General features: G+C 67.3%; 224 protein-coding genes, 2 tRNA genes and 1 pseudogene (2 of these 227 cut by a window edge). 115 read left to right on the forward strand and 112 right to left on the reverse strand.

Going from position 1 to position 222,732, the window contains the following annotated elements; all coding sequences use genetic code 11:
• The 4 genes from G369_RS0119905 to G369_RS0119920 all read left to right on the forward strand — a co-directional run.
• On the forward strand, positions 1–493 hold the 3' portion of the coding sequence (locus G369_RS0119905) for a GTP-binding protein (RefSeq protein ID WP_019655787.1). It extends 50 nt beyond the left edge of the window; only the last 493 of its 543 coding nucleotides appear in the window; its start codon lies off the left edge, out of view; the stop codon is at positions 491–493.
• The gene (locus G369_RS0119910; protein ID WP_019655788.1) at positions 490–885 is read left to right on the forward strand and encodes a roadblock/LC7 domain-containing protein; all 396 of its coding nucleotides are present in this window, start codon (positions 490–492) and stop codon (positions 883–885) included. Before G369_RS0119905 ends, G369_RS0119910 begins: the two co-directional genes overlap by 4 nt.
• Positions 886–983: 98 nt before the next feature.
• A complete protein-coding gene (locus G369_RS0119915) occupies positions 984–1,343 on the forward strand; it encodes a hypothetical protein (protein WP_019655789.1) in 360 nt (119 codons plus the stop codon).
• Between the two features lie 21 nt (positions 1,344–1,364).
• Positions 1,365–2,297, forward strand: a complete 933-nt coding sequence (locus G369_RS0119920) for a LysR family transcriptional regulator (RefSeq protein WP_019655790.1) — start codon at positions 1,365–1,367, stop codon at positions 2,295–2,297.
• A gap of 18 nt (positions 2,298–2,315) precedes the next feature.
• On the opposite strand, the gene G369_RS0119925 is transcribed toward G369_RS0119920, so the two are convergent.
• The 5 genes from G369_RS0119925 to gnd form a co-directional block, all read right to left on the reverse strand.
• A complete protein-coding gene (locus G369_RS0119925) occupies positions 2,316–3,758 on the reverse strand; it encodes an efflux transporter outer membrane subunit (protein ID WP_051127619.1) in 1,443 nt (480 codons plus the stop codon).
• A 44-nt stretch (positions 3,759–3,802) separates the two neighbouring features.
• Entirely contained in the window at positions 3,803–5,062 is a 1,260-nt protein-coding gene (locus G369_RS0119930; RefSeq protein WP_026346514.1) for an efflux RND transporter periplasmic adaptor subunit, read from the reverse strand.
• A 179-nt stretch (positions 5,063–5,241) separates the two neighbouring features.
• On the reverse strand, positions 5,242–8,463 hold the full coding sequence (locus tag G369_RS0119935) for an efflux RND transporter permease subunit (RefSeq protein ID WP_019655793.1): 3,222 nt from the start codon (positions 8,461–8,463) through the stop codon (positions 5,242–5,244).
• 205 nt (positions 8,464–8,668) lie between these two features.
• Entirely contained in the window at positions 8,669–9,220 is a 552-nt protein-coding gene (locus G369_RS0119940; protein WP_019655794.1) for a GNAT family N-acetyltransferase, read from the reverse strand.
• A 15-nt stretch (positions 9,221–9,235) separates the two neighbouring features.
• Positions 9,236–10,660 (reverse strand): decarboxylating NADP(+)-dependent phosphogluconate dehydrogenase, encoded by a 1,425-nt coding sequence (gnd, locus tag G369_RS0119945; RefSeq protein ID WP_019655795.1) that lies wholly within the window; start codon positions 10,658–10,660, stop codon positions 9,236–9,238.
• Between the two features lie 160 nt (positions 10,661–10,820).
• On the opposite strand from gnd, the gene G369_RS0119950 reads away from it, so the two are divergent.
• Positions 10,821–11,789 (forward strand): AraC-like ligand-binding domain-containing protein, encoded by a 969-nt coding sequence (locus G369_RS0119950; protein WP_019655796.1) that lies wholly within the window; start codon positions 10,821–10,823, stop codon positions 11,787–11,789.
• Between the two features lie 100 nt (positions 11,790–11,889).
• Positions 11,890–12,618: an alpha/beta fold hydrolase gene (locus tag G369_RS0119955; protein WP_019655797.1), complete on the forward strand. Its 729-nt coding sequence runs from the start codon at positions 11,890–11,892 to the stop codon at positions 12,616–12,618.
• Between the two features lie 10 nt (positions 12,619–12,628).
• Here G369_RS0119955 and G369_RS0119960 read toward each other — a convergent pair whose 3' ends face one another.
• From G369_RS0119960 to G369_RS0120005, 10 genes are all read right to left on the reverse strand, one after another.
• Complete coding sequence (locus G369_RS0119960) at positions 12,629–13,246, reverse strand: 3'-5' exonuclease (RefSeq protein WP_019655798.1); 618 nt, start codon at positions 13,244–13,246, stop codon at positions 12,629–12,631.
• On the reverse strand, positions 13,243–13,683 hold the full coding sequence (locus G369_RS0119965; protein ID WP_019655799.1) for a TfoX/Sxy family protein: 441 nt from the start codon (positions 13,681–13,683) through the stop codon (positions 13,243–13,245). Before G369_RS0119965 ends, G369_RS0119960 begins: the two co-directional genes overlap by 4 nt.
• 61 nt (positions 13,684–13,744) lie before the next feature.
• The gene (locus G369_RS0119970) at positions 13,745–14,134 is read right to left on the reverse strand and encodes a VOC family protein (protein WP_019655800.1); all 390 of its coding nucleotides are present in this window, start codon (positions 14,132–14,134) and stop codon (positions 13,745–13,747) included.
• 38 nt (positions 14,135–14,172) lie between these two features.
• Positions 14,173–14,667 (reverse strand): GNAT family N-acetyltransferase, encoded by a 495-nt coding sequence (locus G369_RS0119975; protein WP_244164360.1) that lies wholly within the window; start codon positions 14,665–14,667, stop codon positions 14,173–14,175.
• A 58-nt stretch (positions 14,668–14,725) separates the two neighbouring features.
• Positions 14,726–15,604, reverse strand: coding sequence for an S-formylglutathione hydrolase (gene fghA, locus G369_RS0119980; protein WP_019655802.1), 879 nt, complete (start codon positions 15,602–15,604; stop codon positions 14,726–14,728).
• Positions 15,601–16,521, reverse strand: coding sequence for an alpha/beta fold hydrolase (locus G369_RS0119985; protein WP_019655803.1), 921 nt, complete (start codon positions 16,519–16,521; stop codon positions 15,601–15,603). Before G369_RS0119985 ends, fghA begins: the two co-directional genes overlap by 4 nt.
• Positions 16,522–16,759: 238 nt before the next feature.
• Positions 16,760–17,866, reverse strand: a complete 1,107-nt coding sequence (locus tag G369_RS0119990; RefSeq protein WP_019655804.1) for an S-(hydroxymethyl)glutathione dehydrogenase/class III alcohol dehydrogenase — start codon at positions 17,864–17,866, stop codon at positions 16,760–16,762.
• 39 nt (positions 17,867–17,905) lie between these two features.
• Positions 17,906–18,559: a glutathione S-transferase family protein gene (locus G369_RS0119995; RefSeq protein ID WP_019655805.1), complete on the reverse strand. Its 654-nt coding sequence runs from the start codon at positions 18,557–18,559 to the stop codon at positions 17,906–17,908.
• The gene (locus G369_RS0120000; protein ID WP_019655806.1) at positions 18,556–19,407 is read right to left on the reverse strand and encodes an aromatic ring-hydroxylating oxygenase subunit alpha; all 852 of its coding nucleotides are present in this window, start codon (positions 19,405–19,407) and stop codon (positions 18,556–18,558) included. The genes G369_RS0119995 and G369_RS0120000 overlap by 4 nt, the downstream gene beginning before the upstream one ends.
• Before the next feature lie 14 nt (positions 19,408–19,421).
• A complete protein-coding gene (locus tag G369_RS0120005; RefSeq protein ID WP_019655807.1) occupies positions 19,422–20,096 on the reverse strand; it encodes a Rieske 2Fe-2S domain-containing protein in 675 nt (224 codons plus the stop codon).
• Positions 20,097–20,207: 111 nt separating this feature from the next.
• Here G369_RS0120005 and G369_RS0120010 point away from each other — a divergent pair, with 111 nt between their 5' ends.
• Together G369_RS0120010 and aroQ are read left to right on the forward strand one after the other, a co-directional pair.
• On the forward strand, positions 20,208–21,176 hold the full coding sequence (locus G369_RS0120010; RefSeq protein WP_019655808.1) for a LysR family transcriptional regulator: 969 nt from the start codon (positions 20,208–20,210) through the stop codon (positions 21,174–21,176).
• Positions 21,177–21,209: 33 nt separating this feature from the next.
• The gene (gene aroQ, locus G369_RS0120015; RefSeq protein WP_019655809.1) at positions 21,210–21,650 is read left to right on the forward strand and encodes a type II 3-dehydroquinate dehydratase; all 441 of its coding nucleotides are present in this window, start codon (positions 21,210–21,212) and stop codon (positions 21,648–21,650) included.
• Between the two features lie 115 nt (positions 21,651–21,765).
• Here aroQ and G369_RS0120020 read toward each other — a convergent pair whose 3' ends face one another.
• The 3 genes from G369_RS0120020 to G369_RS0120030 all read right to left on the reverse strand — a co-directional run bounded on the left by G369_RS0120020 (position 21,766) and on the right by G369_RS0120030 (position 26,676).
• Entirely contained in the window at positions 21,766–23,319 is a 1,554-nt protein-coding gene (locus tag G369_RS0120020; RefSeq protein WP_019655810.1) for a SpoVR family protein, read from the reverse strand.
• A complete protein-coding gene (locus G369_RS0120025; RefSeq protein ID WP_019655811.1) occupies positions 23,316–24,608 on the reverse strand; it encodes a YeaH/YhbH family protein in 1,293 nt (430 codons plus the stop codon). The genes G369_RS0120020 and G369_RS0120025 overlap by 4 nt, the downstream gene beginning before the upstream one ends.
• Before the next feature lie 145 nt (positions 24,609–24,753).
• Entirely contained in the window at positions 24,754–26,676 is a 1,923-nt protein-coding gene (locus tag G369_RS0120030) for a PrkA family serine protein kinase (protein WP_020723179.1), read from the reverse strand.
• Between the two features lie 74 nt (positions 26,677–26,750).
• Between G369_RS0120030 and G369_RS38640 the strand changes: the two genes are divergently transcribed.
• Positions 26,751–27,113: a hypothetical protein gene (locus G369_RS38640; protein WP_157773744.1), complete on the forward strand. Its 363-nt coding sequence runs from the start codon at positions 26,751–26,753 to the stop codon at positions 27,111–27,113.
• 347 nt (positions 27,114–27,460) lie between these two features.
• Here G369_RS38640 and dnaJ read toward each other — a convergent pair whose 3' ends face one another.
• From dnaJ to G369_RS0120105, 15 genes are all read right to left on the reverse strand, one after another.
• On the reverse strand, positions 27,461–28,591 hold the full coding sequence (gene dnaJ, locus G369_RS0120035) for a molecular chaperone DnaJ (RefSeq protein ID WP_019655813.1): 1,131 nt from the start codon (positions 28,589–28,591) through the stop codon (positions 27,461–27,463).
• A 108-nt stretch (positions 28,592–28,699) separates the two neighbouring features.
• Complete coding sequence (gene dnaK / locus G369_RS0120040; RefSeq protein WP_019655814.1) at positions 28,700–30,637, reverse strand: molecular chaperone DnaK; 1,938 nt, start codon at positions 30,635–30,637, stop codon at positions 28,700–28,702.
• A gap of 120 nt (positions 30,638–30,757) precedes the next feature.
• Positions 30,758–31,330 (reverse strand): nucleotide exchange factor GrpE, encoded by a 573-nt coding sequence (grpE, locus tag G369_RS0120045; protein ID WP_080647872.1) that lies wholly within the window; start codon positions 31,328–31,330, stop codon positions 30,758–30,760.
• A 153-nt stretch (positions 31,331–31,483) separates the two neighbouring features.
• The gene (locus tag G369_RS0120050; RefSeq protein ID WP_019655816.1) at positions 31,484–31,834 is read right to left on the reverse strand and encodes an FKBP-type peptidyl-prolyl cis-trans isomerase; all 351 of its coding nucleotides are present in this window, start codon (positions 31,832–31,834) and stop codon (positions 31,484–31,486) included.
• Between the two features lie 86 nt (positions 31,835–31,920).
• Positions 31,921–32,385: a winged helix-turn-helix transcriptional regulator gene (locus G369_RS39915; RefSeq protein WP_038115407.1), complete on the reverse strand. Its 465-nt coding sequence runs from the start codon at positions 32,383–32,385 to the stop codon at positions 31,921–31,923.
• A gap of 179 nt (positions 32,386–32,564) precedes the next feature.
• Positions 32,565–33,416, reverse strand: a complete 852-nt coding sequence (gene asd, locus G369_RS0120060; RefSeq protein ID WP_019655818.1) for an archaetidylserine decarboxylase — start codon at positions 33,414–33,416, stop codon at positions 32,565–32,567.
• A gap of 128 nt (positions 33,417–33,544) precedes the next feature.
• On the reverse strand, positions 33,545–34,540 hold the full coding sequence (locus tag G369_RS0120065; protein WP_019655819.1) for a Bug family tripartite tricarboxylate transporter substrate binding protein: 996 nt from the start codon (positions 34,538–34,540) through the stop codon (positions 33,545–33,547).
• Between the two features lie 12 nt (positions 34,541–34,552).
• On the reverse strand, positions 34,553–35,533 hold the full coding sequence (locus tag G369_RS0120070; RefSeq protein WP_019655820.1) for a tripartite tricarboxylate transporter substrate binding protein: 981 nt from the start codon (positions 35,531–35,533) through the stop codon (positions 34,553–34,555).
• Positions 35,534–35,591: 58 nt separating this feature from the next.
• Positions 35,592–36,356, reverse strand: coding sequence for an SDR family NAD(P)-dependent oxidoreductase (locus G369_RS0120075; protein WP_019655821.1), 765 nt, complete (start codon positions 36,354–36,356; stop codon positions 35,592–35,594).
• An 83-nt stretch (positions 36,357–36,439) separates the two neighbouring features.
• Positions 36,440–38,014, reverse strand: coding sequence for a galactarate dehydratase (gene garD / locus G369_RS0120080; RefSeq protein WP_019655822.1), 1,575 nt, complete (start codon positions 38,012–38,014; stop codon positions 36,440–36,442).
• 139 nt (positions 38,015–38,153) lie between these two features.
• Entirely contained in the window at positions 38,154–39,449 is a 1,296-nt protein-coding gene (locus tag G369_RS0120085; RefSeq protein WP_019655823.1) for a TRAP transporter large permease, read from the reverse strand.
• A gap of 8 nt (positions 39,450–39,457) precedes the next feature.
• Entirely contained in the window at positions 39,458–39,946 is a 489-nt protein-coding gene (locus tag G369_RS0120090; RefSeq protein ID WP_019655824.1) for a TRAP transporter small permease, read from the reverse strand.
• Positions 39,947–40,088: 142 nt separating this feature from the next.
• Positions 40,089–41,069, reverse strand: coding sequence for a TRAP transporter substrate-binding protein (locus G369_RS0120095; RefSeq protein WP_019655825.1), 981 nt, complete (start codon positions 41,067–41,069; stop codon positions 40,089–40,091).
• A gap of 38 nt (positions 41,070–41,107) precedes the next feature.
• A complete protein-coding gene (locus G369_RS0120100) occupies positions 41,108–41,998 on the reverse strand; it encodes an SMP-30/gluconolactonase/LRE family protein (RefSeq protein WP_019655826.1) in 891 nt (296 codons plus the stop codon).
• Positions 41,988–42,815: an NAD-dependent epimerase/dehydratase family protein gene (locus G369_RS0120105; protein WP_019655827.1), complete on the reverse strand. Its 828-nt coding sequence runs from the start codon at positions 42,813–42,815 to the stop codon at positions 41,988–41,990. Before G369_RS0120105 ends, G369_RS0120100 begins: the two co-directional genes overlap by 11 nt.
• 236 nt (positions 42,816–43,051) lie before the next feature.
• Between G369_RS0120105 and G369_RS0120110 the strand changes: the two genes are divergently transcribed.
• The 7 genes from G369_RS0120110 to G369_RS0120140 all read left to right on the forward strand — a co-directional run bounded on the left by G369_RS0120110 (position 43,052) and on the right by G369_RS0120140 (position 50,677).
• Positions 43,052–43,921: a FadR/GntR family transcriptional regulator gene (locus G369_RS0120110; protein WP_038115410.1), complete on the forward strand. Its 870-nt coding sequence runs from the start codon at positions 43,052–43,054 to the stop codon at positions 43,919–43,921.
• Positions 43,922–44,036: 115 nt separating this feature from the next.
• On the forward strand, positions 44,037–45,044 hold the full coding sequence (locus G369_RS0120115) for a Bug family tripartite tricarboxylate transporter substrate binding protein (RefSeq protein ID WP_019655829.1): 1,008 nt from the start codon (positions 44,037–44,039) through the stop codon (positions 45,042–45,044).
• 154 nt (positions 45,045–45,198) lie between these two features.
• Positions 45,199–46,110, forward strand: a complete 912-nt coding sequence (kdgD, locus tag G369_RS0120120) for a 5-dehydro-4-deoxyglucarate dehydratase (protein WP_019655830.1) — start codon at positions 45,199–45,201, stop codon at positions 46,108–46,110.
• A 47-nt stretch (positions 46,111–46,157) separates the two neighbouring features.
• On the forward strand, positions 46,158–46,607 hold the full coding sequence (locus G369_RS0120125; RefSeq protein WP_019655831.1) for a nuclear transport factor 2 family protein: 450 nt from the start codon (positions 46,158–46,160) through the stop codon (positions 46,605–46,607).
• A 13-nt stretch (positions 46,608–46,620) separates the two neighbouring features.
• Positions 46,621–47,607, forward strand: coding sequence for a Bug family tripartite tricarboxylate transporter substrate binding protein (locus tag G369_RS0120130; RefSeq protein ID WP_184607272.1), 987 nt, complete (start codon positions 46,621–46,623; stop codon positions 47,605–47,607).
• A 135-nt stretch (positions 47,608–47,742) separates the two neighbouring features.
• The gene (gudD, locus tag G369_RS0120135; RefSeq protein ID WP_019655833.1) at positions 47,743–49,098 is read left to right on the forward strand and encodes a glucarate dehydratase; all 1,356 of its coding nucleotides are present in this window, start codon (positions 47,743–47,745) and stop codon (positions 49,096–49,098) included.
• A gap of 142 nt (positions 49,099–49,240) precedes the next feature.
• The gene (locus tag G369_RS0120140) at positions 49,241–50,677 is read left to right on the forward strand and encodes an aldehyde dehydrogenase family protein (protein WP_019655834.1); all 1,437 of its coding nucleotides are present in this window, start codon (positions 49,241–49,243) and stop codon (positions 50,675–50,677) included.
• 102 nt (positions 50,678–50,779) lie between these two features.
• Here the strand turns inward: G369_RS0120140 and G369_RS0120145 are convergent, their stop codons facing one another.
• Entirely contained in the window at positions 50,780–52,333 is a 1,554-nt protein-coding gene (locus tag G369_RS0120145; RefSeq protein WP_019655835.1) for an ABC transporter permease/substrate-binding protein, read from the reverse strand.
• 111 nt (positions 52,334–52,444) lie between these two features.
• On the opposite strand from G369_RS0120145, the gene G369_RS0120150 reads away from it, so the two are divergent.
• Complete coding sequence (locus G369_RS0120150; protein ID WP_019655836.1) at positions 52,445–53,518, forward strand: ROK family protein; 1,074 nt, start codon at positions 52,445–52,447, stop codon at positions 53,516–53,518.
• A 52-nt stretch (positions 53,519–53,570) separates the two neighbouring features.
• Here the strand turns inward: G369_RS0120150 and G369_RS0120155 are convergent, their stop codons facing one another.
• From G369_RS0120155 to G369_RS0120170, 4 genes are all read right to left on the reverse strand, one after another.
• Positions 53,571–55,241, reverse strand: coding sequence for an Ig-like domain-containing protein (locus G369_RS0120155; RefSeq protein ID WP_019655837.1), 1,671 nt, complete (start codon positions 55,239–55,241; stop codon positions 53,571–53,573).
• Between the two features lie 347 nt (positions 55,242–55,588).
• On the reverse strand, positions 55,589–56,965 hold the full coding sequence (locus G369_RS0120160; protein ID WP_019655838.1) for a phospholipase D-like domain-containing protein: 1,377 nt from the start codon (positions 56,963–56,965) through the stop codon (positions 55,589–55,591).
• A gap of 46 nt (positions 56,966–57,011) precedes the next feature.
• Positions 57,012–57,674: a glutathione S-transferase family protein gene (locus tag G369_RS0120165; protein WP_019655839.1), complete on the reverse strand. Its 663-nt coding sequence runs from the start codon at positions 57,672–57,674 to the stop codon at positions 57,012–57,014.
• A gap of 191 nt (positions 57,675–57,865) precedes the next feature.
• Positions 57,866–58,987, reverse strand: coding sequence for a 5-methyltetrahydropteroyltriglutamate--homocysteine S-methyltransferase (locus G369_RS0120170; RefSeq protein ID WP_020723181.1), 1,122 nt, complete (start codon positions 58,985–58,987; stop codon positions 57,866–57,868).
• Positions 58,988–59,140: 153 nt separating this feature from the next.
• Between G369_RS0120170 and G369_RS0120175 the strand changes: the two genes are divergently transcribed.
• The 8 genes from G369_RS0120175 to G369_RS0120210 all read left to right on the forward strand — a co-directional run bounded on the left by G369_RS0120175 (position 59,141) and on the right by G369_RS0120210 (position 67,001).
• Positions 59,141–60,247 carry an aromatic ring-hydroxylating dioxygenase subunit alpha gene (locus tag G369_RS0120175; protein WP_019655841.1) on the forward strand — a complete coding sequence of 369 codons (1,107 nt, stop codon included), beginning with the start codon at positions 59,141–59,143 and terminating at the stop codon, positions 60,245–60,247.
• A 5-nt stretch (positions 60,248–60,252) separates the two neighbouring features.
• Positions 60,253–61,029 (forward strand): GntR family transcriptional regulator, encoded by a 777-nt coding sequence (locus G369_RS0120180; RefSeq protein WP_020723182.1) that lies wholly within the window; start codon positions 60,253–60,255, stop codon positions 61,027–61,029.
• Positions 61,030–61,065: 36 nt separating this feature from the next.
• Positions 61,066–62,055, forward strand: coding sequence for a PDR/VanB family oxidoreductase (locus tag G369_RS0120185; RefSeq protein ID WP_019655843.1), 990 nt, complete (start codon positions 61,066–61,068; stop codon positions 62,053–62,055).
• Positions 62,056–62,241: 186 nt separating this feature from the next.
• A complete protein-coding gene (locus tag G369_RS0120190; RefSeq protein WP_019655844.1) occupies positions 62,242–63,414 on the forward strand; it encodes an ABC transporter substrate-binding protein in 1,173 nt (390 codons plus the stop codon).
• Between the two features lie 139 nt (positions 63,415–63,553).
• On the forward strand, positions 63,554–64,426 hold the full coding sequence (locus tag G369_RS0120195) for a branched-chain amino acid ABC transporter permease (protein ID WP_019655845.1): 873 nt from the start codon (positions 63,554–63,556) through the stop codon (positions 64,424–64,426).
• Between the two features lie 121 nt (positions 64,427–64,547).
• Positions 64,548–65,546 (forward strand): branched-chain amino acid ABC transporter permease, encoded by a 999-nt coding sequence (locus tag G369_RS0120200; protein ID WP_019655846.1) that lies wholly within the window; start codon positions 64,548–64,550, stop codon positions 65,544–65,546.
• Positions 65,543–66,304, forward strand: coding sequence for an ABC transporter ATP-binding protein (locus G369_RS0120205; protein ID WP_019655847.1), 762 nt, complete (start codon positions 65,543–65,545; stop codon positions 66,302–66,304). The genes G369_RS0120200 and G369_RS0120205 overlap by 4 nt, the downstream gene beginning before the upstream one ends.
• Complete coding sequence (locus tag G369_RS0120210) at positions 66,297–67,001, forward strand: ABC transporter ATP-binding protein (protein ID WP_019655848.1); 705 nt, start codon at positions 66,297–66,299, stop codon at positions 66,999–67,001. Before G369_RS0120205 ends, G369_RS0120210 begins: the two co-directional genes overlap by 8 nt.
• A gap of 15 nt (positions 67,002–67,016) precedes the next feature.
• Here the strand turns inward: G369_RS0120210 and G369_RS0120215 are convergent, their stop codons facing one another.
• The 3 genes and pseudogenes from G369_RS0120215 to G369_RS0120225 all read right to left on the reverse strand — a co-directional run bounded on the left by G369_RS0120215 (position 67,017) and on the right by G369_RS0120225 (position 69,686).
• Entirely contained in the window at positions 67,017–67,763 is a 747-nt protein-coding gene (locus G369_RS0120215; protein ID WP_019655849.1) for a DsbA family protein, read from the reverse strand.
• A pseudogene (locus tag G369_RS0120220) lies at positions 67,757–68,650 on the reverse strand (MBL fold metallo-hydrolase); the annotation flags it as partial. The pseudogene G369_RS0120220 and the gene G369_RS0120215, both read right to left, overlap by 7 nt.
• 133 nt (positions 68,651–68,783) lie before the next feature.
• Positions 68,784–69,686: a LysR family transcriptional regulator gene (locus G369_RS0120225; RefSeq protein WP_019655851.1), complete on the reverse strand. Its 903-nt coding sequence runs from the start codon at positions 69,684–69,686 to the stop codon at positions 68,784–68,786.
• Positions 69,687–69,789: 103 nt separating this feature from the next.
• Between G369_RS0120225 and G369_RS0120230 the strand changes: the two genes are divergently transcribed.
• The 3 genes from G369_RS0120230 to G369_RS0120240 are packed head-to-tail and all read left to right on the forward strand — an operon-like array spanning position 69,790 to position 72,990.
• The gene (locus G369_RS0120230) at positions 69,790–70,737 is read left to right on the forward strand and encodes a hydroxymethylglutaryl-CoA lyase (protein ID WP_019655852.1); all 948 of its coding nucleotides are present in this window, start codon (positions 69,790–69,792) and stop codon (positions 70,735–70,737) included.
• Entirely contained in the window at positions 70,734–71,942 is a 1,209-nt protein-coding gene (locus G369_RS0120235; RefSeq protein ID WP_019655853.1) for a CaiB/BaiF CoA transferase family protein, read from the forward strand. Before G369_RS0120230 ends, G369_RS0120235 begins: the two co-directional genes overlap by 4 nt.
• 40 nt (positions 71,943–71,982) lie before the next feature.
• Complete coding sequence (locus G369_RS0120240) at positions 71,983–72,990, forward strand: tripartite tricarboxylate transporter substrate binding protein (protein ID WP_019655854.1); 1,008 nt, start codon at positions 71,983–71,985, stop codon at positions 72,988–72,990.
• Positions 72,991–72,993: 3 nt separating this feature from the next.
• Here the strand turns inward: G369_RS0120240 and sugE are convergent, their stop codons facing one another.
• From sugE to dnaG, 5 genes are all read right to left on the reverse strand, one after another.
• Complete coding sequence (sugE, locus tag G369_RS0120245) at positions 72,994–73,314, reverse strand: quaternary ammonium compound efflux SMR transporter SugE (RefSeq protein WP_019655855.1); 321 nt, start codon at positions 73,312–73,314, stop codon at positions 72,994–72,996.
• Between the two features lie 18 nt (positions 73,315–73,332).
• Positions 73,333–74,466 (reverse strand): HPP family protein, encoded by a 1,134-nt coding sequence (locus tag G369_RS0120250; RefSeq protein WP_019655856.1) that lies wholly within the window; start codon positions 74,464–74,466, stop codon positions 73,333–73,335.
• Positions 74,467–74,474: 8 nt separating this feature from the next.
• Positions 74,475–75,710, reverse strand: a complete 1,236-nt coding sequence (locus G369_RS0120255) for a multidrug effflux MFS transporter (protein ID WP_019655857.1) — start codon at positions 75,708–75,710, stop codon at positions 74,475–74,477.
• Positions 75,711–75,821: 111 nt separating this feature from the next.
• Positions 75,822–78,155, reverse strand: coding sequence for an RNA polymerase sigma factor RpoD (gene rpoD, locus G369_RS0120260; RefSeq protein ID WP_019655858.1), 2,334 nt, complete (start codon positions 78,153–78,155; stop codon positions 75,822–75,824).
• Positions 78,156–78,452: 297 nt separating this feature from the next.
• The gene (dnaG, locus tag G369_RS0120265; protein ID WP_038115418.1) at positions 78,453–80,483 is read right to left on the reverse strand and encodes a DNA primase; all 2,031 of its coding nucleotides are present in this window, start codon (positions 80,481–80,483) and stop codon (positions 78,453–78,455) included.
• An 83-nt stretch (positions 80,484–80,566) separates the two neighbouring features.
• Here dnaG and G369_RS0120270 point away from each other — a divergent pair, with 83 nt between their 5' ends.
• Entirely contained in the window at positions 80,567–81,517 is a 951-nt protein-coding gene (locus tag G369_RS0120270) for a YihY/virulence factor BrkB family protein (protein ID WP_019655860.1), read from the forward strand.
• Here G369_RS0120270 and G369_RS0120275 read toward each other — a convergent pair.
• Both G369_RS0120275 and G369_RS0120280 read right to left on the reverse strand, forming a co-directional pair.
• Complete coding sequence (locus G369_RS0120275; protein WP_019655861.1) at positions 81,465–82,223, reverse strand: 3-hydroxyacyl-CoA dehydrogenase; 759 nt, start codon at positions 82,221–82,223, stop codon at positions 81,465–81,467. The two genes, G369_RS0120270 and G369_RS0120275, sit on opposite strands and share 53 nt — an antisense overlap.
• Positions 82,224–82,404: 181 nt before the next feature.
• A complete protein-coding gene (locus G369_RS0120280; protein WP_019655862.1) occupies positions 82,405–82,956 on the reverse strand; it encodes a phasin family protein in 552 nt (183 codons plus the stop codon).
• 242 nt (positions 82,957–83,198) lie between these two features.
• Between G369_RS0120280 and G369_RS0120285 the strand changes: the two genes are divergently transcribed.
• Positions 83,199–83,645: an acyl-CoA thioesterase gene (locus G369_RS0120285; RefSeq protein ID WP_019655863.1), complete on the forward strand. Its 447-nt coding sequence runs from the start codon at positions 83,199–83,201 to the stop codon at positions 83,643–83,645.
• 82 nt (positions 83,646–83,727) lie between these two features.
• Here the strand turns inward: G369_RS0120285 and G369_RS0120290 are convergent, their stop codons facing one another.
• Together G369_RS0120290 and G369_RS0120295 are read right to left on the reverse strand one after the other, a co-directional pair.
• Positions 83,728–84,135, reverse strand: coding sequence for a hypothetical protein (locus G369_RS0120290; RefSeq protein ID WP_019655864.1), 408 nt, complete (start codon positions 84,133–84,135; stop codon positions 83,728–83,730).
• 55 nt (positions 84,136–84,190) lie between these two features.
• Positions 84,191–84,424 (reverse strand): CsbD family protein, encoded by a 234-nt coding sequence (locus tag G369_RS0120295; protein ID WP_019655865.1) that lies wholly within the window; start codon positions 84,422–84,424, stop codon positions 84,191–84,193.
• Positions 84,425–84,601: 177 nt separating this feature from the next.
• On the opposite strand from G369_RS0120295, the gene pncB reads away from it, so the two are divergent.
• The 8 genes from pncB (at position 84,602) to G369_RS0120335 (ending at position 93,723) form a co-directional block, all read left to right on the forward strand.
• Positions 84,602–85,822 carry a nicotinate phosphoribosyltransferase gene (gene pncB, locus G369_RS0120300; protein ID WP_019655866.1) on the forward strand — a complete coding sequence of 407 codons (1,221 nt, stop codon included), beginning with the start codon at positions 84,602–84,604 and terminating at the stop codon, positions 85,820–85,822.
• Between the two features lie 35 nt (positions 85,823–85,857).
• On the forward strand, positions 85,858–87,273 hold the full coding sequence (locus G369_RS0120305) for a sodium:proton antiporter (protein WP_019655867.1): 1,416 nt from the start codon (positions 85,858–85,860) through the stop codon (positions 87,271–87,273).
• Between the two features lie 14 nt (positions 87,274–87,287).
• Positions 87,288–88,274 (forward strand): 2-hydroxyacid dehydrogenase, encoded by a 987-nt coding sequence (locus G369_RS0120310; RefSeq protein WP_019655868.1) that lies wholly within the window; start codon positions 87,288–87,290, stop codon positions 88,272–88,274.
• 30 nt (positions 88,275–88,304) lie between these two features.
• Positions 88,305–89,699 (forward strand): DNA recombination protein RmuC, encoded by a 1,395-nt coding sequence (locus G369_RS0120315; RefSeq protein ID WP_019655869.1) that lies wholly within the window; start codon positions 88,305–88,307, stop codon positions 89,697–89,699.
• A complete protein-coding gene (locus G369_RS0120320; protein WP_019655870.1) occupies positions 89,696–90,859 on the forward strand; it encodes an MFS transporter in 1,164 nt (387 codons plus the stop codon). The genes G369_RS0120315 and G369_RS0120320 overlap by 4 nt, the downstream gene beginning before the upstream one ends.
• Before the next feature lie 107 nt (positions 90,860–90,966).
• Complete coding sequence (locus G369_RS0120325) at positions 90,967–92,505, forward strand: MFS transporter (protein ID WP_019655871.1); 1,539 nt, start codon at positions 90,967–90,969, stop codon at positions 92,503–92,505.
• 13 nt (positions 92,506–92,518) lie between these two features.
• Positions 92,519–93,049, forward strand: a complete 531-nt coding sequence (locus G369_RS0120330; protein WP_126184986.1) for a hypothetical protein — start codon at positions 92,519–92,521, stop codon at positions 93,047–93,049.
• A gap of 8 nt (positions 93,050–93,057) precedes the next feature.
• A complete protein-coding gene (locus G369_RS0120335; RefSeq protein ID WP_019655873.1) occupies positions 93,058–93,723 on the forward strand; it encodes a TetR/AcrR family transcriptional regulator in 666 nt (221 codons plus the stop codon).
• Positions 93,724–93,732: 9 nt separating this feature from the next.
• Here the strand turns inward: G369_RS0120335 and G369_RS0120340 are convergent, their stop codons facing one another.
• From G369_RS0120340 to earP, 3 genes are all read right to left on the reverse strand, one after another.
• Complete coding sequence (locus G369_RS0120340) at positions 93,733–94,596, reverse strand: LOG family protein (protein ID WP_019655874.1); 864 nt, start codon at positions 94,594–94,596, stop codon at positions 93,733–93,735.
• 130 nt (positions 94,597–94,726) lie between these two features.
• Positions 94,727–95,281 (reverse strand): elongation factor P, encoded by a 555-nt coding sequence (gene efp / locus G369_RS0120345; RefSeq protein WP_019655875.1) that lies wholly within the window; start codon positions 95,279–95,281, stop codon positions 94,727–94,729.
• Between the two features lie 185 nt (positions 95,282–95,466).
• Positions 95,467–96,564 carry an elongation factor P maturation arginine rhamnosyltransferase EarP gene (earP, locus tag G369_RS0120350; protein WP_019655876.1) on the reverse strand — a complete coding sequence of 366 codons (1,098 nt, stop codon included), beginning with the start codon at positions 96,562–96,564 and terminating at the stop codon, positions 95,467–95,469.
• Positions 96,565–96,640: 76 nt separating this feature from the next.
• Here earP and G369_RS0120355 point away from each other — a divergent pair, with 76 nt between their 5' ends.
• Positions 96,641–98,074: a M20/M25/M40 family metallo-hydrolase gene (locus G369_RS0120355; protein WP_019655877.1), complete on the forward strand. Its 1,434-nt coding sequence runs from the start codon at positions 96,641–96,643 to the stop codon at positions 98,072–98,074.
• Positions 98,075–98,116: 42 nt separating this feature from the next.
• On the opposite strand, the gene ggt is transcribed toward G369_RS0120355, so the two are convergent.
• Entirely contained in the window at positions 98,117–100,213 is a 2,097-nt protein-coding gene (gene ggt, locus G369_RS0120360; RefSeq protein WP_019655878.1) for a gamma-glutamyltransferase, read from the reverse strand.
• Positions 100,214–100,357: 144 nt separating this feature from the next.
• Here ggt and uvrC point away from each other — a divergent pair, with 144 nt between their 5' ends.
• From uvrC to G369_RS0120375, 3 genes are read left to right on the forward strand one after another with little or no spacing between them, the layout of a single operon-like run.
• Complete coding sequence (uvrC, locus tag G369_RS0120365) at positions 100,358–102,319, forward strand: excinuclease ABC subunit UvrC (RefSeq protein WP_020723185.1); 1,962 nt, start codon at positions 100,358–100,360, stop codon at positions 102,317–102,319.
• Between the two features lie 56 nt (positions 102,320–102,375).
• The gene (pgsA, locus tag G369_RS0120370; protein ID WP_019655880.1) at positions 102,376–102,942 is read left to right on the forward strand and encodes a CDP-diacylglycerol--glycerol-3-phosphate 3-phosphatidyltransferase; all 567 of its coding nucleotides are present in this window, start codon (positions 102,376–102,378) and stop codon (positions 102,940–102,942) included.
• Positions 102,939–103,829 (forward strand): DMT family transporter, encoded by an 891-nt coding sequence (locus G369_RS0120375; protein ID WP_019655881.1) that lies wholly within the window; start codon positions 102,939–102,941, stop codon positions 103,827–103,829. The genes pgsA and G369_RS0120375 overlap by 4 nt, the downstream gene beginning before the upstream one ends.
• 15 nt (positions 103,830–103,844) lie before the next feature.
• Here G369_RS0120375 and G369_RS0120380 read toward each other — a convergent pair whose 3' ends face one another.
• Positions 103,845–104,792: a LysR substrate-binding domain-containing protein gene (locus G369_RS0120380; RefSeq protein WP_038115356.1), complete on the reverse strand. Its 948-nt coding sequence runs from the start codon at positions 104,790–104,792 to the stop codon at positions 103,845–103,847.
• Between the two features lie 86 nt (positions 104,793–104,878).
• On the opposite strand from G369_RS0120380, the gene G369_RS36080 reads away from it, so the two are divergent.
• The 6 genes from G369_RS36080 (at position 104,879) to G369_RS0120410 (ending at position 110,304) form a co-directional block, all read left to right on the forward strand.
• Positions 104,879–105,811 carry an alpha/beta fold hydrolase gene (locus tag G369_RS36080; RefSeq protein ID WP_019655883.1) on the forward strand — a complete coding sequence of 311 codons (933 nt, stop codon included), beginning with the start codon at positions 104,879–104,881 and terminating at the stop codon, positions 105,809–105,811.
• Positions 105,808–106,893, forward strand: coding sequence for a tartrate dehydrogenase (locus G369_RS0120390; RefSeq protein ID WP_019655884.1), 1,086 nt, complete (start codon positions 105,808–105,810; stop codon positions 106,891–106,893). The genes G369_RS36080 and G369_RS0120390 overlap by 4 nt, the downstream gene beginning before the upstream one ends.
• Positions 106,894–107,113: 220 nt before the next feature.
• Positions 107,114–107,386, forward strand: a complete 273-nt coding sequence (locus G369_RS0120395) for an HU family DNA-binding protein (protein ID WP_007830705.1) — start codon at positions 107,114–107,116, stop codon at positions 107,384–107,386.
• A 29-nt stretch (positions 107,387–107,415) separates the two neighbouring features.
• Positions 107,416–107,491, forward strand: a tRNA-Val gene (locus G369_RS0120400).
• A 77-nt stretch (positions 107,492–107,568) separates the two neighbouring features.
• Entirely contained in the window at positions 107,569–109,485 is a 1,917-nt protein-coding gene (locus G369_RS0120405) for a SurA N-terminal domain-containing protein (RefSeq protein WP_019655885.1), read from the forward strand.
• 144 nt (positions 109,486–109,629) lie between these two features.
• Positions 109,630–110,304 (forward strand): histidine phosphatase family protein, encoded by a 675-nt coding sequence (locus G369_RS0120410; protein WP_019655886.1) that lies wholly within the window; start codon positions 109,630–109,632, stop codon positions 110,302–110,304.
• Positions 110,305–110,343: 39 nt separating this feature from the next.
• Here the strand turns inward: G369_RS0120410 and G369_RS0120415 are convergent, their stop codons facing one another.
• Together G369_RS0120415 and G369_RS0120420 are read right to left on the reverse strand one after the other, a co-directional pair.
• The gene (locus G369_RS0120415; protein WP_019655887.1) at positions 110,344–110,676 is read right to left on the reverse strand and encodes a hypothetical protein; all 333 of its coding nucleotides are present in this window, start codon (positions 110,674–110,676) and stop codon (positions 110,344–110,346) included.
• A 69-nt stretch (positions 110,677–110,745) separates the two neighbouring features.
• Positions 110,746–110,994 carry a GlsB/YeaQ/YmgE family stress response membrane protein gene (locus tag G369_RS0120420; protein ID WP_019655888.1) on the reverse strand — a complete coding sequence of 83 codons (249 nt, stop codon included), beginning with the start codon at positions 110,992–110,994 and terminating at the stop codon, positions 110,746–110,748.
• Positions 110,995–111,205: 211 nt separating this feature from the next.
• Between G369_RS0120420 and G369_RS36085 the strand changes: the two genes are divergently transcribed.
• From G369_RS36085 to G369_RS0120435, 3 genes are all read left to right on the forward strand, one after another.
• On the forward strand, positions 111,206–111,844 hold the full coding sequence (locus G369_RS36085; protein ID WP_019655889.1) for a YbhB/YbcL family Raf kinase inhibitor-like protein: 639 nt from the start codon (positions 111,206–111,208) through the stop codon (positions 111,842–111,844).
• Between the two features lie 77 nt (positions 111,845–111,921).
• A tRNA-His gene (locus G369_RS0120430) sits at positions 111,922–111,997 on the forward strand.
• Between the two features lie 286 nt (positions 111,998–112,283).
• Positions 112,284–112,628: an H-NS histone family protein gene (locus G369_RS0120435; RefSeq protein ID WP_019655890.1), complete on the forward strand. Its 345-nt coding sequence runs from the start codon at positions 112,284–112,286 to the stop codon at positions 112,626–112,628.
• Between the two features lie 82 nt (positions 112,629–112,710).
• Here the strand turns inward: G369_RS0120435 and G369_RS0120440 are convergent, their stop codons facing one another.
• Positions 112,711–113,697 (reverse strand): NADPH:quinone oxidoreductase family protein, encoded by a 987-nt coding sequence (locus tag G369_RS0120440; protein WP_019655891.1) that lies wholly within the window; start codon positions 113,695–113,697, stop codon positions 112,711–112,713.
• A 128-nt stretch (positions 113,698–113,825) separates the two neighbouring features.
• Here G369_RS0120440 and surE point away from each other — a divergent pair, with 128 nt between their 5' ends.
• From surE to rlmD, 5 genes are read left to right on the forward strand one after another with little or no spacing between them, the layout of a single operon-like run.
• Positions 113,826–114,584: a 5'/3'-nucleotidase SurE gene (gene surE / locus G369_RS0120445; RefSeq protein ID WP_019655892.1), complete on the forward strand. Its 759-nt coding sequence runs from the start codon at positions 113,826–113,828 to the stop codon at positions 114,582–114,584.
• Position 114,585: 1 nt separating this feature from the next.
• Positions 114,586–115,359, forward strand: a complete 774-nt coding sequence (locus G369_RS0120450; protein WP_019655893.1) for a protein-L-isoaspartate(D-aspartate) O-methyltransferase — start codon at positions 114,586–114,588, stop codon at positions 115,357–115,359.
• 11 nt (positions 115,360–115,370) lie between these two features.
• Complete coding sequence (locus G369_RS0120455) at positions 115,371–116,267, forward strand: peptidoglycan DD-metalloendopeptidase family protein (RefSeq protein WP_019655894.1); 897 nt, start codon at positions 115,371–115,373, stop codon at positions 116,265–116,267.
• A 4-nt stretch (positions 116,268–116,271) separates the two neighbouring features.
• Positions 116,272–117,330 (forward strand): sigma-70 family RNA polymerase sigma factor, encoded by a 1,059-nt coding sequence (locus G369_RS0120460; RefSeq protein WP_026346521.1) that lies wholly within the window; start codon positions 116,272–116,274, stop codon positions 117,328–117,330.
• A gap of 31 nt (positions 117,331–117,361) precedes the next feature.
• Positions 117,362–118,798 carry a 23S rRNA (uracil(1939)-C(5))-methyltransferase RlmD gene (rlmD, locus tag G369_RS0120465; RefSeq protein ID WP_019655896.1) on the forward strand — a complete coding sequence of 479 codons (1,437 nt, stop codon included), beginning with the start codon at positions 117,362–117,364 and terminating at the stop codon, positions 118,796–118,798.
• A gap of 51 nt (positions 118,799–118,849) precedes the next feature.
• On the opposite strand, the gene G369_RS0120470 is transcribed toward rlmD, so the two are convergent.
• Positions 118,850–119,548 (reverse strand): Bax inhibitor-1/YccA family protein, encoded by a 699-nt coding sequence (locus G369_RS0120470; protein ID WP_019655897.1) that lies wholly within the window; start codon positions 119,546–119,548, stop codon positions 118,850–118,852.
• Positions 119,549–119,725: 177 nt separating this feature from the next.
• Between G369_RS0120470 and G369_RS0120475 the strand changes: the two genes are divergently transcribed.
• The gene (locus G369_RS0120475; RefSeq protein ID WP_019655898.1) at positions 119,726–120,133 is read left to right on the forward strand and encodes a GlcG/HbpS family heme-binding protein; all 408 of its coding nucleotides are present in this window, start codon (positions 119,726–119,728) and stop codon (positions 120,131–120,133) included.
• 184 nt (positions 120,134–120,317) lie between these two features.
• Here the strand turns inward: G369_RS0120475 and hemP are convergent, their stop codons facing one another.
• The 13 genes from hemP to bfr all read right to left on the reverse strand — a co-directional run bounded on the left by hemP (position 120,318) and on the right by bfr (position 131,491).
• Positions 120,318–120,530, reverse strand: coding sequence for a hemin uptake protein HemP (gene hemP / locus G369_RS0120480; RefSeq protein ID WP_019655899.1), 213 nt, complete (start codon positions 120,528–120,530; stop codon positions 120,318–120,320).
• A 99-nt stretch (positions 120,531–120,629) separates the two neighbouring features.
• A complete protein-coding gene (locus tag G369_RS0120485; protein ID WP_019655900.1) occupies positions 120,630–121,043 on the reverse strand; it encodes an ExbD/TolR family protein in 414 nt (137 codons plus the stop codon).
• 5 nt (positions 121,044–121,048) lie between these two features.
• The gene (locus G369_RS0120490; protein WP_019655901.1) at positions 121,049–121,762 is read right to left on the reverse strand and encodes a MotA/TolQ/ExbB proton channel family protein; all 714 of its coding nucleotides are present in this window, start codon (positions 121,760–121,762) and stop codon (positions 121,049–121,051) included.
• An 18-nt stretch (positions 121,763–121,780) separates the two neighbouring features.
• Complete coding sequence (locus tag G369_RS0120495; protein WP_244164361.1) at positions 121,781–122,473, reverse strand: energy transducer TonB; 693 nt, start codon at positions 122,471–122,473, stop codon at positions 121,781–121,783.
• A 116-nt stretch (positions 122,474–122,589) separates the two neighbouring features.
• A complete protein-coding gene (locus G369_RS37695) occupies positions 122,590–122,862 on the reverse strand; it encodes a (2Fe-2S)-binding protein (protein ID WP_019655903.1) in 273 nt (90 codons plus the stop codon).
• 113 nt (positions 122,863–122,975) lie between these two features.
• Entirely contained in the window at positions 122,976–123,656 is a 681-nt protein-coding gene (locus G369_RS0120500; RefSeq protein WP_019655904.1) for a Fe2+-dependent dioxygenase, read from the reverse strand.
• Positions 123,657–123,751: 95 nt separating this feature from the next.
• Entirely contained in the window at positions 123,752–126,163 is a 2,412-nt protein-coding gene (locus G369_RS0120505) for a catecholate siderophore receptor Fiu (RefSeq protein WP_019655905.1), read from the reverse strand.
• Between the two features lie 236 nt (positions 126,164–126,399).
• Complete coding sequence (locus G369_RS0120510; protein ID WP_019655906.1) at positions 126,400–127,764, reverse strand: sulfite reductase subunit alpha; 1,365 nt, start codon at positions 127,762–127,764, stop codon at positions 126,400–126,402.
• The gene (locus G369_RS0120515) at positions 127,761–128,663 is read right to left on the reverse strand and encodes an FAD:protein FMN transferase (protein WP_080647879.1); all 903 of its coding nucleotides are present in this window, start codon (positions 128,661–128,663) and stop codon (positions 127,761–127,763) included. The genes G369_RS0120510 and G369_RS0120515 overlap by 4 nt, the downstream gene beginning before the upstream one ends.
• 138 nt (positions 128,664–128,801) lie before the next feature.
• Positions 128,802–129,611: a DUF4198 domain-containing protein gene (locus G369_RS0120520; protein ID WP_019655908.1), complete on the reverse strand. Its 810-nt coding sequence runs from the start codon at positions 129,609–129,611 to the stop codon at positions 128,802–128,804.
• Positions 129,612–129,657: 46 nt separating this feature from the next.
• Complete coding sequence (locus tag G369_RS0120525; protein ID WP_206169177.1) at positions 129,658–130,158, reverse strand: DUF2271 domain-containing protein; 501 nt, start codon at positions 130,156–130,158, stop codon at positions 129,658–129,660.
• Positions 130,159–130,244: 86 nt separating this feature from the next.
• Positions 130,245–130,892 (reverse strand): PepSY-associated TM helix domain-containing protein, encoded by a 648-nt coding sequence (locus G369_RS0120530; RefSeq protein WP_019655910.1) that lies wholly within the window; start codon positions 130,890–130,892, stop codon positions 130,245–130,247.
• 122 nt (positions 130,893–131,014) lie between these two features.
• Positions 131,015–131,491, reverse strand: a complete 477-nt coding sequence (gene bfr, locus G369_RS0120535) for a bacterioferritin (RefSeq protein WP_019655911.1) — start codon at positions 131,489–131,491, stop codon at positions 131,015–131,017.
• A 257-nt stretch (positions 131,492–131,748) separates the two neighbouring features.
• On the opposite strand from bfr, the gene ahpC reads away from it, so the two are divergent.
• Together ahpC and ahpF are read left to right on the forward strand one after the other, a co-directional pair.
• On the forward strand, positions 131,749–132,312 hold the full coding sequence (gene ahpC / locus G369_RS0120540) for an alkyl hydroperoxide reductase subunit C (RefSeq protein ID WP_020723187.1): 564 nt from the start codon (positions 131,749–131,751) through the stop codon (positions 132,310–132,312).
• An 86-nt stretch (positions 132,313–132,398) separates the two neighbouring features.
• Complete coding sequence (ahpF, locus tag G369_RS0120545; RefSeq protein WP_019655913.1) at positions 132,399–133,955, forward strand: alkyl hydroperoxide reductase subunit F; 1,557 nt, start codon at positions 132,399–132,401, stop codon at positions 133,953–133,955.
• A 69-nt stretch (positions 133,956–134,024) separates the two neighbouring features.
• Here ahpF and ppsR read toward each other — a convergent pair whose 3' ends face one another.
• Positions 134,025–134,846 (reverse strand): posphoenolpyruvate synthetase regulatory kinase/phosphorylase PpsR, encoded by an 822-nt coding sequence (gene ppsR, locus G369_RS0120550; protein ID WP_026346522.1) that lies wholly within the window; start codon positions 134,844–134,846, stop codon positions 134,025–134,027.
• A 183-nt stretch (positions 134,847–135,029) separates the two neighbouring features.
• Here ppsR and ppsA point away from each other — a divergent pair, with 183 nt between their 5' ends.
• The 7 genes from ppsA (at position 135,030) to dnaB (ending at position 141,168) form a co-directional block, all read left to right on the forward strand.
• On the forward strand, positions 135,030–137,423 hold the full coding sequence (gene ppsA, locus G369_RS0120555) for a phosphoenolpyruvate synthase (RefSeq protein ID WP_019655915.1): 2,394 nt from the start codon (positions 135,030–135,032) through the stop codon (positions 137,421–137,423).
• A 134-nt stretch (positions 137,424–137,557) separates the two neighbouring features.
• On the forward strand, positions 137,558–138,004 hold the full coding sequence (locus G369_RS0120560; protein WP_019655916.1) for a hypothetical protein: 447 nt from the start codon (positions 137,558–137,560) through the stop codon (positions 138,002–138,004).
• A gap of 116 nt (positions 138,005–138,120) precedes the next feature.
• A complete protein-coding gene (rpsF, locus tag G369_RS0120565; RefSeq protein ID WP_019655917.1) occupies positions 138,121–138,495 on the forward strand; it encodes a 30S ribosomal protein S6 in 375 nt (124 codons plus the stop codon).
• Positions 138,496–138,499: 4 nt separating this feature from the next.
• Complete coding sequence (gene priB / locus G369_RS0120570; protein ID WP_019655918.1) at positions 138,500–138,814, forward strand: primosomal replication protein N; 315 nt, start codon at positions 138,500–138,502, stop codon at positions 138,812–138,814.
• A gap of 21 nt (positions 138,815–138,835) precedes the next feature.
• The gene (rpsR, locus tag G369_RS0120575) at positions 138,836–139,117 is read left to right on the forward strand and encodes a 30S ribosomal protein S18 (RefSeq protein WP_019655919.1); all 282 of its coding nucleotides are present in this window, start codon (positions 138,836–138,838) and stop codon (positions 139,115–139,117) included.
• Positions 139,118–139,129: 12 nt separating this feature from the next.
• A complete protein-coding gene (rplI, locus tag G369_RS0120580) occupies positions 139,130–139,582 on the forward strand; it encodes a 50S ribosomal protein L9 (RefSeq protein ID WP_019655920.1) in 453 nt (150 codons plus the stop codon).
• Positions 139,583–139,761: 179 nt separating this feature from the next.
• Entirely contained in the window at positions 139,762–141,168 is a 1,407-nt protein-coding gene (dnaB, locus tag G369_RS0120585) for a replicative DNA helicase (protein WP_019655921.1), read from the forward strand.
• A gap of 23 nt (positions 141,169–141,191) precedes the next feature.
• On the opposite strand, the gene G369_RS0120590 is transcribed toward dnaB, so the two are convergent.
• The 7 genes from G369_RS0120590 to G369_RS0120620 form a co-directional block, all read right to left on the reverse strand.
• Complete coding sequence (locus G369_RS0120590; protein ID WP_019655922.1) at positions 141,192–141,968, reverse strand: helix-turn-helix transcriptional regulator; 777 nt, start codon at positions 141,966–141,968, stop codon at positions 141,192–141,194.
• A 67-nt stretch (positions 141,969–142,035) separates the two neighbouring features.
• On the reverse strand, positions 142,036–142,485 hold the full coding sequence (locus G369_RS0120595) for a GyrI-like domain-containing protein (RefSeq protein ID WP_019655923.1): 450 nt from the start codon (positions 142,483–142,485) through the stop codon (positions 142,036–142,038).
• Positions 142,486–142,499: 14 nt separating this feature from the next.
• The gene (locus G369_RS0120600; protein WP_019655924.1) at positions 142,500–142,949 is read right to left on the reverse strand and encodes an EVE domain-containing protein; all 450 of its coding nucleotides are present in this window, start codon (positions 142,947–142,949) and stop codon (positions 142,500–142,502) included.
• Positions 142,950–142,955: 6 nt separating this feature from the next.
• Positions 142,956–143,327: a VOC family protein gene (locus G369_RS0120605; RefSeq protein WP_019655925.1), complete on the reverse strand. Its 372-nt coding sequence runs from the start codon at positions 143,325–143,327 to the stop codon at positions 142,956–142,958.
• 159 nt (positions 143,328–143,486) lie between these two features.
• Positions 143,487–145,271: a PhoH family protein gene (locus tag G369_RS0120610; RefSeq protein WP_019655926.1), complete on the reverse strand. Its 1,785-nt coding sequence runs from the start codon at positions 145,269–145,271 to the stop codon at positions 143,487–143,489.
• A gap of 217 nt (positions 145,272–145,488) precedes the next feature.
• The gene (locus G369_RS0120615; protein ID WP_019655927.1) at positions 145,489–145,965 is read right to left on the reverse strand and encodes a peroxiredoxin; all 477 of its coding nucleotides are present in this window, start codon (positions 145,963–145,965) and stop codon (positions 145,489–145,491) included.
• Between the two features lie 149 nt (positions 145,966–146,114).
• Positions 146,115–146,498, reverse strand: a complete 384-nt coding sequence (locus G369_RS0120620) for an Mth938-like domain-containing protein (RefSeq protein WP_019655928.1) — start codon at positions 146,496–146,498, stop codon at positions 146,115–146,117.
• Between the two features lie 109 nt (positions 146,499–146,607).
• Between G369_RS0120620 and G369_RS0120625 the strand changes: the two genes are divergently transcribed.
• Genes G369_RS0120625 through G369_RS0120660 form a run of 8 tightly spaced genes read left to right on the forward strand, consistent with a single transcriptional unit; the run spans position 146,608 to position 154,101 of the window.
• Entirely contained in the window at positions 146,608–147,840 is a 1,233-nt protein-coding gene (locus tag G369_RS0120625; protein ID WP_019655929.1) for a pyridoxal phosphate-dependent aminotransferase, read from the forward strand.
• On the forward strand, positions 147,837–148,886 hold the full coding sequence (locus G369_RS0120630) for a DUF1176 domain-containing protein (protein WP_019655930.1): 1,050 nt from the start codon (positions 147,837–147,839) through the stop codon (positions 148,884–148,886). The genes G369_RS0120625 and G369_RS0120630 overlap by 4 nt, the downstream gene beginning before the upstream one ends.
• A gap of 23 nt (positions 148,887–148,909) precedes the next feature.
• Positions 148,910–150,232 (forward strand): homoserine dehydrogenase, encoded by a 1,323-nt coding sequence (locus G369_RS0120635; protein ID WP_019655931.1) that lies wholly within the window; start codon positions 148,910–148,912, stop codon positions 150,230–150,232.
• Positions 150,233–150,261: 29 nt separating this feature from the next.
• A complete protein-coding gene (locus G369_RS0120640) occupies positions 150,262–150,576 on the forward strand; it encodes a hypothetical protein (protein ID WP_019655932.1) in 315 nt (104 codons plus the stop codon).
• 9 nt (positions 150,577–150,585) lie between these two features.
• The gene (thrC, locus tag G369_RS0120645) at positions 150,586–152,001 is read left to right on the forward strand and encodes a threonine synthase (protein ID WP_019655933.1); all 1,416 of its coding nucleotides are present in this window, start codon (positions 150,586–150,588) and stop codon (positions 151,999–152,001) included.
• 18 nt (positions 152,002–152,019) lie between these two features.
• A complete protein-coding gene (gene mobB / locus G369_RS0120650) occupies positions 152,020–152,565 on the forward strand; it encodes a molybdopterin-guanine dinucleotide biosynthesis protein B (protein ID WP_019655934.1) in 546 nt (181 codons plus the stop codon).
• On the forward strand, positions 152,558–153,844 hold the full coding sequence (locus G369_RS0120655; protein WP_020723189.1) for a molybdopterin molybdotransferase MoeA: 1,287 nt from the start codon (positions 152,558–152,560) through the stop codon (positions 153,842–153,844). The genes mobB and G369_RS0120655 overlap by 8 nt, the downstream gene beginning before the upstream one ends.
• Before the next feature lie 5 nt (positions 153,845–153,849).
• Positions 153,850–154,101: a MoaD/ThiS family protein gene (locus G369_RS0120660; RefSeq protein WP_019655936.1), complete on the forward strand. Its 252-nt coding sequence runs from the start codon at positions 153,850–153,852 to the stop codon at positions 154,099–154,101.
• Here the strand turns inward: G369_RS0120660 and dapA (G369_RS0120665) are convergent.
• Positions 154,088–154,984 (reverse strand): 4-hydroxy-tetrahydrodipicolinate synthase, encoded by an 897-nt coding sequence (gene dapA, locus G369_RS0120665; protein WP_019655937.1) that lies wholly within the window; start codon positions 154,982–154,984, stop codon positions 154,088–154,090. The two genes, G369_RS0120660 and dapA (G369_RS0120665), sit on opposite strands and share 14 nt — an antisense overlap.
• Positions 154,985–155,251: 267 nt before the next feature.
• On the opposite strand from dapA (G369_RS0120665), the gene G369_RS0120670 reads away from it, so the two are divergent.
• Positions 155,252–155,812: a molybdenum cofactor biosynthesis protein MoaE gene (locus tag G369_RS0120670; protein ID WP_019655938.1), complete on the forward strand. Its 561-nt coding sequence runs from the start codon at positions 155,252–155,254 to the stop codon at positions 155,810–155,812.
• A gap of 43 nt (positions 155,813–155,855) precedes the next feature.
• Here the strand turns inward: G369_RS0120670 and G369_RS0120675 are convergent, their stop codons facing one another.
• Entirely contained in the window at positions 155,856–156,851 is a 996-nt protein-coding gene (locus G369_RS0120675) for a Bug family tripartite tricarboxylate transporter substrate binding protein (protein WP_026346523.1), read from the reverse strand.
• A 141-nt stretch (positions 156,852–156,992) separates the two neighbouring features.
• Here G369_RS0120675 and clpB point away from each other — a divergent pair, with 141 nt between their 5' ends.
• The 4 genes from clpB (at position 156,993) to arfB (ending at position 161,689) form a co-directional block, all read left to right on the forward strand.
• Positions 156,993–159,614 (forward strand): ATP-dependent chaperone ClpB, encoded by a 2,622-nt coding sequence (gene clpB / locus G369_RS0120680; RefSeq protein ID WP_019655940.1) that lies wholly within the window; start codon positions 156,993–156,995, stop codon positions 159,612–159,614.
• Between the two features lie 9 nt (positions 159,615–159,623).
• Positions 159,624–159,968, forward strand: coding sequence for a hypothetical protein (locus tag G369_RS0120685; RefSeq protein WP_240650075.1), 345 nt, complete (start codon positions 159,624–159,626; stop codon positions 159,966–159,968).
• Between the two features lie 123 nt (positions 159,969–160,091).
• On the forward strand, positions 160,092–161,276 hold the full coding sequence (locus tag G369_RS0120690; RefSeq protein WP_019655942.1) for an acetyl-CoA C-acyltransferase family protein: 1,185 nt from the start codon (positions 160,092–160,094) through the stop codon (positions 161,274–161,276).
• Between the two features lie 5 nt (positions 161,277–161,281).
• Positions 161,282–161,689, forward strand: coding sequence for an alternative ribosome rescue aminoacyl-tRNA hydrolase ArfB (gene arfB / locus G369_RS0120695; protein ID WP_019655943.1), 408 nt, complete (start codon positions 161,282–161,284; stop codon positions 161,687–161,689).
• On the opposite strand, the gene G369_RS0120700 is transcribed toward arfB, so the two are convergent.
• Positions 161,658–162,191: a DUF2306 domain-containing protein gene (locus G369_RS0120700; protein WP_019655944.1), complete on the reverse strand. Its 534-nt coding sequence runs from the start codon at positions 162,189–162,191 to the stop codon at positions 161,658–161,660. The two genes, arfB and G369_RS0120700, sit on opposite strands and share 32 nt — an antisense overlap.
• Positions 162,192–162,316: 125 nt before the next feature.
• On the opposite strand from G369_RS0120700, the gene G369_RS0120705 reads away from it, so the two are divergent.
• On the forward strand, positions 162,317–162,898 hold the full coding sequence (locus tag G369_RS0120705; protein WP_019655945.1) for a DUF3299 domain-containing protein: 582 nt from the start codon (positions 162,317–162,319) through the stop codon (positions 162,896–162,898).
• 10 nt (positions 162,899–162,908) lie between these two features.
• Here the strand turns inward: G369_RS0120705 and G369_RS0120710 are convergent, their stop codons facing one another.
• The 4 genes from G369_RS0120710 to G369_RS0120725 form a co-directional block, all read right to left on the reverse strand.
• Positions 162,909–163,796 (reverse strand): LysR substrate-binding domain-containing protein, encoded by an 888-nt coding sequence (locus G369_RS0120710; protein ID WP_019655946.1) that lies wholly within the window; start codon positions 163,794–163,796, stop codon positions 162,909–162,911.
• Between the two features lie 16 nt (positions 163,797–163,812).
• Positions 163,813–165,531, reverse strand: coding sequence for a SulP family inorganic anion transporter (locus G369_RS0120715; protein ID WP_019655947.1), 1,719 nt, complete (start codon positions 165,529–165,531; stop codon positions 163,813–163,815).
• Positions 165,532–165,701: 170 nt separating this feature from the next.
• Positions 165,702–166,163: a DUF2501 domain-containing protein gene (locus G369_RS0120720; RefSeq protein WP_026346524.1), complete on the reverse strand. Its 462-nt coding sequence runs from the start codon at positions 166,161–166,163 to the stop codon at positions 165,702–165,704.
• A gap of 194 nt (positions 166,164–166,357) precedes the next feature.
• Positions 166,358–167,728: a M20/M25/M40 family metallo-hydrolase gene (locus tag G369_RS0120725; RefSeq protein WP_019655949.1), complete on the reverse strand. Its 1,371-nt coding sequence runs from the start codon at positions 167,726–167,728 to the stop codon at positions 166,358–166,360.
• 146 nt (positions 167,729–167,874) lie between these two features.
• Here G369_RS0120725 and G369_RS0120730 point away from each other — a divergent pair, with 146 nt between their 5' ends.
• The gene (locus tag G369_RS0120730; protein ID WP_019655950.1) at positions 167,875–168,807 is read left to right on the forward strand and encodes a LysR family transcriptional regulator; all 933 of its coding nucleotides are present in this window, start codon (positions 167,875–167,877) and stop codon (positions 168,805–168,807) included.
• Here G369_RS0120730 and G369_RS0120735 read toward each other — a convergent pair.
• The 4 genes from G369_RS0120735 to G369_RS0120750 all read right to left on the reverse strand — a co-directional run bounded on the left by G369_RS0120735 (position 168,804) and on the right by G369_RS0120750 (position 172,059).
• Complete coding sequence (locus G369_RS0120735; protein ID WP_019655951.1) at positions 168,804–170,012, reverse strand: beta-ketoacyl-[acyl-carrier-protein] synthase family protein; 1,209 nt, start codon at positions 170,010–170,012, stop codon at positions 168,804–168,806. The genes G369_RS0120730 and G369_RS0120735 overlap by 4 nt on opposite strands.
• Positions 170,009–170,260 carry an acyl carrier protein gene (locus G369_RS0120740; protein WP_019655952.1) on the reverse strand — a complete coding sequence of 84 codons (252 nt, stop codon included), beginning with the start codon at positions 170,258–170,260 and terminating at the stop codon, positions 170,009–170,011. Before G369_RS0120740 ends, G369_RS0120735 begins: the two co-directional genes overlap by 4 nt.
• Before the next feature lie 103 nt (positions 170,261–170,363).
• Positions 170,364–171,098, reverse strand: a complete 735-nt coding sequence (locus G369_RS0120745; protein ID WP_019655953.1) for a phosphatase PAP2 family protein — start codon at positions 171,096–171,098, stop codon at positions 170,364–170,366.
• An 82-nt stretch (positions 171,099–171,180) separates the two neighbouring features.
• Positions 171,181–172,059, reverse strand: a complete 879-nt coding sequence (locus G369_RS0120750) for an AraC family transcriptional regulator (RefSeq protein WP_019655954.1) — start codon at positions 172,057–172,059, stop codon at positions 171,181–171,183.
• Positions 172,060–172,148: 89 nt separating this feature from the next.
• Between G369_RS0120750 and G369_RS0120755 the strand changes: the two genes are divergently transcribed.
• Positions 172,149–173,414, forward strand: coding sequence for an MFS transporter (locus G369_RS0120755; RefSeq protein ID WP_019655955.1), 1,266 nt, complete (start codon positions 172,149–172,151; stop codon positions 173,412–173,414).
• A 47-nt stretch (positions 173,415–173,461) separates the two neighbouring features.
• Positions 173,462–174,214, forward strand: a complete 753-nt coding sequence (locus G369_RS0120760) for a sulfite exporter TauE/SafE family protein (RefSeq protein WP_019655956.1) — start codon at positions 173,462–173,464, stop codon at positions 174,212–174,214.
• A gap of 150 nt (positions 174,215–174,364) precedes the next feature.
• On the opposite strand, the gene G369_RS0120765 is transcribed toward G369_RS0120760, so the two are convergent.
• Positions 174,365–175,282, reverse strand: a complete 918-nt coding sequence (locus G369_RS0120765; RefSeq protein WP_026346526.1) for an AEC family transporter — start codon at positions 175,280–175,282, stop codon at positions 174,365–174,367.
• Positions 175,283–175,385: 103 nt separating this feature from the next.
• Here G369_RS0120765 and G369_RS0120770 point away from each other — a divergent pair, with 103 nt between their 5' ends.
• From G369_RS0120770 to G369_RS0120800, 7 genes are all read left to right on the forward strand, one after another.
• Positions 175,386–176,360 (forward strand): tripartite tricarboxylate transporter substrate binding protein BugE, encoded by a 975-nt coding sequence (locus tag G369_RS0120770; RefSeq protein ID WP_019655958.1) that lies wholly within the window; start codon positions 175,386–175,388, stop codon positions 176,358–176,360.
• Between the two features lie 73 nt (positions 176,361–176,433).
• Positions 176,434–177,348 carry a site-specific tyrosine recombinase XerD gene (gene xerD, locus G369_RS0120775; protein ID WP_019655959.1) on the forward strand — a complete coding sequence of 305 codons (915 nt, stop codon included), beginning with the start codon at positions 176,434–176,436 and terminating at the stop codon, positions 177,346–177,348.
• Between the two features lie 49 nt (positions 177,349–177,397).
• The gene (locus tag G369_RS0120780) at positions 177,398–178,369 is read left to right on the forward strand and encodes a Bug family tripartite tricarboxylate transporter substrate binding protein (RefSeq protein WP_019655960.1); all 972 of its coding nucleotides are present in this window, start codon (positions 177,398–177,400) and stop codon (positions 178,367–178,369) included.
• A gap of 56 nt (positions 178,370–178,425) precedes the next feature.
• A complete protein-coding gene (locus tag G369_RS0120785) occupies positions 178,426–179,418 on the forward strand; it encodes a Bug family tripartite tricarboxylate transporter substrate binding protein (protein ID WP_019655961.1) in 993 nt (330 codons plus the stop codon).
• Positions 179,419–179,498: 80 nt separating this feature from the next.
• Positions 179,499–180,074 carry a TetR/AcrR family transcriptional regulator gene (locus G369_RS0120790; RefSeq protein WP_019655962.1) on the forward strand — a complete coding sequence of 192 codons (576 nt, stop codon included), beginning with the start codon at positions 179,499–179,501 and terminating at the stop codon, positions 180,072–180,074.
• 94 nt (positions 180,075–180,168) lie between these two features.
• Positions 180,169–181,302 carry a thiolase family protein gene (locus tag G369_RS0120795; protein WP_019655963.1) on the forward strand — a complete coding sequence of 378 codons (1,134 nt, stop codon included), beginning with the start codon at positions 180,169–180,171 and terminating at the stop codon, positions 181,300–181,302.
• A gap of 52 nt (positions 181,303–181,354) precedes the next feature.
• Positions 181,355–181,801 carry a MaoC family dehydratase gene (locus G369_RS0120800; RefSeq protein WP_019655964.1) on the forward strand — a complete coding sequence of 149 codons (447 nt, stop codon included), beginning with the start codon at positions 181,355–181,357 and terminating at the stop codon, positions 181,799–181,801.
• A gap of 12 nt (positions 181,802–181,813) precedes the next feature.
• Here the strand turns inward: G369_RS0120800 and G369_RS0120805 are convergent, their stop codons facing one another.
• A complete protein-coding gene (locus tag G369_RS0120805; protein ID WP_019655965.1) occupies positions 181,814–182,647 on the reverse strand; it encodes a ferritin-like domain-containing protein in 834 nt (277 codons plus the stop codon).
• A 41-nt stretch (positions 182,648–182,688) separates the two neighbouring features.
• Here G369_RS0120805 and G369_RS0120810 point away from each other — a divergent pair, with 41 nt between their 5' ends.
• Entirely contained in the window at positions 182,689–183,213 is a 525-nt protein-coding gene (locus tag G369_RS0120810; protein ID WP_019655966.1) for a gamma carbonic anhydrase family protein, read from the forward strand.
• A gap of 97 nt (positions 183,214–183,310) precedes the next feature.
• Positions 183,311–184,309, forward strand: a complete 999-nt coding sequence (gene hslO / locus G369_RS0120815; protein WP_019655967.1) for an Hsp33 family molecular chaperone HslO — start codon at positions 183,311–183,313, stop codon at positions 184,307–184,309.
• Between the two features lie 51 nt (positions 184,310–184,360).
• Here hslO and G369_RS38645 read toward each other — a convergent pair whose 3' ends face one another.
• The 8 genes from G369_RS38645 to pyrG all read right to left on the reverse strand — a co-directional run bounded on the left by G369_RS38645 (position 184,361) and on the right by pyrG (position 190,828).
• On the reverse strand, positions 184,361–184,537 hold the full coding sequence (locus G369_RS38645) for a hypothetical protein (RefSeq protein ID WP_157773745.1): 177 nt from the start codon (positions 184,535–184,537) through the stop codon (positions 184,361–184,363).
• A gap of 163 nt (positions 184,538–184,700) precedes the next feature.
• Positions 184,701–185,678: a hypothetical protein gene (locus tag G369_RS0120825; protein ID WP_019655969.1), complete on the reverse strand. Its 978-nt coding sequence runs from the start codon at positions 185,676–185,678 to the stop codon at positions 184,701–184,703.
• A gap of 34 nt (positions 185,679–185,712) precedes the next feature.
• Positions 185,713–186,384, reverse strand: a complete 672-nt coding sequence (locus G369_RS0120830; protein ID WP_019655970.1) for an AAA family ATPase — start codon at positions 186,382–186,384, stop codon at positions 185,713–185,715.
• Complete coding sequence (gene pnuC / locus G369_RS0120835) at positions 186,381–186,983, reverse strand: nicotinamide riboside transporter PnuC (RefSeq protein ID WP_019655971.1); 603 nt, start codon at positions 186,981–186,983, stop codon at positions 186,381–186,383. Before pnuC ends, G369_RS0120830 begins: the two co-directional genes overlap by 4 nt.
• Before the next feature lie 165 nt (positions 186,984–187,148).
• The gene (ftsB, locus tag G369_RS0120840) at positions 187,149–187,427 is read right to left on the reverse strand and encodes a cell division protein FtsB (protein WP_019655972.1); all 279 of its coding nucleotides are present in this window, start codon (positions 187,425–187,427) and stop codon (positions 187,149–187,151) included.
• Positions 187,428–187,445: 18 nt separating this feature from the next.
• Positions 187,446–188,729 (reverse strand): phosphopyruvate hydratase, encoded by a 1,284-nt coding sequence (gene eno, locus G369_RS0120845; RefSeq protein ID WP_019655973.1) that lies wholly within the window; start codon positions 188,727–188,729, stop codon positions 187,446–187,448.
• A gap of 64 nt (positions 188,730–188,793) precedes the next feature.
• Complete coding sequence (locus G369_RS0120850; protein ID WP_019655974.1) at positions 188,794–189,084, reverse strand: DUF1330 domain-containing protein; 291 nt, start codon at positions 189,082–189,084, stop codon at positions 188,794–188,796.
• A 61-nt stretch (positions 189,085–189,145) separates the two neighbouring features.
• The gene (pyrG, locus tag G369_RS0120855) at positions 189,146–190,828 is read right to left on the reverse strand and encodes a CTP synthase (RefSeq protein WP_019655975.1); all 1,683 of its coding nucleotides are present in this window, start codon (positions 190,826–190,828) and stop codon (positions 189,146–189,148) included.
• A gap of 124 nt (positions 190,829–190,952) precedes the next feature.
• On the opposite strand from pyrG, the gene coaBC reads away from it, so the two are divergent.
• From coaBC to G369_RS0120875, 4 genes are all read left to right on the forward strand, one after another.
• Positions 190,953–192,176 (forward strand): bifunctional phosphopantothenoylcysteine decarboxylase/phosphopantothenate--cysteine ligase CoaBC, encoded by a 1,224-nt coding sequence (gene coaBC, locus G369_RS0120860; RefSeq protein WP_019655976.1) that lies wholly within the window; start codon positions 190,953–190,955, stop codon positions 192,174–192,176.
• Complete coding sequence (locus G369_RS0120865) at positions 192,176–192,634, forward strand: hypothetical protein (protein ID WP_019655977.1); 459 nt, start codon at positions 192,176–192,178, stop codon at positions 192,632–192,634. Before coaBC ends, G369_RS0120865 begins: the two co-directional genes overlap by 1 nt.
• The gene (gene dut / locus G369_RS0120870) at positions 192,635–193,081 is read left to right on the forward strand and encodes a dUTP diphosphatase (RefSeq protein ID WP_019655978.1); all 447 of its coding nucleotides are present in this window, start codon (positions 192,635–192,637) and stop codon (positions 193,079–193,081) included.
• A gap of 181 nt (positions 193,082–193,262) precedes the next feature.
• Entirely contained in the window at positions 193,263–193,763 is a 501-nt protein-coding gene (locus tag G369_RS0120875; protein WP_019655979.1) for a glycine zipper 2TM domain-containing protein, read from the forward strand.
• 68 nt (positions 193,764–193,831) lie between these two features.
• Here G369_RS0120875 and G369_RS0120880 read toward each other — a convergent pair whose 3' ends face one another.
• Entirely contained in the window at positions 193,832–194,356 is a 525-nt protein-coding gene (locus tag G369_RS0120880) for an FKBP-type peptidyl-prolyl cis-trans isomerase (RefSeq protein WP_019655980.1), read from the reverse strand.
• A gap of 14 nt (positions 194,357–194,370) precedes the next feature.
• On the opposite strand from G369_RS0120880, the gene G369_RS0120885 reads away from it, so the two are divergent.
• The 3 genes from G369_RS0120885 to G369_RS0120895 all read left to right on the forward strand — a co-directional run bounded on the left by G369_RS0120885 (position 194,371) and on the right by G369_RS0120895 (position 196,381).
• Positions 194,371–195,513, forward strand: a complete 1,143-nt coding sequence (locus tag G369_RS0120885; RefSeq protein ID WP_019655981.1) for a cupin domain-containing protein — start codon at positions 194,371–194,373, stop codon at positions 195,511–195,513.
• On the forward strand, positions 195,503–196,006 hold the full coding sequence (locus G369_RS0120890; RefSeq protein ID WP_019655982.1) for a hypothetical protein: 504 nt from the start codon (positions 195,503–195,505) through the stop codon (positions 196,004–196,006). Before G369_RS0120885 ends, G369_RS0120890 begins: the two co-directional genes overlap by 11 nt.
• A 93-nt stretch (positions 196,007–196,099) precedes the next feature.
• Positions 196,100–196,381 (forward strand): hypothetical protein, encoded by a 282-nt coding sequence (locus tag G369_RS0120895; RefSeq protein WP_019655983.1) that lies wholly within the window; start codon positions 196,100–196,102, stop codon positions 196,379–196,381.
• A gap of 83 nt (positions 196,382–196,464) precedes the next feature.
• On the opposite strand, the gene G369_RS0120900 is transcribed toward G369_RS0120895, so the two are convergent.
• The 7 genes from G369_RS0120900 to G369_RS0120930 form a co-directional block, all read right to left on the reverse strand.
• Positions 196,465–197,241, reverse strand: coding sequence for an MBL fold metallo-hydrolase (locus tag G369_RS0120900; RefSeq protein ID WP_019655984.1), 777 nt, complete (start codon positions 197,239–197,241; stop codon positions 196,465–196,467).
• Between the two features lie 5 nt (positions 197,242–197,246).
• The gene (gene bamC / locus G369_RS0120905) at positions 197,247–198,326 is read right to left on the reverse strand and encodes an NlpB/DapX family lipoprotein (protein WP_019655985.1); all 1,080 of its coding nucleotides are present in this window, start codon (positions 198,324–198,326) and stop codon (positions 197,247–197,249) included.
• Positions 198,327–198,469: 143 nt separating this feature from the next.
• Positions 198,470–199,360: a 4-hydroxy-tetrahydrodipicolinate synthase gene (dapA, locus tag G369_RS0120910; protein WP_019655986.1), complete on the reverse strand. Its 891-nt coding sequence runs from the start codon at positions 199,358–199,360 to the stop codon at positions 198,470–198,472.
• A gap of 78 nt (positions 199,361–199,438) precedes the next feature.
• Positions 199,439–200,008, reverse strand: a complete 570-nt coding sequence (locus G369_RS0120915; protein WP_019655987.1) for a class I SAM-dependent methyltransferase — start codon at positions 200,006–200,008, stop codon at positions 199,439–199,441.
• A 13-nt stretch (positions 200,009–200,021) separates the two neighbouring features.
• Positions 200,022–200,162, reverse strand: a complete 141-nt coding sequence (locus G369_RS39125) for a hypothetical protein (protein ID WP_019655988.1) — start codon at positions 200,160–200,162, stop codon at positions 200,022–200,024.
• A 31-nt stretch (positions 200,163–200,193) separates the two neighbouring features.
• Positions 200,194–201,420, reverse strand: a complete 1,227-nt coding sequence (locus G369_RS0120925; protein WP_019655989.1) for an MFS transporter — start codon at positions 201,418–201,420, stop codon at positions 200,194–200,196.
• Between the two features lie 111 nt (positions 201,421–201,531).
• On the reverse strand, positions 201,532–202,743 hold the full coding sequence (locus tag G369_RS0120930) for an MFS transporter (protein ID WP_019655990.1): 1,212 nt from the start codon (positions 202,741–202,743) through the stop codon (positions 201,532–201,534).
• Between the two features lie 123 nt (positions 202,744–202,866).
• Between G369_RS0120930 and G369_RS0120935 the strand changes: the two genes are divergently transcribed.
• Genes G369_RS0120935 through G369_RS0120960 form a run of 6 tightly spaced genes read left to right on the forward strand, consistent with a single transcriptional unit; the run spans position 202,867 to position 210,530 of the window.
• Positions 202,867–203,757, forward strand: a complete 891-nt coding sequence (locus tag G369_RS0120935; protein ID WP_019655991.1) for a LysR family transcriptional regulator — start codon at positions 202,867–202,869, stop codon at positions 203,755–203,757.
• 57 nt (positions 203,758–203,814) lie between these two features.
• A complete protein-coding gene (locus G369_RS0120940) occupies positions 203,815–205,812 on the forward strand; it encodes a DNA topoisomerase IV subunit B (RefSeq protein ID WP_019655992.1) in 1,998 nt (665 codons plus the stop codon).
• A 26-nt stretch (positions 205,813–205,838) separates the two neighbouring features.
• Entirely contained in the window at positions 205,839–206,750 is a 912-nt protein-coding gene (locus G369_RS0120945; protein WP_019655993.1) for a lytic transglycosylase domain-containing protein, read from the forward strand.
• 23 nt (positions 206,751–206,773) lie between these two features.
• Complete coding sequence (locus tag G369_RS0120950; protein ID WP_020723193.1) at positions 206,774–207,895, forward strand: Kelch repeat-containing protein; 1,122 nt, start codon at positions 206,774–206,776, stop codon at positions 207,893–207,895.
• Positions 207,896–207,939: 44 nt separating this feature from the next.
• Complete coding sequence (gene parC, locus G369_RS0120955) at positions 207,940–210,336, forward strand: DNA topoisomerase IV subunit A (RefSeq protein WP_019655995.1); 2,397 nt, start codon at positions 207,940–207,942, stop codon at positions 210,334–210,336.
• Between the two features lie 2 nt (positions 210,337–210,338).
• Positions 210,339–210,530, forward strand: a complete 192-nt coding sequence (locus G369_RS0120960; RefSeq protein ID WP_019655996.1) for a hypothetical protein — start codon at positions 210,339–210,341, stop codon at positions 210,528–210,530.
• A gap of 29 nt (positions 210,531–210,559) precedes the next feature.
• On the opposite strand, the gene G369_RS0120965 is transcribed toward G369_RS0120960, so the two are convergent.
• Positions 210,560–211,675, reverse strand: a complete 1,116-nt coding sequence (locus G369_RS0120965) for an MBL fold metallo-hydrolase (RefSeq protein WP_019655997.1) — start codon at positions 211,673–211,675, stop codon at positions 210,560–210,562.
• Between the two features lie 198 nt (positions 211,676–211,873).
• Between G369_RS0120965 and G369_RS0120970 the strand changes: the two genes are divergently transcribed.
• Together G369_RS0120970 and G369_RS0120975 are read left to right on the forward strand one after the other, a co-directional pair.
• On the forward strand, positions 211,874–213,469 hold the full coding sequence (locus G369_RS0120970) for an esterase/lipase family protein (RefSeq protein ID WP_019655998.1): 1,596 nt from the start codon (positions 211,874–211,876) through the stop codon (positions 213,467–213,469).
• 112 nt (positions 213,470–213,581) lie between these two features.
• Positions 213,582–214,118: a cysteine hydrolase family protein gene (locus tag G369_RS0120975; protein WP_019655999.1), complete on the forward strand. Its 537-nt coding sequence runs from the start codon at positions 213,582–213,584 to the stop codon at positions 214,116–214,118.
• 7 nt (positions 214,119–214,125) lie between these two features.
• Here G369_RS0120975 and G369_RS0120980 read toward each other — a convergent pair whose 3' ends face one another.
• Positions 214,126–214,869 (reverse strand): metallophosphoesterase family protein, encoded by a 744-nt coding sequence (locus tag G369_RS0120980; protein ID WP_019656000.1) that lies wholly within the window; start codon positions 214,867–214,869, stop codon positions 214,126–214,128.
• 342 nt (positions 214,870–215,211) lie between these two features.
• Here G369_RS0120980 and G369_RS39510 point away from each other — a divergent pair, with 342 nt between their 5' ends.
• Complete coding sequence (locus G369_RS39510; protein WP_244164362.1) at positions 215,212–215,550, forward strand: hypothetical protein; 339 nt, start codon at positions 215,212–215,214, stop codon at positions 215,548–215,550.
• 24 nt (positions 215,551–215,574) lie between these two features.
• Here the strand turns inward: G369_RS39510 and G369_RS0120990 are convergent, their stop codons facing one another.
• Complete coding sequence (locus G369_RS0120990; RefSeq protein WP_019656002.1) at positions 215,575–217,275, reverse strand: hypothetical protein; 1,701 nt, start codon at positions 217,273–217,275, stop codon at positions 215,575–215,577.
• A gap of 144 nt (positions 217,276–217,419) precedes the next feature.
• Between G369_RS0120990 and G369_RS0120995 the strand changes: the two genes are divergently transcribed.
• The 7 genes from G369_RS0120995 to G369_RS0121025 all read left to right on the forward strand — a co-directional run.
• Positions 217,420–218,091, forward strand: coding sequence for an amino acid ABC transporter permease (locus G369_RS0120995; RefSeq protein ID WP_019656003.1), 672 nt, complete (start codon positions 217,420–217,422; stop codon positions 218,089–218,091).
• Between the two features lie 39 nt (positions 218,092–218,130).
• The gene (locus tag G369_RS0121000; RefSeq protein WP_019656004.1) at positions 218,131–218,784 is read left to right on the forward strand and encodes an amino acid ABC transporter permease; all 654 of its coding nucleotides are present in this window, start codon (positions 218,131–218,133) and stop codon (positions 218,782–218,784) included.
• Positions 218,785–218,846: 62 nt separating this feature from the next.
• Positions 218,847–219,644 carry a transporter substrate-binding domain-containing protein gene (locus G369_RS0121005; RefSeq protein WP_019656005.1) on the forward strand — a complete coding sequence of 266 codons (798 nt, stop codon included), beginning with the start codon at positions 218,847–218,849 and terminating at the stop codon, positions 219,642–219,644.
• Positions 219,645–219,781: 137 nt separating this feature from the next.
• Positions 219,782–220,537: an amino acid ABC transporter ATP-binding protein gene (locus tag G369_RS0121010; protein ID WP_019656006.1), complete on the forward strand. Its 756-nt coding sequence runs from the start codon at positions 219,782–219,784 to the stop codon at positions 220,535–220,537.
• A gap of 11 nt (positions 220,538–220,548) precedes the next feature.
• Positions 220,549–221,292 carry a sugar phosphate isomerase/epimerase family protein gene (locus tag G369_RS0121015; RefSeq protein ID WP_019656007.1) on the forward strand — a complete coding sequence of 248 codons (744 nt, stop codon included), beginning with the start codon at positions 220,549–220,551 and terminating at the stop codon, positions 221,290–221,292.
• Positions 221,293–221,308: 16 nt separating this feature from the next.
• Positions 221,309–222,262, forward strand: a complete 954-nt coding sequence (locus tag G369_RS0121020) for a sugar kinase (RefSeq protein WP_019656008.1) — start codon at positions 221,309–221,311, stop codon at positions 222,260–222,262.
• A gap of 5 nt (positions 222,263–222,267) precedes the next feature.
• Positions 222,268–222,732: the 5' end (the start) of a 2-hydroxyacid dehydrogenase gene (locus tag G369_RS0121025; protein ID WP_019656009.1), read on the forward strand. It continues 525 nt past the right edge of the window; only the first 465 of its 990 coding nucleotides appear in the window; its start codon is at positions 222,268–222,270; its stop codon lies beyond the right edge, outside the window.

A 222,732-nucleotide genomic window follows, 5' to 3' on the forward strand; every position in this document is an offset into this window, starting at 1 on the left:
GACGGCCATCGGCCTCGTGAGCGAGGTCGCGCCCGTCGTGACCGACGTGCGCAATTCCGACGCGTCCATCGACAAGGCCCGCACCACCGTCGGGCTGGACTACGGCCAGCTCACGCTGGACAACGGCGACATCGTCCGCCTGTTCGGCACGCCGGGGCAGGTCCGCTTCGACTTTCTCTGGAAGATCCTCGCGCGCAACGCGCTGGGCCTGATCGTGCTGATGGACAACTCGCGGGCCGATCCGCTGGCCGACCTGTCCATGTACCTGGACGCATTCGCCGAGCACCTGCGGACGCTGCCCTGCGTCGTGGGCGTGGGGCGGATGCACTCCCATCCCTCGCCCGCCCTCGACGACTACGCCGAGCGGCTCGCATCCTCCGGCCGGGTGTTTCCGATTCTCGACGTGGACGTGCGCCGCAGGAGCGACGTGCTTCTGCTCATCGACACGCTGCTCATGCAACTCGAAGCCGACATGCGGGGAGACGAAGCGTGAGTTCCACACACGGCCTGTCAAAGACTGCCACGGCGCACGCGCAGCGCGAAGTGCGAAAGCTGGTCGAAGAGCTGACCGGGGTGACGGCGGTGGTGGTCGCCACGGCGGACGGCTTCGACGTCGCCTCCGCCTGCGTCAGCGACACGGACCCGGCGCGCGTGGCCGCCATGGGCAGCTCCATCGTGGCGATCGGCGACGTGGTCTCGCAGGAGGCTCGCCTCGGCCGCCGCGAGAGCGTGATGGTGCTCACGGACTCTGGCTTCGCGGTTTTCCACAGCGTTCATCGCCGCGATGCCGATCTCGTGATCAACGTGCTGGCGCGAGACAGCGCCGTGCCCGCGATGGTGGCGTACCGCGCCGCCCAGCTCGCCAGGACCCTCGCCGAGGTGTGACCAACGATTCCCCCGCGCGCGTCTGCGTGGCGCGCAGGGTCTCTTCCCGTACGCAGCAATCCCTTCATTCAACTTCAACGATTTCCCTGGAGAAAAACTTGGCTTCCATCAAGCAGACGCTCGAAGACATCCTCACCATCGACGGCGCCATGTGCGCGGCCGTCGTCGACTCTGGCAGCGGCATGATCCTCGGCAGCGTGGGGTCGGGCGTGGACATGGAGATCGCCGCGGCCGGCAACACGGAAGTGGTGCGCGCCAAGCTCAAGACCATGCGTGCACTGGGCCTGAGCGACGTGATCGAGGACATGCTCATCACGCTCGGCAGGCAGTACCACATCCTTCGGCCCTCGTCGGTGAAGGAAGGGCTCTTCCTCTACGTGGTGCTCGACAAGCAGCGCGCCAACCTCGCGCTCGCGCGCCGCAAGACGCAGGAAGTCGACAAGCTGATGGACTTCTGAGAAAGCGGCAGGCAGTTCCCGGTGCTGGATCTCAACGAAGTCGCCATGTTCGTGCAGGTGGCGCGGCTGGGCAGTTTTGCCGAAGCCGCGAGGCACCTGCGCATGCCTTCCGCCACCCTGAGCCGTCGAGTGCGGCAGCTGGAGGCGCACCTGGGCACCCGCCTGCTGCAGCGCTCGACCCGCAAGCTGGCGCTGACCAGCGCGGGCCAGGGCTTTCTCGACCGCTGCCTGCCCGCGGTCGAGGAGCTCATGGGCGCCGGCAAGCTGCAGCTCGCCGGAGGCCAGGAGCCGAGGGGCCTGGTGCGGGTGGCCGCCCCGGCCAATTTCTTCGACTTCTTCCCGATCGAGTGGGTGTCCGCCTTTCTCTCTGCGAACCCGCACGTGCGGCTCGACTTCGTCCTCAGCGACGCGGTGGCCGACATGATCGCGGAGCGCGTCGACGTGGCTTTCCGCGGTGGCCCGCTGCGGGATGCGAGCGGCGCGACACGCAGGATATTCGCCAGCTACGGCGGCCTCTTCGCGAGCCCCGGCTACGTGGCTGCGCACGGCCAGCCTGCCAGCCTGGAGGAGCTGGGCGAACACCATTGCGTGACGCCGCCGCCGGACACCGGCCGCCTGTCGACCTGGCTCCTGCTGGACGCCGAAGGCGTGGAGCACGACGTGCAGGTGCGCGGCCGCTTCGTGAGCAACATGGAGGACGTGCGGCGCAAGGCCGCATGCGCCGGCCTGGGCATCGCGGCGCTGCCGTCGATCGTGGTGGCCTCCGACCTGGCCGCCGGACGGCTGGTGCGTGTGCTGCCGCAGTACAGGCGCGCCGGACGCGGGCTGAGCGTGACCTACGCCAGCCGCCACCACATTCCGCACGCGGTCTCGGCCTTCGTCGAGATGGCGATGGAGAAGCTTGCCGCCAGCCAGGACTGGGGTTCGGCTTCTCCGGGGAGGCCTGCCGGCTGAAACGCCGGCCGGCGGTGGTCAGTCGGCCTTGGCTGTACGGTCGGCCGCGGGCGCAGGGCAGTTCGCGGGCGCACCGGCCACGTCGGCGCCGCACCAGTCGCCGCCCAGCGCCTTCACCAGGAACACCGACGTCAGCAGCCGCTGCCCCTGCAGCTGCGCGGCCTGCCGCTCCACCGTCAGCAGCGACTGCTGCGCGGTGATCACGTCGAGATACGTCGATGCGCCGCCTTCGTAGCGGCTGGTCGCCATGTCGAGCACGCGCCGCGCCGCCGCCACGGCCGACTGGGCCTGCGTGGTGGCGCTGTCGAGCGCCGAGAGGCCTGTGATGCCGTCTTCCACTTCCTGCATCGCCGTCAGCACGGTGCGGCGGTAGTTGCCGACGGTGGCGTCGTAGCCGGCCTTCGCGAAGTCGACGTTCGCGCGGATGCGCCCGCCGTCGAACAGCACCTGCGTGGCCGACACGCCCACCGACCACAGCAGGCTGGGGCCGTTGAAGAGCGTCTCGATCATGCGGCTGTCCACGCCCACCGTGGGCGAGATGACGAAGCTCGGGTAGAAGGCGGCCGTCGCCACGCCGATCTGCGCGTTGGCCGCGGCCATGGCGCGCTCTGCCGAAGCCACGTCGGGGCGGCGCTGGAGAATTTCCGAAGGCACGCCCAGCGGCACCGCGGGCGGCCTGATCTCGCGCAGGTCCACCGGCAGCGAGAAGCTGGGTGCCGGCGTGCCCGTGAGCGTGGCCAGCGCGTGTTCGTACTGCGCGCGCTGCTTCCTCAGCACGTCGACCTGCGTGAGCGTGGTTTCGAGCAGCGCCTGCTGCTGCGCGACGTCGAGGCCCGACACCGCGCCCAGGTCGTGACGCGCCGTGACCAGCTCCAGCGCCCGGCGCTGCAGGCCGATGGAGCGCGAGAGCACGTCGAGCTCGATGTCGGTGGAGCGCAGGTTGAAGTAGTTGCTGGCGAGCTCGGCGCTCAGCAGCAGCCGGGTGTTGGCGAGATCGGCGGCCGATTGCTCGGCGGAGGCGGCCGCACCCTCGACGGTACGCTGCACGCGGCCCGCAAGGTCGATCTCGTAGCTCGCGTTCAGCGAGAGGGCGAAGTCGTTCTGCACCGTCGATGAATTGGCGGTGGCGTAGTTGGTGAGCGGACGGTTGGCCGAGATCTTCAGGCGCGAGGCGCGCGCGCCCAGGCCCAGCTGCGGATAGCGGCTCGCCGACGTGGCCGCCAGTGTGGCGCGCGCCTGCGCCAGCCGCGCGTTGGCGATGGCCAGCGTGGGGCTGCCGGCCATGGCCTGCGCCTGCAGGGTGTCGAGCGTGGCGTCGTCGAAACGCTTCCACCACGGGCCCTTGTCGGCGCTGTCGCTGGGCGTGCTCAGGCGCCAGGGCTCCTCGAGCTTCCAGCTCACGGGCAGGGGGGCGTCGGGCTTCCTGTAGTCGGGGCCGACGGCGCAGCCGGCTGCGAGCATGAGCAGTACGGTGCAGGCGGCCGCGCAGGGCAATCGCGCCAGCGTCACGCCGGCTCCTTCTTCGCCCCGGCAGGCGCCGCCTTGGCAGGAGGCTGGCCAGGCGCGACAGCCACGATGTCGCCGTCGGCCAGCGAGTCGGAGGGGTTGAGCACCATGCGGTCGGCGGCCTCGAGCCCGTCGATCACTTCCACGTTCTCGCCGTAGTTGCGCCCCAGGGTCACCGCGCGCAGGGCGACACGGCCCTGCGCATCGACCACCGCGATGCGCGTGCCCTCGGCGCGGAACAGCAGCGCGTTCGCCGGCACGGTGAGCGTGCGGCTCGCGGCCAGCGGCAGCGACACCTGCACGTAGGCGCCGGGCAGCAGCGCGCCGTCCTTGTTGGGCAGCGAGACTTCGACCTGCATCATCCGCGTGGTCGTGTCGATGGCGCCCGAGGTGCGCGCCACTTCGCCCTTGAAGGTCTGGCCGCGCAGCTCGGCCTGCGTCACCACCACCGGCTGGCCGGCCTTCACCAGCTGCGCGTAGGCCTGCGGCACATTGATGTACACGCGCAGCGGATCGGTCTGCGCCAGCATGAAGAGCGCACGCCCGGCGCCGCCGCCCGCGCCGGCGTCGATCAGGTCGCCCACGTCGACGTTGCGCCGCGTGATCACGCCCGCGAACGGCGCCACCACGCGCTTGAAGCCCTCGGTCTGCCTGAGCCGCTGCACGTTGGCATCGGCTGCGGCCACGTTGGAGGTGGCCTGCGCGACGGCGCTGCGGCGCTCGTCCAGGTCCTGCTGCGAAACCACGTCCTTCTTGCGCAGCGCCTCCCAGCGCTCGGCGGTGCTGCGCGCCAGCTCCAGCCCCGAGGCGGCCTGCGCGCGCGCGGCCACGGCCTGCGAGAGTTGCTGGTCGATCTCGGGCGTCTCGATCTCGGCGAGCAGCTCGCCCTTCTCGACGCGGCTGCCGATGTCCCTGGTCCAGCGCTTGAGGTAGCCGCTGGCGCGCGCCGAGATGGGCGACTGCACGAAGCCCTGCAGCGTGCCCGGCAGCGACAGCGTCTGGCCCGCCGTGGGCACGCGGGGCAGGGCGGTCTGCACGTACTGCTTCGCGCGCTCGGCGGTGCCGGCTTCCAGCGCGCGGGCGTTGGCGATGCGCACGAACACCGTGCGCGCCGCGCCCAGCGCCAGCAGCACCAGGACGATCAGCACCAGCCAGCGCGTGCGCCGCACGATCTGCCGGCGGCGCAGCAACTGCTCGCCGTCACCTTCCTCGGCGGCGATGGGGTGGATGGCCAATGCCGAATGGCGTTGCTCCGTCATGGCCAGTTCGGCGCCGGGCCGCTCCCAAGGCGAGCTGCGGCCCCCTCGGGGGGCAGCGAATACACGAAGTGAATGAGCGTGGGGGCCATCATCGGCGCCGGGCCGCTCCCAAGGCGAGCTGCGGCCCCCGCGGGGGGCAGCGAATACACGAAGTGAATGAGCGTGGGGGTCATCAGGTTTCAGTTCTCCTGAGGCGCGGGGCCTGCGAGGGGTTGATGCTGCGCCTCGCGCGCCGCACGGCGGTGCGCAAGCCGACTGTGCACGCCCGCGAACACGGCAGGCACGAAAAACAATGTCGACACCGTGGCGAAGACCAGGCCACCGATCACCGCGCGGCCCAGCGGCGCGTTCTGCTCGGCGCCTTCGCCCAGGCCCAGCGCCATCGGGATCATGCCGATGATCATCGCCAGCGCCGTCATCAGCACCGGCCGGATGCGGGTGGCGCCGGCTTCCAGTGCGGCCGACAGCGGCGGAATGCCCGCGGCCAGCCGCTCGCGCGCGAAGGACACCAGCAGGATGGAGTTGGCCGTGGCAACGCCCATCGTCATGATCGCGCCCGTGAGCGCCGGCACGCTCAGCGTGGTGCCGGTGATGAACAGCATCCATGCGATGCCCGCGAGCGCCGCAGGCAGGGCGGTGATGATGATGGCCGCGTCCAGCCACGACTGGAAGGTGACCACGATCAGCAGGTAGACCAGTACGATCGCCATCGCCAGCCCCACGCCCAGGCCGATGAACGACGACTGCATCGTCTGCACCTGCCCGCGGATGTCGACGCGGCTGCCGCGCGGCAGCGTGGGCCGCATCTCGTCGACCAGCTTCTGCACCTTCGAGGCCACGCTGGCGAGGTCGGTGCCCTGCACGCTCACGTAGACGTCGATCACCGGCGCGATGTTGTAGCGCGACATCACGGCCGGCTGGCGCGCGGCCTGCGCGTCGACCAGGTTGCCCAGCAGCTGCTGCGAGCCTCCGCCTGCCGCCGCCGGCGTGCCGCTGGCGCCCACCGGGATGTTGAGCAGCGAATCCAGCGAGTCGACCACGTACTGCGGCGACTGCACCGCGATGCTGTAGACCACGCCGTTGGCCGGGTTCAGCCAGAAGGCTGGCGCCGTCTGCGAGCTGCCCGACAGCGCGATGAGCACGTTCTGCCCCACGTTGGAGGCGGTCAGGCCGTACTGCTGCAGCCGCGTGCGGTCCATCTGCAGGCTCAGCGCGGGGCCGTCCAGGCGCTGGTGCACGTGGGCGTCGACCGCGCCGGGAATCTGGCGGATCGCCTTGGTCAACTCGGCCGCGCGCGCCGCGTTGCCGGCCATGTCGTTGCCGCTGAACTGCACGTCGATGGCCGCCGGCAGGCCGAAGTTCAGGATCTGCGTGACGATATCCGCCGGCTGGAAGAAGAACTCGATGCCCGGAAAGCGCTTGGGCAGCTCGGCCCGCAGCAGCGACACGAACTGTTCGGTGGGCCTGTGGCCTTCCTTCAGCGACAGCAGCAGCTCGCCGTCGAAGGTGCCGATGGTGCCGGCGTTGCTGTACGAGAGGTTGATGCCGCTGTTGGGCACGCCCAGGTTGTCGAGGATGGTCTCCAGCTGGTCGGGCGGCACCAGCTCGCGGATGGCGGCCTCCACCCGGTCGGTGAGGCGGGCGGTCTCCTCGATGCGCGTGCCGGTGGGCGCGCGCAGGTGCAGGCGGATCTGGCCGGCATCCACCGTCGGGAAGAAGTCACGGCCCAGCGCGGGGTAGAGCAGGCACGACAGCAGGCAGAAGCCGAGGAAGAGGCCGATGAAGCCGGCGCGCTTCGACAGCACCGCCGACAGCACCAGCGTGTAGGCGCGGCGCACGCGCTCGAAGCGGCGATCGAAGGCGCGGTACAGGCGCTGCAGGGCGCTCTGCTTCGCGCCCTCTACCTGTTGAGCCGGCTGCGCCGAATGCGAACCGCCCATCAGCAGCATCACCAGCGTCGGCACCAGCGTGCGCGACAGCAGGTAGGACGCGATCATGGCGAACACCACCGCCTCGGCCAGCGGCACGAACAGGAAGCGCGCCACGCCCGAGAGGAAGAACATCGGCACGAACACGATGCAGATGCACAGCGTGGATACGAACGCCGCCGAGCCGATCTCGCCCGCGCCGATCTCTATGGCCTCCTTCAGCGGCGTGCCCATGTGCAGGTGCCGCTCGATGTTCTCGATGGTCACGATCGCCTGGTCGACCAGGATGCCCACCGACAGCGCCAGGCCGCCCAGCGTCATGAGGTTGAGCGTCTCGCCCAGCGCGTAGAGCACCAGGATGGACGCCAGGATCGACAGCGGAATGGTCAGCCCGATGATGAGCGTGCTGCGCCAGTTGCCCAGGAAGATCAGCACCATCGCGGCCGTGAGGGCGGCCGCCAGGATGGCCTCGAACACCACGCCCTTGACGGCGGCCTTCACGAACACCGACTGGTCGAACAGCGGCGTGATCTTGATGTCTTCCGGCATCGTCTGGGCGGCGATGGGCAGCATCGCGCGGATGTTCGAGACGATGTCCAGCGTGGAGGCGCCGCCGTTCTTCAGCACCGACAGCAGCACGCCGCGCACGCCGTCCTGGCGCACCACGTTGGTCTGCGGGGAGAAGCCGTCGCGCACGTAGGCCACGTCGCGCAGGTAGGTGGTGGCGCCGTTCACCGTGCGGATCGGTAGGTCGTTCAGGCCCGCGATGGCATCGGGCGAGCCGTTCATCTTCACGTTGTATTCGGTGGCGCCGAACTTGGCCGTGCCCGAGGGAAGGATCAGGTTCTGCGTGTTCACCGCGTTCACCACGTCGGCCGGCGAGAGGCCGCGCGCCTGCAGCGCCTGGGTGTCGAGGTCGACCGAGATCAGCCGGTTCTTGCCGCCGTAGGGAAAGGGAATGGCAGCGCCCGGCACCGTGATGAGCTGCGGGCGCAGCTGGTTGACGGTGGCGTCGAAGAGGGAGTTCTCCGAGCGCGTGGGGCTCGACAGCGCCAGCTGGATCACCGGCACGCTGGAGGCCGAGTACTTGATGACCAGCGGCGGCGTGATGCCCGGCGGCAGCTGCCGCACCTGCGCCTGCATCGAGGCCACCACCTGCGAGATGGCCATCTCGATGTTGGCCGTGGGCTGGAAGAACACCTTGATGATGGCCACGCCCGCCAGCGACTGCGATTCGATGTGCTCGATGTCGCTCACCGTGGTGGTCAGCCCGCGCTCCACCTGGCCCGAGATGCGCTGGCCCATCTCCTGTGCCGGCAGGCCGGTGTAGTTCCAGATGATGCTGACCACCGGGATGTTGATCTCCGGGAAGATGTCGGTCGCCATTCGCGCCAGCACGAAGGGCGTGGCCAGCACGATCAGCATCGCCATGACGATGAATGTGTACGGACGACGCAATGCGAGCTGGACCATGGCGAAGGCTCTCTGCTTCCGGCGGAAAAAGGTTTTGCATCATAAGGAAGTAGATTTAGGTTTGCAGGCGCCTTCGAACGAGGTGTGGTGCTTTACCAAAAGGCTGCGTGCGTGCGTGCGTGCGTGCCGGCGGCGGCAGGCCACGGGCCGGCGCGCCGGGTGAAGGAAGAAGGGCGCAGCGGTTCGGCCGCCGGCCGGCCGAAGCTCAGGCGGCCGGGTCCAGGGCGAGCCGCAGCCGCGTCACGTTCGGGTTGCCCGGATCGCGCTGCACGCTGAAGCCCAGCTTGCGCGCCAGCGCCAGCATGGCGGTGTTGTCGTAGAGGGTGATGTCGGCGAGCTGTCTCACGCCGGCCGCCCTGGCGGCGTCGATCAGCTTGCGCATGAGCTTGGACGCCAGGCCATGGTGCTGCCATGCGTCGCCGATGACGATGGCGAATTCGGCGACCTGCGCCGTGCCGGGCGTGTCGCCGCGAACGTAGCGCGCCACGCCCATCTGCCGTTCGGCGCCGTCGACCACGGTCGTCGCGATCAGCGCCAGTTCCCGGTCGTAGTCGATGTGCGTCATGCGCCACAGCTCGTCGGGCTGCGGCGTTCGCGGCGAGAGCAGGCGCCGGTAGCCGGTTTCCTTCGAGAGGCCGTTCACGAAGGCGGTGTGCATCGCCAGATCCTCGGCTCGGATCGGGCGGATGCGCACCGGGGTGCCGTCGGGCAGTTGCCAGTCCTCGACCAGGTGGCTGGGGTAGTCGAGGGCCGGCATGGCATCACACGGGTTTCAACCGATCACTTCGGGCCAGTCGGTGTGGAAGAACTGGCCTTCGGGCTTGTCCACGCGTTCGTAGGTGTGGGCGCCGAAGAAGTCGCGCTGCGCCTGCAGCAGGTTCGCGGGAAGGCGCTCGGTGCGGTAGCTGTCGTAGTAGGCCAGCGAGGCGCTGAAGGCCGGCACCGGGATGCCGTTGCTCACGGCCAGCGCCACCACCTCGCGCCAGTTCTGCTGGGTGCGGTTGAGCAGGTCCTTGAAGAACGGGTCGAGCATCAGGTTGGCCAGCGCCGGGTCGGTGCGGAAGGCGTCGGTGATGCGGTTGAGGAAGCGCGCGCGGATGATGCAGCCGCCGCGCCAGATCGAGGCGATGCCGCCCAGGTCGAGGCCCCAGTTCTTCTTGTCGCCCATGGTCTTGATGAGGTCGAAGCCCTGCGTGTAGCTGATGACCTTCGAGGCGTAGAGCGCGTCGTGCACCTTGGCCACCAGCGCCTTCTTCTCGACCGACAGTTCGATCTTGGGCCCCTGCAGCTGCTTGCTGGCCGCCACGCGCGCCTTCTTCTGCGACGAGAGCACGCGCGCTTCCACGGCGGCGTTGATGGTGCTGATGACCACCGCGTTCTCGGCCGCGTTGATCAGCGTCCACTGGCCCGTGCCCTTCTGGCCGGCCTTGTCGAGGATGACGTCGACGATCGGCTTGCCCGTCTCCGGGTCTTTCTGCTCGAGCGCCTTGGCGGTGATCTGGATCAGGTAGCTCTGCAGCTCGCCCTCGTTCCATTCGTTGAAGATGGCGGCCATCTCGTCGGTGGTGAAGCCGGCCGCCTTGAACAGGCTGTAGGCCTCGCAGATGAGCTGCATGTCGCCGTACTCGATGCCGTTGTGCACCATCTTCACGTAGTGGCCCGCGCCGCCGGGGCCGATGTGGATCACGCAGGGCTCGCCGTCCACCTTGGCCGAGATGCTCTCGAAGATCGGCTTCATCACCTCCCAGGTGGAGAGCGGGCCGCCCGGCATGATCGACGGGCCCTTGCGCGCGCCTTCCTCGCCGCCCGACACGCCCGCACCGATGAAGCGCAGGCCCTTCGACGCGAGGTATGCGTCGCGGCGCTCGGTGTCGGTGTAGAGGCTGTTGCCGCCGTCGATGACGATGTCGTCCTTGTCCAGCAGGGGAATGAGCTGCTCGATCACCTGGTCGACCGGCGCGCCAGCCTTCACCATGATCTGGATCTTGCGCGGCCTCGCCAGGCTCTGCACGAACTCTTCCAGCGTCTTCGCGCCGACCAGCTTCTTGCCTGGGTTGGCGGCGATGAAGGCCTCGGTGGTGGCCTCGGTGCGGTTGTAGACGCTGACCTGGAAGCCGCGGCTTTCCACGTTCAGGACGAGGTTCTGGCCCATCACGGCCAGGCCGATCAGTCCGAAGTCGCTTTGCTTGTTGCTCATGGCCTGTGTTGTCCTTCCTTGGTGTGTGTGCGGGCGGGGCGGCGCCCGGCGCACCGGTTTGATTCGAGGGCCATTGTGCCGATGTGTCGCCCGCTGGGGCGTCGGAGGTGGTCTAAACCCGATTGGCAAGCGGGTCCGCCTTGGCTATGTTCATGCCCCCATGAGCCACGACGCCATCCACCGCTGGTCCACCGACGCCGTGCCGCCCCCGCAGCGGCTCGACTACTGGGTGGGCGCCGTCTGCGAGGGCTTCCTGGAGATGGACGTGACCAGCCCCGTGGCCGGCAGCTTCGGCGCCACGCTCGAATCGGCACCGCTGGGGCCCATCGTGGTCAACCAGGTGCGCGGCAGCGCGCAGGACGTCTACCGCACGCGCCGGGCCATCGCCCACAGCCGCAGCAACTACTTCTACCTGCTGTGCAAGGCCGATTCGGCCTGGGTGGCGGTGCAGGACGGCCGCTCGGCGCGGCTGCTCCCGGGCGACGCGGTGCTGGTCGATTCGCGCCGGCTCTACGAATTCCACCTGCTGCAGTCGGCCGACACCATCTCGATCGAGCTGCCGACCGCCTGGGTCGACTCGTGGATTCCCGATGCCGGCGACCAGGTGGCGCGGCGCATCGACGGGCAATCGGGCTGGGGCGGCGTGCTGAGCGGCTTCGTTCGGCAGCTGACGCCCGAGCTGGCGGCGAAGCCCCCGATGCCCGCCGAGCTGCTGAGCGACCAGCTCGGCAGCCTGCTGGCCCTGGCCACCGGCAGCGGCTGCGCGGATGCACCGGACAAGGGCAGGGCGGCGCTGCGCCGCCGCGTGCTCGACGCCACGCGCGAGCGGCACGCCGAGTGCGGGCTCACCGCGGCGAGCGTGGCGCGCGGGCTGGGCATTTCCGAACGCAGCCTGCACCGCTGCCTGGCCGCCGGCGAGGGCAGCGAGGAGGGCCCCACCACCTTCGCCGCCGCGCTCGCGGGTTTCCGCATGGCGGCCGCGCGCCGCATGCTGGCCGATGCACGTTTCGACCGTCTGGGCATCGCCCAAATCGGGTATCGCGTGGGACTGGCCGATGCCTCACACTTTGTTCGCCAATGCCGTGCGCACCTGGGCGCCACACCCGGCGAACTGCGGCGCCGGCGCTGAACTGGCGCGAACCGGCCATCCGCGTGGCAGGCATCGGCCATTCGCGGCATCGCCCCGTTCCTAAAGTCCCTCTGCATCGAAACAACGAAAGAGACTTCCCATGTCCGATACCTATGTCCTGGTCCACGGCGCGTGGCACACCGGCGCCGAGATCGAAGCCGTGGCCGACGGCGTGCGCGCGGCCGGCCACACCGTGTACTGCCCCACGCTGGCGGGCAACAACCCCGGCGACGACCGCTCCAGCACCGGCCTCGAAGACGCCATCGCCTCCGCCGTGCGCTACATCGAGGAAAAGGACCTCACGCAGGTGCGCCTCGTGGGCCACAGCTACGGCGGCATGGTGATCTCGGGCGTGGCCGACCGCATCGCGCACAGGCTCAAGCGGCTGGTCTACATCAACGCCTTCGTGCCGCTGGACGGCGAATCGCTCAACGACATGGTGCCGCCGCACTACGTGACGCTGTTCGACGCCGTCGCCGCGGGCAACGGCAATGCGGTGACGCTGCCCTTCGAGATCTGGCGCGAGGCCTTCATCAACGACGCCGACTTCGCGACCGCGCAGGCCGCCTACGAGAAGCTCAACCCCCATCCGTATCGCACCTTCACGGACAAGATCCGCCTGAGTCAGCCGCTGGCGGCGCTGGCGCTGGGCAAGTCGTACCTGAACTGCCAGCAGGACACCGCGATGCCGCACGGCCTGCCGTGGCATCCGCGCCTGTCGGAGCGGCTGGGCCTGTTCCGTCTGGTGGAGTGCCCGGGCAGCCACGAGATGTTCTTCTCGAACCCCAAGCGGCTGGCGCAGGCGATCATCGAGGCCGGGCGCGACTGAGCCCTCCGGATCAGCCGCCGCCGAAGAGCGCGTCGTACACCCGGATCGACGCCCAGGCGTCGTTCGCCGCATAGCGGACCTGTGCCTCGGTGAGTTGCCGGTTGGCCCAGTTCGAGGTGGTCGCCTTGCGCGACTTGACGAAGCGGCGGCCGAACACCAGCGCCACCGCCGCCTTCACGCCCACCGACCTGCGGTAGCCGCGGCGGCGGAACTCGTCGTCGATGTCGAACACGGCCTTCGGCTCGAGGTTCAGCCGGTTGCGGATCAGCGTGAGGTCGCCCGACAGGCCGAAGCCGACCTTGCGCAGCTCGGTCGAGGCGATCAGCGCGGCCACTACCGGGTTGCACTCGGTGCGGTGCAGCTGGAACAGCCAGGCCGCATCGCGCGTGGCGAACTGCACCACGTGCGGCCCGCCCGACACCTCGTTCTTCGCGAAGGTGGGTTTCGATTCGGTGTCGAAGCCCGCGATGCCGGCCGCCAGCAGCGTGGCGGCGGCGCGCTCCGCTTCCTGCAGCGTGGAGACGACCACGATGTTCGCCGTGGTCAGGCTTTCGAAGGGATCGAGCAGCGCGATCTGTTCGCGCTCGAGCAGGGGCGGGAGCGTGGGATGGGTGCGGCGCTCGTTCACCGGGAGGCCGCTTTCGCCGTCGGTTTCTTTTTCTTCACGGGGGCTTTCTTCGCTGCTGTCTTCTTGGCTGCGGCCTTCCTTGCAGCCGGCTTGCGGGGCTTTTTCGGCTTGGGTGGCTGGCCCGAGCGCAGCGCCGCCTCGTAGGCCAGCCGGCCCCAGCGCGCGGCCTCCTCGCGATCCTCGAAGAGGTCGGCCGGGGCGAGCCGGTAGGACATCGGCATCGCCTTGCCCTGGCGCATGTAGGTGAAGGGCTGCAGGTTCAGCCTGTCGAAGTGCACGGCGCTTTCCGCGTCGGACTTGAGGTAGAGCGTCTCGTCGGCGACCAGCGCGATCATCCGGCCCTCGTGCCAGACGCCGTGGCCGCCGAACATGCGCTTCGTCTCGATGCGGCCGAGGCGCTCGAAGACCTCGTGCAGGCTCTGGACGAACTCGCTCATCGGAGTACCTCCGTGCTTCGCACCATGGCGCGAACTTGCCTGGGACGGCCCGGCGCGGCGCTCATGCAGTGATCTCGATGCGGTTGCCGTCCGGGTCGAGCACCACGCTCTCGTAGTAGCCGTCGCCGGTGCGGCGCGGGCCGTCGAGCAGCGGGTAGCCGTCGGCCTTCAGGCGCTGCGTGAGCGCGTCCACGGCGGCGTCGGAGTCCACGCTGATCGCGAGGTGCGTCCAGCCCATGCGCTGGGCGCCGGGTTCGGCCGGCACGGGCGCGAGCGTGCTGGTGGTCATGGCCTCGATGCGCGCGCCGTCGCCCAGGCTCAGGAAGCAGGAGGCGAAGCCCTTGGCCGGGTTGACGTAGCCGGCGCCGGCGGTGGCGCCGAAGTAGTCGACGTAGAAGCGCTTGCAGCGTTCGAGATCGGTGGTCCAGAGTGCGATGTGGTCGATGCGCATGGTGCTGCGAGGAATGAGAGAGGGGCCGAGGCCTGTCGTCAGCCGATGCGCCACGGCGGGCGCGAGGGCGACCAATGGTAGGCGATGCGTTCGCGGCCGCTGGTGGGGTGGCGGTCGGCCGCGCCACGCTCCAGCCCGTAGCGTTCATAGAAGCGCTGGGCCGATGTGTTGGTGGCCGCCACGTGCAGCCGCCAGCCGCTGGGAATGCGCACGCAGGCTTCGTCGAGCAGCGCCTTGCCCAGGCCCTGGTTGCGCAGGTGGGGCTCGACGAAGAGCTGGGCCACGTACTCGCGTCGCGCCAGCAGCACCATGAAGGCCAGCACCTGGCCTTCGCGCTCGGCCACCACCACTTCGGCAGGCGGGCCGAACTCGGTGTGCACGCGATGCAGCCAGTGGGCGATGGGCTCGACGTGCGCGACGTCGCGGTTGGCCGCGATCCATGCGCGGCGCCAGATGCCTGCCAGCACCATGTTCTCCTCGGCGCCGCCTTTGCGCGACCGCAGGTGGAAAGCCGGAATCTGGGCGGCGGACATGATGCGTTTCATCATACGGCGCGGTGGCGCCGCGGTCGATGAGGCGGCCTGCGAACGCTCAGGCGCGCAAGGTCTGCGCGTGGTGGGCGATGTGGTCGGCCATGAAGCTCTGGATGAAGTAGTAGCCGTGGTCGTAGCCCGCGTGGCGGCGCAGCGTGAGCGGCTGGCCGGCGGCGAAGCAGGCGGCCTCGAAGATCTCGGGGTGCAGCTGCTCGGCCAGGAATTTGTCGTCCAGCCCCTGGTCGATGAGGATGCCCTGCGGGTAGGGCGCCGTGACCTGCGACTTCATGAGCGCGCTGGCATCGTGCGCCAGCCACTGCGCGCGGTCGGCGCCGGGCTCGCCCAGGTAGCCCGCGAAGGCCTTCTCGCCCCATGGGCACTGGGTGGGCGCGCAGATCGGCGCGAAGGCCGACAGCGACCTGAAGCGCCCCGGATGCCGCAGCGCCAGCGTCAGCGCCCCGTGGCCGCCCATCGAGTGGCCGAAGATGCCGATGCGCTCGCCGTCGATCGGACAGTGCCGGGCCACCAGCGGCAGCAGCTCCTGCACGATCCAGCTTTCCATGCGCCAGTGCGTGGCCCACGGTTCGGCCAGCGCGTCGAGATAGAAGCCGGCGCCGATGCCGAAGTCCCAGTTGTCCTTGGCGCCCGGGATGCCTTCCACTTCCGGGCCGCGCGGGCTGGTGTCGGGTGCGATCAGCGCGATGCCCAGGCTGGCCGCCATGCGCTGCGCGCCGGCCTTGATGGCGAAGGTCTCCTCGTTGCAGGTCAGGCCCGCGAGGTAGAGCAGGGCCGGCACGCGCTCGTGCGCGGCCTGCGGCGGCAGGTAGACCGAGAAGCGCATCGGCAGGCCGATCTCGAGCGAACGGTGCTCGACGAAGCGCTGCAGGCCGCCGAAGGCGCGGTGCTCGGAGAGCAGCTTGGGGGTGTTGTCGGTCATTGAGGTTTCTTGTCGTTGGCGCGCAGCGCCGGCACGAGCTCGAGCACGGCGTCGGCGAAGGTGCGGGGCGCTTCCTGCGGCAGGTTGTGGCCGGCGCCCGGCACGAGCCGGTGCGAGCGCGGGCCGCCGAAGCGGTGGGCGTGGGCGGAGGCATCGGCCGGCGGGCGCACGCCGTCGTCGATGCCGTCGAAGGTGATGGCGGGCGCGGTGATCGTGGGCTGGGCCGCGAGGCGGCGCTCGATGTCGGCGTACGCCGGATCGCCCGGCACCAGGCCGAAGCGATGCCGGTACGACTGGATCACCACGTCCACGAAGTCGGGATGGTCGAAGGCGGCGGCGCTGCGCTCGAAGGTGGCGTCGTCGAACTTCCAGGTGGGCGACCAGAGCTTCCACAGCAGCTTCGTGAACGCCCTGCGGTCCTTCTGCAGGCCGGCGCGCCCGCGCTCGCTGTGGAAGTAGTACTGGTACCAGAGGCTGTGCTCATTCTCGGGCGTGTCGGGCTCCATCGCCTTGGCGATGTTCTGGATGTTGTAGCTGTTGAGGGACACCAGCCCCGCGCAGCGCTCGGGCCACAGCGCCGCGACCACGCAGGCCGCACGGCCGCCCCAGTCGTAGCCGGCGAGCACGGCGCGCTCGATCTCCAGCGCGTCGAGCAGCGCAAGCAGGTCGGCGCCCAGCGCAGCCTGCTCGCCCGAGCGCGGTGTCGCCTCGCTCAGGAAGCGCGTGGGACCGTAGCCGCGCAGGTACGGCACGATCACCCGGCAGCCCGCGTCGGCCAGCATCGACGCGACCTCGGCATAGGTGTGGATGTCGTACGGGAAGCCGTGCATCAGCAGCACAGGCGGACCGTCGGCGGGGCCGGCTTCGTAGTAGGCCACCTCGAGGACGCCCGCCTCGATCCTGCGCAGGGGTTCCATTCTTTCCGTCACGAGATCATCTCCAGTGAATGAGTAGATGCCTTTGCCAGGAACACCGCGGAACCGGCTTCGCCGGGCCGCAGGTGTTGCCCCCTGCAGGGGGTTGGCGCAGCGACACGAAGTGCGCGAAGCCTGGGGGTGAGCCCGAGGCTACCGCGGAACCGGCTTTGCCGGGCCGCAGGTGTCGCCCCCTGCAAGGGGGTTGGCGCAGCGACACGAAGTGCGCGAAGCCTGGGGGTTAGTAGATCACCACGCCGCGGATCGACTCGCCGCGCTTCATGAGGTCGAAGCCGTCGTTGATCTTCTCCAGCGGCATGGTGTGCGTGATCAGGCTGTCGATGTCGATCTTTCCTTCCATGTACCAGTCGACGATCTTCGGCACGTCGGTGCGCCCGCGCGCGCCGCCGAAGGCCGAGCCTTCCCACTTGCGGCCGGTGACCAGCTGGAACGGGCGGGTGCTGATCTCGGCGCCCGCCTCGGCCACGCCGATGATGATGCTGCGGCCCCAGCCCTTGTGCGTGCACTCCAGCGCCTGGCGCATCACCTTGGTGTTGCCGATGCACTCGAAGCTGTAGTCCGCGCCGCCGTCGGTCAGCTGCACGATCGCGTCGACGATGTTCTCGTGGTCCTTCGGGTTCAGGAAGTGCGTCATGCCGAACTTGCGCGCCATCTCCTCGCGAGCGGGGTTCAGGTCGATGCCGATGATCTTGTCGGCGCCCACCATCTTGGCGCCCTGGATCACGTTCAGGCCGATGCCGCCGAGGCCGAACACCACCACGTTGGCGCCGGCTTCCACCTTGGCGGTGAAGATCACCGCGCCGATGCCGGTGGTCACGCCGCAGCCGATGTAGCAGACCTTGTCGAAGGGTGCGTCCTCGCGGATCTTGGCCAGCGAGATCTCGGGCGCGACGGTGTAGTTGCTGAAGGTGCTGGTGCCCATGTAGTGGGCGATGGGCTTGCCGTCGAGGCTGAAGCGGCTGGTGCCGTCGGGCATCAGGCCCTTGCCCTGCGTGCCGCGGATGAGCTGGCACAGGTTGGTCTTGCGGCTCAGGCAGAACTTGCACTGGCGGCATTCGGGCGTGTACAGCGGAATGACGTGGTCGCCCTTCTTCAGGGTGGTGACGCCGGGGCCGACGTCCACCACGATGCCTGCGCCCTCATGGCCCAGGATGGCGGGGAAGATGCCCTCGGGGTCGGCGCCCGAGAGGGTGTAGTAGTCGGTGTGGCAGATGCCGGTGGCCTTGATCTCGACGAGCACTTCGCCGAATTTCGGGCCTTCGAGGTCCACGGTTTCGATAGTGAGCGGGGCGCCGGATTTCCAGGCGACGGCGGCTTTGGTCTTCATGATGTTCGATCTCGGAAGCGGGGGGATGGAAGAGGATTCTCAGGCAGGGCCAGCGGGGAAGATACCCGACATGCCGATGAACCCGGGCAGGTGGCGGAAATCCCAGACCCAGTTTCGCAACGCGGGAAACTCGTCGAGCGAGATGCCGCCTTCGCCCGCGAGCGCCACGTAGGGAAAGCAGGCGAGGTCGGCAATGGTCGCATCGGGCGCCGACGCGAGCCAGTGCAGGCCTTCGGTGGCGCGTTCGGCGAGGTGGTCGTCCAGCACGCGGAACACGGCGCGCGCGCCCGCGCGGCAGGCATCGATGTCGAGGTGGTGATAGCCCAGGGCGTCGTGCAGCCGCGCGGCCGAGGCGGTGCGGGTGATCTCGTCGGCGGTGGCGAGCCACTGGGCGACTTCGCCGCGCAGGCTCGGCTTGTCGGGATACCAGCGGCCTCCTGCGTCGTAGCGGCTCGCGAGATAGACCAGGATGGCCTGCGCGTCGCGCAGCATGAAGCCGGCGTCGTCGATCACCGGCAGCTGGCCCAGCGGATTGACGTCGGCGAGGAACGCGGCCGACTTGTGCTCGCGGCCGGGAAAGAAATCGACTGGCACCGTCTGGTACGCCATGCCCAGCCAGGCCAGCATCTGCCGGACCTTGAAGCAGTTGCCCGAGAGCGGGTAGTCGTAGAGCTTCAGCGTCGCCGTCGTCATGCCGCGGCCCTCACGCCGAAGCGCATGCCGCGCTCGCGCAGCCATCGCCGGTAGGTGACGGAGGAGGTGTCGCCGCGTGTGGGCGTCTCGGCGCGGCCTTCGAGCGGCATGCGCTTGAAGGCGTGGTTCTCCAGGATGGGCTTGTCCTGCCCGAAGATGGTGTGCTGGAAGGCGATGAGCTCGGCGTCGGTGGAGTGGTCGTCGTAGCAGGCCAGCAGGGTGTGGGCGATCACGTGTTCCTCGTCGACGGGCTGCAGGAAGATGCCGATCGCATCGAGCTCCCCCGCGCGGAAGCTGCTCTTGTAGAGCATGGCCGAGAAGGGCTGCATCACGCGGTACTTGTAGATGACCTCGCTGCCCGAAGAATCGTGGGCGGCCGAGGCGCGCGGCTGCCAGAAGCGGCAGTCGGTGGCCCAGATCTCGCCGGTGGCCGGTTCCACCTGCACCTGGTACTGCGCCACCTCGGTGTGCGGCACCTTGCCGAGGTAGTCGGCATGAACGAACGGAAAGTGCGCCATGTCCAGGAAATTCTCGATCACGCGCAGGCCCGACACCGCCACGCCGATGCCGCCGCAGTCGACGCGGCGGCGGCCCGGTTCGTCGTATTCGGGAAAGTCGAAGAGCGGACGGGCCGGGCGGCCGCTGGGGCACACCCAGAGATAGCCGTAGCGTCGCTGCACGGCGAGCGGCATCTCGCCGAGGCTGCAGCTTGGCGTGCCGTCGGCGCCGGTCGACAACTGCACGGTCTCGCCGAGCAGGCGGGTGGTGCGCGAGGCCGATGGCGCCGGCGCGGGGCCGACGACCAGCCAGTCGTCGAGCATGTTGGGATCGTCGGTGGCGAAGGGCATGGATCTCTCTTTCTTCAGCCGCGGGGCAGGGCTTCGATGTCGGTGCGCAACTGGCGGGCTGCTGCGTGCAGGGCCTTCATGGCGGCCGAGCCGGGCGCCGCCTCGGTCCACAGGTGGAAGAAGGCGAGGCCGGGCTGGGCGTCGAGGACGAGCGCGAGGGTTTCCGCGCCGCCGAGCCGGCCGCGCCAGCCTGGCGAGGAGGCCGCCATGCCGTACTGCACGAGCGCCGCCCGCGCAGTGGCGGCGGGCGCGCGCACGGTCAGCGTGCGGCAGAAATGCCAGCCGCCAGGGACGGCATCGCGCAGTTCGTCTGGAACCGGGGGAGCCTCGGGCGAAAGGTTCACCCACAGCATCCCGGCCGCCTCCGCCGTGCCGAAGGTCTTCGCGCAGACGTTGCGCGGCGCCTGCATGGCGGGGTGCGCCGGAATGCTGGTGCACTGTCCGCTGCCCGCCTGGTATTGCCAGCCGTGGTACGCGCAGGCCAGTCGGTTGTCGACGACCTGCCCGAGCGTGAAGCGCACGCTGCGGTGGGGGCAGCGGTTCTCCCAGGCCTGGGCGGTGCCGTCGGCCGCGCGCCAGAGGGCGAGTTCCTGGCCTTCGGCGAAGCCGGCGACGATGTTGGCGCCCGGGCGCAGGTCGGCCGAGCGCGCGACGGGGTGCCACGCGGCCGTGTCTTGTGGAGTGTTCATGGATGGATCGTGGGGAGCGAACTGTTCGCCGGTGATACCGTACCGTTTCCGCCGCACCGATGAAAGTCACATGAAGAGACGCTGCTTTTCATTCCTGCAACGCTGGGCCGCATGAGCCGCATCGATCTCGCCCTGGTCGAGGCTTTCGTGCTGATCGCCCGCAGCGGCAGCCTGACGAAGGCGGAGGGCCTCTCCGGCGTCTCCAAGGCCACCCTGAGCCGGCAGCTCACGCGCCTGGAGGAGCTGCTGGGCGCGCAGCTGCTGCTGCGCAGCCCGCGCCGCATCTCGCTCACCGAGGCCGGGCACGCCTTTCTCGCACGCGGCGAAGGGCTGCTCGACGAGGTGAAGGGCCGGCTCGAGGAGGCCAGCACCGAGATCCATGCGCTGACGACGGGCGTGTCGGGCAGCCTCTCGCTGCTGTCGGACACGCAGTTCAGCACCTCCTTCGTCTGCCACGTGGTCAAGTTGTTCCTGGAGGCGCATCCGGACGTGCGCTGCCACCTCGACGTGGCCAACGGCTTCCACGCGCCGCGCATCGCCGACGTCGATTGCTACGTGTGCTCCGAGCCGCCCGATGCGCCGAACCTCGTGGCGCGGTTGCTGGGGCGGCTGAACTACGGGCTGTACGCGAGTCCTCAGTACCTCGCGCGGCACGGCATGCCGTCGTCGCCCGACGAACTGGCGGCGCACCAGTCCATCGTGATGAAGGAATCGGCCGGGCGCTCGCAGGTGCTGCTGGTCTCGGGCGCGGCCAGCTTCGCCTTCAGGCCCGAGCCGGCCTTCGAAACCAACGACCACTGGGTGATGAAGACCTTCTGCATCGACGGCCTGGGCATCGCGCTGCTGCCGGCCTTCTTCGTGCGGCCCGAGCTGGAGCAGGGCGTACTCGCGCCGGTGCTGCCGCAGTGGCAGCCGGAGCCGCGGCGCATCTACTGCGCCTACCAGCGGCAGCGCTACATGGGGCAGAAGCTGCGCTCCTTCGTCGAGCTGATGGCGCGCTGCGTGGTCGACATCGATTCGTACAACTACTACGTCGGCTCGACCGCCGCGCGCGGGCGCAGGACGGCCGCGAGAACATAATCGGCGTCCGTTTGCCAGATTCCGTCAACCATCATGAAGAAGATCCTCGTCCTCAACGGCCCCAACCTCAACCTGCTCGGCACGCGCGAGCCCGAACAGTACGGACGCGACACGCTGGCCGACGTCGAGCGCCTGTGCAAGGAAACGGGTGCGAAGCACGGCGTGGAGATCGAATGCCGCCAGTCGAACCACGAAGGCGTGCTGATCGACTGGATCCAGGAGGCCGGCCGCGAGGTTGCGGCAGGCAACATGATCGGCGTGGTGATGAACCCCGGCGCCTACACCCACACCTCGATCGCGCTGCACGACGCCATCAAGGGCGCGAGCGTGCCGCTGATCGAACTGCACATCTCGAACGTGCATGCGCGCGAGGAATTCCGCCACCACTCGTACATCTCGCCCGCAGCCAAGGGCATCATCGTGGGGCTCGGCGTGAAGGGCTACACCCTCGCTATTGCGGCGTTGGTCTCCTGAACGCGAATTTTTCGTGGAACACCGCGGAACCGGCTTTGCCGGGCCGCGGTTGTTGCTGCCCCCTGCAAGGGGGAAGGCGCGCGCGACACGAAGTGCGCGAAGCCTGGGGGTTGGCCTAATACAGCTGCTTCGGCGCCGAGGCCTTCCAGCTGCGGCTGATGCGGCCCTGGCTGTCGATGCTCTCCAGATGCACGTCGAAGCCCCAGAGCCGCGCGACGTGCTTGAGCACCTCTTCGGCCGTGTCGTGCAGCGGCAGGTTGTTGCGCTGCGTGTGCCGAAGCGTCAGCGAGCGGTCGCCGCGCATGGCCACGTTCCATACCTGGATGTCCGGCTCGCGGCTGCCCATGTCGTACTGGCGTGACAGCGACTCGCGCAGCGCGTGGTAGCCGCTGTCGTCGTGGATGGCGGACACCTCCAGCTCCGATTCGCTCTGGAAGTCGCGGATCGCGAAGAGACGGAAGTCGCGCATCGTCTTCGGGCTCAGGAACTGGCCGATGAAGCTCTCGTCCTTGAAGTTGCGCATCGCATAGTCGAGCGTGCGCAGCCAGTCGGTGCCTGCGAAATCGGGGAACCAGCGGCGGTCTTCCTCCGTCGGCTTCTCGCAGATGCGGCGCAGGTCGGTGTACATCGCGAAGCCCAGCGCATAGGGATTGATGCCGCTGTAGGCGCGGTGGCCCACCGGCGGCTGGAAGATCACGCCCGTGTGCGAACTCAGCCATTCCATCATGAAGCCGTCGGCGAGCTGGCCGCGGTCGTACATGGTGTTGAGCAGCGTGTAGTGCCAGAAGGTGGCCCAGCCCTCGTTCATGACCTGGGTCTGGCGCTGCGGGTAGAAGTACTGCGCGATCTTGCGCACGATGCGCACCACCTCGCGCTGCCACGGCTCCAGCAGCGCGGCGTTCTTCTCGATGAAGTAGAGCAGGTTCTCCTGTGGCTCCGCCGGGAAGCGCCTGGCGGCATCGGCCTCGGCCGCCTGCTCGCTCCTGCGCGGCAGCGTGCGCCAGAGGTCGTTCACCTGCTGCTGCATGTGGCGCTCGCGCTCGGCGCGCTGGGCGGCCTCCTGCGCCAGCGAACGCTTCTGCGGACGGCGATAGCGGTCGACGCCGTAGTTCATCAGCGCATGGCAGGAATCGAGCAGCTCCTCGACTGCATCGAGGCCGTGGCGCTCCTCGCACTCGGCGATGTAGTGCCGCGCGTAGACAAGGTAGTCGATGATGGACGAGGCGTCCGTCCACATCCGGAACAGGTAGTTGCCCTTGAAGAAGCTGTTGTGTCCGTAGGCCGCGTGGGCGATCACCAGGGCCTGCATGGCCATGGTGTTCTCCTCCATCAGGTAGGCGATGCACGGATCGGAGTTGATGACGATCTCGTAGGCCAGGCCCATGTGCCCGCGGCGGTAGTTCTTCTCGGTGGCGATGAACTGCTTCCCGTACGACCAGTGGCGGTAGATCATGGGCATGCCCACGCTGGCGTAGGCATCCATCATCTGCTCGGCGGTGATGATCTCGAGCTGGTTCGCGTACACGTCCAGGCCGTAGCTCCGGGCGGTCTTCGCGATCTCGGAGTGGTAGGTCTCGATCAGCTCGAAGGTCCAGTCCGAAGGGCTGGGCAGGCGCTCCAGCCGCGGCAGGCTGGTGGCCGGAGGAGGGGCGGAGATGGTGTTGTTCATGACGTCACACCTTCCTTCTTGAACAGGTCGCGGAAGACCGGGTAGATGTCCTGCGCCTCGGACACCTTGCGCATGGCGAAGTTGGGCTCCACGCCCTCGAGCTGCTGGTATTCCTGCCACAGGTTCTGTTCGGTCTCGGCAACCTGCACGTAGGCGTAGTAGCGCACCGCCGGCAGGATGTTCTCGACCAGCAGCTCGCGGCAGCGGCCGCTGTCCTGGTGCCAGTTGTCGCCGTCGCTGGCCTGCGCGCCGTAGACGTTCCATTCGCCGCTGGGGTAGCGCGCCTTGATGATCTCGTCCATCAGCACCAGCGCACTCGATACGACCGTGCCGCCGGTCTCGGTGGCATGGAAGAACTCCTCCTCGCTCACCTCCTGTGCCTGGGTGTGGTGGCGCAGGAAGACCAGGTCGATCTTCTCGTAGTGCCGCGTGAGGAACATGTACAGCAGCATGAAGAAGCGCTTGGCCATGTCCTTGCGCGCCTCGTCCATCGAGCCCGACACGTCCATCAGGCAGAACATCACCGCCTTGGCGCTGGGCACGGGCGTCTTCACGCGGTTGCGGTAGCGCAGGTCGATGGGATCGATGTAGGGCACGTGCCGCATGGAGCGCCGCACTTCGGCGATGCGCTCTTCGGTCTCGCGGATCTCCTTCTGGATGAAGGGCTGGTCGGCCTGAGGATGCCGCTGCAGGCTCTCGAGGTGCGCCTCCAGGCGCTTGAGTTCCTTGCGCGGCTCTCCGCCCAGCGCGATGCGGCGGGCGAGGGCCCCGCGCATCGAGCGCACCACGTGCAGGTTGTTGGGGGAGCCGTCGCTGGTGAAGCCGGCGCGGTGGCTCTTCCATTCCGGCACGTCGGCGATCTGCGTGCGGATGAGGTGCGGCAGCGCGAGGTCGTCGAAGAAGACGCGCATGAATTCCTCGCGCGTGAGGCGGAAGACGAAGTCGTCCTCGCCTTCTCCGCTGTCGCTGGCCTCTCCGCTGCCGGAGCCGCTTCCACCGCCGCCTTCGGGCCGCTTGATGCGGTCGCCCTTGAGGTACTCCTGGTTGCCGGGATGCACGTACTCGCGGTCACCACCGCGAGCGTGGCCGAACACGGGCTCGGACACGTCGTGGCGCGGCAGCGTCACATCTTCGCCCTGCTCCAACTCGCGAATGTTGCGGCCGCTGACGGCGCGCCTCACCGCCTCCTGGATCTGCCCCTTGTAGCGCCTGAGGAAGCGCTCACGGTTGCCGATGGACTTGTTCTTGCCCGACAGGCGGCGGTCGATGATCTGCTGCAGGATGGCCACGATGTGTCTGCTCCCTTAGTGACGGATCAGGCCGCGTCCCTTCGTGAAACGCCGCGGAACCGGCCCTGCCGGGCCGCTGGCGTTGCCCCCTGCAAGGGGGGTGGAGAAGCGACACGAAGTGCGCGGAGCCTGGGGGTGTGCCATATCACGAGCTCTTGCGCACACGCAGATACCACTCGCAGAGCAGGCGCACCTGCTTCGACGTATAGCCCTTCTCGACCATGCGGGTCACGAAGTCCTCGTGCTTCTTCTGCTCGTCGGCGCTGCTCTTGGTGTTGAAGCTGATCACCGGCAACAGTTCCTCGGTGTTGGAGAACATCTTCTTTTCGATCACCGAGCGCAGCTTCTCGTAGCTGGTCCACGCCGGGTTGCGTCCAGCGTTTCCGGCCCGAGCGCGCAGCACGAAGTTGACGATCTCGTTGCGGAAGTCCTTCGGGTTGCCGATGCCGGCGGGCCGCTCGATCTTCTCGAGTTCGGCGTTGAGCGAGGCGCGGTCGAAGACTTCGCCGGTGTCCACGTCGCGGAACTCCTGATCCTGGATCCAGTAGTCGGCGTAGGTGACGTAGCGGTCGAAGATGTTCTGGCCGTACTCGCTGTAGCTCTCTAGGTAGGCGGTCTGGATCTCCTTGCCGATGAACTCGGCGTACCGCGGCGCCAGCAGTTCCTTGATGTAGCTGATGTACTTCTGCTCGACTTCCGGCTGGAACTGCTCGCGCTCGATCTGCTGCTCGAGCACGTACATCAGGTGCACCGGGTTGGCGGCGACCTCGGAGCTGTCGAAGTTGAAGACCTTGGAGATGATCTTGAAGGCGAAGCGCGTCGAAACGCCGCTCATGCCCTCGTCGACGCCCGCGTAGTCGCGGTACTCCTGGATCGACTTCGCCTTCGGGTCGGTGTCCTTGAGGTTCTCGCCGTCGTAGACCTGCATCTTGCTGAAGGTGCTGGAGTTCTCGGGCTCCTTCAGGCGCGTGAGCACCGAGAGCTGGGCCATCATGCGCAACGTTCCCGGGGCGCAGGGGGCGTGGGCCAGCGAGGAATTGCGCACCAGCTTCTCGTAGATCTTGATCTCCTCCGAGACGCGCAGGCAGTAGGGCACCTTGACGATGTAGATCCGGTCGAGGAAAGCCTCGTTGTTCTTGTTGTTGCGGAAGGCCTTCCACTCGCTCTCGTTGCTGTGGGCGAGCACGATGCCGTCGAAGGGGATGGCGCCGAAGCCCTCCGTGCCCTTGAAGTTGCCTTCCTGCGTGGCGGTCAGCAGGGGGTGCAGCACCTTGATCGGCGCCTTGAACATTTCCACGAACTCCAGCAGGCCCTGGTTGGCCAGGCACAAGCCGCCGGAGTAGGAGTAGGCGTCGGGGTCGTCCTGGGCGTAGGTTTCGAGCTTGCGGATGTCGACCTTGCCGACCAGCGAGGAGATGTCCTGGTTGTTCTCGTCGCCCGGTTCGGTCTTGGCGACCGCGATCTGCCGCAGTACAGACGGATAGCGCTTGACGACCTTGAACTGGCGGATGTCGCCGCCGTACTCCTCGAGCCGCTTGACGGCCCAGGGAGAAAGAATTCGATTCAGGTAGCGGCTCGGGATGCCGTATTCCTTTTCAAGGATCTCGCCGTCCTCGACCGCATCGAAGAGGCCCAGCGGCGATTCGTTGACCGGCGAACCCTGGATGGCGTAGAAGGGAACGTGCTCCATGAGCTGCTTCAGGCGTTCCGCGATCGAACTCTTGCCGCCGCCCACCGGGCCCAGCAGGTAAAGGATCTGCTTCTTTTCCTCCAGCCCCTGGGCTGCATGGCGGAAATAGGACACCACCTGCTCTATGGCGTCTTCCATGCCATAGAACTCCTTGAATGCCGGATAGATCTTGATGACCTTGTTCGCGAAGATCCGCGACAGGCGGGGGTCGTTGCGGGTGTCGACCAGCTGAGGCTCGCCGATGGCCTTGAGCATGCGCTCGGAGGCAGTGGCATAGGCCATGGGATCCCGCTTGCAGATGTCCAGGTAATCCTGCAGCGAGATGACTTCCTCGCGGGTTCGCTCGTAGCGGGCGGCAAAGTTGCTGATCACATCCATGGTCACGCCTCCTTCAGGTCGTTGGGCTTTTGGCCCGATAGCGTGCAGCAAAGGCTTGCGCAACATTTAAAGGTGTGCCTGCCCATGGCTGCATGCCGTGGAAAACTCCCCTACAACAATCTGCTAACAATCAGCATAAAGCAAAGATTGAACCCGGCAAATCATTTGTTAATTCAGAACCACGCTGCCAAGTAAAGTTCCACCAAAATCAAGGAACAAATTTCCGGATTTCAGGTAAATTCAAAGGCTCGCTTTCTTCATTCTCTCCGGGTGAAAACACCTATGCCGAATGGCCGTCGTCCGTTTTTGCCTTTTCTCCGGGAAAAAATCGCCTATTGAGCGTCGAGGCTCAAAAAACAGGCGTTCCTGTTGCAATAACGCGCGATCTGCCGTTCGGTTTATTGCTCAACCCAAAAAAATATAAAAGCAAACCCTGAGCCACCTTCGGATAGGTGGCTCGCGTGAGTCGGTGTCGGTATCGCGCCCGGGGCGGGGTCGGCGTGTTCCTTCTGGTGCGGATGCACCGCATCGGTGCGACCAGGGGTGCAGTGGCCGGTGCACCAGTTCAAGGTGGCCGGTCTGCTCCAGAGATAGGTAGGGATAGCGGGGAGGCTGCTCTCGAGCCCCCGTGTCCAGCGAAGCGGCCCCGGTTCGCTGTTCAACCTCAAGTGGACAGGGGCCAGCCTTTCAGCAGGCTTGAGCATGCCGAGGCCGGCCATTGCGGCCGGCCCGAAGCACGACGCCGGTCTACTGCGCAGCGGCAGGCCCGGCGCGTGCAGGACGATCAGCTGAAGAATTCCTTCGCCTTGTCGAACCAGCCCTTGTCGGTGGGGCTGTGCTTCTCGCCGCCCTTCTTGAGCGACTCGTCGAGGTCCTTCAGCAGCTTGCGCTGGTACTCGGTGAGCTTCACCGGCGTCTCGACGCGCACGTGGCAATACAGATCACCCGGGTAGCTCGAGTTCACGCCCTTGATGCCCTTGCCGCGCAGGCGGAACTGCTTGCCGCTTTGCGTGCCCTCGGGAATGTCGATGGCCGCCGCACCCTTGAGCGTGGGCACGTTGATCTCGCCGCCGAGCGCGGCAGTGGTCACGCTCACCGGCACCACGCAGTGCAGGTTGTCGCCGTCGCGCTCGAAGATGTCGTGCTTCTTCAGGCGGATCTCGATGTACAGGTCGCCCGGCGGGCCGCCGTTGACGCCAGGCTCGCCGCTGCCCGTCACGCGCATGCGCTGGCCGTCGTCGATGCCCGCGCGGATCTTCACTTCGAGCGTCTTGTTGCGCTTGATCTTGCCCTGGCCGTGGCATGCGGTGCAGGGCTCGGGAATGATCTTGCCGCTGCCGTGGCAGGTGGGGCAGGTCTGCTGCACGCTGAAGAAGCCCTGGCGCATCTGCACCGCGCCCGCGCCGTGGCAGGTGGTGCAGGTGATGGGCTTGGTGCCGGGCTTCGCACCCGAGCCGTGGCAGGTCTCGCACTCGTCCCAGGTCGGGATGCGGATCTCGGTGGTCTTGCCCTCGGCCGCTTCCTCGAGGGTGATCTCCATCGCGTAGCTCAGGTCGCTGCCGCGGAAGACCTGCCGGCCGCCGCCGCGGCGGCCGCCGCCTCCGAACACGTCGCCGAAGATGTCGCCGAAGGCTTCCGCGAAGCCGCCGAAGCCTTCGGCGCCCGGGCCGCGCATGTTCGGGTCGACGCCGGCGTGGCCGTACTGGTCGTAGGCCGCGCGCTTCTGGCCGTCGGAAAGCATTTCATAGGCTTCCTTGACCTCCTTGAACTTGGCCTCGGCCTCCTTCGCGGTGTCGCCGTGGTTGCGGTCCGGGTGGTGCTTCATCGCGAGCTTGCGATAAGCCTTCTTGATTTCTTCCTCGCTGGCGTTCTTGGGGACGCCCAGGGTTTCGTAATAGTCGCGTTTGGTGGCCATGGCAGGTCGATCGGGAGATCAGGAGAAGCGGCGGGAGCTCGGGTGACTGAAGCGAGAAAGGCTGGAGCACCCTCTCAGGTGTTCCAGCCTTGGTCGGCGGGCTGGAGATCAGCCCTTCTTGACTTCCTTCACTTCGGCGTCGACCACGTTGTCGTCAGCCTGTGCGTGCGATGCAGCTTCCGCGCCAGCCGCGCCGGCTGCTGCCGAGGCGCCGGCCGCGGCCTGCGATTCGGCGTACATCTTCTCGCCGAGCTTCTGGCTCGCGGTCATCAGGGCGTTGGTCTTTTCCTCGATCGCGGCCTTGTCGTCGCCCTTGAGGGCTTCTTCCAGGTTCTTGATCGCGGTCTCGATCGCGTCCTTCTCCGAGGCCTCGAGGCTTGCGCCGTGTTCGCCCAGCGACTTCTTCACGCTGTGGACCATGGCTTCGCCCTGGTTGCGCGCCTGCACGATCTCGAGCTTCTTCTTGTCGTCGGCGGCGTTGAGCTCGGCGTCCTTCACCATCTTCTGGATCTCGTCTTCCGACAGGCCCGAGCTCGCCTTGATGGTGATCTTGTTCTCCTTGCCGGTGCCCTTGTCCTTCGCGCCGACGTGCAGGATGCCGTTGGCGTCGATGTCGAAGCTCACCTCGATCTGCGGCGTGCCGCGCGCTGCCGGCGGAATGCCTTCGAGATTGAATTCGCCCAGCAGCTTGTTGCCCGCGGCGATGTCGCGTTCACCCTGGAACACCTTGATGGTCACGGCCGGCTGGTTGTCCTCGGCGGTCGAGAAGGTCTGCGCGAACTTGGTCGGGATCGTGGTGTTCTTGGCGATCATCTTGGTCATGACGCCGCCCATGGTCTCGATGCCCAGCGACAGCGGGGTCACGTCCAGCAGCAGCACGTCCTTGCGGTCGCCCGAGAGCACCTGGCCCTGGATGGCGGCGCCGACGGCCACGGCCTCGTCGGGGTTCACGTCCTTGCGCGGATCCTTGCCGAAGAACTCCTTCACCTTCTCCTGCACCTTGGGCATGCGGGTCATGCCGCCGACCAGGATCACGTCGTTGATGTCGCCCACGCTGATGCCGGCGTCCTTGATGGCCAGGCGGCAGGGAGCGATGGTGCGCTCGATCAGCTCGTCGACCAGGCTTTCCAGCTTCGCGCGGGTCAGCTTGATGTTCAGGTGCTTCGGACCCGATGCATCGGCCGTGATGTAGGGCAGGTTGATGTCGGTCTGCGCGCTGTTCGACAGCTCGATCTTGGCCTTCTCGGCGGCTTCCTTCAGGCGCTGCAGGGCCAGCACGTCCTTGCTCAGGTCGACGCCCTGTTCCTTCTTGAACTCGCCGATGATGTAGTCGATGATGCGCTGGTCGAAGTCTTCGCCGCCCAGGAAGGTGTCGCCGTTGGTCGACAGCACTTCGAACTGCTTCTCGCCGTCCACGTCGGCAATTTCGATGATCGACACGTCGAAGGTACCGCCGCCGAGGTCATACACGGCGATCTTGCGGTCGGCCTTGTCCTGCTTGTCCAGGCCGAAGGCCAGGGCAGCGGCGGTGGGCTCGTTGATGATGCGCTTGACGTCGAGGCCCGCGATGCGGCCGGCGTCCTTGGTGGCCTGGCGCTGGGCGTCGTTGAAGTAGGCGGGCACCGTGATCACGGCTTCGCTGACGGTTTCGCCGAGGTAGTCTTCGGCGGTCTTCTTCATCTTGCGCAGGATGTCGGCGCTGACCTGCTGCGGGGCGATCTTCTTGCCGCGCACTTCCACCCACGCGTCGCCGTTGTCGGCCTTGGCGATGGTGTAGGGCATCAGGTCGATGTCCTTCTGGACTTCCTTTTCCTCGAACTTGCGGCCGATCAGGCGCTTGATCGCGTACAGCGTGTTCTTGGGGTTGGTCACGGCCTGGCGCTTGGCCGAGGCACCGACCAGCACTTCACCGTCTTCCTGGTACGCGACGATCGACGGCGTGGTGCGCGCACCTTCCGAGTTCTCGATCACACGCGTGGTGTTGCCTTCCATGATCGACACGCACGAGTTGGTGGTGCCGAGGTCGATGCCGATGATCTTTGCCATGTTCTTACTCCTGAAAGCCTGAAAGTTATGTTGTTATGAACGTGTGGATAACCCGTTGCGATTCAAGGGACGAAACGGGGATTTCCTGTGGGAATCTTGTGTACTGCAGAACGTCCGGCGTCACTTGGGCGCGCTGACGGTGACCAGCGCGGGGCGCAGCACGCGGTCGTTGATGGTGTAGCCCTTCTGCAGCACGCTCACCACGGTGTTGGGTTCCTGGTCGGCGGGCACCATCGAGATGGCCTGGTGCTGGTGCGGATCGAACTTGGTGCCGGGGGCGGGCGCCACCTCGATCACCTTGTTGCGTTCGAGCGCGCTCTTGAGCTGGCGCAGCGTGGCCTCGGCGCCTTCGCGGATCTGCTCGGGCGTGGCGTCCTTGACGGCCAGGCCGGCTTCCAGGCTGTCGGTCACGGGCAGCAGGCTTTCGGCGAAGGCCTCGACGGCGAACTTGCGGGCCTTGCTGACTTCTTCGTCGGCGCGGCGGCGGGCGTTCTGCACGTCTGCCTGGGCGCGCAGGTACTGATCGGCCAGTTCGGCATTCTTGGCCTGCAGCGCGGCGAGTTCGGCCTGCGCGACGGCCAGGGCGTCGAGCGCCTCGGCCTCGTTGGCGGCATGCGCCGCCTCCAGTTCTTCGGGACTTGGCTCGCCTTGCAGCATTTGAGAGTTCTGTGCGGATTGTTGCGGGTCAGACATTTTTCAAAGAACCGGCAGGCGCCGGAAAACAAACGATAGCCAGCCACTTGGGGCTGGCCAGAGGCTTTTCAAGCGAAAAAATGGGGTCGAAACGGCCTCCGGGACACAAAAAAGGCCCGAAACCGGGCCTTGTAGCCGCGTTGGCAGAGGGGCTCAGTGGGCGTCGAGCAGTTCGACGTCGAACTTCAGGGTGGCGTTCGGGGGGATCACGCCGCCCGCGCCGCGCGCGCCGTAACCCAGCGACGCGGGAATGATCAGCGTGCGCTTGCCGCCGATCTTCATGCCGGCAACGCCTTCGTCCCAGCCCTTGATGACCTGGCCGGCGCCCAGCGAGAACGCGAAGGGGTCGTTGCGGTCGCGGCTGGAGTCGAACTTGGCGCCTTGCACGCCGTCGTTGTAGAGCCAGCCGGTGTAGTGCACGTGCACGTGATGGCCGGCCTTGGCTTCGGCGCCGGTGCCGACTTCGGTGTCTTCGTATTGCAGGCCGGAGGGGGTGGTGGGCATGGGGAGCGTTCCTTGCGTCGAATGTGAGATCCGTGGATCGAAGGAGCGGAGTTTACCGATGCCCGGCAGGCGGCTCCGGCGCGCGGTCAGCCGTGGCTGGTGCCGTCGCCGGACGGTGCAGGTGCGGAAGCGGGCGATGCGAGGGGGTCCGCGGAGGGAGCCGAAACCGGGGGAGCCGGGGCCGAAACCGGCGCGGCGGGAGCGGTCGGGGCCGCGGCGGCGGGCACGGCAGTCGCAGTCGCCGCAGCCTTCTTCTGCTGGCCGAGCTGCCATTTGCCGGCGAAGGCCTGCAGGTCGGACAGGCGCTTGAGCAGGTCCTGCCCGCTGAGCGTGAGGCTGTAGCCGTCGCTGCCGTGGCCGACGAGGCCGGCCTCGCGCAGTTCCTTGATGCGGGTGTTCAGCGTGTTGGGAGTGATGCCGCCGACGCTGTCCTGCAGCAGGCGGAAGGTCTGCGCATGGCCGTCGCGCAGGGCCCAGAGCACGCGCAGTGCGTAGCGGGCTTCGAGCAGGGCGAGCAGCTGGCTGATGGCTGCGTTTTCCTTGGTACTCATCGACATCATCTCCTCGAAGCTGGGCGGGCCGTCGACCTGGCGGGGGCAGGGCGATGCCTCGCGTTCTTGTGGTTGGTTATGAACCGTCTCGTTGGCCGGCGACTATATCGCAATCGATGAGAATGCTACTAGTTTTGTAGCTGTAAATACAAGCTGCATGCGGGTTGTGAGACAAAGCCTCACAAATTGGTGTAGTCGGCCATGGCTTCGCCCAGCCGGATCGCGCGGCCCGGTGCCCATTGCGGGTTGAAGGCCAGCGCAGGCGCCGGGAAGAGCATGACGACGGTGGAGCCCAGCAAGAACCGGCCCATCTCGTCGCCCTTGCGGATGTCGATCTGCTGATCGGCGTAGTGCCACTCGCGCAGCTCGCCCACGCGCGGCGGGTTGACCACGCCGTGCCAGACGGTGGCCATGCTGCCGACGATGGTGGCGCCCACCAGCACCAGCACGAAGGGCCCGCGCGCCGATTCGAAGACGCACACCACGCGCTCGTTGCGCGCGAAGAGGCCGGGCACGCCGCGCGCCGTCGTCGGGTTCACCGAGAACAGGTCGCCCGGCACGTGGATCATGCGCACCAGCCGCCCATCGCAGGGCATGTGGATGCGGTGGTAGTCGCGCGGGCTCAGGTAGAGCGTGGCGAAGCTGCCGTGCGCGAACTTGGCGGCCAGCGTGGCGTCGCCGCCCACCAGTGCGGTGGTCGTGTAGTTGTGGCCCTTGGCCTGGAAGATCTGGTCGCCCTCGATGGCGCCGAACTGGCTGATCGCGCCGTCCACCGGGCACACCAGGTCGGCCTGGGCGATAGGCCGGGCGCCGGGCTTGAGCTCGCGCGTGAAGAACTGGTTGAAGCTCTTGTAGTGGCTGATGTCCGACTCGAGCGCCTCGCCCATGTCCACGCCGTACTTCGCCACGAAGCGCCGGATGATCCACGTCGTGACGGCGCCCCGCTCCTTGCCCGCGACCCAGCCGGCGAAATTGGTCAGGGCCTGCTTGGGAAACAGGTATTGGGGCAGTACGGCGGAGCGGTCGGACACGTGGCAATGATCTGGAAAGCGGATCGGAGGGGCATTCTATAAAGGGCTTTTCGCCCGGGGCGTAGGAAGCTTCCCTTGGTTCCCGGCCATCCGCGGCCGCCCCCGGGCCGCCCCCGCCGATCAGCCGGTCAGTCGGGCTTGATGCCCGCCGCCTTGATCACCTGCGCCCACTTCTCGACCTCGGCCTTCTGGAAGGCCGCGATCTGCGTGGTGCTCAGGTCGGCCGGCTCCATGCCGAAACCCTTGAGCTTGTCCTGCATCTCGGGCGTCGCGAGGATCTTGCGGATCTCGGCGTGCAGCCGGTCGACCACCGGCGCCGGCGTGTTCGCGGGCACGAAGATCGCCTGCCACGACACCACCTCGAAGTCCCGCAGCCCCGGCACGCCCGACTCCGCCACCGTCGGCACGTCGGGCATCGAGGCCAGCCGCTTCGCCGAGGTGACGGCGATCGCGCGCAGCTTGCCGCTCTGGATGTGCGGGCCGGCCACCACGGTGGTGTCGAACATCATGTCGACCTGCCCGCCGATCACGTCCTGGATCGCCGGGCCGCTGCCCTTGTACGGGATGTGCGTGAACTTCACGCCCGACTTGTAGGCCAGCAGTTCCAGCGCCAGGTGCTGCGAGGTGCCCGTGCCGGCCGAGGCTGACGAGAGCCCGCCGGCCTTGGCCTTGCTGGCTTCGATCACGTCCTTCAGCGTCTTGCAGGGGCTGGCCTGGTTCACCACCAGCACCACCGGGTTGGTGCCGATCAGCGTCACCGGCGCGAACGACTTCTGCGGGTCGTAGCCGAGCTTGGGATACAGGCTGATGTTGATCGCGTGCGAGCTGATCGTGCCGCCCACCAGCGTGAAGCCGTCGGGCGCGGCCCGCGCGCCGATCTCGGAGCCCACGCTTCCGCCGGCGCCGCCCTTGTTGTCGATGATCACCGTGGTGCCCAGCGCCGGCCCCAGCTTCTGCCCGATCAGCCGGCCCAGCACGTCGGTGGTGCCGCCGGCCGGAAAGGGCACGAGATAGGTGATGGGCTTGCCGGTGGGCCAGTTGCCGCTGCCTTGCGCGAAGGCAGCCGGAAGCGCTGCGGCGACCGAAGAGGCGAGGGCGGTGCGGATGAGTGTGCGGCGTTGCATGCGATGCCTCCCTCAGGGCTTGATGCCCAGCTTGGTGATGAGCTGCTTGAAGTACTCGTTGTCCTTCGCCAGCGTTTCCTTGAAGGCGGCGCCGTCGGTGTAGACGTAGCCCAGGTTCTGCTTGTCCATCACCTCGCGCAGCGCCGGCTCCTTCGCGGTCTTGGCGGCGATGTCGCGCAGCTTGGCCATCACTTCGGGCGGCGTGTTCTTCGGCGCGCCGAGACCGCGCCAGGTGCCGATCGAGATGTCGATGCCGCGCTCCTTCGCGGTGGGCACCTTGTCGAAGGCGGGCAGGCGCTTGTCGGCCATGACCATCAGCATCTTGAGCTTGCCGGCCTGCACGTAGGTGGAAACCTCGGCCGGGCTCACGGCCACCGCCTCGACGTGGCCGCCCAGCAGCGCCAGCACGGCGGGGTTGGCGCCCTGGAACGGAATGTGGTTGAACTTGGCGCCAGTCTTGTCTTCGAGTGCCGAGGCGGCCAGGTGCCAGATCGAGCCCGTGCCCGAATTGCCCACGCCCATCTCGCCTGGCTTCTTCTTCGCGGCGGCGACGAATTCCTCGATGGTGTTGTAGGGCGAGTCGGCCTTCACCGTGATGGCGGCCGGGTCGGCGTTGAGCTGCGCGATGGGCTGGAAGTCGTCGTAGTTGAACTTCGCCAGGCCCAGGTGCGGCAGCGTGAGCAGCTCGACCGTGAGCACCGCGAGTTTGTAGCCGTCGGGCTTGGCGTGGATCACCTCGTTCCAGCCGATGGCGCCGCCCGCGCCGGGGCGGTTCACGATCACGATGCTCTCGGACATGTACTTGCGGCTCGCGTCGGCGAAGGCGCGCGCGAGCGCGTCCGTGCCGCCGCCGGGCTGGTAGGGAACGACCAGCTCGACCACATGGTTGGGGTAGTCGTTGCCGGCGGCATGGGCCGCGGGGGCTGCAGCACCGAAGGCGATGCAGGCCGCGCCCGCGAGGGCCACCAGCTTGCGCAGGAATGGGATCGTCATCTTCTTTGTCTCCGTCGTGGTTTGCGTTGATTGCCGAATAAGGGAGGGCGCTGGAGGCTCAGGGCATGTACTGCCCGCCATTCACCTCGATCACCTGTCCGGTGACGTAGCCCGAGAGCTGCTCCGAGGCGAGATAGAGGAACGCGCCCACGCATTCCTCGGGCTCGCCGAGCCGGCCCATCGGAATGCTGGCGCGGAAGCTCTCCAGCATCGCGGGCGTGGAGAAGCGGTCCTGGAAGGGGGTCTGGATGACGCCCGGTGCCACCGCGTTCACGCGGATGCGATCGCCCACCAGCTCCTTCGCCAGCCCGTGCGTCGCCGTGCTCACGAAGCCCTTCGAGCCTGCGTACAGGTAGGCCGAAGGCCCGCCGCCGGTGCGCGCCGCGACCGAGGTCACGTTGATGATGTTGCCGCCGCCGCTCTTGCGCATCAACGGAACCACCTCGCGGCAGAACGCGAGCACCGAGCGCGCGTTGATGTGCAGCACCTCGTCGAAGAGCGCATCATCGAACTCCGCGATCGGCACGCGCCTGACCAGGCTGCCCGCGTTGTTCACCAGCACGTCGATGCGGCCGCCGAACTGCGACGAAGCCTGCTTCACGCACTCGCGGATCGCGCCCGTGTCGCGCACGTCGGCCTTCAGCGCAAAGGCGGTGCCGCCAGCCGCGAGGATGGTGTCGACCACCTGGTTCGCCGCGTCGGCGGAGCTGTTGTAGTGCACCGCCACGCGCATGCCGCGCGCGGCGAAGGCGATGGCCACCGCCGCGCCTATGCCGGTGCTGGCGCCTGTGACGAGGGCTGTCTTGTCCTTGAGGTCTTCCATGTGGGACTCCATTGATGAAGAGACTGTTCTGAAAAAGGAATCAGAGATAGAGACGTGAACCCGGGCGTCGCGCTCGTCCCTGCTCAGGTCACCGGCGCGGGATTGAACAGCACCAGCGCGTTGTGCAGCTTCCAGTGCTCGGCCCAGGTCTTCCTGCGGCCGCTGGCCACGTCGAGCATCAGCCGGAAGAGTTCCCAGCCCACGTCCTCGATGCTGGCCTCGCCGTCGGCAATGCGGCCTGCGTTCACGTCCATCAGGTCGTGCCAGCGGCGCGCGAGGTCGCTGCGCGTGGCGACCTTGATCACCGGCACCTCGGCCAGTCCGTAGGGCGTGCCGCGGCCGGTGGTGAAGACATGCAGGTTGATGCCGGCGGCCAGCTGCAGCGTGCCGCAGATGAAGTCGCTGGCGGGGGTGGCGGTGTAGATCAGGCCCTTCTGCGCGGCCTTCTCGCCGGGCGCGAGCACGCCGCTGATCGGCGCGGAGCCCGACTTGACGATGGAGCCCATCGCCTTCTCGACGATGTTGGAGAGCCCGCCCTTCTTGTTGCCCGGCGTGGTGTTGGCGCTGCGGTCGACCATGCCCTTCTTCAAATAGGCGTCGTACCAGGCCATCTCGCGGATCATGGCCTCGGCCACCTCGGGCGTGGATGCGCGCGAGGTGAGCTGGTCGATGCCGTCGCGCACCTCGGTGGTCTCGGAGAACATCACGGTGGCGCCCGCGCGCACCAGCAGGTCGGTGCAGAAGCCCACGGCAGGGTTGGCGGTGACACCCGAGAAGGCATCGCTGCCGCCGCACTGCACGCCCACCGCCAGTTCGCTGGCGGGCACGGTCTCGCGTTTGCGCGCGTCGAGCCGGGCGAGGTGCTCCTCGGCCTGGCGCATGACCGAATCGATCATCGACATGAAGCCGACGTGAGCGTCGTCCTGCAGGCAGACCACGTCGAGCGCGGCGTCGGGGGCGGTGCTCGCGCGCTCGTCGGCGATCGGAATGCTCCCTGGCGGCAGCAGCCGCTCGGGCTGCAGCTTCTCGCAGCCGAGGCTCACCACCATCACCTCGCCGCCGAAGTTGGGGTTGAGGCTGATGTTGCGCAGCGTGCGGATCGGCACGATGGCGTCGGGCGCGTCGATGGCCACGCCGCAGCCGTAGGTGTGTTCCAGCGCCACCACGTCGTCGACGTTCGGGTACTTCGGCAGCAGCTCGGCCTTGATGCGCTGCACGGCGAACTCGGTGACGCCCGCCACGCACTGCACCGTCTGCGTGATGGCCAGGATGTTGCGCGTGCCCACCGAGCCGTCGGCGTTGCGGTAGCCCTCGAAGGTGTAGCCCTCCAGCGGAGGCAGGGCAGGGAGCTTGACCGTGGCGATGGGCAGGCCGTCGAGCTCGGGCGCGGTCGGCATGCGCATCACGCGCTCGTGCACCCAGCTGCCGCGCGGCAGCGCCTTCAGCGCGTAGCCGATCACCACGTCGTAGCGGCGGATGGCCTCGCCTTCGGCCAGGTCGACCAGCGCGACCTTGTGGCCCTGGGGCACGTTGTCCACCAGCCGCAGGCCGTCGGCGAACTCCGCGCCGGCCTTCAGCCCGCCGTCGTTGGCGACGATGGCCACGTTGTCGGCCGCGTGGATGCGGATGTAGAGCGGAGGTCTTGCGGCGTCGGACATATCAGGTTTCAAGGACGGCAAAGAGGATCGCGGTCTTCTCGTGGAACACCGCGGAACCGGCCTTGCCGGCCGCAGGTGTTGCCCCCTGCAAGGGGGAAGGCGCGCGCGACACGAAGTGCGCGAAGACTGGGGGTGTACGTCACTTCACCACCATGAACATGCTGGGAAGCCATGTGGAGAACGCGGGTACGAAGGTGACCACCGCCAGCGCGAAGATCAGCGCTCCGTAGAACGGCCAGATGGTGCGCATCACCGTTCCCACCGACACCCCGCCGATCGCGCAGCCGACGAACTGCGTCGTGCCCACGGGCGGCGTGTTCAGGCCCAGCGCGCAGTTGATGAGCATCACGATGCCGAACTGCACCGAGGTCATGCCGTATTGCTGGGCGATGGGCAGGAAGATCGGCGTGCACAGCAGGATGGTGGCCGCCATGTCCAGGAAGGTGCCCAGCACGAACAGGATGATGTTGATGAGCAGGAAGATCACCCATGGCGTGCTCGTCACCTGCGACAGCATCTGGCCCGTGAGCTCGGCCACGCCGTACAGGCTGATGAGGTAGCCGAAGGTGCTGGAGATGCCGATCAGCAGCAGGATCACGCCGGTGGTGCGCACCGCCTTCGATGCGGCCTTGATGAAGTGCTCCCACTTCAGCGTGCGGTAGACGAAGATGGTGAGCGCCAGGGCGTAGAGCACTGCCACCGCCGCCGATTCGGTGGCGGTGAAGATGCCCGACAGGATGCCGCCCAGGATCAGAAGCACCACGAACAGGCCCGGCAGCGCCGCCGCGAACGAGCGGCCCACGATGGCCCAGCCGGGGAAGGTGCCCGCGGGGTAGCCGCGCTTCACCGCCACCAGGTAGGCGGCCGCGAGGTTGCTGACGGTGAGCACCGCGGCCGGCAGCAGCGCAGCCAGGATCAGCGCCGCGATCGACACCTTTCCGCCCGCCGCGAGCGAATAGATGATGAGGTTGTGGCTGGTCGGCATCAGGGCGCCCACCAGAGCCGCGTGGGTCGTCACGTTGACCGCGTAGTCGGCGTGATAGCCCTCCTTCTTCATCATCGGGATCATCACGGCGCCCATGGCCGAGACGTCCGCCACGGGCGAACCCGATACGCCGCCGAACAGCGTGCAGGCCACCACGTTCGACATGCCCAGGCCGCCGCGCACATGGCCCACCAGGTCGCGCGCCAAGTTGACGATGCGGTCCGCGATGCCGCCGTAGAGCATCAGCTCGCCGGCGAAGATGAAGAACGGGATGGCGAGGAACGAGAAGATGCCCATGCCCGAGGTCATCTGCTGGAAGCCGACCGCCAGCGGCAGGCCTTCATACAGCAGCGTGGCCAGGGCCGACAGGCCGATGGAGAAAGCCACCGGCACGCCCAGCAGGAGGAAGAGCGTGAACGAGAGGCAGAGAATGAGCAGAGGGATCGTCATGGTGCGGTTCAGCCCCAGGCAGGTTCGACTTCGCGGCCCTGGGCGAGCGCGATGATGTGTTCGATGGAGAACATCACGATGAGGACGCCCGATGCGGCGGCGGGCACGTACTTCCAGCCCTCGGAGATCCAGAGCGTGGGCAATCTGTAGTCCCACACCGACTCGGCGAGCGAGGCGCAGTTCCAGGCCATGGCAATGCCGAACAGCAGGATCAGCGCGTGGATGAGGTATTCCATCTTCAGCCGCAGCCAGTCCGGCGCGAGCACGAGGAAGGATTCGAGCCCGATGTGGCCCGCGTCGCGCACGCCCACGGCCACGCCGAGCATGGTGACGTAGAGCACCAGCAGCAGTGCGAGGCTTTCGGCCCAGGTGGGGGTGTTGTTGAGCACATAGCGGCCGAACACCTGCCAGCTCACGGCGCAGATCACCGCGACGAGGCCGAGGATGCCCAACCACATGCAAGCACGCGCGAGGGTGCGGCAAAGTTTGGTGTACATGAAGTTTCTTCTCTGTTTTCTCCCTCCCCCTCTGGGGGAGGGCAGGGGTGGGGGCTAGCGGCGTCCCTATGCCAGCGCCGTCGTGCCCCCATCCCGGCCTTCCCCCAGAGGGGGAAGGAGTTGGTTCAGCAGCGCGGCTCGCTCACTTCGTGTCCTGGACGCGCTTGACCAGGTCCTTCAGCTTCGCGTCCGTGATGAACTTGTCGTACACCGGCTTCATCGCCGCCTGGAACGGCGCCTTGTCCACCTCGATGATCTCGGCGCCGCCGGCCTTCACGGTGGCCAGCGACTTCACTTCGCGCTCTTCCCACTGCTTGCGCATGTAGGGCACCGACTCCTTGGCGGCCTGGCGGATCCAGCCTTGCTCCTCGGCCGAGAGCTTGTCCCACGCGCGCTTGGAGAACAGCAGCATCTCGGGCGCCATCGAGTGCTCGGTCTTGCTGTAGTACTTGGCCACCTCGAAAGCGCGGGCGCTCTCATAGGTGGGGTAGTTGTTCTCGGCGGCGTCGATCAGGCCGGTCTTCAGGCCCGTGTACACCTCGCCCATCGGCATCGGCGTGGCGTTGGCGCCCATGGCCTCGAGCATCGACACCCACAGGTCGGACTGCTGCACGCGCACCTTCAGGCCCTTCATGTCGGCGAAGCTGCGCACCGGCTTCTTGGCGGTGAACATCGAGCGCGCGCCGCTGTCGTAGTAGGCCAGGCCGACGAAGCCCTGCTTCTCGCACGACTTCAGGATCTCCTCGCCGATCGGGCCGTCGAGCACCTTGTGCAGGTGGTCGACCGAGCGGAACAGGAAGGGCATGGTCGGCACCTGCGTCTCGGGGCAGATGTTGTTCATCGGCGCGATGTTCACGCGCACCATCTGCAGCGCGCCGATCTTGGTCTGCTCGATCGTGTCCTTCTCGCTGCCGAGCGCACTGTTGTTGAACACCTTGATGCTGTGCTTGCCGCCCGACAGCGCCTTCAGGCGCTCGCTCATGAACTTCACCGCGGTCACGGTGGGGTAGTCGTCGGGGTGGATGTCGGCCGAACGGAACTCGGTGGCGTGTGCAGCCATGGTGGTCAGCGCGGCTGCTGCGCACGCGGAAATTGCGATCAGGGTCTTCTTGGCGAATTTCATTTGTCTCGTCCTCTTGCTTGGTGGTTGTTGAAAGGGGTTCAGCTGCCGAAGGCCGGTTCCGGGACGCCCTGCGCGCCGGGCCGCAGCGCGAAGACGCCGCCGGCGAGCGGCTGGTCCGACAGGTCGATGCCGCCGGGGCGGATCGAGGTGACGAACAGGGTGTCGAGGCCCGCGCCGCCGAAGGCGCACATCGCTGGCTTCTTCACCGGCACTTCGAGAGATCGGTCGAGCCGGCCATCGGGCGTGAAGCGGTGCACCAGGCCCGCGTCGTTGCCGCAGATCCAGTAGCAGCCGTCTGTGTCGATGGCGGCGCCGTCGGGTCGGCCGGGCAGGGGCTTCATGTCGACGAAGAGGCGCCGGTTGCTCGGCGTGCCGGTGGCGGTGTCGTAGTCGAAGGCCCAGACGGCTTGTACCGCGGGGTGCGAATCGGAGAGGTACATGGTGCGGCCGTCGGGGCTGAAGGCCAGGGCGTTGGGCACGATGAGGTCGTCGAGCCGAAGGGCGGCACCGCGGTCGCCCTTGCCGTAGCTGTAGAGGCGGCCGACGCGCGCGCCTGCGGCCATGTCGAGCAGCATGGTGCCGGCCCAGAAGCGGCCCTGGCGGTCGCAGCGTCCGTCGTTGAAGCGCATGGCGGGCGCAGCGTGTTCGACGCGGGCGAGCGAGGCGGCGGCCAGCGTGCCGTCGGCCTGCGGCTTCAGCGAGAAGAGGCCGCTTTCCATGCCGGCGATCCACTCGCCGGGCGCGTCGGCGCGCGGCGCGATGCAGGCGATCATCTCGTCGGCCTTCCACTGCACGTGGCCTTCGCTCGCGTGCCAGCGGTTCAGCGTGCGCGCGGGAATGTCGACCCAGTACAGCGCCTGCTCGGCGGCATGCCACACCGGGCTCTCGCCGGTGCCGTTGCGTGCGTCGAGGACGAGCTCAGCGCGCATTGCCTGAATCACCGAACGGACCCTGTGCCGTGAAGGCGCCGCCCTGGTAGATGGCGTTGGGGTCGGTGGGCGCGACGGGGGGCTGCTGCTCGATCTTGTCGCGGAACACTTCGGAGCTGTCCTGCGCCACGAAGCCCAGGTGCGCGGCCGCACTGTTGTCCCACCACACGTCGCGGTTGTTCGACATGCCGTAGACCACGGTGTGCTTCACGTCGGGCGTGAAGAGCGACTTCTCGATCAGCGAAGTCAGGTCGCGGTAGCTCAGCCACGTGCTCATCATCCGGCGGTTGGCCGGCTCGGGAAAAGACGAGCCGATGCGGATGCTCACCGTCTCGATGCCCCAGCGGTCGAAGTAGAACTGCGCCACATCCTCGCCGAAGGACTTCGACAGGCCGTAGTAGCCGTCGGGCCGGCGCGCAGCGTGGGCATCGATGCGTTCGCTCTGCTTGTAGAAGCCGATCACGTGGTTGGAGCTCGCGAACACCACGCGCTTCACCCCGTGGCGGCGCGCGGCCTCGTAGATGTGGAACACGCCCTTGATGTTGGCCTCGAGGATCTCCTCGAACGGCCGCTCCACCGACACGCCGCCCAGGTGGACGATGGCGTCGCAGCCTTCCACCAGCGCGTGCACCGCGGCCTTGTCGGCGAGGTCGCAGGGCACGACTTCCTCGTGCGCATCGGCAGCCGGCGCCAGCGCGGCGATGTCCGACAGCCGCAGCACGTTCGCATACGGCTTGAGCCGTTCGCGCAGCACCTTGCCGAGGCCGCCGGCCGCGCCGGTCAGCAGGAGGCGGTTCATCTTGTTGTTGTCTGTCATGGCTGCTCGTCCTTGCATGCAGGAGTCATGGTTTCCGAGGGGTGAGCGTTGCGGCGGTTTCGCTGGAGCGGCCGGTACGATGCCGTGCAAGCAAGGTCGGTCGTGAGGTCGAAAAGGCGCTGCATTTCGGTGCCGTGGAAACCGCAGGCCGCCGGCGGATTCGCCCGCGACGCTTGGGAGTTGAGTGATAAGTTATCGGTTGTCGTACAACTAGTTTGGAGATTATCATCGTGGCCATGGTTCAGACGACTGCGGGTAATCCCTTGGTGTCGGACGCTCCGGCGGAGGCCGCTTCTTCGGCGCCGTCTTTCGTGGGGCGTCCGCGGCAGCGTGCGCGCGGACTCGCGCACGGGCTGGTGGAAGACCTGGGCGAGAAGATCCGCAGCCAGGCGCTGCGCCCTGGCGACAAGCTGCCGACCGAGTCGGCCATCATGCAGGCCTATGGCGTGAGCCGCACCGTGGTGCGCGAGGCGCTGTCGAAGCTGCAGGCCGCGGGGCTGGTCGAGACGCTGCACGGCGTGGGCACCTTCGTGCTGCAGCCGCGAACGGGTGGGGTGTTCCGCCTCGATCCGGGCGAGATCGCCGCCTCCGTCGACGTGCTCGCCGTGCTGGAGTTGCGCATCAGCCTGGAGACCGAGTCTGCCGGCCTCGCCGCCAGCCGCCGCACCGACGAACAGCTGGTCGCCATGCGGCAGGCGCTCGACGACTTCGAGCGCAACGTGGTGGTGGCCGGCGACACGGTGGGGCCGGACTTCCGCTTCCACCTGCAGATCGCCGAGTCGACCGGCAATCCTTACTTCGCGGACATCATGCGGCACCTGGGCACCACGCTCATCCCGCGCACCCGCATCAGCGCCATCCGCACGCACGAGGGCGGGGCGCCTTACCTGAGCCGCGTCAACCGCGAGCACGAAGAGATCTACGCTGCCATCGCGCGGCGCGACGCCGAATCGGCGCGCGCCGCCATGCGCATCCACCTGACCAACAGCCGCGAGCGGCTGCGCATGGCGCAGGAGGCCGCGCAGCAGAAGGCGAAGGCCGATGCCGCCGCCACTGCTGGGGGCGATGCGTCCCCGCCGTCGTCCGACAGCGCCTCCTCCCACTGACATTTTTCTTGTCCGGCCTGCTGGACAAGTCGTCTGCCTAGTTGTACGATGACTGATAACTTGTGCGGCTCATTGCGCGCAAGGCAGTGACGACCATCGAACAACAGGAGGCAGCATGACCATCTCCCGACGCGGCGCACTCGGCGTCGCGCTCGCCACCACGCTGGCCGCCAGCCTGCCGGCGCGCTCCTTCGCGCAGGCCGCGGCAGGCGCGCAGGGCGGCACAGGCAACTGGCCCTCGAAGCCGATCCGCATCATCGTTCCGTACCCGCCGGGCGGCTCTTCCGACATCATTGCGCGCGCCATCAGCCAGCCGCTGTCGGAGGCGCTCGGGCAGCCCGTCGTCATCGACAACAAGGCCGGCGCCAACGGCAACCTCGGCGCCGACCTGCTGGCCAAGGCGCCGGCCGACGGCTACACGCTGATGCTGTGCGACCTCGGCGCGCTGGCCATCAGCCCGTCGCTGTATCCCAAGCTGCCTTTCGACCCGTCGAAGGACCTGCGCAGCGTGGCCATGCTGGCCTACTCGCCGCACCTGCTGGTGGTGCACCCGTCGGTGCAGGCCGGCACGCTGAAGGAGCTGGTCGAGCTCTCGAAGAAAAGCGATCTCAACTTCGCCGTCACCGCCAGCGGCAGCACCGCGCATCTCGCGGGCATCGAACTGCAGCGCCGCATCGGCGCCAAATGGGAGTACGTGCCCTACAAGGGCGGCGTGCAGGCCGTGCTCGACACCGTGTCGGGCCAGACTCAGGTGCTGATGAACGGCATGCTCGCCACCTACCCGCAGGTGCAGGCCGGCAAGCTCAAGCTGATCGCAGTGTCCAAGGCCACGCGCATGCCGCTGATCGGCAGCGTGCCGACCATCGCGGAGCAGGGCGCCCCCGGCTACGAGTCGGGCACCTGGCAGGGCATGGTCGCCGCGCGCGGCGTGCCTGACGCGATCGTCAATCGGCTCAATCGCGAGCTGGTGCGCATCATCCGCACCGCCGACATCCGCGCCCGCCTCGCCGGCCAGGGCGCCGAGGTCGTGACCATGACCGCGCCCGAACAGGACCAGTTCTTCGCCAAGGAGCGAGCGCGCTGGGCCCAGGTCATCAAGGACGCCAACGTCAGGCTCGACTAGTCATGCCCGCCCCCCGGCTTTTCACTCGCTGCGCTCCGTGTAATTCGCCACCCCCCGAGGGGGAGGCGCGGCTCGCCTTGGGGCGGCCCGGCGGCGGCCGCATCGCCCGCAGCATTTCCTTCTCCTTTTCCTCATCTTCACTGGACTCTTCCCGATGAACCCGCAAGAACTCAAGACCATCATGGGCTCCGGCCTGCTCTCGTTCCCGTTGACCGACTTCGACAGCAACGGCGACTTCAACAAGAAGGGCTACCAGCAGCGCCTCGAATGGCTCGCCCCCTACGGCGCGAGCGCGCTGTTCGCGGCCGGCGGCACTGGCGAGTTCTTCTCGCTGACCGGCGACGAGTACCCGGGAATCATCCAGACGGCAGTGGACACCTGCCGCGGTGTGGTGCCGATCATCGCGGGCGCCGGCGGCCCCACGCGCTTCGCCATCCAGTGCGCGCAGGCCGCAGAGAAGGCCGGCGCGCACGGCATCCTGCTGCTGCCGCACTACCTCACCGAAGCCGGCCAGGAAGGCCTGGCCGCGCACGTCGAGGCCGTGTGCAGGAGCGTGAAGTTCGGCGTGATCGTCTACAACCGCGCCACCAGCCGCCTCAAGCCCGACACCCTGGCCGCACTGGCCGAACGCAACCCCAACCTCGTCGGCTTCAAGGACGGCGTGGGCGACATCGAGGCCATGGTCGCCATCTACCAGAAGATGGGCGACCGCTTCGCCTACCTGGGCGGCCTGCCCACCGCCGAGGTCTACGCCGCCGCCTACAAGGCGATGGGCACGCCGGTGTATTCGTCGGCCGTCTTCAACTTCATTCCGAAGACCGCCATGGACTTCTACAAGGCCGTCGCCGCCGACGACCTGCCGACGCAGCACCGCCTGCTGAAGAACTTCTTCATGCCCTACCTCGAGCTGCGCAACCGCGTGCCGGGCTACGCGGTGAGCATCGTGAAGGCCGGCGCAAGGATCGTCGGCCACGACGCCGGCCCCGTGCGCGCACCGCTCACCGACCTCACGCCCGAGGAGATGGAAAAGCTCAAGGCGCTGATCGACGCGCTCGGCCCTCAGTAAGCCGGCTCCTGGCGCAAGACCCATCACAACAACGGAGACAAGACGCCATGTTCCTCAAGAAGCTCTTCCTGATCGCCGCTTCGGCGGCCCTTTTCTCGGCCTGCTCGGTGATGCCTGCGGGCAATGCCGCGTCGGCAGCGCCCGAGGTGGCCGCGGCCGCCGAGCGGCTGCGCATCGCGATGATCGATCCCACCGCGCCGGCCCTGGGCGCGCTGGTGGCCGACGACCTCAGCTACGGCCATTCGGGCGGCAAGGTCGACACCAAGGCCAGCTTCATCGCCGACCTGCTCGACGGCAAGTCCGACTTCGTGACCATCGCCATCACCGACCAGACCATCAAGGTGGTCGACGGCAACACGGCCATCGTGCGCCACACGCTCACGGCCGACACCAACGACTCGGGCAAGCCCGGCAAGGTGGCGCTGAAGATCCTCGGCGTCTGGCAGAAGCAGGGCGGCAGCTGGAAGCTGCTGGCCCGGCAGGCCGTGAGGATCTGACCGGATGACGCGCATGCAAAGGCGAAGTCTTCTTGCGGCGGCCTTCGCGTCCGCCTCGGCCGTGCTGCTGCCCCAGGCCGCCGTCGCGCAAGCGGACGCGTGGCCCCAGCAGAGGCCGGTGACGATCATCGTGCCGTTCCCTGCCGGCGGTTCCACCGACATGGTCGCCCGCACCATCGCGCTGCAGCTGCAGACGAAGCTCGGCGGCAGCTTCGTCGTCGACAACCGGCCCGGCGCCACCGGCACCATCGGCACCGGCCAGGTGAAGCGCGCAGCGCCCGATGGCTACACGCTGCTGGTGTCCTCGCTCGGCGCCTTCGTCGTCACGCCGCACCTGCAGAAGAGCGTGTCCTACGACGCGACGAAAGACTTCGACTACATCAGCGTGCCCGTGCAGGCACCCAACGTGCTCGTCGCGAATGTCGCGCGGCCGGAGCGTACGGTGGACGACGTGCTGGCGCTGCTGCGCAAGACGCCGGGCAAGGTCTCGTTCGCGAGCTCGGGCAACGGCTCGTCCGACCATCTCTCGGCCGAGCTCTTCTGGCAGCAGACGAAGACCGAAGGCGTGCACGTGCCCTACAAGGGCGGTGCGCCCGCGATCAACGACCTGCTGGGCAACCAGGTCGACTTCTCGTTCCAGAACGTCAATGCGGTGCTGCCGCACATCCGCGGCGGCAAGCTGCGCGCCATCGCCGTCACGGGCGACAAGCGCTCGCCGGTGCTGCCCGACGTGCCCACGCTGGCCGAGGCCGGCGTGAAGGGCGCCGAGGTCTATTCATGGCAGGGCATGGCCGCGCCCAAGGGCCTGCCGCCCGCTGTGAAGAAGAAGCTGAGCGACGCGGTCGTCGCCGCCATGCAGGACCCGGAGACGAAGAAGCGCATGCTCGACCAGGGCCTGGAGATCGTCGCCAGCACGCCGGAGGAATTCACCGCCTTCCAGTTGCGCGAATGGACGCGTTGGAAGACATTGATCGACGCCCGCCACATCACCGCTGAATAACTGGCTCTCCCCCAGGCTTCGCGCACTTCGTGTCGCTTCGCCAACCCCCTCGCCGGGGGCAACACCTGAGGCCCGGCAAAGCCGGTTCCTCGGTGTTCCCCGAAAGGACCGGCCCGGTTTTGGACTGATTAAAAGATGACGCTTTCAGACTCCACTTCGTCGCCTTCGGGCGCTCCCGTCGTCACCGGCATGCGCGTGGTCCCGGTTGCGGGCCACGACAGCATGCTGATGAACCTGAGCGGCGCCCACGGGCCGTTCTTCACGCGCAACCTGCTGATCCTGACCGACAGCGCCGGCCACACCGGCGTGGGCGAAGTGCCCGGCGGCGAGAAGATCCGCCAGACGCTGGAGGACGCGCGCGAGCTCATCGTCGGCCAGCCGATCGGCCGGCACAACGCGGTCCTCAACAGCATGCGCAGCGCCTTCGCCGGCCGCGACAGCGGCGGGCGCGGCCTGCAGACCTTCGACCTGCGCGTGACCATCCACGCGGTCACGGCCGTCGAGGCCGCGCTGCTCGACCTGCTGGGCCAGTTCCTCGAAGTGCCCGTGGCGGCCCTGCTCGGCGAAGGCCAGCAGCGCGATGCGGTGCAGATGCTCGGCTACCTCTTCTACGTGGGCGATCGCAGCAAGACCGATCTGCCGTACGAAAGCGACCCCGGCGCCGACAACGACTGGTTCCGCCTGCGCCACGAGGAGGCGATGACGCCCGAGGCCATCGTGCGCCTGGCCGAGGCCACGCATGCGCGCTACGGCTTCACCGACTTCAAGCTCAAGGGCGGCGTGCTGCGCGGCGAGGAAGAGGTCGAGGCGATCCGTGCGCTGCACGAGCGCTTTCCGAAGGCCCGCGTCACGCTCGACCCCAACGGCGGCTGGCTGCTGCAGGACGCGATCCGCCTGTGCCGCGACCTGCACGGCGTGATGGCCTACGCCGAGGACCCGTGCGGCGCCGAGGGCGTGTTCTCCGGCCGCGAGGTGATGGCCGAGTTCCGCCGCGCCACCGGCCTGCCCACCGCCACCAACATGGTCGCCACCGACTGGCGCGAGATGGTGCACAGCCTCTCGCTGCAGTCGGTCGACATCCCGCTGGCCGATCCGCATTTCTGGACGTTGCAGGGCTCGGTGCGCGTGGCGCAGCTGTGCCAGGCCTGGGGCCTGACCTGGGGTTCTCACTCCAACAACCACTTCGACGTGTCGCTCGCGATGTTCACCCACGTGGCCGCCGCGGCCCCCGGCAAGGTGACGGCCATCGACACGCACTGGATCTGGCAGGACGGCCAGCGCCTGACGAAGGCGCCGCTGCGCATCGAGGACGGCTTCGTGAAGGTGCCCACGCGCGGCGGCCTGGGCGTGGAGCTCGACATGGACGAGGTCGAGAAGGCGCACCAGCTGTACCTGAAGCACGGACTGGGCGCGCGCAACGATGCGCAGGCCATGCAGTACCTCATCCCGGGGTGGACCTTCGACAACAAGAAGCCCTGCATGGTGAGGTAGAGAATCACCCCCAGGCTTGCCCACTTCGTGTGGCCGCCAACCCCCTTGCAGGGGGGCAATACCTGCGGCCCGGCAAAGCCGGTTCCGCGGTATTCCCGTAATGACTGGCGATTCTTCGAACCGTATTGAAAAAGGACCCAACATGCAGAACTTCGACAACCTCATCGGCGGCGAATGGCGTGCAGGCGCCGGCTACAGCCCCAACGTCAATCCGAGCAACCTGTCCGACGTGATCGGCCAGTACACGCAGGGCGATGCCTCGCACGTCGATGCGGCCGTGGCCGCCGCCACCGCGGCCTTCCCCGCCTGGGCCACCGGCAGCGTGCAGGCGCGCTCCGACGCGCTCGACAAGATCGGCAACGAGATCCTCGCGCGCAAGGAAGAACTGGGCACGCTGCTCTCGCGGGAAGAGGGCAAGACCAAGGCCGAGGGCATCGGCGAGGCCGCGCGCGCGGGCTACATCTTCAAGTTCTTCGCGGGCGAGTGCCTGCGCCTGTCGGGCGAGGTTCTGCCTTCGGTGCGGCCGAACATCGGCGTGGAGATCACGCGCGAGCCGGTGGGCGTGGTCGGTCTCATCACGCCGTGGAACTTCCCGATCGCCATCCCGGCCTGGAAGATCGCGCCCGCGCTGGCCTTCGGCAACTGCGTAGTGCTCAAGCCCGCCGACCTCGTGCCGGGCAGCGCCTGGGCGATCGCGGAGATCATCAGCCGCTCGGGCATTCCGGCCGGCGTGTTCAACCTGGTGATGGGGCGCGGCAGCGTGATCGGCAATGCGCTGGTCAACCACCCGGGCATCCACGCGATCAGCTTCACCGGCTCGGTGGGCGTCGGCCGCAACATCGCGGTGCAGTGCGTCACCAACCACAAGAAGGTGCAGCTCGAAATGGGCGGCAAGAACCCGCAGGTGATTCTTGACGATGCCGACCTCGCACAGGCCGTGGAGCTGAGCGTGCAGAGCGCTTTCTACTCGACCGGCCAGCGCTGCACCGCCTCCAGCCGGCTGATCGTCACCGAAGGCATCTATCCGAAGTTCATCGACGCCATGAAGGAACGCATGGCGAAGATCAAGGTGGGTGACGCGCTCGCGCAGGGCACCGACATGGGGCCGGTCTCGTCGAAGTCGCAGCTCGACCAGGACATGGAATACGTCGCCATCGGCAAGAGCGAAGGCGCGACGCTGGCGGCCGGCGGCGAGCTGCTGAAGCTGGAAACCGACGGCTACTACATGTCGCCGGCCCTCTTCAGCGAATCGGCCGCCACCATGCGCATCAACAAGGAAGAGATCTTCGGCCCGGTGGCCAGCGTGATCCGCGTGAAGAACTACGAGGAGGCACTGGCCACGGCCAACGACACCGAGTTCGGCCTCTCGGCCGGCATCGCCACCACCTCCCTGAAGTACGCCACGCACTTCAAGCGCCACAGCCAGGCCGGCATGGTGATGGTCAACCTGCCGACGGCGGGCGTGGACTACCACGTGCCTTTCGGCGGCCGCAAGGGCTCGAGCTACGGTCCGCGCGAGCAGGGCCGCTATGCGCAGGAGTTCTTCACGACGGTGAAGACGGCCTACACGCTGGCCTGAGCTTCAGCGTATCGGTAACGGGCTGCCGGACGAAGAGGGCGCGGAAGGAATACCCGAAGAAATGTTTCGGGGTTCCTCTGCGTTCGACTGTCCGCTCCCGCATCAAGACGGCGATGAAGAGGGCGGTGCCCGGCGGCGCCTGCGCATCAGGTATTCGATGAGTTCGAAGACGCCTTCGCTCAACAGGGCCAAAGCCGCGGCCGGCAGTGCGCCTGCCACCAGCAGTTCGCGGTCGTTGAGGGCCAGGCCCGTGACGATGCGTTCTCCGAAGCCGCCTGCGCCGATGAAGGCGGCGATGGTGGCGGTGCCGATGGCGATCGCGGTGGCGGTGCGCACGCCCGCCAGCAGGGTAGGCAGCGCGAGCGGCAGCAGCACGAGGCGAAGGCTCTGCGGCGGTGTCATGCCCAGGGCCGTGCCGGCGAGGCGCAGGCCGTTGGGCACTTCGGCCAGGCCCGTCACCGTGTTGCGCATGATCGGCAGCAGCGAGTAGAGGGTGAGCGCGATCAGCGCCGGCAGCGCGCCGATGGCGCCCAGCATCGAGATCAGGACGGCCAGCAGCGCCAGCGAGGGCACGGTCTGCAGCAGGCTCGCGAAGCCCAGCACCACGGCACGCAGCCGCACGTGCGGAAACACCAGGATCGCGATCGGCACGCCCACGAGGATCGCGATGCCCACCGACAGCGCCACCAGCAGCAGGTGCTGCCGCGCGAGCTTCCACAGGTCGGGTCCGAACAGCTTGGCGACGAAGCCGCGGCGTGCCTCCGGCGGCTGCGCATTCGCTGCGCCCCTGGAGGTGCTGGCGATGAAGTCGTGCGCGATCTGGTCGAAGGGCACGCCTTGCAGCTCGGCGCGCGCATTCATCGCGATCATGGCGTGCTCGTCGACCTTGCCCTCCAGCGCCTGCAGCGCGGCCCAGGCCTTGGGCAGCCGTTTGGGCAGGTCGAGCTTGTAGAGCACCACGGCGTCGTAGCGCGGGAAGTACTTCCTGTCGTCCTCCAGCACGCGCAGGCCCAGGTGGTCGATCTTGGCGTCGGTGGTGTAGATGTCGATCACGTCGATCTGCTTGGCGGCCACCGCGTCGTAGGCCAGGCCGTGGTCGAGGCCGGTGGGCGCCTGCGCGAAGCCGTAGCGCTCGGCCAGGCCCTTCCAGCCGTCGGCACGGCCGATGAATTCGTTCGAGAGGCCGAACTTCAGCTCGGGGTGCTTCGCCAGGTCGCTCAGCGTGCGCAGGCCCAGCCGGTCGGCATCGGCGGCGCGCACCGCGAGCGCGTAGCCGTCGTTGAAGCCCAGCGGAATCGCAACGCCCAGGCCCATCGGCGCGAGTGCGGCGTTCATCTCCTCGCGCGTGCCCGCGGGTGTGCCCTTGAGGATTTCCTGCGCGATGGTGCCGGTGTATTCGGCGTAGAGGTCGATGGCGCCCGAGCGCAGGGCCTCGTAGACGATGGCCGTGTTGCCCAGCCCTTGGCGAACCACCGGCGGCGTGGCCGTGTGCGGTGCGGCAGTCTGCGCCAGCAGCTCGGCCAGGATGTACGACTCGGTGAAGCGCTTGGAGCCGACGCGCAGCGTCTCGTCGGCCGCCCGCGCGGCACTGCAGACGGCAAGCCAGGCGATGACGAGGAGCAGGGCGGCGCGCGCGAAGCTGCGAGGCAGGTGCATCCGGGCCAGTGTATAGACAACGCCTCGTCGCGCGTACCCGTCGATCTCCTACAAACCCTGGCGTGCGGTGCCGATGGGGCCGGCGGCCGTCCGGGGCCAAAGTGGCCAGCGATGAAGAAAAAGACCCCACCCGCGAGCGACGACAACCTCCCCGGCCCCAACGTCCACGGCCTGCGCGAATTGCCCGGCCTGCAGGTGGACGGCTACAGCCTCCAGCTGCGCGACAAGGACGGCTTCGTCGGTGACCAGGCCAGCCAGACCGCCTTCCGCGAGCTGCTGGAACGCTGGCGCAAGCGCCGCCGCAAGAACGGCAAGGATCCGCTGGGCACTTCGCACTCGCGCGACCTCTCGAAGAAGGTGCTCGATCGCGCGCTGAGCGAGAAGAAGGCGTCGGAAGCCACCGACCTGATGCACGTGGCCATCGAGGAATTCGCGCAGGAGCTGGCCTTCGTGATCCAGCGCTTCATGCGCCAGCCCTCGTGGAAGAAGGTCGAGCGCATCGTGATCGGCGGCGGCTTTCCCGAGAGCGACGTGGGCGAGCGCGCCATCCTGCAGACCGGCGCCATCCTCGAGGAGATGGGCCTGCACGTGCAGATCGCGCGCCTGTCGCACGACGTGGACGACGGCGGCCTGATCGGCTGGGTGCACCTGGTGCCGCCGGCCATGCTGAAGGGGCACGACGCGATCCTGGCGGTCGACATCGGCGGCACCAACGTGCGATGCGGCATCGTGAAGACGCGCCACCGCAAGGCACCCGACTTCTCGCTCGCGAAGGTGGTGCGGCGCGAGAAGTGGCGCCATGCCGACGAGGGCCCCAACCGCGGCGGCATGGTCGATCACATCGCCTACATGCTGCAGGACATGATCCTCTACAGCGAGCGCAAGAAGATCCGGCTCGCTCCTTTCATCGGCATCGGCTGTCCGGGCCTCATCCGGCCCGATGGCTCCATCGCGCGAGGCGCGCAGAACCTGCCGGGCGACTGGGAAGGCCATGCCTTCCATTTGCCCAGCCAGCTGTGGCGCCGCATGCCGATGATGGGCTCCGGCCCGACGCTGGTACTGATGCACAACGACGCAGTGGTGCAGGGCCTGAGCGAGCTGCCCTTCATGCGCGACGTGCGCCACTGGGGCGTGCTGACCATCGGCACCGGGCTGGGTAACGCGAGCTTCACCAACAGGTACTGACGCAGGCAACGACCGGCAGCTGCCGACCGAGCGGGCGGCCGCCGCCCATGGCCTAGAGGTCTTCCGGACGCAGGCCCTCGATGCGCATGGCGGCGGAGGTGCTGGCCACGTTGCCCGCCGCGTCCGTCGCGCGCACTTCGACGTTCGCCCCGCCGGCCCGCTTCGGCGTCCAGGCGCACACGTAAGGGGCGGCGTGCAGGGCGCAGGCCGTCCTGCCATCGACGATGAACTTCACCTCGGCCACGCCGACGTTGTCGGATGCGTTGGCGGCGAGCCGCGCTGCCGTGCCCGCTGGCACGCTCGCCGGCACCGTCAGGGCCACCGCCGGCGGCACGGTGTCCGAGGGCGGGTTGACGATCACGTTGGCCGCGGCCACTGCCGTGTTGCCGGCCGCATCGAGCGCGATCACGCGGATGGTCTGCATGCCGGGTGCGCCGGGCGTCCAGCTGCAGGTGAAGGGCGGGGCGGTGAAGGTGCAGATCGGAATGCTGTCGCGGCCGACGACCTTCACGCCGACGATGCCCACGTTGTCGACCACCGCGGGTGCGATGACGGTGAGCTGTCCCACCGTGGCCATCGAAGGGGCCGCCACCGACACGGTGGGCGGCGTCGCGTCGGGGCTGCCGAGCGCGAGGTCGATGGTGAACATCGGCTGCCCCTGCACCGCCTTCTGCTCGAAGGCGTCGAAGATGGTGAACCAGGTCGCGCCGGGCGCACGGTTGGCTGCGCGCGCCTTCACCAGCAGCGTGGTCTTGCCGACGGCGAAGCAGCTGAAGCCGCAGTCCCAGTCGAACTGGTAGCGGCCCGAGGCGTCGGCCACGCCGGTCGACAGCATCACCAGCGGCTTGCCGAGTCCCGGGTTGCGCCACACCGAGACCTGCGCGCCGGCCAGGGCGGCGCCGGTGTCGCGGTCGGTCACGCGCACCTGGGTGGCGGTGGTGCCCGCCATGAACTTCGAACTGCCGAGCTTGGGCCAGTCGGTCCAGTCGGTATTGATGTTGGCCCGCGTGCCTTCGGTGAAGCGGATCATCTCCAGCGTGGCCACGCGGTTGGCGGCCGGGTCGCGGCGCTGTTCGAAGACGGTGCCCAGCAGCGGGTCGAGCCGCCAGTGTTGGCGGCTCCACCAGTAGCGGTCGCCGTCGCTGGCGAGCGCAAGGTCGGTGACGGGCGCGACGCCGGTGGTGTCGGCCACGGCGACGCTGTTGTAGTACTCGCCGGAGCCCGCGCCGAACACATGCTCCAACTCGTGCAGCAGGGTCTTGAGCTGGCGGGCGAGGTAGTCCTTCTCGGTGGACTCTGGCGCGCCCGGCGTGGGGGCGCGCGACAGGCGCAGCGGGTCGTGGATGGCGATCCAGTTCAGGTTCCAGGCCACGCCCTTCTGCGGAAAGGTCCAGCTGGTGGAGAGCCCGCCGTGGCTGTAGCCGCGCGTGGATTTCGAGACGCAGACCACCACCTCGCCATTGATCAGGCCGTTGTAGCTGCACTGCGGCGCATTGGCGGGCGCTGTCAGCTGCAGGTCGGCGGCCGGGTCGAAGGAGAAGCTGCGCACCGTCTCGCGCGTGAAGACGGTGTTGACGTCGGCCACGTACTGCGCGAGCCGGCGGGCGGCTTCGGCCGGGCCGATGTCGGCGGCCAGCTCGGGGTCGACGATGAACTTCAGACGGTGGGTGCTGGGGGGAGCGCGGCCGATCTCGTCCAGGGCGGCGAAAGCGGTACCCGGCATTCCGGAAAGCGCGAAAAGCGTTGTCCAGAGCAGCAACGCCGGATTTGCCAGATTCGCCAGGGCACGCAGCGAGAAGAAAGCTCGCATCGGTTTTCCCCGGGATCGGGGCGCAAGACTCCAACGAACGGCGCCCGGGTCGGCCTCGTGAAAAGCCGCATCCGAGCGGGCTACCCCGCCAGGCAGGGGGTGCCGGGAGATCCGTCAGCGTCCATTCCGGGGTGAGCCGGTCAGGCGGGAAGGCTTGTCAATCCCCGAAACCGGTAGGTATTTTAGTGTGCTTGTTCAATTGGTTTCAATTTTGTTGCATCTGTACATCCCGGATTACAGCCCGCCCTGGCACCAAGCGCCTAGAGCTGGAAAGCAACAGTGAGCAGCAGCCCCTCGGCCACGTCGCGCAGCAGCCCCGGCCGCCGCGCGCGATAGGGCTCGCCGGCCGATGCGGTGGTCTCGATCCACTCGGCCAGCCAGTCGATGTGGTCCTGCCCGTAGAACACGACCGCAGCCTCGTGGTTGAGCAGCAGGCTGCGCAGGTCGAGGTTGATCGATCCGCACATGGCGAGCTCCTCGTCCACCACCACCGCCTTGGCGTGCGCCATGAAGGGCAGCATGCGAAAGCTCACGCCCGCTCGCGCCAGGTCGCGCATCGCGCGTGCGCGCACGAAGTCGGCCAGCCGGTGGTTGGAGCGCGCGGGCATCGCGATGGTCACCTGCACGCCGCGGCGCGCGGCCAGCCGTAGGGCGTCTCGCAGGCCGTCGCCGGGCACGAAGTAGGGCGTGATGGCGAGGATGCGGTGCTCGGCGCGGAAGCAGGCGTCGATCAGCAGCGCATGCGCCGTGTCCTCCGTCTGGTCGGGGCCGCTCGGCAGGAACTGGGCCATGGCGCTGCCAGGGCCTTCCGCGTCGGGCGCGGTGATGGCGCGGGGCTTGCGGCTGCGCACCGAGGCCCAGTCGTGGTCGAACTGGCGCGCCGCGGCGGCCGCCACGCTGCCGCGCAGGTCGAAGGAGAGATCGAGCCAGGCCTGCGGGTGCCTGTCGTTGCCGGTGAAGTACTCGCCCGCGAGGTTGCGTCCGCCCGACCACAGCCAGCCGTCGTCGGCAATGGTGAACTTGCGGTGGTTGCGCAGGTTGCGCGGGCCCATGCGGCGCAGGCTGAAGAAGGGCCGGAACACCGCCACTTCGCCGCCCGCCGAGCGCAGCCGGTCGAAGTGATGGCGCGGCAGCGACAGCGCGCCGAAGCCGTCGAGCAGCACCCGCACCTTGATGCCTTCTCGCGCGCGCTGCGCGAGCCGCTCGAGCACCGAGTGGCCCAGCACGTCGTCGCCGATGATGAAGGTGCATACGTCGATGCGTTCGCGGGCGCCATCGATCACCTCCATCAGCGCCTGGCGCGCGGCCTCGCCGTCGGCATGCATGCGGATCGCGCAGGGCCCCGGCGGCGCGAGGCCGAAGCTCTCGATCAGGTCGGCCGCCCAATGGCCCGGCGGCACCGAGCGCGGCGGCCGCGGCGAGCCCGCCGGGCGCAGCTTGCGCTGGCCGAACAGCAGGTACATCGGCAGGATGAAATAGGGCATCAGCACCAGCCCCATGACCCAGGCGATGGCGGTGGTGGGGGCGCGCTGCTCTCGGCGCGCGCGCGTGGTCAGCACATAGACCAGCAGGGCGAAAGTGACGACGAGAAAGTGCTGCGAGGGAGTGGGCAGCCAGTCGAACTCTTTGGTCGGCATGAACCGATGATGCCTGAGCGACGGACGCGCCGCGCCCAGTGGCCCTTCAGCGTTGCAGGAAGGCGGGGACGCCGCGTCCCTGCGAGGCGAGGAAGCGCATCATCGGCTCGACCACCGCGCGCACGGCGGGCCTGTCGCCCACGCGCGTGCGCCATGCGAGCAGCCGGGGCGTGGCATCGGTCATGCCCGCGCCCTTGCGGTCCGCAAAGATGCAGGCCATGTAGAAGGCGATGTCGGCGAAGGAGTAGGGGCCCGCAAGGTACTCGCGCGTGGCGAGCAGGCCCTCCATCTCCTCGTAGAAGCGGGCGCAGCCGGCGCAGGCCGCGATCGCGGGGGCGCTCTGCATGGCCTCCTGCAGGCCGAAGAGCTTGATCACGTTCGGGAAGAAGACCTCGTCCGACTTCTGCTCCAGTTGCCGCGCGCGGGCCCGTTCGGCAATGCCCCGGGGCCACAGCGCGGGGCTGGGATAGCGGTCTTCCAGGTACTCGAAGATCTGCGTCGAGTCGAAGAGCGAGACCTCGTCGTCGACCAGCACCGGCACCTGCTGCTTGACGGGATTGACCCGAAGCACCTCGGGGTGCTTGGGCTCGTAGTGATCGCCTTCGATGAAGGGCACCATGACCAGCTCGAACGGCACGCCTTTCTCGCGTGCCGCGATCTCGACCTTGGCGCCGAACATGCTGAGGGGGCCTGAATAGATTCGCGTCATTGCGCTTCCTCCATTGCGTCGCTCGACCCGCTGCGCATGAAGTCCGGCCGGCCTGTTCGAGGAACACCGTGGAACCGGCTTTGCCGGGCCACCGGTGTTGCCCCCGGTGAGGGGGTGGGCGAAGCGACACGAAGTGCGCGAAGCCTGGGGGTGAGTCTTTTCATGCCCCCGACTTCAACAGAAACGGCGGGTCAGGTCGAGCCCCAGACCTCCTGCGCCGTCTCGACCACCAGGCGCAGCTTGTTGCGCTGCGCTTCCACCGCGATGTTGTTGCCGTGCACGGTGCTGGAGAAGCCGCACTGCGGCGAAAGCGCGAGCTGGTCGAGCGAGGCGTACTTGGCGGCGTCCTCGATGCGGCGCTTGAGCTCGTCCTTGTCTTCCATCTCGCCGAACTTGGTGGTCACGAGGCCGAGCACCACGGTCTTGCCCTTGGGCAGGTAGCGCAGCGGCTTGAAGTCGCCAGAGCGGGCGTCGTCGTATTCCATGAAGTAGGCGTCGAGGTCCATCTCCTTGAGCAGCGCTTCCGCCACGGGCTCGTAGTTGCCGGCGGCGGCGTGCGTGCTCTTGAAGTTGCCGCGGCACAGGTGCATGGCCAGCAGCATGCCCGGCGGCTTCTGCGCCACCACCTTGTTGATGAAGGCGGCGTAGCGGTGGGGCAGCTCGTTGGGGTCGTCGCCGCGCTTGCGGGCGGCTTCGCGCATGTGCTCGTCGCACAGGTAGGCGAGGTTGGTGTCGTCCATCTGCACGTAGGTGCAGCCGGCGGCGGCCAGCGAGCGCAATTCGTCGCCGTACGCCTTGGCCACGTCGTCGTAGAAGGCCGGGTCGAGTTCGGGGTAGGCGTCCTTGCTGATGCCGGCGCGGCCGCCGCGGAAGTGCATCATGGTCGGCGAGGGGATGGTCACCTTCGGCGTGTTGCCTGCGGACACCTGGCTCTTGAGGTACTGGAAGTCGGCCAGCTGGATGTCCTTGACGTGGCGGACCTTGTCGATCACGCGCATCGCGGGCGGGGCCAGTTCCTCGGTGCCGTCGGGCTTGCGGATGGTGACCGGGATGTCGGTCTTCACGCCGCCGAGCTGGTCGAGGAAGTCGATGTGGAAGTACGTGCGGCGGAACTCGCCGTCGGTGATGCTCTTCAGGCCGATGTCTTCCTGGAACTTGACGATCTCGGTGATCGCCTTGTCCTCGACGAGGCGAAGCTGCTCGGGCGTGATCTCGCCCTTGGCCTTCTGCTCGCGTGCTTCGAGCAGGTACTTGGGGCGCAGGAAGCTGCCCACGTGGTCGTAGCGGGCGGGCAAGGCGGCGTGCTGTGTCATGGATGGCTCCGTCGTGATCGTGATCTGGGGAAACGAACGGAGCATCGTATCGCCATCGAAACCACGATGACTGTATACAGCGGCCTCGGTGTTTACCCTCGAATCGATCAAAAACACTGGAAATTCCACCATTTCTGTATACATTGAGTATTCATGAAAACGCCCACGACCGCCTTCCCCCTGAACGCCTGGTACGCCGCCGCCTATGACGTCGAAGTGCGACACACGCTGCTGCCACGCACCATCTGCAACCAGAAAGTGGTGCTGTTCCGTCGTACCGACGGGCAGGTCGCCGTGCTCGAGGACGCCTGCTGGCACCGGCTGATGCCGCTGTCGCTCGGCCGCCTCGAAGGCGACGAGGTGGTCTGCGGATACCACGGCCTCGTCTACAACAGCCAGGGCCGCTGCATCCACATGCCCAGCCAGGAGACGCTGAACCCCTCGGCCTGCGTGCGCAGCTTCCCGGTGGCGGAGAAGCACCGCTTCGTGTGGATCTGGCCCGGCGACCCGGCCAAGGCCGACCCGGCGCTCATCCCCGACATGCACTGGAACGACGACCCCGCCTGGGCCGGCGACGGCAAGATGATCCGTGTCCACTGCGACTACCGCCTCGTCGTCGACAACCTCATGGACCTGACGCATGAGACCTTCGTGCACGGCTCCTCCATCGGCAACCGCGAAGTGGCCGAGGCGCCCTTCGTCGCCACGCACGGCGACCGCTCGGCCACCGTCACGCGCTGGATGGAGAACATCGATCCGCCGCCTTTCTGGGGCAGCCAGATCCGCCATGCGCGCGGCTACACCGGCAAGGTCGACCGCTGGCAGATCATCCGCTTCGAAGGCCCGTGCACGGTGAACATCGACGTCGGCGTGGCCGAGGCCGGCAGCGGCGCGGTGCCCTCCGACGGAAACCCGGGCGACCGCAGCAAGGGCGTCAACGGCTACGTGCTCAACACCATCACGCCAGAGACCGACAAGACCTGCCTCTACTTCTGGGCCTTCGCGCGCAACTACTGCCTGGGCGAGCAGCGTCTCACGCACGAGCTGCGCGAAGGCGTCTCGGGCATCTTCCGCGAGGACGAGCTCGTGCTCGAAGCGCAGCAGAAGGCCATCGACGAGCACCCGGACCACCAGTTCTACAACCTCAACATCGACGCCGGCTCGATGTGGGCGCGCAAGCTCATCGACCGCATGATCGAGAAGGAGAAGCCCGCGCGCGCGGCGATTCCGATCCGTCCGGCCCAGAAGGAGGCCGCGTGAGCCGTGTGAAGGTCGCGGCCGTCTCCGCTGCCGCCGAGCCCGGCGACAGCGGCAGCTCGCAGGCCGTCAAGGCGCAGCTGCGGCTGCGCGAGATGATCCTCGCGGGCGAGCTGCCCGGCGGCGCGCGCATCGCCGAGGTGGCGATCTCCGAGCAGCTCGGCGTGTCGCGCACGCCGGTGCGCACCGCGCTCATGCGGCTCGAACAGGAAGGCCTGCTCGAGGCGCTGCCCAACGGCGGCTATGCGGTGCGCACCTTCTCCGAGCGCGACGTGGCCGACGCCATCGAGCTGCGCGGCACGCTCGAGGGCCTGGTCGCCCGGCTCGCGGCCGAGCGCGGCGCGGCGCCGGTGGTGCTGCGCGAGGCGCGTGCCTGCCTGCAGCGCATCGACGAACTGCTGCGCGAACCTGCGCTCGACGACGCCGCCTTCTCTCGCTACGTGACGCACAACGAGCGCTTCCATGCGCTGCTGTGCGAGATGGCGGGCAGCCCCGTCATCGCGCAGCAATTGGAGCGCGTGATCAACCTGCCTTTCGCATCGCCCTCGGGCTTCGTCGTGGTGCAGGCAAATTCGCCGGCTGCGCGCGACATGCTCGTGGTCGCGCAGGACCAGCACGTGCAGGTGCTCGACGCCATCGAGTCCGGCGAGGGCTCGCGCGCCGAGGCGCTGATGCGCGAGCACAGCCGCATCGCACGGCGCAACCTGCGCGAGGCGCTGCACGGCACGCCCACCGCCGAGCAGCGTCCGCTGCCGGGCGTGCAGCTGATCCGCCGGCGCGGCTGATTCCTCTTCTTTCTTTTTCTCCCCTGGTGTTTCCCGATGAAAAGCGATCTTCAATGGATGAATGCGCAGGTCGTCGCGCTGCGCGACGTGACGCCCACCGTGCGCGAGTTCGAGCTGCGCCCCGACAGCGGATTCGCCGCCGCCCATGAGCCCGGCGCCCACCTTCAGGTGCAGGTGCTGACCGCGCAGGGCAAGGTGCAGACACGCTCCTACTCGCTGGTGGGCGAAGGCGACGGCAGCTGCTGGCGCATCGCAGTCAAGCGCCTGGACGACGGCCGCGGAGGCTCGCTCGCGATGTGGCGGCTCGCGGTGGGCGACCGCCTGCAGGTGAGCGCGCCGCAGAACCACTTTCCGCTCGACCTTTCCGCGCCGGGCTACCTGCTGGTGGCAGGCGGCATCGGCATCACGCCGCTGGTGCTGATGGCGCAGCGCCTGGCCGCGCACGCGAAGCGCACCGGCGTGCCGGTGAAGATGCTCTATGGCGCGCGCAACGCCGACGAGTTCGGCTACCTGCCGCACCTGCGCGAGGCGCTGGGAGACGAGGGCGTCGAAGCCCACGAGGGCGCCGCGCCCATCGACTTCGCCGCGGCCATCGCCGCGCTGCCGCCTGGCGGGCAGCTCTACACCTGCGGCCCGGTGCCGATGCTCGAAGCCCTCAAGCGCGCCTGGCAGGCGGCGGGCCGTCCGATCGCGGACCTGCGCTTCGAGACCTTCGGCAGCAGCGGCCGGCTGGCCACTCAGTCCTTCGAGGTGCGCATTCCGCGGCACGACCTGACCATCACCGTGCCGGCCGACTGCACGCTGCTCGACGCGCTCGACGCGGCGGGCGTGCAGACGCTGTCGGACTGCAGGCGCGGCGAATGCGGCCTGTGCGCCATGGACGTGATCGCGGTCGACGGCGAAGTCGACCACCGCGACGTGTTCCTCAGCGAGCACGAGAAGAAGTCGGCCACGCGCATCTGCGCCTGCGTGTCACGCGCCGTGGGTACGCTCACGCTCGATTCCGCCTACCGCGCTGAGAGCTGACGGCAACCGATGCAAGCGGCCTGTGACGGGTCGAAGACTGCATTGCGCGATGATCGCGCAGTTCATTTGGCAATCGCGCAACAAAGGTCAGCGACTGTGCCCGGCTAGGTGATTGCCTGCTGCGCCGGATGTTGCAAAGTGTTGAAAATAGCGCCGGTTCGCGTTCCGCCCCTCAAAGGAAAATACATGCAAAGACGCCATCTCATCCAGACCGCCGCCCTGTCGGCGCTTGCACTTTCGATGTCGCTGGCCAGTGCCCAGGACAACAAGTTCAAGATCGGCCTGATCCTCCCGATGACGGGCCAGTCGGCCTCCACCGGCCGCCAGATCGAAGCCGCAGCCCGCCTGTACATCGCCCAGAACGGCGACACCGTGGCCGGCAAGAAGGTCGAGCTGATCGTCAAGGACGACACCGGCCTGCCCGACGTGACCAAGCGCCTCGCGCAGGAACTGGTGGTGAACGACAAGGTCAACGTGCTCGCCGGCTTCGGCCTGACGCCCCTGGCCCTCGCGGTGGCGCCCATCGCCACCCAGTCGAAGACGCCGCAGCTGGTGATGGCCGCCGCCACGTCGAGCATCACCGAGGCGTCGCCCTACATCGTCCGTTCGAGCTTCACGCTGCCACAGGTGTCGGTGGCCATGGGCGACTGGGCGCCGAAGAACGGCGTGAAGACGGTCGTGACGCTGGTGGCCGACTACGGCCCGGGCAACGACGCGGAGAAGTTCTTCACCGAGCGCTTCCAGCTCAACGGCGGCAAGGTGCTCGACAAGCTGCGCGTGCCGCTGCGCAACCCCGACTTCGCGCCGTTCCTGCAGAAGGTGCGCGACGTGAAGCCCGATGCGCTCTTCGTCTTCGTGCCCTCGGGCGCAGGCGCCGCGGTGATGAAGCAGTTCCTGGAGCGCGGCATGGACAAGGCCGGCATCAAGATGATCGCGACCGGCGACGTGACCGATGACGACCAGCTCAACGACATGGGCGACGGCGCGCTGGGCGTGGTCACCTCGCACCATTACTCGACGGCGCATCCTTCGGCACTGAACAAGAAGTTCGTCGAGGCCTTCGAGAAGGCCAACCCCAAGATGCGCCCCAACTTCATGGCCGTGGGCGGCTACGACGGCATGCGCATCATCTACGAGGCGCTCAAGGCCACCAAGGGCCAGGGCGGCGGCGAGGCGCTGCTGGGCGCCATGAAGGGCCAGGTCTTCGAGAGCCCGCGCGGCCAGGTGCTGATCGACGCGCAGACCCGCGACATCGTGCAGGACGTGTACCTGCGCAAGGTCGAGAAGAAGGACGGGCAGCTCTACAACGTCGAGTTCGACGTGATCAAGGGCGTCAAGGACCCCGGCAAAGCAAAATAAAGGCTCGCCCCCAGGCTGCGCGCACTTCGTGTCGCTTCGCCAACCACCTACCGGGGGAAACACCGCAGGCCCGTCAAAGCCGGTTCCTGGGTGTTTCCCGAAGGCGTCGCGCCGTGCGGCAAGCTGCTGAGTCGCTCATATGTTGACCATTCTTTTCGACGGCATCGCCTATGGCATGCTGCTGTTCGTGCTCGCCGTCGGGCTGGCCGTGACTCTGGGGCTGATGAACTTCATCAACCTCGCGCACGGCGCCTTCGCCATGGCGGGCGGTTATCTCACCGTGTTCGCCATGCAGAAGCTGGGCGTGCCGTTCCTGGCGTGCCTGCCGCTCGCGTTCATCGTCGTCGCGCTGGCCGGCGCGCTGCTGGAGCGAACGCTCTACCGGCCGATGTACGGCAAGCCGCACCTCGACCAGGTGCTCTTCTCCATCGGCCTCGCCTTCATGGCGGTGGCGGCGGTCGACTACTTCGTGGGCTCCTCGCAGCAGAACGTGCAGCTGCCCGAATGGCTGCGCGGCCGCACCGAGATCGGCGACGGCGCGCTGCTGCTGGGCATGGGGCACTACCGGCTCTTCATCATCGGCGTGTGCGCGGTGCTCACGGTGGTGCTGCAGCTGATCCTGTCGAAGACGCGCTTCGGCAGCCGGCTGCGCGCTGCTGTCGATGATCCGCGCGTGGCGGCGGGGCTGGGCATCAACGTGAACGTGGTGTTCCTGCTGACCTTCGCAGTGGGCTCGGGGCTCGCGGGCCTCGGCGGCGCGCTGGGCGCGGAGATCCTGGGGCTCGATCCGACCTTCCCGCTCAAGTACATGATCTATTTCCTGATCGTGGTGTCCGTCGGCGGCACCTCGTCGATCACCGGGCCGCTCGCGGCGGCGCTGCTGCTGGGCATCGCCGACGTGGCGGGCAAGTACTTCATTCCGAAGATGGGCGCGTTCACCGTCTACCTGCTGATGATCCTGATCCTGATGTGGCGCCCGCAGGGCCTCTTTACGCGCAAGGGAGGCAGATAAATGAGTCTCCCCCCAGTCTTCGCGCACTTCGTGTCGCTTCGCCAACCCCCCTGCGGGGGGCAACACCAGCGGGCCGGCAAAGCCGGTTCCGCGGTGTCCCACGCATGGATCGGAGGCTGAAATGACCGATCTCAACTCTGTTGCGAATTTCCAGTCGGCCCTGCTGCGCAAGGCGCGCTGGCGCCCGCTCGAATTCGTCGTCTGGGCGGCGGCCTTCGCGCTGCCGCTGGTGATGCCCTCGCACTCGCTGCTGGTCAACGAGATCGCCATCGTCGCGCTGTTCGCGATGTCGCTCGACCTGATCCTGGGCTACACCGGCATCGTGTCGCTGGGCCACGCCGCCTTCTTCGGCTTCGGCGCGTATGCGGCGGCGCTGTTCGCCAAGCTGGTGATGCCCGACCCGACCGTGGGCCTGCTGTTCGCGACGGTGCTGTCCGCGCTGCTGGGCATGGTGGCGAGCGTGACGATCCTGCGCGGCAGCGACCTCACTCGGCTGATGGTGACGCTGGGCACGGCGCTGCTGCTGCTCGAACTCGCCAACAAGCTCGACTGGCTCACCGGCGGTGCCGACGGCCTGCAGGGCGTGGTGATGGGGCCGGTGCTCGGCATGTTCGAGTTCGACCTCTTCGGCCGCACGGCAGCCTGGTACTCGCTGGCGGTGATGCTGGTGCTGTTCCTGCTGATGCGCCGCCTCGTGCATTCACCCTTCGGCGCCACGCTGAAGGCCATCCGCGACAACCGGCTGCGCGCCATGGCCATCGGCATCCCGGTGGTGTCGCGGCTGGTGGTGATCTACACCGTGGCGGCGGGCATCGCCGGTGCTGCGGGTGCGCTGCTGGCGCAGACCACCGGCTTCGCCTCGCTCGACGTGCTGGCCTTCGACCGCTCGGCCGACGTGCTGCTGATGCTGGTCATCGGCGGGGTGGGCTGGCTCTATGGCGGCGTGGCGGGCGCCATCGTCTTCAAGTTGCTGCAGACCTGGCTGTCGGCCGTGACGCCGCAGTACTGGATGTTCTGGATCGGCCTGATCCTGGTGCTGCTGGTGCTGGTCGGGCGCGACCGGCTGCTCAAGCCCTGGACCTGGATCGGCGCAGGCGGCAAGAAGGGCGGTGCGGCATGAGCGACACCGTGCTTTCCACCCACGGCCTGGTGATGCGCTTCGGCGGCATCACGGCCACCAACAACGTGTCGATGGAGCTCAGGCGCGGCGCGCGCCATGCGCTCATCGGCCCCAACGGCGCGGGCAAGACCACGCTGATCAACCAGCTCACCGGCGTGCTCACGCCCACCGAGGGCCGCATCACGCTGATGGGCGAGGACATCACCCGGCTCGCGCCGCACAGGCGCGTGGCGCGCGGGCTGGTGCGCACCTTCCAGATCAACCAGCTGTTCGACTCCATGACGCCGCTCGAGACGCTGGCGCTGGTGGTGTCGCAGCACCAGGGGGCGGGCGCGCAATGGTGGAAGCCGCTGGGTTCGAGCAAGGCCATCGCCGAGCGCGCGGCGCAGCTGCTGGAGCAGTTCCACCTGAGCGACGTGGCGCAGCAGCAGGTGAAGCACCTGGCCTACGGCAAGCGCCGGCTGCTCGAGATCGCGATCGCGCTGGCCTGCGAGCCGCGCGTGCTGCTGCTCGACGAGCCGGTGGCGGGCGTGCCCGCGGGAGAGCGCGAGGAGCTGCTGCAGACCGTGGCCGCGCTGCCGGCCGACGTGTCGGTGCTGCTGATCGAGCACGACATGGACCTGGTGTTCAGCTTCGCCGACCGGATGACCGTGCTGGTCAACGGCACCCTGCTGACCGAGGGCGACCCCGAGACCATCGCCAACGACCCGAAGGTGAAAGAGGTCTATCTGGGCCACGGAGAGGCTGCCCATGTCTGAGCTGCTGAGAATAGAGAACCTGAGCGCCGGCTACGGCGAGGCCGTGGTGCTGCACGACGTGGCCTTCACGCTCGGCGAGGGCCAGACGCTGGCGCTGCTGGGCCGCAACGGCACGGGCAAGACCACGCTGATCAACACGCTCGCCGGCGCGACGCGCCAGCACGGCGGCAGCATCTCGCTGGGCGGGCAGGCACTGCACAAGATCGCGCCGCACCTGCGCGCGGCGGCCGGCATCGGCTGGGTGCCGCAGGAGCGCAACATCTTCAAGTCGCTCACCGTGCACGAGAACCTCACGGCGGTGGAGCGGCCCGGCAAGTGGAACCCGCAGCGCGTCTACGAGATGTTCCCGCGCCTTGCCGAGCGCAAGACCAACCTCGGCACGCAGCTCTCGGGCGGCGAGCAGCAGATGCTGGCCGTGGGCCGCGCGCTGGTGCTCAACCCCAGGCTGCTGCTGCTCGACGAGCCGCTCGAAGGCCTCGCGCCCATCATCGTGGAAGAGCTGCTGCGCGCCATCCGCCGCATCACGCAGGACGAGGGCCTGGCCGCGATCATCGTGGAGCAGCACCCGCAGGCGATCCTCGCGATCTCCGACGAGGCGGTGGTGCTCGACCACGGCACCATCGTGCACACCGACAGCGCGGCTTCGCTGCGCTCCCAGCCGCAGGTGCTCGACCGGCTGCTGGGCGTGGCGCGGTAATCGGGAGCCTCTCCTTCAGATCGCGCAGCCGTCGGGGCCGCAGGCCGGCGCCGGTGCCGGCGCGTCCGCTGCAGCCGGGGCCGGCTTCGAGGCTTCGGCCACGGCGGCAAGCTGCTTCTTCCATTCCTCCGCACGGCCGAGCCATGGGCCGATGTCGACGCGGCCGGCGCTGCCGTCGGGCTGCACGAGCACGAAGGTCGGAAAGCCCTGGCCGCCCGCGCGTTGCAGGAACTGGCGGCTCTCGGCGATGTGGCGCGAAGTGGCTTCGCCCGACTGGCGCTCGAAGGCCGATGTGAAGGCCTGCGCCTCGAAGCCGAGTTCGGCGGCGATCGCCTTCAGCACCTGCACGTCGGCGATGCGGCGGCCGTCGACGTAGTGCGCACGCTGCAGGCTGTGGATCATGTCCAGCCCGCCGCCCGGGCGCAGCGACTCGGCAGCGAGGACGGCGGTGGTCGGCGGCTCGGAATCCATCACCGCGCCGGTGTCGCGCAGCAGTCCCTCGAAGTAGCGTTCGCCGAAGGGCTGGCCGGTCATCTCGGCGATGCGGTGGTCGTGCGGCATCACGTAGTCGCGCCACTGCGGCGTGATCGAGCGGCGGTTCGCGCCGGTCATCATGCCGCCGCCGTGGAACTCGACCTTCAGGCCCGGCACTTCGCGCGCCGCGTCGACCAGCGGCGCGGCGGCGTAGCACCAGCCGCACAGCGGATCGAAGATGTAGTGCAGCGTGGCGCCTGCGTGTCGGGCATCGTTCATTGCGGCCATTTCATTTCTCCTTTGATCACCTTCGCGCCGAGCTCCAGCGAGGAAACGTCTTGCAGCTTCGGGTAGCGCTTCTTCATCGCGGCGATGAGCGCGGTCGAATCCTTGGCCTTGGCGGCTTCAGCCTCGAAGGCCCTGAGGTAGTCGCGCGTGAACTTCACCGACGCGAGCGAGTAGGGCGCGCTGCCGTTCGCGTTGGGCAGGTAGTGGCCGGGCACCACGGTCTTCGGATGCAGCGCCTCGATGCGGCCCAGCGTCTTGATCCAGTCGCGGCGCGATTCGGGCGTCTGCGTGTCGGCCACCCACACATGGATGTTGGCCGACACCGGGATGCCGCCGACCACCGCCTTCAGCGAGGGAATCCACGCGAAGCTGCGCTCGGGCGTGGGGCCGTCGAGGCCGACGACCTGGATCTTGCGGCCCTCGAGCTCGATGCTGTCGCCGGCCAGCGGCTGCGGCACCACCAGCGCCTTGGGCGCGTTGTCCTTCAGGATCGGGCCCCAGTGCGCGAGCTTGCCGTCCTTGGAGGCCTGGATGGCGGCCACGGTCTGCGGCGTGGCGACGATCTTCGCGTCGGGGAAGGCGGCCTGGATCACGTCGAGGCCGAAGTAGTAGTCGGGGTCGCTGTGGCTGATGTAGACCGTGGTGAGCTTCTTGCCCGTGGCCTTGATCTTCTGCACCAGCGCCTCGGCGTCGTTGCGCTGGAACTGGGCGTCGATCAGCACCGCGTCGGCCTGGCCGGTGACGATCTCCGAGGAGACCGGGAACATCGACTTCGCGCCGGGGTTGTAGACGTCGAGCCTGAGCGGTTGCGCGGCCTGCGCGGTCAGCGGTGCGACGAGGCTGGCACCGATGGCGAGAGCGGAGGCGAGGAGGGTTCTGCGGAGCATGGCGGCGTTCTTTCCGTGCGTGATTCGATTCGGGATGGATGCGTGACAGCGCTGAATGCCTCGAATGTTAGGTTGCGCGAATCGAAACAAAAACCCGAGGACCGACAACGGATAGTTTCTGGATTCGATCGAATCAGTCCGTGGCCCGCCGCTCCAGATGTGCCACCAGCAGCTGCGCCGAGTGCGACAGCTCCGTGTCGCCCCGGAAGCAGATCGCGAAGCGCCGCCGCGCCCAGGCGTCCGTCAGCGGCATCAGCCGCAGCCCGAAGGCTTCTGCGAAAGGCCGCGCCACCTCCGCCGGCACCACGCTGATCGCCAGCCCTGCGCGCACCACCCGCAAGGCGGCGTCGAAGTTGGACACCAGCACCCGGTACACCAGCGGCTTGCCGGCCACCGCCGCCTCCCGCGCGAGCATCAGCTGCACGGCGCTCAGCGCCGGCATGCCGACGAATTCGTGGCTCAGCACCTGCTCGAAGCGCACGCTCTCGCGCTGCGCCACCGGATGCGAGGGATGGGCCACCACGGCGAGGTGGTCGCAGCGGTAGTCGCGCCGCTCCAGGCCTTCGAGGTCGGCCGCGTCCCAGCACAGGCCGATGGAGGCGCTGCCCTCGCGGATGCCGCGCACGATCTCGGGGCTCACGCGCTCTTCCATGTCGACGCGGATGTTGCGGTGCGCCGGGTCCTGCAGGAAGTCGGCCACGTCCTCCGCCAGCGACTCGGCCATGACCGAGGCCGAGGCCAGGATTCGCACATGCCCGCGCACGCCGCCGGCATAGGCGGCCATGTCGCGCTCGATGCGGTTCACGCTGCCGAGCATCGCGCGGGCGTGCTCCAGCAGCGTCTCTCCGGCCGGGGTGGGCACCACGCCCCGGCGCTTGCGCAGCAGAAGCGGCGTGCCCACGGTTTCCTCCAGCTGGGCCAGCCGCTTGCTGATGGCCGAGCCGACGATGCTGGCCTGCTCGCCGGCGCGCGCGATGCTGCGCGTCTCGCAGACGGCGACGAAGAGGCGAAGCGTGGTGAGGTCGAGGTCTCGCATGATGTTCCGTTCTGGAATCGGATGGCTTCCAAAATATACCTTCTGAGTCGAATCGGAACTCCTACCATCGATGCCATAGCCAGCATCACCACGGAGACAAGACTTGATTCACGCCTTCCTTCCGCCGCGCGCGGTCGTCCGCGAAGTGGGCCTGCGCGACGGCCTCCAGAGCATTGCGCGCGTGCTCTCCACCGACCACAAGCTCGAATGGATCCGCGGCGCCCACGCCGCCGGCCAGCGCGAGATCGAGGTCGGCTCCTTCGTGCCGGCGCGGCTGCTGCCGCAGCTGGCCGACACCGCCGAGCTTCTGGCCTATGCCAAGACGCTGCCCGGCCTCTTCGCCTCGGTGCTGGTGCCCAATCTCAAGGGCGCAGAGCGCGCCATCGATGGCGGGGCCGACCTGATGGTGGTGCCGCTGTCGGCCAGCCACGCGCACAGCCTGGCCAACCTGCGCAAGACGCCCGACGAGGTGGTGGCCGAGGTCGGCCGCATCCGTGCGGCACGCGATGCCGCGGGCTCGAAGACGCTGATCGACGGCGGCGTGGGCACGGCCTTCGGCTGCACGCTGCAGGGCCACGTCGATCCCGAGGAGGTGCTGCGGCTGATGCAGGCGCTGCTCGATGCCGGCGCCGACCGCGTGAGCCTCGCCGACACCGTGGGCTACGCCGATCCGGCGATGGTGCGCAGCCTGTTCGAGCGCGCCCTGCGCATCGCGGGCGACCGGCTGTGGTGCGGCCACTTCCACGACACGCGCGGCATGGGGCTCGCGAACGTCTACGCCGCGCTCGAAGTCGGCATCACCCGCTTCGACGCCTGCCTCGCCGGTATCGGCGGCTGCCCGCACGCGCCCGGCGCCAGCGGCAACGTCGACACGGAAGACCTGGTCTTCATGCTCGAGAGCATGAGCGTCGCCACCGGCGTCGACCTGCCGAAGCTGCTCGACCTGCGCGGGCGCGTGGCCGGCTGGCTCGAAGGCGAGACGCTGCAGGGCACCGTCTGGCGGGCGGGTTTTCCGAAGACTTTCACGGCCACGGAAGGCGTCGCGGCATGAGCACGAGCGATACGCAAGCCAGGCGCCTGCCGCTCGCCGGCATCCGTGTGGTCGAGTTCACGCACATGGTCATGGGGCCGACCTGCGGCATGGTGCTGGCCGACCTGGGCGCGGAAGTGATCAAGGTCGAGCCCATCGACGGCGACCGCACGCGGCACCTGCTGGGCGCGGGCGCGGGCTTCTTCCCGATGTTCAACCGCAACAAGAAGAGCATCGCGCTCGACTTGCGCAATCCCCAGGGGCTGGAAGCAGCGCTGCGGCTGTGCGTGAGCGCCGACGTGGTGGCGCAGAACTTCAAGCCCGGCACCATGGACAAGTACGGGCTTGGCTACGCCGCGCTGGGCAAGCTCAACCCCCGCCTCGTGTACGTGGATCACGCGGGCTTCCTGCCCGGCCCCTACGAGCACCGCACCGCGCTCGACGAGGTGGTGCAGATGATGGGCGGCCTCGCCTACATGACCGGGCGCCCCGGCGATCCGCTGCGCGCGGGCACCAGCGTGAACGACATCATGGGCGGCATGTTCGGCGCCATCGGCGCGATCGCCGCGCTGATGCAGCGCATGCAGACCGGCAAGGGGCAGGAGGTGAAGTCCGCGCTGTTCGAGAACAACGTGTTCCTCGTCGGCCAGCACATGCTGCAGTACGCCATCACCGGCCAGGCGGCCGCGCCGATGCCCGAGCGCATCTCGGCCTGGGCGCTGTACGACGTGTTCACAGTGAAGGACGGCGAGCAGATCTTCCTGGCCGCGGTGAGCGACGCGCAGTGGAAGACCTTCTGCGACGCACTCGGCTTCGACGACCTGAAGGCCGACCCGGCGCTGGCCACCAACAACGACCGCGTGCGCATGCGCCCCACGCTGCTGGCCGACCTGCGCCAGCGCCTCGCGCAACGCCCGGCGGCGGAGCTGTCGGCGATCTTCGAGGCGAAGGGCCTGCCGTTCGCGCCGATCACGCGGCCCGAGGACCTCTACGCCGATCCGCATCTCCAGGCCACGGGCGGCCTCGCCGACATCCGCCTGCCCGACGGCGAACGCGCCGGAGAGATCGCGCAGACCACGCTCTTTCCGATCACGCTGGACGGCGAGCGGCTGGGTGTGCGGCTGCATCCGCCGACGCTGGGCGAACACACCCGCGAGCTGCTGGCGGAACTGGGCTATGCACCCGAGCAGGTCGATGCGATGCGAGCCGAATCGGCGGTGGCCTGAACAAGGCGCCTCCCCAACCATAAAGAAGAGAGACAAGACCATGACGACGAACGACACGCCTTCCCTGAAGACCTCCCTGAAGATGAACCGCCGCGCGCTGCTCGGCCTCGGCGCCAGCGCCGCTGCGATGGCCGCATGCCCAGCGCTCGCGCAGGGCTCGGACAAGCCCATCCGCCTGATCCTGCCGATCAGCGCCGGCTCGGGCGTGGACACCATCGCGCGCGCCGCAGCGCCCGCACTGGGCAAGGCCTTCGGCCAGCCGGTGGTGATCGACAACCTGCCGGGCGCGGGCGGCATCACCGGCGCGGCGGCCATCGTCAAGGCGGCGCCGGACGGGCTCACGCTGGGCATGGTGTCGAACAACCACGTCATCAACCCGGCGGTGTTCAGGAAGATGCCCTTCGACGCGATCAACGACATCACGCCGATCAGCGTGGTGGGTGCGACGCCGCTGGTGCTGCTGGCCAACCCGAAACTGCCGGCGAAGAACGTGCCCGAGCTGGTCGCGCTGCTTCGCGCGAAGCCGGGCGCCTACAACTACGCCTCTTCGGGCAACGGCACCATCATCCACCTCGCAGGCGAGATGTTCATGGACGAGGCCGGCGTGAAGGCGCGGCACATCCCGTACAAGGGCACCGGGCCGATGATGACCGACATGATCGGAGGGCAGGTCGAGCTGGGCGTGGTGGCGCTGCCGGCGGTGCAGCAGCACATCAGGAGCGGCGCGCTGCGCGCCATCGGCCTGTGCGGCGCCCAGCGCTCGCCGGCCGCGCCCGACATTCCCACCATCGCCGAGCAGGGCCTGCCCAACTACGCGGTGGAAGGCTGGTTCGCGGTGATCGGCCCGGCGAAGATGCAGCCGGCGGATGTGCTGCGCGTGCACGACGCGGTGGTCGCCGCGTTCAACAGCGCCGAGGTGCGCGAGGCGATGGACAAGCAGGGCAACGTCGTCAGGCCGACGACATCGGAGCAGGCTGCGAGCTACTTCCGCAGCGAGGCCGCGCGCTATGCGGCGCTGGTGAAGAAGGCGAACGTGACGCTCGAGTAGGGCTCAGGCAGCGCTCGTGAACTTGAGCCCGACGATGCCGGCCACGATCAGCGCGACGCACGCGAGCCGCGCCGCATTGGCCGGCTCGCCGAACAGCACGATGCCCAGCACCACGGTGCCCACCGCGCCGATGCCGGTCCACACCGCATAGGCCGTGCCCACCGGCAGCGAGCGCATCGCCCAGCCCAGCAGCACCACGCTGAGCACCATCGAGATCGCGGTGCCCACCGACGGCCAGAACCTGGTGAAGCCCTCGGTGTACTTGAGGCCGATGGCCCAGCCCGTCTCCAGCAGGCCTGCGATGAACAACACGATCCACGCCATTTGCGTGCTCCTTTCGCTTCAGTTTTCCGGCCGCACGGCGCGGTAGAGGGCGCGCACGAAATCCGACTGGGTGATCATCCCGGCCAGCCGCTTCTCGTCGTCGATGATGGGAATGTGGTGGTGCCCACCCTCGGAGAAGAGCGGCACCAGGTCGACCACCGGCCGGTCGGCGCTGGCCACGCGCACCTGGCGCGTCATGATCTGGCCCACCACCTCGGGCTTGCTCGACATCACGGTGCGCGTCGCGCGGATCAGGTCGCGCAGCCTGGCCGCGATGCCTTCGTGGTGCTGCAGGTCGAGCTGGCGGAAGAAGTCGGCCTGCGTGACGATGCCCACCACGCGGCGCGTGCGGTCGGTTACGGGCAGGGCCTTGATGCGGCGCTCGTGCATCAGCGCCCAGGCTTCCTGCAGCGGCGTGCCGAACTCCACCGAGACGGGCTGCTTCGACATGATGTCGGCGCAGCTCAGCGTCCCCAGGCGGCGCTTGTACGACTCCAGCTCGGTCTCGCGGATCAGCGATTCGAGATCGTCGCGGCTGATGTCGAGCACCTGGTTGTAGCGTCCGAGCACGGCGTCGATGTCGGCCTGGCTGAAGCGCGCATCCGGGCCCGGCGGGCGCGCCGCCACCTGCACGTGCGGATAGCGCCGCCCGGTCAGCGTGTTGTAGACCACGCCCGCCAGCACCAGCAGCAGCGAGTTGGTGAAGAAGGGGAAGAGCGCCGACGAGAAATGCGTGGTGTGCGTCAGCACCGCAAGCAGCGCTGCGGCGCCGCCGGGCGGGTGCAGGCAGCGCGCGCTGAACATCAGGCCGATGGCGCCCGCCACGGCGACGGCGGCGGCGAGCTCGGGGCTCGGAATCCAGTTGGCCGCTGCGATGCCCACCACCGCCGACAGCGTGTTGCCGCCGATCACCGGCCAGGGCTGCGCCAGCGGACTTGCCGGCACCGCGAACACCAGCACCGCGCTCGCGCCCAGCGGCGCGATCAGCCAGACCGATGCATGCAGGGGGCCGGCCAGCCAGTGCGACAGCAGTGCGGCGAGCAGCAGGCCGATGCCCGCGCCCACGACGGCGCGCAGCCGCTCGCGCGCATCGACGGTGGTGCGGCCCGGCAGCCAGGCCCGCGCGTGGGTGAGGAGGGCCTCGAGGCGCATGCTCGCCCTCAGCCCTCGTGCGCCACCTTCCGCCCGATGTCGGGCCAGCGCCCGTGCAGCCACACCCAGGCGACGAGGCCGATGCCCAGCATGCCCATGGAGGTCAGCGCCAGCGCGAGCGTGGAATGCATCACCAGCGGCGCCACCGCGCCGGCCACGATGCCGTTGGCGGTGGAGCCGATCACCGCCTGCAGCGACGAGGCCATGCCGCGGCGCTCGGGGTGCAGGTCGAGCACCAGCAGCGTGACCACCGGCACCATCAGCGCCCATCCGAAGGCGAACACCGCCAGCGGCCACAGCGCCCAGGCCACGTGCGCCTGGAAGAAGGTGTTGGCCACCACGTTGACCACCGAGGTGGCCAGCATGATGACGAAGCCGTCGCGGATCTGCCGCTTGGGCGCCACCTTGCCGGCCATGCGCCCGCTGGCGCGCGCGCCAAGCATGATGCCCCCGATGGTCAGCAGGAAGAACCAGAAGAACTGCTGCGGCTGCAGCGCGAGGTGGTCGCCCAGGAAGGCCGGCGCGGCCAGCACGTAGAGGAACATGCCGTTGAAGGGCACGCCGCTGGCGAAGGCCAGCAGCAGAAAGCGCGGGTCGGAGCACAGGCTCCAGTAGCCGCGCATCAGGTGCCGCACCTGGAAGGGCTGGCGATGGTCCTTGTGCAGCGTCTCGGGCAGCAGCTTGTAGTTGGCCGCGAACAGCACCACGCCCACCGCCACCAGGAACCAGAACACCGCGTGCCAGCCCGCATGCACGAAGAGGAAGCCGCCCACGATGGGCGCGATGGCCGGCGCGACGCCGAAGTAGATCGTGACCTGGCTCATCACCCGCTGCGCCTCGGCCGGCGGGAACATGTCGCGGATCACCGCGCGCGAGACCACGATGCCCGCGCCGGTCGACAGGCCCTGCAGCCCGCGGAACAGCACCAGCTGCGTGATGTTCTGCGAGAGCGCGCAGCCCAGCGAGGCCAGCGTGAACACCGCCAGGCCCCAAAGCACCACGGGGCGGCGGCCGAAGCTGTCGGACAGCGCACCGTGGAACAGGTTCATGAACGCGAAGCCGAAGAGGTAGGCCGAGAGCGTCTGCTGCATCTCGGCCGGCGTCGCGCCGATGGAGCGCGCGATGCCCGAGAAGGCCGGTATGTAGGTGTCGATGGAGAAGGGCCCGAGCATGCCCAGCACGGCCAGCAGCACGGCAAGCGCCCAGCGCGGGGCCTGCCAGAGTTTGTCTGCGTCGGGATTCATGGTCAGGGTTGCTCCATTGTTCTTATTGCATGTACCGCAGGTATTGCGAGTACCAAAAAAGAAAGCGCCCTTGCGGGCGCCTCCTCGTCGGGGAAATACCGGGAGACCGGATCAGAGCGTATCAATAAAGCTGCGCAGCTTGTCCGAACGCGACGGATGCTTGAGCTTGCGCAGGGCCTTCGCCTCGATCTGGCGGATGCGCTCGCGGGTCACGTCGAACTGCTTGCCGACTTCTTCCAGCGTGTGGTCCGTGCTCATCTCGATGCCGAAGCGCATGCGCAGCACCTTGGCTTCGCGCGGCGTGAGCGAGTCGAGGATGTCCTTGACCACGTCGCGCAGGCCGGCCTGCATCGCGGCCTCGATCGGGGCCGTGTTGCTGCTGTCCTCGATGAAGTCGCCCAGGTGCGAATCGTCGTCGTCGCCGATGGGGGTTTCCATCGAGATCGGCTCCTTCGCGATCTTCATGATCTTGCGGATCTTGTCTTCCGGAATCTCCATCTTCGCGGCCAGGATGCCGGCGTCGGGCTCGAAGCCGAACTCCTGCAGATGCTGGCGCGAGATGCGGTTCATCTTGTTGATCGTCTCGATCATGTGCACCGGGATGCGGATGGTGCGCGCCTGGTCGGCGATCGAGCGGGTGATGGCCTGGCGGATCCACCACGTTGCATACGTCGAGAATTTGTAGCCGCGACGGTATTCGAACTTGTCGACCGCCTTCATCAGGCCGATGTTGCCTTCCTGGATCAGGTCGAGGAACTGCAGGCCGCGGTTCGTGTACTTCTTGGCGATGGAGATCACGAGGCGCAGGTTGGCCTCGATCATTTCCTTCTTGGCATCGCGCGAGGACGATTCGCCCTCGTTCATGCGCTTGTTGATGTCCTTCAGCTCGGCCAGCGGCACCACCACGCGCGACTGGATGTCGGCGAGCTTCTGCTGCAGTTCCTGGACCGGCGGGATGTTGCGCGCGAGCACGGCGCTCCAGGGCTTGCCGGCTGCGGCCTGCTTCTCGACCCACTTCAGGTTCAGCAGGTTGGAGGCGACGCGGTTGCCGTTCTTGTCGTAGCCGCTGAAGTCGCGGATGAACTCGTCCTGCGGGAAGCCGCACTTGTCCACGATGATGCGGCGCAGTTCGCGTTCCTTCTTGCGCACGTCGTCCACCTGCGTGCGCACCAGGTCGCACAGCTTCTCGATGGTGCGGGCGGTGAAGCGGATGGTCATCAGCTCGTCCGACAGGGCCTGCTGGGCCTTGGCGTAGGCGGGGGTGCCGTAGCCTTCCTTGTCGTAGATCTTGTGGACCTTCTCGAACAGCTCGGCGATGCGGTCGAAGCGCGAGAGGGCCTCGTTCTTGAGCTCTTCCAGCTTCTTGGTCAGGGCCTTGGAGCCGCCCTTGCCGTCGTCGTCGTCTTCCTCGTCGAACTCGTCGAAGTCTTCCTCGGCCACGTAGTCGTCGGCCTCGTTGGGGTTGGAGAAACCGTCGACGATGGTCGAGATGACAACCTTGCCTTCACGGATCTCGCCGGCCAGGCGCAGGATCTCGGCGATGGTGGCGGGAGAGGCCGAGATGGCCTCCATCATGGCCATCAGGCCGCCTTCGATGCGCTTGGCGATCTCGATTTCGCCTTCGCGCGTAAGCAGCTCGACCGTGCCCATTTCGCGCATGTACATGCGCACCGGGTCGGTGGTGCGGCCGAATTCGCTGTCCACCGTGGAGAGCGCGGCTTCGGCTTCTTCCTCGGCTTCTTCCACCGTGGTGGCGGTGGGCGCGGTGTTGTTCAGCAGCAGCGTCTCGGCGTCGGGCGTCTGCTCGTACACGGCCACGCCCATGTCGTTGAGCATGGTGACCACGACTTCCATGGTCTCGGCGTCGACCAGCTTGTCGGGCAGGTGGTCGGAGATTTCGCCGTGCGTGAGGTAGCCGCGGGTCTTGCCCAGCGTGATCAGGGTCTTCAGGCGCGAGCGGCGCTTGGCCAGGTCTTCCTCGGAGAGCACGGTCTCGTCGAGGCCGAATTCCTTCATCAAGGCGCGTTCCTTCGCCTTGCTGATCTTCATGCGAAGCGGCTTGACCTTCTCTTCGGTCGCCGCAACCGCGGGCTCGTCACCCGCCAGGTCGTCCTCGATGTCCGACAGGTCGACGTCGCTCTCGGGGGCTTCCTTGTCGGCCTTGGGCTTGCGGCCGCGCTTGGCACCGGTGGTGGACGAGGCGGCGCCGGCGGCCTTGGGCGGGCGGCCGACCTTCTTGGCGGCCGGAGCGGCTGCCTTCTTGGGATCGTCGAGGGAGGTCGATTTCGTGGGCACGGTTTTCACTTTCGTAGCGGCGGCCGATTTGGATGCGGCGGCGGCCGTCTTGGTTGCCGGTTTCGCGCCGGCTTTCAACGGTTTTTCTGCTGCGGGCTTGGTGGCGACGCTTTTTGCGAGTGAAGGAGCAGGCTTCTTTGAACTGGGCATACGACCTCGTTACGACAAGAAAAGACAAGCGGAATCACAGATGCACCGTCGCACGGACGGCGCCACCGAGCCCGTGCACAGGCACGGACTGGAAACAAATGGGAAAGAGGAAGTGATTCCTCAACAGGCAAGATGTCGGGCGAACATTTGGTGTGCAGTCCTTGCGGTTATTGGCCCTTTCCGCCGGAATCTACCGTTGGAGTGCATTGCGCTGGGGGCCGGCCCGGAGGTGCTGCTGTCGCTCTTGCCTAATTTCGCCAGTTGCGAAGCCCTACATTATAGCGTGTTGCGCAAATTTCAAGCAGTTTCTGAACCCGACGAGCGCAATCTGGCACGCAATTCGAGCCGCCGCGCCTGGATGGCCCTGAAGCGCTCCGGCGCATCCGGATCCTTCCCGAAAGCAGCAATTGCCTCGCTTTCCTGCTTTTTCAAGAGTTCCTCGAGCATGAAGTCGAGCACGCTGGCCAATTCGCGTGCTGCGTCGGCCTGGTGCTGCGCTTCCTCGCCCTCGGGAACGGGCGCGGCTTCGGCAACGGACATCAGCCGCTCGGCCAGCGGCTCGAATTCGAGCCCGCGCAGGCCTTCGCGCAGCGCTGCCCAGGGCTGCACGCCGTGTTCGTGCAACTGGCTGTCGAGCCAGGTGAAGAGGGCGCCGTGCTGGCCCGGCAGGTCGCACAGCATCACGTGGAGCTCGTGCGACAGCGCCTCCCACTGGGTCATGTTCGACAGCAGCAGCCGCACCGCCACGTCGGGACGGCTCGGCGGTGCGCCACGGCCGCGCAGGGGCTCGATCGGCTCCTCGAACCTGCCGCCCCAGCGCTTGCCGCCCTTGCCCGTGAACTTGCGCTGCTGAAATCTGGGCTTGCTATCGCTTTCATAGCGCGCAGGCTCGTAGTCCTGAGGCGGGGGCATGTCGGGGTAGTAGTCGTCTCCGCCCGCGTCGCCGTAGCCCGGGGGCTCGTCGTGGCGCCGCTGCTGCGCCGGAGCGCCGCCCGCCTTGCGCGGACCGGGCGTGGATGCCCAAAGCTCCGAAAGCGCGGATGCGTCGAGCTGAACCAGCGTCGCGATCTCGCCCAGCAGCTGCCGCTTGAGTGCTCCGTCGGGCATGGCGCTCCAGAGCGGGCGCACATTGCTCGTCATGTGGGCGCGTCCCTCGGCGGTGGTCAGGTCGCAGCCTTCGCGGGCGGCCTCGATCATGAAGCGCGACAGCGGCGTGGCCTCGTTGACGAAGCGGGCGAAGGCCTCGGCGCCGTGCTCGCGGATGAAGCTGTCGGGGTCGTGCTCCGCCGGCAGGAACAGGAACTTGATGCTGCGCACGTCGGTGGCATAGGGCAGGGCGCCGTCGAGCGCCTTGCGCGCGGCACGGCGCCCGGCAGCGTCGCCGTCGAAGCTGAAGACCACCGACTCTGTGAAGCGGAAGAGCTTCTGCACGTGGTCGGCCGTGCAGGCCGTGCCCAGGGTGGCCACTGCGTTCGGAAAGCCGAGCTGCGCCAGCGCCACCACGTCCATGTAGCCCTCGGTGACCAGCGCGTAGCCCTTGTCACGGAAGGCCGCGCGGGCTTCGTAGAGGCCGTAGAGCTCGCGGCCCTTGCTGAACACCGGCGTCTCGGGCGAGTTGAGGTACTTGGGCTTCTCGTCGCCCAGCACCCGGCCGCCGAAGCCGATGCATTCGCCCTTCACGTTGCGGATCGGGAACATCACGCGGTCGCGGAAGCGGTCGTAGCGCTTGGTTTCCTCCTCGCTGAGCTTGCCTTCCTCGTTGTTGACGATCACGAGGCCGGCCTCGGCGAGCAGCGGATCGTCATAGTCGGGGAACACGCTGGCCAGCGTGCGCCAGCCCGCCGGCGCATAGCCGATGCCGAACTGCTTGGCGATCTCGCCGGAGACGCCCCGGCCCTTCAGGTACTCGATGGCGCCGGGGGCCTTGCGCAGATGCTTGCGGTAGGCCTCGCCGGCCTTCTCGAGCACGTCGGTCAGGGTGGCCTGCTTCTGGCGCTGGCTGGCGGCGCGGGCGCGCTCGGCGGGTGAGACGTCGTCCTCGGGCACCTGCAGGCCGTACTGGCCGGCCAGGTCGTGGACCGCCTCCACGAAGCCCATGCCCGCATGCTCCATCAGGAAGCCGATCGCGTTGCCATGGGCCCCGCAGCCGAAGCAGTGATAGAACTGCTTGGTCGGACTGACGGAGAAGGAGGGCGATTTCTCGCCGTGGAAGGGGCACAGCCCCATGAAGTTGGCGCCGGCCTTCTTGAGCTGCACGTAGCGGCCGACGATCTCCACCACATCGGCTCGCGCGATGAGTTCCTGGATGAAAGAAGCGGGGATGGTCATGTAGGCGAAGAGCGGCAAATCATACGCAAGCGGCCGAAGCCGCACGGCCGGACGGCATACTGAATGGCGACCGGAATCCACGCATGACGACGCCCAATCCCCTGCAACACGCCGCGCCGCTGCTGCGCCACCCCTTGCGATTCGCCTGGGAAGCCCTCAAGGAATTCCGCGCCAACCAGGGCCTGCTGCTCGCCGGCGCGGTGGCGTACTACGCGCTGCTTTCCATCGTGCCGCTGCTGATCGTGAGCGTGATCGCGCTGTCGCACGTCATCGAGCAGGCCGAGCTGCTGCGCACCATCGGGCGGTATCTCGAATGGCTGCTGCCGGGCCAGTCGAAGGCGATCGTGGCGGAGCTGTCGAGCTTTCTCGACCACCGCGACGTGCTGGGGCCGGTGCTGCTGGTGACGATGATCTTCTTCAGCTCGCTGGCCTTCAGCGTCCTCGAAAGCGCGATGGCGGTGATCTTTCACCACCGAAAGGCCGACCACAAGCGGCACTTCCTGGTGTCGGTGGCCATGCCCTACATCTACATCGTCTGCCTCTGCGTGGGGCTGCTGCTGGTCACGCTGGTGTCGGGCGCGCTGCAGCTGGTGGGCCAGGAAAGCGTCGACCTGCTGGGGCGCAGCTGGTCGCTGTCGGGCGTCTCGGGGCTGCTGCTTTATCTGCTGGGCCTGGGCGGCGAGATCTTCATGCTGACCTCGCTCTACCTCGTGATGCCGGCCGGGCGCATGTCGCTGCGGCACGCGCTGCTGGGCGGCGTGACGGCCGCGCTGCTGTGGGAGGCCACGCGGCGGGTGCTGATCTGGTACTTCTCGACGCTCTCGCAGGTGAACGTGGTCTACGGCTCGCTCACCACCGCCATCGTGGTGCTGCTGAGCCTGGAGATCGCCGCCACGCTGGTGCTGCTGGGGGCCCAGGTGATCGCGCAGTACGAGCGCCTGGACCGCACCGGCACCACCAGGGTGCCGGAATCCGGAAGGCTCAGCGGGGAGCCAGTCGAATCGCTCCGTCCAGGCGGATCACCTCGCCGTTGAGCATGTCGTTCTCGATGATGTGCTTGGCGAGCTTGGCGTAGTCCTCGGGCGTGCCCAGGCGCGAAGGGAAGGGCACGCTGGCGGCCAGCGCGTCCTGCACTTCCTGCGGCATGCCGAAGAGCATGGGCGTGCCGAAGATGCCGGGGGCGATGGTCATGTTGCGGATGCCGCTGCGCGCGAGGTCGCGTGCGATCGGCAGGGTCATGCCGACCACGCCGCCCTTGGAGGCGCTGTAGGCGGCCTGGCCGATCTGGCCGTCGTAGGCAGCCACGGAAGCGGTCGAGATCAGCACGCCGCGCTCGCCGGTGGATTCGGGCTCGTTCCTGCCCATGGCGTCGGAGGCGAGCCGGATCATGTTGAAGCTGCCGATCAGGTTGACCGTGACGGTCTTGCTGAAGGTGGCCAGCGCGTGCGGGCCATTCTTGCCCACGGTCTTCTCGGCCGGGGCGATGCCGGCGCAGTTGACCAGGCCGACCAGCTTGCCGAGCTTGAGGGCGGCTGCCACGGCGGCCTGGCCGTCGGCTTCCTGGCTCACGTCGCACTTGACGAACACGCCGCCGATCTCCTTGGCGACGGCTTCGCCCTTTTCAGCCTGCATGTCGGCGATCACCACCTTGCCGCCGTTGGCGGCCAGCATGCGCGCCGTACCCTCGCCGAGGCCCGAGGCGCCACCGGTCACGATAAAAACCTTGCCGTCGATCTGCATAAAAGTCTCCTGAGATGAGCCTTTCATTATCGAAGACGCCAAGCAAGGCCAGGAACACCGCGGAACCGGCCCCCGCCGGGCCGCAACAGGCATAAAAAAAGGCCTCATCCGAGGATGAGGCCCTGAATTGGATCCGTGAGGACCCAAGGAGACAACTGGTGGTGGTCGGTCGCTTGATTGCTCAGCGCTTGCGCGAAGCGGTGGCGGTCTTGGCGGCGGCGACGGCCTGGCTCGACACGGCGTTGAAGTTGGCTTCGGCGACGTCCGAGGCTTGCTTGACGGCCTTCTGGACCGATTCGAAAGCGTTGTTGGCGGCGGCCACGGCGCTCTTCAGGACGGCAACGGCGGTTTCCGAACCGGCGGGAGCGTTCTTGGAAGCGCTGTCGACCAGGCCGACGAAGGCTTGCTGGGCTTCGGTCGCCTTGGCTTCGAAGGCCTTGGTGAACTCCGCGCCGGTGCCTTGGGCGATGTCATACAGGTGACGGCTGTAGGCGGCGGTCTTCTCGGCCAGGGGCTGGAACAGGCTGGCTTGCAGCGTCAGCAGTTCTTGCGCGTCCTTCACGCTCAGGGCGGCCTGGGCGGTGTTCTGGGCTTCGGCCAGGGCTGCCTTCGAAGCGGTCACGTTCAGTTCGACGAGCTTCTCGACGCCTTCGAAAGCCTTGGTGGTCAGGCCGAAGAGGGTTTCGAGGTTTGCTTTTTGAGCGGCGAGGATTTGGTCAGCGGTCAGGGCCATTTGGGATCTCCAGAAGGGATGATTGAGTGGTCGGTTCACTTTGCGCTGTCTCGCCGTCAATGTTGCGGTGCAGCATGGCCTCAAGTATAGGCAGCTGGTTCCCGCGATCAAGTGGTTTTTGCTGCCATGCAGCAATTTAGAAGGGGGCGTCTAAATCGGGCCTCGGCGGTGTTCCCGGTGCTCTCGCGGGAGGTCGCGAAGGTTCCGCCTTCCCGTGCAGGCCGCTGGCAGAATGCCGCGCGATGAGCGCCCCGACCACCAAACCCACCCCCCATGCGCGCAGCGGCTACCGCGCATTCCGCAGCATCCCGACGCGCTGGGCCGACAACGACATGTACGGCCACGTCAACAACGTCGTCTACTACAGCTGGTTCGACACGGCGGTGAATGCCCTGCTGATCGAGCGGGGCGCCCTCGACATCCACGGTGGCCAGACCATCGGCTTCGTGGTGGAGACCCAGTGCAACTACTTCGCGCCTGTCGCCTTCCCCCAGACGGTGGAAGCAGGTGTGCGGGTCGCCCAGGCGGGCCGCTCGAGCGTGCGCTACGAGATCGCCCTGTTCGCCGAAGGCTCCGACACCGCCGCGGCGCAGGGCCATTTCGTGCACGTCTATGTGGACCGCGCCACGCAGCGCCCGGTGCCGCTGTCCGAAGCCTTGCAGCGGGTGGTCGACTCGCTCAAGGCCTGACGCCCTTCGAGCCGAATCCCCCTGAGAAAAAAGAAAGACGGCGCCCGAGGGCGCCGTCTTTGCTGACAAGCCTGGAAGGGGCTTACATGCTCTTCTTCATGGCCTTGATGTCGGCCTTGCCTTGAGCTTCGTCAGCCTTGGCCTGCTTCTCGCAAGCGGTCTTGGCTTCGCCCTTCTGGTCGTCGCACTTTTCCTTGGCGACTTCATAGTTGGCCTTCACCTTTTCCTCGGCGACCTTGCGGGAGTTGCTGTCGCTGGGCTTGTACTGCTGCTCGAGTTCGGCCTTGGCAACGTTTTCCTTGCCCTTGGCTTCCTTCATGCAGACATCCTTGGCGTTGTCCTTCATGGTGTCGCACTGGGTCTTGGCGACCTTGTAGTCGGCTTCGATCTTTTCCTTGGCGACCTTGTACTCGTCCTTGGTCATTGCACTGGCCTGGGTGGCCACGAAGCAGGTGGATGCGAGGGCCAGCATGAGAAGGTGTTTTTTCATGGGAGTTCTCCTTCGAGGTGATTTGAATTCGGCTGCAAGCAGGGGAGGGGGGCGCTCAATAGCGCTCGAACCAGAGCGAGTCGGGCGTACGGCCGTCGCGCGACTCCCAGTCCTTGACCTGTTTCTCGGCCTCGTCGCGGCTGATGCCGTGGCGTTCCTGGATGCGGCCGAGCAGCTGGTCGCGCTTGCCGGCGATGACGTCGAAGTCGTCGTCGGTGAGCTTGCCCCACTGCTCCTTGACCTTGCCCTTGAGCTGCTTCCAGTTGCCTTCGATGGTGTCCTTGTTCATGCGAATCTCCTTTGGGACTGTTGATCCGGCGGGCTGTGTCCGCCGCCGTGAAAGCAATGTGGCTTCAACGATTCGCCCTGACGGTAGGACGTGCTGTTCGGACCCCGTAGGCAGACGCCGACGCGTCCCGTGATAATCGAACGGCCGCCGAAAGTTTGGGACAACGCGCACAGCACCATGATCATCCACAGCCTGCTCGACACCGACCTCTACAAGTTCACGATGATGCAGGTGGTCCTGCATCACTTTCCGGGGGCACGGGTCGAGTACCGCTTCAAGTGCCGCAACCCCGGCGTCGACCTGGCGCAGTTCGCCGGGCAGATCCGCGAGGAGGTGCGCGGGCTGTGCTCGCTGCAGTTCCGCGATGCCGAGCTGGCCTACCTGCGCTCCATGCGCTTCATCAAGAGCGACTTCGTCGACTTCCTCGGGCTCTTCAGGCTCAACGAGAAGTACATCAACATCATTCCCCAGCCCTCGGGCGAGCTCGAGATCCGCATCAAGGGGCCGTGGCTGCACACCATCCTGTTCGAGATCCCGGTGCTGGCCATCGTCAACGAGGTCTATTTCCGCAACACGCAGAAGAAGCCCGACTTCGAGGAAGGCCGCCGCCGCCTCGAGACCAAGCTGGGTCAGCTGCAGGAAGCCGGCCTCGGCGACCTGAAGATCGCCGACTACGGCACGCGTCGGCGCTTCTCCAAGGACTGGCACGAAGAGGTGCTGCGCACGGCGGCCGCACGGCTGGGCGCCGTCACCTCGCCGCCGGTGCAGGCGCCTCCGGGCGCGCGGCTGCCGCAGTTGGCGGGCACCAGCAACGTGCTCTACGCCATGAAGCTCGGCATGATCCCGCTGGGCACCATGGCGCACGAATACCTGCAGGCCTGCCAAGCGCTGGGCCCGCGGCTGCGCGACAGCCAGATCTTCGGCTTCGAGAGCTGGGCCCGCGAGTACCGCGGCGACCTGGGCATCGCGCTGTCCGACGTGTACGGCATGAGCGCCTTCCTGCGCGACTTCGACCTGTACTTCTGCAAGCTGTTCGACGGCGCCCGCCACGACAGCGGCGACCCCTTCGTCTGGGGCGAGCGCATGCTGGCGCACTACATCGCCAACCGGGTCGACCCGCGCACCAAGACGCTGATCTTCAGCGACGGCCTCACGGTGCCGCGCACCATCGAGCTCTACCAGCAGTTCCGCGGCCGCTGCCAGCTGGCCTTCGGCATCGGCACCAACCTCACCAACGACCTGGGCTACGAGCCGCTGCAGATCGTCATCAAGATGATCGAGTGCAACGGCCAGCCGGTGGCCAAGCTGTCGGACACGCCGTCCAAGAACATGTGCGAGGACGAGAAATACCTGGCCTACCTGCGCCAGGTGTTCGAGATCGAACAACCCCCGGCCTGAAGGCTGTACTGACCTCTCTGGTACGGTACCGCCCCATGCAAAAGAAGACCCCATTCAAGGCGGCCGCGCTGCCCTTCCTGCTCCTTTTCCCCGCACTGGCCTCGGCCGCCGAATTCGACGGCGGCAGCCTCTCGCCGCTGTGGGGCGTACCTTTCGCGGGCATCCTGCTGTCGATCGCGCTGCTGCCGCTGCTCGCGCCGGCCTTCTGGCACCATCACTACGGCAAGGTGTCGGCCGCCTGGGCGCTGGCCTTCCTGCTGCCCTTCGCGGCGAACTTCGGCCTGGGCTTCGCGGGCGTGCAGCTCGTGCATGCGCTGGTGGCCGAGTACATCCCGTTCATCATCCTGCTGACCGCGCTCTTCACCGTGGCGGGCGGCATCCACATCCGCGGCAACCTGCACGGCGCCCCGGGGCTGAACACGGCCATTCTTGCCATCGGCGCGGTGCTCGCGAGCTTCATGGGCACCACGGGCGCTTCGATGCTGCTGATCCGGCCGCTCATACGCGCCAACGACAACCGCGTGCACAAGGTGCACGTGATCGTGTTCTTCATCTTCATCGTGTCGAACGCGGGCGGCTCGCTCACGCCGCTGGGCGATCCGCCGCTGTTCTTGGGCTTCCTGAAGGGCGTCAGCTTCTTCTGGACGCTGCAGAACATCCTGCCCGACACGCTGTTCATCCTGGCCGTGCTGCTGGTGCTGTTCTATTTCATCGACCGCCACTACTACCGCAAGGAAGGCGTGCTTCCGTTCGACCCCACGCCCGATACGCCCCGGATCGGCGTCGACGGCGCCGCCAACTTCTGGCTGCTGGGCGGCGTGATCGCGCTGGTGCTGCTCAGCGGCTTCTGGAAGTCGCCGGTGGTCTTCGACGTCTTCGGCACCGAGGTCGGCCTGCCGGGGCTGGTGCGCGACGTCGGGCTGATCGCGATCGCGGTGGTCTCGTACAAGCTGACCTCGCCCAAGGTGCATGCCGACAACCAGTTCGAATGGGGACCGATGGCCGAGGTGGCCAAGCTCTTCGCGGGCATCTTCCTGACCATCATCCCGGTGATCGCGATGCTCAAGGCAGGCACGCAGGGGCCGTTCGGGGCCATCGTCTCAGCCGTGACCCGTGCCGACGGCCAGCCCGATCCGGCGATGTACTTCTGGGCCACGGGCGTGCTGAGCTCCTTCCTGGACAACGCGCCGACCTACCTCGTGTTCTTCAACACGGCGGGCGGCGACCCGGCGGCGCTCATGACCACCTACGCCGGCACGCTGGCCGCCATCTCCGCCGGCGCCGTGTTCATGGGCGCCAACACCTACATCGGCAACGCGCCGAACCTAATGGTCAAGGCCATCGCCGAGAGCCGCGGCGTGCGCATGCCGAGCTTCTTCGGCTACATGGCGTGGTCGTGCGCCATCCTGGTCCCGCTGTTCGTCCTGTCCACCTTCCTCTTCTTCCGCTGAGAGACAAACAAATCATGAGCAAGCCCAAGATCCTGGTCGCGCGCGCGATCTTTCCCGAGACCATCGAGCGCCTGTCGCAGCATTTCGAGGTCGAGTCGAACCAGGCCGACGAGAGCTGGAGCAAGGAGCAGCTGATCGCGAAGCTGCAGGGCAAGCAGGGCGCCTTCACCACCGGCAGCGAGCGCATCGACGCCGCGGTGCTCGACGCCTGCCCCGACCTGAAGATCTGCGCCAACATGGCGGTGGGCTACAACAACTTCGACGTCGACGCGATGGCCGCGCACGGCGTGCTCGGCACCAACGCGCCCGACGTGCTGACCGAGACCACGGCCGACTTCGGCTTCGCGCTGCTGATGGCCACGGCGCGCCGCATCGCCGAGAGCGAACACTTCCTGCGCGCAGGCAAGTGGCAGAAGTGGAGCTACGACATGTTCGCGGGCTCCGACATCCACGGTTCCACGCTCGGCATCATCGGCATGGGCCGCATCGGGCAGGGCATCGCCAGGCGCGGCGCGCACGGCTTCGGCATGAAGGTGGTCTATCACAACCGCTCCAGGCTCGACGCTGCGCTCGAGGCCGAATGCAAGGCCAGCTACCTGAGCAAGGAAGAGCTGCTGAAGACCGCCGACCACGTGGTGCTGGTGGTGCCTTACTCGCCGGCGTCGCACCACACCATCGGCGCGGCCGAGATCGCGCTGATGAAGCCGACCGCCACGCTCGTCAACATCGCGCGCGGCGGCATCGTCGACGACGCGGCGCTGGCCGTCGCGCTGCGCGAGAAGCGCATTGCCGCCGCCGGCCTCGACGTGTTCGAGGGCGAGCCCAAGGTGCATCCCGACCTGCTGACCGTGCCCAACGTGGTGCTCACGCCGCACATCGCCAGCGCCACCGTGCCCACGCGCCGCGCCATGGCCGACCTCGCGGCGGACAACCTGATCGCGTACTTCGGCGGCAAGGGCCCGCTGACGCCCGTGACGCCGGTTCCGGCGACCGGCAACTAAGCAAGCAGAAGAAGAGGGCGCACGCGGACCTTGGACCCATCGCTGATCCTTGTCGGACTCGGAGTACTCGCACTCATCCAGCTCGTGCTGGTGATCTGGCTGCTCGCGCGCCGGCCGCCTCCGCCCGACAACACCGACCTGACTCGCATGCTGGCCACGCTGGGAGCGGCCAACGAGCGCACCGAGCGCGAACTGCGCCGCGAGATCGCGGAAAGCTCACGCGGCGCGCGGCAGGAGACCGCACAGGCCTTCGCCACCTTCCAGCAGGCGCTGGTGCAGCAGGGCGCCGAGGCCACGCGCACGCAGAACGCGCAGCTCGATGCCTTCGCGCTGCAGCTCGCCTCGCTGCAGAAGACGCTGGCCGACACGCTCAACAACCAGCTGCAGGGGCTGAGCGAATCGAACGCGCGGCGGCTTTCGGAAGTGCGCGCCACCATGGAGGCGCAGCTCGCGCAGCTGCAGCAGACCAATGCCGCCAAGCTCGACGAGATGCGCAAGACCGTCGACGAGAAATTGCAGACCACGCTGGAGGCGCGTCTCGGCGAAAGCTTCAGGCAGGTGGCCGAGCGGCTCGAGCAGGTGCACAAGGGCCTGGGCGAGATGCAGACGCTGGCGGTGGGCGTCGGCAGCCTGCAGCGCGTGCTGACCAACGTGAAGACGCGCGGGATGTTCGGCGAAGTGCAGCTCGAGGCGCTGCTCGAGCAGGTGCTCACGGCCGACCAGTACGCCAGGCAGGTCGAGACCAAGCCGCGCAGCGGGCAGCGCGTGGATTTCGCCATCCGCTTCCCGGGCCGCGGCGACGACGGCGCACCGGTATGGCTGCCAATCGATGCCAAGTTCCCGCGCGACGACTACGAGCGGCTCATCGACGCGCACGAGCGCGCCGACGCGGCGGGCGTCGAGCTTGCGGCGAAGGCACTGGAGGTGCGCATCCGCACCGAGGCCAAATCCATCGCCGACAACTATCTTGCGGCCCCGCACACGACAGATTTCGCGATCCTGTTCCTGCCGGTGGAAAGCCTCTACGCCGAAGTGCTGCGCCGTCCCGGCCTGATGGACGCGCTGCAGCGCCAGCACCGCGTGACGCTGGCCGGCCCGACCACCCTGCTGGCGATGCTCAACAGCCTCCACATGGGCTTCCGCACGCTGGCGCTGGAGCGGCAGGCGTCCGAGGTCTGGAAGGTGCTGGGCGCGGTCAAGACCGAATTCGAGCGCTACGGCGAATGGGTCGCCCGCATCAAGGAGCAGGTGGCCAAGGCCTCCGACACCATCGACAAGGCCGACACGCGCGCACGGCAGATGCGCCTGGCGCTGCGCAAGGTCGAGGCACTGCCCGAGGCGCAGGCCCAGGCGCTGCTGCCGCCCACCGCCTCGGGCACCGACGCCGACAACAACGAGAAAGAAGAGGGCGAGAACTCCCCGTGAAAGGTTCCGAACTGCTGCGTGTGATCGGCGCCCAGGTGTGCCTGCACGCGACCATGGCCGGCATGCGGCTCGCCACGCCGCTGCTGGCGCTTCAACAGGGCTACAGCGCAGCCGCGGTCGGCGTGCTGATCTCGCTGTTCGCGCTGACCCAGGTCTTCCTCGCGCTGCCGGCGGGCCGCTTCGCCGACCGGCATGGCTTCAAGCGGCCGTTGTGGCTGTCGGTGGTCGCCGCGGTCGTGGGCGCCGGGCTGGTGGTGATCTTCCCGGTGTTCCCGGTGATGTGCCTGGCGGCGCTGCTGACCGGCGGCGCCACCGGCGCGACGGTGATCGCGCTGCAGCGGCACGTAGGCCGCTCGGCCACCAACCCGACGCAGCTCAAGCGCGTGTTCAGCTGGCTGGCCATCGCGCCGGCCGTGGCCAATTTCGTCGGGCCCTTCCTGGCGGGGATGCTGATCGACCATGCGGGCCGTGCGCCTGCCGACATGCTGGCCTTTCGCATCTCCTTCGGCGTGATGGCGGCGCTGCCCATTCTTTGCTGGCTTCTCGCGCGGGGTGCCCACGAGCAGCCGCCCGCGCCGCCGGTGGCGGGTGCCGCGCCGACGCGTGCCTGGGACCTGCTGCGCGAGCCGATGTTCCGGCGCCTCCTGTTCGTGAACTGGCTGCAGTCGTCGAGCTGGGACGTGCACGCCTTCGTGCTGCCGATCCTGGGCCACGACCGGGGCATCAGCGCCTCGGTGATCGGCTCGATCCTAGGCGCCTTCGCCATCGCGGCGGCGGCGATCCGCGTGATCCTGCCGGTGATCGCCTCGCGCGCATCGGAGCGCAACGTGATCCTCGCGTCGACGGCGGTCACGGCGCTGGTCTTCGCGGTCTACCCGCTGCTGGACTCGGCCTGGACCATGGGCATCTGCTCGGTGGTGCTCGGCTTCGCGCTGGGCGCGGTGCAGCCGATGGTGATGAGCATGCTCCACCAGATCACGCCGCACGCCCGACACGGCGAGGCGCTGGGGCTTCGGCTCATGACCATCAACGCGTCGAGCGTGGCGATGCCGATGCTGTTCGGCTCGCTCGGCGCGCTGATCGGCATCGCCGGCGTGTTCTGGGTGGTGGGCGGCGTCGTGGCGGTGGGGGCTAGAGCGACCTGGGGGCTGAAGGTTTGACGGCAGCGTGAAAGCCATGTTTCAGATAAGAATAATTCTCATCTGATTGACAATTTACTGACCTGAAGTCAGTATCGGCGCCTTCTTCAACGACCTTGAAGGCGCCCATGAACTCTCCTCTTCGGGCCCAGGCAGCGGCCGATCCGCGCCGCCGCCTCGCGCTGATTGCCGCGGTTTATCTCGGCAGCTTCATCGCCACGCTCGACGTGAGCATCGTCAACGTCGCGCTGCCCACGCTGCAGCGCGCGCTTTCCACCGACCTCGCCGGCCTGCAGTGGGTGATCGACATCTACGCCCTGTGCCTCTCGGCCTTCATGCTGTCGGCCGGCCCGCTGGGCGACCGCTATGGCCGCAAGCGCGCATGGCTGGCTGGCGTGGCCGTGTTCACGCTGGGTTCGGCGATGTGCGCGATGGCCGGGAGCCTGCCGACGCTGCTGGCGGGCAGGGCGGTGCAGGGCGTCGCCGGCGCTTTGATGATCCCGGGTGCGCTGTCGCTGCTGGCGCATGCGTTTCCGGATCCGGCCGAACGGGCCCGGGTCATTGGCGGCTGGTCTTCCTTCACGGCGCTGTCGCTGATCCTCGGGCCGTTGCTCGGCGGTTTGCTGGTGGACCACGCGGGCTGGCAGAGCATCTTCCTCATCAACATCCCGATCGGCGTGCTGACGGTGGGGCTGGGCCTCTGGGGCATCCGCGAGACGTCGCACCCCGAACACGCGGCGCTCGACCCGGCGGGACAGGTGCTCAGCGTGCTGTGGCTCGGTGCGCTGACCTACGGGCTGATCGTGGCGGGCGAGTACGGCTGGGGCTCGGTGCAGGCGGCGAGCGCGCTGGTTGCGGCTGCCATCGGCCTGGCGCTCTTCCTGATGGTGGAGGCGCGCGTGGCGCGGCCGCTGCTGCCCTTGGGGCTGTTCCGCGACGCGCGCTTCTCGGTCGCCAACTTCGCTTCGTTCGTGCTCGGGTTCTCGGCTTATGCCAGCCTGTTCTTCTTCTCGCTGTTCCTGCAGCAGGTGCAGGGCTGGTCACCCAGCGACACGGGCTGGCGGCTGGTGCCGCAGTTCGTCGCGACCGGCATCGTCGCCTCGCAGTTCGGCCGCCTGGCAAGGCGCTTCGACGTGCACACGCTGATGATCGCCGGCTATGGACTCATCGGTGGCGCGATGCTGCTGCTGACGCTGTTCTCCGCCGGTACGCCCTACGCCTTCCTGGCTCTTGTGTTCGTGTTCCTCGGCGCAGGCACCGGCCTTGCCGTGCCGGCCACCAGCACGGCGGTGATGGCGCTGGTGCCGGCGCAGCGCTCCGGCATGGCCTCGGCCACGATGAACGCGCTGCGCCAGGCCGGCATGCTGATCGGCATCGCACTGCTTGGAACGCTGATGAGCACGCGCGCCACCTCGCTGCTGGCGGATGCGCTGGCGCAGGCAGGCCTGCCCGGCGCCCGGCAGGCAGCGGTTGCGGCGGTCGGGCGGCACGAGCTGAGCGCGCTGGGCGCGCTCGATGCATCCGTTGCTCGCGATCTTCTGGCTGCAGCGCTGGCCGGCGGCTTCCATGCTGCCGTGGCCTGCGCCGGCATCGTGGGCCTGCTGGCCGCGGGCCTGCTACTGAGCGTGAGGCCCCGCGCCGCCGCCTTGCCTGTGCGCACGACCTGAGGGCGGTTCCACCATGCCCGCCGCCCATGTGCCGCTGTTGCGCCTTCGCACGCGCCTTCGTCCGGTTTTCTCCAAGGAGCTTTCCATGATCCATCACGAACTCAGTCAATGGCCCCTCGTCATCAGCGTTTCGGCGGGGTTGCAGACAATCGAGGGCATGCGCGCCTTCACCGACGACTGGAACCGCTGGCTCGACCGCGGCGAACCCTTCGCATCGCTGCGGGTGTTCGCGGATGCCGATGCGCTGGTCCATCCCGAGGGGAGCGCGCAGAGCGCCAAGCAGTGGCTGCAGGAGCGCGGCGCCGACATCCGCCGCCATATGATGGGCATGGCGAGCGTGGTGCCCGCCGATCAGTACGAGAAAATGCGCAAGATGAATGTCGAGAAACTCTTCGGCGTGCCTGCCAGTACCTTCGCCGATGCCGACGATGCACTCGTCTGGATCGGCGAGCGCGTGATGGAGCCCCGCGGCCTGCGTTTCGACCTGGCCGCCGTGCGCGCGGCGATCCGCTCGGCCCGCGCGGCCGTGGCGGTTGTTTCCTGAGGCAGCAGATGGCAACGAGCGACGGCACCGGCACGACTCCCACATCCCCCGAAGGAGAAGGCGCGCCGCGCCGTCGCACCAAGGCCCCCGAGACACGCGCCGGCGCGCTGATGGATGCCGCAGAGCGCCTCTTCATCGATAAAGGCATCGCCGCCACCAGCATCGACGAGATTGCGGCCGGTGCGCAGGTGGCCAAGGGCACGTTCTATCTGTATTTCCCGTCGAAGGAGGCGCTGCTCGGCGCGCTGCAGCAGCGCTTCGTCGACACCTTCTGCGCGCGGCTGCAGGAGGCCATGGACCGGCATCGGCCCGACAACTACCACGCGCGCCTGAAGGCCTGGGTGGAAACGGGGCTCGAAACCTACCTGGACAACGTCGCGCTGCACGACGTGGTGTTCCACGAGTACCGGCCCGAAGACCGCCGCATGCGCAACGACAACGCGGTCATCACGCAACTGGTCGCACTCCTCAGGCAGGGCGATGGCGCCGGCTTCTGGGACGTGGAAGATCCGGCCCTCACGGCCGTGATCCTCTTCAATGCGCTGCACGGCGTGGCCGACGACTCGGTCGCGATGGGCCAGACCAGCGCGGCGGAGCGCAAGCGCCGCGCTCGGGCGCTCACGAAGTTCCTGGAGCAGGCGCTGCACCCCGCCGAGGACGACGGCGCCGACTGAGCTGACGGGTCAGAGCTTGTAGAAGCGCTTGATCGCGCCCCAAGCGTCTTCCGGCGCGTCGACGTACTCGAAGAGCTTCACGTCGCCCGGCGAGATCACGCCTTCGTCGACGAGGAAGTCGAAGTCGATCAGCCGCTTCCAGTAGTCGGAGCCGAAGAGCACGATCGGCACCGGCTTCGACTTCTTGGTCTGAACCAGCGTGATCACCTCGAACAGTTCGTCCAGCGTGCCGAAGCCGCCGGGGAACGCCACCAGCGCCTTCGCACGCATCATGAAATGCATCTTGCGGATGGCGAAGTAGTGGAACTTGAAGCTCAGCGCGGGCGTGACGTACGGGTTGGCTTCCTCTTCCATCGGCAGCGCGATGGCCAGGCCCACCGAAAGCCCGCCGCCTTCGTGTGCGCCGCGGTTGGCCGCCTGCATGATGCCGGGGCCGCCGCCGGTGCAGATGAAGAGCTTGTCCTGCGGCTCCTTGTCGTTGCTGTACTGGGCCACCAGCTTGCCGAATGCGCGCGCCTTCTCGTAGTAGTGCGAGTTGCGCGCCAGCCGGCGCCAGCGCTCGGACGCGACAGTGTCGCCGCTGAGCTCGGCCTGCGCGATCATGGCCGCGGCGTCTTCCTCGCTGCGGAAGCGTGCGCTGCCGAAGACCACCACCGTGTTCTCGATGCCGTGGGCACGCTGCTCGATGTCGGGCTTCATCAGCTCGAGCTGCATGCGGATGCCGCGCGTTTCGCGGCGCAGCAGGAACTCGGGATCGGCGAAGGCGATGCGCGAGGGATCGGGGTCGAGCGGGAGGCCCTGGTCCGCATGGGCGTGGAGCGTGGCCCAGGCGTCGGCCAGGCGCTTGTCGTGAAGGTTGTGCGTGTTGTTCATGGGAAAGCGGACTGATTGACCGGGTTGATTGTGCAGTGTCGCAACCATCATGCCCGTCATGGGCCGGAAACGAAAAAGGCTCCTTGCGGAGCCTCTTTCGGGGGGGTGGTCAACCGGTTGGACCGGAAACTCAGACGCGCTTGCGGTATTCGCCGGTGCGCGTGTCGATTTCGATGCGGTCGCCCTGCGAGACGAACAGGGGAACGGGCACTTCGAAGCCGGTGGAGATCTTGGCAGGCTTCATGACCTTGCCCGAGGTGTCGCCCTTGACGGCCGGCTCGGTCCAGGTGACTTCGCGCTCGACGCTGGTCGGCAGTTCGACCGAGATGGCCTTGCCTTCGTAGAACACCACTTCGACGGCCATGCCGTCTTCGAGGTAGTTCAGGGCGTCGCCCATGTTCTCGGCTTCGACTTCGTACTGGTTGTATTCGGTGTCCATGCAGACGTACATCGGGTCTGCGAAGTAGGAGTAGGTGCACTCCTTCTTGTCGAGCACGATCTGGTCGATCTTGTCGTCGGCCTTGAAGACCACTTCGGTGTTGAAGTTGGCGATCAGGCTCTTCATCTTCATGCGCACGGTGGCGGAGTTGCGGCCGCCGCGGCTGTATTCGGTCTTGAGGACGACCATCGGGTCCTTGCCGTGCATGATGACGTTGCCGGCGCGGATTTCTTGAGCGATTTTCATAACAGGGTCTCTGGATGTTGGCCGCTCGGTGCACGGGGCCTTCGGTTGCCGTTCGGTCGTCGTCGCGATGCTTGTCCGGACGTCTGCCAAGTCGGCTGGCCCCGCGGTACATGTCCCGCGGCAGGTTTAGCGAAAGACATTCCGGATCGGTGAAATCCGGGTCGAAATCCGCAAAGCCCACTATTTTAGCTTTTTTGGGTGACGAATTCCCGCAGTTGGGTCACCAGGTCGTCCTGCGCGAGCAGGCGGGCGCGCGCCTCCAGGGCGGTTTGCAGCCAGGGGCCCTGCATTTCCGGCTCGGGCAGCGGCGCGTTGCCGAAGCCGTTCCAGGCGTGGTGAAAAAGCCGCAGGGAGGGCGGGGCGCCGATCCAGTCGAGCCAGGCGTTCAGCTTCTCGTGGTGGGCGTCGTCGTGCTGCGGGTAGATCTGCCAGACCAGCGGCGCGCCCGCCCACAGCGCGCGCACGAGCGAATCCTCGCCACGCACGAAGTTCAGGTCGCAGGACCACAGCAGGTGGTCGAAGTCGGGCTGGGTGAGATAGGGCAGGTATGAAATTGATAGCGCGCCGCGGTCATCGGGCACCGGCGCGCTTCCCTGCAGGGCCCGGACCGCCTGCGCGGCGCGGCCCGCCGTCACCAGCAGGCGAGTGGGGTGGCCGGACGCGGCGAGCCGCTCCAGCAGGTTGGCCAGCGCGGCGGGCTCGTAGCAGAAGAGAGAGACGAGGCGCTCGCCCTCGCGCCACGGGATCTGCCCTGCCGCCAGCCACTGCGCGCGGTCGAAGGCGGTCCTGCGCTCCATCAGGTCGGGTTCTCTCAGCAGCCCTCCCGTGGCGGGCGTGAACCCCGGGTAGAAGAAGTGCTTCGTCAGGCCCGAGCCAGGCCCCTTGAAGACGGGTGAGGGCAGGCCATGCAGCCGCTCGACATACGGTTCGGCCGAGAGGTATTCGAGATTGATCCAAGCCAGGCCCGGCCCCTCGGCAAAACGGGTGATCAGCTCCGGCGCCGGGTCGCAGCCGAAGGCTTCGACCAGCACGTCGGGCGCCGGTCCTGCGACGGCTGCCCGAAGCGAGGCGGCGTCCAGCCAGTCGATCACCTCCACGCCGTCGTAGCCGGTGCGCGCTTCGGGCGCCATCCAGCCCAGCGCCGCCGCGTCGTCGATCCACAGCCGCACGCGTTCGCCCAGGGCGGCCAACTGGCGAGCCAGGCGCCAGCAGACGCCGAGGTCTCCGTGGTTGTCGACGACCTTGCAGAAGATGTCCCACTGCTTCGATTGGCTGGATTGCATGGTCGCGAGTGTGCCCGTGTTCGCACGCGGCGCTTGCTATGCTGACCGGACGACAACCACCGGAGAGAGAGAACCCATGAGGATGCAGACCTTCCGTGCCGCCAAGACCGTGCTCGCCTTCTCGCTGGCGCTTTGCGGCATCTGCGGCATGACCTCCGCCGCGGCGCAGCCGCAGACCCCGCAGTCGCTCACGCCGCAGCAGCAGCGTTTCCACGACATCTATAAAGAGCTGATCGAGATCAACACCACCCACTCGGTCGGCGACAACACCGCGGCGGCGCGGGCCATGGAGAAGCGTCTGATCGAAGCGGGTTTCGCTCCCGGCGACATCCAGATATTCGAGCCCTTCCCCAAGAAGGGCAACCTCGTGCTGCGCTTCAAGGGCGACGGCAGCAAGAAGCCGCTGCTGCTGCTGGCCCACATCGACGTGGTCGAGGCCCGGCGCGAGGACTGGAAGACCGATCCTTTCAAGCTGCAGGAGACCGGCGGCTACTTCACCGCGCGCGGCGCCATCGACGACAAGGCCATGGCCGCGGCGCTGGTCTCCGTGGTGGGGCAGCTGAAGCAGGAGGGCTTCAAGCCGAGGCGCGACGTCATCCTCGCGCTGACCGCCGACGAGGAGCGCGGCGACGCGCTGAGCAACGGCGCCTTCTGGCTCATCAACAACAAGCCCGAATTGCTGCAGGCCGAGTTCGGCATCAACGAAGGCGGCGGCGGCGAGCTGCGCGGCGGCAAGCCCAACCTGCATCGCATGCAGGTGGCGGAGAAGATGTACACCACCTACATGCTGGAGGCGCGCGACGTGGGCGGGCACAGCTCGGTGCCGACAAGGACCAACCCCATCTACGCACTCTCGGCCGCGCTGGAGCGGCTCGGCAACTACAGCTTCCCGGTGAAGCTCGCCGACGTCACCAAGACCTACTTCGCGCGCAGCGCACCCTTCGCCACGGGGCAGCTCGCCGACGACATGCGCGCCGTGGGCAGCGGCAACCCCGACCCCTCGGTGATCGAGCGCATGTCGGCCAACCCGGCCTACAACGCACAGTTCCGCACCACCTGCGTGGCGACGATGGTGCAGGCCGGCCACGCCGAGAACGCGCTGCCGCAGTCGGCCAAGGCCACGGTCAACTGCCGCATCCTGCCGCACGACGATCCGGACGAGGTCGAGCGCCAGCTGACCCAGGCCGTGGGCAACGACAAGATCGTGGTGCGCAACATGGGCAAGCCGCTGCGCAGCCCTGCCTCGCCGCTGAACGGCGACCTCGTCAAGACGGTGGAGTCGATCACCCAGCAGATGTGGCCCGGCGTACCCGTCATTCCCGCCATGAGCACCGGCGCCACCGACAGCCGGTTCATGCGCAACGCCGGCATCCCGATGTACGGCGTGAGCGGCCTCTTCGTCGAGCCCTCCGACGCGCGCTCCCACGGGCTGGACGAGCGCATCGAGATCCAGCGCCTGTACGACGGACGCGAGTTCCTGTATCGCCTGGTCAGCGAGCTCGCGAAGTAACTAGCAGGGGAGCCCTCAGGGCCGCAAGGGCCCTGCGGAACCTCAGGGCGTGAAGGTGTCGCCCAGCACGATGCCTTCGCGCCGTGGGTCGGCACCGCCGGTCAGGACCGGTTTGCCGCCGACGTTGGTGCGGATCACGGTACTCACGCCACTCGACTGGGCACCGAAGTTCACGGTGTGACCCAGGGCGCGCAGGCCGACGATCAGCGGGTCGTCGTTGCCGTTGTTGCCGGTATTCACGTTGGGATGCTCTCCGCCCACGTTGGTGGCACTGTAGGTGGCGCCCGAGGTGGCGGGGGAGTTGGTGGCGCCGAAGTCGACCAGCGACGTGGCCTGCTGCGCATCCAGACCCCAGTCGAGCGCGCCCACCAGCGTCTTGACCACGTACTGGATGATGGTCCCGCCGCCTGGAGAGCCCGTGCCCATGACGAACTCGCCCATGCTGCCGTCGGTGTTCTTCCTGAACACCAGCGTCGGCGCCATCGTGCTGCGCGGGCGCTTGCCCGGCGCTACGCGGTTCGCTACCTTGACGCTCGGAGTCACGCTGGTGTCGTCGGGGTTGGACGCAAAGTCGGTCAGCTGGTTGTTCAGCATGAAGCCCTGAGTCATGTGATACGAGCCGAGCGTGGACTCCACCGTGGTGGTCATAGAGACCACGTTGCCCTGCTTGTCGACGATGGTGAAGTGTGTGGTGCCGTGCTCCTCGGTCTTGTCGATGCCCAGCGGCACCGAGCCGAGGTCGCCAGCTTTCGCCAGGCCCATGCTCTTTGTCAGGCTGATGAGGCTTGCGCGGCCCTGCAGGTAGGGCTTATTGATCATCGTGTCGACGGAGCCTCCGGGGAGTGGAACGAAGTCGGTATCGGCCACGTACTTGTCGCGGTCGGCGTAGGCCAGGCGCTCGGCCTCGCTCACCAGGTGCACGCCCATCACGGTGGGCTTGCCGCCTTCGATGTCGATGGCGGTCGGCTTGTACAGTCCCAGATTGAAGGTTTCGAGGATGCCCAGGCTTGCCACCACGGCGATGCCGCCGGACGACGGCGGCGACATGCTGCAAACGTAGTAGTCGCGGTAGGTGCCGCAGACCGGGTCTCGCCGCTTGGCCTTGTAATTGGCCAGATCGGCCATCGTGGTCATGCCGGGCGTGATGGCCGAGCCGTCGTTCGCAGCGGTCGTGATGCCGATCTTGTCGACGATGCCCTGCGCGATGTCGCCTGTATAGAAGGCATCGGCGCCCTGGCTGGCAATGGCGTTGAGCGTCTTCGCGTATGCCGGGTTCTTGATCTTCGTGCCCAACGCCTTTGGGGTGCCGTCGGCATTCAGGAAGTAGGCCGTAGCCTCGGCGTCACGCTTGAGGCTGGTGGCCGAAGCGGAGATGGCGGCTGCCATGCGCCCGCCGATCGAGAAGCCGTCGGATGCGAGCGTTATGCCGTAGCTGAAGAGGTCCTTCCAAGGTAGCTTGCCGTGGTCCTTGTAGGCGATGTCGAGCATGCGCACCGCACCTGGCGTGCCGATGGAGCGGCCGCTGGCGCGCGCGCCGCCGGGCTTGGGCTGCGTGGTGTCGGCGCCGGTCGGGTCGATGTAGCGCAGGTAGTTCTCGTTGGCGGCGGCCGGCGCGGTCTCGCGGCCGTCGTAGGCCTGCACCTTCTTGGTCGCCGCGTCGTAGTGAAGCATGAAGGCGCCGCCGCCCAGGCCGCTCGACTGCGGCTCGACCAGTCCGAGCACGGCCTGCACCGCGACCGCGGCATCGACTGCGCTGCCGCCGGCCTTGAGGATGTCGCAGCCGGCTCGTGTGGCCAGCGGGTGGTTGGCGACCACCATGTAGTTCTTGGCGTACACCAGCTTGTGACCGGGCGCGTAGCCTGAAGCCGGTTCCGGGGCGGCAGGGTCGCCGGCATCGCCGGAGCCGACTACCACGGACGAATTGCCACTCGGGATCAGGCAACCCGTATCGGGTGCGGCCGGCGCAGGCGTAGGCGCCGGCTGGTTGGCGGCATTGATTGCAGCGATGGCCGCGAGGGCGGCCGCCGTGTTCTGCGCATCGTTGTTGCCGGAGCCGCCGCCGCAGGCCGCCAGGCTCAGCGAAAGCGCGACGGATGTGAGAGGCCACCAGACGACGCGTCTGTTGTTGTTTTCTTTCATGAGATTTCCCGAGTAGGTATGTGTGAAAACCACGGGCGCTCCTCGCGCCCGTACCCAATCTTCAGCACATTCCGTTCCAGTCGGTGTCGGGGTTTGCGCGCAGGCGCCCGCCAGGGCCGCATGGCGCGCGCCACAATAGCCGCCATGTCAGACGTGCATTCCGAACAACTGCTCAGCGAAGTCGCGGCCCTGCCGCAGCTGCCCGGTGTCTACCGCTATTTCGACGCGGCCGGGGCGGTGCTCTACGTGGGCAAGGCCCGCAACCTGAAGAAGCGGGTCGCCAACTACTTCCAGAAGAACCACGGCGGTACGCGCATCGGACACATGATCTCGAAGATCGTGCGCATGGAGACCACGGTGGTGCGCTCGGAGGCCGAGGCGCTGCTGCTCGAGAACAACCTCATCAAGACGCTCAAGCCGCGCTACAACATCCTGTTTCGCGACGACAAGAGCTATCCCTACCTCAAGATCGCGTCGCACCAGTTTCCGCGGCTGGCCTACTACCGCGGCGCGGTCGACAAGAAGCACCGCTACTTCGGGCCGTACCCGAGCGCTTGGGCGGTGAAGGAGTCGATCCAGCTGCTGCAGAAGGTGTTTCGCCTGCGCACCTGCGAGGACACGGTGTATGCCAACCGCACGCGGCCCTGCCTGCTGTACCAGATCAAGCGCTGCAGCGGGCCCTGCGTGGGTCACATCGGGCCCGAGGCCTATGCGCAGGACGTCGCCAGCGCCGAGGCCTTCCTGATGGGCGACACGCAGCTCGTGCTCTCCAAGCTCGAGCAGCGCATGACGGCGCATGCCGAGAAGCTCGAGTTCGAGCAGGCGGCCGAACTGCGCAACCAGATGTCGGCGATCTCGCGGGTGCTGCACCAGCAGTCCATCGAGATCGCGTCCGACAAGGACGTGGACATCCTTGCTGTGAAGGTGCAGGGCGGCAAGGCCTGCGTGAACCTCGCGATGGTGCGCGGCGGGCGGCATCTGGGCGACCGGCCCTACTTTCCGGTGCACGTGGAAGACGCGGCGCAGATCCATCACGGCGAGCTCGACGACGAGGAGGGCGCGCCGCCCGCCGTCGCGGATCCGGTCGAGGTGCAGGTGCTCGAGGCCTTCATCGCCCAGCACTACATCGACGTGCCCGTTCCCGCCACGCTGGTGCTCAGCGAGCAGGTGAGCCGCGAGCTGATCGAGGCCATCTCGCAGCAGGCCGGCTCGCGCGTGACGGCGGTGTTCCAGCCGCGCGAGCAGCGCCGCCACTGGCTGGAGATGGCCGAGACCAACGCCAAGCTGCAACTGGCCCGGCTGCTGGCCGAAGAGGGCTCGCAGCAGGCGCGCACCCGTGCGCTGGCCGACGCGCTGGAGCTGGCTGCGGACGACCTCGACAACTTCCGCATCGAATGCTTCGACATCTCGCACACCGCGGGCGAGGCGACGCAGGCTTCCTGCGTGGTGTTCGAGCACCACGCCATGCAGAACAAGGAATACCGCCGCTACAACATAGAGGGCATCACGCCCGGCGACGACTATGCCGCCATGCGCCAGGTGCTGCACCGCCGCTACGGCAAGCTGGCCGAGGCCATGGCCGCCGAGATCGATGCCCTGCCTCCGGGCGATGCCGAGAGCGACGGCAGCGCTGCGCCGCCCAAGCCGCGCACCGCCCGCATGCCCGACCTGGTGCTGGTGGACGGCGGCAAGGGGCAGGTGTCGATGGCGCGCGAGGTGTTCGGCGAACTGGGGCTGCCGCTGTCGCTGATCGTGGGCGTCGAGAAGGGCGAGGGCCGCAAGGTCGGCCTCGAGGAACTGGTGTTCGCCGACGGCCGCGAGAAGGTCTACCTCGGCAAGGACTCGGCCGCGCTGATGCTGGTGGCCCAGATCCGCGACGAGGCACACCGCTTCGCGATCACCGGCATGCGGGCCAAGCGTGCCAAGGTGCGCGTGGGCGGCAGCCAGCTCGAAGACATCCCGGGCATCGGGCCCAAGCGGCGCGCGCGCCTGCTCCAGCGTTTCGGCGGCATCCGGGGCGTGGCGGCGGCGAGCATCGAGGACATCGCGTCGGTCGAGGGCATCGCCTCCGACCTTGCGGAAGAAATCTACAAGGCGCTGCACTGACCGATCGATCGCGCGACCTCCGCAGGGGGTTACCGCGGCCATGACACAATCAAGCGATGTTCTGGACCCTGCCGACCATCATGACCTGGACGCGCATCGTCGCGATCCCTTTGATCGTCGGTGTGTTCTACCTTCCGATGGCCGAGCCGATGCGCAACCTGATCGCCACGGTCATGTTCATCGTCTTCGCCGCCACCGACTGGCTCGACGGCTTCCTGGCACGCCGGCTCAACCAGACCTCGGCCTTCGGGGCCTTTCTCGATCCGGTGGCCGACAAGTTCCTGGTGTGCGCGTCGCTGCTGGTGCTGGTGCACCTGAACCGGGCCGACGTGTTCGTGGCGCTGATCATCATCGGCCGCGAGATCGCCATCTCGGCGCTGCGCGAATGGATGGCGCAGATCGGCGCCAGCAAGAGCGTGGCAGTGCACATGATCGGCAAGGTCAAGACGACCGTGCAGATGGTCGCCATTCCCTTCCTGCTCTATGACGGGCGCCTGTTCGGCGTGATCGACACCGGCGCCTGGGGCCAGTGGCTGATCTGGATCTCCGCCGTGCTCACCATCTGGTCGATGGTGTACTACCTGCAGAAGGCCATTCCGGAAATCCGGGCCAGAACCAAATGACGCCCGCGACCCCGGCCGGCAGCTCGGGCTGGCTGCGGGCGATGCCCGTGGTCTTCGTGCTGATCTGGAGCACGGGCTTCATCGTCGCGCGCTACGGCATGCCGTATGCGCCGCCCCTCAAGTTCCTCGCCGTGCGTTTCGCGCTGTCGCTGGCCTGCTTCGGTGCATGGGTCGCGCTCGCGCGGGTCGAGTGGCCGAAGCAGCGGGCCCAGTGGGCGCACCTGGCCGTCACCGGCGTCCTGATGCACGCAGGCTACCTCGGCGGTGTCTGGGCCGCGGTGCGCGAGGGCATGGGTGCGGGGCTGGTGGCGCTGTTGGTCGGCATCCAGCCGGTGCTGACGGCGGTCTGGCTTTCCTTCACCGGCGGGCGCATCACCGGGCGCCAGTGGATCGGGCTGGGGCTGGGTTTCGCGGGCCTGGTGCTGGTGGTGCTGCGCAAGCTGGGGCAGGGCGGGGAGGTCAGCGTGCAGACGATGGCGCTCGCGCTGATGGCGCTGTTGTCGATCACCGCAGGCACTCTGTACCAGAAGCGCTTCGTCGCGCCCTGCGACGTGCGCAGCGCGAGCGCCGTGCAGATGGCGGCTGCCGTGCTCGTCACCCTGCCGTTCGCGGCGCTGGAGACGGACAGCATCCACTGGAACCTGTATTCGGGTGGCGCCATGGCCTGGTCGGTGCTGGCGCTGTCGCTGGGCGGCAGCTCGCTGCTCTACATGCTGATCCAGCGCGGGACCGCCACTGCTGTCACCAGCCTGCTCTACCTGGTGCCGCCCTGCACGGCCGTGATGGCGTGGCTGCTGTTCTCCGAGCCGATCACGCTGGTGACGGTGCTGGGCATCGGGCTCACGGCGGCCGGCGTGAGCCTGGTGGTGCGCAGCGGCGGGCGCTGAGCCGTCTTCTTCTATCTAGCGCGCTCCGCTCCTGCCCGGCTTCCAGGGTTCGCTTCGGAACTGCTCGACGAGGTGGTCGACCAGCAGTCGCACGCGGCGCGGAGTCTTCGGCCGCCAGGGCGCGATCCAGTGGATGTCGGCTTCCGCCATCGCGTACTGCGGCAGCAGCCGCACGAGTTCGCCGCTTGCGAGCTGTGGTGCGATGTCCCAGAGGCTGCGCAGCATGATGCCGTGGCCGGCGATGCACCAGTCGCGCACCATCTCGCCCGAGTTGCTGGCCAGCGGCCCCTGCACGCGCACGCGGGCCGTGCTGCCGTCGCGCACGTGGCGCAAGGTCCAGACGGCATGCTGGCGCTGGCCGCCGGCGTCACCGTTCTCGCGCGCGACCAGGCAGTCGTGCGAAGACAGCGCCTCGATGGTGGCAGGCGTGCCCCGGCGTTTCAGGTAGTCGGGCGAGGCGGCGAGTACGCGCTGGTTGCGCGCGATGCGACGCGAGATCCAGTCGGCTGCGTGGCGCTGTTGCACGGCCCAGAGCCAGACCGCGCCGTCATAGCCCTCGGCGCCCAGGTCGGGGAGCTGCTCGGTGAGCAGCAGTTCGATCTGCAGCGCCGGGTGCCGAGCCTGGAAGGCGGCCAGCGCAGGCCCGAGCCAGAGCCGGCCGAAGCCGAAGGTGGCGGCCAGCCGGACCGTGCCGGTCAACTCGTTCTGCCGCTCGCCGAGTTCGCTTTCGAGTGCCGCGAAGCCGTCGAGCAATGCCCGTGCATGCAGGCAGACCGCCTCGCCTTCGGCCGTGGCGCTCAGGCGCCGCGTGGTGCGCTCGAACAGGCGCTGGCCCAGCCGCGCTTCGAGCGCGCCCAGCCGCTTGGTGACGACGGAGGGCACCACGTCCAGCGTGGCAGCCGCGCCCGCGAGGCTGCCCTGGTCGCGGATGGCGAGCACCAGCGCCAGGTCGCTTCTTTCCATCGAGGGTGGATTCATGCCATATCGGAAAGTATGAATTGGTCGATTGTTGCTTGATGACGTGAGGGGCGCAACGCACAATCGTCGCCGTGACGGCTTCTTCCTTTCTTTCCTTTCCCACCTTCGACATCGAGCGCGACGGCGTGCGCATCCACGGACGCGTCGGCGGGCAGGGGGCTCCCTTGCTGCTGCTCCATGGTCATCCGCAGACGCATGCGATCTGGCATCGCGTGGCACCGGCGCTGGCCGAGCGGTTCACCGTGGTCGCGGTCGACCTGCGCGGCTACGGCGATTCGGGCCGGCCGGCGGCGGATGCCGAGCATGCCGTCTACAGCAAGCGCGAGATGGCGCTCGACGCCCTCGCCGCGATGCGGCACCACGGCTTCGAGCGCTTCGGCATCCTCGCGCACGACCGCGGCGCCCGCGTCGCGCACCGGCTGGCGATGGACCACCCCGGGGCGGTCGGGCGCATGCTGCTGCTCGACATCGCGCCCACGCTCGCGATGTACGAGCAGACCTCGGAGGCATTCGCCAAGGCCTACTGGCACTGGTTCTTCCTGATCCAGCCCCCGCCGCTGCCCGAGGCGCTGATCGCCTCGGACCCGGTGCGCTACGTGCGCAGCGTGATGGGTGGTCGGCACGCCGGCCTCGCGCCGTTCGCGCCCGAGGTGCTGGCCGAATACGAGCGCTGCGCCGCCATCGCGGGTACCGCCGAATCCATCTGCGAGGACTACCGCGCATCCGCCACCATCGACCTCGTGCACGACCGCGCCGACATCGCAGCCGGCCTGCGGCTCGAGCAGCCCTTGCGCGTGCTGTGGGGTGAGCATGGCGCGGTCGGCAAGGCCTTCGACGTGCTCGCGCTGTGGCGCGAGCGCGCCGCCGAGGTGTCGGGCCGGGCGCTGCCCTGCGGCCACTATGTTCCCGAAGAGGCCCCTGACGAACTGCTCGCCGAAGCCCTGGCCTTCTTCTCTCTTCTTCTTCCACCTTCGCAACACGCACCCGCAGGAGACACGCCATGAGCACCCACAGAATCGCAGTCATCGCCGGCGACGGCATCGGCAAGGAAACCGTGCCAGAAGGGCTGCGCGTGCTCGACGCCGCGGCGCGCAAGTTCGGCATCGACCTGAAGTTCGACCACTTCGACTTCTCGAGCTGGGACTACTACGAGAAGCACGGCCAGATGCTGCCCGACGACTGGAAGGAACAGATCGGCGGCCATGACGCCATCTTCTTCGGCGCGGTGGGCTGGCCCGAGAAGATCCCGGACCATGTGTCGCTCTGGGGCTCGCTGCTGATGTTCCGCCGCGAGTTCGACCAGTACATCAACCTGCGTCCGGCGCGCCTGATGCCCGGCATCATCGCGCCCGTGGTGCGCCGCGACGGCACGCCGCGCGAGCCCGGCGAGATCGACATGTACATCGTGCGCGAGAACACCGAGGGCGAATACTCCAGCATCGGCGGGCGCATGTACCAGGGCACGCCGCGCGAGATCGTGGTGCAGGAAACCGTGATGTCGCGCCTGGGTGTCGATCGGGTGCTGAAGTTCGCGTTCGAGCTCGCGCAGTCGCGGCCGAAGAAGCACCTCACGAGCGCGACCAAGTCGAACGGCATCTCCATCACCATGCCGTACTGGGACGAGCGCGTGGCGGAGATGGGCAAGAACTATCCCGGCATCAAGCTCGACAAGTTCCACATCGACATCCTCACCGCCCACTTCGTGCAGCGGCCGGACTTCTTCGACGTGGTGGTGGCGAGCAACCTGTTCGGCGACATCCTGTCCGACCTCGGCCCCGCGTGCACCGGCACCATCGGCATCGCGCCCAGCGCCAACCTCAATCCCGACCGCACCATGCCGTCGCTGTTCGAACCGGTGCACGGTTCGGCGCCCGACATCGCCGGCAAGGGCATCGCCAACCCGATCGGCCAGATCTGGTGCGGCGCGATGATGCTGGAGTTCCTGGGCCACAAGCAGGCGCACGACGCCATCCTTTCGACCATCGAGAAGGTGCTCGCGCCCCAAAGCGGAGCGCCGCGCACACCCGACATCGGCGGCAACGCGAGCACCTCCGACCTGGGCCGGGCCATCGCCGATGCGCTTTGAGAGCCTTTGAAAAAGGACTTCACGAAACGCCCCTAAAATCGCGCGCTCCGCTGCTCGGCATGGCCTCGTGTCTTATTGACACCCTGCAGACCAGTGGTTGTAATCCTCGCTGGCAGCGCGCTGCCGAGGCGTCAGGCCTGCCGGGTTCTTGTGTCGCACCGTCTGCGGCCAGGTCGCAGCTGACGGAAGCCGACCAACTTTTTTTCTACAAGGGGCCCTTGTGAACAAGACCGAACTGATTGAGCACATCGCAAAGAACGCCGACATTTCCAAAGCTGCTGCGACCCGCGCGCTCGAATCCACGATCGGCGCCATTCGTACCACGCTCAAGAAGGGCGGCTCCGTTTCGCTCGTCGGTTTCGGCACTTTCGCAGTAGGCAAACGCGCGGCCCGCACCGGCCGAAATCCCCGCACCGGCGACGCGATTAAAATCAAGGCAGCCAAGATCCCGAAGTTCCGTCCCGGCAAGGCGCTGAAAGACGCGCTGAACTGAGGCGTTAGACTCGGAGAGTATTCCCGGTGGGGTGCTTAGCTCAGCTGGTAGAGCGGCGCCCTTACAAGGCGTAGGTCGGGGGTTCGAGCCCCTCAGCACCCACCACCACCCGATGCAAAGGCGAACCACAAGTTCGCCTTTTTTATTGCCGTCCGACTGCTGTCGAAAAAGAGTGTTCAAGCATGTTTGATACCTTCCGCAAGTACAACAAGATCGTGATGATCATCTTGTTCTTGCTGATCATTCCGTCGTTCGTGTTGTTCGGCGTCGAGCGCTATCAGGGCTTCGGTCGCGACGAGAAGGTCGCGCGCATCGAAGGACACGACATCACGAAGCCCGAGTGGGATCAGCAGCACCGCGTCGAGACGGACCGCATCCGCCAGCAGTCGCCCAACGTCGATCCGACGCTGCTCGAGTCCGATGCCATGCGCTACGCAACGCTCGAGCGCATGGTGCGCGACCGCGTGCTGGCCGCAGCGGCAGCCAAGGCCAACATGACCGTCTCCGAAGAGCGCCTCTCGCGCATCTTCGCGCAGGACCCGGGCCTCGCCACCTTCCGCACGCCCGACGGCAAGTTCGACCGCGACACCTTCCAGCGCGTGACCGGCCGCACGCCCGAGCAGTACGAGGCATCCGTGCGCGCCGAGATGGCGACGCAGCAGGTGCTGCTGGGCATCTCTAGCACCGCCTTCACGCCGCCCGCGCTGGCCGCGACCACCATCAACGCCTTCTACGACACGCGCGAGATCCAGGTCGCCCGCTTCGCACCCGATGCCTTCGCATCCAAGGTGACGGTGAGCGATGCCGACATCGAGACCTACTACAAGGACCACACGGCGCAGTTCCAGGCTCCCGAGCAGGCGAGCATCGAGTATCTGGTGCTCGACCTCGATGCGGCGAAGAAGAACGTGGTCGTGAACGAGGCCGATCTCAAGACCTACTACGAGCAGAACGCATCGCGCTTCGGCACAAAGGAAGAGCGCCGCGCCAGCCACATCCTGATCACCGCCCCGGCGAGCGCGCCGGCAGCGGACCGCGAGAAGGCCAAGGCTAAGGCGGAGCAGCTTCTTGCCGAAGTGAAGAAGGCGCCCAACACCTTCGCCGAGGTGGCACGCAAGAATTCGCAGGACCCGGGCTCGGCGGAGAAGGGCGGCGACCTCGACTTCGTGACCAGGGGCGCGATGGTCAAGCCTTTCGAAGATGCGATGTTCGCTCTCAAGAAGGGCGAGATCAGCGGTGTCGTCGAAACCGAGTTCGGCTATCACATCATCCACCTGACCGACATCAAGCCGGCAGTGGTTCCGCCCTTCGAGCAGGTGCGCGCGACCATCGAGAACGAAATGCGCTCGCAGCAGGCCACGCAGGAATTCGCGAAGGCTGCCGAGACCTTCACCGATGCGGTCTACCAGACGCCCGACAGCCTCAAGCCGGCCGCCGACAAGCTGAAGCTCACGATCCGCACGGCCGACAACGTGCCGCGCACGCCCGCACCGGGCGCGACCGGCCCGCTGGCGAACCGCAACTTCCTGAACGCGCTGTTCGCGGCCGACTCGCTTGAGCGCAAGCAGAACACCGAAGCCATCGAGGTCGGTCCCAGCCAGCTGGCGTCCGGTCGCGTGACGAAGTACTCGCCGGCGCACCCTGTGCCGCTGGCCGACGTGAAGGACAAGATCCGTGCGCAGCTCGTCGCGGAACGCGCCGCGGTGCTGGCGAAGACCGAAGGCGAAGCAAAGCTCGCCGCGTGGACCGCGAAGGCTGACGGCGCCACCTTCGGTGCGCCTGTGACGGTGTCGCGCCGCGATGCGCAATCGCAGCCGCTGCCCGTCATCGACGCAGCGCTGCGTGCAGACCCTTCCAAGCTGCCGGCGCTCGTGGGCGTGGACCTGGGTGCGCAGGGTTACACGGTGGTCCGCGTGACCAAGGTCGTTTCGCGCACGCCGCCACCGGCCGAACTCGCCAAGCAGGAGCAGTCCCAGGTGGGCCAGTCCGTGGCTGCTGCCGAAGACGCCGCGTACTACAACATGCTGAAGGATCGCTACAAGGCAGAGATCCTCGTGCCGAAGCCAGCGGACACGCTGCCGGTCGCAGCAGGCCGCTGACACGCGCATCGCCTTTTTGCAAATCGCACATGAAAAGGCCCGGGCCGATGGCTCGGGCCTTTTTCATTTCGGTGTGCCTGTGGCCGCGTAAGCAGGTCACACGAGGGACAACTCGTGCGTTCGCTTCTTGCCAGAATTCCGGCCATGGGAACCCTCTACCTCGTGCGCCACGGGCAGGCCAGCTTCGGCGCTGCCGACTACGACAACCTGAGCGAGCTCGGGCATCGGCAGGCCGTTCGCCTCGGCGAGTACTGGCGCGAGCGTGGCATGAAGTTCGATGCCGTGATCACCGGTACGCTGAAGCGCCATCGCCAGACGTGGGAGGGCATCGCCAAGGGGCTTCGGCTGGAGCGCGACGACGTGCTGCCCTGGCCCGGCCTCAACGAATACGACAGCGAGGCGGTCATCGCGACCATCCACGAAGGCAAGCTGCAGAAGCCCGACACGCCCGAGATGTACCGCCATCATTTCCGGCTGCTGCGTGAAGGCTTGAGCGCATGGATGCAGGGCAGAACCGCGCCGGCGGGCATGCCCAGCTATGTCGACTTTCTGGCGGGCGTGACGACGGCGCTCGACCATGTGCGCGACCGGCACCATGGCGCGAAGGTGCTGGTGGTGTCGAGCGGTGGGCCGATCAGCACCGCAGTGGGCCACGTGCTGGGCACGAGCGCCGAGACGACGATCGAACTCAACCTGCGCATCCGCAATACCTCGGTGACCGAGTTCGCGTTCACGCCGAAGCGGCACATGCTCGTCACCTACAACACGCTGCCGCACCTGGATGGGCCGGCGTATGAGGACTGGGTCACCTATTCCTGAAGAGGTGCCGGCCGATCGCCGGGTTGGGTGGGCTGGGTATCAGGCCTGCCACACGCCGTAGCCGGCCTTGCGCAGCGCGATGCCGAGGTCGACCTCCATGAGGCGCGCGTCCTCGTAGGTCATGGGGTTGTAGCGTTCGTAGAGCGCGGGCAGCAGGCGCAGCCCGAAATCCTGCACGAAGCTGTTGGCCTGGATGCCGGCCTTGTGCTTGTCGAATCGGATGTCGGGATCCAGGCCGGTCATGCCGACATAGACGAAGGGCTTGCCGAGCTGATAGTCGGGATTGGCGCGCCTGAAGCGGCCGTTGTTCCATACGCGGTCATCCAGCTCGACCACATACACATGATGCTTGGCGCGTGCTTTGCGGGGCATCACCTGAGGCCGTGCGCGCGAGCCGGCACGGCCTTGTCTCCTTACTGCTCTTTTTGTTGCGCCGGCCGGTCAGCTCTTGCGCTTGATCATGCCGTAGATGAAGAGCAGCACGATCGCACCGAGCACCGAGGCGATGAAGCCTGCACCCTGCCCGGCGGTGTACCAGCCCAGCGATTGGCCGACGTACGTGACGATCAGCGAGCCGGCGATGCCGATGATGGTCGTGACGATGAAACCGGCGGAGTCGTCGCCCGGCTTGACTGCCCGTGCCACGAGACCCACGACGAACCCGATCAGGATAGTCCAGACGATGCTCATGAAGATATTCCTTTGGAGTGGTGAAGGAGGGAACTGGCGCTGAGCCGAGGCCCGTCCGCGCGGGGCGCATTCATGATAGCGGAGCGGCGCGTGCGCCGGAGGTGCTGCGGCACATCGAGCCGAGCGCCCGAGAATTTATGCCGGGGCTCGCGACGCAGGTGCTGCGTGGCGTCCTACATGTTCTCTCCCGGCGTGGCAGTACACCCTATGGATGCTGGAAAAACTGCCTGAAGTCATCGGCCAGGCGCTGCAGGGCGTGCGCGCTGGCTTGGACAACATCGTCTTCAACACGCTGGGCATGCGCGAGGGGATGGGTTCGATCGAACTCGCGAGCATGGCCTTCGCCGACCATGCGCCCTTGCCGCAGCGTTGTACCGCCGACGGCGAAGGGGTGTCTCCACCGCTTCAGTGGAGCGGCCTCCCCTTGGGGGCGTCATCGCTGGTGCTGATCGTGGAGGATGCCGACTCGCCCACGCCGAACCCGTTGGTGCATGCCATCGTGGTGGATCTGGCGCCGGAAAACGGCGCGCTGGCAGAAGGGGCCTTGCCCAGCCAGGACAACGAAGGCGCGCCCGGGACGCACGTGGGACGCAACTCCGCCCTGCAGGCGGCGTGGCTGCCGCCCGATCCGCCGCCTGGGCACGGCGTTCACCGGTACGCGTTCCAGTTGTTCGCGCTTGGAGGCGAACCTGCTGCGTTTTCCGAAAGTCCCGGAAGAGACGAGATCGTGGATGCCCTGCGCGAGCATGCGCTGGCGAGCGGCCTGCTTGTTGGCACCTACGAGAGATCAGATGGCTCAGTCAGCATTCCCGACGCGGCTGCGCCGGGCAGGTCGGCCGTAGCGGGATGAAATGTGGCTTTTTGAGCCCTCTCAAGATTGTTTTCGCCGAAACGCCGAGTTTTAACGCTATAATCGTAGGCTCTTCGGTGGCTGTAGCTCAGCTGGTAGAGTCCCAGATTGTGATTCTGGTCGTCGTGGGTTCGAGTCCCATCAGCCACCCCAAAATATCTCCTTTGTGCTATTGCTCAATAGCACATTCAAAGGAACAAAAACGCCGGGTTTGTCCCGGCGTTGTCATTTTCAGCCATCGCACGCGCTGCGATCTTCAGGCTGAAGCCTATTTTTCTCCCCCGTCTCTACATAACCGATCGCCTCTTGGCATCTCGCTTTACGTTGCGAGTTGTTGCATTAATGCAATGTCCCGTCGTTTTTTTCGGCTGCCGGGGCACTTGTGCCAAATGTAAACTGAATTAAAATCGCCCCGTTTTCAATTTTCTGGAGTCCAAGAATGGCTTCGACCCTCGCCGATATCAATTCCCAGATCAAGAAGCACGACGAGCAGATTGCGCAATTGCGCAAGCAGGCCGAAGACCTGCGCAACCAGGAACGCTCTGGCGTGATCGAAGAGGTCCGCCGCAAGATCGCGGAATATGGTTTGACGGCCTCCGACCTCAAACTGACCGGCCGCGCAGCTTCCGCCAAGCGCGGCGCCAGCGCCGCTCCGGCAAAAGCAGCCGCCAAATATCGCAGCCCGACGGGCGAAACCTGGTCTGGCGGCCGTGGCCGCAAGCCGCGCTGGGTGACCGAGGCATTGGCTGCGGGCAAGTCGCTTTCCGATTACGAGATCAAGTAACTCGCCTCGTTTTCGCTGGGCAGATGCCCAATAAAAAAGCCCGCATGAGCGGGCTTTTTTATTGTGTGGCCGAGCAGCGCGCTCAGTTCACCATCACCAGTTTTCCTTTGACTCCGCGCGAGCCCATGTGAGCGTAAGCGGCCTTCAATTCCGCCATGGGCATCGTGCTGTCGATGACCGGCTTGATCTTTCCCTGGCCGTACCACTGAGCCAATTCGGCCATCATCTGCGCATTGGCCTGGGGCTCGCGCTTGGCGAAATCGCCCCAGAACACGCCGACCAGCGAGGCGCCTTTGAGCAGCGTCAGATTCAATGGAAGCGAGGGGATCGGACCCGATGCAAAACCGACGACCAAATAACGGCCGCGCCATCCGATGGAGCGAAAGGCCGGCTCCGCGAAATCGCCGCCGACCGGGTCGTAAATGACATCCGGTCCTTTGCCATCGGTCGCGGCCTTGATGGCGTCGCGAAAACCGTTGGGCAGCGCGTGCGTCGTGTAGTTGATCGTCGCATCGGCGCCGATGGAGCGGCAGAGCTCGCACTTCTCGTCGGTGGAAGCGGCTGCGATCACCTTGGCGCCGGCCGCTTTCGCGATCTGGATGGCCGCGGTGCCCACGCCGCCTGCAGCGCCGAGCACCAGCACGGTTTCGCCGGCCTTCAGTTGAGCCCGGCCCATCAGGGCGTGCCAGGAGGTGGCGTAGATCATGATGAACGCGGCCGCGTCGACATGGCTGAAGCCTTCGGGCAGCGGCATGCACAGCGCCGCGGGCGCCAGCGTGTGGGTGGCGAAGCCGCCCGTACCGGAAAGGCACGCCACGTTCTGTCCGACCTTCAGGTGCGTGACGCCTTCGCCCACTGCCTGGATGACGCCCGCGTACTCGGAGCCCGGAACGAAGGGCAGCGGCGGCTTCATCTGGTACTTGTTCTGCACGATCAGCAGGTCTGGGAAGTTCAGGCTCGCCGCCTTGATCTCGATGAGCACCTGGCCCGGGCCCGGAGTGGGGGTGGGCAGTTCCTTCCAGGTCAGCGCGTCGACGCCGACGGGGTTTTCGCAAAGCCATGCGTGCATGCCAGGGGTCTCCTTCAGACAAGTAATGTTGGGGCAATGACTGCGGGCATGATAGGGGCCGAGGCGGGGCGGGCTTGTCCCTGCTGCGACGCACCCGAAGCCTACAATCCGGTGCATCCAGAAGCACCATGAAGATACTTATTTCCAATGACGACGGCTTCCAGGCGCCGGGCATCGTCGCTCTGCACGACGCGCTCAAGGACATTGCCGAAGTCGAGGTGGTCGCACCCGAACACAACAACAGCGCCAAGTCGAACGCGCTGACGCTGGCAGCGCCGCTGTACGTGCGCGAGGCGCACAACGGCTTTCGCTACGTGACCGGTACTCCGGCCGATTGCGTGCACATCGCGCTCAAGGGCCTGCTCGACTATCGGCCCGACCTTGTGGTTTCAGGCATCAACAACGGCGCCAACATGGGCGACGACACCATCTATTCAGGCACCGTGGGCGCCGCGATGGAGGCCTACCTCTTCGGCATTCCGGCCATCGCGTTCTCGCAGATCGAAAAGGGCTGGGCCCATGTGGATGCGGCGGCCCAGGTGGCGCGGCGCCTGGTCCAGCAGATCGAGCGCGAGCGCATGCACGAAGGCGGCGCGTTCCTGCTCAACGTGAACGTGCCGAACCTGCCTTTCGACGAGCTGAAGCCTGTCAAGGTCTGCCGCCTCGGCCGGCGCCATGCGGCTGAGAAGGTGATCACGCAGGACAGCCCGCGCGGCGAGACCATGTACTGGATCGCCGGTGCCGGCGGCGCCAAGGACAGCGGCGAAGGCACCGACTTCCATGCCACCGCGGCCGGCCACATCGCGCTGACGCCGCTGCAGATCGACCTGACCGACCACGCCAACCTTGGTCAATGGCGCGAGACGGTGGCCCGTCTCGGCAACTGACATGGCCACGCAGCGGCCCAGTTTCCCCGTCCGCCTGACACCCACCGCTTCGGCCGCCACGCGAGGGCGCATGCCCGCCGCGCCGGTCAGGCCCGTGGTGCCGTCCACGCCCTCGATGGCGTCCGACGCCGTGCGCGCGCGCATGGTGCAGAAGCTCGCGGCGCAGGGCATTTCCGATGCGCGCGTGCTGCGCGCGATGGGCGCCGTGGAGCGCCATCGCTTTGTCGACAGCGCGCTGGTCAACCAGGCCTACGAAGACACCAGCCTGCCGATCGGCCTGGGACAGACCATCTCCAAGCCCAACGTGGTGGCTCGCATGATCGAGCTGCTGATGGGCGCTCCCGCGCTTGCCGGAAAGCCCGATGGCAAGCTCGGCAGGGTGCTAGAGATCGGCACGGGCTGCGGCTACCAGGCCGCGGTGCTGAACCATGTGGCGACCGAGGTCTACAGCATCGAGCGCCTGCGCGGTCTGCACGAGCGGGCGCGTGCCAATCTGCGGCACTTCCGGCTCGCGACCGTGCACCTGATATTGGGCGACGGGATGATCGGCTACGCCAAGGGCGCGCCCTATGCCGGCATCATCGCGGCTGCGGGCGGCGAGGCGGTGCCCGAGGCATGGATCGAACAGCTTGCCGTGGGCGGCCGCATCGTGGCGCCGACGCATTCCGCGAAGGGCGGACAGACCCTCGTCGTCATCGACAAGACCCCCCGCGGACTGGAGCGGCTCATTCTTGAGGCCGTTCACTTTGTCCCCCTAAAATCCGGAATCGCTTGAAGGAATAACAAATGCAGGGTTTTGGCAATCGGAGTTGGTTCGCTGGCGTCACGTTGGCCTTTGTGCTGGTGATCGCGGGCTGTTCCACACCTCGCGGGCCGGCACCAGTCGAAGACCGCGGCACGATGACGCGCGCACCGGCCGCCACGGTGCCCGGCGGGCCTCCCATCACCACCGACGCCAACGGCAAGCCGCTTCCCGGCATCGAAAACTACGGCAAGCCCGGCTACTACGCAGTCCGTCCGGGCGACACGATCCGCCGCATCGGCGCCGATACCGGCCAGCGCTGGCAGGACATCGTCCGCTGGAACAACATCGAGAACCCCGACCTGATCGAAGTCGGCCAGGTGCTGCGCGTGATTCCGCCCACCGGCACCGCGGTCGCAGCAGCGCCGGCACCTTCTTCCGATAGCGCGGTCACGAAGGCGGTGCCGCCGCAACCGGCGGTGGTGCCCTCGACGCCGTCCAGCGGCGCGGCCAAGTCGCCGGCGCCAGTCACTGCTTCGCCGGCAAGCCCTTCCAGCGGCGGTTCGGGTGACGAGGACGTGGGCTGGATCTGGCCTGCGAGCGGCACGCTGATCGCCGGCTTCGACGAAGCGAAGAACAAGGGCTACGACATCGCCGGCAAGGCTGGCGACCCGGTGCTGGCCGCAGCCGACGGGCGTGTTGTCTATGCGGGCGCGGGCCTGCGCGGCTACGGCAACCTGATCATCCTGAAGCACAACAACACCTACCTCACGGCATACGCGCACAACCAGACGCTGCTCGTGAAGGAAGACCAGTCGGTCCAGAAGGGCCAGAAGATCGCCGAGATGGGCAACAGCGATGCCGATCGCGTGAAGCTGCATTTCGAGATCCGCCGCCAGGGCAAGCCCGTCGATCCCTCTCGCTACCTGCCCAGCAGGTGATGCCATGGCCGCTTCCCGCCCCCGCCGCACGCAGTTGCCTGTGCGCGGGTCGGCGGGTAGCGACGGCCGCTTGTCTCCCGGCAACGGAAATCGGAAGTTCGCCGGAGAGCAGCGCGGGAACACTCCCGAAGAAGACCCAGACCCCGTAGACCCATCGGCGGACATCGTTGCGCCTGCCAACGGCGCTGTCGGCGAACTGGTCGGCGGCGAAGGTGCGGATGCCCTGACCATCTACCTGCGCCAGGTCAGGCGCACCGAGCTCTTCACGCCCGCGCAGGAGTACGAGACCGCATGCGCCGCGCGCGCGGGCGACTTCGCCGCACGGCAGTCGATGATCGAGCACAACCTGCGGCTGGTGGTCAACATCGCCAAGGGCTATCTGGGACGGGGCGTGCCACTGTCCGATCTCATCGAGGAGGGCAATCTGGGCCTGATGCACGCCATCACCAAGTTCGAGCCCGAGCGCGGTTTCCGCTTTTCAACGTATGCGACCTGGTGGATCCGCCAGTCGGTGGAGCGCGCGGTCATGACGCAGGCGCGAGCGATCCGGTTGCCGGTGCACGTGGTGCGCGAGCTGCAGCAGGTGCTGAAGGCTCGCCGCACGCTCGAGGGCGATGCTGAATTCCTGGCGCACCGGCCGGACGGCGTGCGGGTGGAGGACATCGCCGCGCTGCTCGGACGCGATGTGCAATCCGTGGCAGAACTCCTTGCCCTGTCGGAAGCCCCGCGCTCGCTGGATGCGGGCGACTCCCGGGGGGATGAAGGCTTCACATTGGCCGATACCGTCGCGTCCGAGGACGAGCAGGGCAGTCCGACCGACGTGGCGCACACGCGGGAGGTCGAGCGCCTGCTCGACCAGTGGGTGCACGCCCTCGACGCACGCGAGCGCGAGGTGCTGGAGGGGCGCTACGGCCTGCACGACCGCGAGCCCGAGACGCTGGAGGTGCTGAGCGTGCGCCTGGGGCTCACGCGAGAGCGTGTGCGGCAGATCCAGAACGAGGCGCTGGCCAAGATGCGGCGGCAGTTGGCTCGCTCGGGCGTGGGACGCGACGCGCTGTTCTAGGGCCTTCCGGCCACGCTGAGACAATCGGGGGATGACGGAATCCATCGAAGAAAAGAAATTGCCCGCGAATCCAGGCGAAGAATGGCTGAAGGTCGAGTCGCTCGACCTCGACGCGCAGGGCGTGGCGCACAAGGCCGACGGCATGGTCGTGTTCATCGAAGGCGCGCTGCCTTTCGAGGAAGTGCGATTCAACGTGCATCGTCGCAAGAACAACTGGGAGCAGGGCACGGTCACGGCCATCCGCCGCGAATCGTCGCAGCGCGTGCGTCCGGGCTGCCCGCACTTCGGTTTGCACACGGGCGCCTGCGGCGGCTGCAAGATGCAGCACCTGGACCCGGCTGCCCAGGTGGCCGTGAAGCAGCGTGCGCTGGAGGACAACCTCTGGCACCTCGGCAAGGTCAAGCCCGAAAACCTGCTGCGGCCGCTGGAAGGGCCGGCCTGGCACTACCGCTATCGCGCGCGCCTCTCGGTGCGTCATGTGGCCAAGAAGGGCACGGTGCTGATCGGCTTCCACGAGCGCAAGAGCCGTTACCTGGCCGACATGCAGGTCTGTCCGGTACTGCCGAAGCAGGTCAGCGAGATGTTGATGCCGCTGCGCGAGCTGATCGGCTCCATGGACGCGCGCGACACCTGCCCGCAGATCGAACTAGCCTGCGGCGACGCGCCCGACTCCACGCGCCTGGGCACCATCGCGCTGGTGCTGCGCCACCTCGAGCCGCTCTCGCGCGCCGATATCGACCGTTTGAAGGCCTTTGCCGAAAAGAACGAAGGCGTCCAGTGGTGGCTTCAGCCCAAGGGTCCCGATACGGTGAAACTGCTCGAAGAGGGCGGAACGCCGCTGGCGTACCGCCTGCCGGAGTTCGGCGTCACCATGCCGTTCAAGCCCACCGATTTCACGCAGGTCAATCCACACATCAACCGGGCGCTGGTTGGCAAGGCGCTGCGCCTGCTCGACGTGCAGCCTGACGAGCGCGTGATCGACTGGTTCTGCGGCCTCGGCAACTTCACCTTGCCGCTGGCCAGCAGGGCGCGCGAGGTGCTGGGCATCGAAGGCAGCGATACGCTTGTTGCGCGCGCGACCGACAACTTCAGCAGGAACCAGCCTGCCACGCCGGCTCGCCGAGCACTTTCGCCTGCGACCTTCGTGGCGCGAAACCTGTTCGAAATGACGCCGGCGATGCTGGTGGCCGATGGCAGCGCCGACAGGTGGCTGGTCGACCCGCCGCGCGAAGGTGCCTTTGCGCTGGCGAAGGCCATCGCCGATCTTCATCAGCAGCCCGAACTGCGCACGGATGGCTGGACGCCGCCCAGGCGCATCGTCTACGTGAGCTGCAACCCGTCGACGCTCGCACGCGACGCGGGTCTGCTGGTGCATCAGGCGGGCTATCGCTGCACCCATGCAGGTGTGGTCAACATGTTCCCGCACACGGCACACGTGGAGTCGATGGCGGTTTTCGATCTGCAATGAAAAAGGGCCCCGAGGGGCCCTTTTTGCTGGAGCGCGTGTCTTGCGCGTCGCTCAGTCGCGCTCGCCGCCGAAGATGCCCAGCAGGGCCAGCAGGCTTTGGAAGACGTTGAACAGGTCGAGGTACAGGGCCAGCGTGGCGCTGATGTAGTTGGTCTCGCCGCCGTCCATGATCTGCTTCAGGTCATAGAGCATGTAGGCCGAGAAGATGCCGATGGCGGCCACCGAGATGACCAGCATGCCGGTGGTCGAGCCGACGAACACGTTGATGATGCCGCCGACCATCAGCACCATCGCGCCGACGAACAGGAACTTGCCCATGCCCGACAGGTCGCGCTTGATGACGGTAGCCAGCGAGGCCATCACGAAGAACACGCCGGCAGTGCCGCCGAAGGCCGTCATGATGAGCTCGGAGCCGTTCTTGAAGCCCAGCACCATCGCGATCAGGCGCGAGAGCATCAGGCCCATGAAGAAGGTGAAGCCCAGCAGGACCGGCACACCGGCGGCGGAATTCTTGGTTTTCTCGATGGCGAACATGAAGCCGAAGGCGCCGCCAAGGAAGACGATGAGGCCCAGGCCGCCGGTCAGCGAACGGGTGATGCCGGTGCTCACGCCGACCCAGGCGCCCAGCACCGTGGGCAGCAGGCTCAGGGCAAGTAGCCAGTAGGTGTTGCGCAGCACGCGCTGGCGTTCGGCCTGGGCCAGCGGCTGGCCGTAGGCGGAGGTGTCTAGGGTGGTAACGCGGTCGTTCATGGCCGGAGCTCCTGTGGTTGCTGCAAGGATGCAGTTGGGCGCATTCTAGGGGGCTGCAAGAGGGGGTATCGAAAAGACCGTATGCGGGGTGTTCCCAAGCCAGAGGCCGCCTTCGCGGAGCGGCTGCGGCGTGGCCGTTATGCTCTTGGGTTTTCACGCAAGCAGAGCTCATCCATCATGAAGACCAAATCCTTTCTCGAACTCGCTGACGTCAAGGCCATTGCTGCGGCAGCCGAGGCCGAGGCCCTCAAGAACAACTGGGCGGTGACCATCGCGATCTCGGACGACGCCGGCAACCTGCTGTGGCTGCAGCGTCTGGACGGCGCTGCGGCGCTGTCCTCGCACATCGCTCCCGCCAAGGCGCATACGGCTGCCATGGGCCGCCGCGAGAGCAAGGTCTACGAAGACATCATCAACGGCGGCCGAACGGCGTTCCTGACGGCGCCTGAGGTGCAGGGCCTGCTCGAAGGCGGCGTGCCGATCGTCAAGGACGGCCATGTGATCGGCGCGGTCGGCGTGAGCGGTGTGAAGTCGAACGAAGACGCGCAGATCGCCAAGGCTGGCATTGCGGCGCTGGGCCTCTGAGTTTCAGGTCTCCGCAAAAAGCAAAACGCCGACTTCGAGGTCGGCGTTTTTGTTTGGGCTGCTTCAGCGTGGAAAAAAAGCTTGGCTAGTCGGAAAACCGTTGGCTAGCAAAAAACGACCCTTCGGAGATGAATCTCCTTGAGTCGCCCCACGATGAAACTTGCGCGAAGGGCGGCTGGACGACTTACTTGGTCAGGATCAGCTTGCCGAGTTTGGTGGCTTGCAGCCGGTAGAGGGAGCCGTTGTGCATGATGCCCACGGTCTTGCTTCCTTTCAGGAGCTCCGTGCTTTCGAGCATCGGCACCGGACGCGTTGCCTGGATGGACGCATGGCCGCCACCCGACTGGTCGAGCGAAGGATGGTTCAGAACAGAAAAGGCATTCGGTGTGGCTGGCATCTGTAGTTCCCTTATCGAAGCGATGAGTGAATGATAATGATTCGCAAGTAGAAGTCAATCGTCGCGATCAACTTTTTTTGCTTGCGGTCTTTCTTCGCTTCACTTCGTGTCAGGCTCCGTGACGAAGCCGATCTTGCGCACGCCAGCTTCACGGGCTTCCGACATCGCCTTGGCCACGCGCTCGTAGCGCACCGCCTTGTCGCCGCGGATGTGCATCTCGGGCTGGGGCTCCTTGGCGGCCTCCGCCGCGAGGCGGGCGGGCAACTCGCTGTCGTCGATCTTCTGTTCGTTCCAGTAGTACGTGCCGTCGGCCGTCACGCTGAACATGATGTTCTGCGGCTTGGGCTGCTCCGGCTCACTGGTGGCACGAGGCAGGTCGATGTTGACCGCGTGCTTCATCACCGGCACGGTGATGATGAAGATGATGAGCAGCACCAGCATGACGTCGACCAGCGGCGTCATGTTGATCTCGTTCATCACCTCATCGGGTTCGTCTTGTGTACCGAAGGCCATGATGCTCAGCCCTTCTTGAGCGGAACGACGATGGCGTCGCTGCCGCTTTGCACGCGTGCGCCGGTCACGAAGTAGGCGTGCAAGTCATGGGCAAAGGCGTTGAGCTTGGTCAGCACGAACTTGTTGCCGCGAACCAGCGCGTTGTAGCCCAGCACTGCGGGAATGGCCACCGCGAGGCCGAGCGCCGTCATGATCAGCGCCTCGCCGATGGGGCCGGCCACCTTGTCGATGGTCGCCTGGCCGGCCGAGCCGATGCTCATGAGCGCGTGGTAGATGCCCCAGACCGTGCCGAACAGGCCGATGAACGGGGCGGTCGAGCCGACCGAAGCCAGGATCGCCAGGCCGGTCTGCAGGCGGGCGGTGAAGGCGTCGATGCCGTTACGCAGGGCGCGGGTGATCCAGTCGCTCACATCCAACGCATCGTGCAGGTGGGCCTTGGTGTTGCGGTGATGGGCTGCTGCCTCGCGGCCTTCGAGGGCCAGTGCGCGGAAGGGGTTGCTGTCGTCCTTGCCCAGCTTGTTCAGGGCGGTGGCGAAGTCTTCGCTGTGCCAGAAGTCCTGCGAGTGCTTGGCCAGGCGCTTGTAGCGGATGACGTCGAGCGCCTTGACGATGATGACGATCCACGACGCGAGCGACATGCCGATCAGCAGCACTGCCACGGCCTTGGTGACGAAATCGCCCTGATTCCAGACGTTCATCAAGCCGAATTGAGAATCCATGCGTACTACTCCAAAAAATTACTGGGAAAGATTGAACCGGATGGGCGCCTTCAGCATGTAGACCGTGGCCTCGTTGGCCCCAGGCTGCTTGAATGGCGTCACTTGCGAGGACATCAGCGCTTCGCGCGCGGCCTGGTCGAGTCGTTCGTAGCCACTGGACTTGAAGATTTCGGCCCGTTTGGGGATGCCCGCGCTGTTGAAATACACGGCAACGACCACGACACCGGATTCGCCCAGGCGCCTGCTCATCGCAGGGAAGACGACGCGCGGCTCGCGCACGTACTGCGTCTGGCCTTCGCTGATCTCGACCAGCTTCGGCGCCGGCGGGGCGGGGGGCGGAGCCGGCGGCGGTTCCGGAGCGGGTGGCGGAATGGGTGCCGGAGGAGGCGGTGGCTCGACGCTGCCCGTCGGCGCGTTGGGCGCCGGGGTCGGCTTCGGTTCCCGGATCGCCTGCGGCCGCGGGGGAGGCGGCGACTTGACCACCTTCTTTTCAGGCGGAGGGGGAGGAGGCGGCGGGGGAGGAGCCGGCTTGGGGGGCTCCACGAGCTGGCTGATGATCTCCACCGGGATCACCACTTCGGCCGCACGCCGAAGCAGCCCGCTCTGAAGCGCCCAGAGCGCAGCGGCGTGAAACAGGACGACCCCTCCAGCAATGACGACATTGCGCGAAAGGCCGAAGACGGAAGTAGGGGGGGCGAAGCGGTCAGACACGATCAACCATTCGAATGCGGGCACCGCCAAAGGTGCCCCGATTGCAGCAAAACCGCTACGAAGACGCCACAGGCGTTACTTGCGAAAGATCCACCAGGCCGAACCAGCGACCAGGATCAGGCTGCCGCCGATTGCCGAGACGAGTTCCATGCTTTGCTTTCCTTGATGGAGTTGGCAAGCTGGATCGCCCTCGGACCCGATTCGCAGCTCAATGCGGCAACCGGGTGCGAAGCGCTGCACTGCGCGACGATATCGCGCGCACAACCTTCACATTGGCCACACTGGGTGGCGACGCCGAGTTCGAACTGGACTTCGTCGAAAGTCATGCCCGCGCGCACATGACGTGCGATTTCGCGGTCGGAGACTCGGCGGCAGACACAAACGATCATGGCGGTGAAAGCGGCAGTTGGCTGGCTGTTGGATGGAGCGATTATAAATAAGAATCCATCGCATTCACAATAACTATGTGTTACTGATTCATGCAACGGCCTGGGACGTGGAATCAGACTTCCGACCAGAGCCGCAGAAGGTTGTGGTAATGCCCCGTCAGCGCCACGGTTTCCTCGCATTCGCCCAGGCGGGCGCGCAGCTTCTGGATGTTCTGGTCGAGCTCGAAAAGCATCCCGCGCTGCTGATCGCTGCGGACCATGCTCTGCAGCCAGAAGAAGGAGCAGATCCGCGCGCCCTGCGTCACAGGATGGACCCGGTGAAGGCTGCTCGCCGGATAAAGAATGAGGTCGCCGGCAGGCAGCTTCACTTCATGTGAGCCATAGGTGTCGATCACTTCCAGCTCGCCGCCTTCGTAGCCTTCCGGATCGCAAAGAAAAAGGGTGCACGACAAGTCGGTGCGCAACTGCTGGCTGCTGCCAGGCACCGCGCGCACGGCGCCGTCGACATGGACGCCGTAGTGCTCGCCTCCCTCATAGCGATTGAAAAGCGGCGGCACGAAGCGCGACGGAAGAGCGGCCGAGAAGAAGAGCGCGTTGCGCGCCAGCGCCGCCAGCACGATGGCACCCAGTTCCTTGCCGACAGGCGAATGCTCCGGCAGCTGGCGGTTGCGCTTGACCTGCGCTCCCTGGGCGCCCACCGTCTCGCGTCCGTCGGTCCATTGCGTTGCATCGAGCGCAGCGCGCATCTCGCGCACCTGCTCGGGGCTCAGCACTTCGGGCACATGAAGCATCATTTTTCGGGAACTCCGCAATGAGAAAGCCCCGGCGCGGGCCGGGGCTCGAGTTTCGCACTGCATCGGGCGAGGCCGGTGCAAATGCAAGGAAGCCGTCAGAACGCGAAATTCGCGGTGATCTTGGCCGATCGCGGAATGCCCGGCGTGTAGCGGTAGCCGCTCTTGTTGATGGCAGCCACGTAGTCCTTGTTGAACAGGTTGTACACGTTGAGCTGGATGTCGATGTTCTTGTTGATGCGGTAGGACGCCATCGCATCGAACACCCAGTATGAATCGACGTAAGCCGGCGTACCCACCGCACCGTCGCTGCCGCGCTGCAGCTTGCCGTTGTAGCGCGCGCCGCCGCCGAGCGTCAGGCCGAACGGGAACTGGTAGGTGGTCCAGAGCGTGAAGGCCTTCTTCGGCGTGTAGGCGAGGGCGGTCGAGCCGTCCGCCAGCACCGAGGGGCCGCTCAGCACGCGGGTGTTCATGGTGGTGAAGCCCGAACTCACGCCCCAGTTGTCGGTCAGTGCGCCCGACACGCCGAGTTCCACGCCCTGCACGCGCTTCTTGCCGGTCTGGAAGTACTGCTGCGTGACCGAGTCCTGCACCACCTCGTTGCTCACGTCCGTGCGATAGAGCGCGGCCGTCAGGGCGACTCGCTTGTTCATCACGTCCCACTTCGTGCCGAGTTCGTAGGTCTTGGCCTTCTGCGGGAGGAAGTCGGTGCGTCCGGTGCTGTTGCCGGTGCCGCCGGCAGCCAGCTGGAAGTTGGCGCCGCCGGGCGGCTGCGCAGCGGTGCCGTAGGCCGCGTAGACACTGCTGTTCTCGGTCGGCTTGTAGACCAGACCGATCTTGCCGGAGAGCAGGTTGTCAGACAGCTTCAGGTTGGTCGGCGTGATCGTCGAGGTCTGAGGACCGTTGCCGCTGCGCGCCAGCGTCAGGGCGGTGGCGTTGTACGTGGTCGAGTAGTGGTCGTAGCGCAGGCCGGCGGTCAGTTGCCATTGCTCGTTGAACTTCAGCGTGTCGAAGGCGTACAAGCCGATGGTGTCAGTGCTGCCGTCGGAGCCGGTGCCGTTGGCGATGCGGTTGTAGCCGCTCACGTACGGGTTCGGGTTGTACAGGTTGGCGGCAGGCCACGAGCCGGCCGCGGCCAGCGTGGTGCCTACGCTCGGGTAGCCCGCGGCGTAGTAGTTGTTGGCGGTCTGCTTCTCGCGGATGAATTCGAGGCCGCCGTTGAACGTGTGGCTGATGCTGCCCGTGTTGAACTTGGCCGACACGCTCGTCTGATTGGTGAAGATCGTGTTTTCCTGGTCCTTGTTGGTGGGCAGGTTGCGAGTGATCGTCCAGCTCGCAGGGATTGTCGGAATCACCGTGTTCAGGAAGCCCGAGTTCACGGCGGGCAGGGTGCCGTTGTAGATCGGCGTTTTGCCGACCTGCGTTGCCGTCAGGCCGCCGCCCATGAACGACGTCAGCATGTAGTCCTGCGAGGTCTTGCCGTAGCGCGTGGTGTTGCGGATGGTGATGTCGGGCGTGAGGTCGTGCTCGATGCGCGCGGTGAACATGTCGGCCGTCACGTTGTCGAAGTCCGAGCTGGTGCCGTAGAAGTTGCTCGAATCCACGCGCGGCGCGTAGTTCAGGTAGGTGCGGCGGGCCAAGCCGCGGTTGATCGCGGTGGCGTCGGGCGTGCTGTAGCCCGGCAGGCCGATGGTGGGCACGCCGCCGTCCGGAACGTTGTTCTGCTTGACGTGCAGGTAGTCGAGGAAGATGCGCGTCGGGCTGTTCAGGCCAAGGGCGAGAGAAGGTGCGATCGCCCAGCGCTTGTTCTTGACGAAGTCGCGGCCGGCCACGCCGCCGTCCTCGCTCACCGCGTTCAGGCGGAAGGCGGCGCCGATGCCATTGGCGCCGCTCAGCGACTTGTTCCAGTCGACGCTGCCGCGCTTGAAGTCGGCGCTGCCGAAGCTCAGCGAACCCAGGAAGCTGTCTTCGAGCTTGGGTTTCTTGGTGACGAGGTTGATGTAGCCGGTCGGCGAGGTGCGGCCCACGTCGGTGCCCGAGGGGCCTTTCACGACTTCGACCTGGTCGATGTTGAAGATGTCGCGCGAGACAGAGCCGAGGTCGCGGATTCCGTCGACGAAGATGGCGCTGGAACTGTCGAAGCCGCGCATGAACACGGCGTCGCCCGTGTTGGTGTTGCCGTTCTCGCCGAGGAAGAAGGTGCCCACGCCGGGGGTGTTGCGCAGCGCCTCGGTCAGCGTGGTCGCCCCCTGGTCACGAATGATCTGTTCCTTGATGACCTGTATGGTCTGAGGCGTGTTCACCAGCGGAGCGGTGAACTTGGGATTGGCCGAGTTGTCGGCCTTGTAGTCGTTGACGGCGGAGTCCTGCACGCGGACTTCGGGCAGGGCGGCGCCGGATTGGGCAAGGGCACCGGGGGCCGCCATGGCCATCAGGGTTGCGGCGGCGGCGCCTGAAAGATGTGGAACTGCACGCGAAACGGGGTGTTTGCGGCTCTTGATGTAGGCCATGAAGTTTTCTCCGAAAAGGGCGGGCGTCAGGACTCGACTGGCGATGTCCGGACGACCTGGATTCCTTGGAGAAACGCGAGGGGGGACTGGCTGGGTGAGTCGATCTGCGGGTTGTGCGCGGATCGCTGCAAATGATATTGGTTCTCAATACTAAAACTGACACCCAAGCGAAACTAAGTCGAAAGTTGTGTCAGTTTCGTTGCGGTCCAGCAACGCGATCGACGCAGCAGCTTTATCTAGTAGACGTCTCGCCGATAGCGGCCGCTGGCCGCCAGCTCGGTGATCTGCGCCTCGCCCGCGATCTGGCGCAACGCCGCGTCCACGCCCGAAGCCATTCCTTGAAGGCTGCCGCAGACGTAGATGGCAGCGCCGTCGTGCAGCCACTGCAGCAGCGTGTCAGCCGATTGCAGCAGCCGGTGCTGCACGTAGAAGCGATCGGCCTGGTCGCGTGAGAACACCATGTCCAGACGCTTGAGTACTCCACCGACCTGCCATGCCTCGATCTCCTTGCGATAGAGGAAGTCGTGCGCGGCCTGGCGCTCGCCGAACACCAGCCAGTTGTCGTGCCTGCCCATGGCTGCACGCGTGCGAAGGTGCGCGCGCAGCCCGGCGATGCCTGTGCCGTTGCCGATGAGAACCAGCGGCCGTGATTCATTGCCGTCGAGGCGGAAGCCCCGGTGCTCCCGCACGCGCAGCGCCACCGTGTCGCCCACGCCCAGGGTGGACGTGAGCAGTCCCGAGGCTGCGCCCAGTGTGCCGTCCGGATGCCGCTCCTGCCGCACGAGCAACTGCAGCTCGCCGTCGGCATGCACCGAGGCGATGGAGTAGTCGCGCGGGCGTTTCGGATCGCTGGCGACGATCACCTGCGCAAGATCGCCCGACGCCCAATACGGCAGCGCTCCGCCGGCCTGAGGCACCAGCCCGAGATGGAAGACGGGCCAGCCTGCGCTGCCCGGGTTGAGATGCTCGCGCGAGACGAGCCGCCATGGAGTGAAGACCGCGCCTTCGGCATCGCCTGTGGATCCGGGCGCGTCGCCCCAATGCGCGTGCCATGCGGCCAGCGCTGCCGGGTCGTTGTTGTCGACCTCGATGCGATCGAATTCGCGCCTGGCGCCCGCGGCCTGCAGCCATTCGTCGAGCGCACGACCGAAGCCGCAGAAGTTGGCGTACTGGCGGTCGCCCAGTGCCAAGACGGCGTAGCTCAGTGAAGGCAGGCTCGGCGACGAGTCCATCATCCGCTCGACGAACACGCTGGCGCCGTCCGGGGCATCGCCTTCGCCATAGGTGCTCGCGATGAAGAGCGCGCGGGAGGCGATTGCCAGAGCCGCCCCATCGAGCGCGTTCAGTTCCATCACGCGCGCCGGCGTATTCGCCGCACTCAGCTGCCGAGCGGTCTGCCATGCGATGGACTCGGCCTGGCCCGTCTGGCTGGCGAACAGCACGAGAACCGGGGCTTCGTCGCTGCCCGCCGATAGCTCTGCCGAGTCGCGCGCGGCCTCGGCCTTGCGTCTGCGCTCGCGCAGGTAGATCGATGCACAGAGCGCTGCATACGCCGCGACGGTGGAACCCGCGCCCAGTGCGCGCCAGGCGAAGTCGTTCATGTTCCAGCCGCTGCGGGCCAGGCGCGTGTGGTCTTCGCCTCTGGCGCGGGATCGCCATGGCTCACGAACAGCGCGGCGATGTCGTGCTGCTGCGCGAAGTCGAATCCTTCTTCCGGCCCGAGCACCGTCAGCACCGTGGCCAGCGCGTCGGCCTGCATGCACTCCGCGTGAAGCACGGTGACGCTGGCCAGCGGGTGCGCTACCGGCTCTCCCGTTCGCGGATCGATGGTGTGCGACCAGTGGCGTCCCTCATGCGAGCGTCGATGCCATCGGTCGCCCGAGGTCGCGATGGCCATGTCCGCGAGCGCCACACGGCGCGCACCGGAAGGATCGCCGTCGACGAGCACTTGCCAGGGTTGTCCTCCAGGGCGTTTCCCGATGCCTCGCAGTTCTCCGCCGACTTCGAGAAGCGCATCGGCGATGCCCAATGCACGCAGGGCGTCGATGCCGTGGTCCACCGCGAATCCCTTCGCGATGCCCGAGAGATCGAGCGTTGCGCCTCCAGGCTGCAGGAGCGAGCCTTCCGCCTCATCGAACGCAAGCCGGGACCAGCCGACGCGCCCGCGCGCCTCGGCCAGCGCGGCCTCGCCGGGCAGACCGGCCTGCTCCGCTTCCGGCCCGAAGCCCCAGCACGCGACCAGCGGACCCACGCTCGGGTCGATCGCGCCGCCGCTTGCCGCTGCCCACCGGAAAGCGCATCGCATCACCGTGGCGAATTCCGCCGGCAGCACATGGCGCGACCCGGCCTGAGCCTGGTTGAACCGGCTGATGTCCGAGTCCGGCTCCCAGTGGCTCATCTGCGCGATCACGCGATCGAGCGCCGATTCGAGGGCCGCTCGGACTTGCGCGAGCGGCAGCATCCGCGGGTTGTCGAAACGCAGCGACCAGGTGGTGCCCATGGTCTGGCCGCCCAACTGCTGCAGCGTCGCCGGATCGGCGGGGCGGGGTACTGCCGCGTTGGCATAGCCGCCAGCGCGCCAGGTGCTGAACGAAAGGCCCAAGAGAAAGTCCGCTCTACCAGCGTGGATGTGGCCGCCTCAGGGCATCACTTCGAGCGTCGCCGCGTAGCTCAGGCGGCGTTCCTTGGCCTGCGGCACCGTGGTCTTGTTGTCCTTGGTGCTGGCATCGAGCCAGTACATGCCGGCGCTCGGCCAGGTCACGCTGAACTGGCCCTTGTCGTCGGTCTTGAGCTTGATCTCCTCGAGCTTGTCGCGGTACTGCGTGTTGCCGGCCGTCACCGTCACTTCGAGCCCCTTGGCGGGTTGGCCGTCGAGGTTCAGCGTGAAGGTGGCCTTCTCGCCCTTGACCAGGTCGGTCGGGCTGCCGGCGGCGATCAGCTCCAGGCCCTGACCGACCGGCTTGAGCGCGGAAGGCTTGCCGACTGTCACGAAGGTCTCGATGCGACCCGACGACTGGGTGATGGTCACGTCCTGCGCATCGGCAGGAATCTCCTTGCCGATGGTCTCGGCCGTGCCGCGTGCGCGCTTTGTCTGGCCCGTGGCCTTGTCCTTCCAGCTCGCGAAGGCGCCGGCGTTGATGACGGCGATGCGATAGGTGCCCGCCTGCGCCACGTTCACGTCGAACACGTTGCGCAGCTTGAGCTTGGCCTCGGTCTCCGGCTTGACGGCGCTGCCGTCGGGAGCGGTGATCTGCAGGCCGTCCAGCCGCAGCGGCGCGTGGTTGGCGACGAACAGGTCGTTGGACACGGCGGCATCGACCGTCACAGTGTCCGCCTTCGAGAACACGGTGGACGAGGGCAGAAGCCAAGCGTTGTGTGCCTGCGCGAGCGTTGCGGCCGCCGACAGGGCGATGGAGAGGGAGGCGAGGCGAAGATTGAAGCGGGTCATGACGGTTCCTGTGTGATGTGGCGGGCGGGTCTTCAAGGCAGGGAGATCAGGGTTTGAGCTCGAGCCGGATCTCGCCAAGTTCTTCCTTGCCCGTCGCGGTCGGCTGCGCCGCTGCGGTCGGCGGCCACTGGAAGGGAATGCTCACGACTTCGCGGCCGCCGACTTCGCGTGCGGCCTCCACCACCAGCTTGTAGGCGCCAGGGGCGAGCTTGGGCATCGGGGCCGTGCCTTCCGTGAAGCTCAGCTGGTGCTTGCCGGCGGGCCTGGTCGCGCCCGTGACGCCGTCGACCGGCACCGAGAGCTCGCGGCCGCCGCGGCGCCACCACTGGCGCATGTCCTTCAGCCACTTGGTGCCTTCGCCCTCGGGGTTGTTGGTCTTGGTGCGCACGTCGTACCAGACCGCCAGCGTGCCGGCGTTGGTGTTGTCGGCACGCTCGATCCAGGTCGCCACGTAGGGGCGGTGGTACTCGGAGACGTTCAGCCGCGGAATCTCGATGTTGACGGCCAGCCCCGACGCGAAGGCCGGAGCCGCGAACAGCGCCGACATGGCCAGCGGCGCGAGTGAGTAGCGAACGTGCACTTGGAACCTCTTTCCTGGATCCGTACGGATCGATTGATTGGTTGATGACGAAATCAGTGGATGAACAGCAGCGCGAGCAGCACCGGCACGACCAGCCCCATGCCGACCATCGGCCAGGTGAAAGGCCGGTTGCCCGCATGCATCTTGAGAATGAAGAGCCCGGTGATCGAGAAGACCAGGGCGGCGCCCGCGAAGATGTCGATGAACCAGCTCCATGCGGCGCCGGTGTTGCGGCCCTTGTGGAGATCGTTGAAGTAGGAGAGCCAGCCGCGGTCGGTGCGCTCGTATTCGATTTCGCCGTCGGCCAGGCTCAGGCGCAGCCAGGCGTCGCCACCGGGGCGGGGCAGCGAGAGATAGATTTCGTCGTCGGACCACTCGGCTTCCCGGCCGGCGGTGGAGATGTCCCAGTGCTTCTGCACCCAAGCCTGGAGTTCGGCAGGCAGGGGGGCCTTGCCCTTGAGGGCCTTCGCTGCGGGCAGCTGCTTTTCGAGGCGGGCGCGCAGCGCCTCGTCGATGGAGCCGTTCAGCCTGGTGACGACCGGCCTGGCCTCGATCTGGCTGGCGTGGTTGAGGGTGAATCCCGTCACGCTGAACAGGATCATCCCGATGAGACAGATGGCCGAACTGACCCAATGCCATTCGTGCAGGGTCTTGAGCCAATAGGCGCGTCGGCGGTTGTCGGGGCGGGCGGCGGCAGTCATCAGAAGGCGCGGATTCTATCCGTGCGAATGAGAATGACTGTTATTCGTGGTCGGTTAAGTTACGTAAAGCAATAAAAAAACGGGACCGAAGTCCCGTTTGTCGATAAGGAGCAGGCCCTGCCTTATTCGAGTTCGCCCATCTGCGACTGCAGGTAGTTCTGCAGGCCGACCTTGTCGATCAGGTCGATCTGCGTCTCGAGGAAGTCGATGTGCTCTTCCGTATCGTCCAGGATCTCCTGCAGCAGGTCGCGAGAGACGTAGTCGCGCACCGATTCGCAATGCGCGATGCCGTCCTTGATGGTGGACTGCGCACCGGTTTCGGCGCCGAGGTCGCAGCGCAGCAGCTCGGGCACGTCTTCGCCGATGTTCAGCTTGCCGAGGTCCTGCAGGTTCGGCAGGCCGTCGAGCATGAAGATGCGGTCCATGAGCTTGTCGGCGTGCTTCATCTCGCCGATCGATTCCTCGTATTCCTTCTTCGCGAGCTTGTCCAGGCCCCAGTGCTTGAGCATGCGGTAGTGCAGGAAGTACTGGTTGATTGCGGTCAGCTCGTTCTTGAGCTGGGCCTGCAGATGTTCGATGACTTTCGGGTCGCCCTTCATGGTTTTTTCCTTGTTCTGAAAGCGGTGATTGTCAGAGGTGCAAACGCGCGCTTGCAAGCAATCCCATGCAATGTCGGTCTGCATGCGTGTGATGGTGATACACGTTCGTATTGATGCTTCTCGCCCATGTGTCGCAGCCATCGAAAACATAGCGACTTCCAATGCTTTCAATAGCTGATTGCTATCAATCTAGATGAATTGGTAGTTATACTCATGTCTCGCACTTTTTGTCCAACCGCAGCATCCAAGGAATCAACATGTCCCTGATCAACACCCAAGTCCAGCCCTTCAAGACCCAGGCCTACCTCAACGGCAAGTTCATCGATGTGTCCGACGAGACGCTCAAGGGCAAGTGGTCCGTGCTGATCTTCATGCCGGCGGCATTCACCTTCAACTGCCCGACCGAAGTCGAAGACGCTGCTGAACACTACCCCGAGTTCCAGAAGCTGGGTGCCGAGGTCTACATCGTGACCACCGACACGCACTTCTCGCACAAGGTCTGGCACGACACCTCGCCGGCCGTCGGCAAGGCCAAGTTCCCGCTGGTCGGCGACCCGACCCACACGCTGACCAACGCTTTCGGCGTGCACATCCCCGAAGAAGGCCTGGCACTGCGCGGCACCTTCGTGATCAACCCCGAAGGCATCATCAAGACCGCCGAAGTGCACTCCAACGAGATCGCCCGCGACGTGAAGGAAACGCTGCGCAAGCTGAAGGCAGCCGTCTACACCGCCGCTCACCCGAACGAAGTGTGCCCGGCCAAGTGGAATGAAGGCGACAAGACGATCGCTCCGTCGCTGGACCTCGTCGGCAAGATCTAAGCGCCCTGCGAAGGCCCGGCGCCCGCGAGGCCCCGGGCTTTTTCGGCCCCCGTTGATAGTTTTACGTTATCGAAAGAGAGTCCCTCATGCTCGACGCAAACACCAAAGCCCAATTGAAGAGTTACCTCGAACGCGCCACGCAGCCGATCGAGATCGTCGCCTCGCTCGACGACAGCAAGGCCTCGGGCGAGATGCTGTCGCTGCTGAAGGACGTTGCCGAATCGTCCCCGCTGATCAAGCTGACCGAAAGCCGCGACGACAACCACCGCAAGCCCTCGTTCTCGGTCAACCGCCCGAGCGAAAACCACGGCCCGCGTTTTGCCGGCCTGCCGATGGGCCATGAATTCACGTCGCTGATCCTTGCCCTGCTGCAGATCGGCGGCTATCCCCCCAAGGTCGAGCAGGCCGTGCTCGACCAGATCAAGGCGCTCGACGGCGACTTCGAGTTCGAGGTCTATGTCTCGCTCACCTGCCACAACTGCCCCGACGTGGTCCAGGCCCTGAACCTGATGGCGGTGCAGAACCCGCGCATCCGCACCACGATGATCGAGGGCGGCACCTTCCAGGAGGAGGTGAAGGAGCGCCAGATCATGGCTGTGCCGACCGTGTTCCTCAATGGCACGGAGTTCGGCCAGGGCCGCATGAGCCTCGAGGAGATCCTCGCCAAGATCGATACGAGCGGCGTCGAGCGCGAAGCCAAGAAGATCGACGGCAAGGACCCGTTCGACGTGCTGATCGTCGGCGGCGGCCCTGCCGGCGCTGCAGCGGCTGTGTACGCGGCGCGCAAGGGCATCCGCACCGGCGTCGCCTCCGAGCGTTTCGGCGGCCAGGTGCTCGACACCATGGGCATCGAGAACTTCATCTCGATCAAGGAAACCGAAGGGCCGAAGTTCGCCCATGCCCTCGAAGAGCATGTGCGCGACTACGACGTCGACATCATGAACCTGCAGCGCGCCAAGGCGCTCGTGCCGGGCAACGGCCTGATCGAAGTGCAACTCGAGAGCGGCGCCTCGCTCAAGAGCAAGTCGGTCATCATCTCGACGGGTGCGCGCTGGCGCAACATCAACGTGCCCGGCGAGCACGAGTTCAAGAACAAGGGCGTGGCCTACTGCCCGCACTGCGACGGCCCGTTGTTCAAGGGCAAGCGCGTGGCGGTGATCGGCGGCGGCAACTCGGGCGTCGAGGCTGCCATCGACTTGGCCGGCATCGTGGGCCACGTCACGCTGATCGAGTTCGACACGCAGCTGCGCGCCGATGCAGTGCTGCAGCGCAAGCTCAAGAGCCTGAAGAACGTCGACGTGTTCACCAACGCGCAGACCACCGAGATCACCGGCGACCAGAAGGTCAACGGCCTGATCTACAAGGACCGCGCGACGGGCGAATCGAAGAAGGTCGAGCTCGAGGGCGTGTTCATCCAGATCGGCCTCGTGCCCAACACCGACTGGCTCAAGGGCACGGTCGAGCTGTCGAAGCACGGCGAGATCATCGTCGACGCGCGCGGCCAGACCTCCGTGCCTGGCGTGTTCGCGGCGGGCGATGCGACCACGGTGCCGTTCAAGCAGATCATCATCGCGGCCGGCGACGGCGCAAAGGCGGCGCTGGGTGCGTTCGACCACCTGATCCGGACGTCGGCTCCTGCGTAAGCCACCATTGGCGACGTGAAGCGAAAAAGCGCCCCGGCGGGGCGCTTTTTCTATTCAAGGGAAGCGGTATCAATAGATCAGCCGCTCCGGCCGCAACTCCTGCAGGATCGTGGTGGCGATCTCCTCGATCGACTTGGTGGTGGTCGAAAGCCAGCGGATGCCTGCGCGCCGCATCATGGCCTCGGCCTCGGCCACCTCGTGGCGGCAGTTCTCGATGCTCGCGTACCGCGAATTCGGCCGGCGCTCGTTGCGGATCTCGCTGAGCCGCTCGGGCTGGATGGTCAGGCCGAAGATCTTCTTGCGATGCGGGATGAGCGCCGGCGGCAGTTGCCGGCGGTCGAAATCTTCCGGAATCAGCGGGTAGTTGGCCGCCTTGAGGCCATGCTGCATCGCGAGGTAGAGCGATGTGGGCGTCTTGCCGCTGCGGCTCACCCCTACCAGGATCACGTCGGCACCTTCCAGGTCGCGGTTGCTCTGGCCGTCGTCGTGCTGCAGGCTGAAGTCGATCGCGGCGATGCGGTCGTTGTATTCCTTGCTCTTGCTGACGTCACTGAAGCGGCCGATGCGGTGGTTCGACTTCGCGGCCAGCTCGATTTCCAGGGGGCGCACGAAGGTGCCGAACATGTCCAGCAGCATGCCCTTGCAGCCGGTCTCGATCACCTCCAGCACCTCCATGTTGGCCAGCGTCGTGAAGACGATGGGCCTGGCGCCCTCTACTTCGGCAGTGTGGTTTATCTGCCGCACCGCCTGGTGGGCTTTGTCGACCGTGTCCGTGAAGGGCAGCCGGACGTGGCGCGGCTTCATCTCGAACTGGGCCAGGACGGCGTTGCCGAAGGTTTCGGCGGTGATGCCGGTGCCGTCGGAAATGAAGAAAACGGTGCGTGAAGGAATAGTCATGCGGCCTTGTCCTGCGGCGCGGACCACGTTGCCCCGCCTACAATGAGGGCCATTATCGGGAATCCGCCTTCCCAGCCCAATTCTCTCCATGCACGCCGCGCCCGCACCCAAAGCAACGAGAACGATCGTGCTGCGCCGTCTGCATGCAGCACCGGTTTCAACTTCTGGAGCTTTCCCATGTCTGCACTTTTCGACGCGACCGCCCTGGTCGTACCGTTTGAAAACCTGAGAATGACCGACGTCGAGGCGGTTGGCGGCAAGAACGCCAGCCTCGGCGAAATGATCTCGCAGCTGCCGCAGGGCGTGCGGGTGCCCACCGGTTTTGCGACCACGGCGCACGCATTCCGCCAGTTCCTGGCCCACGATGGCCTGGCCGACAAGATCAGCAAGCGACTGGCCGCCCTGAACGTCGACGACGTGCGCGCCCTGGCCGCCGCAGGCGCCGAGATCCGCGGCATGGTCGAGGCCCAGCCTTTCCCCGCCGACCTGCAGAAGGCGATCACCGAGGCCTTCGCCACGCTGAGCGCCGGCAATCCGTCCGCTTCGTTCGCTGTGCGCTCCTCCGCCACGGCCGAAGACCTGCCCGACGCTTCGTTCGCAGGCCAGCAGGAAACCTTCCTGAACGTGGTCGGCATCGACGACGTGCTGCACAAGATGAAGGAGGTGTTCGCCTCCCTCTACAACGACCGCGCCATCAGCTACCGCGTGCACAAGGGCTTCGAGCACGACGTGGTCGCGCTGTCGGCCGGCGTGCAGCGCATGGTGCGCTCCGACCTGGGCGCCGCCGGCGTGATGTTCACCATCGACACCGAATCAGGCTTCGAGGACGTGGTCTTCATCACCTCCAGCTACGGCCTGGGCGAGACGGTGGTGCAGGGTGCCGTGAACCCCGACGAGTTCTACGTGCACAAGCCGACCCTGAAGGCCGGCAAGAAGGCCGTGATCCGCCGCAACCTCGGCTCCAAGCTGATCCAGATGGAGTTCGCCACGCCCGAGGAGAAGAAAGCCACCGGCAAGCTGGTGAAGACCACCGACGTCAAGGCCGAGCAGCGCAACCGTTACTCGCTGACCGATGCAGAGGTCGAGCAGCTTGCCAAGTACGCACTCGTGATCGAGGAGCACTACGGCCGTCCGATGGACATCGAGTGGGGCAAGGACGGCACCGACGGCCAGCTCTACATCCTGCAGGCGCGTCCCGAGACGGTGAAGAGCCAGCAGCAGGGCAAGGCCGAGCAGCGCTACAAGCTGCTGGGCAAGGGCACGGTGCTGGCCGAAGGCCGCGCCATCGGCCAGAAGATCGGCACCGGCCCCGTGCGGCTGGTGCACAGCATCAGCGAGATGGACCAGGTGCAGGCCGGCGACGTGCTCGTCACCGACATGACCGACCCCAACTGGGAGCCGGTGATGAAGCGCGCTTCCGCGATCGTCACCAACCGCGGCGGGCGAACCTGCCACGCGGCCATCATCGCGCGCGAACTGGGCATTCCGGCCGTGGTCGGCTGCGGCGACGCCACCGACCTGCTGAAGGATGGCACGCTGGTCACGGTGAGCTGCGCCGAGGGCGACACCGGCTTCATCTACGACGGCCTGCTCGAGACCGAGGTGACCGAGGTGCAGCGCGGCGTGATGCCCGAGATCGACATCCAGCTGATGATGAACGTGGGCAACCCCCAGCTCGCGTTCGACTTCGCGCAGCTGCCGAACCACGGCGTGGGCCTCGCGCGCCTGGAGTTCATCATCAACAACAACATCGGCGTGCACCCGAAGGCGATCCTCGACTACCCGAACGTCGACAACGACCTGAAGAAGGCTGTCGAGTCGGTGGCCCGCGGCCATGCTTCGCCGCGCGCCTTCTACGTCGACAAGGTGGCAGAGGGCATCGCGACCATCGCAGCGGCCTTCTGGCCGAAGAAGGTGATCGTGCGCCTGTCGGACTTCAAGTCGAACGAGTACCGCAAGCTGATCGGCGGCAGCCGCTACGAGCCCGAGGAAGAGAACCCGATGCTGGGCTTCCGTGGCGCCGCGCGCTACCTGAGCGCCGACTTCGGCGAAGCCTTCGCGATGGAATGCGAGGCCCTCAGGCGCGTGCGCAACGACATGGGCCTGACCAACGTGCAGATCATGGTGCCCTTCGTGCGCACCCTGGGCCAGGCGGAGCGCGTGACCGGCCTGCTGGCCGAATACGGCTTGAAGCGCGGCGAGAACGAGCTCAAGCTGATCATGATGTGCGAAGTGCCGAGCAACGCCATCCTGGCCGACGAGTTCCTGCAGTTCTTCGACGGCTTCTCCATCGGCTCGAACGACCTGACCCAGCTCACCCTGGGCCTGGACCGCGATTCGGGCCTGGAGCTGCTGGCCGCCGACTTCGACGAGCGCGACCCGGCCGTGAAGGCCATGCTGAGCCGCGCCATCAAGGCCTGCAAGGCGCAGGGCAAGTACGTCGGCATCTGCGGCCAGGGCCCCAGCGACCATCCCGACTTCGCGCTGTGGCTGGCGGAGCAGGGCATCGAATCGATCTCGCTGAACCCTGACAGCGTGATCGATACCTGGCAGCAACTCGCCAAGCGCTGATACGCGCAACTCTCCTGGATTGCGGAAATCCCCATCGGGGGATTCCCGCGACCTGGGAGTGATATTGAAACAAATTGCGTATTTGATGCCAGACTGGCGGGACTCACGGGCGTATCCCGGAAGGGAAGACCACCATGATCCTCGTCAAGACAGAAGCAGGCCACCAGGCGCTGAAAGACCGTTCGATCCCGCTGTCGCCGCGCCAGCGCTCTGCTTTCATCCTTTTCGATGGCAAGCGCTCGGTCGACGATGTGCTGGCCGCCGGCATGGGCATCGTGCGCGAGGACATCGACCAGATGGTCGGGCTGGGTGTGCTGGCACCCGTGGCGGGGAGTGCGGCGGCGCCTGTCGAGGCGGCGCCCGCCCAGGGTTCGTCCGGCCGCAGCAGGCAGCAGCGCTACAAGGATGCCTATCCCATCGCGACGCAGCTCACCGGCAGCCTCGGACTCAAGGGCTTCCGGCTCAACCTGCAGGTGGAGGGCACGACCAGCTACGAAGACCTGCTTGCGCTGGCCCCGAAAATCCGGGCCGCCGTCGGTCCCGAGAAGGCCGCGGCCCTGGACAAGGCTCTCAACGACTGAGCCAGCTTGCCGAAACGGCCTTTGCAGGGCTATAATCGCCGGCTTTGCCTTGCCACACTGCGCCCGACGCTGCAGGTGGCTTTTCCTCTTCCTCGGAAGAATCCACAAGGAGTGCCATGCGTCACTACGAAATCATTTTGCTGATCCACCCGGATCAGAGCGAACAAGTTCCGGCCATGCTGGAGCGCTACAAGGGCCTGATCACGGCCGGCGGCGGCAAGGTCCACCGCGTCGAAGACTGGGGCCGCCGTCAGCTGGCCTACCAGATCAACAAGCTCAACAAGGCCCACTACCTGTGCGTCAACATCGAAGCTGAGCAGACCGTGATGGGCGAACTGGAACACGCGTTCAAGTTCAACGACGCCGTGCTGCGTCACCTGACCGTCCAGAAGAAGAAGGCCGAAACCGGTCCTTCGTCGATGATGAAGACGGTCGAGCGCGAAGAGGCCCGCAAGGCCCAGCAGGCCGAGTACGCCGCCAACAACAACTGATGGCGTGACTGCCGCCGCTGCGGCAACCGGGGTCAACCAGCTCCTGCTGACCGCCTCCGTTGCCGAACTCGGTAACTTGCGATTCACGCCAGCCGGCTTGCCAGCCATCGACCTGAAGCTCGAACACGAGTCGACGCTCCAGGAGGCAGGGAAGCTCAGGCAGGTGAAGACGGCCCTCAAGGCCGTTGCCTTCGGCGCCATCGCCGAGCGGCTTGCAAGGCAGTCGATGGGGAGTCTCTGGCGTTTCCAGGGCTTTCTCGCGACACCGGGCAACGGCAAGCATCCGGTCCTGCACATCCAGGATTTTCAGCAAGATTAATTTTCGACAAGAGGTCCCGAAATGGCCACGTTCAAGAAATTCAACAAAGACAAGCGCCCGAAGCGCAACACCCAGTCGCTGCTGTTCAAGCGCAAGCGTTTCTGCCGCTTCACCGTCGCCGGCGTCGAGGAAATCGACTACAAGGATGTCGACACGCTGCGTGATTTCATCAGCGAAAACGGCAAGATCATCCCCGCACGCCTGACCGGCACGCGCGCCATCTACCAGCGCCAGCTGAACACTGCCATCAAGCGCGCGCGCTTCCTGGCCCTGGTGCCGTACAGCGACCAGCACCGCGTCTAAGGAGTCGAGACCATGCAAATCATTCTTCTGGACAAGGTTGTCAACGTCGGCGCCCTGGGCGACATCGTCAAGGTCAAGGACGGCTACGCACGCAACTTCCTGATCCCGTCGGGCCGCGCCCGCCGTGCCACCGCTGCCAACAAGGCCGAATTCGAAGCCAAGCGCGCCGAACTCGAAAAGGCTGCGGCCGCCAAGCTGGCTGAATCGCAAGCCCAAGGCGAGAAGCTCGCCGGCACGACCATCAAGCTGACCCAAAAGGCCGGCGTGGACGGCCGCCTGTTCGGCTCGGTCACCAACAGCGACATCGCTGAAGAGCTGGGCAAGCAAGGCTACAAGGTTGCCAAGGCGCAAGTGCGCCTGCCCAACGGCCCGATCAAGGTCGTCGGCGACAGCAGCGTCAGCGTGGCTCTGCACACCGACGTGGTGGTCGACATCAACGTGACGGTCTACGGCGAAACCGCCTGATCGTCCATGGCGCCTCGAGCGCTGAGCAAAAGCCGCCTTCGGGCGGCTTTTCTTTTTCCGCGCCGATGTTGTCCCGTCTTTTCCAGCCGATTGCACTGGAAGATCACCGTTTATTCACAACCTTGTCCACACGCGCATCGCCCTGCGCGGCTTAGCATGCAGGGTTGCAAGGGAAGTCCATGTCCGCCGTTTTTTCCTATGCCGACAACGATCCGTCGGCCGACCGCCAAGTTGCCCAACTCCGCATTCCGCCTCATTCCATCGAGGCCGAATCCAGCGTGCTCGGCGGCCTGCTGCTCGACAACGGAGCCTGGGACCGCATGGGCGACCTGCTGGTCGACGGCGACTTCTACCGCCATGAGCACAAGCTGATCTACGCGGCCATAGGCGGGCTGATCAACGCCAGCAAGCCGGCCGACGTGATCACCGTCTACGAGCAGCTGCAGAACCTCGGCAAAGCCGACGAGATCGGCGGGCTGGTTTACCTGAACTCGCTCGCGCAGTACGTGCCCAGCGCGAGCAACATCCGCCGCTACGCCGAGATCGTTCGCGAGCGTTCGATCCTGCGCAAGCTGGTCTCTGCCAGCGACGAAATCGCGACCAACGCCTTCAATCCGCAGGGCAAGGCGGTCGACAAGATCCTCGACGAGGCCGAGCAGAAGATCTTCAACATCGGCGAGGAAGGCACGCGGATGAAGCAGGGCTTCCAGAGCATGGATGCCCTGGTCGTCGACCTGCTCGACCGCGTGACGGAGATGGCCGAGAACCCGAACGACATCACGGGCGTTCGCACCGGCTTCAACGACTTCGACAAGATGACCTCGGGCCTGCAGCCGGGCGACATGATCGTGCTGGCCGCGCGTCCCTCCATGGGCAAGACCTCGCTCGCGATCAATATCGCCGAGCACGTGGCACTCGACGAAGGCCTGCCGGTGGCCGTGTTCTCCATGGAAATGGGCGCTGCCCAGCTGGCGGTGCGTATCGTGGGCTCCATCGGCCGCATCGACCAGGGCCACCTGCGCACCGGCAAGCTCACCGACGAGGAGTGGCCGCGCCTGACCGAGGCCATCGAGAAGCTGCGCACCGTGTCGCTGCACATCGACGAGACGCCGGGCCTTTCCACCAGCGAGCTGCGGGCCAACGCGCGCCGGCTCGCGCGCCAGTACGGGCGCCTGGGACTGATCGTGGTCGACTACCTGCAGCTGATGTCGACCAGCGGCTCCGGCGACGAGAACCGCGCCACCGCCGTGGGCGAGATCTCGCGCGGCCTGAAGATGCTCGCCAAGGAGCTGAAGTGCCCGGTGATCGCGCTGTCGCAGCTCAGCCGCGGCGTCGAAAGCCGCACCGACAAGCGTCCCATGATGAGCGACCTGCGCGAATCCGGCGCCATCGAGCAGGATGCGGACATCATCATGTTCATCTACCGCGACGACTACTACAACAAGGAGTCGAAGGAGCCGGGCGTGGCCGAGGTGATCATCAGCAAGCACCGTAACGGGCCGACCGGCACCGTCAAGCTGGCCTTCCTGAAGCCGCTGACCAAGTTCGAGAACCTGGTCGGCTACAGCAACAACGACGACTACTGAGGCAGGCGGCTGCCCGGCGGCAGTCAGCTGGTGCTGCTGCTTCCGGAACCGACGTCGGAACTGCTGCCTGCCCAGGGCGGGCGGCCATCCGGCTTCTGGGGCATCACCTTTCCGTGGGCCGCCTCCGCATCGACCTGCCGCAGCAGGTCCGCCAGCGTCTTGCCCGGCTCGTCGCGGAAGCGCTCGGGCAGCACCTCGATCGCATCCATGCGGTCGAGCCGGAAGCCCCGGAAGTCGTCGCGCAGCTCGCACCATGTCGACAGCGTCCAGACCTTGCCCCAGTAGAAGCAGCCCAGCGGCCGCACCGTGCGCTCGCTGGCGTCGCCCGAGACGTCGCGGTAGTGCAACCGCAGCTTGTTGTGCGACTGGGTCGCCTCGCGCAGCGTCTGCAGCCGCGCACGCAGGGTGTCGTCCAGGCCGAGCCCGGGCGCGTACAGCGCCAGCGCCTCGGCCGAGACACGCGCTGCGGAGGGCAGCACCGACAGGATCTTCCCCAGACCCGTCTCGATGTCCCGCGCCAGTGCCGGATCGACCCAGCTCTGCGCGAGCCGGGCTGCAGCGACCAGCGCCGCCGCCTCGTCCTGCGTGAACATCAGCGGCGGCAGCTCGAAGCCCGCGCCGAGCCGGTAGCCCACGCCGGCTTCGCCCTCGATCGGCACGCCCTGGTGCTGCAGGTCCGCGATATCGCGGTAGACCGTGCGCTCCGACACCTCCAGCCGCTGCGCCAGGAAAGCTGCCGTGGTGAGCCGGCGCCCACGGATGAGCTGCACGAGCTGGAAGAGGCGATCGGCGCGGCGCATCAGCAGGGCCTGGCGAGCGGGAGAGAGTGAGGCGCCGGCGGGTTGCGCCGGCTCTTGCTGAAGATGCTCATGAGACTCCGATGTGGATCGCTACCTTGTCCGGCCCTTCGTAGGCCTCGAAGTCGCTGCGATAGCGGCGTGCGACCTCCGGGTGCGCCTCGAAATACTGCCAGATGCGTTCCCACGTGGCGATCACCATCTGCGGCATCTGTCCCTCGCCGTTGAAGACCAGGTAGTCGCCGGCTTCCACGGCGAGGCTGTTCTCGCCGCCCGAGACCGCGACGCCCGCCGTGACGTCGAACGCGCCATCCTTGTCCGATTCGTAGGCCGAATAGAGGCTGAAGATGCGAGTGTCCGCGGTGCGCAGTGGCGTCGACGCATAGGTTTCCTCGCCGAAGAATCGGCCCCACAACTGGCCGAGGCGGGCGGTAGCGGGGTCGCGCTCCTCGCGGTTGGTGGTGCGGATGGTGAGGCCCGAGACGCGGAACGCGTCCTGGTGTCGGCGAACTGGTTCCATGTGTTTGCTTCTCCTCAAAGCGATAGTGTCTTCAGGTCGGCCTTCATGGCCTGCGCGATCAATTTGATGTCGTCGTCGCTGACGTCGAACATGCCGAAGCGGAACTTGTAGCCCCACTGCCGGGGGTTCTCGATGAAGGCCAGCCGCTCGATCAGCGGGGCGATCGGCGCCTCGTGCCCGGCGGCGTAGGCCACGTCGCGCCGCCATGGCACGAAGCCGTTGCCCATGTCGAACTCGTAGGGCTCGCCCGGCTGCACGATGCCGATCGACACGAAGCTCTGCAGCTTGTCCGTGCCGCCGAACACCGTGGCCGGTGAATAGTAGGCGACGCGGTCGCCCGCCGAAAGCCGCTTGAGCGGTGCATGCTTGCCGTGGCCGACCTGCATGAAGCCGATCGGCCGGTGGTCGCGCCCGCGCCGCGCATGCTCGGCGCTGGCCACTGCGATCCAGTTGCGTTGCGCCATCGCGAGTCACTCCAGCGAATGCAGGCCGACTTCGTTGCCCTCGGTGTCGCGCAGGTGGGCGATGAAGCCCATGCCCGGGGGCAGTGCCGACTTGGGCGCCACGATCTGCCCGCCGGCCGCCTCGACGCGCGCGAGCACGGCGTCGATGCTGGGGTTGCAGTCGAGGTAGATGCGGATGCCCGTGCCGGCGCGTGCGCTGGCATTGGCGCCTGCCTGCAGCGCGCCGCCGGTGGCGGGCTTGTCGTGCGGGAAGATGGCCAGCGTCTCGCCGCCGAAGTCCTCGCGGCGCAGCGTGCGGGCGAGCACGCTCTCGTAGAAGGTCTGGGCGCGGTCGATGTCGGCGACCGGGATCTCGAACCAGGTGATGGCGTTCTGCATTCGGAACTCTCTTTCTTTCGTTGCGTTGGAAGGAGCCCGGATGGTGCTGCCGGCCTACTGACAGCGTCTTGTCAGTAGGCTGTCGGGTGAATGAAAAAAGGCCCGCGCCGCTTCAGTGAAGCATGCGCGGGCCTGGTCTGGCCGCGGGCAGGGCCGCTGCTAGAGCACGTCGCTTGCGAAGTCGGCCAGGCGCGAGCGCTCGCCGCGCGCCAGCGTGATGTGTCCGCCGTGCGGCCAGCCCTTGAACTTGTCGACCGCGAAGGTCAGGCCCGAGGAGCCTTCCGTGAGGTACGGCGTGTCGATCTGCGCGAGGTTACCCATGCAGATGATCTTCGTGCCGGGGCCGGCGCGGGTGATCAGGGTCTTCATCTGCTTGGGCGTGAGGTTCTGCGCCTCGTCGATGATCACGTACTTGTTCAGGAAGGTGCGCCCGCGCATGAAGTTCATGCTCTTGACCTTGATGCGGCTGCGGATCAGCTCGTTGGTGGCCGCGCGGCCCCATTCGCCGGCACCTCCGCCGTCGCCCTTGGCCAGGAACTCGAGGTTGTCGTCGAGCGCGCCCATCCAGGGGCCCATCTTCTCCTCCTCGGTGCCGGGCAGGAAGCCGATGTCCTCGCCCACGCTCACGGTGGCGCGGGTCATGATGATCTCGGTGTAGCGGCGGTCGTCCAGCACCTGGGTCAGGCCGGAGGCAAGCGCCATCAGGGTCTTGCCGGTGCCGGCAGTGCCGGTCAGCGTGACGAAGTCGATCTCCGGGTCCATCAGCAGGTTCATCGCGAAGTTCTGCTCGCGGTTGCGCGTGTTCACGCCCCAAACGGCGTTCTTGCCGGAGCTGTAGTCCTTCAGCGTCTTGAGCACCGCGGTCTTGTCGCGGATCTCGGTGACGCGGGCGTACATGCTCGGCTCTCCGGGCGCCTCGAAATACACGAACTGGTTGATGTACAGGTTGGGCACCAGCGGGCCGCTGATCCGGTAGAAAGTGCTGCTGCCGCTTTGCCAGCTCTCGACGGTCTTGCTCTGGCGCGTCCAGAAATCGGCGGGCAGGGCGAGCGAGCCTGCGTAGAGCAGATCGCCGTCTTCCAGCGTCTTGTCGTTCTGGTAGTCGTCGGCGGCCAGGCCCAGCGCGCGCGCCTTGACGCGCATGTTGATGTCCTTCGACACCAGCACGACCTCCTGCTTCGGGCGGCCGGGGCGGTCCTTGGCGTATTCGTCGCGCAGCGCGTGCACCACGCCGAGGATCTGGTTGTCGGCCTTGCCCTGGGGCAGGCTGATGGGCAGCGAGTAGTCGAGCGGGGCGGTCTGGAAGAACAGGCGGCCGCCGGCCTCGCGATGGCCGGTGGTGTCGAGCTTCAGGCCCTTGTCGATGTCTGCCCCCTGGGCAGCTGCCAGCGCGTCGAGCGTGCGGCTGGTCTGGCGGCCGTTGCGGGCGACTTCGGTCGTGCCCTTCTTGTGGCCGTCGAGCTCCTCCAGCACGATCATCGGCAGGAAGATGTCGTGCTCCTCGAAGCGGAAGAGGCACATCGGGTCGTGCAGCAGCACGTTGGTGTCGAGCACGAACAGCTTGGCGGGGCCGTTGGACTTGCTGCGCTTGGCGCGGGCCGGCGGCTGGGGCGCAGGCTCCACCGCAGCCGCTGCAGGCTCGACGGCCGGGACCCTGGTCTCGACCTGGATGAGCGCCTGGGGGGCGGGCGCGCTCACTGGGGCTGGCGTGGGAGCGGCCTTCGACCTGGTGCGGCGAGCGGGACGCACCGCGCCGCCGCCGCCGGCGCCTTCGGCGCCGAGGCTGTCGAACAGCTCGAGCGGCTGAGGACTGCGCGCCGCAGCTTCGTCAGCGCGCGAATCGCCGGAACGGCGGGAACCCCGGTGCGATGACCGGGCGGGCGCATCGAGCGCGTCCGGCGAGAGCAATGCAGCGCGTTTCGTGGGGGCGGGGGGCAATGGCATGTGTCAGATCGCTCGCAGGAAGTGGGAACCAGAAAACGAAAAAGCCGCCTGAAGACCAAGGCGGCTTTGTTCGGAGGATGCGGTCGTGGAGCTCAACGGCATGAGGCCATTATGCACACCGCGGAAGACGCGCCGGCAGCTCTTTACGCACCGTTGGGCATTTCCCACGCCGGGGCGGCAAGGCTTGATTGCTGCCGGTTCGCCGGAAGGCGGGCGCTCAGGCGGCCTTCTTCAGGGCCTTGACGGCCTTGAGCACGTCGTCGACATGGCCAGGGACCTTGAGGCCGCGCCATTCGGCCTTCAGGATGCCATCGGCCCCGATCAGGAAGGTGCTGCGCTCGATGCCCTTGACCTTCTTGCCGTACATGATCTTGTTCTTGACCACGCCGAACATGTGGCACATCTTTTCTTCGGTGTCGGCGATGAGCTCGAAGGGCAGCTCGAGCTTGGCCTTGAACTCGTCGTGCGACTTCATGTTGTCGCGGGACACGCCGAAGACGGTGGCGCCGGCTTTCTCGAAATCCTTGTAGCGGTCGCGGAACTGCATCGCTTCGGTGGTGCAGCCCGGGGTGTTATCTTTCGGGTAAAAATACATGACCAGCACGTGGCCGAGATGCGAGGTATTCGAGACCTTGATGCCGCCCGTGGCGTTGGCGTCGAATTCAGGAATGGGTTTGTTGACAACGATCGCCATGAAACTTGTTTTCTCCGTTAGATTCCGTTCCTGAGCCCTCTCGCCCCGTTTCATACCGGGCTTGCTCAAGGAATGGAGGATTGGTCGTTGCTAACTTTGGGGTAGCCGGCCTGTTCGCAACCCGGTATTTTACCCCGAAAACACCCCCATCAGGCACCCGCGGGGCTCTCCACGAGGAGGGCGGCGATCACGTGCCGGCCTTCTCCGGCCAGGATGTTGTAGGTTCGGCAGGCTGCCGCGGTGTCCATGGTCTCCACGCCGGTGCGCTGGGCCATCAGCGGCTTCAGCCAGACGGGCTGGGGGAAGCGGATCCGGTTGCCGCTGCCGAAGATGATCAATTCGGCGCCCAGCGAGGCCAGTTGCGCGAAATGTTCGGGGCCGATCTGGTCGAAGCTCGAACAATTCCATTCGAAGCGCTCGCCGCGCGACCCGACCACCACGCTGCCCTCGACTTTTTCGTTGTTGATCGCCACCCAGCCGGGACCGTGTGCGGTAAGAGACTGAGCGTCGGATTTGTCGGGCTGGAGCTTCATCTGGGCACTGGGAACTGTGGTCAAATTATAGGTTTTCCCTAGTGCCAAGGGGCCCGCAAGGGCCTTTGATTCCGCGTAAGCATTCCAACCCCGCGCCCGGGAGGGCCCTTTGAAGCAGCTCAAGAAATCGGCCAAGCTGGCCAACGTCCTCTACGACATCCGCGGCCCCATCATGGACGCCGCCAAGCAGATGGAAGAGGACGGCCAGAAGATCATCAAGCTCAACATCGGCAACCTGGCCGTGTTCGGTTTCGATGCTCCCGAGGAAATCCAGCAGGACATGATCCGCAACCTGCCGACCTCGGCGGGATATTCGGACAGCAAGGGCGTCTTCGCGGCACGCAAGGCGGTGATGCACGAGACCCAGAAGCAGGGCATCGCCGGCGTCACCCTCGACGACATCTACCTCGGCAACGGCGCCAGCGAGCTGATCGCCATGTCCACGAACGCGCTGCTCAACGACGGCGACGAGCTGCTGCTGCCGGCGCCCGACTACCCGCTGTGGACCGCGTCCACCAGCCTCTCGGGCGGCACGCCGGTGCACTACCTGTGCGACGAGGCCAACGGCTGGATGCCCGACCTCGACGACATCCGCGCCAAGATCACGCCCCGCACCAAGGGCATCGTGGTCATCAACCCGAACAACCCGACCGGCGCGCTGTACTCCGACGAGCTGCTGAAGAGCATCGTCGACATCGCGCGCGAGCACGGCCTCGTGATCTTCGCCGACGAGGTCTACGACAAGGTGCTCTACGACGGCGCGAAGCACACGGCCATCGCCAGCCTGTCGACCGACGTGCTCACGCTCACCTTCAATTCGCTCTCCAAGAGCTACCGCTCGTGCGGCTACCGCGCAGGCTGGCTCGTGGTATCGGGCGACAAGCGCAGCGCGCAGGACTACATCGAGGGCCTGAACATGCTCTCGAACATGCGCCTGTGCGCCAACGTGCCGGGCCAGTGGGCCATCCAGACGGCATTGGGCGGCTACCAGAGCATCAACGACCTCGTGTGCGAGGGCGGCCGCCTGCGCCGCCAGCGCGACCTGGCCTACGAGCTGATCACCGCCATCCCGGGCGTGAGCTGCGTCAAGCCGACCGCTGCGCTGTACATGTTCCCCAAGCTCGATCCGGAGGTCTATCCGATCGAGGACGACCGCCAGTTCTTCCTCGAGCTGCTGAAGGAAACCCGCGTGATGCTGGTGCAGGGCACCGGCTTCAACTGGGCCACGCCCGACCACTTCCGCATCGTGTTCCTGCCCCACGAGGACGACCTGCGCGAGGCCATCAACCGCATCGCGAAGTTCCTGGAGCAGTATCGCTTGCGCCGCAAGTCGCGCCAATGAACTCCGCCCGCATCGCTGCCGCCGCGGCGCCGTCGTTCGCCGCGCTTTCCGCGGCCGCTGCCGGAACTGCCGCCAAGGAGGGCGTCTCGTTCTCGCACAACGACTGGGAACTGGCCTGCGACAACACCCGCACCTGCCGCGCCGCCGGCTACCAGGTGGAGAGCGGGAGCGCATTGGAGCCGGTGTCGATGCTCATCACCCGCCGTGCGGGCCCCGGCACCCCCATCGAGATCGACCTGCAGACCGGCGGGCAGGAGGAGCCCAAGGGCTCGGTGCGCTTCAAGGTCGGCAAGGCCACCCTGTCGGGCCTCAAGGACAGCGCCTTCAGTCTCGACGAGGCCCAGATCCGCACCGTGCTGCCCGAACTGCTCAAGGGCGACGACGCCTCGCTCACGGACAGCGGCGGGCACAAGTGGGTTCTCTCGCTGGCCGGCCTCAACGCCGTGCTGCTGAAGATGGACGAGGTCCAGGGCCGCGTCGGCACGCCGGGCGCGCTCGTGCGCCGCGGCAGCAAGCCCGAATCCTCGGTGCTGCCGCCGGTGCAGGCACCCGTCGTGAACGCGGTGTTGCCGACGAGGGCCCGCCCGGGCGACGACGCCCTGGCCGCGCGCATCTTCCCGTCGCTGAAGTCGGATCCGTCTGCCGACGACTGCAACAACCACGACGAGTTCAACGCCAAGTCGCTGACCGTCTCGCGCCTGACCGAGCGCAAGGTGTTGCTGTCCTTCGGCTGCGGCATGGGCGCCTACAACTACACCAGCGTGCTCTGGATCGCCAACGACAAGCCGCCCTATGCACCCGTAGCCATCGAGGCCAACGGCGACTTCGACGAGAAAAACGCCAGCGTCACTTCCTCGATGAAGGGCCGCGGCATCGGCGACTGCTGGTCGAGCCAGACCTGGCATTTCGACGGCAAGGGCTTCGTTCTCACCGGCCACACCTACGACGGCATGTGCCGCGGCTTCCCCGGCGGCGCCTGGAGCCTGCAGCGCTATGTCTCGCAGGTGAAACTCTCCGAGCCGTCCGCCACCCCATCCAAACCCTGAACGCCATGAGTGCGACTCTCCCAATGAAACCCATCCAAGTAGGCCTGCTCGGCGCAGGCACGGTCGGCAGCGGCACCTTCAAGGTGCTCAAGCGCAACCAGGAAGAAATCAAGCGCCGCGCCGGCCGCGGCATCGAGATCGCCATGGTGGCCGACCTCGACACCGCCCGCGCGCGCGAAGTGGCAGGCGAGGGCGTGAAGGTGGTCAGCGATGCGCGCGAAGTCATCGCCAATCCCGAGATCGACATCGTCATCGAGCTCATCGGCGGCTACGGCATCGCGAAGCAGCTCGTGCTCGAGGCCATCGCGGCCGGCAAGCACGTGGTCACGGCCAACAAGGCGCTGCTGGCCGTGCACGGCACCGAGATCTTCGCCGCCGCGCACGCCAGGGGCGTGATGGTGGCCTTCGAGGCCGCGGTGGCCGGGGGCATCCCGATCATCAAGGCGCTGCGCGAAGGCCTCACGGCCAACAGCATCCAGTGGCTGGCCGGCATCATCAACGGCACCACCAACTTCATCCTCTCGGAAATGCGCGACAAGGGCCTGGACTTCGCGACCGTGCTCAAGGAAGCGCAGCGCCTGGGCTACGCCGAAGCCGATCCGACCTTCGACATCGAAGGCGTGGACGCCGGCCACAAGGTCACGCTGATGAGCGCGCTGGCCTTCGGCATCCCCGTGCAGTTCGACAAGGCCCACATCGAGGGCATCACCAAGCTGGCCGCGCAGGACATCAAGTACGCCGAGCAGCTCGGCTACCGCATCAAGCTGCTGGGCGTGACCAAGCGCACGGCCAAGGGCATCGAGCTGCGCGTGCACCCCTCGCTGGTGCCGTCGAAGCGCCTGCTGGCGAATGTCGAAGGCGCGATGAACGCGGTGGTGGTGCATGGCGACGCGGTCGGCACCACTCTCTACTACGGCAAGGGCGCCGGCAGCGAGCCGACCGCCAGTGCGGTGATCGCCGACCTGGTCGACATCACCCGCCTGCACACGGCCGATGCCGCACACCGTGTGCCGCACCTGGCCTTCCACCCCGACGCGCTGAGCGACCTGCAGGTGCTGCCGATGTCGGAGGTCGTCACCAGCTACTACCTGCGCCTGCGCGTGGCCGACCAGGCCGGCGTGCTCGCCAAGGTGACGGGCCTGCTCGCCACTGCCGGCATCAGCATCGACGCCGTGCTGCAGCGCGAAGCCGACGAAGTCGGCGGCGAGGGCTCCACGCAGACCGACCTGATCATCCTCACGCACGACGCGCGCGAAGGCACCGTCAACGACGTGCTGGCCGAGCTGCAGGCGCTGCCGACCGTGCTGGAGCCGATCGTGCGCATCCGCAAGGAAGAACTGTCCTGAGCATCTGATCGCCGCCATGGAACGCCGCCGTGCCCACGCTGATTGCCACCTTCGCGCTGGTCGGGTTGCTCCGCTTCGCGCACGTGGAAATGCCGCGCTGGCACCTGGCGTTCTGGTTCGCGGTGCTGGTCGTGCTGGCCTTGTTCGCCAGCCTCGGCTGGCGGCAGCTCATGCTCAACGGCGCGGGCAGCTTTCTCGCGGCATGGGCGTATTTCTCGGCGCTCGAGGCGACCGACAACGTCGAATACCGCGTCCCGCACTACTTCATTCTTTTCTTCGGCATGCTGGCGCTGATCGGCTCGCGCTTCTGGCTTGATCTGCGCCACTATGGAATTGGCCTCTAGGAACATCCCGTGAACTACCTGAGCACCCGCGGCCACCCCGACCGCAAGCGCTTCTGCGAAATCCTGCTCGAAGGCCTCGCGCCCGACGGCGGCCTCTACCTGCCCGAGCAATACCCGCAGATCGACACCGCCACGCTCGCGAAGTGGCGCAAGCTGCCGTATGCCGAGCTGGCCTTCGAGATCCTCTCGCTCTACATCGACGACATTCCGCCGGCCGACCTGAAGGCGATCTGCGCGAAGACCTACACGGCCGAAGTGTTCGGCACCGACGAGATCGTGCCGCTGCGCGAGCTGGAAGACGGCGTGTACCTCGAGGCCCTGTCCAACGGCCCCACGCTGGCCTTCAAGGACATGGCGATGCAGCTGCTGGGCAACCTGTTCGAGTACGAGCTGGCCCGCCGCGGCGCCGAGCTCAACATCCTTGGCGCCACCAGCGGCGACACCGGCAGCGCAGCCGAGTACGCCATGCGCGGCAAGAAGGGCGTGCGCGTCTTCATGACCTCGCCCGACGGCCGCATGAGCCCGTTCCAGCAGGCGCAGATGTTCAGCCTGCAGGACGCGAACATCCACAACATCGCCATCACCGGCGTGTTCGACGACTGCCAGGACATCGTCAAGGCCGTGTCGAACGACCTGGCCTTCAAGCGCAAGTACCGCATCGGGACGGTCAACTCGATCAACTGGGCGCGGCTGCTGGCTCAGGTCGTCTACTACTTCGCGGGCTACTTCCAGGCCACGGCAAGCAACGACAAGCCGGTGAGCTTCACCGTGCCCTCGGGCAACTTCGGCAACGTCTGCGCGGGCCACGTGGCGCGCATGATGGGCCTGCCGATCCACACGCTGGTGGTCGCCACCAACGAGAACGACGTGCTCGACGAGTTCTTCCGCACCGGCGTGTACCGCGTGCGCGGCGCGGTCGACACGCACGAGACCTCCAGCCCGTCGATGGACATCAGCAAGGCCAGCAACTTCGAGCGCTTCGTGTTCGACCTGGTCGGGCGCGATCCGGCCAGGCTGCGCAAGCTCTTCGTGGACGACCTGGGCCTGAACGGCAGCTTCGACCTGAGCGCCGATCCCGCATTCGCGCAGGCCGCCGGGCGCTTCGGCTTCCGCAGCGGCCGCAGCACGCACGCCGATCGCCTGGCCACCATCCGCGACACCGACAAGCGCTTCGCGACGCTGGTCGATCCGCACACCGCCGACGGCCTCAAGGCCGCGCGCGAGCAGCTCACCCCCGGCGTGCCGATGGTGGTGCTCGAGACCGCGCTGCCCATCAAGTTCGCGGCCACGCTGGTCGAGGCGCTGGGCGAGCAGCCTGCGCGTCCTAAGAAGTTCGAGGGCATCGAGGCGCTGCCCAAGCGCGTCGTCAAGCTGCCGGCCGACGCGGAAGCCGTGAAGGCGTACATCGCCGAGCACTGTGATTAGCCAAGGGCGAGGCTGGGCATGAAGGTCGTCGGTTTCGCCGGCTACTCGGGCGCGGGCAAGACCACGCTGCTCGAGCGCCTCATTCCCGCGCTCAAGCGGCTCGGCCAGCGGGTCTCGGTGGTCAAGCACGCGCACCACAAGTTCGACATCGACCATCCGGGCAAGGACACCTACCGCCACCGCGAGGCGGGCGCCTTCGAGGTGGTCGTCGCCTCCGACAGGCGGCTTGCCGTGATGCGCGAGTTCGAGGCGCCCGTGGAGCTCAGCGTGCACCAGCTGCTGGCCGAGGTGCACCCGGTGGCCGACTGGGTGCTGGTCGAGGGCTTCCGGCACAGCGACGTGCTGAAGATCGAGATCTGGCGCGAGCCTGCGGCGGGTGAAGCGGTGCGGCCCGTGCTGTACCCGAACGACCCCTTCGTCGTCGCCGTGGCCACCGATGCCCCGGCCGGCCTGCCGTCGCCCACCGAGCGGCCGCTCTTCGACCTCAACGACGCCGAGGCCATTGCGAAGTGGCTGGTCGACAGCGGTGAGCGCTTCGAATACAACCCCGATCACCATGGCTGATTCACCCGTTCCCTTCGCCGCTTCGTCTTCGCGTCCGCCGCTGATGCCTCTCGACGAGGCGATCGCGACGCTGCTCGCGAGAGCGTTGCCGGTGCTGCCCTCCGAGAGCGTCGGTACCTTCGACGCCGACGGCCGCGTGCTGGCGCAGGACCTCGTCTCCGGCCTCACCGTGCCGCCGCGCGACAACAGTGCGATGGACGGCTACGCCGTGCGCGTTGCCGACTGCGCCGCGCCCGGCGCCGAGCTGAAGGTGGCGCAGCGCATTCCCGCCGGCACCGTCGGCACGCCGCTCGTGCCCGGCACCGCGGCGCGCATCTTCACCGGCGCGCAGATTCCCGAGGGCGCCGACGCCGTCGTGATGCAGGAAGACACGACGGCCACGCCGCAGGAAGGCAGCCTCGGCTCGGTGCGCATCGCCATCGTGCCTGCGGCCGGCCAGTGGATCCGCCGCGCGGGCGAGGACGTGGCCTCCGGCGACGTGGTGCTCAGGAAGGGCGAGCGCCTCGGGCCTGCGGCGCTCGGCCTTGCCGCGAGCGTCGGCTTCGACCGCCTGCAGGTCGCGCGCAAGCCACGCGTGGCGATGCTCTCCACCGGCGATGAACTGGTGATGCCCGGCGAGGTCGCGCCCGACGCGATGAAGCCAGGCGCCATCTACAACTCCAACCGCTTCTTCATGCGGGCTCTGCTGCATCGGCTGGGCTGCGAGGTGAACGACCTGGGCATCGTGCCCGACAACCGCGAAGCCACCGTCGTCGCGCTGCGCGACGCGGCCGAGGCGAGCGACCTGATCATCACGACCGGCGGCGTCTCCGTCGGCGAGGAAGACCACATCCGCGCCGCGCTGCAGTCGCTGGGCGAACTGCAGCTGTGGTCGCTGTCGATGAAGCCGGGCAAGCCCTTCGCCTATGGCTCCATCGCACGCAGCAGCGGGCAGGGCGCCTGCCACGTGACGGGGCTGCCGGGCAATCCGGTGTCGAGCTTCCTGACCTTCCTGATGCTGGTGCGACCCTTCCTGCTGACGCTGCAGGGCGCCACGCGCGTTGCGCCCGAGTCGGTGAAGATGCGCGCCGATTTCGACTGGCCGCGCGCCGACAAGCGCCGCGAGTTCCTGCGCGCACGGCGCAACGCGGCCGGCGGCCTTGACCTGTTCGGCAACCAGAGCTCGGGCGTGCTCACCTCGATGGTCTGGGGCGACGGCGTGGTCGACAACCCGGCCGGCGGAACGATCAAGTCGGGCGACGTCGTCGACTTCATTCCCTTCGAATCGCTGCTGGGTTGAGCCACATGAAAGTCCAGGTCCGTTATTTCGCTTCGGTGCGCGAGGCGCTTTCCAGCAGCGGCGAAGCCCTCGAGACGCGAGCCGAGACGCTTTCCGCCCTGCGCGACGAGCTCATCGCCAGGGGCGGCGCCTACGCCACCGCGCTGGCGCGCGGCAAGGCTGTCCGCATGGCGCTCGACCATGTCATGAGCGACGAAGCCGCCGCCCTTCGGGAAGGCTGCGAGGTCGCCTTCTTCCCGCCCGTCACGGGCGGCTGAGGCGGGCGTCCAGCTCGACCAGGCGTTCGCGCAGGCCGCCGGAGGCCCGGGTCATCGGCGAGCGCAGTTCGTCGGCCATCTCGCCCTTGTGCGCCAGCAGCGCCTTCAATGGGCCCGGGTTGGGTTCGGCGAACAGCATTTCCACCAGCGGTTGCAGCGGCTGCCACTCGGCGCGAGCCTCTGCCAGGCGGTTTTCCGCGAGCAGGCGCACCAGGCGCACGAAACGGGCGGTCTGCACGTTGCCGCTGGCCGCGATGGCGCCGGCGCCGCCCTCGGCCATGGTGCCGAAGATCTGGTGGTCCTCGCCCGTCAGTACCTGAAGCCGGCCGTCGGCGATCACCGCGCGCGTCTTGACCATGTCGCCGCCGCAGTCCTTGATGCCGCGGATGCGGGGGTGTGCGGCCAGCGCCAGCAGCGTCTCGCGCGTGATGGTGACGCCGGTGCGGTAGGGAATGTCATAGACCAGCACGGGCACCGAACTGGCGTCGGCGATGGCGCGGAACCATTCGAGCAGGCCGGCCTGCGAGGGGCGGACGTAGTGCGGCGCGGCCACCAGCAGGCCTGCGATCGGGCGCTCCGAGAGCCTGCGCGCCCAGGCCGTGGCCTTGCCGAGGTGATAGCCCGAAATACCCATGACGACCGGCAGGCCGCCGGCCGATGCCAGCACGGTGTCGAGCACGGCCAGCTGCTCGGTTTCGTCCAGCGCGGCCGCTTCGCCGGTGGAGCCGCAGGGCACGAAACCCGTCACGCCTTCGTCGGCGAGGCGCCGGACCAGCGCGGCGAGGGCGGTGTGGTCGACCGCGCCGTCGCGGAACGGGGTGACGAGGGCCACCCAGAAGCCGGAAAAGTCAGGGGTGGTGGGGCTTGGTTGTTGTTGAGGCACGCGGGCTTCCTTTCAGGAATCGACCGATGGAAAGAACCATCGCCCGATGCGCGCGCAACCCGGTAGGGGCCAAAGCCTTTGGCGGATTCCGTCGCTCATCCGACGACGGAACCTCGGCTCCGGTCAGACGAGCTTTGGTTTTTTGGCTTTGTCGTTGCTGCTGCATTGGCCCACGCGGCGGCCTTCTGGGTGCGATGGCACCGGGAAGAGCGTGGGCGTGGCAAGGCAGGGCATCGCCACAGTCTATCGCGATGCCACAATTCGGACATGAGCGTTGCCCGTGTTTCGATCCAGACGAACGATTTCGACCTCTCGCGGGAAGTCGCCGCGTTGCGTGCCGGCGACAAACGCGTCGGTGCCGTCTGCAGCTTCATAGGCACCGTTCGAGACAGGAACAGTGCCACCACGCTCGGCACTGGCGTGTCCTCGCTGCCCCCCGGGGGGACTCTTTCGCCTCGGGGCGGCCCGGCGGCGACAGACGACGGCAACACCATCACGTCGATGGAGCTGGAGCACTATCCCGGCATGACCGAGAAGGCCATCGAAGCCATGATCGACGAGGCCCACCGCCGCTTCGACATCCTGGGGGCACGCGTGATCCACCGCGTCGGCCTGTTGCAGCCCGAAGACCAGATCATGATGGTGGCGGTGGTCTCGGCCCACCGCGGCCAGAGCTTCCAGGCCTGCGAGTTCCTGATGGACTACCTCAAGACCCAGGCCCCCTTCTGGAAGAAGGAGCAGACGCCCGAAGGCGCCCGCTGGGTCGATGCGCGCGTGTCCGACGACGCGGCGCTGGCGCGCTGGGGTATCAGCGCCCCTAACGCCTGATTCGCCTCTTGTTCCCTCTCCCGAGGTGAGAGGGAGCGAAGCCTTACAGCGGCTTGAAGCCGCTCGACTGGATGATCTTTTCCCAGGCCTGCGTGTACGTGCGAACGCGGCCCGCGAACTGGCCCTGCGGCTCGTAGCCCACCGTCAGGCCCATCGTCGTGAGCTTCTGTTTCACGTCGGGCATGGCCAGCACCTTCTGCAGCGCATCGCCGTACTTGTCGATGATCGGCTGCGGCGTGCCCACCGGCGCGAAGATGCCGTAGTAGGGCAGATCGTCCAGGTTCGAGAAGCCCAGCTCGCTGAAGGTCGGCACGTTCGGGATCACCGCCTGCCGCTTGGAGCCGATGGAAGCCACGATGCGCAGCTTGCCGGCCTTGTGGTTCTCGATGAAGTCCGGCACCGAGGCGATGCCCGCGGTGATCTGGTTGCCCAGCATGTCTGCCGTCATGGGCGCGCTGCCGCGGTAGGGGGCGGGCTGCACGTCGATCTTGTACTTGTCGGAAATCATCTTGACCAGGAACTCGGGGATCGAGGCCGGCGCCGGGATGCCAATGGTTTCCTTGCCGCCATTCTGGGTGCGGACCCATTTCACGTATTCGTCGAGGCTCTTGGCCGGCGTGCCGCCCGAGACGGCCAGCACGTTGGCGAAGGTCGCGAAGCCGGCCACGGGCACGAAGTCGGTGGCGGGGTTGAAGCCCGGGTTCTTCACCACCTGGGGCAGGATCGAGATGGTGTGGTCGTGCGATAGGAACAGCGTGTGGCCGTCGGCCGGGGAGGACTTCAGCACCGTCGCGGCGATCTGGCCGCCCGCGCCGGCGCGGTTCTCGACCACCACCGGCACGCCCAGCACGTCCTTGAGCTTTTCACCCAGCGTGCGTGCGATCGCGTCGGTGCCGGCGCCAGCGGGGAAGCCCACGAGCAGGCGCACGGGCGTACCGCTTTGCGCCTGCGCAAGGCTGCCAAGCCCCGCTGCGGCCATAAAGAGACCCACGCTGATCGCCCGGCGCACCGGTTGAACGCGCCGCGTTGAAAAAACCATGATCGACTCCATTCGAGAGAGAGAAATGCCTACGGGCGGAAGAGGACGGATCCTGTGCAATACCCGTGCCCAGGGCACTGGATGGATCGGCAACCTTGAATCGTGCCCGAACAGCCCTATTTTGGATGCAGGAATACCACCATGCGACAAGACAAACTCACCACCAAATTTCAGGAAGCGCTGGGCGACGCACAGTCGCTGGCGCTGGGCAATGACAACGCCTACATCGAGCCGGCCCACCTGCTGCTCGCGATGCTGCGCCAGGACGACGGCCCGCGCGCCCTGCTGGAGCGGGCGGGTGTCAACATCCCGGGCCTGACGCAGGCGGCCGAGGCCGCCATCAAGAAGCTGCCTCAGGTGCAGGGTCACGACATCGTGCAGGTCGGCCCCGAGCTCGGCAAGCTGCTGCAGGCCACGGAGAAGGAAGCCATCAAGCGCAATGACCAGTTCATTGCCGGCGAACTCTTCCTGCTGGCGCTGGCCGACAGCAAGGCCGACATCGGCAAGATCGCCAGGGAGAACGGCCTGGGCCGCAAGTCCCTCGAGGCGGCCATCGACGCGGTGCGCGGCGGGCAGGGCGTGAACAGCGCCGATGCCGAAGGCCAGCGCGAAGCCCTCAAGAAATACACCCTCGACCTCACCGAGCGCGCCCGGCTGGGCAAGCTCGACCCCGTCATCGGCCGCGACGAGGAAATCCGCCGCGCCATCCAGGTGCTGCAGCGCCGCACCAAGAACAACCCCGTGCTCATCGGCGAACCCGGCGTGGGCAAGACCGCCATCGTCGAAGGCCTGGCGCAGCGCATCGTCTCGGGCGAAGTGCCCGACTCGCTCAAGGGCAAGCGCGTGCTGTCGCTCGACATGGCGGCGCTGCTGGCGGGCGCCAAGTTCCGCGGCGAATTCGAGGAGCGCCTGAAGAGCGTCCTGAACGAGCTCGCCAAGGACGAGGGCCAGACCATCGTCTTCATCGACGAGCTCCACACCATGGTCGGCGCCGGCAAGGCCGAGGGCGCCATGGACGCGGGCAACATGCTCAAGCCGGCGCTCGCGCGCGGCGAGCTGCACTGCGTGGGCGCCACCACGCTCGACGAGTACCGCAAGTACATCGAGAAGGACGCCGCGCTCGAGCGCCGCTTCCAGAAGATCATCGTGGGCGAGCCCAGCGTGGAGGCGACCATCGCCATCCTGCGCGGCCTGCAGGAGAAGTACGAGGTGCACCACGGCGTGCAGATCACCGACCCGGCCATCGTGGCCGCGGCCGAATTGAGTGACCGCTACATCACCGACCGCTTCCTGCCCGACAAGGCCATCGACCTGATCGACGAGGCCGCGGCCAAGATCAAGATCGAGATGGACTCCAAGCCCGAGGTCATGGACCGGCTCGACCGCCGCCTGATCCAGCTGCAGATCGAACGAGAGGCCGTGCGCCGCGAGAAGGACGAGGCCTCGCAGAAGCGCCTGGGCCTGATCGAGGGCGAGATCGAGAAGCTGCAGAAGGAGATCGCCGACTACGACGAGATCTGGCAGGCCGAGAAGGCCCAGGCCCAGGGCAGCGCGCAGGTGCGCGAGGACGTGGACAAGATCAAGTTCCAGATCGAGGAATGGAAGCGCAAGGGCGACTTCAACAAGGTCGCCGAGCTCCAGTACGGCCAGCTGCCTGCGCTCGAGAAGCGCCTGAAGGAGGCCGAGGCCAGCGAGGCGAACAAGGGCAAGTCCAGCGCCCCCACGCTGCTGCGCACCCAGGTCGGCGCCGAAGAGATCGCCGAAGTGGTGGCGCGCGCCACGGGCATTCCGGTCGCCAAGCTGATGCAGGGCGAGCGCGACAAGCTGCTGCTGATGGAAGATAAGCTGCACGAGCGCGTGGTGGGCCAGGACGAGGCCATCGGCGCGGTCGCGAATGCGATCCGCCGCTCGCGCTCGGGCCTGTCCGATCCGAACCGCCCGACCGGCTCGTTCCTGTTCCTCGGCCCCACGGGCGTGGGCAAGACCGAGCTGTGCAAGGCGCTCGCGGGCTTCCTGTTCGACAGCGAAGACCACCTGATCCGCATCGACATGAGCGAGTTCATGGAGAAGCATTCGGTCGCCCGCCTGATCGGCGCGCCGCCGGGCTACGTGGGCTACGAGGAGGGCGGCTACCTCACGGAAGCCGTGCGCCGCAAGCCCTACAGCGTGGTGCTGCTCGACGAGGTCGAGAAGGCCCACCCCGACGTGTTCAACGTGCTGCTGCAGGTGCTGGACGATGGCCGCCTGACCGACGGCCAGGGCCGCACCGTGGACTTCAAGAACACCGTGATCGTGATGACGAGCAACATCGGCTCGCCCATCATCCAGTCGATGGTGGGCAAGCCCTCGGAAGAGATCAAGGAAGCGGTGTGGGACGAGCTGAAGAACTACTTCCGCCCCGAGTTCCTGAACCGCATCGACGAGACGGTCGTGTTCCACGCGCTCGACGCGAAGAACATCGAGTCGATCGCCGCGATCCAGCTGAAGGTGCTGCAGGCGCGTCTCGCGAAGATGGACCTGGGCCTGGAGGTGTCGCCCGCGGCGCTGGCGGAGATCGCCAAGGTCGGTTTCGATCCGGTGTTCGGTGCACGGCCGCTGAAGCGCGCGATCCAGCAGCGCATCGAGAACCCGCTGTCGAAGCTGCTGCTGGACGGCAGCTTCGGGCCGAAGGACACGATCGAGGTCACGACCGACCCGATCCTGTCGCCGGGGCAGTTCTCCTTCCGCAAGGCGGGGGAACCAACGGCGGCTGCTTCGGCCTAAAGTCGGATGATGAACTTCGTAATACGCGTCATTCTTCTGCTCCTGGGGCTGGTCTTCGCGGCCAGCCTGGCTGTCGCGGTCATGCTGCTGGCGGCCGTCTGGGGCGTTCGCTACGCCTGGGGGCGCCTCACGGGCAAGCCCGTGACGCCCTGGATGGCTTCCATGGGCGGGCGCTTCAATCCCCGCTCGGGCTTCGATCGATTTCGCAATGCGGCACAGCAGTCCGGCCCCTCGGCTGCCGATGTGGCCAACGCTCGCGCCCGTGGTGAATCGGTGGAGCGCCCGGTGCGCATCCGCGGCAGCGCCAGCGACGTGACCGACGTTTCGCCCAAGTCGGTCTCGCCGCGCGGCTGACAGCGCCGCTCGCCGGCTATTCCCGGCGCGACAGCCTCTCGCGCCGTTCGCCGTCAGAATCGTCCTCCTGGAGCCGCGGCTCGCCAGCCGCGGCTTTCCGCTTTCATCCAGGAGAGACATTCCATGACTTCGCGCGACATCTTCGTGGTCGGCACCGCCCGCACCGCCATCGGCACCTTCGGCGGCTCGCTGAAGGACGTGCCCAACACCCAGCTTGCCACCACCGCCGTCAAGGCCGCCATCGAGCGCAGCGGCGTCGCGGCCGATGCGATCGGCCATGTGGTCATGGGCAACGTGATCCCCACCGACGTCAAGGACGCCTACCTGAGCCGCGTGGCGGCCATCGACGCGGGCTGTCCCATCGAGACGCCGGCCTTCAACGTCAACCGCCTCTGCGGCTCGGGCCTGCAGGCCATCGTGTCGGCCGCGCAGGCCATCGCGCTGGGCGACTGCGACATCGCCATCGGCGGCGGCTCGGAGTCGATGAGCCGCGGCCCCTATTTCGACACCGCCGCGCGTTACGGCGCACGCATGGGCGACGTGCAGCTCGTCGACTACATGCTCGGCATCCTCCACGACCCGTGGGAGAAGATCCACATGGGCATCACCGCCGAAAACGTGGCCGCGCGCTACGGTATCTCGCGCGAGCAGCAGGACGAGCTGGCGGTGCTCAGCCAGCAGCGCGCGGCGGCCGCCATCGCGGCGGGCCGCTTCAAGGAGCAGATCGTTCCTGTCGAGGTGAAGACGCGCAAGGGCGTGGTGCTGTTCGACACCGACGAACATGTGCGCGCCGACACCACGGTCGAGACGCTTTCCAAGATGAAGCCTGCGTTCAAGAAGGACGGTCTCGTCACCGCCGGCAACGCCTCGGGTATCAACGACGGCGCGGCTGCCGTGGTGCTGGCCGAGGGCGGCCGCGTGAAGGCGCTGGGCCTGAAGCCGTTGGCGCGCCTCGTGGGCTATGCGCACGCCGGCGTCGAGCCCGCGTACATGGGCATCGGCCCGGTGCCTGCCACGCGCAAGGTGCTGGAGCGCACCGGCCTGAAGGTGGGCGACCTCGATGTGATCGAGTCGAACGAAGCCTTCGCGGCGCAGGCCTGCGCGGTCATCAAGGAGCTGGGCTTCGACCCGGCCAAGGTGAATCCGAACGGTTCGGGCATTTCGCTGGGCCACCCGGTGGGCGCGACGGGCGCGATCATCACGACGAAGGCGATCGCCGAGCTGCAGCGCGTGCAGGGGCGCTATGCGCTGGTCACGATGTGCATCGGCGGCGGGCAGGGCATCGCGGCCATCTTCGAGCGGGTCTGAGCGGAATGCTGCGCCCGGCCGTCCTGATCGACCCCGACGAGGTCGACTTCAGCGCCATCAGGGCGCAGGGCGCGGGCGGGCAGAACGTCAACAAGGTGTCGAGCGCGGTGCACCTGCGCTACGACATCCATGCGAGCTCGCTGCCCGCCGACGTGAAGGAGCGGCTGCTCGCGCTGCGCGACAGCCGCATCACGCAGGAGGGCGTTTTCGTGCTCAAGGCGCAGCAGCACCGTACGCAGGAGATGAACCGTGCCGACGCGCTCGCGCGGCTGCAGGCGGTGGTCGACGGCGTGGCCGTCGCGCCGCGCGTGCGGCGGGCGACCAAGCCCACCTACGGTTCGAAGCAGCGCAGGCTCGAAGGCAAGAGCCAGCGCTCGCAGATCAAGAGCCTGCGCGGGCCGGTTCGGGACTGAGCGTTCCCCCGCCGCCGCGCAGCCGGCGGATCTGCAGGCCGACGCCGACCAGGTACAGCACGAGCAGCACGCCGGTGATCGCCTTGAGTTGCGGCGCATCGGCATTCGGCAGCAGCGGTGCGCCCAGCGGCAGGCGCGTGAGCGTTTCGGTGAAGGCCGGGATCCAGTGGAACAGGAAGCTCGCCGAGAAGGCGATCGCCTCGACGTAGCGTGCCCATTTGCCGAACAGCACACCCCGGCCCGCGAGCGCCCCCACCGCCAGGGCAGCGAGCGTGATGATGCCCAGCGCATGCGGCTTGCCGAAGCCGCCGTGCTGGAAGATGCCGAAGCCCGTGAGGCAGGTCAGCACGGTGGTCCACACGAAGAGCCGGCCGAGGCCGGTGCGCATGGTGATCTCCTTGTAGCGGAACAGGGCCAGCAGCCCTGCGACGACGGCGATCAGGCTGATCGCGGTGTGAACGGTGCCCAGGGACGTCAGTCCCAGCCATCCTGTCGGTGCCATGCGGACCTCCTCGTGTCGTGGTGCGGCATTCTGGCGCTTTGCAACAAATTTGTGCAATCTGGGACGAATCGAGTGCAAAGGCCCTGCTCTACGGCTTGAAACGCATGCCGATCACAATCGCACTCATGAGAAGGCCCTTATCGCGCGCCGTGCTGGCCGCGTTCCTGCTGGCTCCGGCAGCGGCGCTGCTGGGCGGATGCGGCCCGGGAGCGGCAGCGCAACCGGACGCCGGCACCGCCGCAGCCCCCGAACTCAAGTGGGAAGAACTGATCCCCAAGAGCTGGGACCCGACCAAGCGCTACCGCAACATCAGCCTCGAAGCCCTGCGCGACAACGATCCCCGCGCCATCCAGATGCTCGACGAGATGCGCGCCGTCTGGGACAACGCGCCCGTCAACGTGGACCTCGACGGCAAGCCGGGCAAGCTCGCCGGCTTCGTCGTGCCGCTGGACAACACGCAGGAGGGCATCCGCGAGTTCCTGCTGGTGCCGTACTTCGGCGCCTGCATCCACACGCCGCCGCCGCCGGCCAACCAGATCGTGCACGTGGTCGCGGCCTCGGTCGTGAAGGGGCTGCATGCGATGGACACCGTGTACGTCAGCGGCACGGTGAAGGCCGCGCGCTACTCGTCGGCGGACATGGGCGTGAGCGGCTACGAGATCAAGTCGGCTACGGTCGAGCGCTTCGTGCCGAAGCAGCCGCAATGAGCGGCCACGCTCAGCTGCCCATTCGCTGCGACAGGAAATCCAGGAACGAGGTGATGCGCGCCGAAAGCTGCGTGTTGCGGTAGTACACGGCGTTCACCGGCTGGCGCACGTCGGCCGTCTCCTTCGTCAGCACCTGCACCAGCGCGCCATTGGCGCGGTCGATGCCCGTCATGAAGTCCGACAGGCAGACGATGCCCACGCCCGCCAGCGCGAGCTGGCGCAGCGTTTCGCCGCTGGACGCCACCAGCGAGGGCGCGATGTTCCATTCGTCGCCGTGCACGCCGCGCAGCGGCCAGCGGTTCAGCGACTCTGGCTGGGTGAAGCCCAGCAGCGTGTGATCGGCCAGGTCGGCGACCTTGCGCGGCTTGCCGTGCGCCTCGAGGTACGCGGGGCTCGCAAGCACGCGCAGCCGGTGCGTGCCGAGCGGTCGCGCATGCAGGGTGGAGTCGCGCAGCGGGCCGATGCGGATCGCCACGTCGGTGCGGCGCTCCAGCAGGTCGATGGGCAGGTCGTCGGTGTCGAGCTCCAGGCTGATCTGCGGATAGAGCCGGCGGAACTCCGGCACCAGCGGCACGATGGCGTGCAGCATGAACGGCGAGGCCGCATTCACGCGCAGGCGGCCGGCGGGCTGCTCGCGGCGCGCGGCCATGTGTTCCTCGGCGTCGTCGATGGCATCGAGGATCGCGCGCGTGCGCTGCAGGAAGGCAGCGCCTTCCTCCGTGAGTTCGAGCCTGCGCGTGGTGCGGCGAAGCAGCGTGGTGTCGAGCTTCTGCTCGAGCCGGCTCAGCGCGCGGCTGATGCCCGAGACGGTCTGGGAGAGCTGCTCCGACGCGGCGGTGATCGAGCCCGTGTCCACCACCGTGCGAAACGCGACGAGTTCTTCGATGGTGGTCTTCATGGGCGCTGGCGCCTCCTCAGGCGGTGGCTTCCTGCTGCGCGGGCACTTCGACGCGCGGCATCAGTGCCGCCAGCGCCTCACCGTCGGTGCGGTAGCTGAACAGCATCGGCCCCGGTGCCAGCAGGCCGGCGCTTTCGAGCACCTGCATCGCGGGCAGCTTCATGCCGCTCAGATGCAGGCGGATGCCCTTCGATTCCATCATCCGGCGGATCGAGCCGAACACCTCGGCGCCGGTGATGTCGATGCGGTTGATCGGCTGCGCGAACAGGCACACGTCGGTGAGGTGGGGCCGCTCGGCCAGTGCCACGGTAAGCGCACGCTCGAGCGTGGAGGCGGATGCGAAGTCGAGCTCGGCGTCCATGCGCAGCGCATAGAGGTTCGGCGCCAGCGGCGGCAGCTTCCAGAGGTTGCGGTCGCGCAGGCTGCCGTCGGGATGCAGGCCCACCTCGATGATGCGCGGGTGCAGGTGCCGGTACATGTAGTGCGCCAGCGCGGCCAGCAGGCCGCCGAGCACGCCCCAGTAGATGCTCGGCGCGGTCGCGATGGTCAACACGAAGGTACCGAAGGCGATGCCCGCCTCGATGCGCGAGATGCGCCACAGCGCGGTGAAGCTCGCCGGTTTCACAAGCCCGAGGATGGCCGTGACCACCACCGCCGCCAGCACCGCCTGCGGCACGTGATAGAGCAGCGGCATCAGCCACAGCAGCGCGCCGGCCACCACGACCACGCTGAAGAGCGTCGCCCAGCCGGTCTGCGCGCCTGCATACAGCGTGATGGCCGAGCGCGAGAACGACGAGCTGGTAGGGAACGCGCCCGTGAAGCCCGAAGCCAGCTTGGCCAGTCCCTGGCCGATCAGGTCCTGGTTTTCGTTCCAGAGCGTGCCGGCGCGTGCGTTGTCGACCTTGGCGCTTGAAGCTGTTTCGAGAAAGCTCACCAGCGTGATCATCAGCGCCGGCAGCACCAGTGCGCTGAAGGTGCTCAGCGGCAGCAGCCCCGGCCAGTAGAACGAAGGCAGGCCCGAGGGCAGCGTGCCCACCACCGCGCCGCCGCGCAGCGCGTAGTCGGCCAGCCAGCTGATGGCGGCCGCGCCGGCCACCAGTGCCATCGTGGTCGGAAAACGCGGCAGCAGCCGCTTGCCCAGCCACAGCACCGCGATGCTGCCCAGCCCGAAAGCGATGGCCACGAGGTCGGGCAGCGGCCCGCCCTGCAGCACCTGCGGAATCGTTCGCCCAGTGAAGCCCAGCAGCGCCGGCAGCTGCGAGATGGCGATCAGCACCGCCGCGCCCTGCGTGAAGCCGATGAGCACCGGCGAGTTCACCAGCCGCAGCAGCCAGCCGAAGCGCCCCGCGCCCAGCACGATCTGGATCGTGCCCGACATCAGCGTGAGCCACACCGCCATCGCCACCCACTCGGCACTGCCCGCGACCGCCAGCGGCGCGAGCGATGCGCCGACCAGCAGGCTGGTGAGTGCCGTCGGCCCCACCGACAGCCGCTGCGAGGAACTGAACATCACCGCGATCAGCGCCGGGAACAGCGCCGCATACACGCCGGTGACCAGCGGCATGCCCGCCAGCGCCGCATAGGCCACGCCCTGCGGAATGACCATCAGCGCCACGGTGATGCCGGCCATCGCCTCGTTGCGCAGCAGCGCGGCGGAAGGGCGGGGCCAGGCGAGGCACGGAACCCAGCGGGACAGGCGCTGGCGCAAGGAAGGAGAGGTGGTAGCCGGATTCATGGATGACGGATGGCGCCCGCAACGACGCTGGAATTTTCCGCGGGCGCAGAGAGCTTACGCCGCCGCTCGGGCAGGGCCGTTGAACCGGCCTCGCCGGGCCGCCGGCATTGCCGCCGGCGAAGGGGCGTGCGAAGCGACACGCAGTGCGCGAAGCATGGGGGATGAAGAGCCTAGATCAACGATGTCGCGTTCTTGAGCACGTAGTCGCAGGCCTTTTCCTTGACCTTCGACGACAGGCCCTTGAGGTTCAGCGACTTGCCGTCGCCGCCCTGCAGCAGGCCCTTGGCGCCGCTGGCGAAGCCGGTCTCCTGCTTCTTCTGGCCGGTGATCTTGGCGAGCAGCTTGTCCTTCACCGAGGCCGCGTCGCCGCCCAGGTAGTTGTTCTTCACGCAGTACTGCAGCACGCCGGCCGCGTTGCCGATGGTGCTGGAGCCGACGGCGGGCATCTTGAAGCCGAGGCTGCTGCCCAGGTTGCCGAGCGCCGATCCGCCCGAGCTGCCGGTGCCGCCCTGCGCGTTGGCGCTGGCGGCTTCGCCGGCCTTTTCCTTCAATTGGTCGAGCAGGTTGTTGGCCTGCGCCGAGGCGCCTGCGGCGAGCAGCGCCAGGGCGATGAGGGTTGAACGGGCATGCATGTCGTCCTCCTGTCGGTACGCGTGGTGGAAAGCGGGCACCAGCATAACGGAGAGTCCATGGGTGCAGCCCTGGAGGCGCTCGCACCTGTCCCCTTCGTGAAACACCGCAGAACCGGCTTTGCCGGGCTGCAGGCGTTGCCCCCCGGCAGGGGGGTGGCGCAGCGACGCGGAGTGCGCGAAGCCTGGGGGCGAGCCTAGTTCTTGCGGGGCGGGCGCTTTTCGAGCAACGGCGCGCTGGTGCCCTGCACGCCGACCAGGCCGAGCACCGTCACCAGCGAGTTCTGCGCGCCCTTCCAGCCGTCGGTCACGTCGATCCACTCCGACAGCGCGTGGAAGCCGCCGGTCTTGCCGCCGCCGCCGATGATGATGGCCGGGATGCCCAGCGACATCGGCACGTTGGCGTCGGTGCTTGCGCCGGTCAGCAGCGTCTTGTGGCCGAAGGCGGCGTTCGAGCGCGTGGCGGCCTCGACGATCACCGTATCCGACTGCGTGCGGCCGCCCGGACGGTCGCCGATGAGCTTGGTGCTCACGCTCAGCGTGTTGACGTTCCAGCGCTTGTTCTCCTCGGCCACGGCTTCGTCGATGGCCGCGAGGATCTTCTTCTCGGTCTCGAGCAGCGGCGCCATGTCGTCCGAGCGAATGTCGACCGCCATGCGCGCATCCGGCGCGATGGTGTTCACCGAGGTGCCGCCGCCGACCGTGCCCACCGTGAAAGTCGTCTTCGGAAAGCTCGGCGTGCGGATGTCGGCGATCTTCGCGATGGCGCGGCCCATGCCGTGGATCGCGCTGGGCACCTGGCCGAAGGCGCCGTAGCTGTGGCCGCCCGGGCCCTTGAAGCTCACCTCGTAGCGATGGCTGCCGGTGCCCAGCATCAGCACCGTGCCGTCGGGTGCGGGCTCCAGGCCGACCATGCCGTCGATGTCGAGGTTGTCGCGGAAGATGGCTTTCATGCCGCGCAGGTTGCCCAACTCTTCCTCGCCCACGTTGCCGACGAACAGCAGGTCGCCCACGGTCTGGATCTTGTTGTCGTTCAGCACCTTGAGCCACGACAGCAGCACCGACAGGCCGCGCGTGTCGTCGGAGATGCCGGGTGCGTAGAGCTTGCCGTCGCGCTCCTTCACCTTCACGTCGGTGCCGGCGGGGAACACGGTGTCGAGGTGGGCCGAGATCAGCAGCTTGGGCCCGTTGCCCGTGCCCTTGCGCAAACCGACCACATTGCCTTCGGCGTCGATCTTCGCGTCGGAGAGGCCCAGCGCCTTCATGCGCGCGAGGAAGGCTTCGGCGCGCTTCTGTTCCTTGAACGGCGGGGCTTCGATCTCGGTGAGCATCTTCAGGTCTTCGACCGAGCGGTCGTGGTCGGCCTTGACCGCGTCCAGCAGTTTCTGGATGGCGGGCGCGGCCATCAGCTGGGTGTAGGCCTTGTCCACTTCCGGCCGCACCTGCGCGGGCGGGGCCGCGACGCTGCCGCCCTGGGCGTGAGCGAAGCCGGCGGCGGCCGAGGCCAGGGCGAGGACGAGTGGGGCGAGGCGAAGCGAAACGGAACGAGGTGACGCGGTGCGGGGCATGGTGCGGAGGTGTCCTTGTTGTTGGAGCGGGCCAGGTCGAGGTCGGCGCCGCCGGTGCAACGCCGTCGTCAGCGATTCTTATGGCTGTGTTAGGCGTGCGCTCTGGTTTAATCTTCCGCGTTGTCAGTTTTTCTAACGAAGCCCTCATGCGCCGCCACATTCCGAGCACCCGCGCGCTATTGATCTTCGACGCGGTGGCCCGCCACCACGGCGTCGGCAAGGCCGCCGAGGAGCTGTGCCTCACGCACAGCGCAGTGAGCCAGCAGCTGCGCCAGCTCGAAGCGCAGATCGGCGTGCGGCTGGTGCAGCGCACCGCGCGCGGCACCGAGCTCACCGAAGCCGGCCAGCGCTACCACGGGCAGATCTCCGGCGACCTGCTGCGGCTGCAGAACCACACGCTCGAAGCGATGGCGCAGCGCACCGACGGCCTGCGCCTGCTGGTGGGCGCGGTGCCCGTGCTGGCCGACGGCTGGCTCATGCCGCGCCTGCCGGAATTCATCGGCCGCAACCCCGGCTGCAGCCTGCATCTGCAGGTTTTTCCCACGCATCTCTACATGGAAGACCTGCCCTTCGACGTGGGCGTGCAATACGACGACGCGGTGTGGCCGGGAGCGAATGCGCTGCCGCTGATGGGCGAAGCCTGCGTCGCCGTGTGCGCGCCTGCTGCGAAGGGGCGCTCGGCCATGTCGCGCGGTGACTTCCGTCAGGCGCAGCTTCTGCAGCTGCGAACCCGCATGGGAGCGTGGGAGGAATGGTTCGGACAGGCTGCCCACCTTCGCGCGCCGGAGAGCCTTGTCGCGGGGCACCGCTTCGACCTGTTCTCCTCGCTGATAGCGGCAGTGCGTGCCGATCTTGGCGTGGGGCTGGTGCCCGACTACTTCGTCGAGCGCGAGCTGCGGTCGGGCGAGCTGGTGCTGGCCTGCCCGCACCGGGCGCCGTCGAGCCGGGGCTACAGCGTGTTCGTTGCGCCAAGCCGCACCGGCGACGCGCTGGTCGGCGCTTTCGTGGCGTGGCTGCGGGAGTCGGCGGCGCAGGCGTCGACCGTGCAGGCCGCGCCGCGCAAGTTGAAGGCTGCCTAGGCCCGCCGGAAGAGCAGCACGGAGTTCGTGCCGCCGAAGGCGAAGGAATTGCTGATGGCGGCTTCCAGCGCTGGCGCCGCGGTGTCTTCCTGCGCGACGAGGTTCAGCCGGCATTCCGGATCGACCTCGCGGCAGTTGGCGTTGGGCGGCAGTTGCCGCTGCTGCAGCGCCATCACGGTGATGAGCGCCTCGATGGCGCCCGCTGCGCCCAGCATGTGGCCGTGCAGCGCCTTGGTCGAGCTCACGCGCAGCATGTCGAGGTCCTCCCCCCACACCTCGGCCAGCGCGTTGCGCTCCACCACGTCGCCGATGCGCGTGGCCGTGCCGTGCGCGTTGCAGTAGCCCACGTCGCGCGGCTGCAGGCCGGCCTGGCGCAGGGCGGCGCGCAGAGCGCGGGCCTGGCCCGGCGCGTCGGGCTTGGTGAGATGGGTCGCGTCGCTGCTCAGGCCCCAGCCGGCCAGCGTGGCGTGGCTGCGGGCGCCGCGGGCGCGGGCGCGCTCGGCGGATTCGAGAACCAGGAAGGCCGCGCCTTCGCCTAGCGCGAAGCCGCTGCGGTCGGTGGCGAAGGGCTTCACCGCGCCGGCCGCTTCACCGGGCTGGAAGCCGGCCAGCGTCTGCATCGCCTGCCATGCCACCACCACGCCCGGCACGATCAGCGCTTCGCTGCCGCCGGCGATGGCGATGTCGACCTCGCCGCGCTGCACGGCCTTGGCGGCCTCGGCAATCGCGGCCGAAGAGGAAGCACAGGCGACCGAGTAGGTGAGAACCGGGCCCTTCACGCCCTGGCGCATCGCCACGTGGGCGGCCGGCGCGTTGGGCATGAAGGCGGGAATGGTGAGGGGCGAGACGCGGCCGTTGCCGCGATAGGCCGCCTCGAGCGCGGCGGCGCCGCCCATGCCGCAGCCGGAGAAGACGCCCACGCGCTCGGGGTCTGCGTCGGCCACGGAAAGGCCGGCGTCGCGCATCGCCATGTCGGCGGCTGCCACGGCCAGCTGGCTCACGCGGTCGACGCCGGCGAGCTGCAGCTTGGTGAACCAGCGGGTTTCGTCGAAGGCCGCGGTGGCAGCCGCTGCCGGCTTGGGCAGTTCAGGAAAGACGGGCTGTATGGCCGAACGGCCCTGCAGCAGGGCCTGGAAGAGGGCGCCGGGTTCGTCGCCGTGCGGCGCCACGACGCCCAGCCCGGTGACGGCGACTTCGTGGTTCACGAGGCGGATGCGGCCTTCTCGGCCCTGACCTTGTCGACCAGCACGGCCAGTTCGGCCAGGGTGTCGATGTTCGCGTCCTCGTCGGGCATGACGATGCCGAAGTGGTCTTCGATGGCGAACAGGAATTCGGCGAGCGCCAGCGAATCGAGTCCGCCGGTCTCACGCATGGAGGCGTGCGGGTCGAGCTTCGACGGTTCGATGCCGTACTTGTCCTGGATCAGGTCCTGCAATTCCTTCAGCGAACTCATCGTGCAATGCCTGTCGTCGTCTCGTGTGCCGCCGATCGATCGCCGCCCGTTGCGGTCCTTTGAATCAATCGATCCCTTCCTCGTCGGCCAGTGGTGAGTGTGGTCAATGTCTACGGATGATATCCGCTCCCACGTGAGGGGCATCCTCCCGCTGGCGGGCGCCGGGCCGCCAGCGCATCGAGGGCAGGGCGAAAGCCATACCCAGCAGCGCACCGGCGGCCACGTCCAGCGCCACGTGCTGCTTGACCGCCAGCGTCGAATAGGCGATGGCGGCGAACCATGCCCAGTTCAGCACCCGCCACCCGACGGGCGTGCGCGTTTCGCGCAGTACGTCCTCGATGCGGATGGCCGTGAAGATGGCCACCGCCACGTGCATCGAGGGGCAGGCGTTGCCCGCCGCGTCCACGCCCTGCAGCATCGTGAAGCCGGGGTAGCCGGACGCATCGATGGCCAAAGGAGGTATCTGGGTCGGCCAGAAGTAGAAGATGCCCAGGCCGGTGATGCACAGCCCGCCGATCCACAGCCCGTAGACCACCAGTTCGCGGAAGGTCAGCTGCAGCCCGGGCGCGATCCCCACGTACACCCACAGCGAGAGGTACGGACCCAGCAGGTAGGGCTGGAACGGCAGCAGGTGGTCCAGTGGCGTCAGCGGCATCACCTCGACCGGAAAGGAGGGGTTGCGCAGCAGGTGGAAGTAGCCGATGAAGAAGAGCCAGGTGAAGACCGTGGTGCCGACGGCCTTCAGCAGGAAATGCCGGCGCACGCGCAGCCAGATGTCGGCGCTCCAGGTGGGGCGCTGGGCGCCGTGCGCCAGATGCAGGGGGATCGGTGAATGCATGGTGTTGCTTGTCGGGCGCCGATCTTGCCAGAGCGGCGTGAAGCATCCATCCCCCGGCGCCCCGTCGGCCCTGGTACGCGGATCAGGCGGGCGCGGGCCGCTTGCGGTGCTGGAACGAGGTGGGCGAGCGGCCGGTGGCGGCCTTGAACATCGCGCAGAAGGCGCTGTCGGTGGCGTAGCCGCTGGCGGCCGCGACCTGGCTCACCGCCATGCCGCGCGCCAGCAGCGGCAGCGCATGCGCCATCACGGCCTGCTGTCGCCACTGCTGCCAGCTCATGCCGAGCTGGTCGCGGAACAGCCGCGCCACCGTGCGCTCGCTCGCGCCGATGGCGGCCGCGCGCTCGGCCAGCGTGGCGCGGTCGGCCGGGTTGCGCAGCAGCGTCTCGCAGAGCTGGCGGAGGCGCTTGTCGGTGGGCAGCGGCACGTCGATGCGGATCTGCGTGGCGCGCTCCAGTTCGTCGACCAGCAGCGGCGCGATCATCCGCTCGCGCTGCGGCGCATGCGCATCGGCCGGCGGCAGGCCGTCGGGCGTGGTGTCCAGCGCCAGCATCAGGGCGCGTAGCAGGGGGCTGATCTCGAGCACCTCGCATTTCTCCCAGGAGGGCGCGATCCAGGCGTGCAGGTAGATGGTGCGCAGCTCGGCATCTTCGATCAGCGTGATGCTGTGAGGCATGTTGGCCGGCACCCAGAGCGCGCGCGAGGGCGGCACGATGTAGCTGCCGTCCTGCGTGCTCAGGCGGATCACGCCGCGCGTGGAGAAGGTGAGCTGGGGCCACGGATGCTCGTGCAACTCGACCAGCGTGTCGGCGCTCAGGAAGTGCTCCTTGGCGCGCAGCGGCCGCACCGCGTCGGGCGCATACAGGTGCGGCGTGAGGGAGGCGACGCTGTTGACGGGGGTGGGCCCGCGCAGCCTGGCGGCGGACGCGGCGCTCCTGGAGGTGGGTGAGGCGGCGCTTGGCATGGTTTCGACAAATGTTGTCGCTGTATCGCCATTCTGCCGCTTCCCCGACGCATAGCATCAGCGCCTGCCCCGATTTTTTTTAGCAATCCATGTCTTCCAACTCGCCCACGAGCGCCGCTTCGGCCGCTTCGCCTTCCTCCAACACCCTGGGCAGCGATGCCAAGCTGATCGGCCTCGTCGGCCTGGCCCACGCGGTCAGCCACTTCAGCCAGCTCATCCTGGCGCCGCTGTTCCCGTGGCTCAAGGATGCGTTCAACGTGAGCTATGTCGAGCTGGGTGCGGTGCTCACGGTGTTCTTCGTGGTCTCGTGCATCGTGCAGGCGGCCTCGGGCTTCATCGTCGACAAGCTGGGGCCGCGGCCGGTGCTCTTCGTGGGGCTCGGCGCGCTGGGGCTGGCGGCCTTCGGCTACGCGGTGGCGCAGAGCTACTGGATGCTGCTGGTCTTCGCGGTGCTCGGGGGCATCGGCAACGGCGTGTTCCATCCGGTGGACTACACGCTGTTCAACCGCAAGGTCGCGCCCACGCGCCTTGGCCATGCCTACAGCGTGCACGGCATCACCGGCAGCCTGGGCTGGGCGCTGGCGCCGGCCTTCGTGGTGCCGATCGCCATCGCCTTCTCGTGGCGCGTGGCGCTGGCCTCGGCGGGTGTGGTGGCCCTGGTGGTGCTGCTGGTGCTGTGGGTGTACCGCAGCGTGCTCTCGCTCGACGCCGCGGCCGTGCACAAGGCCACGGGGCAGGGCGAACCCGTGCCCGCCGGCGGTGGCGAATTCGACTTCCTGCGCATCCCGGCCGTGTGGATGTGCTTCGGTTTCTTCTTCTTCTACGCCGTGGTGATCAGCGTGGTGCAGACCTTCGCGCCCGTGGCCGCGGGGCACCTCCATGCGGTGCCGGTGGCGCTGGTGGCCGTGTGCCTCACGGTCTACATGGTGGCGAGCGCCGCGGGCATGGTGGTGGGCGGTTTCCTCGCTTCCGACCCGTCGCGCTGCGAGCGCATCGTGGGCGTGGGCTTCGGCCTGGCCGCTGCGCTGGCGCTGATGCTGGCCTTTGCCGATTTCCCGCCGATCATCGTGCCGGCGCTCTTCGGCGCGATGGGATTTGTCTCCGGCGTCGCCGGGCCGTCGCGTGACCTGCTGGTGAAGAGGTCGACGCCGCCCAACGCCACCGGCCGCGTCTACGGCGTGGTCTACGCCGGCCTCGACATCGGGCAGGCCGTGGCACCGCTGGTCTTCGGCCGGCTCATGGACCACGGCCAGTACACCAGCGTCATCGTGGGCCTGGCGCTGGTGCAGGGCGTGCTCATCGCCAGCGCATTCAACGTGCGCCGGGTTCGGCGCACAGCGCTCGTTCCGGCCTGAGGGCTCCGGCCGGCGAGCGGAGAACCCCGGCCGATATCATCGGCCGCATGCAAGCCTTGTATGTCTATGTGATCGTCGGCGCCGTGCTGGCGGGTTTCGTGCAGGGCCTCTCCGGTTTTGCGTTCGGCATGGTGGCGATGTCCGTGTGGGCATGGACCCTGGAGCCTCAACTGGCCGCCGTGCTTGCACTCTTCGGCGCGATGACGGGGCAGGTGATCGCCGCGGTCACCGTGCGGCGCTCCTTCGACAAGAGCGTTCTCTGGCCCTTCCTGCTTGGCGGACTGATGGGCGTGCCCTTCGGCGTCTGGCTGCTGCCGCATCTGGATCTCGTCGTCTTCAAGCTGTGCCTCGGGCTATTGCTGGTGCTGTGGTGCCCGGCGATGCTGATGTCGCAGCACCTGCCGAAGCTTTCCTTCGGCGGGCGCGTCGCCGATGGGGTGGCGGGGGCCATAGGCGGTGCGATGGCCGGCATCGGCGGGTTCTCGGGGACCATTCCTACGCTCTGGTGCACGCTGCGCGGATTTCAGCGGGATACGCAGCGGGCCGTGATCCAGAACTTCAATCTCTCGATGCTGCTGGTGGCGTTTGGCATCCACCTTTTCAGCGGGAATATCGGGCGTTCTCTCTTGCCTTTGCTGGGGGTGGTGGCGGTGGCTGTGGCTGTGCCCGTGTTGTTGGGGGCTCGGCTTTATATCGGGATCAGTGAAGTTGCGTTTCGGAAGATTGTTTTGGGGTTGTTGACTGTTTCCGGGGTGGTGTTGTTGGCTTCTGCTGTGTCGGCTTTGTTGGGGCGTGGTTGAGGTTCTTTGGGTGTTTGCTTTCCGGGGCCGGGTCTCGGCCCGGCCCCCGAAAGCAGCCACCCGGCAGCATCTAACAAGAGGCACAGCCAACGCAATGAGGCAGCACAGGGACAAGACGCGGCTGGCGACGCAACGACCCCACCCAACTCCTTACCGAGGCAACGCCAACGCAAACGGCAAACTGACAACCCCCAGCAAGGTAGACAAGGTCACCAGCCCCGCCACATAAGGCCCGTTGTATCCCATGCGAGCGGCCAGCACATAGGCACTCGAAGCAGTAGGCACAGCAGAAAACGCCATCAACACAGCCCCCTGCGCAGCATCGAGCCGCAGCATCCGGGCCAGTCCCCAGGCCACCAACGGCAGGAACAGATGCCGTATCGCCAGCACTGAAACAGCCAGCACCTTGCCCGCCCCAAGCGTAGAGAACTTCATCCCCGCCCCCGCGGCCAGCAGCCCCAGCGCCAGCGAAGCAGCCCCGATCCGCGTCAGCGTGGGCGTCGCCCATGCAGGCACGGTGAGCCCCAGCACATTGGCGAGCAGTCCCGCCACGGTCGCGACGATGAGTGGGTTTCGCACCAGCTGCCGTACGAACCCGGTCTGCGCGTGCCGCGTCATCGGCCACACGGCCGCGATGTTGAAGATGGGCACGCACACGCCGATGAGCACGGCGATCAGCAGCAGGCCCTCGGAGCCTGCGAGCCTTTCGGCCAGCGCCAGGCAGATGAATGAGTTGAAGCGGAACGCGATCTGCGTGCTGGCGGCGTGGTCGCGGCGGTCGATGTGCGTGCGCAGGCCCGGCACGAAGGGCAGGGCATAGGCCAGCGCGATGCCGCAGGCCCCGATGCACAGGCCCGCCGTCAGAAGGTTCGACGTGGCGCCGAAGTCGAGCGGGCTGCGCACGATCGAGTGGAAGAGCAGTACGGGAAATAGAAAGTAGTAAACGAGACTCTCGACCTGGTCCCACACGCGGCGGTCGAGGGCGGTGTAGCGGCAAAGGAGCCAGCCGATGGCGATGAGGGAGAAGTCGGGGAAGAGCAGCTGCGCGTAGTTCACCGCTTCGAGGATAAACCTCCCTGACCATGGGTAATCCAGAGCACGGATACGGCCCCCGAGCCGCTAGCATCCGGGCTTCGTTTTTTCGACATACAGCCAGAACAAGGAGTTTTTGATGCAACGTCGTCAATGGAGCGCGATGGTGGGAGCCGCGGCATTGTTTGCAGTCGCGGGTCAGAGCTTTGCGCAGGGTTATCCCAACAAGCCCGTCGAACTGAGCGTGCCGTTCGCACCGGGTGGCACGACGGACATCGTGGCGCGCGTGATTTCCGATCCGCTGGGCAAGGTGCTGGGCCAGCCGGTGGTGGTGATCAACCGCGCCGGCGGCGGCGGCATCGTGGGTGCGGCCGAGACCGCCCGTGCCACGCCCGACGGCTACAAGCTCGGCATCGCCACGGTGTCGAGCACGGCGGCCAACCCGGCCATCAACCCGAAGACGCCGTACGACCCGATCAACGACTTCACGCCGATCATCAACATCGCGGCCACGCCGAACATCATCGCGGTCAACCCGAGCTTCCCGGCCAAGAACTACGCCGAGTTCGTGGCCGAGCTGAAGAAGAACCCCGGCAAGTACTCGTACGCCTCGTCGGGCACGGGCGGCATCGGCCACCTGCTGATGGAGCTCTACAAGAGCCTGACCAACACCTTCGTCACGCACATCCCGTACCGCGGCGCGGGCCCGGCGCTGAACGACGTGGTGGCCGGCCAGGTGCCGATCATGTTCGACAACATCCCCTCGGCCATGCCCTTCATCCAGAGCGGCCGGCTGATCCCGATCGTGGTGTCGGCGCCGCAGCGCCTGGCTGCGCTGCCCAACGTGCCGACCTTCAAGGAAGTGGGCCTGGAGCCGGTGAACCGCATGGCCTACTACGGCATCCTCGGTCCGAAGGGCCTGCCCAAGGAAGTGGTCGACAAGATCAGCGCGGGCGTGAAGAAGGCCGTGGAAGAACCGGCGGTGCGCAAGCGCATCGAGGACACGGGCTCGCTGATCGTGGCGAACACGCCCGACCAGTTCGCAGCGCAGATCAAGGCCGAATACGACGTGTACAAGCAGGTCGTGAAGAAGCAGAACCTGAAGCTCGACTGAGACAGGTCGCTCGCGCGACGAAGCAAGCCGCCCGCCTGCCGGGCGGCTTTTTCTTTTTGTTATCTTGCAAGGCATGAGCACAGAGGCAGCCACGCAGACGACACCCGAGATCGACGACTTCATCGACGCCCTGTGGCTCGAGGACGGGTTGTCGAAGAACACGCTGGCCGCCTACCGCCGCGACCTCGCACTGTTCGCGCAGTGGCTCGGCGCGCAGCGCAGCGGCACCGCACTCAACGCCGCGAAGGAGACGGACCTGCAGGCCTACATGGGCGCACGGCTGTCGAGCAAGGGCAAGGCCACGTCGGCCAACCGGCGGCTCACGGTGTTCAAGCGCTACTACCGCTGGGCGCTGCGCGAGCGGCGCATCGCGGCCGACCCGAGCATCCGGCTCGTGCCGGCGCGGCAGATGCCGCGGGCCATCAAGACGCTCTCCGAAAAGCAGGTCGACGACCTGCTGGGCGCGCCGGACGTCGAGTCGCCGCTCGGCCTGCGCGACCGCGCGATGCTGGAGCTGATGTACGCCAGCGGCCTGCGCGTGAGCGAGCTGGTGGCGCTCAAGGTCACCGACATGAGCCTCAACGACGGCGTGCTGCGCGTGCTCGGCAAGGGCAACAAGGAGCGGCTGGTGCCCTTCGGCGCCGAGGCGCGGCGCTGGATCGAGCGCTACCTGGAAGAGTCGCGCCCCGCCATCCTCGATGGCCAGCAGACCTCCGACCTGTTCGTCACTGCGCGCGGCGCCGGCATGACGCGCGTGATGTTCTGGATCATCGTGAAGAAGCACGCGGCCGCGGCGGGCATCCATGTACCGCTGTCGCCCCATACGCTGCGCCACGCCTTCGCCACGCACCTGCTGAACCACGGCGTCGATCTGCGCGCGGTGCAGTTGCTGCTGGGGCACGCGGACATCTCGACGACGACCATCTACACACACGTGGCGCGCGAGCGCCTGAAGCAGCTGCATGCGCAGCACCATCCGCGCGGTTGATCGAGGGCGCGCGGTTTTCTTTCCTCAGAAAAACCAGGAGACACCATCCATGAAGAAGACGACTGCAACCATGGTCGCGGCCGCAATGCTGGCCGTCGGCGGCGCAGCTTTCGCGCAGGCATTTCCGAGCGCCAAGCCCATCCGCCTGATCGTCGGCTATCCGCCCGGCGGCGGCATCGACTTCGCGGCGCGCACCGTGCAGGTGCCGCTGCAGGAGGCGCTCAAGCAGCAGCTGGTGGTCGACTACAAGCCCGGCGCGAGCGGCATGATCGCGGCCACCGAGCTCACGCGCCAGCCGGCCGACGGCTACACGCTTCTGCTTGCCAACACGGGGCCCTTCGCCATCGCGCCGTACCTGCAGAGCAAGCCGCCGTACGACCCGATCAAACAGTTCACCTACATCGGGCAGATCAGCCAGGGCAGCTACATCGCGGTGACGCGGCCCGACCATCCGGCGAAGAACCTCAAGGAGTTCGTCGCCTGGGCCAAGGGGCAGCCGGGCAAGGTGAACTTCGCCTCCGGCGGCAACGGCACCTCCACGCACCTCAACGGCGAGCTCATGAACCAGGTGACCGGGCTCGACATGACCCACGTGCCGTACAAGGGCAGCGCCCCGGCGGTGCAGGACCTGATCGGCGGGCAGACGCAGATCCTCATCGACGCGGGCAGCGTGCTGCTGCCGCAGGTGAAGGGCGGCAAGCTCAAGGCGCTGGCCGTGACCGGCCCGGCGCGCGATCCGCAACTGCCCGATGTGCCGACGGTCAAGGAGCTGGGACTCGCGGGCATGGAGTCGGTCGGCTTCCAGGGGCTGGTGGGGCCGGCCAACATGCCGAAGGAGGTGGTCGATCGGCTTTCCGGCGAGCTCGCGAAGGCGCTGGCGCAGCCCGAGATCAAGGCCAAGTTCTCGACGGCAGGCGCCGAAGTGCATTCGCTCGGGCCGGCCGAGTTCGCGGCTTTCGTGAAGGCGGACAATGAGAAGTGGTCCAGGCTGATCAAGGAGCGCAAGCTGCAGCTGGACTGACACCCTCCATCACGCAAGCAAGCAGGCAGACGACAAGGGCTGCCACACACGACACCATGAATTTCCTCGCTTCCTCGAAGCCCTCGCGCCGCACGGCGACCCGACTCCTCGCCGCCGCCGCGCTGTGCGCCGCATCCGGTGCCATCGCGCAGACCGTGCCAAAGACCGTGCGCCTCATCGTCGCCTACCCGGCGGGCGGCGTCAGCGACGTGGTCGCGCGTGCGCTGGGCGATCGGCTCGCGGCGCAGATGGGCGTCACTGTGGTCGTGGACAACCGCGCGGGCGCGAGCGGCGCCATCGGCATGGACGCCGTCGCCAAGGCCGCGCCCGACGGTGCGACGCTGGGCTTCTCGGCCATCAGCCCGCTGGTGCTGAGCCCGCACCTGGGCAAGCTGCCCTTCGATCCGCTCAAGGACGTGGCGCCCGTGGCCAGCGTGATGTATTCGCCGGTGCTGCTCATCGCCACCCCGGCGAGCAAGGCCAAGGACTTCAAGGCGCTGATCGACGATGCCAAGGCGCATCCGGGGGCGGTGCGCTGGGCGACCTCGGGATCGGCCTCGCTCGGCCACATCGTGCTCGAGCAGCTGCGCGCCGCGGCCGGTGTCGACATCACGCACGTGCCCTACAAGGGCGGCGGCCAGCAGCTCAACGACGCGATCGGCGGGCAGTTCGAGATCCTTTCCACCAACGCGAGCCCGACGCTCTCTTCGCACATCCAGTCGGGCAAGCTGCGTCCGCTGGCGGTGGGCGCGCCCGCGCGGCTCGACAGCCTCCCGCAGGTGCCCACGCTGGGCGAACTGGGCTACAAGGCGGCGAACATCAATTCGCTGTTCGGCGTGTTCGCACCCGCTGCCACGCCGCCGGCGCTGGTCGCGAAGTACAACGCTGAGATCAACAAGGCGCTGGCCACGCCCGAACTGCGCGCCAAGCTGACGGCCACCGACAACGTGCCCACCGGCGGCACGCCGGCCGCGTTCGCGAAGGAAATCGCCAGCGAGTTCGAGAGCAACGGGCGCATCGTCAAGGCGGCGGGCATCAAGGCCGATTGAGAAGGCCGATTGACCGGGCGGCTGACGCCTTCATGACACCCCGGCTTGTGGGTTGATCTTCCCTACCTTATAGTAGGTAGATGACCAACGCCACAGCCCTGGCCACCGGCAGCACCCGCGAGCAGATCCTCGCGGTGGCGCGGGGCCTGATCGAAACGCGCTCCTACCTGGGCTTCAGCTTCCAGGACGTGGCCGATGCGGTCGGCGTGCGCAAGGCCAGTCTGTACCACCACTTCCCGACCAAGGAGGCGCTGGGCGTCGCGGTGATCCGCGGGGCCGCGCAGGGCTTCAAGGACTGGGACGCTGCCCGGGCGCGCGAGCCGAAGGACGCACTCGAATCGTATTTCCGCATGTACCGCAACACGTTCAGGGCCGGCTCGGCGATGTGTCCCGCAGGGGCGATGGCGCCTGGCTGGGGCGTCGTCAACGACGAACTGCGCATGGCGGTACAGGAGTTGCGCAACACTCAGGTGACGTGGCTCACCGGCGTTCTGAGCGCGCTGATGCCCGAGCGCAAGACCGGCGCCTCGGTGGCCTCGCTGGCCGCCTACGTGTTTTCCGTGTGCCAGGGCGCGCTGCTGTCGGCGCGCATGACGGGCCGCGTCGAAGATTTCGACGACGCCATCGTCCAACTCAGGAGTTCCTTGCCGGGCTGAGCGCCCGGCCTCGTGCAGGCACGCTTCGGCGTGCCTATTTTTCGACCTCGAAGCCTACCGATTGGAAGGTAGTCAAACCTGCTGGAGAGCATTCATGAAAGCCGTCATTTCCGCCTATGCCCGATCCCCGTTCCATTTCGCGAAGAAGGGCGCGCTCGCCGAGGTGCGCCCCGACACGCTCGCCGCCGGCGTGGTGCGCGGCCTGCTGCAGCGCACCGACCTCGATCCCGCGCTGCTCGAAGACGTCGTCCTCGGCTGCGCCTACCCCGAGGCCTCGCAGGGCAACAACCTCGCGCGCATCGTCGGGCTGCTGGCGGGGCTTCCGCATGAAGTCGGCGGCATGACCGTCAACCGCTTCTGCGGCTCCTCGATGCAGGCCGTGCACATCGCCGCAGCGCAGATCGAGGCGGGCATGGGCGATGCGTTCCTGTGCGTGGGCGTGGAGTCGATGACGATGGTGCCGCAGGGCGGCTTCAACTTCTCCCCAAGCCCCGAGCTCAAGGAGAACACCGACGCCTACATCTCGATGGGCGAGACCGCCGAGAACGTCGCGCAGCGCTGGAACGTGAGCCGCGCCGACCAGGAGGCCTTCGCGGTGGAGTCGCACCGCAAGGCGGCCGAGGCGCGCGCGCAGGGGCGGCTGGCGGGTGAGATCGTGCCGGTGCGCCTCGCCTCGGGCGACGTGGTCGACGCCGATGGCTGCATCCGCCCGACCACCTCCGCCGAGGCGCTGGCGAACCTCAAGCCCGCGTTCCGTCCCGACGGCGTGGTGACGGCCGGCACCTCCTCGCCGCTGACCGATGGCGCGGCGGCGGTGCTGGTCACCAGCGACGACTTTGCGGCGAAGCACGGCCTGAAGGCGCTGGCGCGCATCCGCTCGTTCGCGACGGTGGGCGTCGACCCGGCGATCATGGGCATCGGCCCGATCCCCGCCACGCGCAAGGCGCTGGCACGCGCGGGCCTGAGCGCGGCCGACCTCGACGTCATCGAGATCAACGAAGCCTTCTCCTCGCAGGCACTGGCCTGCATCCGCGACCTGGGGCTCGATCCGGCGAAGATCAACCTCGATGGCGGCGGCCTGTCGATCGGCCATCCGCTGGGCGCCACCGGCGCGCGCATCACCGGCAAGGCGGCGTCGCTGCTGGCGCGCGAGAAGGGCCGCTATGCGCTGGCCACGCAGTGCATCGGCGGAGGGCAGGGTATCGCGACGATCCTCGAGCGCGTCTGACGCGGCGCAGCCCGCGAGAATGACGATCGCCACTGACGACAAAGGAGACCCCATGGCCAAGCTGTATCTCGAAGACCTGAAGGTCGGCGACCGTTTCCGCAGTGCCGAGCACGCGCTCGACGCGGCGCAGATCAAGGCCTTCGCGCAGCAGTTCGACCCGCAGCCCTTCCACACCGACGAAGAGGCCGCCAAGAGCACCTTCTTCGGCGGCCTCGCCGCGAGCGGCTGGCACACGGCCGCGCTCACGATGAAGCTGCTGGTCGAGAGCGGCATTCCGTTGGCCGACGGCATCATCGGCTCGGGCGGCGAGCTGCAATGGCCCAAGCCGACACGCCCCGGCGACGTGCTGCACGTGGAAAGCGAGATCGTCGACATCGTTCCCTCGCGCTCCAAGCCCGGCCGTGCGATGGTGCAGATGCGTTGCCAGACGCTCAACCAGCATGGCGACGTGCTCCAGCACTTCACGCCGAAGCTGGTGGTGCATGCCCGCCCGGCCTAGGGCTGCGGACCTTCAGGCCTTGTCCTGGGCGCTTGAGAGCTGGCGCAGCTCCTCGCTGCTGAAGCCGGCGCGACCGCGCGCCTCGAGGTTGAATGGCGGCTTCAGCCGCGGCGCCTCGTAGCGCGCCACCAGCGCGGGGTAGGTGGCCTCGGGGTCGATGCCTTCGCGCTCGCAAAGCCAGCGGTACCAGTGGTTGCCGATGGCCACATGGCCCACTTCATCCCGCAGGATGATGTCGAGAATCTCGACCGCGCGCAGGGCGTCGGGTGTGTTCACGCGCTTGAGCTTGCCCTGGATCAGCGGCGTGGCGTCGAGCCCGCGCGCCTCCAGCGTGCGCGGCACCAGCGCCATGCGGGCGAGCACGTCGTCCTTCGTCTTCTCGCACATGTTCCACAGCCCGTCGTGGCCGGGGAAGTCGCCGTAGCGCCAGCCCATGTCCTGCAGGTGCGCGTGCAGCAGCGTGAAGTGCTGCGCCTCCTCGTCGGCCACGCGCAGCCAGTCGCGGTAGTAGGCCTCGGGCATGCCGTCGTAGCGCCAGACGGCGTCGAGCGCGAGGTTGATCGCATTGAACTCGATGTGGCAGATCGAGTGGATCAGCGCGGCGCGGCCTTCGGTGGTGAAGGGCGAGCGCTTCTGCACGGCGGTGGCGGCCACGCGCAGCGGGCGCTCGGGGCGGCCCGGCACGCCGAGATCGTCGCCGGCGGTGCGGATGGGGGCGGCTGCTATGGATTCAGTAGCGCCGTCCAGAGGATTGGCGGAGACAGCGTAGATGGCACGGGTGGCGGCCACCTTTTCATCGGGATCCGTAAGGCGAAGCGCGGCCAGCGCGCTCAATCGGGGGTGCATCCCTACAATTCTAGGTTTTGACCTTGCAGGGACCGGAAACAATGGCGCTCTACGAACTCGACGGTGTGGCACCCCAGGTGGGCGAAGGTGCATGGGTGGCCGACAGCGCGGAGGTGATGGGCAACGTCAGGCTGGCGGACAACGCCAACGTATGGTTCGGCGCAGTGCTGCGCGGCGACACCGAGACGCTGAGCATCGGGCGCAACAGCAACATCCAGGACCTGTCGGTGCTGCACGCCGACATCGGCTGCCCCCTGACCGTCGGCGACAACGTGACCGTCGGCCACCAGGTGATGCTGCACGGTTGCACCATCGGCGACAACACGCTGATCGGCATCCAGGCCGTGGTCTTGAATAACGCCAAGATCGGCCGCAATTCGATCGTTGGCGCCGGCAGCGTGGTGACCGAAGGCAAGGAGTTCCCCGACAACTCGCTCATCATGGGCTCGCCCGCCAAGGTGGTGCGCACCCTCGACGACGAGGCCGCCGCCAAGCTGCGCCAGGGCGCGGAGAACTACGTGGCCAACGCCCGGCGCTTTGCCAAGGGGCTGAAGAAAGTTGCCTGACCCTCAGGCTTGCCCACTTCGTGTGGCCGCCGGCCCGGCGAAGCCGGTTTCGCGGTATTCCGTGCGAAGACTGTTTTATTGAGAGAGGACCGATGTTTTGAGCGAGCTGCACAAATTCCTGTTCGATGGCCTGCCGGTGCGCGGCATGATCGTGCGCCTGACGGACGCGTGGCAGGAGATCCTCGCGCGGCGCGCCTCCAACACCGCCACCGGCGCCTATCCGCAGCCGGTGGTCGAACTGCTCGGCGAGATGACGGCTGCCGCCACCCTGATGCAGGCCAACATCAAGTTCAACGGCGCGCTGATCCTGCAGATCTTCGGCGACGGCCCCGTCAAGGTGGCGGTGGCCGAGTCCAAGCCCGACCTGAGCCTGCGCGCCACCGCCAAGGTGATGGGTGAACTGCCCGCCGACGCGCGCCTGCCCGATATGGTCAACGTGGGCAACAAGGGCCGCTGCGCCATCACGCTCGACCCCAAGGACAAGCTGCCCGGCACCACCCCCTACCAGGGCGTCGTGCCGCTCTTCGGCGACGACGGCGAGAAGCTCGGCAAGCTCAGCGACGTGCTCCAGCACTACATGCTGCAGAGCGAGCAGCTCGATACCACGCTGGTGCTGGCCGCCGACGATAAGGTCGCTGCCGGCCTGCTGATCCAGCGCCTGCCGGTGAAGGGCGAAGGCAACCTCGAAGGCACCGCCGACAAGGACCACGACCAGGCGAATGAAGACCAGATCGGCCGCAACGAGGACTACAACCGCATCTCGATCCTCGCGTCGAGCCTGACGCGCGAAGAGCTGCTCACGCTCGACGTCGAGACCATCCTGCGCCGCCTGTTCTGGGAAGAGAAACTGCTGCGCTTCGAGCCGCAGGCCGGCATGCTCGGCCCGCACTTCGCCTGCACCTGCGGCCGAGAGCGCGTGGCCCAGATGATCCGCGGCCTCGGCGAGCAGGAGGCCGAGAGCATCCTCGCCGAGCGCGGCAACATCGAGGTGGGCTGCGACTTCTGCGGCAAGCAGTACCGCTTCGACGCGGTCGACGCTGCGCAGATCTTCACGCCGGCGGGCGACAGGGCGCCGGGCAGCCAGGTCGTGCAATAGAAGAAGCCGGCGGCGGTGGCGGCCGCCCATCGCTGCCGCTTCTCTCGTTGTTCAGCGCAGCACCTTGACCATCGCCGCGAAGCGCTCGTCGGCGTAGCCCGCAGGCATCGCGGGGCCTAACATCCCGGTCAGGTACACCGGAAAGCTTCCGTTCAGCCCGGGTTCGTGAGCCTGATTCAAGAACAGCCGGCCCGAAGCCAATCGCGCCGACCATGCGGCCGAACCCACGCCCAGTCCCTCTGATTCGCAGATGCGCGTCGTGGAAAAAGCCACTCGTCGCGCCGGACATGCACGACGGCACTGCCGGTGCACGAGTAAGTGGTGCACGCCGCGATGACGGAGCGCTCGGCCTGCGCCGAGTGCTCGGCGTCTCGCCGGGCGAAGTGCTGACTCAGCGGGAGCCGTCGTCGAAGCCACCGAACGCGATGTCCGGCGCGCTCGTGTTGTGCTTCGAAGGCAGGCTGCGCCCGAAGCGCACCTGCGTGGCCTGGAGGCTCTTCACCTCCGGCAGCGGCAGCACCTGCTGCGCCGCCTGGGGCGACGCCTGCCAGCGCACCTCGCTCACGTCGGCGTTGTCGGGCGTGACGTACATCGAGCGCAGCACCGCGAAAGGCTGGGCGTTCGCGGTCGGCTTCGACAGCGTGACGTCGAGCGCGGTGCGTACGCGGCTGATCTCGTCGACCTTCACCGCGGCACTGCCGCCGTCGGTGAAGCGCACATGGATGGCCAGCGGCCGGGGCACGATGCGGATCGACGCGATGTTCACCACCGGCCGTGCGGCGGCCTCGACCGGGCCGAGCAGGAAGGACGAGCCGTACACCCCGTCGCCGAAGCGCGCCTCGGGCAGCGGCTTGATGCGCCAGTAGCCGTCGGACGGATAGAGCACGATGGCCTCGAGCGGCTTGCCGTTCTCCTTCCTGAAGACCTGCAGCAGGTGGAAGCCGCGGTCCTTGCGCTTGCCCACCTGCACGGGCACGCGCTGCGGGCGCCAGAAGCTCGGCAGCGTCATGCCGACGACGCGCCACTGTGCGTTGTCCATCAGCACCACGGTGCGCTTGCGGAAGCGGTAGGCCGGGTCGGTGGGATGCTCGCCGCCGTCGAAGTTGCAGCCTGAGAAGTCGGGCGCGGTGACGTCGTTGCCGATCTTGTCGAGGTAGTCGGGCTGCAGTGCCTCGATGCGCATGCGGCGGATGCCTTCGCCGCGCAGGGTCAGCGAGACGTTGTCTTCTTCGGCGCAGGCGGTGGTGGTGGTGCCGTTCTCGACGGTGGCCGCGACGGGCGCCGCGTGGGCCGCACCGGCCGCCGAGAGCAGCAGGGCGGCAGGAAGAAGAGGAAGCGTGGCGATGCGCGCGAGGGTCGAAAAGGGCATCGGGTCTCCGGTAAGGGGCAGGGGGGCGAGCGCGCTACTCGCGGCGCGCGATGAGATCGCTGAAAAGCCTATGTTCGCATTCCGGGTCGGAGCATTTCTCGCAAGGCCACGACCAGGAGGCGGGTTTCGCGTCGGACTTGACGCGCGTGCGCGGCCGGCCCTCGTTGCCCGCGATGGAGACGATGGCGTTCCAGGCATTGGCCAGCCGCTCGGCGCCGCTGCCGTGCACCACGGCATACGAGAGCTTCGCGCGAGCGAGCGCGGCACGCACCAGCGTGTCGGTCGGCTGCTGCGCATGCGGGCCGTCGCGCATGCCGTCGGCGACCCAGGGCAGGTCGAGCGCGGTCAGAAGCGTGATGGCGTAGCCGCGCTGGGCAGCCAGGGCGTCTTCGTAGAGCGACGTGTCGGCGAAGAGCTGCTCGCTGTAGACGGCCGTCATGAGCGCGGTGGTGTCGGCCACCACCACGCCGGCGGCGGCGGCGCTCGCGATGCGGCGGGTCTGCTCGTCGGCGATGGCCTGCTGCTCGTCGGGGCGCGGCGTGCGGTTCTCGCGCTCGCACCATTCGCGCAGGTACTCGCTCACCAAGGTCGTCGGAACGCCACGGTCCTGCAGGCGCTGCGCGATGGCGCGGGCCAGCTCGGTCTTGCCGGTGCTCTCGGCACCCACCAGGGCGATGACGCAGCCGGTCGGCAGTACGGGTGTCATGCTCGCGCTGCCTCAACGGTGCTCGAAGGCATGCGCTGGCGCCAGGCAAGGTAGCCGGCCACGCTGAGCACCGCGAACACCGCATACAGGCCCACCGTAAGCCACAGGCCCTTGTGGATGAAGAGGCCCACGCTCACGACGTTCACCGCCAGCCAGATCAGCCAGTTCTCGATGAACTTGCGCCCGAGCAGGAACTGCCCGACAAGGCTCAGGCCGGTGGCGAAGCCGTCCCACCAGGGCACGTCGGTGTCGGTGAAGCGGCGCAGGAAGAGGGCGACCGCCGGCCAGGCCACCGCACAGGCCAGCAATGTGAGCGCGATGCCGCGCGACGAAAGCCGGCTGACGCGCAGCGCGCTGCCGTCGGCCCGGTGGCCGCGCAGCCACTGCGCCCATCCCCAGAGCGCGACGAGCGCGAAGAAGACCTGCAGCGAGGCGTCGCCGTAGATGCGCGCCTTGGCGAACACCGCCACGTAGAGCACGGAGCTGACGATGGCCAGCGGCCATCCCCAGTGGATCTCGCGCATGTTGCAGCCCACCATGGCGAGCGCCAGTGTCGACGCGACGAGCTCGAGCCAGCTCACGGGAGAGCCCCAGAGCATGAACGCGGGGGCCGAGAGAAGCTCGAGAATCAGATCCGCCCCCGGAGGGTGCTGTCGCGGTCTGTTCGTGGGACACCGCGGAACCGGCTTTGCCGGGCCGCTGGTGTCGCCCCCTGGAAGGGGGTTGGCGAAGCGACACGAAGTGCGCGAAGACTGGGGGTCATCCTAATGTGCTATCTGCACGAAGACCTCGTTCGGCTTCACCATGCCGAGTTCCGCGCGCGCGCGCTCCTCGACCATCTCGAGGCCGTCCTTGAGGTCGTTGACCTCGGAGGTGAGGCGTTCGTTGTTCAGCGCGGCCTTGGCGTTGGCGTCCTTCTGGTCGGCCAGCTTGGTCCGCAGCTGGGCCACGTCGCGCACGCTGCCGCGCCCGTTCCACAGCTGCCACTGCAGGATGGCCAGCAGGAGCAGCAGGACGATCGGTGGAACGAGGCGGGCGCGCATGCCGCGTGGCGTCCGGCGTTACTTCAGGTTGTAGAACGCGCCGCGGCCGGGGTACACGGCGATGTCGCCCAGGTCTTCCTCGATGCGCAGCAGCTGGTTGTACTTGGCGATGCGGTCGGAACGCGAGAGCGAGCCGGTCTTGATCTGGCCGGCGTTGGTGCCCACGGCGATGTCGGCGATGGTGCTGTCTTCCGTCTCGCCCGAGCGGTGCGAGATGACGGCGGTGTAGCCCGCGCGCTTGGCCATCTCGATGGCGGCGAAGGTCTCGGTCAGCGTGCCGATCTGGTTGATCTTGATCAGGATCGAGTTGGCGATGCCCTTCTCGATGCCTTCCTGCAGGATCTTGGTGTTGGTGACGAACAGGTCGTCGCCCACCAGCTGCACGCGCTTGCCCAGGCGTTCGGTGAGCAGCTTCCAGCCGTCCCAGTCGCCTTCGTGCATGCCGTCCTCGATGCTGATGATCGGGTACTTGTCGACCCAGGTCGCGAGCATGTCGGTCCAGCTCTCGGCGGTCAGCGAGAGGTTCTCGCCCGACAGCACGTACTTGCCGTCCTTGTAGAACTCGCTGGCCGCGCAGTCCAGGCCCAGGGCGATCTGCTCGCCGGCGGTGTAGCCGGCCTTGTCGATGGCTTCCAGGATCAGCTGGATGGCAGCCTCATGGCTCTCGACGCTGGGAGCGAAGCCGCCTTCGTCGCCCACCGCCGTGCTGATGCCCCGGTCGCCCAGGATCTTCTTGAGCGCGTGGAACACCTCGGCGCCGTAGCGCACGGCCTCGCGGAAGCTCTTGGCGCCCACGGGGATGATCATGAATTCCTGCAGGTCGAGGCTGTTGTTGGCGTGGGCGCCGCCGTTGATGACGTTCATCATCGGCACCGGCAGCTGCATGCCGCCCATGCCGCCGAAGTAGCGGTACAGCGGCAGGCCCGATTCCTCTGCCGCGGCGCGGGCCACGGCCATCGAGACGGCGAGGGTGGCGTTGGCGCCCAGGCGGCCCTTGTTGTCGGTGCCGTCGAGGTCGATCATCGTGCGATCGAGGAAGGCCTGTTCGCTGGCGTCGAGGCCCAGCACGGCTTCAGAGATCTCGGTGTTGATGTTCTCGACGGCCTTCAGCACGCCCTTGCCGAGATAGCGGCTCTTGTCGCCGTCGCGTAGCTCGATGGCTTCGCGCGAGCCGGTCGATGCGCCCGAGGGCACGGCCGCGCGGCCCATGGTGCCCGACTCGAGCAGCACGTCGCATTCGACGGTGGGGTTGCCTCGGCTGTCGAGAATTTCGCGGCCGACGATGTCAACGATTGCACTCATCTTCTGTCTTTCTCTTTCTGGTCTCTTTGGGCGGATGAATAGATGTGAAAAGGGATCGGAAGGCTCAGAGGCCCTCGACGGCGATCATGTTCATGATCGCGGCGCCGGCACGGGCCTCGCGCGCCTTGAGGTACTCGGGCGTCTCATAGAAGGCCTTGGCCTTCTCGAAGCTGGGGAACTTGAGGATCACGACGCGCGTGGGCTTCCAGTCGCCCTCCAGGGGCTGCACCTGGCCGCCGCGCACGCACACCTCGGCGCCGTGCGCCTGCATGGCGACGGTCGACCACTTCTTGTATTCCTCGTACTGCGTCGGGTTGGTTACCTCGACGTGGGCGATGACGTAGCCGCTGCTCATTCGAATACCTCCGTGCTCCGCACTGCGGCGCGAGCTTGCCTGGCGCGGTCCGGCGCGGCGCTCATGCCACGGCCTTCAGCGTCTTGTTGGTGCTGCCCGAGCCCTTTTCCTTGTGCTCGAGCGCGGCCTTGATGAAGGCGTTGAACAGCGGGTGGCCGCCCCACGGGGTCGACTTGAACTCGGGGTGGAACTGCACGCCCATGAACCACGGGTGCACGTCCTGCGGCAGCTCGACGATCTCGGTCAGGTGCTCGCGCTGGGTGAGCGCCGAGATCACGAGGCCGGCCTTGCGCAGCTCGTCGAGGTAGTTCACGTTGGCTTCGTAGCGGTGGCGGTGGCGCTCGGTGACCACGTCGCCGTAGATGCTGTGGGCCAGCGTGCCCGGAGCCACGTCGGAGCTCTGCGCGCCCAGGCGCATGGTGCCGCCGAGGTCGGACTTCTCGTCGCGGATCTTCACGGTGCCGTCGGCGTCCTTCCACTCGGTGATCAGCGCGATCACGGGGGTGGGCGTCTCGGGGTCGAACTCGGTGCTGTTGGCGTTCTTCAGGCCGGCCACGTGGCGGGCGTACTCGATGGTGGCGACCTGCATGCCCAGGCAGATGCCGAGGTAGGGCACCTTGCTCTCGCGGGCGAAGCGCGCGGCCGAGATCTTGCCTTCCACGCCGCGCTGGCCGAAGCCGCCGGGCACCAGGATGGCGTCGTACTTGGCCAGGCGGGACACGTCCTGCGCCGAGATGGTCTCGGAGTCGATGTAGTCGATCTTCACGCGGGCATGGTTCTTCATGCCGGCATGGCGCAGCGCCTCGTTGAGCGACTTGTAGCTGTCGGACAGGTCGACGTACTTGCCGACCATGGCGATCGAGACTTCCTTCTGCGGATGCTCGACCTCGTAGACCAGGTCGTCCCAGCGCTGCAGCTTGGCCGGCGGCGTGTTGATGCGCAGCTTGTCGCAGATCAGGCCGTCCAGGCCCTGCTCGTGCAGCATGCGGGGCACCTTGTAGATGGTGTCCACGTCCCACATCGAGATCACGCCCCATTCGGGCACGTTCGAGAACAGCGAGATCTTGGCGCGCTCGTCGTCGGGGATGCGGCGGTCGGCGCGGCACAGCAGGGCGTCGGCCTGGATGCCGATCTCGCGCAGCTTCTGCGCGGTGTGCTGCGTGGGCTTGGTCTTGAGCTCGCCGGCGGCGGCGATCCAGGGCACGTAGCTCAGGTGCACGAAGGCCGAGTTGTTCGGACCCATGCGCAGGCTCATCTGGCGCACGGCCTCCAGGAAGGGCAGCGACTCGATGTCGCCCACGGTGCCGCCGATCTCGACGATGGCCACGTCCACCTCGTGCGCCGTGCCGATGCCGGCGCCGCGCTTGATGTAGTCCTGGATCTCGTTGGTGATGTGCGGGATCACCTGCACCGTCTTGCCGAGGTAGTCGCCGCGGCGTTCCTTCTCGAGCACGGACTTGTAGATCTGGCCGGTCGTGAAGTTGTTGGCCTTGCGCATCCGCGTGTTGACGAAGCGCTCGTAGTGGCCGAGGTCGAGGTCGGTCTCCGCGCCGTCGTCGGTGACGAACACTTCCCCATGCTGGAAGGGCGACATCGTGCCGGGGTCGACATTGATGTACGGATCGAGCTTGATGAGGGTGACTTGGAGGCCGCGCGATTCGAGGATCGCGGCGAGCGAGGCGGAGGCGATTCCCTTGCCAAGGGAAGAAACGACACCACCGGTGACGAAGACAAATTTGGTCATGCCAGTTCCGGATGCTGTGAATCCGGGCAGTGGGAAATTGCGATTATAGGTGTGCCCTTCGCGACACCTTCCGCCAAGGGCTTGTTGGCGTGGGGCCGATGGCATGTGAGCAACAATACGTCCCATGCAAGATCTCGCCGGCAAACACATCGTTCTCGGTCTCACGGGCGGCATCGCCTGCTACAAGTCGGCCGAACTGTGCCGGCTGTTCGTCAAGGCGGGCGCGACCGTCCAGGTCGTCATGACCGAGGCGGCGGAGCAGTTCATCACCCCGGTGACCATGCAGGCGCTCTCGGGGCGCACCGTCTACACCTCGCAGTGGGACACCCGCGAGCCCAACAACATGCCGCACATCAACCTGAGCCGCGAGGCCGACGCGATCGTGCTGGCGCCCTGCAGCGCCGACTTCATTGCCCGGCTGGTGCAGGGCCGCTCCGACGACCTGCTGAGCCTGATGTGCCTGGCCCGCCCGATGGACCGCATCCCGCTGCTGATCGCCCCGGCTATGAACCGCGAGATGTGGGCCCATCCGGCCACGCAGCGCAACCTGATGCAGGTGGCCGCCGACGGCGCGACCGTGCTGGGCGTGGGCAACGGCTGGCAGGCCTGCGGCGAGACCGGCGACGGCCGCATGCTCGAGCCGGCGCAGCTGCTGGAGGACGTCACCGCCTTCTTCAGCCCCAAGCTGCTGGCGGGGCAGAAGGTGCTGGTCACGGCCGGCCCGACCTTCGAGGCACTGGACCCGATCCGCGGCATCACCAACCATTCGTCGGGCAAGATGGGCTTCGCCATCGCCCGGGCAGCCCGCGAGGCCGGCGCCGAGGTCACGCTGGTGGCCGGCCCGGTGCACCTGCCCACGCCGCGCGGCGTGACGCGCGTCGACGTGCTGTCGGCGCAGCAGATGCTCGACGCGACGACCCGTGCAGCGCAGAGTGCTAGCATTTTCGTAGCTACGGCTGCCGTCGCCGACTGGCGCCCCGCCACGCAGAGCGAGCAGAAGATCAAGAAGGACGGCAGCGGCAGGACGCCGGTGCTCCACTTCACCGAGAACCCGGACATCCTCCTTTCCGTCGCGAAGAGCGAGCGGGCCCAGTCGAAGAAGCTTTTCTGCGTAGGCTTCGCCGCCGAGAGCGAGAACCTCGCCGAACATGCCAAGGCCAAGCGCGAGCGCAAGGGCATCCCGCTGCTGGTGGGCAACATCGGTCCGCTGACCTTCGGGCAGGACGACAACGCGCTGCTGCTGGTCGATGCCAATGGCGTGCGCGAGCTGCCGCGCGCCCCCAAGCTCACGCTGGCGCGCGAGCTCATGACCGAGATCGCAGCCCGTCTTCCCGACTGGAGGGTCTGATGAATCCCCAATGGAACACGCCGCCGAACGGCGATTTCGCCCGCTATGTCGAGCGGCTGTCCGCGCAGGCGGCGTTGCCGAGGCGAGCCGCTTCGCCCGGTGAGCATGGCCTCGACGTCGGCATGACGACGACTGCCGGCCCCAATGCACAGGGGCCGGTCTCGGCCGCGATGCAGCGCGCCGAACTCCCCAACAGCGAGGTGCCGAAGAAGGAGCCCGGCTCCTTCGACCCGGCGCTGCTCAAGGTGCTGGGCATCTTCGGCGCGGTGGCATTCCTGGTGCTCTGGGCGGCGGGCGTGCCGTTCGGCGTTCTGATCGTCCTGGCGGCGGCTGCCGCCTGGTTCGGCAGGAAGTTGAAGGGCCTCAAGCTCACCCCCGGCGTCGCCAAGTGGCAGCAGGTGCTGGAAGAGGCGGCCCGCAAGCAAAGAGAACAGCAACAGAAGCAAGGCAACAACTAAGTGAAAGTCGACGTCCGCATCCTCGATCCGCGCATGGTGGATCAACTGCCCGCATATGCCACCCCCGGAAGCGCCGGCCTCGACCTGCGAGCCTGCCTCGATGCCCCCATCACGCTGGAGCCCAACGGCTGGCAGCTGGTGGGCACCGGCATCGCGATCCATCTGGCCGATCCGGCCTATGCAGCGCTGATCCTTCCTCGCTCGGGGCTGGGCCACAAGCACGGCATCGTGCTGGGCAACCTCGTCGGCCTGATCGACAGCGACTACCAGGGCGAGCTGAAGATCAGCGCCTGGAATCGCAGCGACACGCCCTTCGTGCTGAATCCGATGGAACGGCTCGCGCAGCTCGTGATCGTGCCGGTGGTGCAGGCGCAGTTTCGTGTGGTCACAGAATTTGCACCCACGCAACGCGGCGAAGGTGGCTACGGCTCCACAGGCAAGCATTGAGCGAATCCTGAAGACCGGCCGGTTTCCGGGCGGTAAAGAACGGAACCGGCTGGGGCCGCCCGCCTCGAAGGTTTCAGTGTGTGAACGGCGTCATCGCGGCCGATGCTGCGGCGTTAGTCAGGCACACGCAGGGTGCATGCATACATCATCCTTGCACCGTTCTTTCCGAGGAGCCTCCAACATGAAGATCTCAATGCGCTTTGTTTCCGTCACCGCTTCCGTGCTGGCCCTGGCCACGCTCACGGCGTGCGTGGCACCGGCGCCGGTCTACACGACCTCGCGCTATCCCTACCAGGCGCCTCCGCAGGCCATTCCCTACCAGGAAGCCTCCTATGTCGAATACGGCCACGTGGCCAACATCGAGGTGCTGCGCAGCGAAACCGCCGGCACCGGCACCACGGGCGGCGGTGCCGTCGCGGGTGGCGTGATCGGCGGCGTGGTGGGCAACCAGTTCGGCCGAGGCAATGGCCGGGCCGCGGCGACCGCGCTGGGCATCGTGGGCGGCGCCCTGCTGGGCAACACCATCGAGGCGCAGCAGAACGGCCCGCGCGTCTACGAGATGTACCGCGTCTCGGTGCAGACCGACCGCGGCGGCTATCGCGCCTTCGACGTGCAGAGCCCCGGCGACCTGCGCATCGGCGACCGCGTGCGCATCGACAACGGCCAGATCTCGCGCATGTGAGTTGTTCCCACATTGGGCATGAAAAAGCCGGGCAATGCCCGGCTTTTTTCATGGGGCGGGCGCGGCAGTCAGTGCAGCGTCTGATTGCCCGGCGCCATCGGCGCAATCTTGAAGAAGCCCGTGCCTGCTGTGCCGCGGCCGACTTCCTCTTCGGTGGCCTCGCGCACCGAACGCACGGTGATGTCGAGCCGGATCGCGATGCCCGCCAGCGGATGGTTGCCGTCGAGCACCAGGTGGTCGGGGTAGATCTCGGCCACGGTGTAGATCGCATCCTTGGGAATGTCGCCGCTCACGCCCTTGGGCAGGGCGGAGCCGTCGAAGGTCATGCCTTCTTCGGTGCCTTCGGGGAAGAGCGAGCGGGGCTCCAGGAAGAGCAGCTGGTCGTTGAAGTCGCCGAAGCCTTGCTCCGGTTCGATCTGCAGCTGTACCCGGGCGCCGGGCTCATGGCCCTGCAGGGCCGCTTCGATCACGTCGAAGAGGTCGTCGCCGCCGACCAGGAATTCCACAGGCTCCTCGAGCACGTCCAGCACGTCGCCGAGCGTGTCCTTCATCGTCCAGGTCAGGCCGACCACGCATTGTTCAGAGATTTCCATTGCAGAATTCTCCCATGGAGATCAACAAACCGCTGCCCCTGCTGGGCGGCCTGAGCGCCGCGCAGTTCATGCGGCGACATTGGCAGAAAAAACCCTTGCTCGTGCGGCAGGCGATACCCGCGATGGTGCCACCGATCGAGCGTTCCGAGCTCTTCGCCCTGGCCGAGCGTGAGGACGTCGAATCGCGCCTCATCCGCCACGGCAAGAACGGCTGGTCGCTCAGGCACGGCCCTCTTGCCCGGCGCGCCCTGCCGTCGCTGAAGCAGCCGGCGTGGACGCTGCTGGTGCAGGGTGTCGACCTGCACCATGAGGGCGTGCACGAGCTGATGCGGCAGTTCCGCTTCCTTCCCGATGCGCGCCTCGACGACCTGATGATCAGCTACGCGAGCGACGCCGGCGGCGTGGGCGCGCATTTCGACAGCTACGACGTGTTCCTGCTGCAGGCGCACGGGCGCCGGCGCTGGTCCATCGGCAAGCAGGGCGACCTGCGGCTGCAGCCGGGCCTGCCGCTGAAGATCCTCGAGAACTTCGAGCCCGAGCAGACCTTCGTGCTCGAACCCGGCGACATGCTCTACCTCCCGCCGCGCTACGCCCACGACGGCGTGGCCGTCGGCGGCGACTGCATGACGTATTCCATCGGACTGCGCTCGTCGGCCCTGGGCGAACTCGGCGCCGACCTGCTGGCGCGCATGGCGCAGGCCTACGCCGAAGACCTGGAAGACGCCGGGCCGGCCGAGCTCGCGCGGTATCGCGATCCTGCGCAGCCCGCCGTCGATGCGCCGGCAGCCATGCCCGCGGCCCTGCAGGCCTTCGCGCGCAAGGCCATCGAGGCCGCGCTGCGTGACGCGGATGCCGTCGACCGTGCACTGGGCGAATCGCTCACCGAACCCAAGGCCAATGTCTGGTTCGGCGAAGGCGGCGAGGCGCCCGCTGCCATGCAGCAGGCGAAGCTCGACCGCCGCACGCGCATGCTCTACGACGCACGCCACATCTACATCAACGGCGAGAGCTTTCGCGCAGGCGGTGCCGATGCGACGCTGATGCGCAGGCTGGCCGATCGCCGCGAACTCGGTCCGCGCGAACTCGCACGCGCGAGTGAGGGCGCCCTGGCGTTGCTGGCGGAGTGGTGCGAGGCGGGGTGGCTGCATGCCGGATGAAGCATCCGCTTCGCCGCTGCCCGAAGGGCGCTTCGATGGTCGTGAGGCCTTCGACGTACTCCTGCGCAATGCGTTCGCGGCTGCAGCGCGCGAGGGCTGGAAGGAAATGGTCTTCAGTGACCTCGACTTCGCCGACTGGCCGCTGGGCGAACGCGCGACCATCGAGGCGCTGCAGGCCTGGGCCGTGAGCGGCCGCCGCCTGATGCTGCTCGCGCAGCGTTACGACGTTCTCGAGCGCGGCCATGCGCGCTTCGTTGCATGGCGCCGCATGTGGGACCACATCATCGAATGCAGGGCCGCAGGCGAGGCGTCGGGCACGGAAGTGCCGAGCGCCATCTGGACGCCCTCGTGGTTCGTGCATCGCATCGACCCCGAGCGAAGCAGGGGCGTGAGCGGCGCAGAGGCACGCGCTCGCCGCGAATTGCGCGAGGCCATCGAAGAGTGCTGGCGCAACGGTCGACCTGCGTTTCCTGCATCGACACTCGGCTTGTAAGCCAATGCCGCGAATGCGGCCGCGAGACATATTCGGACGGATATGCAGGTCTAGAATTTTTTCGTCCAGACCTTCATAGCCAAAGGAGATTCCATGAAGAAGTCATCGTCCGTCCTGATCGCCTCGCTGATTGCCGCTGCCGCGCTCGTCGCCTGTGGCAAGAAGGAGGATGCAGCGCCGGCTGTCGTGACGCCGCCTCCTGCGCCCGTGACTGAACCCGCGCCCGCACCTGCTGCTCCGGCTCCTGCGCCATCGGCCGATCCGGGCGCATCGTCCTCGTCGTCGACCGCCCCGTCTTCGGGTTCTCAATCGGCACTCGATGCTGCGAATGCAGCCACCGAGGCCGCGAAGAAGAACGAAGCGCCGAAGCAGTAAACAGACCCTGCATCAGCCATGCAAAAAGCCGCCGTGAGGCGGCTTTTTTTCTTAGCAGAGCGTGAGGATGGCGGAGGCGGTGCTCAGACGTCGAGCCAGGGCGAGCCGGTGGCGGCCGTAGCGGTCAGCATCTCGGCCTCGTTGCCGCCCAGTGCTTCTGCCATGAGGCGCCGCACGATCTCGGGCCGGTTGTTCTGCTCGCTCAGGTGTGCCGCGACCACGTGCCTGAGGCCGTCATGCAGCAGTGCGCGTGCGATGTCCGCCGCGGCCATGTTCGACAGGTGCCCGTAGTTGCCGCCCACGCGGTGCTTGAGGAAAGGCGGGTAGCTCGAGTTGGCCAGCAGTTCGCTGTCGTGGTTGAACTCCAGCAGCAACGAATGCACGCCGCCCAATCGGGCCAGCACGTGGGCCGTGGCATGGCCGAGGTCGGTCAGCACGCCCAGCGTGCGATTGCCGTCGGTGCAGCGCAGTTGCAGCGGCTCGCGCGCATCGTGCGGAACGGTGAAGGGCTGCACGCAGATGTCGCCGACCGTGAACTCGGCATCGTCGCGCGCGAGGTTGAGCCGTCCCTCGAAATCGCGCCCGCCGGTGGCGAGCCAGGTGCCTTCGCTCATCCAGACGGGAATGCGGTTGCGCCGCGACAGCGAATGGGCACAGCCGATGTGGTCGCCGTGCTCGTGTGTCACGAAGACCGCGTCGATATCGTTGGCTGCAAGGCCCGCCTGGGCCAGGCGCAAGTCGAGCTGCTTGAGGCCGAAGCCGCAGTCGACGAGGAGGCGGGAGGTGCGGCCGGCGCTGGTCGTCTCGACCAGCGCGGCGTTGCCCGTGCTGCCGCTGCCGAGGCTTCGGAAGCGGAGCATGCGGGTTATCTCAGGTCGTCTGCGATGACCTTGACGATGCGCTCGGCGTTGACCGAGGTCTCGGGCGCGCCGGCTTCGTTGAGCACGGACACGGTGGTGGATTCGCCCTGGCCCTTGACCGAGATGCGGAACTTCGCGGGCGCTTCGGCCTTGCTGGAACCACCGAACAGCTTGCCGAAGAAGCCGGGCTCCTTCTTGTCGGGATTCGGCGGCACGTAGCGCACGAAGTAGACGCCGGCGCTGCGGTCCCGGTCTTCCACGGTGAAGCCGGTGCGGTCGAGCGCGAGGCCGACGCGGCGCCATGCGCGGTCGAAGCCTTCGCTGATCTGCACGACCGGCTGGTTGCCGACCTTGGCGATGGTGGCGGTCTTGGGCGTGGAGTTGGTCGCGGCCAGGATCTTCGACTGCTCCTGCGAGACGCCGAGCTTGACCATCAGGCGGCGCAGGAATTCGGTCTCGAGCTCAGGATCGCTGGGGCGGGGCTGCCACACGGTCTGGTCCTGGCGGGAGTTGTTGTAGACCTCCTGCATGCCGCGGTGGCTGATGAAGATCTCGGTGCCGGTCGACGTGCGTTCCAGGCGGGTGCGGAAGCGGTCGAGTTCGCCGGTGGAGTAGACCGAATCGACCAGCTTGCCCAGCGTGCCGCGGATGATGTCCTGCGGCAGCTTGGCGCGGTTCTCGGCCCAGTCGGTTTCCATGATGCCCAGGTTGCGCTGGTCGGTGGTCAGCAGGAAGCCGTTCTCCTGCCAGAAGTCCTTCACCGGGTCCCAGAGCTGGTCGGGCGTGCGGTTGACGACGATCCAGCGCTGCGTGCCCGAGCGTTCCATGCGCACGTCGCCGATGTTGGCCACCGCGGTGGGAATGCCCGGGGCGTTGGCGATGCCTGCCTGGTACGAGTTGGCGCTCACGGCACCGCCGGGGATGGCGTAGCGGTTGTCGCGCGAAAGCTGGGAGAGATCGGGTGGGACTTCGAGCGTCGGGGCCTTGCCGGCGCTCTTGTAGTCGATCTTGTCGCTCTCGAGCACGGAGCAGGCGGCGAGGCTGGCAACGAGGGCCAGCAGAGCAAGTCGCGAAAGGTTCTTCAACGTCGTCTTCCTTGTTGGAATGGTTCGGTCAATCTAGGGGCCGCAGTGCCCGCCGCCATCTCTGAGCGCGGTTCGGGCAAAAGGTTGCTTAACCTTGCTGCGGCCGGGGGAAAGGCAGGTCCGGGACGTGCTGGAAGAGGCGTTCAGCCCTTGAGCAGGCCGGTGGCACGCAGGGCACCTTCGACCGCCGGGCGGCTCGCTTCGCCGAGTTCGGTGAGCGGCAGGCGCAGCGTACCGCCGCACAGGCCGAGCCTCGCCATCGCCCACTTCAGCGGGATCGGGTTGGGCTCCACGAACAGGTTGCGATGCAGCGGCATGAGCTCGAACTGGATCTGCATGGCGCGCTTCACGTCGCCAGCCAGCGCAGCGACGCACAGCTCGTGCATCTTGCGCGGCGCGATGTTGGCCGTGACGCTGATGTTGCCCTGGCCGCCGCAGAGCATGAGCGCGACCGCGGTCGGGTCGTCGCCGGAATAGACGGCGAAGTTCTCCGGCACTTCGCGGATGAGCCACTGGGCCCGCTCGATGTTGCCGGTGGCTTCCTTGATGCCGATGATGCCGGGCACCTGAGCCAGGCGCAGCACGGTGTCGTGCGCCATATCGGCGACGGTGCGGCCGGGCACGTTGTACAGCACGATGGGCAGGTCGCCCACGGCCTCGGCGATGGCCTTGAAGTGCTGGTACTGGCCTTCCTGCGTGGGCTTGTTGTAGTACGGCACGACCTGGAGCTGCGAGTCGGCGCCCACGCCCTTGGCGAACTTGGCGAGCTCGATGGCTTCCTTGGTGGAGTTCGCGCCGCAGCCGGCCATCACGGGCACGCGGCCCTTGGCCTGCTCGACCGAGACGCGGATGATTTCGCAGTGCTCTTCGACATCGACCGTCGGCGATTCGCCGGTGGTGCCGACCACGCCCAGGCAGTCGGTGCCTTCTTCGATATGCCAGTCGATGAGCCGCCGCAGGGCGGGGTAGTCGACACTGCCGTCGTCGTGCATCGGCGTGACGAGCGCGACGATGCTGCCTGTCAGTTGCTCCAAGGGGAATCTCTTTGTCGGTGGACGAAAGCGCCGATTCTACTTACTCCGGCGCCAGGCCAGACAGCAGCCCCGGGGCCCCTAGTTTCCCTTAAGGACGCGGCGCGCCGGCGGCCCGGAATCGGCCGCGTCCGGGCGGACGGCGGCGATGCGCTGCACGAAGCGTTCGGGCTGCCCGATGAAGCCGTCCTCGTAGGCCACGACGCGCAGCCCGTCGCACGCCGCCAGCAACTCGCCCGGCTGCAGCAGGAAATCGGGCCGCGAGGGCTTGCCGACGGTCTCGTTGCCGACGGCGAAGGTTTCGTAGAGCAGCACGCCGCCCGGCGCCACCGCGGCCACGATATCGGCCATGCGCGGACGCCAGAGGTAGTTGGTGACGACCACGGCGCCGAAGGCCTGGCCGGAGAAGGGCCAGGGACCGGATTCGATGTCGGCCTCGACCACCTTGCCGAACGCGCCGGCGGCCTCGACGGCTTCGGGAGAACGGTCGACGCCGGTGACCGCGTGCCCGCGTCCCGCGAACCACTTCATGTGCCGGCCGGCGCCACATGCCACGTCCAGCACCGACGCGCCGGGCGCAAGCAGGTGAGACCACCGGACGACCCACTCGGAAGGTGCCCCCAGGCCGTGTACCGGTGCTATCTCTTTCATAGCGATCTGAGGCTCAGAAACAGGACCAGATCTGGTCGACCAGCGTCACGAGGAAATCCGGATGCACGTACAGGGTGAACACGCCTCCCAGCACCGCGAGCGCGGCGGCCAGCCAGCCGGCGTGGACGATGTGATGGCGCATCCGGGGAGTCATGGTCCTGTTGTACACGCAAACCGGCTGCGGATCAGCCTGCGGCGCCCACGGGTTGCGGACCGCGCGGAATGGCGCTTTCCTTCACCGGCAGGTTGACCAGCGCCGCGAACACGCCCAGGGCGATCGCGATGTACCAGACGATGTCGTAGCTGCCCGTGGTGTCGTACAGGTAGCCGCCCAGCCACACGCCCAGGAAGGAGCCGACCTGGTGGCTCAGGAATACGAAGCCGCTGAGCATCGAGAGATGCGCCACGCCGAAGATGCCCGCCACGATGGCGTTGGTGGCCGGCACCGTGGACAGCCACAGGAAGCCCATCGCCGCGGAGAAGAGGTATACGCTCAGCGGCGAGATCGGAGCGATCAGGAAGAGCGCGATCGACACCGCCCGCGCGAAGTAGATGGCCGCCAGGATCTTGCGCTTGGCCAGTTTCTGCCCCAGCAGCCCCACCGTGTAGGTGCCGAACACGTTGAAGAGGCCGATGAGCGCCAGCGCGTAGCCCGCCACCTCGGCCGGCAGGCTGCGGTCGCGCAGGTAGGTCGGCATGTGGATGCCGATGAAGGCCAGCTGGAAGCCGCAGACGAAGTAGCCTGCCATCAGCAGGCCGAAGCTCGGATAGCGGAAGGCCTCGCCCACCGCCTGCATCACCGACTGCTCGCGGTGGCCGGCCTGCGCCGCCGTCTTCGGCTCGCGCAGCCCGAAGGCCAGCGGAACGATCACCAGCGCCAGCACCGCCACCACGGCCAGCGCGGTCTGCCAGCCCAGGTGGCCGATCAGCCGGCCCTCGACGGGCGCCAGGAGGAACTGTCCGAACGAGCCTGCCGCCGCCGCCACGCCCATGGCCCACGAGCGCCTCTCGGCCGGGATCTGCCGGCCGATCACCCCGTAGATCACCGCGTAGGTCGAGCCCGCCTGCGCCGCACCGATCAGGATGCCCGCACTCAGCGTGAAGAGCAGCGGCGTCGGCGAATGCGCCATGCCGAACAGGCCCGCCGCATAGAGCAAGGAACCGCCGATCAGCACCCTGAACGCGCCGAACCTGTCGGCCAGCATGCCCGCGAACACGCCGAAGATGCCCCACGAGAGGTTCTGCACCGCCAGCGCGAAGGAGAAGGTCTGCCGGCTCCAGTCCTGCGCCTGCGTGATCGGCTGCAGCCACAGGCCGAAACCGTGGCGTATGCCCATCGACAGCGTGACGATCATCGCCCCGCAGAAAAGGACTTGCTTGACCGAGAGGGCGGGGGCGGCTGGGGATTGCATGACTTCGAATGTAACTATTCGCCTGCTCGAGCAGGTGGCGCGCCGGCCAAAGCCATTGATGATTTATCGGCCGGCTTTCGATGCGGCGGACGCATCAAAAGCCGCAGGGCTTCAGCGTGCTGTCGCGCCGGCGACAGACCGCGTTCCGGGAAAGCCGTGCGCGCAGGCTCGCCAGGTCAGCCACAGCGCCGGCGCCAGCAGCACGAGCAGCGACCAGGGCAGCGCCCCGGCACCACCGGCCTGCAGCAGCAGGCCGCCGATCAGCCCTCCGCCCGCGATGGCGATGTTCCACACCGTGACCACCATCGACTGCGCCACGTCGGCCGATTCACCCGCCGCCTGCGCAGAGGCGGTCTGGAACAGCGTGCCAGCGCCGCCATAGGCCAGGCCCCAGATGGCCATGCCCAGGTACACCGCTGCCGCCGATCCGGTGGCCGAACCGAGCAGCAGCGCCGTCAGCCCGAACGCTGCCGTGCTCGCGAGCACCAGTTCGCGCAGCCAGCGGTCGATCAGCACGCCCGTCACCCAGATGCCCGCCAGCGAGGCCGTCCCGAAGACCAACAACACCAGGTCGACCCGCGCGCCCAGCCCGGCGTGCACCAGGAACGGTGCGATGTAGGTGTAGAGGATGTTGTGGGCCAGCACGAAGGCCAACATCACCCCGAGCACCTGCCGCACGCCCGGCAGCAGGAACACGAGCCTCACGCTGCGGCGCCGCGCGGCTTCCTGGCCGGGAAAGTCGGGCACCTTCCAGCGCACCCAGCCGAGCAGCAGCACCGACAGCGCCGACATCACCAGGAAGGCCGGACGCCAGCCCACGCCGGTGCCCAGCAGCGTGCCCGCCGGAATGCCCAGCGACAGCGCCAGCGGAGCGCCCAGCATCGCGACCGCGATCGCGCGGCCCTGCATCGACGGCGGCACCATGCGCCCGGCGTGCCCGGCCACCAGCGCCCAGAGCAGCCCCGCGAACACGCCGGCGAAGAAGCGCGCGGCCAGCGTCAGCGGATAGCTGTGCGAGAGGGCTGTGATCGTGTTGACCACAGCGAAACCACCGATCGCCAGCATCAGCAGCGGACGCCGCCGCCAGCCGCGCGTGAGCGCCACCAGCGGAATGGCCGCGACCAGCGAGCCCAGCGCATAGACCGTCACCAGCTGCCCGACCAGCGCGGGCGTGACGGCGAGGCTCGCGCCTATCTGCGGCAGCAGGCCGGCCGGCATGGCTTCGGTGAGGATCGTGATGAAGCTGGCGGCCGCCAGCGCAAGCAGGCCGGACAGCGGCAGCCGTGCCCGGGACGAGGATGGATTCGGATGAGTGAGTGACATGCGGTCGACGATAGGAAGAAGCCAACTCCGGAAAAAGGGGGATACAGTTCCGCTCAATGCGGACATCAGATTCCGCAATGCGGCCATCCCGGGCTTCCCCTTCTCTTCCATCCTTCGTTTTCCATGGACAGCCTCAGTGGTTTCACCGTCTTCATCCAGGTGGCCGAGACCCGCAGCTTCGTCACCGCCGGCCGCGTGCTCGGCGTTTCCGCGTCCGCGGTCGGCAAGCGCGTGGCCCGGCTCGAGGAGCGGCTGGGCGTGCGGCTGTTCCACCGCAGCACCCGCAGCATCACGCTCACCGCCGAGGGTGCGCTGTTCCTCGCGCGCAGCCGCCGGGTGCTGGCCGAGATCGAGGCCGCGGAGCAGGAGCTGTCCTGTTCGGCCGGTTCGCCGCGCGGCAAGCTGCGCGTGAGCCTGCCGCTGGTCAGCTCGCTGGTGCTGCCGCTGCTTGCCGACTTCATGTGCGAGTACCCGGATGTCGAACTCGACCTCGACTTCAGCGACCGGCTCGTCGATGTCATCGAGGAGGGCTTCGACGCGGTGGTGCGCACCGGCGAACTCACCGATTCACGGCTCTCGGTGCGTCGTCTGGGACAGTTCTCGCAACTGCTGGTGGCTTCGCCCGATTACCTGGCGCGCCGCGGCGTGCCTCTGGTGCCGGCGGACCTGGCGCAACACGCCTGCCTGCATTACCGCTACCCGGCCACGGGCAAGGTGGAAGTCTGGCCGCTCGTGCCGGGGCCCGACGGTGCGGAGGTGAAGCCACCGGTCTCCATGATCTGCAACAACATGGAAACCCGCCTGTGCTTCGCGCTGCGCGGACGCGGCATCGCCTTGCTGCCCGACTTCTGCGTGCGCGAGGCGCTGACCACGGGCGGGCTGTGCAGCGTTCTGGCGGAACACGTGCGCCCGCATGCCATCGACCTCGGCGTTCTGTGGCCTTCGGGGCGCAATCCGTCGCCGAAGGTGCGCGCCTTCATCGACTTCCTGGGTGCCCGCATGTTCGTGTCGTAGAAGCCCTCCTGTATGGGTATCCAGTTGTTTGGCGGCTACTGACTACAATCCGCCCCCATGGCGACTCCCCCCAAGACTCCCCCCAGCTCATCGTCCGCCTCCTCCGGCTATTCGGAAGGCTCCATCCGCGTGCTCAAGGGCCTCGAGCCCGTCAAGCAGCGCCCGGGCATGTACACCCGTACCGACAACCCGCTGCACATCATCCAGGAAGTGCTCGACAACGCCGCCGACGAGGCGCTCGCGGGCCACGGCAAGAAGATCAAGGTCACGCTGCACACCGACGGCTCGGTCAGCGTGGAAGACGACGGCCGGGGCATTCCCTTCGGCCTGCATCCGGAAGAGAAGGCGCCCGTGGTCGAGCTGGTCTACACCCGGCTGCATGCCGGCGGCAAGTTCGACAAGGGCTCGGGCGGCGCCTACAGCTTCTCGGGTGGCCTGCACGGCGTGGGCGTGTCGGTGACCAACGCGCTGTCGAAGCGGCTCGAGGTGGCCACGCACCGCGAGGGCTCGGTCGCGAAGCTGGCCTTCAGCGGCGGCGACGTGATCGAGGCGCTTGAAGTCCGCAAGCTGGAGGCCGGCGAGCGCAAGCGGGGCACCACGGTTCGCGCCTGGCCGGACGCCAAGTACTTCGAGACCGCCGCGCTGCCCATGGGCGAGCTCACCCACCTGCTGCGCAGCAAGGCCGTGCTGATGCCGGGCGTGAGCGTCACTCTCATCAACGAGAAGACCAAGGAAACGCAGCAGTGGCTCTACAAGGGCGGCCTGAGCGACTACCTGATGCAGACGCTCAGCAGCGACCCGGTCATTCCGCTGTTCGAAGGCAGCGGCCACGCCGACAAGAACGCCGACAACTTCGCCGAGGGCGAGGGGGCCGACTGGGCCGTCGCCTTCACCGAGGAAGGCCAGCCTGTGCGCGAGAGCTACGTCAACCTGATCCCCACCAGCGCCGGCGGCACGCACGAAAGCGGCCTGCGCGACGGCCTGTTCAACGCAGTGAAGAGCTTCATCGAGCTGCACTCGCTACTGCCCAAGGGCGTGAAGCTGCTGCCCGAGGACGTGTTCGCGCGCGCCTCGTACGTGCTGAGCGCCAAGGTGCTCGACCCGCAGTTCCAGGGCCAGATCAAGGAGCGCCTGAATTCGCGCGACGCCGTGCGCCTCGTGTCCAGCTTCGTGCGCCCCGCGCTGGAGCTGTGGCTCAACCAGCACGTCGACTACGGCAGGAAGCTCGCCGAACTGGCCATCAAGGCCGCCCAGACCCGCCAGCGCGCCGGCCAGAAGGTCGAGAAGCGCAAGGGCTCCGGCGTGGCCGTGCTGCCCGGCAAGCTGACGGATTGCGAGAGCAAGGACATCAGCCACAACGAGGTCTTCCTGGTCGAGGGCGATTCCGCAGGCGGCAGCGCCAAGATGGGCCGCGACAAGGAAAGCCAGGCCATCCTGCCGCTGCGCGGCAAGGTGCTCAACACCTGGGAAGTGGAGCGCGACCGGCTGTTCGCCAACACCGAGATCCACGACATCTCGGTCGCCATCGGCGTCGATCCGCACGGCCCCGGCGATTCGCCCGACCTCAGCGGCCTGCGCTACGGCAAGATCTGCATCCTCAGCGATGCCGACGTGGACGGCTCCCACATCCAGGTGCTGCTGCTCACGCTTTTCTTCCGGCACTTTCCGAAACTCATCGAAGCCGGCCATGTGTATGTCGCGAAGCCGCCATTGTTCCGGGTCGATGCACCCGCGCGCGGCAAGAAACCGGCGTCCAAGGTCTATGCTCTGGACGAAGGCGAACTGACCGCCACGCTCGACAAGCTCCGCAAGGACGGCGTGCGCGAAGGCGCCTGGAGCATCAGCCGCTTCAAGGGCCTGGGCGAAATGAGCGCGGAACAATTGTGGGAAACCACGCTCAATCCTGACACCCGGCGCCTGATGCAGGTCCAATTGGGCCGCTTCGATTTCACGTCCACCCAGGGCGAAATCACCAAGCTGATGGGCAAGGGCGAAGCGGCGGCGCGGCGCGAGCTCATGGAGTTGCGCGCCGATGACGTCGATATCGACGTCTGATTTCTCCTTCTCCTCCACTACAACGCATGTCGGTTCTCAAGCGCTTGTTGCCATCGGTCGTCCTGTTGCTCGGCTTGCAACTGGCGCCGGCGCACGCCACCGACATCTACGGCTACATCGACAGCAAGGGCAACGCGCACTTCGCCTCCGAGAAGATCGACGAGCGCTACCAGATCTTCTTCCGCGGCGGCCAGAGCTTCGATACCGCCAATGGCATCTCGCCGCTGGGCCGTGGCGCTGGCAGGCTCGACGGCAAGGTGCCGCCCGCCTCGCAGAGCCTGCTGGCGATGTTCGAGGCCTCGCCCAGCTACAAGACCGCCAAGTCGGCGCTGCGCGATGCGTCGAACAAGCACGCCATCGACTACGAACTGCTGCAGGCGTTGGTCGCCACCGAGTCGGGCTTCGATGCGCAGGCCGTCTCGCCCAAGGGCGCGATGGGCCTGATGCAGCTGATGCCCGCCACCGCGCAGCGCTATGGCGTGTCGGCGGACAAGCGCGCGACCATCGAGAAGAAGCTGTTCGACCCGCGCATCAACATCGCCGCCGGCTCGCGCTACCTGCGCGACCTGATCGCGATGTTCCCGGGGCAGATCGAGCTCGCGCTGGCCGCCTACAACGCCGGCGAGGGCGCGGTGCAGCGCGCGGGCAACAAGATCCCGAACTACAAGGAAACGCAGAACTATGTGCAGACCGTGCTGCAGCTGTATGCGTACCTCAAGCCCTCGGTTGCCTTGGGCAGTGGCGGCGGCGCCGTGCGAGGCGGCAAGACGCCGGGACGCATCCGCATGGAACTGACCGTGCCGCAGGGCGGCGCGCTCGGCCGCGGCAACATGCCGTCGGATGGCCCGCGCAACATGCCGGCCATGCCCGACATCCCCGAGCCATCGGCAGTGCCTACGGGCGCGGCCGATGCGCCACCGGGCACGCCGCTGTCCTGATCGGCAGGAGGAGGGAGGAGGCCATGGATCGTCGAAGCTTCGTTCTCGCGACCGCCGCCGGCATGGTGACGGGCGGCGCACGCGCGCAGCATCCGGCCACGCACGACACGCTGCCGCCCGTGCCTTCCTCGGCCGAGCCCTATGCGCGTCTCCAGGGCGGCGTGCCGCACCACATGACGCCCGAGCAGGAAGCCCAGCGCTTCACCGACAGCTCCGCACCGCCCGGTCCGCAGGGGCGATGGGAGCCGCGCGCCGCATTGCCGATTCCCCGCAGCGAGATGGCCTGGGCCACCGCGGCGATGGGCCGCATGCATGTGGTCGGCGGCTATGGCGAAGGCAAGGTCAACCGCGACTACCACCACATCTACGACCCCAAGGCCGACCGCTGGCTCGACGGCGCGCCGCTGCCCCGCGGTGCCAACCACGTCGCTGTGACCGCCGATGGCGGCCGCGTCTACGCGCTCGGCGGCTTCGTCGAGCAGAACCGGCGCTCGGACACCAATGCCTACGTCTACGACATCGCCGCCAATCGCTGGAGCGCGATCGCGCCGCTGCCGCGTCCGCGCGGCGCTGCCGCCGCCGTGATGCTCGACGGCGCGCTGCACCTGATCGGCGGCGCTTCCGAACCTGCCGCGGAGCGCGCTAGCGTGGGCTGGCACGAGGTCTACGACCCGAAGGCCGACCGCTGGTCCGCCCGCAAGCCGCTGCCGGGTGCGCGCGACCACGTGGGCTGCGTGTCGCACGGCGGCCGGATCCATGTGATCGGCGGGCGCTTCAACACCTTCGAATACAACACCGACCTGCACCACGTCTACCTTCCCGCACGCGACACCTGGGAGCTGCGCTCGCCGCTGCCCACCGCGCGCTCGGGCCACGGGCTCGTGGTGTATCGAGGCCGCTTCTTCGCCATGGGCGGGGAGGGCGGCATCCTCGTCGACGGCGTGCCGCGCCAGGCGAAGGTGTTCGGCCAGATGGAAAGCTACAACCCCGTCGACGACACCTGGCAGCGGCATGCCCCGATGACCACGCCGCGGCACGCGGTGGGCGCGGCCGTCATCGGCGACTGGATCTACGTGGCCGGCGGCGGCGCGGTGCTCGGCGGCGCCGTACAGTCCGCGGTCCACGAGGCTTTCACTCTTGGCTGAACGCCCAGCCAGCAACAACAAAAGTTTTTCTCACCAGCTCTTTCATGGATTCCCAACCTCCGCTCGATCTCCAGGGTCCCACCGACGGCGACACGACCCTGACCCTTGCCGACTACGCCCAGACCGCCTACCTCGAATACGCGCTGAGCGTGGTCAAGGGCCGTGCGCTGCCCGATGTGTCCGACGGCCAGAAGCCGGTGCAGCGCCGCATCCTGTATTCGATGTCGCGCATGGGCCTGGGCTTCGGTGGCACCAACGGCACCGTGGGCGCCAAGCCCGTGAAGAGCGCGCGCGTGGTCGGCGACGTGCTCGGCCGCTTCCACCCGCACAGCGACCAGGCCGCGTACGACGCGCTGGTGCGCATGGCGCAGGACTTCTCGCAGCGCTATCCGCTGGTCGACGGCCAGGGCAACTTCGGCAGCCGCGACGGCGACGGCGCAGCCGCCATGCGCTACACCGAGGCGCGCCTGGCGCGCATCACCAGCCTGCTGCTCGACGAGATCGACGAAGGCACGGTCGACTTCATCCCCAACTACGACGGCAGCACCGAAGAGCCGCGACTGCTGCCTGCGCGGCTGCCGTTCACGCTGCTCAATGGCGCGAGCGGCATCGCGGTCGGCCTCGCCACCGAGATCCCGAGCCACAACCTGCGCGAGATCGCCGATGCCTGCGTGGCGCTGATCAAGTCGAACGGCAAGCTCAGCGAGGAAGAACTCTTCGCCATCGTGCCCGGCCCCGACTATCCGGGCGGCGCGCAGATCATCAGCAGCGCGGCCGACATCGCCGACGCCTACCGCACCGGCCGCGGCTCGCTCAAGGTGCGCGCGCGCTGGAAGATCGAGGAACTGGCGCGCGGCCAGTGGCAGCTGGTGGTCAACGAGCTGCCGCCGGGCGTGAGCTCGCAGCGCGTGCTGGAAGAGATCGAGGAAATCACCAACCCCAAGGTCAAGGCCGGCAAGAAGGCGCTGAGTGCGGAGCAGACGCAGCTCAAGGCCTCGATGCTGTCGGTGCTCGACGTGGTGCGCGACGAATCGAGCAAGGACGCCCCGGTGCGCCTGGTGTTCGAGCCCAAGACCTCGCGCATCAGCCAGGAAGAGTTCATCACCACGCTGCTCGCGCAGACCTCGCTGGAAACCTCGTCGCCGGTCAACCTCACGATGGTCGGCATCGACGGCAAGCCCACGCAGAAGTCGCTGCGCCAGATGCTCAACGAGTGGATCGCCTTCCGCGAGATCACCGTCGAGAAGCGCTCGCGCTTCCGCCTGGGCAAGGTGCAGGACCGCATCCACATCCTCGAAGGCCGGCAGCTGGTGCTGTTGAACATCGATGAGGTGATCGCGATCATCCGTGCGGCAGAAGACCCGAAGGCCGCGCTCATCGCGCGCTTCAACCTCAGCGAACGCCAGGCCGAGGACATCCTTGAAATCCGGCTGCGCCAACTCGCGCGGCTCGAGGCCATCAAGATCGAGCAGGAACTCTCCAGTCTGCGCGACGAGCAGAAGAAGCTCGAAGACATCCTCGCCAGCCCCGCTGCGCTGCGCCGCCTGCTGGTGAAGGAAATCGAAGCCGATGCCAAGAGTTTCGAAGACCCGCGCCGCACGCTGATCCAGGCCGAGAAGCGCGCCGTGGCCGAGGTGAAGGTGGTCGACGAACCCGTCACCGTCATCGTGTCGCAGAAGGGCTGGGTACGCACGCAGAAGGGCTGGGCCAGCGAGAAGGCGGCAGGCGCCGCGAACGGCTCTGCGCCCGAGTACAGCTTCAAGTCGGGCGACTCGCTCTACGGCGCCTTCGAATGCCGCAGCGTCGACACGCTGCTGGTGTTCGGCAGCGCCAAGGACAAGAGCGTGCGTGTCTACACTGTGCCCGTGGCCTCGCTGCCGGGCGGTCGCGGCGACGGCCAGCCCGTCACCACGCTCATCGACCTGGACGCCGGCACGCACGTCACGCACTTCTTCGCGGGCCCGGTCGGCGCCAGCCTGCTGCTGGCCAACACCGGCGGCTACGGCTTCATCGCCACGGTCGAGAACATGATGTCGCGCCAGCGCGGCGGCAAGGCCTTCGTCGACGTGGGCGAAGGAGAGCAGCTGTGCCGCCCCTCGCTGGTGGGCGGTGCGAGCGGTGCCGAGCCGATGCCGGCGGCCACGCACGTGGCCTGCGCCTCGACCGGCGGACGCATCCTGACCTTCGACATCGCCGAGCTCAAGAGCCTGCCCAAGGGCGGACGCGGCCTCACGCTGATCGACCTGGAAGCCAAGGACACCCTGGCCGGCGCCGCCGCCTACACGCGCAGCGTGAAGATCGAGGGCATCGGCCGAGGCGGCAAGGAACGCGAGGAAACGCTGGAGATCCGCACGCTGAACAACGCCCGCGGCAGCCGCGCGCGCAAGGGCAAGGCGGCCGACCTGGGCTTCAAGCCCACCAGCATCGTCCGGGTGCAGTAGCCATGGGCGGCATCGACATCAGCGTCATCGGCGTCTTCATCGCCGTGGTCACCGGCATCGGCAGCTATGTGCTGGGCCGGCGCATGCGCGAGAAGCGGGCTCTGAAGAAGCGCGAGAAGGACCGCATCGCCTCGCAGGCCAACGAGACGCGCCAGGTGCGGCGCGCCCGCGAGCGCAAGGAGCGCGGCGGGTAGTCCGCCCTGCCCCGGGGGGAGAGGGGCGGTCAGCGCAGGTCGACCCACCAGCGCGTGTTGGTCCGCGCCGCTCCCACCGTCACCACTTCGCCGATCACCGGCGTGGCCAGTTCGATCTTCCTGGCTTCCGTGAGGGCCGCGATGCGGTCCAGGGGATCGCGCCAGGCGTGGAAGGCGAGGTCGAAGGTGCTGTTGTGCACCGAGAAGAACACCTTGCCGCGCAGGTCCTCGAAGGCCTTCACGCTCTGCTCGGGCGTCATGTGCACGGCAGGCCACATGCTGTCGTAGGCGCCGTTCTCCATCAGCGCGATGTCGAAACCGCCGAAGCGCTCGCCGATCTGCTTGAAGCCCGGGAAGTAGCCCGAGTCGCCGCTGTAGAAGATGCGCTGGTCGCCGCTTTGCACCACCCATGAGGCCCACAGCGTGCGGTCGCGGTCGCCGAGCGTGCGGCCCGAGAAGTGCTGTGCGGGCGTGGCGGTGAGCTTCACTCCGTCGTGCTCGGCGGACTGCCACCAGTCGAGTTCGACCACGCGGTCGGCCGGCACGCCCATCGCCAGCAGCCGCGAGCGCACGCCCAGCGGCACGAAGTAGCGCTTCACGTCCTTCGCGAGGTATTCGATGGTCGCCACGTCGAGGTGGTCGTAGTGGTCGTGCGAGAGGATCACGCCTTCGATGGGCGGCAGATCCTCCAGCGCGATCGGCGTCTTGTGGAAGCGCTTCGGCCCCGCCCACTGCACGGGCGATGCGCGGTCGCTGAACACGGGGTCGATGAGCCAGTACTTGTCGCGCAGCTTCAGCAGGTGCGACGAATGGCCCAGGCGCACCACGTGGTTGGTTCGGGTGTCGAGCGCGTCGAGGGAGGGCCTGTCCAGCGGCTTCACGGGAATCGGGTCGACCGGCACCGTGTCGATCTTGCTGCCCACGATGAAGCGCGACCAGATGCGCCATGCACTGGCTTGCTGGGGCAGGTCGGGGTTGGCCATGTTATGGAAGCCGCCGTCCTTGAATTGAGGGGAGCTCTCGTAGCCCGTTTCGCTGCCCGAAGCGCTGCATGCCATGAAGGCGCAGCTGGCGGCGGCGAGCGCGGTGCCGCGGCGCAGGAGTTGAGGCAGGTAGGAGCCTTGCGAGCCGGGGTCTTCAGCCATGGGAGAGCCTTCTGGATTGTGTTTGTCGGATGGTCGGAGACTATCGAAGGCGGATGTTTCAATGGTTTCAGCGATAGAAACATTCGGGCAAGAGGGGCATTCGGCGGGCTATGCCATGTGCCGTATGGCGGGGGCGACCGGCGCTCGGCACACTGCCGGACTTCATCGGTTTGACCGGACCTGAGGGGGCTGAAGTCCATGAGCACCAACCGCTATCCCATCATCTACGTGCGCGGCTACGCCATGACCGAGTCGGAGCGCGACGAGACTGCGGCCGACCCGTTCTGCGGCTTCAACATCGGCTCCACGGTGTATCGCGCCACCGTGAAGAAGGAAGCGCCGGCGCAGAAATTCGTCTTCGAGTCGCCCATGGTGCGGCTGCTGGCCGACTTCCAGTACCAGAGCGTCTACCAGAACGGCCTGGACATCCTCGACCCCGACTGGAAGCCCTCGCCCGATGCGAACGGCAACGACGTCGACGGCATTCCCTCGGCCTCGGTCATCATCTACCGCTACTACGACTCGGGCTCCGAGCTGCTGGGCGACGGCAAGGCCAAGGACGTCAAGGTGTACGCGCAGGGCCTGAGCCAGCTGATCCTTCGCGTGCGCGACCTCGTGGTGCAGCGCGAAGGGCCCTCGGGCTTCACGGCCGGCGACTTCCGCTGCTACCTCGTCGCGCATTCGATGGGAGGCCTTGTGGTGCGCGCCTTCCTGCAGAACCCCGCGCTGGGCGATGCTGCCGCGCGCGCCTGCGTCGACAAGGTGTTCACCTACGCCACGCCGCACAACGGCATCGACATGGGCGGCATCAACGTGCCGGCTTGGCTCACGGTGAACGAGATGAACACCTTCAACCGCGAGAAGATGTCCGAGTTCCTGGCAACGCCTGCGGTCAATGGCCGCATGGACTACCTGCCTGCCGCCGCCTTCCCGCCCGAGCGCTTCTTCTGCATGGTCGGCACCAACCGCGGCGACTATGAAACCGCCAAGGGCCTCTCTCGCATGTTCGCGGGCCACGGCAGCGACGGGCTCGTGCGCATCGAGAACGCGTCGCTCTGGGCCGTGGACGACGCCGGCAAGACGCAGCCGGTGGCCACTGCCTACACCTATCGCTCGCATTCGGGCTACTTCGGCATCGTGAATTCCGAGGAGGCCTACCAGAACCTCACGCGCTTCCTGTTCGGCGACGTGCGCGTGGACCTGTGGTTCGACGTCGACGGCGTCACGCTGCCGCCCGATCTGCCCAAGGACGCAGACATCGATGCGCTCTATCAGGTCGAACTGCTGGCCGCGCCGCGCGGCAAGCGCTGGTACCTGAGCCGCCGCATCGCCGAGGAAGACTCGCCCGCCTGCCGCACGCACAAGGAGCTCACAGACCCGGCCACCGCCGACCGCCGCTCGATCTATCTGTCGACCGTGTTCCTCGCCAACAGGGCGCGGGTGAAGCAGGACCGGCCCACGCTGGCCTATGCCATGACGCTGGGCGTGCGCGTGCCCGACTACCAGGTCAACAACAAGTTCTGGCTCGACGGCCACTACGAAGGCAGCTCGCTCTTCCGCGACACGCTGATCATCGAGATCGCGCCGCCGCAGCCCGACGATGCGGCGCAGAACTGGAACGTCAAGTACGGCTGGCAGACCGACACCGCCGGGCGCGCCTCGCTGCCCATGAGCCCCAAGCAGCTCGCGAGCGGCAAGCTGCAGTTCGTGGTGCCGCTGTCGAGCCTGGGCGCCGCGCCGGCCGCGCCCGGCATCAGCGGCAAGGTGAGGCTGGAAGTGAGCGCCTGGCAATAGAAGCGCCTGGAAGCAGGGGGCAGCAGGGGAGGTAGTGAGGGAGGCAGTAGGGCGCCCGTCAGGAACGGTCGGGCACAATCGCGCCGGTCAAGAACCCGCCGATTCCGGACCCATGAAAACTGCCGTTCTCGTCATCGATGTCCAGCGTGGCCTTTGCGACGATCCGCCGCGCCCCCATGAGGCCCACGAGGTGATGCAGCGCATCAACGCGCTCACCGGGCGCGCCCGCGCTGCCGGCGCGCCGGTGGCCTTCATCCAGCATGAGAACGCGATCGACCTCGAATTCGACTCCGAGCGCTGGCAGCTTGCGGGCGCCCTCGACACCGACTCGCGCGACGCGCGCATCCGCAAGACCACGCCCGATTCCTTCCTGCGCACGCCGCTGGAAGCCTGGCTCTCGGAGCATGGCGTGAAGCGCGTGGTGGTCTGCGGCTATTCGTCGGAATTCTGCGTCGACACGACCGTGCGCCGCGCCGCCGCACTGGGCTACCACGTGGTGCTCGCGGCCGACGCGCACACCTCGCACGACAAGCCGCACGCCACGGGCGCGAAGATCCGCGAGCATCACAACGCCACGCTCGCGGACATCACGAGCTTCGGCGTGCCGATCCGCGCGGTGGCCAGCGCGGAAGTCGCGTTCGGCGACTGATCCAGGTTCAGGGCATCCGGCCGGTGGCGAGGGCGCTGGCCCAGTCAGGCCTGCCATTCGACATCGCGAGCGCCGCCATGCTCGCATGGTCGTAGGGCACCGAAACCAGAGTCGAAACCCAGCCTGCGGCCAGCCGTTCGACGATGGCGTAGCGCGCATCGGGCGAACCCGTCTCGACGACATGTGGATGCGGATGAACATCGTCGTAAGCCTGCAGCCCGACGCTGCCCGGATTGACGATCAACTGCCCGCCCGAAGCACGAACCACGCGTGGCACGTGCGTATGCCCGCAGGCGACGAGCCGCACCCGCGCATCGACCTGACCGAGCCGCGCATCGATCTCCGGCATCGTGGCCGGCCTGAGCTGCGACGGCTCGACCGTCTCCAGGAAGTAGTGCAGGTCGCTGTCGGGCGTGCCGTGACACAGCAGCGCTTCGGGGCTCAACTGGAGCCTGTGTTCGAGCGAGGCCATCCAGGCGAACTCCTGCGGGCCGAGCCGGGCGTGGGTGAACTCGTCGGATGCACCGCGCTTGCCGGCCGGTAGCGTGAGCACCTGGCGCTCGTGGTTGCCCGCAAGATGGACCCAGTCCTGCGCCATCAGGAAGCGCGCCGTTTCCAGCGGCATCAGCGGCCCGGAGAGGCTGTCGCCCAGGTTGACGACGGTATCCGCGCCGCGGCGGCCGATGTCCGCGACGACGGCTTCGAGGGCGGGGAGGTTTCCGTGGATGTCGGAGACGATGGCGATGCGCATGGGCCGATTCTGGGGGAATCGCGAGCCGATTCACCGTCACGAACACCACGCCGGACTACCCAGCCGCGACCCACCTGCGTGGCTATACTGCGCCCGTCACGTCGAACAAGGCGTGATCGGGTTTAGCAGCCCGAAGCAATCTCTGCGACGCAAGCCGCAGTTTTCCCGCAGGACCTGCGGCTTTGTCATTCGCGCTTCCAGTTTTGGCGGCTCGGATGGGAGGGCTCGCGCCCTGCCGGTTTCTCGCAAGAGGTTGCCCGGTCTGCTAACCCGTCCGAGCTGCCGCCTCGTTTAGCAGCGGGTGTGGCGGTTTTTGCAAATCGCAACCTCTGGAGGTCGTCCGTGACCAAGTCTGCCCGCGTGCTCAAGCACGCGCCGAAAACCGATACCGCTTCAACGCCTAAGTCGGCTCATCCCCATTCAGATTCCGAGTCTGTTGCCCTGCAAGCAGGCGATGACATCGAGAGCATTCGCCAAGTGCACAGCGCCTACGTATGCCTCGAAAAGCTCGTCGTTCCGATGCAGGTGGATGAGCGTGAGGAGATCTATCCGACCCGATCCGAACTCGGCGCACTGTTCCGCGTGGTCAATGAGGAAATGCAGCGGCGAATCGAGGCCGCGGACAGCACCATCGGCTCTTTGCGCGATGCTCTGAGCAAGCAGGTCCGCGAACCTCATTGATGACCGGCTCGGGGCAGGCGCCGGTCAATCGGCCCCCGGCCGCCACACCTTCGCCAGCGCCGCCAGCTTGCCCCTGAGCCCCAGCCTGTCGTTCGACAGTGCATCGATGAAGTCGGAGAGCCGCTGCGACTTCACCATCGTGTAGATGGTGAGCCAGGTCGTGGCGACGAACACCACGCCGAACCACACGGCCTTTCGCCACAGCGGCGCCTCGGCCTCGGCCAGCAGGTTCATGCCGAGGAAGCCGGTGGTGATGGTGCCGATGAGGCCGAAGAGGGTGACCACGGTGAGCCGCACCACGGTGGCGGCCTGGCGGCGCAGGCTGTCGGCGTCGAGGTACGTGTTCATGTCGGCGATGCGCGCCTTGACCTCGTCGTAGAGCGGATCGAGCCCAAGGTGTGTGGCGCACATGTGGGAAAGGGCGCGCACCTGCGCCTGCTCCGAGATCTCGTGGAACCAGTAGCGGTGCGTGAAGCGCAGGAAGCGCTCGAAGCTCGCGCGGATGGCGCGCTTGAACTGCTTCACGCTCGGCGTGCTGCGTATGTCCAGCCGCTTGAGCGCCTCCACCAGCTGGTCGGAGAACATCAGCAGCGAGGCCTTCTGGAAGTGTGCGATGAGGAACAGCAGGAAGTGCTGGTGCCTGAACTGCGCGAGCACGCCGCGGTCGCGGCAGCAGAAGAACTCCGAGCGCGCATCGCCCACCACGATGAGCGCATGGCCGTTGCACAGGTAGCGCGTGTTGGGCGCCGCGCCGGCGTTCACCCAGAAGCGGTCGTAGCAGTACTTGTGCTCGAAGTCGGCGAGGTGGTGCTCCGCATACGGAAGATGCGCCTCGCTGGTGCCCGAGCCCACGCCGGTGACGAGCGCGAGACGAACGAAGTCGTCTCGCCTGAGGCGGCGCGGGTCGTCGAGCGACAGATAGGCCATGACCGGCATGCGGTAGTACTCGATCTGTCGGTAGCGCAGCACGCCTGCGTCTTCGGAATGATCGCTCACCAGAGGCTGCATCAGATAGGCCCAGTGCGCGGCGATGCGCGGCGCGCGGTGCTGTGCCACGTGCGAGAGAAAGGCCTCGCGCTGCTGCGCGTCCGAGCTCGCGAGCACGCGGCCGTCGGCGCCCAGCCATTCGACGCTGGCCATGCAGTGCAGCGCCGAGCCGTCGGCCTCCCAGCCCGAGGGGTAGGCGCGGCCGAAGCGGTAGAGGATGTCCTGCGCCTGCGCGAGGCTCATGTCGCTCGCGCCGACTTCGAGGTTGAGCATCACCACGTCGACGTCGAAGAAGAAGTACAGGTCGCAATGGATCACGTCGAGCGTGACCGGTGCATCGCCCGGCTTCGATACGAGGCGCACCGCGGCGACGTCGTGGCGGCGGAAGATGCGCATGGGCGAGTCGCCGTCGCTGTCGGTGCCGCCTTTGCGCGAACGCCCCTCGCCGTAGAGGAAGCGCTGCACGTACGGCAGGAAGCTCACGAACTCGTTGTAGTGGCGCTCGTGGAAGCGGCTGCTGTCGCCGGTGTATTCGTCGACTTCCTCGCGCCAGGGCGATGCGTCGCCCATCTCGCGCAGCACATGCCAGGGGCCGTGGTGGTGTCCGGGCTGCGCGCCCGGCGCGGGCATCAGGCGCAGCGGCCACAGCAGCGCCTGCCTGAAATGCTGCACGGTGGGAGCGCTCGTGGAGAGCGCGTTCGCCTCTGAGGGGATGTCGGCCGCGGGTGGGTTCAGCATGACATTGAAGTAGGCAGAAGGTGGGACAAAACGACCACCTAGGGGAATCCCTATGAAATCCTGAAACCGGTTTCATATAAGCTGCAAGCATTGCTTTCAGGGTATGCGCGCGTCCGCGCCGCGCAGCTTCAGGGCCCGCCCACCATGAACTACCAGTTTCAATTCGACGCCGTCTTCGCCGCGTGGCCGCTGCTGCTCAAGGGCACGTGGATCACGATCCAGCTCTCGCTCGTTGCCACGGTGCTGGGGCTGGTGGTGGCCATCTTCTGCGCCTGGGGCAAGACCTCGGGGCCGGGCTGGCTGCGCTTCATCATCAATGCCTACATCGAGGTGATCCGCAACACGCCCTTCCTCGTGCAGCTGTTCTTTTTCTTCTTCGCGCTGCCGGCCATCGGGCTGCGCTGGTCGCCGCAGACGGCCGCGCTGGTGGCCATGGTCGTGAACCTGGGCGCCTACGCCACGGAAATCATCCGCGCGGGCATCGAGTCGATTCCCAAGGGGCAGATCGAGGCGGGCAGGGCGCTCAACCTCAAGCCCTGGGAGATCTTCCGCTTCGTCATCATCAAGCCGGCGCTCAAGGCCATCTACCCGGCGCTCACGAGCCAGTTCATCTTGCTGATGCTGAGCTCGGCGGTGGTGTCGGTCATCTCGGCCGACGACCTCACCTCGGTGGCCGCCAACCTGCAGTCGCAGACCTTCCGCAGCTTCGAGATCTACATCGTCGTGGCGGCCATCTACCTCGCGCTGGCACTGGCCTTCTCGGCCATGTTCAAGCTGATCTACAAGCGCACGCTCGACTATCCGGACCGCCGGTAATCCACCAGAGACAGAGACGACGGACGGAGCAACAACACCATGCGCACCTTCGGCTTTCCCGAATTCCTTTTCATCCTCGAAGCGGCCAAGTGGACGCTCGCGCTGTCGGCCATCGCCTTCGTGGGCGGCGCGATCCTGGGCCTCGCCATCGCGTTGATGCGCACGTCGGAATCGACGTGGGCGCGCGGCATCTCGACCACCTTCATCCAGATCTTCCAGGGCACGCCGCTGCTGCTGCAGCTGTTCCTGGTGTTCTTCGGCGCGCCTGTGCTGGGGCTGGACATCAACCCGTGGATCGCCGCCGGCGTCGCGCTCATCCTCAACAGCGGCGCCTTCCTCGGCGAGATCTGGCGCGGCTGCATCCAGGCCATTCCGCGCGGCCAGTGGGAGGCGGCGCAGGCGCTGAACCTCCGGTACTTCGACCGCATGCGCGACGTGGTGCTGCCGCAGGCCTTCAAGATCGCGCTCGCACCCACCGTGGGCTACCTGGTGCAGATCATCAAGGGCACCTCGCTGGCGGCCATCATCGGCTTCGTCGAGGTCACGCGCGCGGGTCAGATCGTCAACAACGCCACCTTCCAGCCGCTCATCGTGTTCTCGGTGGTGGCGGCGATCTACTTCGCGATCTGCTGGCCGCTGTCGCTGCTGGCCGCGAGCATGGAGCGCAAGCGCGCCCGGGCCCTGGCCCGCTGAACCCTTTCGGTTTTCTTCGTTTTTTCGTTCTTCGTTTCTCTTTCTTCATCAGGAGACATCCAATGACCCGTACCTCCACCCGTCGCGTCGCGCTCGCAGCTCTCGGCCTCGGCGCCGCCCTCACCGTGTTCGCTCCCTTCGCCTCGGCGCAGAGCGTGGCCGACATCAAGAAGAAGGGCGAGATCACCATCGGCATGCTGGTCGACTTCCCGCCCTACGGCACCACCGACGCGAAGAACCAGCCCGACGGCTACGACGCCGACGTGGCCAAGCTGCTGGCCAAGGACTGGGGCGTGAAGGCCAACATCGTCCCCGTGACCGGCCCCAACCGCATTCCCTTCCTGCTGACCAACAAGGTCGACCTGCTGGTCGCTTCGCTGGCCATCACGCCCGAGCGCGCCAAGCAGGTGCAGTTCTCGCAGCCCTACGCGGCCGCCACCATCGTGCTGTACGGCGCGACCAAGACCCCCATCAAGGCCGCGGGCGACCTGAAGGGCCTGCGCGTGGGCGTGGCCCGCGCCTCCACGCAGGACGTGGCCGTGACCAAGGCCGCCCCCGAAGGCACCGAGATCCGCCGCTTCGACGACGACGCCTCGGCCATGCAGGCGCTCATCTCGGGCCAGGTCGACGCCATCGGCTGCTCGGTGACCGTCGCGGCCCAGATCGCCAAGCGCGTGCCCGCCAACACCTTCGAGAACAAGTTCACGCTGGTGCAGCAATCGATGGGCATCGCGATGCGCCCCGGCCAGGAAGAGCTGCACAAGGCAGTGAACGACTTCGTCCAGAAGAACACCGCCAACGGCGAACTGAACAAGCTCTACCAGAAGTGGCTGCAGGCCGACCTGCCGAAAATGAACTGACCACCAGGCTTCGCGCACTTCGTGTCGCTACGCCAACCCCCTTGCAGGGGGCAACACCTGCGGACCGGCAAGGCCGGTTCCGCGGTGTTCCTTGAGAAGGCGCAGGGCGCCCCACAGTGAGTATCGGAACAACGAGCATGACGACGGAATCGATCATCCGCATGGAAGCGGTCAACAAGTGGTACGGCGAATTCCAGGTGCTGACCGGCATCGACCTGAGCGTGCGCCAGGGCGAGCGCATCGTGATCTGCGGGCCTTCGGGCTCGGGCAAGTCCACGCTGATCCGCTGCATCAACCGGCTCGAGACGGTGCAGAAGGGCCGCATCGTGGTCGACGGCATCGACCTCACGGCCGGCGGCAAGAACGTCGATGCGGTGCGTGCCGAGGTGGGCATGGTGTTCCAGCAGTTCAACCTGTTCCCGCACCTCACCATCCTCGAGAACTGCACGCTGGCGCCGATGCGCTCGCGCGGCATGACGAAGGCGCAGGCCGAGGAGGTGGCGATGAAGTACCTCAAGCGCGTGCGCATTCCGGAGCAGGCCAGCAAGTACCCCAGCCAGCTCTCGGGCGGCCAGCAGCAGCGCGTGGCGATCGCGCGGGCGCTGTGCATGGCGCCCAAGATCATGCTGTTCGACGAGCCCACCTCCGCGCTGGACCCCGAGATGGTCAAGGAAGTGCTCGACACCATGATCACACTGGCCGAAGACGGCATGACCATGCTGTGCGTGACGCACGAGATGGGCTTCGCCCGCAGCGTGGCCGACCGCGTGATCTTCATGGCCGAAGGAAAGATCGTCGAGCAGGCGCCGCCGCAGGAGTTCTTCGGCAACCCGAAGGACGAGCGCACGCGCCAGTTCCTCGGCCAGATTCTGAGTTCGCACCAAAACCACTGACCTGCCCACTGATGTCCTTCGAGGTTCTCGTTTCCCTTTCGTCCTTCGGCGCGGCCGAGGTGGGGCGGCACGGCCAGCTCTGGTGCTCGCAGCTCTCTCGCGCGGCAGGCGCCGACTCGGTGGAAGTGCGCGGCGAGATGCTGCGCGACGCCGATGCGGAGCTGCCTGCGCTCAACGGTCTGGCTTCGGTCTACTCCAGCCCCGAGGGGTTGTGGGCCGAAGGCGGCTGGCTCGACAGCGCCGCGCTCAAGCGCGGCATCGCTGCCGCCACGCGTGTGGGCGCGAAGCGGCTGAAGATGTCGATCGGCGACTTCCGGCCTTCATCGCACGGCTCCCTGTGGGGCCTCAAGGTGGAGCTGGCCGAAACCCGCGTCGAGCTCCTGATCGAGAACGACCAGACCGTGCGCGCCGGCACGTTGCCCGCGTTGCAGGCCTTCTTCGACGCGGCCGAGCGCGCCGGCCTGACGCTGGGCATGACCTTCGACATGGGCAACTGGCACTGGCTCGGCGAGTGCCCGCTGCAGGCCGCGCAGGCGCTCGGCCACCGCGTGCGCTACGTGCATTGCAAGGGTGCGCAGCGGCTGCCGCTCAAGTGGGTGGCGGTGCCGCTGGGCGATTCGGTCGCGCCGTGGCGCTCGGTGTTGCGCGCATTGCCGGCCGACGTGCCGCACGCCATCGAATACCCCCTGGTGGGCGACGACCTGCAGGTCGTCACCCGCGCACAGATCGACTTCATCCGCGCCGCGCGCGCATAAGCACACAAGTAAACACATGACGGAACCTGCTGCCTTCGACGTCGCGCTCTTCGGCGAGGCCATGCTGCTGCTGGTGGCCGACCGGCCCGGCCCGCTGGAAGACGCGCAATCGTTCTACAAGCGCACCGCCGGCGCCGAGACCAACGTGGCCATCGGCCTCTCGCGGCTTGGCCTCAAGGTGGGCTGGGCCAGCCGTCTCGGCACCGACTCGATGGGCCGCGCGCTGCTGGCCGCGATGCGCGCCGAGGGCATCGACTGCTCGCACGTGATCACCGATGCGACGCAGCGCACCGGCTTCCAGTTCAAGGGCCGCGTCACCGACGGCAGCGACCCGCCGATCGAATACCACCGCAAGGGCTCCGCCGCGAGCCACATGGGCCCGGCCGATGTCGACGAGGCATGGCTGCGCTCGGCGCGCCACCTGCACGCCACCGGCGTCTTCGCCGCCATCTCCGACACCAGCCTGCAGGCCGCGCTCAAGAGCATGGACGTGATGCGGGCCGCCGGCCGCACCATCTCCTTCGACACCAACCTGCGCCCGACCCTGTGGTCGTCCACCGAGACCATGCGCCACTGGGTCAACGAGCTCGCCGCGCGCGCCGACTGGGTGCTGCCCGGCATCGAGGAAGGCCTGCTGCTCACCGGCCACAGCGAGCCGGAAGACGTGGCGAAGTTCTACCGCGAGCGCGGCGCGAAGCTGGTGGTGGTCAAGCTCGGCGCCGAGGGTGCCTACTACGACAGCGACGTGGCCGGCACCGGCCGCATCGACGGGTTCCCGGTGAAGGAAGTGGTCGACACCGTGGGCGCCGGCGACGGCTTCGCGGCCGGCGTCGTGAGCGCATTGCTCGAGGGCCGCAGCGTGCCCGACGCCGTGCGCCGCGGCGCATGGATCGGCGCGCGCGCCGTGCAGGTGCTGGGCGACACCGAGGGCCTGCCGACGCGGGCGCAACTCGACGAAGCGGGGCTCTGAACGCCATGACGAACGCATCGAAGAAGAACGTCCTCGTCTTTCGTCCGCTGCCGCCGGACCAGCTCGCGCGCCTGCAGGCCGTGCACCATGTGGTGGTGGCCGATCCGCGCAAGGAGCCCGAGGCCTTTGCCGCCGCGCTGCGCACCGCGCACGGGCTCATCGGCTCCAGCCACCCGGTCGATGCCGCGCTGCTCGACGCCGCGCCTCAGCTCGAAGTGATTTCCAGCGTGTCGGTCGGCGTCGACAACTACCCGCTGGCCGAACTGCACAGGCGCGGCATCGTGCTGTGCCATACGCCCGACGTGCTCACCGAGACGGTGGCCGACACGGTGTTCGCGATCCTCATGGCCACGCAGCGCCGCGTGGTCGAACTCTCGACCATGGTGCGCGAAGGCCGCTGGACCAGGAACATCGGCGAGGAACTCTTCGGCACCGACGTGCACGGCAAGACGCTGGGCATCCTCGGCTTC

The sequence above is a fragment of the Variovorax atrisoli 110B genome (assembly GCF_000382045.1).
Lineage (GTDB): Bacteria > Pseudomonadota > Gammaproteobacteria > Burkholderiales > Burkholderiaceae_C > Variovorax > Variovorax atrisoli.

Bases quoted from the DNA above. Each gene is read 5' to 3' on its own strand.
- G369_RS0119925 (WP_051127619.1), bottom strand. From the start codon at position 3,758: ATGCTCGCAGCCGGCTGCGCCGTCGGCCCCGACTACAGGAAGCCCGAC.
- G369_RS0119930 (WP_026346514.1), bottom strand. From the start codon at position 5,062: ATGACGGAGCAACGCCATTCGGCATTGGCCATCCACCCCATCGCCGCC.
- G369_RS0119935 (WP_019655793.1), bottom strand. From the start codon at position 8,463: ATGGTCCAGCTCGCATTGCGTCGTCCGTACACATTCATCGTCATGGCG.
- G369_RS0119940 (WP_019655794.1), bottom strand. From the start codon at position 9,220: ATGCCGGCCCTCGACTACCCCAGCCACCTGGTCGAGGACTGGCAACTG.
- gnd (WP_019655795.1), bottom strand. From the start codon at position 10,660: ATGAGCAACAAGCAAAGCGACTTCGGACTGATCGGCCTGGCCGTGATG.
- G369_RS0119950 (WP_019655796.1), top strand. From the start codon at position 10,821: ATGAGCCACGACGCCATCCACCGCTGGTCCACCGACGCCGTGCCGCCC.
- G369_RS0119955 (WP_019655797.1), top strand. From the start codon at position 11,890: ATGTCCGATACCTATGTCCTGGTCCACGGCGCGTGGCACACCGGCGCC.
- G369_RS0119965 (WP_019655799.1), bottom strand. From the start codon at position 13,683: ATGAGCGAGTTCGTCCAGAGCCTGCACGAGGTCTTCGAGCGCCTCGGC.
- G369_RS0119970 (WP_019655800.1), bottom strand. From the start codon at position 14,134: ATGCGCATCGACCACATCGCACTCTGGACCACCGATCTCGAACGCTGC.
- G369_RS0119975 (WP_244164360.1), bottom strand. From the start codon at position 14,667: ATGTCCGCCGCCCAGATTCCGGCTTTCCACCTGCGGTCGCGCAAAGGC.
- fghA (WP_019655802.1), bottom strand. From the start codon at position 15,604: ATGACCGACAACACCCCCAAGCTGCTCTCCGAGCACCGCGCCTTCGGC.
- G369_RS0119985 (WP_019655803.1), bottom strand. From the start codon at position 16,521: ATGGAACCCCTGCGCAGGATCGAGGCGGGCGTCCTCGAGGTGGCCTAC.
- G369_RS0119990 (WP_019655804.1), bottom strand. From the start codon at position 17,866: ATGAAGACCAAAGCCGCCGTCGCCTGGAAATCCGGCGCCCCGCTCACT.
- G369_RS0119995 (WP_019655805.1), bottom strand. From the start codon at position 18,559: ATGACGACGGCGACGCTGAAGCTCTACGACTACCCGCTCTCGGGCAAC.
- G369_RS0120000 (WP_019655806.1), bottom strand. From the start codon at position 19,407: ATGCCCTTCGCCACCGACGATCCCAACATGCTCGACGACTGGCTGGTC.
- G369_RS0120005 (WP_019655807.1), bottom strand. From the start codon at position 20,096: ATGAACACTCCACAAGACACGGCCGCGTGGCACCCCGTCGCGCGCTCG.
- G369_RS0120010 (WP_019655808.1), top strand. From the start codon at position 20,208: ATGAGCCGCATCGATCTCGCCCTGGTCGAGGCTTTCGTGCTGATCGCC.
- aroQ (WP_019655809.1), top strand. From the start codon at position 21,210: ATGAAGAAGATCCTCGTCCTCAACGGCCCCAACCTCAACCTGCTCGGC.
- G369_RS0120020 (WP_019655810.1), bottom strand. From the start codon at position 23,319: ATGAACAACACCATCTCCGCCCCTCCTCCGGCCACCAGCCTGCCGCGG.
- G369_RS0120030 (WP_020723179.1), bottom strand. From the start codon at position 26,676: ATGGATGTGATCAGCAACTTTGCCGCCCGCTACGAGCGAACCCGCGAG.
- dnaJ (WP_019655813.1), bottom strand. From the start codon at position 28,591: ATGGCCACCAAACGCGACTATTACGAAACCCTGGGCGTCCCCAAGAAC.
- dnaK (WP_019655814.1), bottom strand. From the start codon at position 30,637: ATGGCAAAGATCATCGGCATCGACCTCGGCACCACCAACTCGTGCGTG.
- grpE (WP_080647872.1), bottom strand. From the start codon at position 31,330: ATGTCTGACCCGCAACAATCCGCACAGAACTCTCAAATGCTGCAAGGC.
- G369_RS0120050 (WP_019655816.1), bottom strand. From the start codon at position 31,834: ATGCCCACCACCCCCTCCGGCCTGCAATACGAAGACACCGAAGTCGGC.
- G369_RS39915 (WP_038115407.1), bottom strand. From the start codon at position 32,385: ATGAGTACCAAGGAAAACGCAGCCATCAGCCAGCTGCTCGCCCTGCTC.
- G369_RS0120065 (WP_019655819.1), bottom strand. From the start codon at position 34,540: ATGCAACGCCGCACACTCATCCGCACCGCCCTCGCCTCTTCGGTCGCC.
- G369_RS0120070 (WP_019655820.1), bottom strand. From the start codon at position 35,533: ATGACGATCCCATTCCTGCGCAAGCTGGTGGCCCTCGCGGGCGCGGCC.
- G369_RS0120075 (WP_019655821.1), bottom strand. From the start codon at position 36,356: ATGGAAGACCTCAAGGACAAGACAGCCCTCGTCACAGGCGCCAGCACC.
- garD (WP_019655822.1), bottom strand. From the start codon at position 38,014: ATGTCCGACGCCGCAAGACCTCCGCTCTACATCCGCATCCACGCGGCC.
- G369_RS0120085 (WP_019655823.1), bottom strand. From the start codon at position 39,449: ATGACGATCCCTCTGCTCATTCTCTGCCTCTCGTTCACGCTCTTCCTC.
- G369_RS0120090 (WP_019655824.1), bottom strand. From the start codon at position 39,946: ATGTACACCAAACTTTGCCGCACCCTCGCGCGTGCTTGCATGTGGTTG.
- G369_RS0120095 (WP_019655825.1), bottom strand. From the start codon at position 41,069: ATGAAATTCGCCAAGAAGACCCTGATCGCAATTTCCGCGTGCGCAGCA.
- G369_RS0120100 (WP_019655826.1), bottom strand. From the start codon at position 41,998: ATGCGCGCTGAGCTCGTCCTCGACGCACGCAACGGCACCGGCGAGAGC.
- G369_RS0120105 (WP_019655827.1), bottom strand. From the start codon at position 42,815: ATGACAGACAACAACAAGATGAACCGCCTCCTGCTGACCGGCGCGGCC.
- G369_RS0120110 (WP_038115410.1), top strand. From the start codon at position 43,052: ATGGTTCAGACGACTGCGGGTAATCCCTTGGTGTCGGACGCTCCGGCG.
- G369_RS0120115 (WP_019655829.1), top strand. From the start codon at position 44,037: ATGACCATCTCCCGACGCGGCGCACTCGGCGTCGCGCTCGCCACCACG.
- kdgD (WP_019655830.1), top strand. From the start codon at position 45,199: ATGAACCCGCAAGAACTCAAGACCATCATGGGCTCCGGCCTGCTCTCG.
- G369_RS0120125 (WP_019655831.1), top strand. From the start codon at position 46,158: ATGTTCCTCAAGAAGCTCTTCCTGATCGCCGCTTCGGCGGCCCTTTTC.
- G369_RS0120130 (WP_184607272.1), top strand. From the start codon at position 46,621: ATGCAAAGGCGAAGTCTTCTTGCGGCGGCCTTCGCGTCCGCCTCGGCC.
- gudD (WP_019655833.1), top strand. From the start codon at position 47,743: ATGACGCTTTCAGACTCCACTTCGTCGCCTTCGGGCGCTCCCGTCGTC.
- G369_RS0120140 (WP_019655834.1), top strand. From the start codon at position 49,241: ATGCAGAACTTCGACAACCTCATCGGCGGCGAATGGCGTGCAGGCGCC.
- G369_RS0120145 (WP_019655835.1), bottom strand. From the start codon at position 52,333: ATGCACCTGCCTCGCAGCTTCGCGCGCGCCGCCCTGCTCCTCGTCATC.
- G369_RS0120150 (WP_019655836.1), top strand. From the start codon at position 52,445: ATGAAGAAAAAGACCCCACCCGCGAGCGACGACAACCTCCCCGGCCCC.
- G369_RS0120155 (WP_019655837.1), bottom strand. From the start codon at position 55,241: ATGCCGGGTACCGCTTTCGCCGCCCTGGACGAGATCGGCCGCGCTCCC.
- G369_RS0120160 (WP_019655838.1), bottom strand. From the start codon at position 56,965: ATGCCGACCAAAGAGTTCGACTGGCTGCCCACTCCCTCGCAGCACTTT.
- G369_RS0120165 (WP_019655839.1), bottom strand. From the start codon at position 57,674: ATGACGCGAATCTATTCAGGCCCCCTCAGCATGTTCGGCGCCAAGGTC.
- G369_RS0120170 (WP_020723181.1), bottom strand. From the start codon at position 58,987: ATGACACAGCACGCCGCCTTGCCCGCCCGCTACGACCACGTGGGCAGC.
- G369_RS0120175 (WP_019655841.1), top strand. From the start codon at position 59,141: ATGAAAACGCCCACGACCGCCTTCCCCCTGAACGCCTGGTACGCCGCC.
- G369_RS0120185 (WP_019655843.1), top strand. From the start codon at position 61,066: ATGAAAAGCGATCTTCAATGGATGAATGCGCAGGTCGTCGCGCTGCGC.
- G369_RS0120190 (WP_019655844.1), top strand. From the start codon at position 62,242: ATGCAAAGACGCCATCTCATCCAGACCGCCGCCCTGTCGGCGCTTGCA.
- G369_RS0120195 (WP_019655845.1), top strand. From the start codon at position 63,554: ATGTTGACCATTCTTTTCGACGGCATCGCCTATGGCATGCTGCTGTTC.
- G369_RS0120200 (WP_019655846.1), top strand. From the start codon at position 64,548: ATGACCGATCTCAACTCTGTTGCGAATTTCCAGTCGGCCCTGCTGCGC.
- G369_RS0120205 (WP_019655847.1), top strand. From the start codon at position 65,543: ATGAGCGACACCGTGCTTTCCACCCACGGCCTGGTGATGCGCTTCGGC.
- G369_RS0120210 (WP_019655848.1), top strand. From the start codon at position 66,297: ATGTCTGAGCTGCTGAGAATAGAGAACCTGAGCGCCGGCTACGGCGAG.
- G369_RS0120215 (WP_019655849.1), bottom strand. From the start codon at position 67,763: ATGGCCGCAATGAACGATGCCCGACACGCAGGCGCCACGCTGCACTAC.
- G369_RS0120225 (WP_019655851.1), bottom strand. From the start codon at position 69,686: ATGCGAGACCTCGACCTCACCACGCTTCGCCTCTTCGTCGCCGTCTGC.
- G369_RS0120235 (WP_019655853.1), top strand. From the start codon at position 70,734: ATGAGCACGAGCGATACGCAAGCCAGGCGCCTGCCGCTCGCCGGCATC.
- G369_RS0120240 (WP_019655854.1), top strand. From the start codon at position 71,983: ATGACGACGAACGACACGCCTTCCCTGAAGACCTCCCTGAAGATGAAC.
- sugE (WP_019655855.1), bottom strand. From the start codon at position 73,314: ATGGCGTGGATCGTGTTGTTCATCGCAGGCCTGCTGGAGACGGGCTGG.
- G369_RS0120250 (WP_019655856.1), bottom strand. From the start codon at position 74,466: ATGCGCCTCGAGGCCCTCCTCACCCACGCGCGGGCCTGGCTGCCGGGC.
- G369_RS0120255 (WP_019655857.1), bottom strand. From the start codon at position 75,710: ATGAATCCCGACGCAGACAAACTCTGGCAGGCCCCGCGCTGGGCGCTT.
- rpoD (WP_019655858.1), bottom strand. From the start codon at position 78,155: ATGCCCAGTTCAAAGAAGCCTGCTCCTTCACTCGCAAAAAGCGTCGCC.
- dnaG (WP_038115418.1), bottom strand. From the start codon at position 80,483: ATGACCATCCCCGCTTCTTTCATCCAGGAACTCATCGCGCGAGCCGAT.
- G369_RS0120270 (WP_019655860.1), top strand. From the start codon at position 80,567: ATGACGACGCCCAATCCCCTGCAACACGCCGCGCCGCTGCTGCGCCAC.
- G369_RS0120275 (WP_019655861.1), bottom strand. From the start codon at position 82,223: ATGCAGATCGACGGCAAGGTTTTTATCGTGACCGGTGGCGCCTCGGGC.
- G369_RS0120280 (WP_019655862.1), bottom strand. From the start codon at position 82,956: ATGGCCCTGACCGCTGACCAAATCCTCGCCGCTCAAAAAGCAAACCTC.
- G369_RS0120285 (WP_019655863.1), top strand. From the start codon at position 83,199: ATGAGCGCCCCGACCACCAAACCCACCCCCCATGCGCGCAGCGGCTAC.
- G369_RS0120290 (WP_019655864.1), bottom strand. From the start codon at position 84,135: ATGAAAAAACACCTTCTCATGCTGGCCCTCGCATCCACCTGCTTCGTG.
- G369_RS0120295 (WP_019655865.1), bottom strand. From the start codon at position 84,424: ATGAACAAGGACACCATCGAAGGCAACTGGAAGCAGCTCAAGGGCAAG.
- pncB (WP_019655866.1), top strand. From the start codon at position 84,602: ATGATCATCCACAGCCTGCTCGACACCGACCTCTACAAGTTCACGATG.
- G369_RS0120305 (WP_019655867.1), top strand. From the start codon at position 85,858: ATGCAAAAGAAGACCCCATTCAAGGCGGCCGCGCTGCCCTTCCTGCTC.
- G369_RS0120310 (WP_019655868.1), top strand. From the start codon at position 87,288: ATGAGCAAGCCCAAGATCCTGGTCGCGCGCGCGATCTTTCCCGAGACC.
- G369_RS0120325 (WP_019655871.1), top strand. From the start codon at position 90,967: ATGAACTCTCCTCTTCGGGCCCAGGCAGCGGCCGATCCGCGCCGCCGC.
- G369_RS0120330 (WP_126184986.1), top strand. From the start codon at position 92,519: ATGCCCGCCGCCCATGTGCCGCTGTTGCGCCTTCGCACGCGCCTTCGT.
- G369_RS0120335 (WP_019655873.1), top strand. From the start codon at position 93,058: ATGGCAACGAGCGACGGCACCGGCACGACTCCCACATCCCCCGAAGGA.
- G369_RS0120340 (WP_019655874.1), bottom strand. From the start codon at position 94,596: ATGAACAACACGCACAACCTTCACGACAAGCGCCTGGCCGACGCCTGG.
- efp (WP_019655875.1), bottom strand. From the start codon at position 95,281: ATGAAAATCGCTCAAGAAATCCGCGCCGGCAACGTCATCATGCACGGC.
- earP (WP_019655876.1), bottom strand. From the start codon at position 96,564: ATGCAATCCAGCCAATCGAAGCAGTGGGACATCTTCTGCAAGGTCGTC.
- G369_RS0120355 (WP_019655877.1), top strand. From the start codon at position 96,641: ATGAGGATGCAGACCTTCCGTGCCGCCAAGACCGTGCTCGCCTTCTCG.
- ggt (WP_019655878.1), bottom strand. From the start codon at position 100,213: ATGAAAGAAAACAACAACAGACGCGTCGTCTGGTGGCCTCTCACATCC.
- uvrC (WP_020723185.1), top strand. From the start codon at position 100,358: ATGTCAGACGTGCATTCCGAACAACTGCTCAGCGAAGTCGCGGCCCTG.
- pgsA (WP_019655880.1), top strand. From the start codon at position 102,376: ATGTTCTGGACCCTGCCGACCATCATGACCTGGACGCGCATCGTCGCG.
- G369_RS0120375 (WP_019655881.1), top strand. From the start codon at position 102,939: ATGACGCCCGCGACCCCGGCCGGCAGCTCGGGCTGGCTGCGGGCGATG.
- G369_RS0120380 (WP_038115356.1), bottom strand. From the start codon at position 104,792: ATGGAAAGAAGCGACCTGGCGCTGGTGCTCGCCATCCGCGACCAGGGC.
- G369_RS0120390 (WP_019655884.1), top strand. From the start codon at position 105,808: ATGAGCACCCACAGAATCGCAGTCATCGCCGGCGACGGCATCGGCAAG.
- G369_RS0120405 (WP_019655885.1), top strand. From the start codon at position 107,569: ATGTTTGATACCTTCCGCAAGTACAACAAGATCGTGATGATCATCTTG.
- G369_RS0120410 (WP_019655886.1), top strand. From the start codon at position 109,630: ATGGGAACCCTCTACCTCGTGCGCCACGGGCAGGCCAGCTTCGGCGCT.
- G369_RS0120415 (WP_019655887.1), bottom strand. From the start codon at position 110,676: ATGCCCCGCAAAGCACGCGCCAAGCATCATGTGTATGTGGTCGAGCTG.
- G369_RS0120420 (WP_019655888.1), bottom strand. From the start codon at position 110,994: ATGAGCATCGTCTGGACTATCCTGATCGGGTTCGTCGTGGGTCTCGTG.
- G369_RS36085 (WP_019655889.1), top strand. From the start codon at position 111,206: ATGCTGGAAAAACTGCCTGAAGTCATCGGCCAGGCGCTGCAGGGCGTG.
- G369_RS0120435 (WP_019655890.1), top strand. From the start codon at position 112,284: ATGGCTTCGACCCTCGCCGATATCAATTCCCAGATCAAGAAGCACGAC.
- G369_RS0120440 (WP_019655891.1), bottom strand. From the start codon at position 113,697: ATGCACGCATGGCTTTGCGAAAACCCCGTCGGCGTCGACGCGCTGACC.
- surE (WP_019655892.1), top strand. From the start codon at position 113,826: ATGAAGATACTTATTTCCAATGACGACGGCTTCCAGGCGCCGGGCATC.
- G369_RS0120450 (WP_019655893.1), top strand. From the start codon at position 114,586: ATGGCCACGCAGCGGCCCAGTTTCCCCGTCCGCCTGACACCCACCGCT.
- G369_RS0120455 (WP_019655894.1), top strand. From the start codon at position 115,371: ATGCAGGGTTTTGGCAATCGGAGTTGGTTCGCTGGCGTCACGTTGGCC.
- G369_RS0120460 (WP_026346521.1), top strand. From the start codon at position 116,272: ATGGCCGCTTCCCGCCCCCGCCGCACGCAGTTGCCTGTGCGCGGGTCG.
- rlmD (WP_019655896.1), top strand. From the start codon at position 117,362: ATGACGGAATCCATCGAAGAAAAGAAATTGCCCGCGAATCCAGGCGAA.
- G369_RS0120470 (WP_019655897.1), bottom strand. From the start codon at position 119,548: ATGAACGACCGCGTTACCACCCTAGACACCTCCGCCTACGGCCAGCCG.
- G369_RS0120475 (WP_019655898.1), top strand. From the start codon at position 119,726: ATGAAGACCAAATCCTTTCTCGAACTCGCTGACGTCAAGGCCATTGCT.
- hemP (WP_019655899.1), bottom strand. From the start codon at position 120,530: ATGCCAGCCACACCGAATGCCTTTTCTGTTCTGAACCATCCTTCGCTC.
- G369_RS0120485 (WP_019655900.1), bottom strand. From the start codon at position 121,043: ATGGCCTTCGGTACACAAGACGAACCCGATGAGGTGATGAACGAGATC.
- G369_RS0120490 (WP_019655901.1), bottom strand. From the start codon at position 121,762: ATGGATTCTCAATTCGGCTTGATGAACGTCTGGAATCAGGGCGATTTC.
- G369_RS37695 (WP_019655903.1), bottom strand. From the start codon at position 122,862: ATGATCGTTTGTGTCTGCCGCCGAGTCTCCGACCGCGAAATCGCACGT.
- G369_RS0120500 (WP_019655904.1), bottom strand. From the start codon at position 123,656: ATGATGCTTCATGTGCCCGAAGTGCTGAGCCCCGAGCAGGTGCGCGAG.
- G369_RS0120505 (WP_019655905.1), bottom strand. From the start codon at position 126,163: ATGGCCTACATCAAGAGCCGCAAACACCCCGTTTCGCGTGCAGTTCCA.
- G369_RS0120510 (WP_019655906.1), bottom strand. From the start codon at position 127,764: ATGAACGACTTCGCCTGGCGCGCACTGGGCGCGGGTTCCACCGTCGCG.
- G369_RS0120515 (WP_080647879.1), bottom strand. From the start codon at position 128,663: ATGGGCACCACCTGGTCGCTGCGTTTCGACAACCCGCGGATGCTGCCG.
- G369_RS0120520 (WP_019655908.1), bottom strand. From the start codon at position 129,611: ATGACCCGCTTCAATCTTCGCCTCGCCTCCCTCTCCATCGCCCTGTCG.
- G369_RS0120525 (WP_206169177.1), bottom strand. From the start codon at position 130,158: ATGTCGGCGCTGTTCGCGGCTCCGGCCTTCGCGTCGGGGCTGGCCGTC.
- G369_RS0120530 (WP_019655910.1), bottom strand. From the start codon at position 130,892: ATGACTGCCGCCGCCCGCCCCGACAACCGCCGACGCGCCTATTGGCTC.
- bfr (WP_019655911.1), bottom strand. From the start codon at position 131,491: ATGAAGGGCGACCCGAAAGTCATCGAACATCTGCAGGCCCAGCTCAAG.
- ahpC (WP_020723187.1), top strand. From the start codon at position 131,749: ATGTCCCTGATCAACACCCAAGTCCAGCCCTTCAAGACCCAGGCCTAC.
- ahpF (WP_019655913.1), top strand. From the start codon at position 132,399: ATGCTCGACGCAAACACCAAAGCCCAATTGAAGAGTTACCTCGAACGC.
- ppsA (WP_019655915.1), top strand. From the start codon at position 135,030: ATGTCTGCACTTTTCGACGCGACCGCCCTGGTCGTACCGTTTGAAAAC.
- G369_RS0120560 (WP_019655916.1), top strand. From the start codon at position 137,558: ATGATCCTCGTCAAGACAGAAGCAGGCCACCAGGCGCTGAAAGACCGT.
- rpsF (WP_019655917.1), top strand. From the start codon at position 138,121: ATGCGTCACTACGAAATCATTTTGCTGATCCACCCGGATCAGAGCGAA.
- rpsR (WP_019655919.1), top strand. From the start codon at position 138,836: ATGGCCACGTTCAAGAAATTCAACAAAGACAAGCGCCCGAAGCGCAAC.
- rplI (WP_019655920.1), top strand. From the start codon at position 139,130: ATGCAAATCATTCTTCTGGACAAGGTTGTCAACGTCGGCGCCCTGGGC.
- dnaB (WP_019655921.1), top strand. From the start codon at position 139,762: ATGTCCGCCGTTTTTTCCTATGCCGACAACGATCCGTCGGCCGACCGC.
- G369_RS0120590 (WP_019655922.1), bottom strand. From the start codon at position 141,968: ATGCGCCGCGCCGATCGCCTCTTCCAGCTCGTGCAGCTCATCCGTGGG.
- G369_RS0120595 (WP_019655923.1), bottom strand. From the start codon at position 142,485: ATGGAACCAGTTCGCCGACACCAGGACGCGTTCCGCGTCTCGGGCCTC.
- G369_RS0120600 (WP_019655924.1), bottom strand. From the start codon at position 142,949: ATGGCGCAACGCAACTGGATCGCAGTGGCCAGCGCCGAGCATGCGCGG.
- G369_RS0120605 (WP_019655925.1), bottom strand. From the start codon at position 143,327: ATGCAGAACGCCATCACCTGGTTCGAGATCCCGGTCGCCGACATCGAC.
- G369_RS0120610 (WP_019655926.1), bottom strand. From the start codon at position 145,271: ATGCCATTGCCCCCCGCCCCCACGAAACGCGCTGCATTGCTCTCGCCG.
- G369_RS0120615 (WP_019655927.1), bottom strand. From the start codon at position 145,965: ATGGCGATCGTTGTCAACAAACCCATTCCTGAATTCGACGCCAACGCC.
- G369_RS0120620 (WP_019655928.1), bottom strand. From the start codon at position 146,498: ATGAAGCTCCAGCCCGACAAATCCGACGCTCAGTCTCTTACCGCACAC.
- G369_RS0120630 (WP_019655930.1), top strand. From the start codon at position 147,837: ATGAACTCCGCCCGCATCGCTGCCGCCGCGGCGCCGTCGTTCGCCGCG.
- G369_RS0120635 (WP_019655931.1), top strand. From the start codon at position 148,910: ATGAAACCCATCCAAGTAGGCCTGCTCGGCGCAGGCACGGTCGGCAGC.
- mobB (WP_019655934.1), top strand. From the start codon at position 152,020: ATGAAGGTCGTCGGTTTCGCCGGCTACTCGGGCGCGGGCAAGACCACG.
- G369_RS0120655 (WP_020723189.1), top strand. From the start codon at position 152,558: ATGGCTGATTCACCCGTTCCCTTCGCCGCTTCGTCTTCGCGTCCGCCG.
- G369_RS0120660 (WP_019655936.1), top strand. From the start codon at position 153,850: ATGAAAGTCCAGGTCCGTTATTTCGCTTCGGTGCGCGAGGCGCTTTCC.
- G369_RS0120670 (WP_019655938.1), top strand. From the start codon at position 155,252: ATGAGCGTTGCCCGTGTTTCGATCCAGACGAACGATTTCGACCTCTCG.
- G369_RS0120675 (WP_026346523.1), bottom strand. From the start codon at position 156,851: ATGGTTTTTTCAACGCGGCGCGTTCAACCGGTGCGCCGGGCGATCAGC.
- clpB (WP_019655940.1), top strand. From the start codon at position 156,993: ATGCGACAAGACAAACTCACCACCAAATTTCAGGAAGCGCTGGGCGAC.
- G369_RS0120685 (WP_240650075.1), top strand. From the start codon at position 159,624: ATGAACTTCGTAATACGCGTCATTCTTCTGCTCCTGGGGCTGGTCTTC.
- G369_RS0120690 (WP_019655942.1), top strand. From the start codon at position 160,092: ATGACTTCGCGCGACATCTTCGTGGTCGGCACCGCCCGCACCGCCATC.
- arfB (WP_019655943.1), top strand. From the start codon at position 161,282: ATGCTGCGCCCGGCCGTCCTGATCGACCCCGACGAGGTCGACTTCAGC.
- G369_RS0120700 (WP_019655944.1), bottom strand. From the start codon at position 162,191: ATGGCACCGACAGGATGGCTGGGACTGACGTCCCTGGGCACCGTTCAC.
- G369_RS0120705 (WP_019655945.1), top strand. From the start codon at position 162,317: ATGAGAAGGCCCTTATCGCGCGCCGTGCTGGCCGCGTTCCTGCTGGCT.
- G369_RS0120710 (WP_019655946.1), bottom strand. From the start codon at position 163,796: ATGAAGACCACCATCGAAGAACTCGTCGCGTTTCGCACGGTGGTGGAC.
- G369_RS0120715 (WP_019655947.1), bottom strand. From the start codon at position 165,531: ATGAATCCGGCTACCACCTCTCCTTCCTTGCGCCAGCGCCTGTCCCGC.
- G369_RS0120720 (WP_026346524.1), bottom strand. From the start codon at position 166,163: ATGCATGCCCGTTCAACCCTCATCGCCCTGGCGCTGCTCGCCGCAGGC.
- G369_RS0120725 (WP_019655949.1), bottom strand. From the start codon at position 167,728: ATGCCCCGCACCGCGTCACCTCGTTCCGTTTCGCTTCGCCTCGCCCCA.
- G369_RS0120730 (WP_019655950.1), top strand. From the start codon at position 167,875: ATGCGCCGCCACATTCCGAGCACCCGCGCGCTATTGATCTTCGACGCG.
- G369_RS0120740 (WP_019655952.1), bottom strand. From the start codon at position 170,260: ATGAGTTCGCTGAAGGAATTGCAGGACCTGATCCAGGACAAGTACGGC.
- G369_RS0120745 (WP_019655953.1), bottom strand. From the start codon at position 171,098: ATGCATTCACCGATCCCCCTGCATCTGGCGCACGGCGCCCAGCGCCCC.
- G369_RS0120750 (WP_019655954.1), bottom strand. From the start codon at position 172,059: ATGCCAAGCGCCGCCTCACCCACCTCCAGGAGCGCCGCGTCCGCCGCC.
- G369_RS0120755 (WP_019655955.1), top strand. From the start codon at position 172,149: ATGTCTTCCAACTCGCCCACGAGCGCCGCTTCGGCCGCTTCGCCTTCC.
- G369_RS0120760 (WP_019655956.1), top strand. From the start codon at position 173,462: ATGCAAGCCTTGTATGTCTATGTGATCGTCGGCGCCGTGCTGGCGGGT.
- G369_RS0120770 (WP_019655958.1), top strand. From the start codon at position 175,386: ATGCAACGTCGTCAATGGAGCGCGATGGTGGGAGCCGCGGCATTGTTT.
- xerD (WP_019655959.1), top strand. From the start codon at position 176,434: ATGAGCACAGAGGCAGCCACGCAGACGACACCCGAGATCGACGACTTC.
- G369_RS0120780 (WP_019655960.1), top strand. From the start codon at position 177,398: ATGAAGAAGACGACTGCAACCATGGTCGCGGCCGCAATGCTGGCCGTC.
- G369_RS0120785 (WP_019655961.1), top strand. From the start codon at position 178,426: ATGAATTTCCTCGCTTCCTCGAAGCCCTCGCGCCGCACGGCGACCCGA.
- G369_RS0120790 (WP_019655962.1), top strand. From the start codon at position 179,499: ATGACCAACGCCACAGCCCTGGCCACCGGCAGCACCCGCGAGCAGATC.
- G369_RS0120795 (WP_019655963.1), top strand. From the start codon at position 180,169: ATGAAAGCCGTCATTTCCGCCTATGCCCGATCCCCGTTCCATTTCGCG.
- G369_RS0120800 (WP_019655964.1), top strand. From the start codon at position 181,355: ATGGCCAAGCTGTATCTCGAAGACCTGAAGGTCGGCGACCGTTTCCGC.
- G369_RS0120805 (WP_019655965.1), bottom strand. From the start codon at position 182,647: ATGCACCCCCGATTGAGCGCGCTGGCCGCGCTTCGCCTTACGGATCCC.
- G369_RS0120810 (WP_019655966.1), top strand. From the start codon at position 182,689: ATGGCGCTCTACGAACTCGACGGTGTGGCACCCCAGGTGGGCGAAGGT.
- G369_RS0120825 (WP_019655969.1), bottom strand. From the start codon at position 185,678: ATGCCCTTTTCGACCCTCGCGCGCATCGCCACGCTTCCTCTTCTTCCT.
- G369_RS0120830 (WP_019655970.1), bottom strand. From the start codon at position 186,384: ATGACACCCGTACTGCCGACCGGCTGCGTCATCGCCCTGGTGGGTGCC.
- pnuC (WP_019655971.1), bottom strand. From the start codon at position 186,983: ATGCTCTGGGGCTCTCCCGTGAGCTGGCTCGAGCTCGTCGCGTCGACA.
- ftsB (WP_019655972.1), bottom strand. From the start codon at position 187,427: ATGCGCGCCCGCCTCGTTCCACCGATCGTCCTGCTGCTCCTGCTGGCC.
- eno (WP_019655973.1), bottom strand. From the start codon at position 188,729: ATGAGTGCAATCGTTGACATCGTCGGCCGCGAAATTCTCGACAGCCGA.
- G369_RS0120850 (WP_019655974.1), bottom strand. From the start codon at position 189,084: ATGAGCAGCGGCTACGTCATCGCCCACGTCGAGGTAACCAACCCGACG.
- pyrG (WP_019655975.1), bottom strand. From the start codon at position 190,828: ATGACCAAATTTGTCTTCGTCACCGGTGGTGTCGTTTCTTCCCTTGGC.
- coaBC (WP_019655976.1), top strand. From the start codon at position 190,953: ATGCAAGATCTCGCCGGCAAACACATCGTTCTCGGTCTCACGGGCGGC.
- G369_RS0120865 (WP_019655977.1), top strand. From the start codon at position 192,176: ATGAATCCCCAATGGAACACGCCGCCGAACGGCGATTTCGCCCGCTAT.
- G369_RS0120875 (WP_019655979.1), top strand. From the start codon at position 193,263: ATGAAGATCTCAATGCGCTTTGTTTCCGTCACCGCTTCCGTGCTGGCC.
- G369_RS0120880 (WP_019655980.1), bottom strand. From the start codon at position 194,356: ATGGAAATCTCTGAACAATGCGTGGTCGGCCTGACCTGGACGATGAAG.
- G369_RS0120885 (WP_019655981.1), top strand. From the start codon at position 194,371: ATGGAGATCAACAAACCGCTGCCCCTGCTGGGCGGCCTGAGCGCCGCG.
- G369_RS0120890 (WP_019655982.1), top strand. From the start codon at position 195,503: ATGCCGGATGAAGCATCCGCTTCGCCGCTGCCCGAAGGGCGCTTCGAT.
- G369_RS0120895 (WP_019655983.1), top strand. From the start codon at position 196,100: ATGAAGAAGTCATCGTCCGTCCTGATCGCCTCGCTGATTGCCGCTGCC.
- G369_RS0120900 (WP_019655984.1), bottom strand. From the start codon at position 197,241: ATGCTCCGCTTCCGAAGCCTCGGCAGCGGCAGCACGGGCAACGCCGCG.
- G369_RS0120915 (WP_019655987.1), bottom strand. From the start codon at position 200,008: ATGAAAGAGATAGCACCGGTACACGGCCTGGGGGCACCTTCCGAGTGG.
- G369_RS39125 (WP_019655988.1), bottom strand. From the start codon at position 200,162: ATGACTCCCCGGATGCGCCATCACATCGTCCACGCCGGCTGGCTGGCC.
- G369_RS0120925 (WP_019655989.1), bottom strand. From the start codon at position 201,420: ATGCAATCCCCAGCCGCCCCCGCCCTCTCGGTCAAGCAAGTCCTTTTC.
- G369_RS0120930 (WP_019655990.1), bottom strand. From the start codon at position 202,743: ATGTCACTCACTCATCCGAATCCATCCTCGTCCCGGGCACGGCTGCCG.
- G369_RS0120935 (WP_019655991.1), top strand. From the start codon at position 202,867: ATGGACAGCCTCAGTGGTTTCACCGTCTTCATCCAGGTGGCCGAGACC.
- G369_RS0120940 (WP_019655992.1), top strand. From the start codon at position 203,815: ATGGCGACTCCCCCCAAGACTCCCCCCAGCTCATCGTCCGCCTCCTCC.
- G369_RS0120945 (WP_019655993.1), top strand. From the start codon at position 205,839: ATGTCGGTTCTCAAGCGCTTGTTGCCATCGGTCGTCCTGTTGCTCGGC.
- G369_RS0120950 (WP_020723193.1), top strand. From the start codon at position 206,774: ATGGATCGTCGAAGCTTCGTTCTCGCGACCGCCGCCGGCATGGTGACG.
- parC (WP_019655995.1), top strand. From the start codon at position 207,940: ATGGATTCCCAACCTCCGCTCGATCTCCAGGGTCCCACCGACGGCGAC.
- G369_RS0120960 (WP_019655996.1), top strand. From the start codon at position 210,339: ATGGGCGGCATCGACATCAGCGTCATCGGCGTCTTCATCGCCGTGGTC.
- G369_RS0120965 (WP_019655997.1), bottom strand. From the start codon at position 211,675: ATGGCTGAAGACCCCGGCTCGCAAGGCTCCTACCTGCCTCAACTCCTG.
- G369_RS0120970 (WP_019655998.1), top strand. From the start codon at position 211,874: ATGAGCACCAACCGCTATCCCATCATCTACGTGCGCGGCTACGCCATG.
- G369_RS0120975 (WP_019655999.1), top strand. From the start codon at position 213,582: ATGAAAACTGCCGTTCTCGTCATCGATGTCCAGCGTGGCCTTTGCGAC.
- G369_RS0120980 (WP_019656000.1), bottom strand. From the start codon at position 214,869: ATGCGCATCGCCATCGTCTCCGACATCCACGGAAACCTCCCCGCCCTC.
- G369_RS0120990 (WP_019656002.1), bottom strand. From the start codon at position 217,275: ATGCTGAACCCACCCGCGGCCGACATCCCCTCAGAGGCGAACGCGCTC.
- G369_RS0120995 (WP_019656003.1), top strand. From the start codon at position 217,420: ATGAACTACCAGTTTCAATTCGACGCCGTCTTCGCCGCGTGGCCGCTG.
- G369_RS0121000 (WP_019656004.1), top strand. From the start codon at position 218,131: ATGCGCACCTTCGGCTTTCCCGAATTCCTTTTCATCCTCGAAGCGGCC.
- G369_RS0121005 (WP_019656005.1), top strand. From the start codon at position 218,847: ATGACCCGTACCTCCACCCGTCGCGTCGCGCTCGCAGCTCTCGGCCTC.
- G369_RS0121010 (WP_019656006.1), top strand. From the start codon at position 219,782: ATGACGACGGAATCGATCATCCGCATGGAAGCGGTCAACAAGTGGTAC.
- G369_RS0121015 (WP_019656007.1), top strand. From the start codon at position 220,549: ATGTCCTTCGAGGTTCTCGTTTCCCTTTCGTCCTTCGGCGCGGCCGAG.
- G369_RS0121020 (WP_019656008.1), top strand. From the start codon at position 221,309: ATGACGGAACCTGCTGCCTTCGACGTCGCGCTCTTCGGCGAGGCCATG.